We start from the raw sequence: 229496 nt of genomic DNA, 5'->3' as shown, positions 1-229496 counted from the left end.
AGCGCTTGCTCGGCGGCGATGGTGTCGCCGACCTTGACCGAAATTTCAATGACGCTGGCCTTGCCGTCCGATCCGATGTCCGGGACCTTGATCTCCTGCGATTCGCCATCCTCAGCTGATGCCGACGGAGCTTCATCGCCTGGAGGTGTGGGTGCTTCGGCTTCGTCAGCCGGGCCGCCACTGCTAGCAGCGGCAGGCTCGTCCGCGGCTTCTGCCGGCGCGTCGCTTTCCTGTCCTTCCTCGCTCTCAAGCTCCAGCAGTTCGTCGCCTTCTTTCAGGCGGTCGCCCAGCTTGACCTTCAAGGCTTTCACCACGCCCGCCTTGGGCGCAGGGATCTCCATGCTGGCCTTGTCGGATTCGAGCGTCAGGATGCTCTGGTCGGCTTCGATACGGTCGCCGACCTTGACGAACAATTCGATTACTTCACCCTCACCGCTGCCGATGTCGGGTACGCGTATGGTTTCACTCACAATAGGTTCTCCTGTGCGCACGCATCAGCAATCCAGCGGATTGCGCTTCTCGGGGTCGATACCGAACTCGGTGATGGCGTTGGCCACCACGGTGCGTTCGATGGCGCCGCGAGCGGCGAGTGCCTGCAGGGCGGCGACAGCGACCCAGCGACGGTCGACTTCGAAGAAGTCGCGCAGCTTGGCGCGCGAGTCGCTGCGGCCGAAGCCGTCGGTGCCCAACACCTGGTATTCACGCGACGGAACCCACTGGCGAATCTGATCGGCGAACAGCTTCATGTAGTCGGTGGAGGCGATCACCGGACCTTCGCGACCTTCCAGACACTGCTCAACATAGCTCTTGCGCGGTTCGTCGGTTGGGTGCAAGCGGTTCCAGTGGTCCACGGCCAGGCCATCGCGGCGCAGCTCGTTGAAGCTGGTCACGCTCCAGACGTCGGCACCCACGCCCATCTTGGCGAGGATGTCCACTGCGGCGCGTACCTCGCGCAGGATGGTGCCCGAGCCCAACAGCTGCACGCGGTGCTTGAAGTCGCCCTTGGCTTCTTCAAGCAGGTACATGCCTTTGAGAATGCCTTCCTCGACACCCTGCGGCATGGCCGGCTGCTGGTAGTTCTCGTTCATCACTGTGATGTAGTAGTAGACGCTCTTCTGCAGCTCCATCATCTCGTGCATGCCGTGATGCATGATCACCGCCAGCTCGTAGCCGTAGGTGGGGTCATAGCTGCGGCAGTTGGGGATGGTGCTGGCGAGGATGTGGCTGTGGCCGTCCTCGTGCTGCAGACCTTCGCCGTTCAGCGTGGTACGGCCGGCGGTGCCGCCCAGCAGGAAGCCACGGGTCTGTGCATCGCCCGCTGCCCAGGCCAGATCGCCGATACGCTGGAAACCGAACATCGAGTAGAAGATGTAGACCGGCAGCATTGGCTGGTTGTAGTTGCTGTAGGCAGTACCGGCCGCGATGAACGAGGAGAACGCGCCGGCCTCGTTGAGGCCTTCCTGCAGGATCTGGCCGTCCTTTTCTTCGCGGTAGTACATCACCTGGTCACGGTCGACCGGCTCGTACAGCTGCCCCACCGGGGAATAGATACCCAGCTGGCGGAACATGCCTTCCATGCCGAAGGTACGCGCCTCGTCAGCGAGGATTGGCACGATGCGCTTGCCCAGATCCTTGTCTTTAACCAGTTGCGAGAGGATGCGGCCGAACGCCATCGTGGTGGAGATTTCACGCTCACCCGAGCCGTCCAGCACAGCCTTCAGCGTGTCCAACGGCGGTGTCGGGATGCTGAAGCTCTTCGGTCGGCGTTGCGGCAGGGAACCACCGAGCTTCTCGCGGCACTTGCGCAGGTAGCGCATCTCGGCGCTGTCTTCGGCCGGGCGGTAGAACGGCAATTCTTCGAGCTGCGAATCGTTGACCGGGATGTCGAAGCGATCGCGGAACATCTTCAGGCTGTCGATATCGACTTTCTTGGTGTTGTGGGCGATGTTCTTCGCCTCACCGGCACCGGTACCGTAGCCCTTGATGGTCTTGGCTAGGATGACCGTCGGCTGACCCTTGTGGTTGACCGCCTGGTGGTAGGCTGCATAGACCTTGTACGGGTCGTGGCCGCCGCGGTTGAGCTTCCAGACTTCCTCATCCGACATGCTCTCGACGCGCTTGAGCAGTTCAGGGTCAGCACCAAAGAAGTGTTTGCGCACATAGGCGCCGTCTTTGGCCTTGTAGTTCTGGTATTCGCCGTCGATGGCTTCGTCCATGCGGCGCTGCATGCGGCCGTCTTCATCGGCAGCGAACAGCGGATCCCACAGACGGCCCCAGACGACCTTGTTGACGTTCCAGTTGGCGCCTTTGAACACGCCTTCCAACTCTTGGATGATCTTGCTGTTACCGCGGACCGGGCCGTCCAGACGCTGCAGGTTGCAGTTGATGACGAATACCAGGTTGTCGAGGTTTTCGCGGCCAGCCAGGGAGATGGCACCGAGGGTTTCCGGCTCGTCGCACTCGCCGTCGCCGATGAAGCACCAGACGCGCTGCTTGCCCTTCGGGATGAAGCCACGGTTTTCTAGGTACTTCATGAAGCGCGCCTGGTAGATCGCCATGATCGGGCCCAGGCCCATGGACACGGTGGGGAACTGCCAGAAGTCCGGCATCAGGTGCGGGTGCGGGTAGCTCGACAGACCTTGGCCATCCACTTCCTGTCGGAAGTTGAGCATCTGATCTTCGCTCAGGCGGCCTTCGAGGAAGGCACGCGAATAGATGCCAGGAGAGGCGTGGCCCTGATAGTAGATCAGGTCGCCGCCATGCTCTTCAGTAGGCGCCTGGAAGAAGTAGTTGAAGCCGATGTCGTAGAGCGTCGCACTGGAGGCGAAGGTGGAAATATGTCCACCCAGGTCCGGGTCCTTCATGTTTGCGCGCATCACCATTGCCAGCGCGTTCCAGCGGACCAAAGAGCGGATGCGGCGTTCCATGAACAGGTCGCCGGGCATCTTGGCTTCGCGGGTAACGGGGATGGTGTTGCGGTACGGCGTGGTGATGCCGTAGGGCAGCGGTGTGCCGCTACGGGTGGCCAGCTCCCCCATCCGGGTCATTAAATAATGGGCGCGGTCTTCGCCTTCGCGGTCGAGAACTGACTCGAGGGCGTCCAGCCATTCCTGGGTTTCGACGGGATCGAGATCTTGCATGGCTTGCTCCAGGGCGGAAAGGCTTCCAGAATCGGTTGCCTGCTTCGCGGCCGGCTTTGTGGGCCGGCGCGTATATGTTCTTGGATGTTTGCCGGGGGTAGAGCCGGGCTCTGTAGTTTTACTACAAAACCGCGGCTGATTCAGCCCCCTGTCACATTCTTTCGTAGTAAAACTACATCGCCGCTAGCCGGCCTAGCTGGCTGGCTCCGGCGTCAGGGGCTCTAATCCGGACGTTTTCGCTACCCCTCTAGCCATTCTTGCGCTAAGGAAACATTCATGAGTTTGCCATCGCTGGTTGCACTGCCGCCGTCGCTTGAATCTTTGGTCACCCGTGCCGAGGAGACGTTCCTCGGCACCCTGCGCGACTCTTCGGAGCAGCCTGAACAGCGGTTCTTGGCATGGCCGACGATGCGTCGTGAGGCTTTCGGTCGGGTTTGCGCCGCCAGCGACTTCGTCAGCGAACAGGTTAGCCGAGATCCTGAATTGCTGCTCCAGTTGGCCGAGAGCGGCTTGCTGGAGCGATCGTTGAAGGCGGGCGAAATGCGTGCAGTGCTCGCAGAGCTGCTCAGCGACTGCCTGGACGAAGAGAGTCTGGCCAATCGGCTACGCCGGTTCCGCAACCGCCAACAGGTACGAATCATCTGGCGTGACCTTACTCGTCAGGCTGATCTCGCCGAGACCTGCGGCGATTTGTCCGACATGGCTGACGCCTGTATCGATCTTGCCTATCAATGGTTGTATGAGCGCCATTGCGAGCAGTTCGGTGTGCCGACCGGTCGGCGCAGCGGCGAAGCGCAGCAGATGGTCATCCTTGGCATGGGCAAGCTGGGCGCGCGCGAGCTCAATCTGTCATCCGATATCGATCTGATCTTCGGTTATCCGGAAGGCGGCGAAACTGTCGGCACCAAGCGTTCGCTGGATAACCAGGAATTCTTCATTCGCCTCGGTCAGCGGCTGATCAAGGCGCTGGATGCGCCGACCCTGGACGGCTTTGTCTTTCGCGTCGACATGCGCTTGCGGCCTTATGGCTCGTCCGGCTCGCTGGTGCTGAGCTTCAATGCACTGGAACAGTACTACCAGGACCAGGGGCGCGACTGGGAACGCTACGCCATGATCAAGGCTCGGGTGGTCGGCGGCAGCGAAGCGGCCGGCAAGGAGTTGCTGGAGATGCTCAGGCCCTTCGTCTATCGGCGCTACCTCGATTTTTCCGCGATCGATGCGCTGCGCACGATGAAACAGCTGATCCAGCAGGAAGTACGGCGCAAGGGTATGGCCGCCAACATCAAGCTGGGCTCGGGTGGCATTCGCGAGGTGGAATTCATCGCTCAGGCTTTCCAGCTCATCCACGGGGGGCGCGACCTGAGCTTGCAGCAGCGGCCCTTGCTTAAGGTGCTGACAACCCTGGCCGGGCAGGGCTATCTGCCGCCTGCTGCGGTCGAGGAATTGCGCGAAGCCTATGAGTTCCTGCGTTATACCGAGCATGCGCTACAGGCCATCGATGATCGCCAGACGCAGATGCTGCCTGACAATCAAGCCGATTGTGATCGCGTCGCCTTGATCATGGGTTTCGGCGACTGGGAAGCCTTCCACCAGCAGCTTCTGCATTGGCGTGGCCGAGTCGACTGGCATTTCCGTCAGGTGATCGCCGATCCCGACGAAGACGAGAACGCCGAAGGCGAGTCGTTGGTGGGTGGCGAGTGGCTGCCGTTGTGGGAGCAGGATTGGGACGAGGAATTTGCCTGCCGTCAGTTGAGCGATGCGGGTTTTCGCGACGGTCAGACCGCCTGCCAGCGACTCGCGGCTTTGCGTAGCGGCAGTCAGGTGCGGACCATGCAGCGCCTCGGCCGCGAGCGTCTCGATGCCTTCATTCCTAGGTTGTTGGCTCAGGCGGTTGAACAGGATGATCCGGATTTGGTGCTGGAGCGTGTGCTGCCGCTAGTCGAGGCGGTTGCCCGGCGCTCGGCCTATCTGGTGCTACTGACCGAAAACCCCGGCGCCCTGCAGCGTCTGCTCGAGCTTTGTGCCGGCAGTCCGTGGATTGCCGAGCAGATCGCGCGCTTTCCGTTGCTGCTCGACGAGCTGCTCAACGCGGGGCGGCTGTTCAGCCCGCCGCTGGCGCCGGAACTCGCCGCCGAATTGCGCGAGCGGCTGGCCCGCATTCCCGAGGACGATCTCGAGCAGCAAATGGAGGCATTGCGCCACTTCAAGCTGGCGCACCGTTTACGTGTCGCGGCGTCGGAAATTGCCGGCACGCTGCCGCTGATGAAGGTCAGCGATTACTTGACCTGGCTCGCCGAGGCCATTCTCGAAGAGGTGCTGGCCCTGGCTTGGCGCCACACCGTCGCGCGGCACGGCCAGCCGAGGCGTGCCGACGGTTCGCTGTGCGATCCGGCCTTTATCATCCTGGGCTATGGCAAGGTTGGTGGAATCGAGCTTGGCCATGGCTCTGATCTGGATCTGGTGTTCATCCATGACGGCGACCCGAACGCCGAAACCGACGGTGCCAAGCCCATCGATGGCGCACAGTTCTTCACCCGCCTGGGGCAGCGCATCATTCATCTGCTGACCACTCAGACCACCTCCGGCCAGCTCTACGAGGTCGACATGCGCCTTCGTCCGTCGGGCGTATCCGGCTTGCTTGTCAGCTCGCTGAATGCCTTTAGTCGCTACCAGAGCGAGGAGGCCTGGACCTGGGAGCATCAGGCGTTGGTGCGGGCCCGAGTGTTGGTCGGCTGTCCACAGCTGGCAAAGGATTTCGAGAGCGTCCGAGCTTCGGTGCTCGGGCGCTCGCGCGATCTCGAACAGCTGCGCGGCGAAGTCAGCGAGATGCGCACCAAGATGCGCGACAACCTCGGGACCCGCTCCACTCAGGCCGGCACGGCTGACAAAGCCTTTTTGGCGGAGGGTGAGTTCAATCTCAAGCAGGACGCCGGTGGTATCGTGGATATCGAATTTATGGTGCAATACGCGGCTTTGGCGTGGTCGCACCAGCATCCGCAACTGCTGCGCTATACCGACAATATCCGCATTCTCGATGGGTTGGAGCAGGCCGGGTTGATGACCGGCGATGAGGTTCGGTTGCTGCAGGATGCCTACAAGGCATACCGCGCTGCGGCCCACCGGCAATCACTGCAGAAACTGCCTGGCGTTGTGAGCGGAGACCAATTTCATGACGAGCGTCGCGCGGTGATGCGCATCTGGCGCGAGCTGGGACTTAGCTGACTCGTCAAACAGCATTTACCGAATTCGAGGTGGCAACAATGTCGATGTCCGATCGTGATGGCGTGATCTGGTATGACGGTGAGATGGTGCAGTGGCGCGATGCGACCACCCATGTGCTGACTCACACTCTGCATTACGGTATGGGCGTTTTCGAAGGCGTGCGTGCCTACAACACGCCGGCCGGCACCGCTATCTTCCGCCTGCAGGCGCACACTGATCGCCTGTTCGATTCGGCGCACATCATGAATATGAAGATGCCGTTTTCGAAAGAGGAAATTAACGAGGCCACCCGCGCCGCCGTACGCGAGAACAATCTGGAAAGCGCCTATATTCGCCCGATGGTTTTCTACGGATCCGAAGGCATGGGTCTGCGCGCCAGCGGCCTGAAGGTTCACGTGATCGTTGCCGCCTGGCACTGGGGCGCCTACATGGGTGACGAAGCGCTGGAGGTGGGCATCAAGGTGCGCACCAGCTCCTTTACCCGCCATCACGTCAACATCAGCATGACCCGCGCCAAATCCAACGGCGCCTACATCAACTCGATGCTGGCTCTGCAGGAAGCGATATCTGGCGGCGCTGACGAAGCGCTGATGCTGGACCCGGAAGGCTATGTAGCGGAAGGCTCGGGCGAGAACATCTTCATTATCAAAGACGGCGTTATCTACACGCCTGAAGTGACCGCCTGCCTTAATGGCATCACGCGCGGCACCGTGTTGACCCTGGCTGACGAGTTGGGCATCAAGGTTGTGGAAAAGCGCATCACCCGTGACGAGGTTTACATCGCCGACGAAGCCTTCTTCACCGGCACCGCCGCCGAAGTCACGCCGATCCGCGAAGTGGACGGTCGCAACATTGGTATCGGTCGTCGTGGGCCGGTCACCGAGCGAGTGCAGAAAGCCTACTTCGATTTGGTGTCCGGCAAGACCGAGGCGCACCCCGAGTGGCGTACGCTGGTCAAATAAGCGCAGGGGTTGCTGCCGCGAACACGGGCCGCTCGGGCGGCTCGCGCTTGCGGCATGAAGCCCTAAGCCTGAAGCTGCCTTTATGAATATTCTGATTGTGGGTCCCAGCTGGGTCGGCGACATGGTGATGGCGCAGACGCTGTTTGTCTGTCTGAAACAGCGTCATCCCGATTGCCAGATCGACGTGCTCGCGCCGGAGTGGAGTCGCCCTATTCTCGAGCGTATGCCCGAGGTGCGTCAGGCACTAAGCTTTCCGGTCGGGCATGGTGTGCTCGACATGGCGACCCGACGCAACATCGCCCAGGGACTGCGGGGAAAGTATGAGCAGGCGATCCTGCTGCCCAACTCGCTGAAGTCCGCCTTGGTCCCGTTCTTCGCCGGCATTCCCAAACGTACCGGCTGGCGGGGCGAGATGCGTTTCGGTCTGATCAACGACATGCGCAAGCTGGACAAGCAGCGCTATCCGCTGATGATCGAGCGCTTCATGGCATTGGCCTACGAGCCGGGTGCCGAGTTGCCTGCCCCGTATCCTAAGCCGGCGCTGCGCATCGTTGAGCACAGCCGCGATGCGGCGCTTACGCGTTTCGAGCTTTCACTGGATCGCCCGGTATTGGCGCTTTGCCCCGGAGCGGAGTTCGGCGAGTCCAAGCGTTGGCCGGCCGAGCATTTCGCCAAGGTTGCCGAGGTGAAAATTCGCGAGGGCTGGCAGGTCTGGCTGTTCGGCTCGAAAAACGACCACGCTGTCGGCGAGCAGATCCTGCAACAGTTGATCCCCGGGCTGCGAGAAGAGGCGCTGAACCTGGCTGGCGAAACCAGTCTGGCCGAGGCCATCGATCTGCTTTCCTGCGCCGAAGCGGTGGTCTCCAACGATTCGGGACTGATGCACGTCGCCGCTGCGCTCGGGCGGCCGCTGGTGTCGGTCTATGGTTCGACGTCACCGGCCTTCACCCCGCCGTTGTCCGATCAGGTCGAGGTCGTGCGTCTCGGGCTCGATTGCAGTCCCTGTTTCGAACGCACCTGCCGTTTCGGTCATAACAACTGCATGCGTGAGCTGACTCCGCGCCCTGTCATCGAGGCGCTAGGGCGCCTGGTTCCACAGCCAGTCGAGGTGCGTTGAGTGAGGGTGTTGCTGGTCAAGACTTCTTCGCTGGGTGACGTGATCCATACGCTCCCGGCGTTGACCGACGCGCAGCGCGCCATCCCCGGTATTCAGTTTGATTGGGTGGTGGAGGAGGGTTTCGCTGAGATCCCTGCCTGGCATCCGGCGGTTGCGCAGGTAATTCCCGTGGCCATCCGCCGCTGGCGCAAGCATCCGCTGCAAACCCTTCGTACCGGCGAGTGGCGGCGCTTCAAGGCGCGGCTGCGCGAGACCCGTTACGACCTGGTGATCGATGCGCAAGGACTGCTCAAGAGCGCTTGGTTGACACGTTACGTTAAGGCGACGGTTGCAGGGTTTGATCGTGATTCAATACGCGAACCGCTGGCGTCGCGTTTCTATGATCGATGCTATGCCGTGCCCCGGGACCAGCATGCGCTCGAGCGGGTGCGTCAATTATTTGCCCAGGCGCTCGGCTACTCGATTCCTGAGATGATTGCCGACTACGGTCTGGACCGCGGTCAGCTGGCCACAGCAGGCGAACAGCCCTATTTACTCTTCCTTCATGGCACCACCTGGCCGAGCAAGCATTGGCCGGAGGCTTACTGGCGCCAACTGGCCGAGCGTATGAGCGAGTTCGGCTGGGCGATCCGTCTGCCTTGGGGCAATGCAGAAGAAAAGGCCCGAGCTGAACGAATCGCCCAAGGCCTGCCGAGCGCTTCGGTATTGCCCAGGCTCAATCTGGGCGGTGTTGCCAAAGTGGTTGCTGGGGCACGTGCCTGTGTGGCGGTGGACACCGGGCTCGGTCATCTTGCCGCAGCGTTGGACGTTCCGAGTATTTCGCTTTATGGCCCCACGCTGCCTGGCCGAGTCGGCGCCTATGGCCGTTCCCAAGTACACTTGTGCGCGCCTGGGCCGAACGCCGGTAAAGGCGATCGCCACAAACCCTGCTTCGACGGGCTATCAGCCGAGCACGTCGCAAGCGAACTCAAGGCCCTGTTGCGGTCATCGGAGACACCCTGATGCAACTGGCCTTCATCCTCTATAAGTACTTTCCTTTTGGCGGGTTGCAGCGTGATTTCATGCGCATCGCGCTCGAGTGTCAGCGCCGCGGCCACCAGATCCGCGTGTACGCGATGATCTGGGAGGGCGAAGTGCCCGAGGGTTTCGAGGTGCTGATTGCGCCGGTCAAGGCACTGTTCAACCACACCCGCAACGAGCGCTTCACCGCCTGGGTCCAGGCCGACCTGGCGAAGCGGCCGGTTGACCGGGTGATCGGCTTCAACAAGATGCCAGGGCTGGATGTGTATTACGCCGCCGACCCTTGTTTCGAAGATAAGGCCCAGACCCTACGCAACCCGATCTATCGCCGTTGGGGCCGTTACAAGCATTTCGCCGAGTACGAACGCGCGGTGTTCGCCCCGCAGGCGAAGACGCAGATCCTGATGATTTCCGAGGTGCAGCAGCCGCTGTTCATCAAGCACTACGCGACGCCGGCTGATCGTTTTCACCTGCTGCCGCCGGGCATTGCCCAGGATCGAAAGGCGCCGTCCAATGCCCTCGACATCCGGGCCGAGTTCCGACGGGAGTTCGGGCTTCAGGGCGATGCTCTTCTGCTCGTGCAGATCGGTTCCGGTTTCAAGACCAAGGGACTCGACCGCAGCCTCAAAGCCGTCGCTGCGCTGCCTCGAGAGCTGAAACGACGGACTCGCTTGTTCGTCATTGGGCAGGACGACCCCAAGTCCTTTCAACTTCAGGCTCGGAATCTAGGCATTTCCGAGCAAGTTGTCTTCCTTGAAGGCCGCAGTGACGTTCCGCGGTTCCTGCTGGGTGCTGACCTGCTGATCCATCCTGCCTACAACGAGAATACCGGTACTGTGTTGCTCGAAGCGCTGGTCGCCGGGCTGCCAGTGCTCGTCACGGATGTCTGCGGCTATGCACATTACATCGCCGATGCCGATTGCGGTCGCGTGGTGCCGAGTCCTTTCGAGCAGGGCCATCTCGATCGGCTTCTGGCCGAGATGCTTGCGGGCAATGAGCAGCGCGCACTGTGGTCGCAGAACGCTCTCGCTTTTGCCGAACGCGCCGATCTGTACAGCATGCCCGAGCGGGCAGCCGATGTGATCCTCGCGGAGCGCCCATGAAACTGATCGTCACAGAGCCCTTCAAAACCCTCTGGGCCGGTCGCGATCCGTTCGAGGCGGTCGAGCAGCTGCAGGGGAAGGTTTACCGCGAGCTCGAAGGTCGGCGCACCCTGCGCACCGAAATCCACGGGCGCGGTTATTTCGTCAAGATTCATCGCGGCATTGGTTGGGGCGAGATTGTCAAGAACCTCAGCACCGCCAAGCTGCCAGTCCTCGGCGCCGGGCAGGAGTGGCGGGCCATTCAACGGTTACACGAGGTCGGCGTACCGACCATGACTGCCGTCGCCTATGGCGAGCGCGGCAACAATCCCGCCACCCAGCATTCGTTCATCATCACCGAAGAGCTGGCGCCGACGGTCAGCCTCGAGGACTTCGCCGCAAACTGGCGTGAACAACCGCCGGAGCCTGCGATCAAGCGCGCGCTGATTGAGGAAGTCGCTCGCATGGCTGGGAACATGCACCGTGCGGGAGTCAATCACCGCGACTTCTACATCTGCCATTTTCTGCTGCATACCGACAAGCCGGTGACAGCGCATGATTTTCGTCTGTCGCTCATCGACCTTCACCGCGCCCAGACCCGCGCTCAGACGCCACGCCGCTGGCGCAACAAGGATCTGGCCGGGTTGTATTTCTCGGCGTTGGGCATCGGCCTGACGCACCGTGACAAGCTGCGTTTTCTCCAGGTCTATTTCCAACGGCCATTACGGGATGTCTTGCGTGACGAGGCTTCGTTGTTGACTTGGCTGCAGCGCAAGTCCGAAAGGCTGCAGAGCCGCTTCCTGCGCAAGTATGCGTCAGGTGCCCACCAGTGATGCGTTGGCGGACCGTTGACGGAATCAACTCCGATGCGGAGCGTGCGTTCGCCAGTCTCGAGGCTGTGTTCGCGCTGAATGGCGAGCCAATCACGCGTGACCCGCTATCCGAGGTGGTTCGTGTCAGCATCGGTGAACAACGTTACTACGTGAAACGCTACTGGGCGGCGGGTAAAGGCGTGCGGCGTTTCATCGGGCGTCCACGCGTCGAAGCTGAGTGGCAGAATTTGCAGCACTTTCAGGAATGGGGAGTCGCCGTCGCTCCACTGGTTGCCTGGGGGCAGCAGCGCCGTGCGGGATTCTTTCAGCGGGGTGCCTTGGTCACCCTGGAAGTACCCGGCACTCAAGATATGGCTGCCATGGCTAAGGATGGAGATGCACGCCTGGCGGACCCGCTGTGGGTTCGCCAGCTCAGTGAGCAATTGGCAAGCGCGACGCGCACTCTTCATGCTCACCGGTTCGCTCATAACGACTTGAAATGGCGCAACCTGCTGGTCGACGAAGCGGGCAAGCTGTACCTGATTGACTGCCCCTCAGGTGACTTCTGGTGGGGGCCGGTTCTGAGGCATCGCATCATTAAGGACCTAGCTTGCCTGGATAAGGTAGCCAGGTGCACCTTGTCCCGCACTCAGCGGCTGCGTTTCTTTCTGCTCTATCGGCAGCGGGCGAGGCTCGGCGCGGACGACAAAGCGCTTATCAGGAAGATACTGACCTATTTCGAGGGACGCGAATGAGGGATTTCCTTTCGCCAGCGCATGCCGGTTCATTGCGTAGCGCAAGCCTGGATAGCTTCGATACGTTATGGAGGTTGGAGCTTGACGCCGTCGATGTGCCTAACGCCGTCGACGGCGGTTGGAGCAGCGTATACCGGCTCGATATCGGTGGTGTCGGTTATTACCTTAAACGGCAAAGTAACTACCTGTCGCGTAGCTGGCGTCACCCGTTCGGTGAGCCGACCTTTGCTGCTGAGTTTCGTAATATTCGCCGCTATCAGCACAAGCATATTCCCACACTGGAAGCTGCATTCTTTGCGCAGCGCCGTACCCGAGGTGCGGTCAACGCCGTTCTGCTGACTCGGGCGCTGGATGGTTGGCAGGACCTGAGCAGTCTGCTTTGCCGGTGGTCAGATCTAGGAATGGCAAGCCGCCAGGCGGTACTCGCTTCCTGCGGACGGCTGGCCCGTCAGCTACATTGTGCTGGCGAAGTCCATGGATGTTTTTATCCCAAACATATTTTCTTGCGCGAGCACCTCAGCGGCTACGAGGCATGTTTGATCGACCTGGAAAAGACACGCATATTGCTGGGGCGCAAAGACCGTATACGCGATTTGGAGGCATTGATCCGCCGCGTTGGGTTTTGGAGCGAAGATGAGTTGCGTTGCCTGTTTGCGGCCTACCTAGAAAAGGACTCCAGCAGCCGCATGATTGAAACCTGGCTGCGTCGTATCGAGGCGCGGCATCAATACAAAGCGGCCCAGGCATGAAGTTGGCGCAGCTGCGCTCGGCCGGGCGCACTCCCTCTCTTCCGATGATCGTCGCGCTGGGTGCCGATGAGCTGCATGTCATGCAGTGGTTGCGTGTGTTGCCGGGACAGCGCTACGTGGCCCGTGCGCAGTGGCGAGGAGTCCAGGTGCTTGCCAAGCTCATGGTCGGTGATCGCGCCCGCCGTCATTTCGATCGTGAACTTGCAGGAGCACAGCAGCTCGCTGCGCAGCAGCTGAACACGCCGGCCCTTCTGGATCAGGGTTTCGGCGAGGCAGGAGGATGGCTGCTATTCGAATATCTTGAAGGCGCGCAGAGCCTGCAAGATGCTTGGCTCGGTGTGGCGTGTGAGGTGCCCTTAAGCGCAAACCAGCAGGAGGTTCTTGGCTGTGCGCTGGCCGAAATCGCAAACCTGCATGCCAAAGGGCTCTGGCAAAGCGACCTGCATCTCGACAACCTGATGCGCCACAAGCAGCGGCTCTACCTTATCGATGGCGGTGGCATTCGTGCCGAGACCCCCGGCCAGCCGTTATCGCGGGAGCGCGTGCTGGAAAACCTGGCTGTTTTCTTTGCCCAGCTGCCCACGGTCCTTGAGCCCTTCGTGGAAGAACTGCTGGTTAGCTACCTGTTGGTCAACAGTGCGCATGCCCTTCCGCTCGAGGCGCTCCTGGACAAGACTCGTGTGGCCCGCCATCAGCGACTCGCCAGGTACCTCAAAAAGATCGGGCGCGACTGCACGACGTTCAGTGTGCGCCACGATCAGGTCGGGCTGGTCGCCGTGCGTCGCGAGCGAGAGGCCGGCTTGCGCGACGTACTCAGAGATCCCGACGGGTACATCGCAGCCGGTGCGGCGCTCAAGCGGGGAGGCAGTGCAACGGTTGCCAGGGTAGATGTTCAAGCAGGACCCTTGGTAATCAAACGCTACAACATCAAGGGCGTATTGCACTGGCTCAAGCGCTTCTGGAGGCCATCTCGCGCCTGGCACAGCTGGGTTGAAGCGCATCGCCTGGAGGTGCTGGGCATCGCTACGCCGCAGCCGCTGGCCATGATCGAAGTTCGCCGTCTCGGCCTTCGAGGACGCAGCTATCTGATTACCGACTACGTTGAAGGCCAGGATATAATCGCCCGTTTCGCCCCGTACGTGGATGGTGCCCCCCCAGAACATGAGCTGCTGGCGCTGGAGCAGCTATTTGCGGCGCTTATTCGTGAGCGAATTAGTCATGGCGATCTGAAGGGCACCAATGTGCTATGGCGGGACGGCAGCTGGGCGCTTATCGACCTGGACTCACTGCAGCAGCACCGTAGCCCTGCTCGATTCCATCAGGCCTTTGCCAAGGACCGTGAGCGGTTGCTGTGCAACTGGCCTGCAGGCAGTACTTTGTACCGTTTGCTAGATATACGTTTACCGAAAGGCAGCTAGAAGCAGGACGCTTGAAGCTGGGAGAGAAGCCCTCGGGCGAGTACTACATACGCGCTATTGCTTCTAGCTTCCGGCTTTAAGCTCCAGACCGTTTTTTTAAGAGGCTTTTTTACAGTGGCACTGACAATTCTCGGCCTTTCCGGCGCCCTCAGTCATGACCCATCCGCCGCTCTATATATCGACGGTAAGCTGATCGCCGCAGCTGAAGAAGAGCGGTTCGTGCGCGATAAACATGCGAAGAATCGTATGCCTTACGAATCAGCCAAGTTTTGTCTGGAATATGCTGGCATCAAACCCGCCGATGTCGATGTGGTTGCCATTCCTTTTGCGCCAATCAGCATCCTCGAGAAGGCTCGCTGGCATTATGCCAAGCGGTACTGGTACGCGCCGGATCGCGCATTGGATGCCATTCTGTTTGGTAATCGCCGCTACGAGCGCTACCACAGGCGCATCCAGTGGTGCCTGCAGCAACTGGGTTTCGATCTGAAGAAGATAAAAATCGAGCCGGTTGAGCATCACCTGGCCCATGCATCGAGCGCCTATCACTGCTCGGGCTTCGCGGAAAAGACAGCCATCCTGGGTATCGATGGCAAGGGCGAGTACGCCACGACATTTTTCGGCTATGGCGAGAACGGCCGCATCCACAAGATAAAAGAGTTTTACGATCCGGATTCACTGGGCGGGCTCTACGGCGCGATTACCGAGTTCCTCGGCTTCGAGATGCTCGATGGCGAGTTCAAGGTGATGGGCATGGCGCCGTATGGCGATGCTGCCAAATATGATTTTTCTCGCCTGGCCAAATTCGAGGATGGCGAGCTGGTCATCAATACTGATTACGCCAACGTGATCGGCTTCCGCCGCTACAAGGAAAAGGGCAAGGGCTATTACTTCTCGCCCAAGTTGATCGAGTGGCTGGGGCCCAAGCGTGAAGGCGATATCGCCGACGATCCCTACATCCACTATGCCGCTGCCATGCAAGCCCTGTTCGAGAAGCTGGCGCTGCAGATGATGGATCACTACCTGGGCGACATCATTCGCGAAACCGGCAAGGTCGCCTTCGCGGGTGGTTGTGCGTTGAACGTCAAGCTCAACCAGAAAATCATCGCCCGCGATGAGGTTAAAGAGCTCTTCGTCCAGCCCGCTTCAGGCGATGCAGGTACAGCGGTAGGCGCGGCGGCCTATGTTTCGCATCAGCGCGGCGTGCCTGTCGAGAAAATGGAGCATGTCTATCTCGGACCGTCTTACTCGAACGAAGACATCATCGCAGCCTGTGCGCGCCATCCGAGCAAGCCGTCCTGGCAGCAGATCGACAACATGCCGCAGCGGATCGCGCAGATCATGGTCGACGGCAATCCGGTAGCGTGGTTCCAGGGCCGCATGGAGTTTGGCCCGCGCGCGCTTGGCGGCCGCTCGATCATTGGTTGTCCGAGCGTTCCAGGTGTGGCCAATCGGATCAACGAGCAGATAAAGTTCCGCGAGCGCTGGAGGCCTTTCTGCCCATCGATGCTCGATAGCGTTGCGTCTCAGATGCTCAAAGTCGACCATCCGAGCCCGTTCATGACCTTCACCTTCGAGGTCAACGAGGGCTGGAAGGAACGCGTCGGTGAAGTGGTGCACGAGGACGGCACCTCTCGCGCCCAGGTCCTGGAGCGCAAGCACAACCCGCGCTGGTACGACCTGATGCTGGAGTTGGAGAAACTCACCGGCAACGGCGTCTCTCTTAACACCTCGCTTAATCGCCGCGGCGAGCCGATGATCTGTTCGCCAACCGATGCATTGAATATGTTTTATGGCTCGGACTTGCAGTACTTGATCATGGAAGATGTTCTGGTCGTTAAGCAGTGACCTGACAACAATAAGAGTGGGTGGAGCAAGCATGGTCTTGACGTTGATTTCGGGCGATGCGCCATCGGCAGATGAGTCCGGGCGCAACAGTTGCCGCATTGCGGTAGTGCCATCGATGGGGTTAGGCGACAGCCTGATCTACCTAGTGATAGCCAACAACTTGGCGCGTGCTGGCTATAGGGTAACGATGCTTAGCAACCACTTGGCGCACTTCGCTCCTTGGTTGCCAGCCCTAGAGATGTTGCCGTTTCCCGAAGTTGAAGACACGCTCGGCATAGCCGATGCATACGATCTGGTCATATCGGACTGCGGCAGCATCGTCACCAGCGCTGCCTCCGATAAGGCGAGGCTTGCCGAGCGTTTTGTATTTGTGGGTACGCTTCGAGTCGACACGGCGTATGTTCATGATCACCTACCTCGGCTAAAACAACGAGTTGGCGCTGACACGGCGAGTGTGATGTCGCGGATTGCGACCTGCGCTGGGCCGATGCGCGTGTTAAACGATGACAGCGTATCGATGGTGGATCAGGCAGTAGCTTTCTGTCAGTTGAAACTGGGGCTGGGCAATGCCTCCGCTGATCCGGGCTTTGTCATGCCCCATACACTGATACCCAGACGTCACCCCTTTAGGGTGATGTTGCACCCTACGTCGTACAACGAAAAGAAGAATTGGCCCCACCAGAAATATCTGAACTTGGCGCGACGATTGCGGCAAAACGGCTATGACCCCCAGTTCGTTATCTCACCGAAGGAGTTCGCGCTCTGGGCGCCCCGACTGGGTGAGGAGTTTCCTATTCCCCGCTTCGCAAATGCGTGTGAGCTCGCGGCGTATTTGTATGAGTCAGGCTATGTAGTTGGTAACGACTCGGGCGTAGGCCATTTGGCCTCCGCGATCGGGGTGCCAGTACTAACGCTGTTTCGCAAACGGCGCGATGGCTTTTGCTGGCGGCCGGGGTGGGGCCGAAACGTCGTAGTTCGGCCTGTCATTTCGGTAGGTGCGTTCAGGAACAGCTGGAAGCGCTTTCTCAGCGTCGGGCGAGTCGAAAAGGCGTTCAGGCTGCTAGCCCGACAGCATCAGAGCGTCTCGTGATGGCTGGCCCGCAGACTCAGCAGGACGATTGTGGGCAACCGCTCATTTCGGTTGTCATTCCGGCCTACAACTATGCGCATACCTTGCCGCGTGCCGTGAGGTCAGTGCTACCTCAACTCCAGGCGTCTGCCGCTGAGTTGCTGGTGATTGATGACGGTTCTACCGATGACACACGTGCCGTTTTGGAAAGTCTGCTGGCCGAAGCCGGTACGGCCATGCGGGTAATTTATAAAGAGAACGGCGGTCCTGCCTCGGTACGGAATTTGGGGATAGCCCAGACGCGGGGGCGCTACCTTTTATTCTTGGATGCCGATGACGAGCTGGTGCCTGATGCATTACAACAGCTGGTCGCTCACATTGGCCGCTATCCAGACGCCAGGATGATCATAGGCGAACATTGTTCGGTTTCAGCAGATGGTCGCCAGCGCAGGCATCCGGTGCATCCGTTGCCGGAAACTGCTTATGACCGTGTTCGAGCTTATTTACTTGATAAGACTATTGCGCTGTCTAATGGCGCGTGCGCCATGCATCGCGATGTATTTGCGGCGGGTAATTATCCGGAAGCGTTGCGCAGTAGCGAAGACATCCCCGTCTTTGCTCAGGCGCTTGCTCGCTACCCCTGCTCTGTACTGAATCATCCGTTGGCGCTGATTCACAAACATGACACCAGCTTGCGACATAGCCTTATACATGCCCGAACAGCGCAGCTAAGGCTGGTCGATGAGGTGTTTGCAGAGAGGCGTATGCCGGCATCAATGCAGGTGTTTAAAAGACCCTTTGCGGCGCAACGCTGCTTATCCCTGTTTCGAACTTTCCAGAGTGCCGGGGCACTGAACGAGGCTCGACATTTCTACCGCGAAGCGCTGCGGTATGACTGGAAGGTGATATTTAACTGGTCTTATACCCGCAAATTGTTGCGTTCGATCTGGAGAGTTTGAAATGCGGGTGCTTGTGCTTAGCAGTGCCGACCGCGCATTGGATAACCGCACGTTGTGGTCATCGTTACAGGATGGCGCCCAAGTTGATGTGCGCTTTCTCGAAAAGGGCCAGCAGCGTTGCTTGCGGCGCTACTTTGTCGACATAGCGATTGATAAATATGAGCGTGTCATCCTTGACCTGATGTTCAAGCATGTTCGCACTCAGAGCCGATTTCTGCGCACCCTGCCGGCGCTGACCTTGTACGAGGAAGACGCCTATCTTGACTTCATGCCTGGATCCCGATGGAGCGGCGCGTTTGTACGCTTCTACCGACAGTTGCCAGGAGTGCGGGTAATCAGCACGGGGTTTGCCGTTACTAATCATCTACGTGCTGCGGGAGTCGACGCCCATTTCGTCCCAAAGGGGTTCGACCCTGCTCGTATGGTTCTGCAGAATCAAAAACGCGATATTGAATTAGGGTTCATCGGGCGGCTTGGCAGCGCCGCGTACTCGGCCCGGCGAACGCTGCTCGAAACGCTCGCGAAAGTGGAGCCGCTAGAAATTATGCGTACCCACACTGCAAACGAATACGTAGAAACACTCAACCGCATCAATATCTTCATCAGTGCCGATGTCGGACTAAGCGAATACATGGCGAAAAATTTTGAGGCCATGGCCTGCGGATGCCTGCTTTTGGCCAAGCGTCAGGGCCGGGGAGAGGAGGAGGCGTTAGGCCTGGAGGATGGCGTAAATCTACTGCTATATGATGATCTTGCGTCGTTGCTGGAACGCCTGGAATGGGCTCGCGAGCATCCTGGCCTCGCTCAATCGATTGCAGTCAGGGGACGTGAGCAGGTATTGGCGCGGAATGCCTACGACAAACTTGCACGTGAGATCAACGATGTCGTCTCCGTACCTTTTACTAACGTATCTTCGCAACCCTGGTGGAAATTTTGGTAAGCAACGATCCTTTTCCTAAAGTCAGCGTAATCATCGCTTCCTATAACCATGAGCCTTATATAGAGGCTTCTATTCGCAGCGTGATTGCCCAGACTTATCCTAACGTTGAGCTACTCGTGGTGGATGATGGATCAGCCGATGACAGCGTTGCGGTTATAGAGCGTTTGCAAAAAGAGTTCAGCTTCGATTTCAAGGTTCAGACAAATCAAGGCCTATCTCGAACGCTCAATGCTGCAATCGCGCGGAGTACCGGTGAGTACGTTGCGCCGTTCGGCTCTGATGACGTCATGTTGCCAGGCCGGCTAGCAACACAGGTCGAATACATGCGCGATAAACCAGAGGTTGGTATTTGCGCCGGTTCCGTTACGAGCATCGGTCCGGATGGTACGCCGCTTGGCAACGACAAGCCTCCCTCATGGCGCCGATTGGATTTCGAGGATATTTTTCTCAATCGCAAACCCGGCTCGCCAGCTGCAACTCTCCTGTTTCGCCGTGAGGCGCTAGAGGCGGTGGGCGGGTTTGATCCTGAGGTGCGCCTTGAAGATCTTATTATTGAGCTAAAAATCACACGTGCCGGTTGGTTCATCGATGTGCTTGAGGAGGTAATGGCGCTCTACCGGGTTCATGCTACCAACACTTACAAGAATTACCCGTTCATGGTCGACAATGTACTGCGGACGTTTTCCCGTTTCAGCGATCACCCCGCATACGAGCAAGTCTGCAACAACTACCGCAATTCGATGTTTCTGAAGTGTGCGCGGCGAGACAAGGCTCTTGCCCGTCGGTTATTGAGCCAACTGCCGCTAAGCGCATGGGATGGAAAAACATTACGTGGGCTTTACCGTTTGCTACTGCCATCATCGGGACGTGATCGTGCATAACGCAGGAAACCTGCCAAATCATTGCTGCATAGCAGCGGTACTGTTCGGCGTATCTCCTCCTCAGGCCATTCCCACCAAGCAGTGTTTAGCAGTTCGTTCCGAATATGCTCATCGAAGCGCCAGCGTATTCTTGCGGCTGGGTTGCCAGCAACAATAGCGTAGGGTTCGACATCACGACTGACGACCGCGCCGTTCGCAATGACTGCGCCATGCCCGATGTTCACGCCGGAAAGAATGGTGCTATTGGCGCAGATCCAGACATCGCTGCCGATCACCACATCGCCTCGGGTGCCACCGTATTCGCGTATATCGCTAGCTTCCGGTAGATACGCGGGGAAGGGATAGGTGCTTACCCAGTCGGCACGATGATGGCCACCGAGAAATATCTGCACGTTGTCAGCAATCGAGCAATAACTGCCGATGCGTAACGTACTGCCTTCGTCCCAGTCGTGCACGCACGGCATGCCATAACTTCCCAGACCTATCTCATAGTTTGGATAACGTTCACGAAAGCGTACCTGGGGTCGTAAAAATCTCGGTATCTCTGGGCGTCCCCGCAAGTTTTTTATTATTTTGCGCAGGCGCCGCTCAAACCCTTTGAGAACTTTCAAGGCCGTTACCCTTTCCACTGCTCGCGCCGATCCATGCGCTGATGGTCAATGCAAGCGGAATCCAAATCAGAAACCAGTGCTCTTTCGGGCGAGACAGGAAGTCGCGTCCCTCAGTGAGCCCGGCTACCAAGCCAAAGATCAACAGCGCCGAAGCAATCACTACCGCGGGATTGCTCCGGTTGCGCCAGCTGTAAACGAGCGCGATGGTGTACAACACTGTCCACAGCACCAGCCCCACTAGTCCACCCGCTAGCAGCACCGCCAACTCAATGTTGTGGGGGTCGTTAAAAATAAGATCCGAGCCTTTGAGTTCCAGCAATAATTGGTGCTCGTAGCCATAGCCGAACAAGGGCTGCTCGTTTGCAAGCTTCAGAGCTTCGATCCAAATGTCGGGACGATAAGATAGCCCTCTCGACATGATTGCCGATGGGTAGAGATATAAAAGAACAGCCCCTAACATCAGCCCTATCAAAATCACCATTAGACTCCGGCGGTTCACGTTCAGCATGCAGAGCCACAATGCAGTAGTCGAAAGCGCGAGAAGCGGAGTGCGTGAGCCGGTAGCTATAATCACAACGCTGAGAAAGGCCAGGCAGATCAGCGGCGCTGCCGAACTCTCTCGAGCAGCAAACCACGAGGCGAGCCAGAACGCTGCGAAGAAACCGTAGACATGCGCGCTAAGTAGCGGATTGTACAGGGCGCCGTATCCACTGAACCGCTCGTTACCAAGTATGCCGTGGCCGCTATATAGGAAATAACCATATGAAAGTGCTCCGCTAATTGCGGCTGCTACCCCTGCCACTCTTAACGTTCTTGATAGCAAGTGCGCTTGATCCGAAGCCATCAGCGCCGCTGAGAGCAAGAGTACCAGCACATAGACCGGCCGTTTGATCAGAGACTGGGCTGACGTATCGCTATCTGTCCATAAAAGTGTAAGACACATGTAACTGGCGAATGCGATGTAGGCAATCAGAATTGGATGGCGTAGCAGCCGGGCGCTAAGTGTTGGCTGCATTATCAGTGAAATCAAAGCAGGAGTTGCGATCAGCGCGTAATAGAGCTTGTGAAAGAGTGATCGGTCGCCGATCCAAAATAGTCCGGTTAGCAATGCTAGCCAGCCCACTGGTAGGACCAGACGGATGATCCATCGGGATGCTCGCACGGCTCGAGTTTCGGGGCTAATGATGATGCGCGAAGTCAAAGGGTTAAACATTACAGAGGGTCTGGAAGTAGTTGAGTTAGCTCGAACATCGCGACAGCTGGTTTGGCATGAAGGACATAGCTGTCGAAGAAAACGCGGTCGCCGTTATCGATTAGCCAGTGTCTGTCTTCTGGATAGCGGAGGATATGTCGGAAGTTACGTAGTCGCTTACGCTTGCTGAGCGTTCTTCTGTCTGCGCTAAGGTCGGCTATATCAATTAGGCCCAGTACACCGTTTTCACCCAAAACGACATTGCCCAAATGCAGTGAGCGGAAATAGATTCCTTTATTGTGCAACTCGGCGACGAACGCGCCGAAGCGGGCACGTAACGCCAGGCGTTCGGTCGGGTCATCTATCTGACGCAGCGTCTTTCCCTGCAGCGGCGCATAGTGCACAAGGTCCCGCTGAAGCATTGCGATGCGATACACGCCAATCACGCTCGGGCAGGCGATGCCTCGGCTTTTGAGCGCTTCGATGTTATCGGCAAAGCGTTTGGCGTAGGGGTAGAGCAGAGCAGACGAAACGAGTCGCTTGCGCCGGAACAGTTTGAGGAACGTGCCGTCTGCCAAGCGCAACACCTTCTCTCCGTGCCCGTCAGCTTCGATGACTTGGGCATCAGCACGCAGTGTGCGGTATTGATCATGGGAAAGCGGGGTCATCTCTGGGGCGGCACCGAGCTGTATTTGGCGGAGCGCAGTTTACCCTAAGCGACAGGCGTGTTTCGGTACCGCTAGTGATTGAGCTCTTTTCTGTCGGGCGAAATAGCTTGAAATGCTCATGCTAGAATCGCCGCCTTTACCTCTGGATATCCAGTCGCTGATGAGCAAAATCGATCAAACCGAAGCTCAGTCGTCTTCCAGCTTGAAGATCTATCTCCGGCTGCTTGGGTACGTAAGGCCGTACGTTGGCTACTTCGCGCTCAGCATCGTCGGCTATGTCATTTTCGCTTCATCGCAGCCAATGCTTGCCGGAATCCTGAAGTATTTTGTTGATGGGCTCGCCGACCCGCAGGCAGTTGCGTTTCCTACGGTTCCCTTTTTGCGCGACCTTCAGTTGCTGCAAATCGTCCCGTTGCTTGTAGTTCTGATCGCACTTTGGCAGGGCGTCGGCTCTTATTTGGGTAACTTTTACTTGGCGAAGGTATCGCTTGGCCTGGTCCATGACTTGCGGATGGCGCTATTCGACAGCTTGCTTAGGCTGCCGAACCCTTATTTTGACAACCATAACTCGGGCCATTTGATTTCTCGCATTACGTTCAACGTGACCATGGTGACTGGCGCCGCTACCGATGCGATCAAGGTTGTGATCCGTGAGGGCCTAACAGTTGTATTTCTGTTCGGGTATCTGTTGTGGATGAACTGGAAGTTGACGCTTGTGATGCTGGCAATCCTTCCAGTCATTGCGGTCATGGTTAGCAGTGCCAGCAAGAAATTCCGTAAACAGAGCAGCAAAATTCAGGTGGCAATGGGCGACGTGACTCACGTGGCTTCGGAGACTATTCAGGGCTATCGAGTCGTTCGCAGTTTTGGTGGCGAGACGTATGAATCAACGCGTTTCGCAGCGGCTAGTAGCGACAATACGGAAAAGCAGCTGCGCATGACCAAGACGGGCGCGGTTTATACGCCGATGTTGCAGCTTGTGATTTACACCGCGATGGCTGTGCTGCTGTTTCTGGTGCTTCTGCTGCGCGGTGAGGCAACAGCCGGTGATTTGGTGGCGTATATAACCGCTGCAGGATTGCTTCCGAAGCCAATTCGTCAGCTCTCCGAGGTCAGTTCCACCGTTCAAAAAGGGGTGGCTGGCGCAGAAAGCGTGTTTGAGCAGCTCGACGAGCCGCCGGAGCTCGACGAGGGTACTGTAGAACTGGATCGCGTTAGCGGGCGGTTGCAAGTAAGCGGCCTTAGCTTTACATACCCTGGTACACAGAAGCAGGTACTCCAGGATATTTCCTTCAGTGCCAGTCCCGGTCAGATGATCGCACTCGTTGGTCGCTCTGGCAGCGGCAAGTCGACTTTGGCTAATCTGATACCGCGTTTTTATCATCACAGCGATGGGCAGATACTGCTCGACGACGTCGATGTGGAGCGCTTCACTCTGCGGAACCTTCGTAGGCATATTGCTTTGGTGACGCAGCAGGTCAACCTGTTCAACGACAGCGTAGCCAACAACATTGCGTACGGTGATCTCGCGGGTGCGCCACGTGAGGATATCGAGCGGGCTGTCGAAGCCGCTTACGCAAAAGAATTCATCGACCAGCTCCCTCAGGGGTTGGACACTCAGGTTGGTGAGAACGGTGTATTGCTTTCCGGTGGGCAACGTCAACGGCTTGCGATCGCACGGGCACTGCTCAAGGATTCACCGGTGCTGGTACTAGACGAGGCGACTTCCGCTCTCGATACCGAGTCTGAGCGGCATATTCAGGCCGCTCTTGATCAGGTCATGAAGGGCCGCACCACGTTGGTTATTGCACATCGGCTTTCCACCATCGAAAAAGCAGACTTGATCCTCGTAATGGATCAGGGGCGAATTGTTGAGCGCGGCTCTCACGGTGAGTTACTCGCAATGAATGGCTATTACGCCAGGCTCCATGCGTTGGGTCTGGATGGCCCCGCTGAGACAATTGATTAATCAGGTATTTACTGCGGAGCCCCTTATGAAACTATCCATGCCCCGATTCGACCAAGCCGCCGTTTTGGTGGTCGGTGACGTCATGCTCGATCGTTACTGGCATGGCGGTACTTCGCGGATATCGCCTGAGGCGCCGGTGCCGGTGGTCAAGGTCGAGCATGTCGAGGATCGGCCGGGTGGGGCGGCGAACGTTGCGCTGAATATTGCAGCGCTTGGTGCGCCGGCGGCGCTGGTCGGGGTTACCGGGGTCGACGAGGCGCAGCAGAGCCTGACCGATAGCCTTACTGCTGCGGGGATTGGGGCCTACTTCCAATCCATCGAGCATCAGCCCACGATCATCAAGCTGCGGGTGATGAGTCGCCATCAGCAGCTGCTGCGAATGGATTTCGAAGAACCCTTCGATACGGATCCCGCCGCGTTGCTGAGTCAGGTCGAGGCGCTGCTGGACGGCGTCAAAGTGTTGATTCTGTCCGATTACGGCAAGGGCGCGCTGCGCAACCACCAGGCATTGATTCAGGCGGCTCGCCAGCGCGGTATCCCTGTGCTGGCCGATCCCAAGGGAAAGAATTTTGAGATTTACCGGGGAGCATCGGTGATTACGCCGAATCTCGGCGAGTTCGAGGCCATCGTTGGACATTGCACGGACGAAGCCGAGCTGGTGGCCAAGGGGGCCGAGCTGATGCACAGCCTTGAGCTCGGTGCTCTGCTGGTGACTCGCGGCGAGCATGGCATGACGTTGCTGCGTCCGGAGCATTCGCCGTTGCACCTGCCTGCTCGGGCTCGCGAAGTGTTCGACGTCACCGGTGCTGGCGACACTGTCATTTCTACCCTGGCCGCCGCTATAGCTGCAGGCGAGGAATTACCGCAGGCCGTGGCCCTCGCCAATCTCGCCGCCGGCATTGTCGTCGGCAAGCTTGGAACCGCTTGTATCAGTGCCCCGGAACTGCGCCGCGCGGTGCAGCGCGAGCAGGGTTCCGAGCGAGGTGTGATGACACTGGAGCAGCTGCTGACGGTGATCGAAGATGCTCGCGCCGAAGGCGAAAAGATCGTCTTCACCAATGGCTGTTTCGACATTCTGCATGCCGGCCATGTGTCCTATCTGGAGCAGGCGCGTGCCCAGGGAGATCGCTTGATCGTCGCCGTGAACGATGATGGTTCGGTGAGTCGCCTGAAGGGTCCGGGCCGGCCAATCAACTCGGTTGATCGACGCATGGCGGTGCTGGCTGGCCTCGGCGCAGTCGATTGGGTCGTGTGCTTCGCAGAAGACACACCGGAGAATCTACTCGCTGAGGTCAAACCGGATGTGTTAGTCAAGGGCGGTGACTACGGTGTCGATCAGGTTGTGGGCGCGGACCTGGTCACCGCCTATGGCGGTGAGGTCAAGGTACTGGGGCTCGTAGAGAACAGCTCTACCACGGCCATTGTCGAGAAAATCCGCAAGCGATAACTAGCGCCTACCGCCCAGCCAACCTCGCTGGGCAGGCTATCTCTTCACTTCAACCGGATGCCGCCAAGGTGTTGGTCTTGATCCAGTCACGCCAGCTGATTCGCTCTTCTCGCACGACCCATTCGTCCTGGCTGGCAAAACTTTCCGACAGCCACAACCCGCGCGTGCTGGCCGGAACGGGCTGACCCTTGCGTAAGGTGAACAGCGCGGCGGTCGGGCGGCCCTGTAGCAGCGGAACCAGATAGAGATCGGGTCTGCTGCGAGATAACTCTGCGACGAGCTTGCCGTCGTCCAGGCGTTCGTCAACGTGGAACAGGCTGAGCTCGCGGGTTTCCTTCGGCAACTCAAGGCGCATGTCGTAGACCAACTGCAGCGAAGCAGTAGGCAGATGGACATAGGCGCGCGGCCGCTCCATCAAGGTCATCTGGCCACATTGAATCGGTCTGGCCGAGCCGGAAAGCGAGGCGAGGTTGAAGTGCACCGCCTCGCGATAGCGCAAGCTGCCCTGATAAGGCGCTGGCAGCCAAGTATCACCGAAGCGCCCCGCGAGCCAACCTTCAGGCGTCTCCATCAAGCACTCTTCGGCGACTTCCTGGATCGCGGTTAGCAGCGGCAGGCTGAGCTCATGAGCGGGGACGTAGCCAGAGATCAACTTGAGCACCACGTCGCCCCGGTCCTGGCGTTGCTGGCGCACCAGTACCCAGTATTCCTGACCCTGCCAGCAGAGGGTCAGGCGTACCGAGACGCCTAGGTTTGCCAGTTCGACCTTGAAGCGGCTTGGATCATCGACAGTCACTGGCCGGCGGCGCTCCAACATCTCGCTGAAATTGAGTGGCCGTCCGAGGCTTTGGTAGCGCAAGCCTTCCGGGCTCGCTTCGACGAGCAGCGGCAGCGTCTTGAAGGCTGTGGGATTCTTGCGGATCAGCACACGCGGCATCGGCTCCTCCTGGCAGTAGGCGGCCGTTTGGCCGTGTTTATTGTTGTTGGGATAAAACGGCTGCGGCGGTACGCACGTTATCTGACAAGTGTTGCGGGTTGATGGTGCCAATGATGGCCGCTCCGACGCCGGGGTGGCTGAACAGCAACTCGAAGCTGAGCCGTACGGGATCCTCGTCTGGCGTCAGGCAAACATGGCCGCTGGCGAGCGCCTTCTTGACCAGGATGCCCTTGGCGTGTGCCTGAGCGTAGTCGAGCACCGGCCGTTCGGCCTGCTCGTTGAGGTTGTAGGTGACCATCGCACAGTCGCCATGCTCAAGGGCGAACAATCCGCCTTCCACCGTCTTGCCCGACAGGCCGTAGCCGAGGATCTTGCCCTCGCGCTTGAGCTCCGCGAGCGTTTCGTAAGCGCCACTGTCCTGCAGAATTTCCAGGTCGCGCCCGTCCGAGTGCACCAGTACCAGGTCGATGCGGTCGGTTTTCAGCCGCTTTAGGCTGCGCTCGACGGAAAAGCGGGTATGGGCTGGTGAGAAATCGAAATGCGAACGACCGTCGGCGAATTCCTCGCCGACCTTGCTGACCACCACCCAATGGTCGCGCTGGCCTTGCAGCAGCGGGCCCAGACGCTGCTCACTGACCCCGTAGGCGGGCGCGGTGTCGATCAGGTTGATCCCCAGATCGCGTGCTAGAGCAAGCAGTTGTCGCGCCTGCGCGTCGTCGGGAATTCGAAAGCCGTTGGGGTACTTCACGCCCTGGTCACGGCCCAGCTTGACGGTGCCCAGGCCCAGTGGCGATACATTCAGGCCGGTGCTGCCGAGCGGGCGATGCAGGTGATGGAGGGTCGTTTCCATCAGACCAAACCTTCCCAGAATGGCCCGGTGATCGCAGGGCGGGGCAGTTCAGGCAGTGGCGCCAGCGGTTGCGGTTGGATGCCGTCTCGGACCAAAGCGCCTTCGACGCGATCAGCGAAATCCGGCGACAACGCCAGTTTGGTCGGCCAGCCAACCAGCAGACGGCCCTGTTCCGCGAGAAAGGCGTTGTCCGGTCTCGCCAATGCCGATTGCGCCGGCTCAGCTCGATCGATGCGCAGCGTTGCCCATTTCGCCGCGGACAGATCGATCCAAGGCACCAGCTCGGCCAGTTCTTTCTTCGCAGCCGCAATCTGCGCCGCCTCATCGCGCGCCACCCCGCCCGCTTCGGCCAGATCGCCGCCCAGGTACCACACCCATTCACCATCTTCAGCCGGGTGGCTGGTGACAGTGATGCGAGGTTTGGAGCCGCCGCCAAGGCAATGTGCGTAAAGCGGCTTCAATGTAGGCGCCTTGACGATGACCATGTGCAACGGACGCTTCTGCATCGCCGGTTGGGCGAGCCCCAAGGCATTCAGCAGTTCGGCATTGCCCGCGCCTGCCGTCAGCACAATGCGTTGAGCGCGTATCGAGCGACCGTCGACGACTAGCCCCGTCAGTTCGCCGTTTTCCCGTAGTGGCTCGATTCGTTCGGCTTTAAGCAGGCCCGGGCCAGATAATTCAGCGAGTCGCTGGATCAGGCTAGGGACATCCAGCACCAGCTCGCTAAGGCGGTAAACCTTGCCTTTGAAGCGAGGATCCTGCAGCGCTGGTGGGAGTTCGCTCCCCTTGACCTGACCAACGCGTGAGCGGACGGCTTTGCTGGCAAAGAAGCTGGTGAGGTTGCCGGTCAGCGTGCCTGGAGACCACAGATAATGCGCGTCGGAGAGCAGGCGTACGCCGGAAAGGTCCAGTTCTCCGTTGCCGGCAAGCGCCTCGCGCCAGCGTCGCGGCATATCGGCGATGGCTTCGGATGCGCCGGTCAGCGCGCCGCTCAATGCGTACTTGGTTCCGCCGTGGATGATGCCTTGTGACTTGACGCTCTGCCCGCCGCCGAGCACGCCTTTGTCCACCAGCAGAGTCGAATAGCCCAGCCGGCGCAGGCGTGCGTTCAGCCACAGGCCGGCGACTCCGCCGCCAACGATCAAAACATCGGTGCTGAGTGAATCGGACATGGGCGGGCCTCATAGAGAAATCAGGCGCGCAGTATAACCGCTCACCTGTCAGCTTCAGCCGATCTGGCTAATGTCCCGTGCTGCCGGAAAACAGCTGAATCACCACGACGCCAGCCACGATCAGCGCCATGCCGAGCACTGCCGGAAGGTCGAGCTTCTGTTGGTAGATGACAGCCGCTGCGATGCTTACCAGGACGATGCCCAGGCCGGCCCAGATGGCGTAGGCGATTCCCACAGGGATGGTCTTGACCACCAGGGCAAGCATCCAGAACGACAGGCTGTAGCCCGCGATCACCAGAAACAGCGGTAGCGGGCGACTGAAGCCCGCCAGCGACTTCATGGACGTGGTGGCAATCACTTCGGCGGTGATAGCGATGGCGAGATAGAAATAGCCAGTCATACGGTCTCCGGTTGCGGGCAGTGCCGGTCTGCGCTGCGTTCATTCGGCTCCCGCGGAACGGGCAAGTTCTGCGCAACGGTAGCGGATTTCGCTTCGCGCTTCGCTGTGGCCGTTGCATTCGCCCCTTTGCTAAGCTCCGCGCCCATGAATCGTGCCCTCTATACCCTGCTGTTTCATCTAGCTTTGCCACTGATCGTGGTTCGTTTGTTTTGGCGCGCCCGTCGAGCGCCGGCTTATCGAACGCGCATCGGCGAGCGCTTCGCTGTCGGGTTGCCGGAGTTTCAGCCGGGTGGCATCTGGGTGCATGCGGTGTCGGTCGGCGAAAGCATTGCTGCGGCGCCGATGATTCGGGCGCTCAAGGAGCGCTGTCCACAGCTGCCGATCACCGTGACCTGCATGACGCCGACTGGCTCAGAGCGCATCAAGGCGTTGTTTGGCGACACCGTGCAGCACTGCTATCTGCCTTACGATCTGCCCTGGGCGGCATCGCGCTTTCTAGAGCGTCTGCGGCCGAAGCTGGCGGTCGTGATGGAAACCGAATTATGGCCTAACCACATTCACCAGTGCGCGCGTCGCGGCATCCCGGTGACGCTGGCCAATGCTCGGCTCTCCGAGCGCTCGGCACGCGGCTATGCACGCTTCGCCCGGCTGACCGCGCCGATGCTGGCCGAGCTGAGCCTGATCGCGGCGCAGACCGAAGCCGAGGCCGTTCGCTTTCGCCAGCTTGGTGCCCGTGAGCCCAGCGTGCGGGTCACTGGCTCGATCAAGTTCGACCTGAACATCGACCCGGCGCTGCCTGAGCGCGCCGCTCAACTCCGTACGCAATGGTGCGCCGCATCCCGGCCGATCTGGATTGGCGCTAGCACGCACGCGGGGGAGGACGAAGTTCTGCTGGCTGCCCATCGCCAGCTGTTAGCAGAGCACCCTGACGCGTTGCTGATTCTGGTGCCGCGCCATCCGGAGCGCTTCGGCTCGGTGTATGAGCTGTGCCGAAAACAGGGCTTCGCTACGGTTCGGCGGTCGCTAGCGGAGCCGCCGCAGGCCGATACCCAAGTGGTACTTGGCGACACCATGGGTGAACTGCTGTTTCTGTTTGCACTCGCCGATGTTGCTTTTGTTGGCGGCAGCCTGGTGCCGACCGGCGGGCACAACCTGTTGGAGCCTGCCGCATTGGGCAAACCCGTGCTGACGGGACCGCACCTGTTCAACTTTCTCGATATCGCCGCGCAGCTACGCGATGCCGGTGCGCTTGCCGAAGTCGGCACTGCACCTGAGCTGGCATCTACAGTAGAGGCATTCTGGGTCGATCCCTCGCGCGCCGAGCAAGCGCGCAGCGCAGGCTTGACAGTGCTGAAGAACAATCAGGGCGCGTTGGGCCGTTTGCTGAAGGGGATTGGGGCTTTACTCGGTTAGCCGGGTATCAGCCTGTTTGCGAACGCTCCCGGTGACCGAAAATCTGCCTCAGAAATAGTGGTGTTCCGCCAGGCCCGTTGCAGGCCTGACGATCCTTGGAATTTCTTCCAGCTGAACGTAGCGGTAGCCCGTCCGGCGATGCCAACTACTCGATGCGCACCGGGCGGGCGAAGTTCTCGGACAGATCTGGCGGCAGGAAGTCAGTGTCCGGGTCGTAGTCGGTTTTCAGATAACGCTGCAGATCTTCCAGGTCGCCCGGGTTGAGCGTTCCGGCCGCCTGTTTCAGGCGCAGACTGTCGATGATGTAGTCGTAGCGGGCATTGTTGTAGTCGCGGACCGAAGCGAACAGGCGGCGCTGCGTGTCGAGCACGTCGACGATGTTGCGGGTGCCGACCTGGTAGCCGATATCGGTCGCCTCCAGGGCGCTCTGGTTGGAAACGATCGACTGCCGCCGTGCCTGCACCTGTTCCACATCGGTATTGACCGCTCGATAAAGGTTGCGCGTGGTTTCGACCACCTGACGCCGCAAGCTTTCACGCTGTTGCTCGGTCTGGGTCAGCTGGTGGAAGGCTTCGCGGCGCTGGGAGCTGATCAGCCCGCCGCTGTATAGCGGGATGTTCAGCTGCAGGCCGATGCTGCGCTGCTCAACGTCGCCGGTGTAGCGGGGGATGCCAGTCACCGCTTCGCTACCCGTGTTGGTGAAGCCGAGGCTGTCGTTGTCGCCCTTACTGTAGCGCGCCACCGCGTCGAGGGTTGGCGCATGCCCAGAACGACGCTGGCGCAGCGTTTCCTCGGCAGCGTTGACGGCCTGATTACTGGCCAACAGGTCGAGGTTCTGCTGCGTGGCGGTGTTTACCCAAGCGCTGGCGTCATTGGGGATGGGCGGCAGCACCGGCAAACTGTGCTCGATGCCTTCCAGTGCCAGATACTCACGGTTGGTCAGGGTGAACAGCGCCTGGAACGCATCGTCCACTTGCCGTTGTGTAAGCAGTCGGTTGGCGCGCGCTGTATCGAAACCCGCCTGAGCTTCGAGCACATCGGTACGGTCGGACAAACCAACTTCGAAGCGCTCGTCAGCCTGGTCGAGCTGACGTTGAAAGGCCGACTCTTCGGCCTTGGCTGCGGCCAGATTGTCTTGGGCACGTAACACGGCGAAGTAAGCTTGCGCGGTGAGGCGAATCAAGTCCTGTTCGGCGATCGAGTACTCCAGCGCGGCCTGTTCGCTGATGGCTTCGGCCGCCTGCAACTGGAACCAGCGTTCAGGTCGAAAAATCGGCTGGCTGAGGGTCGCCTGATAGACAGTGCCGCTGCGGGACAGTGAGCGCGACCCCATGGACGTATCGACATCAGTGCGGGTATTGCTGAGCTCCGCACCGCCGCTGAGGTTCGGTAGCAGGCCCGCACGCGCTTGCGGCACGACTTCCTGGATCGCCTTGAATTGCGCGCGTGCCGCAGCGAGGTCGGCGTTGTTTTCGACAGCCTGTCGGTAGACGCTAACTAGGTCGGTCCGGGCGGAAAGTGGAGGTGCTGTCTCGGCCCAAGTCAGCCCGGACGAGGCGGCGGTCACGGCGAGTGCCAACGTGAGTCTGCGCAGCATGTGCGTCTTTCCCTGAAGCGAAGTGATGGGCAAGGCTATGCGCGGGCATGCAGACGGTCAAGGCGCTTGAGCAGGGTGGTCGGGCCCTTGTTGGAGGCGATCAAGCATCAGAGGGCGGGGATGGATATGACCCGGCGGTCGTGGCGGCTGCCATCGGCATGGTATTCCCAGCCACTCTTGATTAGACTCGGCCCGTTCTTGTCGGGGTGCCTTGAAGCGAAGGCTGAGATCGGAAAGTTCCGGATCCCGTTGAACCTGATCAGGTTAAGGCCTGCGTAGGGAACAAGATGTGCTCGCCAGTCTTTCGGCCAGCTCTCTCGGCGCCAGTCCCGGCGCGCCCCGATGCCCTTTTCCCGCCGTGTTTTTCAGGTTCGCTCCGACAACTTTCGAGGAGCTAGCCTGATGCGTGCAGAACAACAAAACCTGAGTGAATCCGCCCAAGTCGATCAGGGATCGATCCAGCCTTTCCCGCGTTCGCAGAAAATCTACGTCCAAGGCTCCCGCCCGGACATCCGCGTGCCGATGCGTGAGATCAGTCTCGACGTGACGCCGACCGACTTCGGCGGCGAGATCAACGCGCCGGTTCTGGTCTATGACACCTCCGGCCCCTACACCGATCCGAGCGTGACCATCGACGTGCGCAAAGGCCTGGCCGATGTGCGCTCGGCCTGGATTGACGACCGTGCCGACACTGAGCTGCTCGATGGCCTGACCTCGCACTTCGGCCAGCAGCGCCTGGCCGATGCCGAGCTGACCAAGATGCGCTTCGCTCACGTACGTAACCCGCGCCGCGCCAAGCCGGGCAAGAACGTCAGCCAGATGCACTACGCGCGTCAGGGCATCATCACGCCCGAAATGGAATACGTGGCCATTCGCGAAAACCTGAAGCTGCAGGAAGCGCGCGCGGCCGGCCTGCTCACCGAGCAGCACGGCGGGCAGAGTTTTGGTGCGTCGATCCCGAAGGAAATCACTGCCGAATTCGTGCGTGACGAAGTGGCACGCGGCCGCGCCATCATTCCGGCGAACATTAACCATACCGAGCTCGAGCCGATGATCATCGGCCGCAACTTCCTGGTGAAGATCAACGGCAACATTGGCAACTCGGCGCTGGGGTCTTCGATCGAAGAAGAAGTCGCCAAGCTGACCTGGGGCATTCGCTGGGGCTCGGACACGGTAATGGACCTGTCCACCGGCAAGCACATCCATGAAACCCGCGAGTGGATCATCCGCAACTCGCCGGTGCCGATCGGTACCGTGCCGATCTACCAGGCGCTGGAAAAGGTCAACGGCGTTGCCGAAGACCTGACCTGGGAGCTGTTCCGCGACACGCTGATCGAGCAGGCTGAGCAGGGCGTGGACTACTTCACCATCCACGCTGGCGTGCTGCTGCGCTATGTGCCGCTGACGGCCAAACGCGTCACCGGCATCGTCAGCCGTGGCGGCTCGATCATGGCCAAGTGGTGCCTGGCGCATCACCAGGAGAATTTCCTCTACACCCACTTCGAGGAAATCTGCGAAATCATGAAGGCCTACGACGTCAGCTTCTCGCTGGGCGATGGCCTGCGCCCGGGCTCCATCGCCGATGCCAACGATGCAGCCCAGTTCGGCGAGCTGGAAACCCTCGGCGAGCTGACCAAGATCGCCTGGAAGCATGACGTGCAATGCATGATCGAAGGCCCCGGCCACGTGCCGATGCAGTTGATCAAGGAGAACATGGACAAGCAGCTTGAGTGCTGCGACGAGGCGCCGTTCTATACCCTCGGCCCGCTGACCACCGACATCGCGCCTGGTTACGACCACATCACCAGCGGTATCGGTGCGGCCATGATCGGCTGGTTTGGTTGCGCCATGCTCTGCTACGTCACGCCGAAGGAGCACCTGGGCCTGCCGAACAAGGATGACGTCAAGACCGGGATCATCACCTACAAGATCGCGGCGCATGCTGCGGACCTCGCCAAGGGGCATCCGGGCGCACAGATCCGCGACAACGCTCTGTCCAAGGCACGCTTCGAATTCCGCTGGGAAGACCAGTTCAACCTCGGCCTGGACCCGGACACCGCCCGCAGTTACCACGACGAGACTTTGCCGAAGGATTCGGCCAAGGTCGCGCATTTCTGCTCCATGTGCGGGCCGAAGTTCTGCTCGATGAAGATCACTCAGGAAGTCCGGGAGTACGCCGCGCAGAACGGGCTGACCGATGAACAAAAGGCGATCGAGGCGGGCTTTAAGGAGCAATCCTCGCGCTTCAAGGATGAAGGGTCGGTGATCTACAAGCAGGTGTAGCGGCCGGGTCGGCCACTACGTCGTAGATACCGTCTTCCCCATTACCGAGCAAGGGCCAGTTGAGGGTCGAAACGCTGGCCCGATTTAAGTACCCCATAGGCGATGTGCAGCAGCTTGCGCATCGCTGCACAGACGATTTGTTTTCCGGATTTTCCTTTTGCACTCAGACGCTCGCGTAGAGCACTAATGGCCGGGTTGTGTGTGAGCGAGCAGACCGCCGGCATGTAGAGCCCAGCCCTCAAGCGAGACGATCCTGTGCGGGATATGCGCGTCTGGCCTTTGTAGGAGCCAGACTCCTGAAGGCGGGGGTTCAGCCCGGCATAAGCGGTTATCGCGCGTGAGCTGGCGAAGCGTAACGGATCGCCCAGCTCAGCCAGCAACAGGGCTGCGGAACGCTCGCCGATGCCATCAATGCTGGTCAGCAGGTCGCGTTTGTTGCGCAGGTCCGGGTCATCATCGATGTGGTCTCGGATCGCACGGAGCGTCTCTCCGATCTGCCGCTCGACATGGTGCAGCACTGAGTAGATTGAAGCCTGCACACTAGCGTCGGCCAGATCCAGGCGGTTGCGTTCCATTTGTTGGATCTCCTGCAGATCCTCCAAGCGCCGCACTAATGCTTTCAAGCGCCGGACGGCGGGAGGCTCAGGCTGCCAGGCCCGCAGATCGCTCTGGTGCCGCTCGCCATACTCAGCGATGAGTTTGGCGTCGACTTTGTCGGTCTTTACGCGCTGGAGCTGGCTTCGGGCGTAATAGGCGACCTGTGCAGGATTGAGCACGCAGACCTGATAGCCTTTATCGTGAAACCAGGTCGCGAGCGCTTCATGGTAAGCGCCGGTCGCTTCCATCACGATCCAGGCTTGGGCATTGGCGTGCTTGAGCAGCCACTGCTGGAGCGCTTCGAAACCGGCCACCTCGTTTGGCAATTTGGCCTTGGTGCGGTACTTGCCATTGGGTTGCTGGGTGGCGATGTCGAACGTGCGTTTGGCGATATCGATGCCGATGACGCTGGGCATAAGAACTCCTCCTGCTGGTTCAGAAAGATCAACACTTCACTCAGCTCTACCTTGCTGATGCGAGCTCTCGCCGGAGGCGGGCTCTGGATACCGTTCGAGCTGTAAGAGTGAGTATGGAAGGCCGCAGCGCTATCTACGTCGCAGGCTCAAAGCCTAAGGGTGGATACGGCTTTCTGACCTTCCCCCGATGATCAGTCGGGAACTATCACCCCAACATAGCGTGGTAGTCGAGATACAAGGGTGGATGTCGCTTTTTACATCCACCGTTCCGCCGTTTGGTGGATCGATCCAGCGTGATCCATCTACACCACAGCAGGTCTGCGCCGAGCCGCTTAACGCAGCGAGTCACGCTAGGCCGGCTGCTTGACCCGATGTACAGGGTGAAAAACGGCGCCTTCTTACGCGTCGAGTCCAACAGGCTTGCGAAACGATTCGGCGGCCAATCGGAGCAGTGCGAACGGGTGGATAAGGCTCTGGCTTTATCTGCCCTACTGTTTCGCTGATCTTTCTTTCGTGAGGCAACCCCTTGCGCTTACGGCTATGCGCCGGGCAACCGGCTTCTTCGAGAAAAAACAACGTGAACAATGCAGGTCGCTATTCTCCGCATCAGATGATCGCCGCTGAGCACCGTGTATTCGGTGGGCGTGATCTGTTTTCTCTGTGGTTCTCCCTCGGCGTCGGCCTGATGGTATTGCAGCTTGGCGCCTTGCTGGCGCCGGGCCTGGGCATGAGCGGTGCCTTGTTGGCCATCGTCAGCGGCACCGCAGTAGGCGTGATACTGCTCGGTGCGGTCGCGGTGATAGGCAGCGACACCGGCTTGTCGTCAATGGCGAATCTGAAGCGCACGCTGGGCGACCGCGGCGCGGTGTTGCCGGCGCTGTTGAATCTGGTCCAGTTAGTCGGCTGGGGCGCCTTCGAGATCATTATCATGCGCGACGCGGCAAGCTTGCTGGCGACGCGTGCGTTTGGCGAGCAGAGCGGATGGGTCAGCCCCGCGCTCTGGACGTTGTTCTTCGGTGCGCTGGCGACGTTGCTGGCGATCACCGGCCCGCTGACTTTCGTCCGTCGGATCTTGCGCCGGTGGGGCATCTGGCTGCTGCTCGGCGCCTGCATCTGGCTGACCTGGAACCTGTTCGACAAGGCCGATCTCCGGGCCCTATGGGCACGTCAGGGCGACGGCTCGCTGCCATTTGCGCTGGGCTTCGATATCGCCATCGCCATGCCGTTGTCCTGGTTACCGCTGATCGCAGACTACTCGCGCTTCGGCAAGGCGGCGCGGCGTGTTTTCGGCGGCACGGTGCTGGGCTTCTTCATCGGCAACGTCTGGCTGATGAGCCTTGGTGTCGCCTATACCCTGGCCTTTGCCGATAGCGGCGAAGTGAACGCGCTGTTGTTGGCGCTGGCGGGTGCTGGACTTGGCATCCCGTTGCTGCTGATCCTGCTGGACGAGTCCGAGAATGCTTTTGCCGATATCCATTCGGCTGCAGTCTCGGTTGGCATTCTGCTGCCGTTCAAGGTCGAGCGGCTGGCTTTGGTCATCGGTGCGCTGTGCACCGTGATCGCCTGGTTCGCACCACTGGCGGAATACCAGAACTTCCTGCTGCTGATCGGCTCGGTATTCGCCCCACTGTTTGGTGTTGTGCTGGTGGATCACTACCTGCTCAGGAGGCGTGGCCGGCTGCAAATGGCCGGCACGATGTTGCGCTGGGAAACGTTGTTGGCGTGGGGCTGCGGTGCGGCTGTCTACCATTTGTTGGCAAATGCCTGGCCCGAGGTTGGCGCCAGCCTGCCGGCGCTGTTCCTCTCCGGCGGGCTGCTGCTGATATTGAGCCGCTTTGCACGCGCTAAGGTAGATACGCTGTCATCAGCATCCCGTTAACCCGATGATTCTGCGCTCTGTTCGCGGTCTTGCGCGCCTTGTACGGCGAGCCTAATCATCCGAGTCGCACCAACAGCCGCCAGGGTCGGCAGAAACTTATCGTAGGCGCGTTGCAGGATAAGGCACGGTTCTGATCTGGGCCTTCAGCATCGATCGATCCCAGGACTGCTTTACAGACTCCAGGGCATCGTCTCGTCGCTGTAGCGATGGCGATTCATCGCCAGTTACGCCTGATGCGGTCGTATGGTGGTGCGATGCAAACCATGCGCATAGATTCAGCAACACAGGCCGTGCGGGAGGTTACGTTGAGCTTGCCGGTCGACGCTATTAAATGCGGACGAAAGCCAACTCGTTAGGAGGCTACTCGGTATATGCCGACCAGGATGGGTGGCAAGATTCGCTTGATACGTGGCGAAGGCCCATTCCAAAGGGTAATCGCGTCGAGTGTTGGAACCCCCATACCTGCGTAAGGGTGTTGACGCCCACATCGAGTTTTCCTGGCCAAGCCGGGCTGCCGAGCACAAAGCAGCTACTTGCTGTCTGTCGAAGCCAGGCCCCAGTTGTCGCCCGTCGGATATATACCTCACCCACGATAAAGCGCAGCAATTTGCAGAAACTTTTGTAGAATACGCGCCCTCTAATAGCCGCCCTTAGCCTAAGGGCTTTCGGGTGGTGCGCTTCTACTCCTTTAGCGGGCAGCCTGTATGGGTTGGAGATGGCATCAGACAGCTTTCGATAGTCCGAGAGCCTCGGGGTAGGCCAAGCCTGCAAGGCACGTGTCGATGCTGGCTTGAGTCGATTCGATCGGTGCGATGCATTGCCTATGACTAACAACACGGATGTTTGCGAGGTAGCTTTCCTTTAATGAGTTCCACCAATGTCAGTCCGCCGAGCTCCCTGGCCGCAGGTGAGGCCGGCCTGCATGTGGCGATCCTGCTCACCACTTATAACGGTGCGCGCTTCCTCGACGAGCAGCTGAGCTCGATCGCCCAACAGACTCATCGCCAGTGGACGCTTTATATTTCGGACGATGGATCGTCGGATTCCACGCTGGTCATAATCAAGCGGTTTCAGCAACGCCTGGGGTCGGATCGGGTGCGCTTGCTTCACGGGCCTCGTATCGGTTTTGCACAGAACTTCCTCTCACTGGTGCGCAACCCCGAGATCGAAGCGGATTTCTTCTCCTTCTGCGACCAAGACGATGTCTGGTTCCCGGACAAGCTTCAAAGGGCGATCACTCGGATTGCCTGCACGAGTGCAAAAAGTCCAGCAGTTTATTGCTCCAGAACGCGGCTGATCGACGAAGGGGGTAGCTTTATTGGCCATTCGCCGCTGTTCGCACGGGCACCTAGCTTCAAGAACGCGCTTGTTCAAAGCCTGGCCGGCGCTAACACCATGGTGCTGAACAAGGCGGCCCGTACTCTGTTGGCCAGGGTCCCGCCGACAGCTCCGGTCGTATCCCATGACTGGCTTTGCTACTTGCTGGTTAGCGGCTGCGGTGGTCACGTGTTCTACGATGCTGAGCCGACGCTGAACTATCGCCAGCATGGTGGAAACCTGATTGGCTCGAACAACTCCATGCGCGATCGGCTTACCCGGGTACGCATGATGTTCGGCGGAACGTTTCGCGAATGGACTGAGAAAAATCTTACGGCGTTGCGCACTTGCGCAGGGCTGCTTGACGAACGCAGCGGGGTTGCGCTCGCCCGTTTCGAGGCGGCGCGAGACGCAAACCTGTTGCGGCGCCTCTATTTGCTCAAGAAAGCTGGAGTTTATCGCCAGACGGGCTTTGGTACCGTTGGCCTGATCATCGCTGCCAGCATCCGGAGAATCTGATTCATGACCATTCTTGTGACCGGCAGCGCCGGTTTCATCGGGGCGAATTTTGTCCTGGACTGGCTGGCTGTTGGCGATGAGCCTGTCATCAGCCTCGACAAGCTGACCTATGCCGGTAACCTGGCAAACCTGAAGGGCCTCGAAAGCGACAGTCGCCATCAGTTCGTCCAGGGTGATATCACGGACAAGCAGCAGCTTGCTGATCTCCTGCAGGAGCACAGGCCCCGCGCGATCATCAACTTCGCTGCCGAATCCCATGTAGACCGGTCGATCGACGGCCCGGAGGAATTCGTGCAGACCAACGTCGTCGGCACTTTCCGCCTGTTGGAAGCCGCGCTTGGGTACTACCGATCCCTGTCGGAAGACCAGGCAAGCGCCTTTCGCTTCCTGCACGTCTCGACCGATGAGGTCTATGGCTCGCTCGAGCCCACCGACCCAGCATTCTGCGAAGAAAAAAAGTACGAGCCGAACAGCCCCTATTCGGCCTCGAAGGCCGCGTCGGACCATTTCGTCCGTGCCTATCACCACACCTACGGGCTGCCAGTGCTGACCACCAACTGCTCGAATAATTACGGCCCTTATCATTTCCCCGAAAAGCTTATTCCACTCGTCATCCATAACGCGCTCTCCGGCAAACCGCTGCCAATTTATGGAGACGGCCAGCAAGTGCGGGACTGGCTCTATGTCAAGGATCACTGCGCGGCCATTCGCCGCGTGCTCGAAGCAGGCACACCGGGCGAAACTTACAACGTGGGTGGCTGCAACGAGAAAACGAACCTGCAAGTGGTGACCACCCTGTGTGACATCCTCGACCAGGAAAGTCCGCGAGCTGACGGACAGAGTTATCGTGATGCCATCGTGTTCATCAAGGACCGGCCCGGGCATGACCGCCGCTACGCAGTGGACGCGAGCAAGATCTGCAGGGAACTGGGTTGGTCGCCGGCTGAAACCTTCGAGAGCGGCATCCGCAAAACCGTGCGTTGGTACCTGGACAACCAGGACTGGGTCACTCACATCACTAGTGGCGCCTACCGAGAGTGGGTCAGCAGGCAGTACCAATGAAGATCCTTTTGCTTGGCGCAAACGGCCAGGTGGGCTGGGAGCTACGACGTGCGCTGGCGCCGCTGGGTGAAGTCATTGCCTGCGATCGCCAGCGAGCCGATCTGTCACGACCGGAAACCCTGGCACCGCTGCTGCGCCAGTGCCGACCTGATGTCATCGTCAATGCCGCAGCCTACACGGCCGTGGACAAGGCGGAAACCGACGAGGCGGGTGCAGCGTTGGTCAACGCCACGTCCGCTGGCGAGCTGGCCGCACTCGCCAAGGAACTGGATGCACTGCTGGTCCATTACTCGACTGACTATGTATTCGATGGCACCGCGATTGGGTTTCAGCGTGAGGACGGGCCAACCGCGCCTTTGAATGTATACGGCAGAACCAAGCTGCAGGGCGAGCGGCTGATCAAGGCCTCGGGATGCCGCCATCTGATATTGCGGACCAGTTGGGTATACGCCTGCCGTGGACGCAACTTCGCCAAGACCATGCTGCGCCTTGCCTGCGAGCGCGACGAGCTGAACGTCGTGGTCGATCAGGTCGGTGCGCCCACCAGCGCCGAGCTGATTGCTGACGTCAGCGCACTGATGATCCAGCGCCTGCGGCATGATCCCGACTTCGCAGTACAGGCCTATGGCACCTATCACCTGGTGGCGGGCGGGCAGACCAGCTGGCATGAGTTCACCCGTTTCATCATTCGCACGGCGCGAGGCCTGGGTATGAAGTTCAGGGTCGAGGATGCGCGCATTCTGCCGATCCGTGCCGCCGAGTTCCCGGCGGCTGCGGCGCGTCCGGCCAGTTCGTTACTGGACACACGCAAGCTGCGATCCACCTTTGATCTTCAACTGCCCCATTGGCAGGAGCATGCCGAGCGCATGCTGCATGAAGTCGTACCGGTGGAGGTGGCCGCCAGAGTGGCGAACGAGCATCTCGACCAGGCGCTACAGCGTTCCGAATCCCCTTCCCATATTGCACTGGCCACCCGACGGCCTTGAGGACTTATGAAGCGCAAAGGCATCATTCTGGCCGGTGGCTCCGGCACCCGTCTGCACCCTGCGACCCTCGCGGTTTCCAAGCAGCTACTGCCCGTGTTCGACAAGCCGATGGTTTATTACCCGTTGAGCACGTTGATGCTTGCCGGTATCAGGGAAATCCTGATCATCTCCACCCCACAGGACACGCCACGCTTCCAGCAGCTACTGGGTGATGGCACGCAGTGGGGGCTGGAGCTCTCATATGCCGTGCAGGACTCGCCGGACGGCCTCGCGCAAGCCTTCCTTATCGGAGAGACGTTCCTCGATGGGCATCACTGCGCGCTGGTGCTGGGTGACAATATCTTCCACGGGCATGATTTCGCCGACCTGCTGCACAACGCCACGCTGCGGGAACAGGGTGCGAGCGTTTTCGCCTATCACGTGCATGACCCTGAGCGTTACGGCGTGGTCGAGTTCGATGATCAGGCCCGTGCGGTCAGCCTCGAAGAAAAACCGGTGCAGCCCAAGTCCAGCTACGCCGTTACCGGGCTGTATTTCTATGACAACCAGGTGGTCGAAATTGCCAAGCGCATCAAGCCTTCCGCGCGCGGCGAACTGGAAATCACCGATGTGAACCGGGCCTATCTGGAACAGGGCACGCTCAGCGTGGAGATCATGGGGCGTGGCTACGCCTGGCTCGACACCGGCACGCACGAATCCCTACTTGAGGCTGGACAGTTCATCGAAACGCTGGAACGACGTCAGGGGCTCAAGGTCGCTTGTCCGGAAGAGATTGCCTACCGCAATCAGTGGATCGATGCTCAGCAGCTCGAGCGGCTTGCCGAGCCGCTGTCGAAGAACGGCTATGGCAAGTACCTCAAGCGTTTGCTGACGGAGCGGGTGTATTGATGAAGGCGATCCCCCAGGCGATCCCCGAGGTACTTCTGCTGGAACCGCGTGTGTTCGGGGACGAGCGCGGCTTTTTCTTCGAGAGCTTCAATCAGCGCCAGTTCGAGGAGGCGGTGGGTCGGGCCGTCTCCTTTGTTCAGGACAACCACTCCCGCTCAGTGAAAAACGTGCTGCGCGGGCTGCATTACCAGGTACAACAGCCGCAGGGCAAGCTGGTGCGTGTCGTCCAGGGCGAAGTATTCGATGTGGCCGTGGATATCCGCCGCAGCTCGTCGACCTTTGGTCAGTGGGTAGGCGTCATTCTCAGTGCCGAGAACAAGCACCAACTTTGGGTGCCGGAAGGCTTTGCCCATGGCTTCGTTGTGCTTTCGGAAACCGCCGAGTTTCTCTACAAGACTACGAATTACTACGCACCTGAGTATGAACGCTCCATCATCTGGAGCGACGGGGATCTGGCAATCGACTGGCCTGTTGACCTCACACCGTCCCTTTCAGCAAAAGACAGCGCCGGGGATGCCTTTCGCGACGCCGAGGTGTTCGACTGATGCAGCACTTCTCACTGTCTCCACGTGAGGCGGCTGCCAGTTTCTACCGCAACCGCTCGCTCATATTGGCGCTTTCCAAGCGGGAGGTCATAGGGCGTTACCACGGATCCATCATGGGATTGTTGTGGTCGTTCTTTAACCCCCTTTTTATGCTGGCTGTCTATACGTTCGTGTTCAGCGTCGTATTCCAGGCACGCTGGAGCGTAGCAAACGAGTCAAAAACAGAATTTGCCTTGATGCTGTTCGCAGGGCTGATCGTATTCAATCTGTTCGCCGACTGTGTAACGCGTGCGCCTAACCTCATCATTGCCAATACTAATTATGTAAAAAAGGTCGTGTTTCCGTTGGAGATATTGCCATTTGTGGTGATGGGATCTGCGCTTTTTCATTTTCTGGTAAGTCTTAGTGTCTGGTTGCTTGTTTACGCCGTACTTTTCAGTGACATCCATGCAACCGCGCTTCTGCTGCCTGTCGTCTTGTTGCCTCTGATGTTATTCATACTTGGGCTTGTCTGGTTTCTCGCTTCGATAGGTGTTTTTCTTCGTGATGTTGGGCAGTTCATCGGGTTGCTTACATCGGTGCTGATGTTTCTCTCTCCGATCTTCTATCCGATAACAGCTTTGCCAGAAGAATACCGGCACCTGCTCTCTATCAATCCTCTGACGCCTGCTATTGAAGCGGTTCGAGGGCTTCTTTTTCTCGGAGAGACGCCCAATTGGTTGGGAATGGCAAAACACTACGCCGCTGCCTTGTTATTCTTTTATATGGGTTTCGCGTGGTTTCAAAAGACACGTAAGGGCTTCGCCGATGTCCTCTGAACTTGCTATTTCCGTGCATGACCTGAGCAAGTGTTTCCATATCTATGACAAGCCTCGCGATCGCCTTTTTCAGATGCTGGCGCGAGATCGAAAGCAGTATTTCAGAGAGTTCTGGGCGCTGAACGCCGTTTCCTTTGATATACGCAAAGGCGAGACGGTCGGGATCGTTGGGCGCAACGGGAGCGGTAAATCAACACTGCTTCAGTTGGTCTGCGGCACGCTTAACCCTACCCATGGGACCATTACCACTAATGGACGGATCGCCGCACTACTCGAGCTTGGGTCTGGGTTCAACCCAGAGTTCAGCGGGCGTGAAAACGTCTATATGAACGCAGCCGTTCTCGGCTTGAGTCGCGAGGAAACCGATGCGCGTTTCAGTGAGATCGAGGCGTTTGCAGAAATCGGCGAATTCATCGATCAGGCAGTAAAAACCTATTCCAGTGGAATGATGGTCCGCCTTGCATTCGCTGTGGCAATCAATGTCGAGCCGCAGATACTCATTGTCGACGAGGCCCTTTCGGTCGGCGATGAATTGTTCCAAAGGAAATGTTTCGCTCGGATCGAAGCAATCAAGGAAAGCGGCGCCACCATCCTGTTTGTATCGCATTCGGGAAGTGCGGTGGTGGAGTTATGCGATAGGGCCATGCTGCTTGACAGTGGCGAGAAGCTTATTGAAGGCGCTCCTAAAAGCATTATCGGCAAGTATCAGAAGTTGCTCTATGCCCCGCGAGAAAAGGTTGCGAGTATCAGGCAAGAGATCATTTCTGGCGGAGAAGTCAAAGATGCAGGCGGGTCCGAAGTTGCAATTTCGAATGTGTCCAGAGCGACACAGGACCTCGATTCAGAGGACATGGATGCTTTTTATGATCCCCACCTCATCTCTCAAAGCGTGCTGTCTTACGAGTCGCATGGGGCATGGATCGAGCGACCGCAGCTCGTCGACCGCACAGGCGAGCCCGTAAATTGTCTCAAGCGCGGCGACACGTACCGTTATACCTACCAGGTGCGGTTCGAGAAGGGCGCCACCGCGGTTCGATTCGGGATGATGATCAAAACGCCTGGTGGCGTCGAACTGGGTGGTTCGGTAAGCGCGGCGAATCTTCAGGGTGCTGTCGGTCTTGTCAGGAAAGGATCTGTTGCCCAGGTCGAGTTCAGTTTCCAATGCCGGCTGAACCCCGGCACCTACTTTTTAAACGCAGGCGTTACCGGCACGGTAGGAGAAAGTGAAACATATCTTCACCGGCTGCTGGACGCATGCCTTTTCCGTGTCTTGCCTATCGGCGACAACATGGCGACTGGGACAGTAGATTTCAACTGCGTGTCGGACCTTACACTCAAGAACATCGAAGAAGATTGAATATGGAGCAGAAACGTATAGTCGTCGTGCTGGGGATGCACCGCAGTGGGACAAGCGCCATAACCAGAGGTTTGCAGGTGCTGGGCGTCGATCTTGGCAACCGCCTCTTGCAAGCTGAGACGGGCAATAACGAGAAAGGCTTCTGGGAAGATATCGATATCACTGCTTTCGATGTCGATCTTCTGGCGGAAATGGGGCACGACTGGCATACGCTGGCCCCCCTGACGCCGCAGGAATTCGAGCGTCCGGAAGTTGAAGCACTCAAGTTACGAGCTGTTCAGCTGCTACGTGACAAACTGGCCGACACCACAATCTTCGGCTTGAAAGACCCTCGCATGTGTCGCCTCATGCCGTTCTGGGTTGACGTGTTTGCTCATCTCAAGCTAGACGTCAGTTTCGTAATCGCCTGTCGCAACCCGATGAGCGTCGCCCACTCGTTGGCCAGAAGAAACGGTTTCGCGCTGGAGAAGAGCTATCTCCTGTGGCTCGAACACATGCTGCTTTCCATCAAGCACACCGCGAATGGCCGGCGCGTATTCGTCGACTACGATCAGCTACTCGGTGAACCCTTGGTTCAGCTTGAGCGTATCTCCACTTCGCTTGGTTTGCCGTTTTCTACGCAAAGCCAGGACTGCATCGAATACCAGCACGAATTCCTTGAGCGTTCTCTGCGCCATACCGCCTTCGGCCCGGAAGATTTGCGCCTGGATGCCGCTGTGACCGCAGATGCACAACAGCTTCATGAGCTGCTGTGTGAGCTAACCGATGGCAGGCGCGAGGATGGCGACGAAGTCGTTGCGCGGATCGAGGCGCTCTATACGGCAATGATGGGGCGTTACCCTGCCTATCGGCTGCTCTATTCGCTTGAAGATAAAGGCCGCAACCTGGCCTTGAGGCTGGACGAAGCCGAAACCATCTCGGCCAATCTGGCTGCGCAGGCCAATGAGGCGAGGGCCGCTCTCTCGGCGGCGCAGCAGGAGGCCACCGCGCTTGCGGGGCAGTTGACTGAGTTGTCTCGCAAGAGCGAGGCCGAGATCATGCGACTGGCCGAGGAGAAAGATGAGCAGCAGTCGCAGGTATATCGCCTGAAACAATCGCTATCCGAACAAGCGGACGAACTTCAGCGGGTTCAGCATTCTAGCTACGCGGAAATACAAAGACTGGATTCCTCGTTGAGTGACAAGCTTGAGAACATCCAGCGTTTAGAACATGCCTTGAACGTATCCCGTTCCGGACGCGTGGCGCTCAAACATCTCATACGTGCATTGGCCAACCGGGCTGGCCTGGCTGAGCTTCGCAACAAGCATCTTCGCCGTCAGCTCATGCAGAGTGGCCTGTTTGACGCTAGCTACTATCGGCAGGCCTACCCGGATGTGGTCGAAGCGGGAATGGACCCGTTTGACCATTTCGTCGAGTTTGGATGGAAAGAGGGGCGAAACCCTGCCGCGTCATTCTCTGTAAACGGTTATCTGGAGCGATATCCGGACGTGCGGCTGTTAGATATCAATCCGCTGGTGCATTACCTGCGCCACGGTTACCGGGAAGGCCGCATGGTGCCTACCGTAGCCGGGGGAAGTGCTCGGCCAGTGCCTCGCCGTACTGCCGCCGAAAAAGGGGTCCGCCTGGCTCGGCTACTGATGGACGAACCAAGGCTTGCTGGCAAGTTCGTCGTCGAGGCTCGTCGGGGAGGGGTTCGCCATGCTATCGGGCTGGTTCGCTCGAAGACACATCAGCCGGTTGCGCCGGCTTCCGAATACACAGTCAGCAGCGGCTTAGTGCCGTCGAGCTCAGAGGAGTACAGCCTTTACAAGGTCGTTCCGTACTACCTGAACCCCTACCAGCAAGATGATATTTTGCTCCCGACATTGAGTGTCGGCATTCACCTGCACCTGTTCTATGAAGACATGGCGGACGAGTGCCTGGAGTATCTGGGAAATATCCCTTTATCTTTCGACCTGTATATCTCCATACCTGAACATCAGGCGAGCCATGACTGGGAATCAACCTTCAAGTCGAAACTCCCTCAGGTTCGCCAGGTTGTCGTGGAGCGTGTGCCCAATCGTGGGCGTGACCTTGCCCCGCTCGTGATTCAGTTTGGAAAAACGCTTGCCGATTACGATGTAATCGCACATTTCCATACGAAAAAAAGCCCTCATAGAGAAAGTTTGGAAGGCTGGTTCGGCGAAATCATGAGTTCGCTATGTGGAAGCCGTTCGGGCGTTTCGCAGATATTGAATCTGTTCGGTGGCGACGCGAAGGTCGTTTATCCAGCAGGCGATCACGTCGCTCATTGGGACAGCAGTGGTTGGAGTGACAATCAGGACATTGCAAAAGCACTTTTGCGTCGGCACACCAAGTTGGACATGGCCGACTTCGACAAGACGGAATTTCCCCAAGGCAGCATGTTCTGGGGTAAAGGCGCCGCTCTGCGCGAATTTCTGTCGTTGCCGCTTGACTACAACGACTTTGCGGAAGAGCCGATCGCGGCGGATGCGACGCTGGCGCATGCCCTGGAGCGGCTGATATTGGTATTTAGCACCTTGCACGAAGGGCGCAACTACCGTATCGAATCCCAGGCGCTCTCTCGTGAGCCACAACAGTATTACGAAGATCAGCACGACTTTTCGGCTGAGTTGGTGCATGACAGCATCAAGGTGCTGGCCTACTACCTGCCGCAGTTCCACCCGACGCCAGAGAATGACGCGTGGCACGGGAAAGGCTTCACCGAGTGGCACAAAGTCGCGGCAGCGAACCCTCTATTCGAAGGGCACTATCAGCAGCATATTCCTCACCCGGATCTAGGCTATTACCATCTGGATTCGCCCCAGCAGCTCGCTTTACAGGCTGACATGATGCGCCAGGCGGGGGTCAATGGACTGATCTTCTACCATTACTGGTTCTCCGGAAAACTGATCCTGGAAAAGCCGGCACAGATGCTGCTGGATAACCCGGACATCGATATGCCCTTCAGCTTCTGCTGGGCCAACGAGAACTGGACACGTCGCTGGGACGGTAACGAGAAGGAAATCCTGCTCGGTCAGGTTTACTCCCCTGAAGACGCACTCGCCTTCATCCGCTATATGGTCCCGTTCTTCAAGGACCGGCGATACATCAAGGTCGAGGGTCGGCCAGTACTGTTTGTCTATCGTCCATCGGCCATGGAGCATGTGGAAGATTATTTACGAATCTGGCGGGAAGAGTGCGAGCGAAACGACGTGCCTGCGCCGTACGTGGTCGCGACGCTGACCCGCGGTGCCGTATCGCCGGCCCATTACGGCATGGATGCAGCCGTAGAGCGTGTCCTTCATGATTGGACAGGTGGTGCGGTAGCCGATATCCGTCATGAGTTGAATCCTTACGGCCCGATCAACGGCAGTGTGCTGGATTACTCGGAGGTCGCCGACCACTATATGCACAAGCAGCTGGACAACGATTACGTCCTGTTCCGTTCGCTGGTTCCGACCTGGGACAACACCGCTCGTTATGGCACCGAGGCGATACTGTTGCATCGCTTCACCACCGGTAAGTTCCAGGAATGGCTTGAGCACTTGATACAGTACTCCGTGAAGGAGTTGCCTGCGGATCGTCGTTTCGTGGTGGTGAACGCTTGGAACGAGTGGGCCGAGGGCGCGCATCTCGAGCCGGATACCCGCTTCGGCTACGGTTATCTGAACTCGATCGGTCGGGCACTGAGTAATTATGGCTTCAACGACACCCACTATCTCGAGCCTCAACTTCGCTCGGATATGCTGGTTCGCATCGACCTGGCGGATGAGGTAGGTCGACAGCTCGCTGAAGATGGCGAGGCGCGGCGCAAATTCATTCACTGTCTGGCCTCGTCAGCGCTGTTCCAGAGATGTGGTGTCGCTACAAGCGACGCATCGCTTGCCGCTGCCCTAGGTGAAAAAGGCATACGCTGTATCGACGAGGCTCAAGCGCCAGCCGCCTACACGCTGCGTTTCAATCAGCTGTACCTGTTCCCCGCGACGTGCATCGAGTCGCTGCTGCTGATGGCGCTACGTCATCCCGGCTTTGCCGTATCTCCCAGCGTGCTCAACGATCCTGCTTTTCTTCACGATCCGACGTCGACCAATTTTGATGTTGGCTTCTGGAAGCGTGCCGGGATGGAGGTTGCAAAGGACTTCAACAACCTCAAGGGTTACAAGGTTGCATGCAAAGCCGCCTGCTTCCGCCTCTTGCCAGGCGAAGCAGCGTCAGGTGAAGTCCTGCCTACGGTTTCGACGGTGATCCGTTTCCATCGGAATGCCAGCCTGGATCTGCTTGCCAATGCAATGCTGTCGCTTGTGACTCAGGTCGACTGCAAGGTCAAATTGCACCTTGCGGTGCAGGATCTGGATGAGGACGATCTGAGCCGGCTTGGTGAGGAACTGTCGCGGGTACCATGGGCTGCAGGCTGCGAGCCGATCATTCGCCCTTACTACTCGAGTGAAAGTAACCCAGACCTGCGCTCGTTGATGCTTAACGAGTCGCTCAAGTCGGTGGGAAAAGGGTATGCAGCATTTCTGGATTATGACGACCTGTTGTTTCCCGAGGCGTATCGAAGCTTGCTTGGCAGACTGCAAACCAGTGGCAAGAACGCGACCTTTGGGCGGGTGTATGCCACCAGCGTGGACGCACTGACCGGCATGATCCTCAAACGGGATCGAACCTATGAATACGGGTTTTCGTACGAAGAGTTCATTCGGCTTAACCATGCGCCGCTCCATAGCTTCATGCTGAATCTGGACAAGATAGATCTTGGCCGGCTTCACTATCACGAAGACATGAAGTTCATGGAGGACTACTACCTGACATTGCAGTTGTTCAACCGCCACGATACCGACTGGGCTTCGTTACGTAACTGCGAGTTCATTGGCGACTATATTCATCGGGTCGGCGGCAGTGATGCCCATACGCTGGCAATACATGACGAACAACAGCGGCAGACGCTGCTTCAAAGCGATCACTATGTAGTCTGTGAGGAGCGTATTACCAGGCTACGAAGCACCTTGCCCAGTTGAAGAGGCGCACCCCGGCGCACCCCGGCGCGCCGAAGCCGCCGAAGCAGAGTCAGAGTCTTGCCGCTCGGGCCACCAGCCCCAGCGGCGGGCTTGCCGCAGTACATGGCTGCTCCCACTAGTCCAGCAGGTTATGCGTTCGACGCTGGCGCCTGACACGAGTGAAGCACTCGGGTGGGCAGCGGTGCGTGCGTGGCCGTCAACCGCTAATCCTGCGCCGGCCTTATTGGCTTTGAGCTTAGGTACGGCACGCTGCGCTTGAGAATCTGACGAAGCTTGGTAGCGGTTTGCTGAAATCAGCGCGGCGCAGGCTGCGGAGTCTCCTTTTATTGTTCTCGAAGGGCCTGGTTAATTGGATGGCGATTGTGACTCACTCCGGCTTGCCCGCTGGAATGACCCTGCCATTCGCTTGCGCGCCTGTTCAAGCGGGCGTTCGGCCAGGTAGTAGCCCAATGCTCCGGCCGCAACGGAAAGAATGATGGACGCGGCAAACGCTGCTGGTTGCTCTGGCCAGCGTGTGGTTATGGGCAGCATGACAAGCAAGTGGAATAGGTAGGCTGAATAGCTGATGGCGCCGAGAAACGCCATCGGACGGCTACACAGCCATCGCCCCACGATTCCGTCGCCGTCTACCAGCAGCAGGACGAAAACAGCCCAGAGCAGGCTGAGGTACAGATGCTTGTCCAGAAGGTCACCGCTTAGGGGCGTCCCGAACAGCCATAGCCGAGCGCCGGGAAGTGCCAAGCACAATACGCCCAGGGTAAACAGCGCAGAGGGCGTAGCCAGCCTATGTCGGGGCAGACTGCGCATTGCCGGCAGCAGTAGAGCTGCCAGGATGCCAAAAAGAAAGGACGGAATGTACCAGCGCGTATTGGCTGAACTCTCAGGCGTCGCCCAATAGGGCCAGAGTGCTTGTTGCGCAACTAGCAAAGCGACCGCCCCGATCAGCGAGCCTGCGCTGCCGAGGCGCCGTTGCAGCGCCAGTCCGGCCCACGCAAGCGGTGGCAATAACAGATAAAACTTGAACTCCACCGGAATGGTCCAGAGGTGGATAAAGCCTTGCTGGAAAGTCAGGGCTGACCACAGTTGCTCGGTGGTCTGAATGCCGTGGCCAACTGCGAAATAGAACAGGCACGCCAGTGCATAGAGGGGCAGGATGCGCAGGCTGCGGCCCAGGGCGTAATCGACAAGATTGCCGACGCCGAACCCTTTTTGTTGCAAGCGCAGGGTAAGCAGAAAGGCGCTGAGCACGAAGAACAGCCAGACGCCATACTTACCACCGCCCCTAAGCTCAGGAAATATTTGCGGCCAGCAAAAGCTCAGGCCATGCATGACCAGCACTATAAGACAGGCAGCGCCGCGTATTCCGTCGGCAGCGGGAAGCTTACGAGCAGTCGGTGATGAAGGAGTCGTCATCTGCGTTTCGATCTGGTACGGGCGCCGTAGTATCAGGCTTGGTCGGAAACTATTAAACCATGGTGCGCATCAGCAGCGGTGTACGGGACGTTACGATATGAGTCGTTGGTGCGATAGCTGTCGGTTACAGACAAAGAAAAGGGCAGCCCGTGGGCTGCCCTTTCATCCAGCTAAACCGCTTTCAAATAAAGCTTAGAAAGTGGCGAAGCTGTTGCCGTCTTTGGCAACGGTGTAGCTCTGAACGCTCAGGCCGTAATCGTTGGCATTGGTGGTGGTGCCGGTAGCCGGGAACTCACCATCAACCAGTAGGCGCAGCTTGCCCTCACCGGCCAATACCAGCCCTTTGGCGGCGGCAGCGTCGAAGATCTGCTTGACGCTGATCTGAGTGGTGGAGGAACGGGCAGCCAGGGACGCGGACTGACCAGCGATGTCGCTCAGGTTGATGGTCTGCTGGGCACCATTGTCAGCGATGACGGTGATGTAAACATTACCGGCAACGTTGGTCTTGTTGGAGATACGAACGAAGTTCTCGTAAGCGCCGCCCGGCTTCAGAGCGAGGTCAACGTACTGGGAAGCGCCGTTCTTGGCCAGCTCACCAATCTTGCCGATGTTCACGCCAGCAGTAGTAGTGTTAGCAGCCGGAACGACCTTGTAGTTAGCGGTGTAGCTGGACGGTGCGATGGTGTTGGCTGCGCCGCCGGCAACGTGGTAAACAACGTCAACATAAGCTGGAGTGGCCGGGTTGCCTAGCACTGTTGCGTCGATTACGAATGTGGCCTTGGTCGAAGTCAGCGAGCTGGCCGGAGTGCCAGTAGCGTCAGTTGCATCACCGGCAAGCTTCACAGCAGCTGGGACCAGCGCGCCAGCAGTTTTCAGGCCTGCAGAGAAGTCGCCTTCGACTTCCAGCGCGGTGCCTGCACCTACGAGGCTGGCAAGAGTAACGGGCGCCATGCTGTAGTTGACCAAGCTTGGAACTGCGTCGATCGCGACCGCGCCGATCTTGGCGCTGTTGGCATCCAGGGCGCCAGTGAAAGCGGTGGACGTGGGGTTAGCCGCAACATCGATTACGCGCTGAACGCTGAAAGGCTGGAAGGTAGCAACCAGGCCAGTGCCGAATTTGATGTAAGGCTTGGCAGCTACGTTAACCAGTGCGTTGGTGCCATTGACGGCATCAACAGCGGTCTCGAAAAGCTGGTAGCTAACGCCGACTTCGTTTTTGCCAGTCAGGGTTAGGTTATTCAGGGTTAGGACGACATCATCAGTCGGTGCCAAGTTTGCGGCTGGAGTGACTTCCATGATAACGAAGCTCTGGCCTGCGCCGCCTTGGGAGAGCGCGCCAGCAGCAGCGCCAGCTGTGACGCCTGGGGCGTTCGTGAACTTAGCACCATTTGTCAGGGAAACTTTGATGTAACGCTGGGTCGCGGTGGTAACCGAGAAGCCCAGATCCCAAGTCAAGGTGTCCGCAGTGGTGACAAGGTTGCTTGCCGGCAGGGACAGCTCGGTTGCGATGGTATTTACGGCTGGCGAGGCAGCGGTGAAGTCAACGTTAGCTGCGAATGCGTTGATGCTCAGGGCAGAAACTGCCAGGGCGAGTAGTGTCTTTTTCATGATGCGGAGTCACTCCAAATGTTGTGTTGGTTCGAAGTCCTTCGAACCGTCCTTTCACCTGCCGTTTACGGGTGCTCGCTCTCTTCCGGAAGGGAACGAGCGGCATTCGGCGGGTGGGTCTCCCCCCCAGGGGTTGGCCGAGGTGGATGATATCGATCCGGTATCAAAGTGCAAGTATAAAGGATTAGCTCTGATGGCTTATACGACCAAATATTGCCGTCAATATCACGGCTGTTAAGCGGTAAGGCCTAGAGTTGGTGCGGGTTTAGCGGGGAATTGAGCCGTTTGTCGGCTTTGTGCGGATATGCCGACAGATAGATGGCGCCGTATGGCTGGCGATGAGGGTGGTGGTTTAATTCCTGTGTCATCACCTGGTTTGGGGGTGTTGCTAGTGGTGCCGAGGCGCACACTCTGCTTTTGGAAATGTGGGCTGGGTTAGTGGGGGCTGATGGTGGCGCGGTAGGGGCGGTGTTCTGGAAGCAGTGCAGGTTCACGGCCATGGGCCGCTCCTACGGGGAGGGGTGGGTGTGCGGTTGTGGTGCGGGTGTCGTATGCGCCTGTGGGGTTGTGTAAGGCATGGCTTTGGTTTGGTGGGGGCGGTTCGCGGCCATGGGCTGCTCCTGCAGGCGGGGCGATTGCAGGGGGTGGAATGGCGTTGAAGCGAGGTTAGGGCGCTGAGGTGTGGCGGGCTGGTGGCGAGGGCAGTGTGGCGGGGCCGTGCAAGGTGTGCGGGATGGCCCCGGTTGTGGTGTGGCACCGGTTCGCGGGCGTGGCCCGCTCCTACAGGGTGGGTGGTGTGGGATTGGCTTCGGGGAGCCTGTTGAAGCCGCGACGGTCCAGGTCTGGTGCGCTGTTCAGAGGCAGACGTTCCTGATAGCTGCTCGTGAGGCTCTGTGCCTCGTCGAAGTCGCGAATGATGTAGGGGATGATCATCACGATCAGCTCGGTGCGGTTCTCGCTGGCGCTCTGGGATTTGAACAGGTTGCCCACCCAGGGAATATCGCCCAGTAGCGGCACACCGGTATCACCGCGGCCCTTGCTGCTGGAGATCAGGCCAGCCAGCATCACGGAGCCGCCGTCACGCAGCGTCAGGGTGGTTTCTACCTTGCGGTTGTTGATGATGGGTGTGAGGCTTGCGCCGGTCCCGGTATCGGTGCTCTCCGATAGTTCCTGGCTGACTTGCAGGTCGACCACGCCGCTGGCCTGCACCGTGGGCTTTATACTGAGCAATACTCCGGTCTTCCGGTATTGCACTGTCTGGGTGATTGGGGCATTGGTTGTGTCAGTAGACTGCGTGGTACCGGTTACAACTGGGATCTCATTACCCACTTCGATATGGGCTTCCTCGCCGCTGCGAACCATCAGCTTGGGGCTGGAGCGGATCACGGCCTGCTTGTTTTCATAGAAGGCGTTGAGCGCCGCTTTGGTCTGGCCGGCGCTGTTCAGTGCGCTGATATTCAGACCGCTGGCACCGATGCCATTCGCGGTGCCGAGGATCAGGTCTGTAGCGCCGATGCTGGCGGTGATGTTACGCCAGTCGATACCCAGGCCCTCGCGGTCGTTGATGTTTACCTCCGCCAAGAGCACATCGATCATCACCGAGGGCACGGGGCGGTCCAGTTCTTCGAGTAGTGGACGCAGCTGTAGCCACTGCTGGCCGCTGCCCTTGTAAATAATGGCGTTGCGGTTGGCGTCTACCACGACATTGCCTTGCTCGGGGTTGCCTTGGATTGTCGTAGGCCCGCTGCTGACACTGTTATTTGCACCGCGGCTGCCTGAGGTGCTGCCAAAGCCTGAGCTTCCGGTCAGGCTGCTTGCGCTATTGCCCGTTGCGCTGCTGGTATTGCTGTTGTTCAGCCCTGTATCTGGGATGCTGGCGCTGTAGCCGAGCGCGCCAAGCATCGTCGCAATGCCGGCAGCCTGAGTGTTGCGCACCTGATAGACAAACAGGCCGCTTTCGACCTGCTCCTGGCTCTGGCGATCGAGCAGTTCCACCCAGTGCCTGGCTGTATTGAGAACTTCAGGGTCTGCGGCAAATATGATCAAGCGCTGCAGGTCCTTGAGTCTCAAGACGGTAACACCACCAAGCGGCGGGCTTTCAGACACGTCGTATCCTTCTGCTCGCAAGACGCTAATCAAGGCATTCCCGAGGGCATCTGCGTCCGAATAAACCGGGCTGATGGCCATGCTGTGGCTACCCTTGAGTGCCGGCTTATCGAACACTTCTATGGCTTGGCTGGCTTGGCGTATGAGGTCGATAGGGCCGCGCAACAGTACGGAATTCGTGATGGCATCGCTGCTGACCTGCAAGCTGCTTCCGGCGAACATTTCGTTAAGCCAGCTGACCATCGAGTCAGCGCGTACTACGCGCATGGGGATCTGCTGAAACACCGGGCGGTGCGACATGGGCACATCGGGAAGGGCGCTGCCGCTGACCAACAGCGGCAGGCTGTCATTGGCGGTGTTGTCGGCGACCTGGAAATACAGCACGCCCTCGCGCTCGGCGATGGCAACGCCATAATCATTCAATACGAAGCGAGCCGTGGCGAAGATGTCGGCCGGGGGTTGGGGCTCGTTCAGGCGCAGCGATACCAGGTCGCTCTTGCTCTGAAGCGCGGGGGCGATGCTGAAAGACAGGCCAAGGCGGTTGCCGAACACTTCGTTGATGAAAGCCGGCAGCGGGAAGTTGTTCAGGTTCAGGCTAATTGCCGGGCCGGTGAGGTCCTGGCCCAGGGCATCGGCGCTGGCCTCGACATAGGTCGGGCCGCTGCGCACCCGGCCGGGCGTGGTCTGAAAGCGCTGCGCCTTGAGCGTCTGTTCGTCACGCACCGAGCCCTGCTGCAGGTTGGCATCGTAGGCTTCCTGCTGCTGCGGCGGGCGAATCGGCTCGGGCAGTGGCGTAGGGCTGGGATCGATGGCGCAGCCGCTCAGCATAACGGCCAGCGTGAGCAAACTGAGAGGGAAGCGCGAGAGGCGGCAGCGGAGCTGGCCGGGCTGAGCGTTGGAGGTCATGTAGATTCTCGTAATGTCGGCGGCCCCGGTATGTTCCGGGGTTTTTCTATTCTGCGGCTGGCTCGGGATAGAGCGGCAACTCGCCAGTGCCGCCTTCGTCATCCCGCCAGAGCAGGGACGTCGGCTTCAATTCGCTTACGCGGCGTTGCTCATCCAGCCGGTCACCGGGTCTGAGCGTAAGGATGTTCTGCTGCGGATCCTGCACCAGGGCGCTGAGGCTGCTGCCCTGGCGAATCACGCCGATCAGCTTCCAGTCATGCTGTGTCGCCCCACGCTGGCTATCGGCTGACGCCGGGTCCGCTTCAGTGCTGTTGGTCGGCTTTTTGCCCGGCCAATAGTTGGCAAGGTTTTCCGGCAGCTCGGCGCGTGGCGTCTCGCTGGCGGCCTCAGGCCAAGCCCAGCCTTCTTCGGTATCCTGCAGGGCGCTGGGCGTCGGCTGTGGCCAGAGGTAGCCGATCAGCGGCAGGCCGAGCACCAGTGTCAGTGCAGCCAGGATCAGTCGCGCATTCATTCGGCGCTGCTCCAAGGGCGGTACCAAGCGGTGCCGATTAACGAGAAGACCAAGTGGCTGTCGCGCTGTGCCTGCACGTTCAGGTTGTCGATGCGATAGGTGGGTTTGGCAGTCTCCATGGCAGTGATCAGTGCATAGAGCTGTTCGCCCTGTGCATTGCCCGCCAGGCGCAGTTGCAGCGGAATCAGTCCGGTTGCGGGGTCGGCCTTGCCCGCGGTCGAAACCTCGATGCGGATCTGTTCGAGGTTCTGTTCGGCAAGTAGCGCCTGGGCGCTGGCCTGTATGTCGGCGCGGGCAAAGGCTTCACTGTCGGCACTGCCGAAATGGCGCTTGGCCTGATCGTCGAGTCGGGCACGCGCCTGGTCAAGGCGCTCGACCCATTCGTCCTGCCCGGCCAGCTGGCCGGCATCAAGAAGTTGTTCCTGGATATCGCGAATGGCCTGCTGTTGCTCGCTGCGCGCATCGCCCAGCAGCAGGTTCAGATACAGCAGGGCGATCAGTGGGATCGCCAACACGCCCAGGCGCAGCCGTGGGTTGGCGTCGAGTTGCTCGCGGGCCTGCGCCCATTCACGCCGCAGCCAGGCGCTCATCGATTGGCTCCGGCGGCAAAGGGGACGGCCTGCAGCGTCACCATGTTGTTACGCGGCTCGGGTTGTACCTGGACGCTATCGACCAGCCCGGTTTCATCCAGGCGGCGGACGTAGTCGCGCGGGTCCGGGCTCGGGTCGAGGAGGAAAATCTGCAGGCGGCCGGGCTGGTAGTCGTAGCGCTGCCAGAGGCTGGCGCTGGATGGTAATGCTTCGCCAATACGCGCAATCAATTCGCCCTGGCGGTGGCTGAACAGTGCCTGACGGGTGAGCCAGCGGTCCCGGCTTTGCAGGACGCGCCGTCGCGCTTGCGCCTGGAGTTGGCTGCCTTCCTCGAGTTCCGACAGTTGGATAGCGAGCTGCTCCTGCTGCCGGCTCAAGTCCAGCCAGGCGCCTGACTGGATCAGCAGGGCCGCGAACAGAATGGCGGCGACGCCCGCCAGGGCCATGCGTTGCACGAGCTGGCGATCGGCTGCCTGCAGCGGGCTGCGTTGGGTCAGGTCGAGGTCGAGTTGCGGCAGCTCGGATGTGGCGTTGGTGGTCCAGCGGCTGTCGATCAGCTGGCCGTCTCGCCAGCGCTGCCATTCAAGCCCATTGATGCCTGACACCATGCGTTCGCCGTCGGTGAGCGAGTTGGTCAGGCTCAGCGCGGAATCCGGCAGGATGCTGTAGCGCGCGGCTTGCGGCACGCGCTGCAGCAGCGCAGCCTGGTCCCAGATCCACAGCTGAGCACGCCCGTCCTGCCAGTTCGCGTAATGGCCAGGCTCGCTGAAGGGAGAGAGCAGCAGCAATTGTTGCTGGAGCGCCTGGGGGCGTTTGCTTGCTGGAATCTTGCTGAAATCAAGGTTGAAAAAAAGGCTTAACTCTCTCGACAGCAGAACGCGAGGCCGCAAGCCAGCGTACGCTTGTTGCCGGATTTCGTGTCGGTCAACCGTCCATTGCTGGCTCGAGCAGCGGCGGGAAAGCCACTGGCTGAGGCGTGCGGCAAGGCTGCTCGTGGTCAAGCGAGAAGAGATAATCTATTTCCCAAGGGGTGGTTCTGGAAGTGGGCGTGGATGATAGCCCAAGCCATGTCGGCTGTCTGCAATCGGCCATGACCGCCCATAGCTTAATTCTCAGGTACGGCGAGGCCTGGCTGGGGGTTGCGAGAGGGTCGAGCGGAATGATCCGGCCAAGGCGCTCGTTGGCATCCGCCAGGTCTGCGAAGGGCTTGATTTGCCGTGCCTGGACAAGGGCTTCGGCCAGGTTTTCATCGATCCCGGGGATAGTCTGCAACACCGCGGCGGGCGCGGTGTTGAGGTTGTGCAGTTGGCCGCTACGTGTGGTCGCGAAGGGGAGCATCGCCAGCAGCGGGCCATGCAGGGCGGTACTGTCGAGCAGGTTGAACACTTGGCCGGGGCTGATCATCAGGCGCTGCGGAGGCGGCGCCAGTCCCTGATTGAGGTAGTCGCTCGAGGTGGCGCCATTGAGGCGACGCAGATCGTCCTGGTCGGTGTAATCCTGGAGCTGGTCGAGAAAGCGTTCGGCCTGCTGCGGCGTCAGACCGTTCTGCCTGAACAGCGCTGTCCAGCGTTCGCGATCCGGGTCGAGCAGGCTTAACAGCGAGCCTTCGTCCTGAAGGGCGAAGCTGCTGTTGCCGATGCCCTGATAGCGTCGGCCATCGACGAACAGATGCGGGTAGGCGCTGATATCAACGTCGGCTGCCGTATTGGAAAAAGGGTCATAGCTGCTTTCTGCAGGTGGTGGGCTGCGCAGCAGATAGGCGTTCTGGACCAGGGGGCGTGTAGCGACCACATGCAGCAACGTGGCGAGCGTGGCATCCTGGTCCAAGCGGCCCTGCAGCTGCTGTCGCAGCTGGAAGGTCTGCTCCAGGCGTTGTTCCGCATAACTGGAGATGAACGCGGCGACCAGCGACAGCACCATCAACAGACCCAGCACGGCGATCAGTGCAAAGCCCTGGCTGCGCTTCCCCGCTGCATGGACGGGCCATGCCCGCGAACTCGAGGTGGCAGCCCCGCCGCGCAGCATCGGCTCACTCTGAGGGAGCGATTCGCAGGCATAGCCTGCTTCTGTTGAAGGGGGGGGGAGAATCATCAGAAGTCGCGATAGTCGAGGCGAGGATAGGTGCGCCCGGGCAGGTTGGCATACCAGCGCAGGGTCGGGCCGTCGGCAGGTGTTACTTCCAATGCGATGGCGTCCGGAATGCTGCCGTCGTCTGCAGTTTGCATGGCATTGTCCGATGGCAACGGCCACCGCTCCGCGGCCGAGCCATTTGGGGCGCGATAGATGAAGCGGCCTCGGCTGCCTGCCGGCCAACGTACGATCTCCCAGTCGATGCCATTTGGCTGGCTGTAGGACAGCTTCAATTCGCCGGTTTCTGCCTCGCTCAGTTGCCAGCTGAAAAAGCTCACCCGGCCATTATTCCCTTGCAACGGCTGGTGCGTGACGCCGCCGAGTCGTTGCGCATCGCCACTGAAATGGCGCGGAGCGTCAAGTTCGGCCTGAGTGCCGGCTAGCGTTTCGGAGAACCAGCGATAGCCCAGTTCGAGCGGCATGCCCTCGCTCTGGCGACGCTGCACGCGCTCATAGGTACTCAGCGCGGTGCCAAAGCCCTGCATCAGCAGGCTGGTCACCAGCGCAAGTATCGTCATAACGACCAGCAGCTCAAGCAGGGTCATGCCTCGCTGGTTGCGATGCCGTCGTTCAAAAGCCATCGGTAGGCTCGGGCAGGCCTGGCTTGAGCCGGTAGTTGACGATGCGGGTATGCAGCGGGGGTAGGGAGCGGTTGGCTGTGTGCGGGGTCAGTGTGACCGCGTACAGCGACAGCAGGAAATTGCTGCCGCCATAGGATGCGGTTCGGGATACGTCAAGCTCAATGGCGTTCGCCTGCCAGTCGACAGTGATGTTGCCGGAATTGAATGCACCCTCGGGGCGCTGGGCCAGGTCCACGGTTTTCAGGTACTGGCTGGCACTGGCGATTGCCGGGCCGGCTTCTACGTAAAGTTCGGCGCGCTGCAGTTGCACCAGACTGCCGTTGATCCAGGCGAACAGCGCCATGCAGCTGCCAGCAAGTATCACCAGGGCGACGATGGCTTCGAGCAGCGAGAAGCCCTGTTGTCGGATGTAGATGGGTTTCATACGGTCACGAGCGCCACTGGCAGAGCGGTGCCTGAAGGCTGATGCTGTCCCGTTTGCTGTCGCCTTGCCATATCTCGATCTCGCCGCCCAGGCAGCTGCCGTTGCTCTGGTAAATCACCGGCGTTTTGGCGAGGACGCGCCAGCCGTCTGGCAGATCCAGTGGGGCGCCTTTTGCACCGATGCGCAACTGGGTGCCGTTGCGCAGGGCCAAAAGCGGAAGGCCATTGACCCTCTGTCGGACCTCCTGCAGCTGGTTCTTCACAGTCAGCTTGTCGCCCAGGTTGATGAAGCGAGGCGCAACGACGCCAGCAATCAGGCCGATGATGGTGATCACCACCAGCAACTCAATCAGGGTAAAGCCGCGTACCGGCATTCGCATGGCTACTTTTCCAGATAGCCTACTTCGGCATCCAGGCCGTCCCCGCCTGGCTTGCCGTCGGCTCCCTGGGAATACAACGCGAAGCCCTGAAGATTATCGACCGGGCTCTTGTAGACGTAGGGGTTGTTCCACGGGTCCTTGGGCAGCTCGTCTTCGAGGTAAGGGCCTTGCCAATTGGCAACATCCGCAGGTTTGTGCATCAGCGCGGCGAGGCCTTGTTCGGTGTTGGGGTAGCTGCCCACATCCAGACGGTAGGTCTGAAGCGAGCCGCGCAACATCTTGACCTGGGTGTCGGCCGTCTTGACCTTGGATTTGTCGACGTTGGAAAACAGCCGGGGGCCGACCAGGCCGGCGAGCATGCCGAGAATGACCAGGACGACCAACAGTTCGATCAGGGTAAATCCGCGGCTGCGGCGGGTGGCGAAAGATGACAGCTTCATAGGGGTTCCGAGGTTAGATGGCCATGTCGTTGACGCTGGTAATGGCCAGGATGATGCCAAGGATGATAACGCCGATCACCGAGCCGATCAGCAGGATGGCCACGGGCTCGATGAGCGCCATGAGCTTTTTCATCCGGTTCTTGCTGTTTTCTTCGTAGAGGTTGGCAAGCGATGCGAGCATCTCCGCCGCCCGGCCTGTCCGCTCGCCGACCTTTATCAAATTGATGCCGGTGCGGTTGAGGGTGTGCGTTTCCTCCAGGGCAGAGGAGACGCTCTTGCCTGCGCGCACCTGGCGGATCACCTCCTGCATGGCGGCACGCCGGCGGGGGATGCGCATCGAGGCGGTAGACAGGCTCAGCGCCGCGAGCAACTCGACCTTGCAGGCGAGCATGGCGGACAGGGTATAGGACCAGCTCGCCATGTCGGTTTCAGTGAGCCAGCTGCCGATCACGGGCAGCCGTGTCAGCCAGTTGGTAAGGCTGGCGCGCATGGCTGGCTGGCGAAGCGCCGCAAGGCCCGCAAATACGGCGAGGGCGATCCCGCCGAGGAGCACCTCCCAGTTGGCGTTAAACCAGGTGCCGCTGCTCAGCACGGCGGTCGCCAGCCATGGCATGTCCGTGGCGCTGTTTTTGTCCAGCATGCCGCTGAATTTCGGGACCACCACAATGAACATCAGGAGCACCGCCGCGATGCCGGCGATCACCAGAATGATGGGGTAGGTCAAGGCGTTGCGGAGCTCGTTCGCCGTGCGATCGTCATATTCCATTTTTTCCTGGGCGCGCTTGAGCGCTCCGGCGAGATCGCCGGTGAGCTCTCCGGCACGCACCAAGTGGAGAAGGTAGTCAGGCAGTGGCAGGCCACTGCCTGCAAGCGCTTCGGAAAAGGATTCGCCATGTTGCAGAGCGCGCGCTATGCCTGCGAACGCGTGGTCGATCCGTTCGTGATGACCGGCGTCGGTCATGGCCTCGATCGATTCAGCAATCGACACATCGGATTCGATCAGGCGCGTCAGTTCATGCAGCGCCTGGGTGATGTGCTGTCGCGTCAATCGAGGCGTGAACAGGCCGGGGGCCTTTTTGCCTTCATCTGCCTTGAGGTCGATGGGCGTGATCGCCTTGCGTTGCAGCTCGCGCAAGGCGTCGACCTTGTTGGCGGCTTCCAGCAGGCCGGTCTGGCGCTCACCCTGAGCATCGAAACCGTCATAGGCGAATTTCATCGTGTAAAACCTGTTTCAGTTAGTGCAGGCAAGCGGCGCATTGTAGGGATTAATGCGGATGTTGTCGGCTCGGCCGTTTCATTCTTCAGTGCCGGCTGTCCGTATTTGTTTTCACCCGGTCATGAGCTTTTGTGTGAAAGCACTGGCATGGTCGCTAGAATGCGCCCTCTGAGAACGTTTGATCGTTCGGCGCGCTGCGCCGGCGATCCGAGGAGTTGCGATGAGGTTGGGGGAGCGTCTGGTCCTGGCGGGCATGGTCAGTGAAGATGACGTGCAGCGAGCGCTGAACTTGCAGCGGCAGACTGGCGGCCGGCTGGGCTCGATTCTCATCCGTATGGGTGCCTTGTCCGAAGATGCGCTGCTGGCCGTACTCGCCGAGCAGTCCGGGCTGCCATTGATGGCCGCCGCCGCCATGCCTGCGCCCAGTGATGCTTATGCCTTCATGGCTCAGCTTCCGGTTCGGCTGGATTGGCTGTTGGATAACAATCTGGTGCTATGGGAGGCCGAGGGCGATCTGCACATGATCGCCCGGGACCTGGCTGATTCGCGCGTCATCGATCTGGTGACCTATACCTTTCCCGATCGATCCCACAAGCAACACCTGGCAAGAGCTCAGGACATCGATAACCTGGTCGGGCAGATCCGTCGCGAGAGTGCGGTGTCCGATCTGTTTCGTGACGATAGCCAGACACTCAAGAGCCTTATCGAAGAGGCCCCGGTCGTCGAGTTGGTGAACAACCTGCTGGCGCAGGCGGTGGATTCGGGCGCGTCGGATATTCATGTGGAGCCGGAGGAAATCCGTTTCACGGTGCGCATGCGGGTGGATGGCGTGCTGCATACGCGGATGGTCCAGCCGTTCGAGCGTTACCCCGCGGTTGGCTCGCGTATCAAGTTAATCGCTGGGTTGGACATTGCAGAAAAGCGCCTCCCTCAGGACGGGCGTATCACGCTGCGCTTGAGCGGCAAGGACATGGACATTCGTGTCTCAACCGCTCCGGGCATTTTTGGCGAGTCGATCGTGATGCGTTTGTTGCCCAAGAATCGGGAAGAGCTGTCGCTGGGGGGGCTTGGGTTCGAAACCGATCATCTGGAGATGCTCAAGCAGTGGCTGGGCTTTCCGAACGGCATTGTGCTGGTGACCGGCCCTACTGGTTCGGGTAAGTCCACGACTCTGTATGCCGCACTCGGCGAGATGCGCGACGGTAGCAACAAGATCATCACGGTCGAGGACCCGGTCGAGTATCAGGTGCCAGGCGTGACGCAGATCCAGGCCCACGCCGAGATCGGCTATACCTTTTCACGGGCGTTGCGCGCCATTCTCCGCCAGGATCCGGACACCATTATGATTGGTGAGATTCGTGACCTGGACACGGCGCAAATCGCGATCCAGTCAGCGTTGACTGGTCACTTGGTTCTGTCGACCTTGCACACCAACGACGCAGCATCGGCCTTCACTCGTCTGGTCGACATGGGGCTCGAGCCGTTTCTGGTGGCCGCTTCGGTTCGCGGTGTTCAGGCTCAGCGGCTGGTGCGCAAGCTGTGCCGGCACTGTGCAGAGCCGGACGAGGCGCCAGTGCTGCCGGCCGAGTGGCATGCGCTGGGCGGCGGTGGGCAGGGTGACTGGAGGCGTGCGGTCGGTTGCTCTCATTGCCATAACACAGGTTATCGCGGCCGGATGGGGATCTACGAGTTGATTCCGTTGACTGGTGCGTTGCAGCAATTGGTCAACCGACAGGCTCCGCTGCAGGAAATGAAGGCTTTGATCCGCAAGCAAGGCCATCGCGGCCTGCTTGAGGATGGACTGATCAAGGCTAGCCGAGGCCTGACCAGCATCGAAGAGGTCATGCGTGTCGCTTACGTTGAGCAGGATATGGAATGAGCATGAAAAACGGGAATTCGGACGTCGTGCAGCAGCGGGTAGACGTCGACGCCAATACACGAGCGCGGTTGAAAAGCCAGACGCCCGCCGCCATCTGGCTCACCGGGCTCAGTGCGGCAGGTAAATCCAGCATTGCCAACGCGTTGGAGGTCGCGCTTGTCGAGCGCGGGCGTCATACCTATCTGCTCGATGGGGATAACGTGCGGATGGGCTTGTGTCGCGACCTGGGCTTCAGCGATGCGGATCGGGAGGAGAATATCCGCCGGATCGCTGAGCTGGGACGGCTGTTTGTGGATGCCGGGCTGATCGTGATCACCGCGTTCATATCGCCGTTTCGAGCTGATCGAGACTTGGCGCGTACCATCATTGGTAGTGACGCCTTTATCGAAGTATTCGTCGATACACCACTGGCCGAATGCGAGCGTCGAGACCCGAAGGGCCTGTATGGCAAGGCGCGCGCGGGGCTGATCAAGAATTTCACGGGGATCGACTCCGCCTACGAGGCGCCGCTGAGCCCGGAGATCCGGTTGGAGACCCTGGACCGGAACCTTCCGGAGGTGGTCAACGAGATTCTGGAGTATCTGGACAATCGCTTCGTCGGCCATTGAAGTGGCGTGTGTCTCTGCGCGTGCAGCGGTGGGTGTGAATGCTTGATCCTTTGATACTCGCAGGACTGGGGGTCGGCATTCTCGTCGGGCTGACCGGGGTGGGCGGTGGGGCGATGATGACACCGCTGCTGGTCCTGCTGTTCGGCTACGCCCCAGGTGTTGCCGTGGCGACCGACCTGTTGTTTGCCGCTGTGACCAAGACGTGCGGCGTCGCGGTTCATTACCGCGCCGGAACGATCGACCGCGTGGTGCTGCGCCGTTTGTTGATCGGAAGCTTGCCGGCGGCGCTGCTCGTCGGAGTGAGCCTGGGCTATTGGAGGGAGGAGGGGCCAGGTGCGCTGGACCAGTTGATACGTGACGCGATGGCCTGGCTGCTGTTGTTGTCGGCGTTAGGGGTACTCTGCCGTAAACAGCTGCACCGGCTGGGGACTTCATTGCGCTTGGCGCGCGCCAAGCAGTTCAAGTGCTGGCAGGGAGGGCTTACGGTTGCCGCGGGCTCCTTCATTGGAGTCGCCGTGAGTCTGACGTCCGTCGGCGCCGGTGCCCTGGGAGCCGTGGTCTTGCTGTATCTATATCCCTTTCGTTTGCAGGGTGCTCGGTTGGTGGCGACAGACATGGCGCATGCCATACCGCTGGCGCTTGTGGCCGGGGCAATGCACTGGATGACGGGGGCGGTTGATTGGGCGCTTCTGGCCGCTTTGCTTACCGGGTCGATACCGGGCGTGCTGATCGGTGTCTGGCTGAGTCGGCGACTGGCGGTTCAGTGGCTCAACATGGCGATCGGCTGTCTGCTTGGAGCAAGTGGGTTGAGGTTGCTGGTCGGTTGATTCCTTTTTGCTGTGCACGCTGCGGCGCTCTACATGTGATATCGCGTTTGCGATAACTGCGGTTTTAAGCGAAAGACTGCGTAGAATCCGTATTTCGCGGCGAGGATCGCTGCAAAAGCCAGAGGCTGAGTTTGAAAAGAAAGATCATCGTGACAGGTGGTACAGGGTTCGTCGGTGGCGCTTTGTTGACACGTCTTGTCGCGCGGGGAGATAGAGACGTTTTGGCCTGGATTCGTCGCGTGGACTCTAATCTTCCTGTGGGCGTCGTTCCTGTCGTTCCTGTCGTCCCGTCGTTCAATCGTATTTTCGCTGCGGGTTCACCGGTCGAGAACTTAGACGTTGTAGTTCATTGCGCGGCCCGTGTGCACGTGATGAGCGATACAGCCATTGACCCCTTGGGCGAATTTCGCAAAGTCAATGTTGACCTCACACTCGAGCTGGCGCGAGGTGCGGTTGCAGCCGGAGCCAAACGCTTCATTTTTCTTAGCACGGTCAAGGTCAACGGAGAATCTTCCGGTCCGGGGCTCGCTTTCAAAGACGGTGATACGCCACAGCCGATGGACCCCTATGCAGTCTCCAAGCTCGAAGCGGAAAGGGAGCTGCGCAGCCTGGCAGAGGACACAGGGCTGGAAGTCGTCATTATTCGCGTGCCGCTAGTTTACGGGCCGGGTGTGAAGGGCAACTTCCGTAGCATGATGCGCTGGCTTTCGACCGGCCTACCTTTGCCGCTGGGTGGTCTAAACAACAAGCGCAGCCTAGTGGCGCTGGGCAATCTGGTCGATTTGATCGATACCTGCATTGCTCATCCGGCAGCGGCCAATCAAACATTGATGGTATGTGACGGGGAAGATCTGTCGATCAGCGAGCTATTGCGCCGCCTGGCTGCTGCCCTTGGACGTCCGGCAAGGCTGCTGGCGATACCCGGTGGCTGGCTGGCTATGGCGGCGCGGTTGCTGGGGCGCGAGGATGTCCATGCGCGGCTCTGTGGATCGTTGCAAGTGGACATGAGCAAGACCCAGGAACTGCTCGGCTGGGCGCCGCCTGTACGGGTGGACGATGCCTTGGGAGAAACGGCTCGGGATTATCTATATCAGAGCAGGTCGTGATGCCCTGGTGGATATTGCCGCTGGCATTCGTCGCGTCCTTTGTGCTCACCGCTGGGTTGCGGAGTTATGCGCTGCGCCGAAGTCTGATCGACGTGCCCAACGCACGCAGTTCCCATTCGGTGCCCACCCCACGGGGCGGCGGCGTGGCGATCGTTGCGGTAGTTGCCGTTGGATTGTCCGCGCTGCCGTTTGCAGGGCTAGCCAGCGAATCGCTGATCTGGGCCGTTGTTGGGGCGGGGCTGGGCGTCGCAGCGCTTGGCTTCGCCGATGACCACGGGCATATCGCTGCTCGTTGGCGGTTGCTGGGGCATTTTCTGGCTTCGGGCTGGGCGTTGTTCTGGCTGGGCGGGTTGCCTTCGCTAACCGTCTTCGGTGCAACGCTGGATCTCGGTTGGATGGGGCACCTGCTGGCGCTGCTGTTTCTAGTGTGGATGCTAAATCTCTATAACTTCATGGATGGCATTGACGGTATCGCCAGTATCGAAGCGATATGCGCCTGTCTTGGCGCTTTGCTTTGTTATGCCGTGGCTATGCCCGATAGAGCCCCGAGTGCATTGGGCCAGGTTGAATGGTTGTTGATCGCGGCGGTAGCCGGTTTCGGCTGCTGGAATTTTCCTCGCGCTCGGATTTTCATGGGCGATGCGGGAAGTGGCTTCTTGGGCATCATTGTTGCGATTCTCGCGCTGAACGCCGCCTGGGTAGCGCCACAATTGCTGTGGAGCTGGCTGATTTTACTGGGGGTGTTCATTGTCGATGCAACTTTCACGCTGTTACACCGTCTGCTGCGTGGCGAGCCGGTCTATCAGGCGCATCGCAGTCATGCGTATCAGTCTGCCGCTCGGCGGGTGAGCGGACACGTTTTGGTAACCTTCGCGGTGGCGGTTATCACACTGGGTTGGCTTCTGCCCTGGGCCATTGGCGTAGCTGCCGGCTTAGTCGATGGGACCGTGGCGTTAGTCATTGCCTATTCGCCATTGGTTGGACTTTGCGTTTGGCTTCGTGCGGGTTCTGCGGAGTGATATTGGTGGGGCATCGCCTGCTCCTACGAATTGCAATTAGGCAGGTTCTTTGATGCTGCGTGACTATCTACTAAGGCTGCCGAGACGCTACAAGCGCCTATTACAGGTCTTCGCTGACGTTATCCTCGTTTGGGTGTCATTGTGGCTGGCTTTCGTAGTGCGCCTGGGGTCTTTCGAGGAAGTGGATCCGTTCGGTGGCCACGCCTGGTTGTTTGCTCTCGCGCCGGTGCTGGCGATCCCGCTGTTTATCCGCATAGGGATGTACCGCGCTGTCATGCGTTATCTGGGCAACGATGCGCTGATGACTATCGCTAGGGCAGTCACGCTCTCTTCGTTGCTGTTGGCTCTGGCAATCTACTGGTACCGCGATGCGCCGGCACTGGTGCCACGGTCGCTGGTGTTCAACTACTGGTGGATCAGCCTGATGTTGCTCGGCGGTCTGCGCCTGCTGTTGCGTCAATATGTATTGGGCGATTGGTATCGAGGGATGCTGGTTGCTCCATTCAGTCGCGATGATGGCTTGCCCCGCGTGGCCATCTATGGTGCGGGTGCGGCGGGTAATCAACTGGCTGCAGCGCTGCGGATGGGGCGTGCGATGCGACCTGTCGCCTTTATCGACGACGATGCTGATATTACCAATCGGGTAATTGCCGGCCTCAAGGTTTACAAGCCCAAGCATATTGCTCAAATGATTTCCGATACTGGCGCCAGTGAAATACTGCTGGCTATTCCCTCCGCGACTCGGGCGCGGCGGCGCGAGGTTCTGGCCGACCTGGAACCCCATCCGCTGCATGTTAGGTCGGTGCCCGGCTTTATGGATCTAGCCAGTGGCCGAGTCAAGGTCGAGGATCTGCAGGAAGTGGATATCGCTGATCTGTTGGGGCGTGACAGTGTGGCTCCCGATGAAGATCTTTTGGCGCGATGCATTCAGGGGAAGGTGGTACTGGTGACTGGCGCCGGCGGCTCGATTGGCTCTGAACTAAGCCGGCAGATCGTGCAGCTAGCACCAGCGACACTGATTCTGCTAGATCACAGCGAATACAGCCTTTACGCCATCCACCGTGAATTGGCACAGCAGGTGAGTGAGCAAGCGCTTCGGCTTGATCTGATACCCATCCTGGGCTCGGTTGGGAATCCGCATCGGTTGCTAGACGTCATGCGGACCTGGAATGTGGATACCGTTTACCATGCTGCGGCCTACAAGCATGTACCGATGGTGGAACACAACATTGCCGAAGGCGTTTTGAACAACGTGATGGGGACGCTGCATTGCGCGCAGGCGGCTATCCAGGCTGGCGTGTCACATTTCGTGCTGATCTCGACCGATAAAGCGGTGCGCCCGACTAACATCATGGGCAGCACCAAGCGTCTTGCCGAAATGGCCTTACAGGCGCTCAGTCAGGAAGCAGCTCCGGTGTTGTATGGGCAGCCGACCGGCGTCAATCAGGTCAACCGGACCCGTTTTACGATGGTCAGGTTTGGAAATGTGCTGGGTTCTTCCGGTTCGGTAATACCGCTTTTTCGGGAGCAGATCCGCCGTGGCGGGCCCGTAACGGTCACGCATCCGCAGATCACTCGCTACTTCATGACAATCCCAGAAGCCGCGCAGCTCGTTTTGCAAGCAGGGTCTATGGGGCTGGGCGGGGATGTGTTTGTCCTGGACATGGGGGCTCCCATAAAAATTGCTGAGCTTGCTGAGAAAATGATCCATCTCTCTGGGCTTTCCGTTCGCACTGAGAGGAATCCAGCAGGCGACATCGCCATACAGTTCACTGGTCTGCGGCCGGGCGAGAAGCTCTATGAAGAATTGCTGATTGGCAATAATGTCACCCCGACACAGCATCCGATGATTCTGACTGCCAACGAAGCTTGCCTGCCTTGGGGCCAGTTCTGCGATGTGCTCGATAGGCTTATTCACGGCTTACAACGCGATGACTTCGAGCAGGTCCGGTTGGTGATGCGCGCTACCGTGGACGGCTATTTGCCACGTGACGAGATTGTCGACTGGGTTTATCGGCAACGGGAAGGCAAGCCGCTCATTTAGGCGCCGTTCCCGATAGTTCGCGGATCTGATAGACCTGCAGGCGCAACCATCGCTAACGTTGTGCTGCAAGTCGGGTCGGAAGTGCGCCGGACCTTAAAGGTATTCTGGTTGTATTATGCCGGTGAGTACCTCGTGTGGAATCTCCAGTTCAGGATGGCCGCTCGAATACGGTGCGATGCTGTAAACGTCGTATTTGAGCAAGACCTTGTCGCGCAGGAACGCGATGTTTGATGTCTGCTGAAACGGCCATTGACGGCTGAAAGCGGCATCGTGCTCGTTGGCCAGTAGCCATTGCTGATGCGCCTTCGCGGCAACGCGCCAGAAGGCGCCTTCCTTGCCCGGCAGCAGTACATCGGCGAGCTCCAGCTCACGGTCCTGCGATCGGTCGAAGTTGATGAAGCCGCGTCCGGGCATTCCGTGAGCGCCGCCAGTGTGGATATAGCTCGACAGCTCTACCACCAATAGCGGCGCATGTTGTTCGCGCAGCTTGGCTTGAAGATAGCTGCTCCAGCCTGGTTCCGCGTCTCGCAGGAAGGCCTGTTGATAACCCTCGAGCGACGCCGGGACTTCTGCATCCGGGCTGTTTACCGTCATCTCGCGCAACCGCTGGTCGATCAGCGCGTTCAGTGCGGGCTCGTTTTCAAACTGCTGAGTATCTATGTTCACCAATGGGCAGCTATCGTCTTGTGCAGGACAGCCGGCTGGACGTTGCTCGCTGAGAGTCTGTCGAGCCTCCACAGGCGGTTCTCCACCGAAGTGTTGGCAACCTCCAATGAGCAGGCTGAATGCTATTAACGCGATGGCATTGCGGATTGGCATCAATGGGTTGGCTCCTGCGGCGGTTTCAGTGCGGGTTCGAGTGCGTAAGCAGAGCGAAGTTCGAGAATTGCCAGCTGGGCATCTTCCGGCGTGCGAATGGTCTGCTAAGGGCTGCGTCTGAGCAAATGGCGCGCTACGATGGCAGCAGAGAGACCGCTCACGCTGTGACGGTTGCAGCCTTTTTCTGGTACCGGTAGGTGCTTGAATAAACCGATATGTGAGTTGTTCATGAACGATATTTTCAAAGCCGGCGCCGACGATGTCGAGATCATCCAGCGCGAGCGCTGCTTCAGTGGGTTCTACAATCTTGACCGGTTTCGTCTTCGCCATCGTCTGTTTCGAGGCGGCATGGGCGCTGAGATCGAGCGCGAGCTGTTCGTGAGGCACGATGCAGTCTGCGTGCTGCCTTACGATCCGCAACGCGACGAGGTGGTACTGGTCGAGCAATTTCGTGTCGGCGCCATGGCCCATGGAGACAACCCCTGGCTGGTGGAGACGGTTGCCGGCCTGATTGATAAAGACGAGCAGCCTGAAGAGGTGGCGCGCCGAGAGTCGATCGAGGAAGCAGGCCTGGAGCTCGGCGAGCTTTGGCCGGTGTCTGTTTACTATCCGTCCCCAGGGGGCAGCACCGAGCGCATCCATCTCTACGTTGGCCGCTGCAGCAGTGTCGGTGCGGGCGGTGTATTCGGGCTGGAAGAAGAGGGGGAAGATATCCGTGCCGCTGTGTGGTCTCTTGATAGTGCATTGGAGGCGCTGCGCGACGGCCGGATTGATAACGCGGCTACGATCATTGCCCTGCAGTGGCTGGCCTTGAACCGCGGCGAGATCAGGGAGGCGTGGATATGAGGCGAACCCGCGAGCGATACCGCGTCGATCTGTTGGAGTTGCAGGCTGCCTGCGAGGCGAACTACATGCGTCTGATGCGCTTGCTGCCTGCGATGCGCAGCCACCCGGATACACGTCGGATCGCCATGAGTCAGGGCGACCGGCTGCTTGGCGTGCTGGTGTTGACAGTGACCGAGAGCTGCCCCTACACCACTACCGTCCACATCAGTCAGCAAGACTGTCTACCTTGGTTACCAGTGCCGCAGATGGACGTGCGGGTCTATCACGATGCGCGTATGGCCGAGGTGATCGGCGCCGAGAATGCTCGGCGCTTCCGCGGCATTTACAGCTATCCCAACGCGCAGATGCATCAGCCTGACGAGAAGAATCAGCTCAATCTGTTCCTTGGAGAATGGCTCGGCCACTGCCTGGCCTGTGGCCATGAGCTGGAGTCTGTGCTTTAAGCGAAGCAGTGCGCGTCTGAATGGATGCTGGCGTTGTGCTATGCATCGATGATGCTCCCAAGCGGTTCTGTGATGCATGCCCGCATCGCGCGGTTTACCCCTGCAACTCCCAGCCACCATAATTCTTATGCGATTTCGCCAAAGGAGACGGGTCTTGGCTGCTGCGCCGCTCACTGTTGAAAACGACTCGGTATTGCTCGTACAACTGACCGATAGCCACCTGTTCGCCGAATCAGGCGGCAAGCTGTTGGGCATGGATACGGCTGAGAGTCTGCAGCGTGTCGTCGATCTGGTTCTCGATGAGCAGCCTCGTATCGACCTGATGTTGGCGACAGGTGATCTTTCTCAGGACGGCTCACTTGCCTCCTATAAGCGGTTTCGCCAGTTGTCCGAGCGTATCGATGCGCCGGTGCGCTGGTGCCCGGGCAACCATGATGAATTGACCTCGATGCAAGAGGCCGTCCGTGGCAGCGAAATGATGATGCCTGTGCTTGATATCGGTGCATGGCGGGTCGTCATGCTCGATACGCTGGTGCCGGGCGCGGTCTTCGGCATGCTGCGTGAGGATCAATTGGACTTGCTGGAGCGAACCCTGCAGCAGTCACCGGAACGGCCTCACCTAGTCTGCCTGCATCATCACCCCGTTTCGATTGGCAGTCGCTGGATGGACAGCATTGGATTGCACAACCGTGAGGCGCTGTTCGAAGTGCTGGACCGTTTCAGCTGCGTCAAAGCGTTGCTCTGGGGGCATATTCACCAGGCATTCGATAGCGAGCGTCGTGGTGTTCGCTTGCTAGCCACGCCGTCGACAGGGGTGCAGTTCACGCCCGGCAGCGAGGACTTCCAAGTCGATACACTCGCACCAGGCTACCGTTGGCTGCGGCTGTATGCCGACGGCAAGCTCGAGACAGGTGTGTCGCGAGTGGTCGGCACCGACTTCGTAGTCGACTACAGCGTCAAAGGGTATTGATAGTTCAAAGCCCTAAGTCATTTGGCGCTGACTTAACACCAGACTCATTTGTTTGCCGGGCGGCCTCCCGCTTCCCTGGCAGCTTGCAGCTTGCGCGCCTCGCCTAGTAGCCTTCCCATCCTTTGTCAGCCCAGCGAATCAGCATGACCCGCGACCAGCCCACCATTCTCTATATGCATGGCCTCAACAGTTCACCGCTGTCGCAAAAGGCCAGCCAGTTGACGGCGGCGCTGAGTCGCCTGGGCCTGACCGCCTCGCTGCAGGTGCCGGCGCTGCATCATCACCCCCGTCAGGCGATTGCGCAGCTCGAGAAGGCTATCGCCGAGTTGGGGCGGCCCCTGCTGGTCGGCAGCTCCCTCGGCGGATACTATGCAACCCATCTCGCCGAACGCTACGGGCTGAAGGCCCTGCTGATCAATCCGGCCGTGACGCCTCATTGCCGTTTCGATGGCTACCTCGGGCCTCAGACCAACCTCTATAGCGGTGAGGTCTGGGAGCTGACTGAAGACCATGTCACGGCGCTAGCTGAGCTGGAAGTGCCGTCGCCGCAAGATGCCGAACGCTATCAGGTCTGGTTGCAGACAGGCGACGAGACGCTGGATTACCGCCATGCGGCCGATTTCTATAGGGGCTGTGCCGTGCGCATCCAAGCCGGCGGTGATCACGGTTTCCAGGGATTCTCCGAGCGGCTTCCTGCCTTGCTGGCGTTTGCCGGCTTCGATCCGGTGCTGTTTGCAGACGTCGATTTTTCCGATCTATAAGGACATCACGAGACGCACATGTCTTATACCGCCGAAGCCATTGAAGTCCTCTCCGGCCTGGATCCGGTGCGCAAGCGACCAGGCATGTACACCGACACCTCGAGGCCCAACCACCTCGCCCAGGAAGTCATCGACAACAGTGTCGATGAAGCCTTGGCGGGCCACGCCAGCTCGGTCCAGGTGATTCTGCACCAGGATAATTCGCTACAGGTGATCGACGATGGTCGTGGCATGCCGGTGGACATCCATCCGGAAGAGGGGGTTTCGGGTGTCGAACTGATCCTCACCAAGCTGCACGCCGGCGGCAAGTTCTCGAACAAGAACTATCAGTTTTCCGGCGGTTTGCACGGCGTCGGTATTTCCGTGGTTAACGCGTTGTCGACCCGTGTCGAGGTGACCGTCAAGCGTGAGGGCAGCGAGTACCGCATGGCGTTCGCCGATGGCTTCAAGGCTAGTGAGCTGGACATCATCGGAACCGTTGGCAAGCGCAACACCGGCACCAGCGTGCATTTCTGGGCCGATCCCAAGTATTTCGACTCGCCGAAGTTTTCCATCAGCCGGCTCAAGCATGTGCTCAAGGCCAAGGCCGTGCTTTGTCCGGGACTGAATGTCAGCTTCGAGGATAAGAGCACCGGTGAGAAGACCGAATGGCACTACGAAGACGGCCTGCGCTCGTATCTCGTCGACGCCGTCAGCGAGTTCGCTCGGTTACCTGACGAGCCCTTCTGCGGCAGTCTGGCTGGCAGCAAGGAGGCAGTCGACTGGGCCTTGCTGTGGCTACCGGAAGGCGGTGACAGTGTCCAGGAAAGCTACGTCAACCTGATCCCCACCGCGCAAGGCGGCACCCACGTCAACGGCCTGCGCCAGGGGCTGCTGGATGCCATGCGCGAATTCTGCGAGTTTCGAAATCTTCTGCCGCGCGGCGTCAAGCTCGCGCCAGAGGACGTCTGGGAGCGGATCGCATTCGTGCTCTCGACGAAGATGCAGGAGCCGCAGTTTTCTGGTCAGACCAAAGAACGTCTGTCGTCGCGCGAGGCCGCTGCGTTTGTTTCTGGCGTGGTCAAGGATGCCTTCAGTCTCTGGCTCAACGCCCATCCCGAGCTGGGCTTGCAGCTGGCCGAGCTGGCTATCAGTAACGCCGGACGACGGCTCAAGGCAAGCAAGAAGGTCGAGCGCAAGCGTGTCACCCAGGGACCGGCACTGCCCGGCAAACTGGCCGACTGTGCCGGGCAGGATCCGGCGCGCTCCGAGTTGTTCCTAGTCGAGGGTGATTCCGCCGGCGGTTCCGCCAAGCAGGCGCGCGACAAGGAGTTTCAGGCAATCATGCCGTTGCGCGGCAAGATCCTGAATACCTGGGAGGTCGACGGCGGTGAGGTGCTGGCCAGTCAGGAGGTGCACGACATCGCCGTGGCCATCGGGGTCGATCCGGGCGCGGCCGACATCTCCCAGCTGCGCTACGGCAAGATTTGCATCCTCGCTGATGCTGACTCGGACGGTCTGCATATCGCTACGCTGCTCTGCGCGCTATTCGTTCGTCATTTCCGCCCGCTAGTGGATGCTGGTCATGTCTATGTGGCCATGCCGCCGCTGTACCGCATCGATCTCGGCAAGGATATTTTTTATGCGCTCGACGAAGCCGAGCGTGACGGCATCCTGGATCGCCTGCTGGCGGAAAAGCGCCGCGGCAAGCCGCAGGTAACGCGCTTCAAGGGTTTGGGTGAGATGAACCCGCCTCAGCTGCGAGAAACCACCATGGACCCTAACACCCGCCGGCTGGTGCAGTTGACGCTGGATGATTTCGACGGCACGCGCGAAATCATGGACATGCTGTTGGCCAAGAAGCGCGCAGGTGACCGCAAAAGCTGGCTGGAGTCCAAGGGCAATCTTGCGGAGGTGCTGCTTTGAGTGCTCGCTGGATGGCGCTGCTGGTCGCGCTGGCAGTGCCGTTTTCGGCAGCCGCCGCGCCCGAACTGACAATGGTCAGCGAGCATCCCGTCGAAGGGATCGCTGCGGGTAATCTCTCCGGGCTGGCCTGGTGCGGTGATGCGCTCTGGGCGGTATCCGACCGAGAGGACAATGTGCTGTACCGCCTCGACGCCAGCGATACCGTCTGGCAGGCCGAGGCCGAGCGTTTCGAGTTGCCTCCGGTGCCGAATACTGGGCTGTCGTGGGGTGTACGTGTGCGCTCCGCCTTCACTGGCATGTTGCGCGGTGGAGAGATGGATTTCGAAGGCCTGAGCTGCGACAGCCTGGGCAATCGCTACCTGGTCAGCGAAGCGCATGCGGCGGTGCTACGGGTCAGTCCGGCAGGCACTGCCGAGTGGCTCAGCTTGCCTGTTGCGGTGGTGCGTCAAGCGCGGGCCAGCGGAATGCTGCTCAAGTTCAACGCCATGTTCGAAGGCGTGGCGGTCGATCCTGGCGCCGATCGGCTGTGGCTGGCGGCAGAGCACAGTCGCCGAGGTCTGATGGTGACCCATCGCAATCAGAACAGCTGGCGCTGTACCGGTGGCTGCGTATTGATGGTCGGCGGCGGACGCGATCCAACACCGTCCGCGATGGATGAAGCCACCCAGCCGCGGCGTTTTTCCGGGCTCACGTTTCATAGCGATAAATTGTTCACGCTCGAGCCGGTGGCGCATCAGATCTGTCGCCGCAAGTTGGAAAACGGGGAGCGTGAGGCATGTTGGTCCTACGCGGACACGGCGATGGCTGACCCGCGCCGCTACGACACCCCGTATGGCAATGCCGAAGCACTCTGGGTCGATGCGGAAGGTGCATGGGTCGGGATCGACAACAATGAGCTTACCCGTGCAGATGGCGAAAAGCGTCCCGTCGTCTGGCGCTTTGCCGCGCCCAAGGGTGGGTGGAGTGCCAAGCAGTGAGCCAGCCTGCCGGGCGTCGCGCCGGGCGCATCATGCTGGTCTTGGCGTGGGGGGCGGGGCTGTTTCTGGCCACGCAGTTTTTCTCTGATTGGGAGCTGAGCCGTTTCAACCCCAATCGCGAGCCGGTGTCGGTCATCCAAGGCGAACAGATCGAGGTACACCTGGATAGCAACCCGCAGGGGCATTTTGTGGCCGATGGCCGAATCAATGGCGAGACAGTGACCTTTCTATTGGATACCGGCGCCACCGATGTTGCAGTTCCCGCCAAAGTGGGCGACCGCCTCGGCCTGCCTCGCGGTGCTCCGGTGATGCTGCAGACCGCCAATGGGCAGACCACCGGTTACCGCACCGTGCTGGACAGCCTGGCCCTTGGCGACATCCGGCTGCACGACGTACGTGCCATCGTGGCGCCCGGCTTTGGCGGTGAGCAGATATTGCTCGGCATGAGCGCCCTGAAACAACTCGAATTCACCCAGCGCGCCGGCACCCTGGTGCTGCGCCAACACGCCACGGATCGACCATGAGTGAAACTATCGACCTGAGCCTGGACGGCGTGGAGCGTCGCTCCCTTGCCGACTTCACCGAGCAGGCCTACCTGAATTATTCGATGTACGTGATCATGGATCGCGCACTGCCTCATATCGGTGACGGACTCAAGCCGGTGCAGCGGCGCATCATCTATGCGATGAGCGAGCTGGGGCTGAACGCCGATTCGAAGCACAAGAAGTCGGCGCGTACTGTGGGTGACGTGCTCGGCAAGTTCCACCCTCACGGTGACTCTGCATGCTATGAGGCGATGGTGCTGATGGCCCAGCCGTTCAGCTATCGCTACACGCTGGTCGACGGTCAGGGTAACTGGGGCGCGCCGGACGATCCCAAGTCGTTTGCCGCCATGCGTTACACCGAAGCACGGCTGTCCCGCTACTCCGAAGTGTTGCTGACCGAGCTCGGGCAGGGGACCGTGGAGTGGGTGCCTAATTTCGACGGCACCCTAAACGAGCCGGCAACCTTGCCTGCGCGTCTGCCCAACCTGCTGCTCAATGGCACCACAGGAATTGCCGTCGGCATGGCGACGGACGTACCGCCGCACAACCTGCGCGAAGTGGCCACCGCCTGCGTGCGTTTGCTGGATGATCCGAAGACCACTGTCGAAGAGCTCTGCGAACATGTGCAGGGGCCGGACTACCCGACCGAGGCGGAGATCATCACGCCGCGTGCTGACCTGTTGAAAATTTACGAAACCGGCCGCGGTTCGGTGCGCATGCGAGCGGTTTATCGCGTCGAGGACGGCGATATCGTGGTCACCTCGCTGCCGCATCAGGTGTCCGGCTCCAAGGTTCTGGAGCAGATTGCCGCACAGATGCAGGCGAAGAAACTGCCGATGGTGGCCGACCTGCGCGATGAATCGGATCACGAGAACCCGTGCCGGATCGTCATCATCCCACGCTCCAATCGGGTCGATGCCGACGAGCTGATGCAGCATTTGTTCGCCACCACCGAGCTGGAATCCAGCTACCGGGTCAACACCAACGTCATCGGCCTCGATGGCCGACCGCAGGTGAAAAATCTCAAGGTGCTGCTCAGCGAGTGGCTGACCTATCGCATCGGTACCGTGCGCCGTCGCCTGCAGTTCCGCCTGGACAAGGTCGAACGGCGCTTGCATCTGTTGGAAGGTTTGCTGGTCGCCTTTCTCAACCTCGACGAGGTGATCCACATCATCCGGACCGAGGATCAGCCCAAGCCTGTCTTGATGGCACGCTTCGAACTGTCCGAGCTACAGGCCGACTACATCCTCGACACCCGCCTGCGCCAGTTGGCTAGGCTGGAGGAAATGAAGATCCGCGGCGAGCAGGACGAGTTGGCCAAGGAGCGCGAGAAGCTGCTGGCACTGCTCGGCAGCGAAGCCAAGCTGAAAAAGCTGGTGCGCAAGGAGCTGATCGCCGACGCCGAGACCTACGGCGATGACCGTCGCTCGCCCATTGTTGCGCGAGCCGAAGCCCGCGCGCTGTCGGAAAATGAACTGCTGCCCGCCGAGCCCGTCACCGTGGTGATCTCGGAGAAGGGTTGGGCACGCTGCGCCAAGGGGCACGATATCGACGCCACCGGGCTGTCGTACAAGGCGGGTGATGGCTTCAAGGCCGCCGCAGCAGGCCGTTCCAATCAGTACGCTGTGTTCATCGACTCGACCGGGCGCAGCTATTCGCTCCCGGCCCATTCGCTGCCCTCGGCGCGCGGCCAGGGCGAGCCGTTGACAGGCCGCCTGACGCCGCCACCCGGAGCCGGTTTCGAATGCGTCCTGTTGCCGGATGACGAGTCGCTGTACGTGATCGCGTCGGATGCTGGCTATGGTTTCGTGGTTAAAGGTGAGGATCTGCAAGCTAAGAACAAGGCAGGCAAGGCACTGGTGTCGCTACCGGCCGGTGCGCGAGTCGTCGCGCCGCGGCCGTTGAAAAGCCGCGACCAGGATTGGCTGGCCGCCGTCACGACCGAAGGGCGTTTGCTGGTATTTCCGGTTCGAGACCTGCCACAGCTGGGCAAGGGCAAAGGCAACAAGATCATCGGTATTCCGGGTGATCGGGTCGCCAGCCGCGAGGAGTATCTGACAGATCTCGCTGTGCTGCCGGAAGGGGGCACGCTGGTCTTGCAGGCTGGCAAACGTACCCTTTCACTGAAGAGTGATGACCTGGAACACTATAAGGGCGAGCGCGGGCGGCGGGGCAACAAGCTGCCGCGCGGCTTCCAGCGAGTGGACGCGCTGCTGGTCGAGTAAGTTGCTTGGCCGGAGAAGTCGTAGAGGCTGGCTTCTGCTGGGCGTTTCGCGGAAGATAGCGGCCTTCCGATTTCTCCGATTTTGCAAGGCGGCGCCGGCAATTTCCGACCACGTCGCCAGCTAAAGACAATCAGCACGGTGGCTGACAGTAAACGATGGCAGTGGCGCAGACAGGCGCCAGCCGCCTTTCGCGTCGCCCAAGCCCAGTGCAAAGGTAGAGATGAACGTGCAACGCTTCACAACTGTTTTGCTACTTGCCTGTGCCAGCCTGGCCGGCTGTGTCACCCAGCCTGTGCCAATGTATCGACTTGACAACGGCAACGTGGAAATGCCAGCGCAAGCAGCAGATGGCGCGGCAGTTCTGCTAGGGCCGATCAAGTTGGCCGATTATCTGCAGCACGATGTCTTGCTGCAGCGGCTGCCGGACGGCAGCCTGGCCGCAGACGGCCAGCAGGCGCGCTGGGCTGGAAGTTTACAAGGCGACATCAGTCAACTGCTGTTGCGCCAGTTGGCCTCGCGTTTGAAGACTCAGAGCCTGGAGCTGAGCCCTGGCAGCAAGGGCTTCACCCCTGAGGTACAGATCGAACTCGAGATCACCCGCCTGGACTCCGGCCCTCAGCATCCTGCTGTGCTGGAGGCTCAGTGGCGCCTGTTGGACGGGCAGGGTAAGCGCAAGAGCAGCCGGCTGGTTCGCTTGCAAGAGGTGCATCAAGGCAGCGCAACCGATCAGGTGCGGGCGCAGAGCCTGCTCCTGCGACGACTTAGCGAGATGATGGCAGGCGCGGTTGAGCCGATGACGGTGGCCAAGGCGCGCACCAAACACAGCGTCAACAAAGCGCCGAGCAAGCCCGCCGCACCGGCAATCCCGGCGGTGGAGCCGATCAGGACCGATCTGGAAGTGTTTCGCTTCTAGACGATTTGCTAAAGCGTCTGTTTGCACACCCTTGCGCTGACCGGGGCGTTTCCTAGTGGCAGCGCGCGGTGCCCACAATTCGAAGATCTTTCGCGGGTAGGGCCGCTAATGCGTATTGCCGGACCGGCATGGCTGAAGCTTGCATGTCCGTTGACCGCGGCTGCCTCGAGCCACTGGGCAGCTGGCCGGCAATGGGCCCGCCGACACAACGCGGGTGCCGACCACTGCTGTCAGATACGGACTCACGGCCGCGAAGCGGGCCCGAATTGTGATCGCTGGTGTCAGCTGATGCGGTTGCGCAGCTCGTGCATGCGAGCGAGCTGGCGCTCCAATAGTGACGGGTAAGGCTCGAGCAATCGCTCGACGCAACAGGCGCCTTCTGGGCTCGCAATGGGACGGATACGCGCACGCTGGCGAATCAGGCTGTCTTCGCCAATCCCTCGTTCGACCAACAACAGGTTGCGGCTGTGTTGAGACATGGCGAGCGCTGCTTGCGCGGGCTCGCTCAGAAGAAGGTCGCCCTGGCTAAGGTCGTACAGTCCTTCACCCTGGGTCAATCCAAGCTGCAGCTGTAGCGTGATACCGCTATCGGCCACTTCGATCTGCAACGCGTGCCCAAGCGCGCGCATCAGTTCGCCACAGCAGAGCGCGTGGGTCAGGTAGTTCTGCTCATCGTCCTGGCTGTGAAACAACATCAGGCTGCTGCCATCGTTGAGCGTATGCAGTTCGGCCTGATACAAGGTCGCTGCCTGCTGCAGGCAGTCACTATAGCGCTGCAGGAGCTCGGTAAGCCGCGCGCGTGGCAGACGGCGCAATTGCTCTTGGGCGCCGAGCTGAATCGCCAGCACGCCACTTTTGCCTGAGATGGCTGGGGCTGCGGGAATGATCGTTGCCGGAGCTTGGGCAGGCGCAGGCTGCGGTTTGGGCTCATCGAATGGAGGGTCGTCGTCGAAGTCGTCGTCGAACGACTCATCGGTAGCATGATCGTCGGTCGCCAGACTCTCAGCCGATTCGTCGAGATGGTCCTGAAGATCCACGTCGGAACGGTCGTACTCTTTGACCGCAGCCGGGGCAGGCACCTCGAAATGTGCCGAATAGAGATCCTGCATGCTGTCGTCCAGCTCGATTTCCGGCTCTGGCTTTTCTGGCACCAGGCGTGCCTGCAGCTGCCGCGCCAATTCACCAATTTCATCTTGCCGGCCTGCGCCAGGCGCTGGGTCATCGGGGTCGCGCAACCACAGGCGCAACTGCATCAGGGGTAGGGACAGCTGCCGGCCCAGGCGCATGCTGAGCGTCAGGGTTAGCGCTAGCAGGATTAGACTGAGCAACCCCATGCTTTGCAGGCTGATCGTCATTGGCTGCTGGAACTGCTGCATGTCGAGGCTGATGCGCAGATGTCCGGCGATCACCTCCTGAAAACTGATGGGAGTGGAATAGAGGCCTTCCTCGTCGCCCAACAGACTTCGCTGCGGGCGGGTACCCGACTCCGCCAGCACGCGGTTGTCGACACTGTAGATCGCCGCGTGCGCCACCAGCGGGTTCTTCACCAGGTTGCTTAGCAGGACATTGAGGCTAAGGATATCGTTGGCCACCAGCAGATCCGTCGCCGAGGCGGCCGTCTGGGTTATCAGGCTTTGGCCAAGGGCATCGGCCTGCTGTTCCATCGCATGCTTGAATTGCATGCCCATGACCCAGGCGTAGATGATCAAGGCCAGCGCGACGAGCAGCAGTGTGTGGCTGGCTACCCGCAGAACCAGCGGAACACGACGCTGGCGCAATGCACGATAGATGAGCAGGAAGAAATTGTCGGGCTTGACGGATGCGGGCCGGTTCACAGAGCGCGGCTCTACTCTTTAGGAAAGTGGCGCGCAGTATACGGAAAGCGCTGTGGGGGCTAAAGGTCGCTCGGTCAAAGCAGACGAATTGCAGACGCGCCAAAAGCAAATGTGGATTGGAGACTGGTGCGTCGCTGCAGCGTTCAGCGGCCGTCATGCTGATATAGAATGCCCGTCTTCTTTGCATAGGAGCTACGCCTTGCGCGAAATCGTCCTGATTAACATCACTGGGGAAGACCGCCCTGGGCTGACCGCGGCAATCACCGGCGTACTCGCTCAAGGTGGTGTGAATATCCTGGATATCGGTCAGGCCGTGATCCACGACACCCTGTCGTTTGGCATTTTGGTGGAAATACCTGATACCGAACGTGCTTCTTCTGTACTCAAGGATGTGCTGTTCATGGGTTACAAACATGATCAGCAGGTGCGCTTCACACCCGTCGCGGAGGCGGATTACCAGCAGTGGGTGGCCGGGCAGGGTAAGCCCCGGCACATTGTTACCCTTTTGACCCGTAAGGTGACTGCCGAGCAGTTGCAGCGAGTCAGCTCGATCACCGCCAAGTACGGCCTGAACATCGACCACATAGACCGTCTTTCGGGCCGCCAGCCACTGGACATGCCGGAAGAGCTGGGCAAGGGTTGCATCGAATTTTCGGTTCGCGGCGAGCCTGCCGATACCGCAGCGCTGCGCGCTGAGTTTCTCAGCGTGGCGCAGGAGCTCAACGTCGACATCGCTTTTCAGCGTGACTCGGTTTTCCGTCGCAATCGCCGGCTGGCGGTGTTCGACATGGACTCGACGCTGATCGAGGCGGAAGTCATCGACGAGTTGGCCAAGGTGGCAGGCGTTGGCGATCAGGTTTCGGAGATCACCGAACGCGCGATGCGCGGCGAGCTGGACTTTCGCGCGAGCTTCCGGGAGCGCCTGGCATTGCTCGAAGGCCTAGAGGAGCGCGCATTGGCAGAGGTGGGCGCCCGGCTCAGGCTCACTGAAGGCGCTGAGCTGCTTTTCGCCGAGCTAAAACGCCTCGGCTACAAGACAGCCATCCTGTCAGGTGGCTTCACCTATTTTGCAAAACAGCTGCAAGCCAGACTGGGCATCGATTACGTCTACGCCAATGAGCTGGAGATTGTCGATGGCAAGCTCACCGGTGTCGCTCAGGAGCCCATTGTCGACGCACAGCGCAAGGCCGATCTGCTCCGCGAGCTGGCTGAGCGGGAAGGTTTGAGGCTGGAGCAGACCATCGCCGTTGGCGACGGCGCCAATGACCTGCCGATGCTTGGATTGGCGGGGTTGGGTGTCGCCTTTCGCGCCAAACCACTGGTCAAACAGTCGGCCAAGCAGGCGATCTCGACACTGGGGCTGGACGGGATTCTCTACCTGCTTGGCTACCGGGACCGTGAAGGAACGGAATAAACAGCCTGGAAGCTGAGCGGTTGAGGCTTTAGCTTCCAGCTAAGGCTTGCCTTATGGCTTTATCGCCACTTTGAGCACCCCGTCGCGCTGATTGGCGAACAGCTCATAGGCGCTGGTGATGTCGTCGAGGGCATAGTGATGGGTCACCAAAGGGGCAAGGTCTACCCGTCCCGAGGCCACCACGTTCAGCAACCGCCGCATCCGTTCCTTCCCTCCTGGACACAGCGAGGTGACGATCTTGTGGTCGCCGAGACCGGCATGGAAGGCACCAAGCGGAATGGTGAGGTCGGCCGAATACACGCCCAGGCTAGACAACGTGCCGCCAGGCTTGAGCACGCGTAAGGCGCTCTCGAAGGTGGACTGTTGCCCTAGTGCTTCGATGGAGGCGTCTACGCCCCTGCCACCGGTGAGCCGGAGAATTTCCTCGACTACATCCGTTTGTTTGAAATTCAACGTCACGTCAGCACCCATTTGCCGTGCAATGTCCAGGCGCGCATCGACACCGTCGACGGCGATGATCATCCCGGCACCCCGCAGGCGTGCCCCGGCGGTGGCACAGAGACCGATCGGTCCCTGGGCGAAGATGGCCACTATGTCGCCGATTTTGATCCTGGCGGCTTCGGCGCCGGCGAATCCGGTGGACATGATGTCGGGGCACATCAGTACCTGCTCGTCGGTTAGCCCGTCGGGGACCGGCGCCAGGTTGCCCTGAGCATCCGGGACCAGTACGTACTCGGCCTGGGTGCCGTCGATGGTATTGCCGAATCGCCAGCCGCCCATCGGCTTGTAGCCGTGGCAAGCACAGCCGCCGTCCTGAGAGGAAAGGCCGTCCTGGCTGGCATAGGAGGAGAAGTTTGGACAAATCGCACCGGCGATGACGCGCTGGCCTTCCCGGTAGCCCTGTACGTTGCTGCCTAGCTTCTCTATCACGCCCACGGGTTCGTGGCCGATGGTCAGGCCGGCGGCAACGGGATACTCGCCCTTGAGAATATGCACATCGGTGCCGCAGATGGTCGTGGTGGTGATACGCACCAGTGCGTCGTTGGGGCCGACGTCGGGGATAGGTTTGTCAACAAGCTCGATTCGGCCGGGTTCGACGAACGCGGCGGCTCTCATCATGGTCATGACGCATCCCTCGCAGGCTAGGTCAGAACACTCTAGTCCAACCCTGGCGGTCGGAGCTGACAGAGATCAAGGCCTGCGGCGCCGCGCGGGTGTCGACGTGGTCTTTTCGCCGTGGCGATTCGGCCGACCGATGGAGCCACGGCTGCTGGGGATCAATCTTCGTCGGAGGAAAAGTTGTAATCCATCGACTGGCTCGGGCCCTGCAGGTACTGGCCCTGGATATAGCCGACACCCGCCTGCCAGAGCGTGGCCAGGACGGTGGCGCTGTCTACGAAGGGCACAATGGTCTGCTTGGCCTGTTCATGGAGCTGTGCCAGGAGCTGTTTGAGCGCTTCCTGATTCTCCTGGCGGCTCAGGTCCTGGGTATAGGAGCCATCGATCTTCACGAAATCGGCGTTGAGGTGCTTGAGCGTATTGAGCGGATTCAGCACACAGCCGAACTGGTTCAAGGCGACGCGGCAGCCGAGCCCGGCAAGCCCCTGGGTGAGCGCCTTGGCCTGCCTCAGGTAAGCGACGGCGTCGTTTTCGTCAAGTTGGAAAACCAGCGAATCGGGCGGTAGCTTGGAAGCCTTGAGTGCGACGCCAAGCCAGCCAAGAAGTGATGGGTCCTGCAGGCTGGGTCCTGACAGGTGAACCATCAGCCTCGTGCTGTGGCCCTTGTTACGGTGTTCGGCGAGCAGTTTGATCGAGTTAAGCAGTACCCAGCGATCAATCTTGGTGGCCAATCCTGCCTCTTTAGCGGCATCGAGAAACTCTCCCGGCGGAACCTCGGTGCCCTCTGGGTCGAGCAGACGCAATAACACTTCGTAGTGTTCGTGGCTATCGCCGCGGAGGCTGATGATCGGTTGGAACAGCAGGCGGAAGCTGTTCTTTTCCAGCGCCTGTTGCAGCATGGCGAGCACGTTGCCGCGGCTAGCGGCGGCTGCAAGTTCGCGGGCCGGATCGTAGGTTCTCAGGGCGTTGCCATCGGTCAGCTCTTCGGCGCAGCGGTGGGCGCGGTCAATCACGTCCCGAGCTTTCGCAGTCTGTTCGTCGAGGGCGGCGACCCCGATACTCAGGCTGGTCTGAATGGTGCGGCCGCCGACATCGAAAAGATGCCCTTCGACCTTGCGTAGCAACTCGGTCAGGGGCTGTTCGAGTTGCTTTGGCGTGGCCTCTGCCATGAGTACCGCGAACGCATCGTCACTGAAGCGTGCCAGTTCCGCCTGCTCCGTAAACTGCGCGCGAAGCAGCTGCGCCAATTCGGCCAGCAAGCGATCCGAATCGCCCAGGCCAATCTCGGCTTGCAGGCTGGCGAAACGATCGATGCGGATGTAGGCGAGGCTCGAACTCTTTCCGGCGTTTACGGCGCGCTCGACCGCGCCGTCTAGCGACTCAAGGAAATGGTTGCGGTTGTAGAGTCCCGTCACTAGATCCTGACTGCTTATTTCTCGTAGCTTTTCCAGTTCCGCATTGTCGCTTTCTGCACGGATGACTGCTTGAATGCAGGGTTCACCATCGTAGCTGGCTGGTGAGAAATGCATGCTTGCCTTGAAGCTGCTGCCGTCGGCGCGAACACCGCCGCAAGCGAGCTCGGCACTGCCGTGGAGACTTTGATAGTTCTTCAGAAAATTCTTGAATGCGCCCTGATCGACAGAGGCAACCAGGTCGATCATCGGCACGCATTCCAGTTCTTCTACATCTTCATAGCCGAAGAGTTCGAGATAAGCCCGGTTCGCATAAATATGCATGCCGTCGTGGACGTAGGCGATAGCGTCTACGGAGCTATCCAACAGAAGCTGGCAGCGCTTCTCGGCTTCGCGCAACGCCACCTCGGAGGAGCGACGCGCGCGACGCTCCTCAAGGTTCCCCAATTCGCGATTGGCAACAAGTATCAGCCATTCATCTTCGCCCTGCGGTAGCGCTCCATGAGCGCCCAGCGCGAGTGCTTCAGTGATTGCATCGGCGTCGTTGCCTTCTATCAGCTGAATGATCGGAATATCCTTGGCTTGCTTGCGGATGGCTGTGATGGTTTCGCTAGGATCGAGGTTGACGCTGGACGGCGCATTGATCAGAAGATCCCAGGTCTGCTGCAGTGCATCGGCTAAGTCTTCGCTGGAGGTCAAGCGATGAACGCGCGTCGCCTGGCCCGCGTTACGAAACAGGCTGACCAGTCGCTCAGCTTCATTCTGCGAATCCTCGAGGATCAGCAGGCGGATGGTTTTCTTTTGCGGGGCCATGGCTGCAGCTTTAGAACGCGCCGTAGAGGGGCGTGAAGGCTAAAAAACGGTGATCGGCAATCTACAGCGTGTTCCAGAGCGAGTCAAAATCTTCACCCCGTGAAGTCGCCTGGGTGCCCCGCGCTGTGATCGGCGTCTCCTGGGGGGAGGCGGTGAGGCCCACCAGCTGATACTCGAACTGGTTATAGCTGCTGGTGCCCGCCTGCCGGCGACAGAGCATCGCGCGGTGCTCGTCACCGTTCTGGTTGATCTGCACTTTCTGGCCTTCTTGGAAGGGCAAACGGGGGACGATCAGCGTAGCCGGACGCGAGACCACGCTGATTTCCGGCAGGAGCAGGGCGCGCAGATATTCGCTGCCCTGATCGGTTTTGCGCAGCAGGCGAAGCCCGCAAGGCTGTGCTTGGGGCGCGATGAGTTCAACGCCCATCTGCGGCCCGCTGCCGCGGACCTGACGGACCCAGCGCACCACTGCGACGCTCCAGGTCTGGCTGGTGGCGTCCTGCAGGCCGAGCAGCTCGCCAGCCTGGAGTTGGGCCGGGACCTCGCCCGGCCAGGACAGGCAGTAACCGCCTGGGCTCTGGTCGACCCTTTGCACTTCGAATGTTGAAAATGGGCTATCGGCTTTAGGTTGTGCGGCCTCGTCTTCCTCGATCGCCTTGGACGGTGCGGTAACCGGGCGGACGAACTCAATGTGGTCCTCTTCTGGAAGTCGCTCCTCTTCAACGACCACCTGGGCGTCGAACGCCACGGACCAGACGTCAGGTGCGGCATTGTTCAGCTTGAACACAGCTGATCGAGTCGCGTCAGGGCGTTTCAGCAGCTCGCCGAACGGGCGCTGGCCTGCCAGGTAGTAATGCAATGCGCTCATGCCGATGCACAGGGTCATCGACCCTTTTGTCGGGGCGCGTTGAAAGCTGCGCTCGGAGATGTCACCCCAGGCGGCAATCAAATGCTGCAATAGGTCCGGATTCAACCCTTCGGGGATGGCGAGCGTTTTATTCTCGGTGGCTGGCAACTGCAGGTGCGACTGGATGGCTTTGACCAGAGCATGCGGGTCAATGCCGAGCAGATCGGAGCGTTCGTTGGCGGGAAACATCGATCGATAGCGCGGTGGACCATCGATGCGTGGGGACACGCCGAACAGGCTGGTCGGCCCCAACCCAGCCTGCAGCTGGACCAAGGCGCTCCAGGGTTCGAGCAGTTGTGCGAGTTGGCCGATACCTTGCTGCCGCATCTGGTTGCAGCGGGCGCTGCCCAGCATCAGCGCAACGATGTAGCTCTGTTCCGTACTGAGGCCGGGAACCTGATAGCACAATTCGTCCTGCACGAGGGTGCGGTGTATGCCTTGGGCGACGGCTATTGCGTACAGCTGATGCAGCTCCAGCCACAGGCCATCAGGCGTCGGGCTGTAGAGCTGGGTGGAGCGCACGAGCATTGCGCAAAGGCTGCGGATGGCCCGCTGCAGGGCAATGGTGAGCAACTGCAGGCGGTCACGTCCAGTCTGTGGGGCCAGCTCGGCGGAGATCAATTTGTAGCCAATCGCGAGATGGTTGTGCAGTGCTTGGCACAGGCTAGCCACCTTGCGCGGGCGTTCGCCGAGCACGATAGGCTGGTTGATGAAGTAGCGTTCCAGTTCCCGGCAGACGAAATGGATCTCTGGTCGCAGCAACTCGAGCAGCTGCAATCGGTTGGCCGCGGTCGTGCGAAGCTGATTGAGCTCGCGCATGGCCTGGTATAGCTGTCGCGCGGTCTCGCCGAGGTTCGCCTTAGGCAGGCCGGAAAGCCAGCGTTTGACGCCGCGCACGTTGGGTTCGCAGAAGGATAACTCCTGGCAATTCGGCGTCGACACACGCAACAGTAATGGCTGGCTCTGGTTATCCAAGCGATAAACTCCGTGGCATGCCTGCAGCCGTACCACCAACGGCGGTGGTGAACTGGGGAGGCCCGCCACGCCGTGATATCAATATGCAATCGTTGCAAGCAATCATAGCGAACCCGGAGCAATTGGCCAGCGTCCGCCGACCATTGGCGGTGTCAGACCTGAGGTGAGACCGGTGGCGGCGCCACGATGTCACCCTCCGACTTCGCCTGGCCCAGCCCTTCCCCCATGCGGACCGGCGTCAAGGCCCCCAAGTGTTCAGCCCAGCTGACCCGGTCCGGTCCAAACAGCAGGATCACAGTGGAGCCGAGCTTGAAGCGGCCCATTTCCGCCCCTTTCTCCAGCCGTATGGGTGCCCGCGCTGCTTCGTCATAGTGAAAGGTCTTGAGCGAGCGCTTGGGCGGCGTAACCAATCCGGCCCACACGGTCTCGATGCTGGCGACGATCATGGCGCCGACTAATACCATGGCCATTGGCCCGTGTTCGGTATCGAACAGGCAGACCACCCGCTCATTGCGAGCGAACAACTCCGGGACGCCTTCAGCGGTGACGGTGTTCACCGAGAAGATGCGGCCCGGTATGTAAACCATCTCCCGCAGGGTGCCGGTCAGCGGCATATGCACCCGATGATAGTCCTTGGGCGATAGGTATACGGTGGCGAAGTCTCCACCCATGAAGGGCGCGGCACGTTGGTGATCGCCGCCGAGCAGTTCCATCACGCTGTAGGTGTGACCCTTGGCTTGAAAGATCCGCCCTTGCTCGATCTTGCCGAGCTGGCTGATGGCGCCATCGCAGGGGTTGAGGACCGCAGCGGGTGTCGGATCAAGTGGGCGAGCGCCGTCTTTCAAAGCGCGGGTGAAGAAGGCATTGAAATGTTCGAAAGCAGTCGGCTCTTCGATCTGAGCTTCGTGCATCGGCACGCCAAAATGACGAATGAACGCCTTGATGAACGTGTTTTTCACCCAGGGCAGGCGGCACTCGGCGAGACAGCCGGCGAGGCGCGAAATCAGATGATGTGGCAGCAGATACTGGCTTAATACAAACAAGCGATCTTTCATGGATAACCTTTTCATTGCTGGATCGGGGTGTCGGGTAGATTGCCCCATTCGCCCCAGGAGCCAGGGTATCCCTTGACGCGCGGATAGCCCAATGCCTTGGCCAGCAGGTAGGTGAAGCCGGAGCGATGATGCGTCTGGCAGTGGGTGACAATTTCTTTGTCGGCGGTGATGCCGAGCGCTTCCAGCCGTTCAGCGATGTCTTCGCGGATGCGCATGGCGCGTGCCGGGTCCATGGCTGCGGTCCACTCGAAGTTGATTGCGCCGGGGATATGCCCCGCGCGCGCTGCGAGCACTTTCTCGCCGCGATACTCTTCCGGCGAGCGCGCATCCCAGATCACCAGGTCGGCGGCACCGAGCCGGCTTTCGAGATACTCGCGGGTCGCGCTAGGGGTTTCGTCCAACTGTAGGGGGACCGGGCCGCCTGCAGCGACAGGGCTGTCTTGCGACAGGGGGCGCTGTTCTGCCAGCCAGGCGTGCAACCCGCCGTTCAGGTAGTGGTAATTGGAATGGCCGATGACATCAAGCAGCCAGATGAATCGGCCGGCCCAGCCGCCCCCTTCGTCGTCGTACACCACATAGACAGCGTCGGCACGATGCCCCAACGCGCCAAATAGTGCTTCCAGCTGAGGTTTGCCGGGCAGTTGCCCCGGCGCCGGTGGTTGGCCGAGCTGAGTCTGCTTGGGATCGACGAAGCGAGCGCCAGGCACGTGGCCCTCGGCGTAGCGGGCCGCACTGGTCAAGTCGACCAGAATCAGCTCGGGAGCATTCAAGCGCTCGGCCAGATCGGCCGGTTCGATTACCAGCGGCAGGGTGGAAAAGGCGGACACGGCAAGCCTCGAGCGGACAGAAAGGAGCAGTCTAGCGAAAAAATCAGCGGGCGCGTTTGCTGAACGTCGCCAGGGCGCGCTCGATGCACTGGACCGTCTTGGTGAAGGCCTGCACGCCCGTCTCACTGAAAGCGGTATTGTTCTGATCGACCACCAGCAGCATCACCACCCGGTCTTCCAGGCCGACGGAGCGCAACAGGACATGTTCGCTGGGGAACAGGGCTTTCAATGCGCCGGGCAACAGCGCTGTGAATTGGGCGAGGTTATCCGGCTTGAGCCTTAATAACGCTGGTTTTTCCAGCAATCTGCGCAACACCTGGCTTTGCTCGGGATCGAGCGTCAGCCGGGCTGCTTCGTTTGGCAGTCCGCCGGCCTGCTGGCCGACCAGGCGCTGTTGCTTGCGATCTACCAGCAGCAACAGAACGCGTTCCATGCCGGCGCACGTCAGTGCTTTGCAGGCCGTCGCAGTGAGTTGCAGCACATTGTCGAATGGGCAGGGGACGCTGAGCAGCTCGCGGCAATGCTCGCGCCATTGGGCCAGGGTTTCGGTGTCTGGCAGTTTCGCGGCTTCTTCCACCTGGAATAGGCTTTCCCATGGCCAGAGCAGGCCCTGGGCCGGATGCCACAGTTCGGTTGGGCCGATCACGCGGGCGCTGGCCACCGCCTGCTGATGCGCCATTTGCTGCAATTCGGCGAGCGGGACCTGAAGGTAGAGCCCGGCGAGCCGCTGCCAGCGCAGGCTGTGAATGCCGCTCCAGCTGTGGTGCGCCGACAGCGCCAGGCCGTTGGCGAGCATAATGGTGTTGCTCGGCAAGGTGAGCCAGCGGCGCAGTGCGGGGTCGGCGTCGAGCATTTGTTGCTGGTGCAAGGGGTGTTCATTATCGCGAGCGATATGCAGTGCCTTGATCAGCATCCGCCGGTGTTCGTTGAGGAGCCGGTAGCCTTGGGCAATCCAGCCGGGCAGCCCCCAATGCTCGGCGGTGGCAATGCAGAGCTCGAGCAAGGAGACGCCGAGCAATGACTGCTCGACCTGGCGAGCGGGCTCGCGCTTGACCAGAACGCGCTGCTCCCAGTCTTCCAGCAACTGCGGGTGCGCGGCGACAAGTGCCCATGCCGGCGAGAGGAACAGCAGGCTGCTCCAGTGGATCTCCTGCCAGAGCCGCGCGAGGCGTGAGGCGAACAACCCGTTTGCCTGCTGGCTGGCGTGACTGCTGATCAACATCAACTGCCGCAATGGCGCTGGAATATCGGTTGGCTGCGCGGCGGGCACTTTCGCGAACAGGGCTTCGGCGCGCTTCAAGCCGATGCGGCTCAGTGCAACCTCAAGGCTCTCGGCCGGTTTGCTGGTTGATGCCGCGCTGCGGTTGGCTTCGCGGATCACGGTAAGTGCGAGGACCGGGCTTTCCTGAATGAGGTCTGAAATTTCGCGCATGGAAAGGCTGCTGTCGCCCAAGGCCCTTTGCACGCGGGCATAGGGACCGGCAGCCGCCGGCAGGACAACGGCGTCCAACGTCTTGAGCCAGGCTTCAAGCGTGCGGGGGAGTGGTGTCGTAGTCATGGCGCCGCCGAACTAGCATTTCATCGGGATGGCCTTTAGTCTGGCGCAAAAGTTCCGATAACCAGAACAATTCTTTTCATCTGCCCTTCCGCCTGACCCCAATCGAGATCGTGCGACATCGCGCGGCTTGTTTCAGGTGCCCTGAGATCAGGTTTTAGACGTACCTACCTATGGCAAAAATAATCGGCATCATCGTGGTAATCGCCAGCGTCCTTGGCGGTTTCATTCTGTCCGGCGGCAAAGTCGCCGCACTCATTCACCCGTTCGAGGTAATGATCATCGGTGGTGCCGCACTTGGCGGCTTTCTGCAGGCCAACCCTGGCAGCACGACCAAAATCGTGTTCAAGAAATCGCTGCAGATGTTTGGCAATCGCTTTACGCACAAGTACTACCTGGAAGTGCTGGGGATGCTCTACGAGATCCTCAACAAGAGCCGCCGCGAGGGCATGATGGCGATCGAAGCCGACATCGAAGATCCAGCCGCCAGCCCGATTTTCAGCAAGTACCCCGCGATCCTGAAGGACGAACGGATGACAGCCTTCGTCTGTGACTACTTGCGCATCATGTCTTCCGGCAACATGGCCCCGCATGAGCTGGAAGGCCTGTTCGACATGGAGCTCAACGGCCTCAAGGAAGAGCTTGAACATCCGTCTCACGCCGTGGCGAAGATTGCAGACGGCTTGCCAGCGATGGGGATCGTAGCTGCGGTACTGGGTATCGTGATCACCATGTCGGTGCTCGCTTCGGCAACCAACGCGGAGATCGGTGAGAAAGTTGGTACGGCCCTGGTAGGTACCTTCCTCGGCATTCTGGCGTCCTACGGCTTCTTCGGCCCGCTGGCGGCGGCGCTCGAGCACGACGCCAAGGAAGAACTGAATCTGTACGAGGGCATCAAGGCGACCCTGGTGGCCTCGGCGTCCGGGATGCCGCCGACGCTGGCGGTGGAGTTTGGTCGCAAGGTGCTGCTGCCGGCGCACCGTCCAAGTTTTGCTGAGCTTGAACAAGCGATGCGTGGTAGCTAAGCGCAATCATGGACAATACCCAACCAATCATCGTCAAGCGGGTCAAGAAGGTCGCCGCGGGCCACCACGGTGGCGCTTGGAAGATTGCCTTCGCCGACTTTGCGACCGCCATGATGGCGTTCTTTATGGTGATGTGGCTGATGTCCTCGGCCACGCCCGAACAGAAACGTGCGATTTCGGGCTATTTCCAGGACCCGATTGGCTTCACTGAAAGCGCCAGTCCGCATGTGATCGATCTGGGCGGTACCCCAACGCCTGCGCCGGATCGCACCTTGAACGATACGGTCGACCCGGCTGTTCAGCAGAGCGAGTCAAAGATGGACGCCGATCAGGCGGAAACCTTCGCCGAGCAGTTGGAGCGCGAACGTCTCGATCTGTTGCTTCAGGAACTTCAGAACAAGGTTGACGAAAATCCGGAGCTGACCCGCTTCAAGGACCAGATCCTGTTCGAGATCACTCAGGACGGCTTGCGCATTCAGATCATGGATGCGGCCAATCGTCCTATGTTTGCCCTAGGCAGTGCCCAATTGCAGCCGTACTTCGAGGATATTCTGCTGGCGATGGCCGATACCATCCGTGCGGTGCCGAACAAGATCAGCGTTAGCGGGCACACCGATGCCAAGCCCTATTCTGGGCGCGGCGAATTCGGTAACTGGGAGTTGTCGGCAGGGCGGGCCAATGCAGCTCGGCGCGCCTTGGTTGCGGGTAGCTATCCAGAGGAACAGATTGCCCGGGTGGTGGGCTATGCCTCTTCGGCCTTGTTTGATCGGGAGGACCCGTTGAATCCCGTCAATCGCCGCATCGATATCCTGGTGTTGACCAAGAAAGCGCAGCGCGATATCGAGGGTGAGCAGTCGGACGCGACGGGGAAAGACGCAGCGTCAGAGCCCACCTCCGCAGGCGATACATCGGCGCCCTCGGCAGCGCCTACCGCGCCGCTGCAAGCACCGCAGTTGCGCGAGCGGCTGAACATCTTCGAGGACGGCGTGCTGCAATTCGACCAGCCTGGCGGTAACTGAGCCGGGCGGCTCAACGGCGGCTGGTCAAGCAAATGTCAGTAGTCGGCTTCCGGTAGGCTACTGATGATATGTCGGTAACTGGCCATGCGTTGTGGCTGGATTTGCCCCTGCTCCAGTGCCTTGAGCAACGCGCAGCCCGGCTCACGGTCATGCTTGCAGTCGCGAAAGCGGCAGTGACCCAGCAGGTCCTGGAACTCGATGAAGCCGGCCTCGACATCAGAGCGGCTTACGTGGCCCAGGCCGAATTCGCGGATGCCCGGCGAGTCGATTAGCTCACCACCGCCGGGGAAATGAAACAGCCGCGCGGTCGTGGTGGTATGCGTTCCCTTACCGGTCATCTCTGACAGCGCACCCACCCGGGTGTCGACGCCAGGCAAAAGGCTGTTCACCAGCGACGATTTGCCCACCCCGGACTGGCCGACGAACACGCTGACGTGCCCGTCGAGGCGCGCTTGCAGCGCCTCCATGCCTGCGCCGTCATGCGCGGACACCTCCATCAGGGGATAGCCCAGGGTGCGGTAGACGGCCAGCAGGGCGTTGAGCGCACCTTCGTTCTGGGCATCAATCAGGTCTGCCTTGTTCAGCAGCAACAGCGGCGTGATACCGGCATGCTCGGCTGCGATCAGGTAGCGGTCGATGAGATTGGCGTGCGGCTCCGGCAACGGGGCGAAAACGATGACGATCAGGTCGACGTTGGCGGCCACTGGCTTGAGCTGACCGCGAGTGTCTGGCCGGCAGAGCTCGGACTGACGCGGCAGTTGCGCAACGATTACACCGATGCCCTGGTTGCCTGGACGCCAGACCACTCGATCGCCGGTCACCAGCGCTGGCAGGTTTGCACGCAGGTGGCAGCGGAACACCTGACCGCAGTGCTCGCCTTCCTGAGCCTCAACTTCAACCTGCACGCCGAAGTGAGCGATGACCAGGCCGGTCTGTTCCGGGCCGAGATCGCCGCCCTCGAGCTCTTCCACTGTGCGCGATTCCCGCCGCGCCGCGCGTGTGGCGCGTTCTTCCTGGATCTTCTCGATGCGCCAGCTTTGCCGGCGGTTGAGTTGGCGTTTGGCCATTGCGTGGGTGCCCAGGTATGAAAAGAGGGCGAGTCTAACATGCCCGTGAGTGCAGGCTGCGGGCCTGTTTTTGCTGGGCTTTTGGCCGGTAGACTAGGCAGTCTCTACGGTTGGCGGCGAGCGCCCATGCCTGTCTCCTCACTTACTCGTTATCCCGCCTTGCTGGCGCTGCTCAGTCAAGTGCTGTCGCTGCTGCTGTGCTGGCTGTTGCTGCTTGCGTTGGCGCGACTGCTGGGCTGGCACCTCAGCCTTTTAGGGGCTGCCTGTCTGCAAGGTGCGGTTGCTGCATTGACCGGTCAGCGCCTCGGATTGTCGCGCTGGTGGCTGCCAATCAATCTTGGCTTCGTGCCGGGGCTGGTGCTTCTTCAAGACCATGCGCTGCCACCCTGGTTGTTGCTGGTCGGCTTTCTAATCTTGCTGATGTTGAACTGGAACGCCCTGACCGAGCGGGTTCCCCTGTATCTCACTGGTTCGGTAGCCGAGCAGCAGCTGGCGCAACGGCTGCAGGCGCTGCCCGATGGATTCAGTTTCGTTGATCTGGGCAGTGGGCTCGGCGGCACTCTCCTGCGGTTGGCGCGGCTTTATCCATCCGCACGTTTCGTCGGTGTCGAGACGGCGCCGCTCACCTTTGCATTGTGCTGGTTGCGCTGTTTGTTCCAGCGCAACTGCCGGGTGCGTTTTCGCAGCTTCTGGCGCGAACCGCTGGCCGGCTACGATGTGGTCTATTGCTTTCTCTCGCCTGCTCCCATGCCCGCGTTGTGGCAGAAGGCTCGGGCCGAGATGAGTCCGGATGCGCTGTTGATCAGTAACAGCTTCGAGGTGCCTGGCGTTGAGGCGCAGGAAACTCTGGCCATCGATGACTGGCGGCGTTCACGCCTGCTGATCTGGCGGCCCGGGGCGGCCCCGCAACCTGACGGCCGCTCCGCGAGCGGCTAAACTGCGCGCCACAGCCAAGGAGTTCACCATGCAGAACCCGCAAAATCTCATCTGGATCGATCTGGAAATGACCGGTCTGGATCCTGACAACGACGTCATCATCGAAATGGCAACCATCGTTACCGACAGTCAGCTCAACGTGCTGGCCGAAGGGCCGGTGATTGCCATCCATCAGAGCGATGAAATCCTTGCCGGTATGGACGAGTGGAATACGCGCCAGCATGGCGGTTCCGGCCTGACTCAGCGGGTGCGCGACAGCCAGATCACTACCGAGGACGCCGAGGCGCAGACGCTGGCGTTTCTTGAGCAGTGGGTGCCTAAGGGCAAGTCGCCGATCTGCGGCAACAGCATCTGCCAGGATCGGCGTTTCCTTTACCGCCGCATGCCGCGCCTGGAAGCCTACTTTCACTACCGCAACCTGGACGTTTCGACGCTCAAAGAATTGGCCGCGCGCTGGGCGCCTGAGGTACTGGCTGGTTTCAAGAAAGGTGGTACGCACCTGGCGCTGGACGACATCCGCGAGTCGATTGCCGAGCTGCGCCATTACCGCGAGCACTTCATCAAGCACTGACCACGCCGCAGCATGCCAAGACCATAAAAACGCCTGGTTTACACAAGCTGCGCGCGGCATTAACGCAGCTTGAAACGGTTACCGGCCCAGTCTTCGCAATTCGTCTGACTCAACCACCCGCGTACCTTCGCCTTCCTCCAGCGCCAGGCGCCAGAGCGCCCGCGCCAGAGAGCAGGCAGAGATACCCCTGTATTTGCCGGGCAACAGATAGGAGAGCGGGGCGGTCAGCCGTTCGACTGGGCGGACCTGCATGCGTGGCCCGAGCAGCTGCGAAGGTCGCACGATGGTCAGTTGCGGCCAGTTCTGGGCGCGTAGCGCCTGCTCCACCTCGCCTTTGACACGGCAGTAAAAAATAGAACTGGCGGGGTCGGCTCCCAGCGAGCTGATTACCAGTAGGTGTCGCGCGCCCATCTCCCGAGCGCGTTTGGCGAAGGCGACAACCAGGTCATGGTCGATGGCGCGAAAGGCGTCCTGGCTGCCTGCTTCCTTCAGCGTGCTACCCAGGCAGCAAAACGCGGTGTCGATGTCACCCGACAGCTCCGGCAGCAGCGTCTGCAGCGGGCCAATCGCGTTCTCAAGCCGCGGGTGTGTGGCTAATTGCTTGCGGCTGGGGGCGAGCACGCACTCTACTGTGGGTTCGTTGAGCAGGCGGTCGAGCAGGTGCTCGCCGGTTAGCCCGGTGGCGCCGGCAAGCAAAATACGCTGTGGCGTCAGATACATGGTTTGGCTTCCTGTAACGATCAGTCAGATGGCGCTGGTTGCTGTCTGCTCAGCACTCGCCAGCGTTCGACAACCTGCTCGGGCGCCCATATCTGCGGCTCCGAAGCTTGATAGTGGTCGGCTTGTTCCCGTTCGGCAACCCTCGCCTGTGCCAGCGTGAATGCCTGCACAATATCCGGAGTTTCCTGCAAGGCCTCGGCAAATAGAGCGCGGCCGAAGTAGGTGAAGTCGCTCTCCTCGGAGCAGCCAAACGACACGCGGTCGGCACGAGCTGCGGTAATGATGAGCGTGTTGGGGCTTTTCAGCGGCTCGATGAACCCGCCGGAATAGCAAGCAGAGATGACAATGATCTTGTTGCGTTCGGCAAGTGGCTGCATCAGCGCCGACAGGTCCGCGGCTGGCAAGTTCTCCAGCGCCAGCCGGGGTTGCGCGAGGACCAACTGATGGTCTGCCGAGCCGTGACTGGTTAAGTAGATGAAGATCAGGTCTTCCGGGCCGCTGCGCTCGGCCAGCCGGGCAATCGCGCGGGAAAGGTTTTCGCGAGTAGCCAGTGGCCGGTCGGCGAAGTGGTCGCGGTGGTTGACCAAACTGATCTGACCGCGTGCGGCAAAACGTTCAGCCAGCAGGTCGTCCACGTAGTCGACCTCGCGCAGAAACACACTTTGCTGCCCATCGCCTGCCAAGGTCAGGCTGTAGAGCTCTGCCGCCGGGGTCGATGGCGGCACCGCGTCAAGTGCGTCCGCCAACAGCTGGCCCTGATGCAGCAGGCCTATCTCCAGTGGGTCGGCGAGGCGCTTGCCTTGAGCATCTTGGCTTAGGCGGCCGGCCCGCCACGTACCGCTCCGCTTGGTGCCGTCGGCGAGGATGAGGGTTCCCGGCCCATCGAACTGGCCTGCCTGGAAACGACCGAGGTACTGAGCGCCGTCCGGCTGGCGCAGATCCCCTTCGCCGCTGTACTGCCAGCGTGTGAACTGTCCCCTGTAGTGCGTACCATCGATGCCGACATATTCGCCGTTGCCGCTTAGTTCGCCGTGTTTGAAGGTGCCTCTCCAGACATTTCCGGCAGCATCTTCGTAGCGCCCCTGGCCATGGAAAAGGTCGTCTCGAAACTGGCCCAGGTAATGCTCGCCGTCTTTGCTACGGTAGAGGCCATCACCGCTGAGCCGGCCGTCGGTGAAGGTGCCGCTGAATACTCCACTGGTGTCGCTGCGGGAGCCCTCGCCGTCGGGCTGGCCGTCGCCGAATTCGCCCTCGTAGCTGATGCCCTCTGCTTCCTGCAATTTGCCGGTGCCGTGATAGAGGCCATCCTTGAACCCACCTTCGTAGCTCAGGCCGGGTTCGCTGTAGCGGCCCGTGCCGTTGAGGCTTCCCTGCTCGAAATGCCCTTCATAGACACCACCGGTGGCGTAGCTGAAGCGGCCCTGGCCATTGAACAGACCTTGTTTGAAGGAGCCTTCGTAGCGGTCGCCATTAGCGCCTTGCCAGACGCCTTGACCGTGCCACTGTCCATCCTTGAACGATCCGAGGTAATGGCTGCCGTTGGGGTAGTCGATACGCCCTTCGCCCTGCAGCAGGCCATCGATGACCTCGCCCCGGTAACGACCACCATCAGGCAGCACGGCGTCGGCAGGCAACAACGGTTCGCCATCACCGCAGGCGGTCAAAAAACAGGCGAACAGAAGTGGAGCGAGTTGGCGCATGCGGCTATCCAGAGGGTCGACACCGCAGTATGCCGCAAACTCAGCGGGGTGCGGCAACTGCGCCCGTCTGGTCAGACAAAGCAGAGCGCCAGGGTCTCAGCAATGTAGGCGGGCTTTTCCACGCCCTCGATTTCCATTACGGCGCGCGACTTGAGCAGCCACTGTCCCGGGTTCTTCTCGTAGGCGTCGAGTAACGTCGCTGCTACGCGAACCCGCGAGCCGACCCTGACTGGCTGGATGAAGCGCAGGCTATCGAGCCCGTAGTTGACGCCCATCTTGGTTCCTTCAGGGCGAATCATCAGTTCGTCCATCAACATCGGCAATAGCGAAAGCGACAGGAAGCCGTGGGCGATGGTGCCACCGAACGGGGTTTGCGCAGCTTTTTCAGGGTCGATGTGGATGAACTGGTGATCACCGGTGCAATCGGCGAACTGGTCGACTCGCTGCTGATCGACGGTGAACCATTCGGAGTGGCCTAGCTCTTTGCCAATGTAGTCCTTGAGTTCTGCTACGGGTACTTGCGGCATATATCCTCCGGTGTTTGTTGTTTTGTGCGGATGTGACGCAACGCTAGATCAGCACGCAGCCGAGGGCGAATCAACCAAGCATGGTTCGTGCGAATGGCGCGCCATAGGCTGATAGGGAGCTGTTGCGGGTGTCGTTGTGGCGAGATGCTTATAATTGCGCTCCTTTGCTCTGGAGGCTTCCATGCTGCTACGCGGACTAACCTGGCTGCTGCTGTTCCAACTGCTTGGCACTGCGCTCAACGTAATGGTTCTGCCAATGCTGCCGGGGCCAATCATCGGCTTGCTGTTGCTGTTCGTAGCGCTGCTGGCTCGCGGGCAAGCGAGTGAATCGCTGCAGGTCGCCGCGAGTAGCCTGTTGCGTTATCTGCCCCTGTTGCTGGTGCCGCCCGCTGTGGGTGTGATGGCCTACACCGGGGCGATTCTCGAGGATTTCTGGGCCATCGTCGGCGTACTGGTGCTCTCGCTGGTGGTGTCGTTGGTGTTTACCGGCTGGCTGATGCAAACGCTGATTCGCCGTCAGCAGCGCAAGGCAGGTCGCGCATGATCGCGATGCAGTGGCAGGCGGCTTGGGATGCGGTCATTCATCACCCCCTGTTTGGCGTGGCGATCACTTTGGCGGCTTTTCAGCTGGCCTATGCGGCCTACGAAAAAACCCGCTGGGTATTTCTGCAGCCAGTGCTGGTGTCGATGGTGGTGGTGGTCGCTACGCTTGTGCTTTGCGGTCTGAGCTATGAGGAGTACCGCGACAGCGCCCAGATGCTGACCGTGCTCCTCGGACCAACTACCGTGGCACTCGCCGTGCCGCTGTACCTCAATCTGCGGAGGATCCGCGAACTGTTCGGGCCTATCATGCTCACTCTGCTACTGGCCGGCACCGGCGCTACGGCGCTGGGCATGACGCTGGCCTGGGTCTTTGGTGCCGACCAGATGATCCTGATGACCCTGGCGCCCAAGTCGGTTACCTCGCCTATCGCCATGCTGGTGGCCGAGCAGATCGGCGGCGTGGTGGCGCTGGCAGCTGTCTTCGTGATGATCACGGGTATCATCGGCGCGATCATCGGCCCGGAACTGTTGCGCAGGTTTGGCGTTCAGCATCCTGCCGCCCGAGGCATGGCGCTGGGTCTGACTGCGCATGCGGTGGGGACTGCCCAGGCGTTGCAGGAAGGCGACGAGTGCGGCGCCTTTGCGGCACTGGCCATGAGCCTGATGGGCGTGATGACTGCAGTGCTGCTGCCTTTGGCCGTGCTGATGCTGTCGTAAGGAGTTTGAATGAAGCTACCGTTGTTTCCGCTCGATACCGTTTTGTTTCCCGGGTGCACCCTTGATCTGCAGCTCTTCGAGGCGCGCTATCTGGATATGGTCAGCAGCTGCATGAAGGCCGGACATGGCTTCGGTGTGGTGCGTCTCATCGAGGGCAGCGAGGTGGGGTTGGCGCCGAGCGAATATGCCCTGACCGGCTGTGAGGCGTTGATTCGCGATTGGCAACAGCGACCCAATGGCTTGTTGGGCATACGAGTCGAGGGCGGCCGTCGCTTCGATGTGTTGTCGGCCGAGGTGCAGCGTGATCAGCTGACCGTTGCCGAGATCAACTGGCGCGAGGAGGGGGACGACCTGCCGCTGAAGGATGAGCATCTTGATCTGGCTATTCTGCTGGAGGCGCTCGGTCAACATCCGCTGGTTGAAGCCCTGGGGATGGGCAGTGCCGCGCAGGGCCAGCGCTCACTGGCACATCAGCTGGCTTACCTGCTGCCCTTTCAGCCGGAGCAGAAAATCGAACTGTTGCAGCTTGACGACCCAGCGCTGCAATTGCAGCGGATTCAATGCTGGCTGGAGCAACTGCAGGGCGAGGCGGTCGAACAGTAGGGCGCCTGAATGGCGTAGGCGGCACTACTGGTAGCGATAGAGCAGCATGGCGCCTGGCAATGCCCAGATCGCAAAGGCGCCAATCAGTCCCAGGGTGGCCGGCAGGATCAGCCACCATATTTTCGGCGACAGTGCCGTCATCGGTGCGCGCCATTGCACCAGGGCCAGGCTCGCCGCGCAAATGCTGGCTGCCAACACCGCGCCAGCGATTACATCGGTTGGCCAGTGAACGCCGAGATAGACACGCGACAGTGCAATTGCGGTGGCCGGCAAGACGCCCAATAGCACCCAGGCCAGGCGCAGGCGCGGTGGCTGGCCCCTGCCGGCGAGAACCCCAAGGGTGAGAAAAAAGGCGAATGCCGCCGAGCTGTGACCGCTGGGGAAGCTGAAGCTGTGTAGGGGCTCCAACAGAATTTCCGGGCGGATGCGGCCGAAGGTCGCTTTAAGTGCGCCGTTGGCCAGCGCGGTGCCCAGCAGCGTGAGAATGGTGAACGCTGCAGCGCGCCACTGTTTTGTGGCGATTAACAACAGACTCAGCAACACGGCGGCCCACAGCTGGGTTTGGAAGTCGCCGGCTCGTGTAACCACGACCATGAAACGGTCGAAGATCGGGCTGCGCTCGCCTTGAATGACCGTCATCAGCCCTTCGTCGAGTTCCACCAGGTAGGGCCAACCAATGAACAGTCCAATTAGAACGGCTGCGCTGAGGCCGGCGGCAAGCGGGGTCACCCAGCGCATCTGATGCAGGCTGCCATGCACCACGCCGCCGACGAGCAGAAGCAGAGCGGCGGTTACAACGCCCGCCTCGCTCCAGAAACCCTCTGGCAAGGGCAGTCGCACGGCTGCACCCGCCGCCCAGCCCGGCAGCAGATAGGCCATCGACCAGCCAGCCGCGGCGACCAGGCTGACCAGGAGAAAGCGTCCAAACGGCATGTCGAGCATGCCCGCGGTCACCGGCAACATGGGTCGCAGCGGACCGATGAAGCGTCCTACAAGCAGACTGGCGATGCCGTAGCGCTCGAAGTACAACTCGGCGCGTGTCAGCCATTCCGGGTGGTCGCGCAGGCCGCGAAGACTGCGAATATTTTGATGATAGCGGCGCCCCAGCCCGTATGAGAGCAGGTCGCCAAGTAGACCGCCGGCATAGCCGAGGAGCAGTGTCTCGCCGAGGCTCAGCACGCCACTGCCGGCGACGACCGCGATGGCAAACACCAGCACGGTGCCGGGCATCAGCAAGCCAACAATGGCGAGGCATTCGAGACAGGCGACTACAAACAGGCTAAGGCCAAGCCATTGTGGGTGCTCAGTGAGCCAATTGGAGAGTACGGTAAGCCATTCCGGCATGGGTTGTTTTCCTTGGTCCGAAACGCTTCGACCCGGCACCTGGCGCCCGGGTTTCAAGCGTCTGGTCATGATAGCGCTGGGAATTGCCTGGAGCGGTCACGGATCAAACGGCGGATTTCGACGCGCTTGAGTGGTCAGGTGGCACATTCGGTGGGGTGACCTGCAGTCGGATGCTTTTCTGCCATTCGCCCGGCGCCGCTGTGCGTGAGGCGCGTGGGTGGCTATAATCAGCCGCTTTCCCTTCAGTCAGGCCAGCCAGACCATGACCGAGTCCGTACTCGACTACATGACCCGCCTCGGTCGCGCCGCGCGCGAGGCGTCGCGCGTGCTAGCGCGCGCCACCACAGCGCAGAAGAACCGGGCCTTGCAAGCAGCCGCCGCCGCGCTTGACGCCGCGCGTGAGGAGCTGGTCCGTGCCAATCGTGAGGACCTCGAGGCCGGGCGTGCCAATGGTCTGGACGAGGCCATGCTCGATCGTCTGGCGCTTACGCCGGCGCGCATCGACGACATGATCGAGGGGCTGCGCCAGGTCGCGAACCTGCCTGACCCCATCGGTGAGATCCGCGACATGCGCTATCTGCCTTCTGGCATTCAGGTTGGCAAGATGCGCGTGCCGCTGGGCGTGGTTGGGATCATCTACGAGTCACGGCCCAACGTGACCATCGATGCCGCCAGCCTGTGTCTCAAGTCGGGCAACGCCACTATTTTGCGTGGCGGCTCGGAAGCGATCCACTCGAACCAGGCCATTGCTCGCTGCATTCAACTGGGCCTGGCCGAGGCCCAACTGCCAGCTGCTGCGGTGCAAGTTGTCGAGACCACCGACCGCGCCGCCGTTGGGGCATTGATTACCATGCCGGAATACGTGGATGTGATCGTGCCGCGCGGTGGTAAGGGGCTGATCGAGCGCATCAGTCGCGACGCCAAGGTGCCGGTGATCAAGCATCTGGACGGAATCTGCCACGTGTTCATCGATCAGGCGGCCGACCTCGACAAGGCTGTTCGCATCGCCGACAACGCCAAGACCCAGCGCTATGCGCCGTGCAACACCATGGAAACGCTGTTGGTTCATGCATCCATCGCAGCTCGTGTGTTGCCGCCGCTGGCAGCGATCTACCGGGGGAAGGGCGTCGAACTGCGTGGCTGCCCACGGACCTGTGAATTGCTCGGTAGCGATGTGTTAGCTGCCAGCGAAGAAGATTGGTCCACCGAATACAATGCGCCGATCCTGTCGATCCGCATTGTCGATTCCCTGGATGAAGCGATCCAGCACATCAACCGCTACGGTTCGCAGCACACTGACGCGATCGTCACTGAAAACTTCACCGATGCGCGGCGCTTCATTACTGAGGTCGATTCGGCGTCGGTAATGATCAACGCCTCCACTCGTTTTGCCGATGGCTTCGAGTACGGGCTGGGCGCTGAGATCGGCATTTCCACCGATAAACTGCACGCCCGTGGTCCGGTCGGCCTGGAAGGACTGACCAGCGAGAAGTACGTGGTATTCGGCGACGGCCACGTGCGTACTTGATGAGGGCAACTGGCACCCCTCGGCGCATCGGCCTTCTCGGTGGCACCTTTGACCCGGTGCATATCGGGCATTTACGCGGCGCTCTGGAAGTAGCAGAAATGGTCGGGCTCGACGAGGTTCGCCTGGTCCCTAACTACCGACCACCGCACCGTGAAACGCCATACAGCACTGCGCAGGATCGCTTGAGCATGGTTCGGCTGGCGGTGCAGGACTTGGCTCCGCTTTCGGTCGATGCACGCGAGTTGGAGCGTGACAAGCCGTCTTACACCATCGACACGCTGGAGTCTTTGCGTGCCGAGCTGGATGATGACGATCAGGTCTTTCTGATCATGGGTTGGGATGCCTTCTGCGGGCTTCCCGGTTGGCATCGCTGGGATGAGCTGCTCGATCATTGCCATATTCTGGTCATGCAACGGCCGGATGCCGACAGCGAGTCGCCGGAAGCACTGCGGGACCTGCTGGCGGCACGCAGCGTGAACGATCCGCTGACGCTTACCGGCAGCGGTGGGCAAATTGCTTTCGTCTGGCAGGCCCCGCTAGGGGTGTCGGCAACACGTATTCGTCAATTTCTGGCCAGCGGCCGGTCTGTACGCTTTCTCGTACCGGACGCCGTGCTGGCTTATATCAACGCGCACGGACTGTACCGGGCGTCGAACTGAGGTTGTTTCACATTATGCAAAATGATTCGTTGGCCCAGCTGGCCGTTAGCGCCCTGGAAGATCTGAAAGGCACCGATATCACGACTATCGATGTCCGTGGCAAGACCAGTGTCACCGACTTCATGGTTATCGCTAGCGGCACGTCCAGCCGTCACGTGAAATCGCTCGCCGAGAACGTGCTCGAGAAAGTCAAGGAGCAGGGCGTACGCCCTCTTGGTAGCGAAGGCCTGGACGGCGGCGAATGGGCTCTGCTCGACCTGGGTGATGTGGTGGTGCATGTGATGCAGGTGCCAACTCGCCAGTTCTACGATCTCGAGCGCCTCTGGCAAGGCGCCGAGCAGAGCCGTGCGCAGCACGCGGGCGAACAGGAATAGTCGATCCGTGCGGATCAAGCTGATTGCGGTGGGTTCGAAGATGCCGCGCTGGGTGGAGGACGGTTGGCAAGAATATGCCAAGCGCCTGCCATCTGAGCTGCCTTTGGAGCTTCATGAAATATCGCTTAACACCCGTGGCAAGAATGCCGACGTGGCGCGGTTGATTCGTCAGGAAGGCGAGGCCATGCTGGCGAAGGTGCAACCCGGCGAGCGCATCGTCACGCTTGAGGTGACGGGGCGGCCGTGGAGCACCGAGCAGCTGGCGTCCGAGTTGGAGCGCTGGCGGCTCGATGCACGCAACGTCAACCTGATGGTTGGCGGACCGGAGGGCCTGGCGCCCGAAGTTTGCGCGCGGAGTGAGCAACGCTGGTCGCTGTCGCCGTTGACCTTGCCACATCCGCTGGTGCGCATTCTTATCGGCGAGCAGATCTATCGCGCCTGGACGTTGCTGTCGGGTCACCCTTACCACAAGTAGTACAGCCAAACCCAAGATGTCCAAGTCGATCCCTCTCCAGGACCACGAAAAGGACGCCCGCCTGGTGCGTCAGCGGGTGATTGTGGGCGGGGTTTTGGTGCTGCTCCTGATCGGCGCCTTGATTGCGCGGCTTTACTACCTGCAGGTCGTGCAGTACGAGCATCACTCGACGCTATCCGAAAGCAACCGTGTTCACGTCCAGCCGATTCCACCGAATCGCGGGCTGATTTTCGACCGGACTGGCAAACTCATCGCCGACAACCGGCCGAGCTTCAGTCTTACGGTGACTCGCGAGCGAGCTGAAGATTGGCGCAAGACACTCGACACGGTGGTCGAGGTGCTGGAGCTCTCCAGCGAAGAGCGTGCGCTCTTCGAAAAGCGCGTGCTTCAGGGGCGGAGGCCATTCGAGCCGGTGCCGATCATGTACGAGTTGTCGGAAGAGCAGATCGCCCGCATCGCGGTGGATCAGTTCCGTCTGCCCGGCGTGGAGGTGGCGGCGCAACTGGTTCGACACTACCCACAGGGCAAGCATTTCGCGCACTCGGTCGGCTACGTCGGTCGGATCAACGAGGCGGAGGTCAAGCAGCTTGATCCGGTCAACTACAGCGGCACCCACCATATCGGCAAGACCGGCATCGAGCGCTTCTATGAAGATGTCCTGCACGGTCAGGTGGGTTACGAGGAAGTCGAAACCAACGCTCGGGGTCGGGTGCTGCGGGTACTCAAGCGCACCGATCCTATTCCGGGCAAGGACATCACCCTGACGCTCGATCTTGAGCTGCAGGAGGCGGCCGAAGCCGCGTTGGCGGGACGTCGCGGCGCCATCGTCGCCTTGCAGCCCTCGACCGGCGAGGTGCTGGCAATGGTCAGCCAGCCCAGCTTCGATCCCAACCTGTTCGTGACCGGCATCAGCTTCAAGGCTTACGGCGAGTTGCGTGACTCGATCGATCAGCCGCTGTTCAACCGGGTCTTGCGCGGGCTGTACCCACCAGGTTCAACCATCAAGCCGATGATGGCGGTGGCTGGGCTGGATACCGGTGTGGTAACCGAGAACAGCCGCGTGTTCGACCCCGGCTTCTTTCAGCTGCCCAATGTGAAGCATAAGTATCGGAACTGGAATCGCGGCGGCGACGGCTGGGTGGATCTGGAAACGGCCATCATGCGGTCGAACGACACCTATTTTTACGACCTTGCCCACAAGATGGGCATCGACCGTATGCATGACTACATGAGTCGCTTTGGCCTCGGCCAGCGCGTTGCGTTGGATATGTTCGAGGAAACCGCTGGCCTGATGCCGTCGCGAGACTGGAAGCGTGGCCGTTACAGGCAGGCCTGGTACCCGGGCGAGACCGTTATCCTCGGCATCGGTCAGGGCTACATGCAGACCACTCCGTTGCAGCTGGCCCAGGCGACCGCGCTGATGGCGACCCACGGCAAATGGATCAGACCGCACCTGGCGAAAAGCATTGAAGGTGAAATGCCTGTCGATCCGGAACCGATGCCTGATATTCAGCTCCGCGATCCAAGTTACTGGGATGCCTCCATCAACGGCATGGTGAAGGTGCTGCACGGCGCCCGCGGCACGGCAAAGAAAGTAGGCGATACCGCCGCGTATCTCATCGCCGGCAAAAGCGGTACGGCGCAGGTCGTCGCCATCAAGCAGGGCGAGAAGTATGACAGCGGAAAACTTGCCGAACGCCATCGTGATCATGCCTTGTTCGTCGCCTTCGCCCCGGTGCATGACCCGCAGATAGCAGTGGCTGTGATGGTCGAGAACGGTGAGTCTGGGTCCGGCGTCGCGGCTCCGGTGGCCAAGCAGATCATGGACGCCTGGCTGTTGAACGAGGCGGGCGAGCTGAAGGCCGAGTATGCACCGGCCCTGACGGCACGGGGGGCCAAGCCATGAGCGGAACATTTGACCGCACGCTATCGACCACCGATGTGATGCGCCGTCGGGCGACGCTGTTACAGCGCATGCATATCGATGGGGTGCTGCTGTTGCTTCTGCTGACGCTAGCGGCCGGCAGCTTGTTCGTTCTTTATTCGGCCGGCGGCAAGAACGTGGATCTGCTGATCAAGCAGGCGACTTCCTATGGCTTCGGCCTGGGCGCCATGCTGGTCATCGCTCAACTGGAACCAAGATTCATGGCGCGCTGGGTCCCGGCTGGCTACTTGGCGGTTGTAGCGCTGCTGGTCGCGGTGGAATTCGTCGGATACACCGCGATGGGTGCGACCCGCTGGATCAATATCCCTGGCGTGATTCGCTTCCAGCCGTCTGAGTTCATGAAAATCATCATGCCGATGACCATCGCCTGGTATTTATCTGCGCGCGCATTGCCGCCAGGCATCAAGCACACCATGGTCAGCCTTGGCCTGATCCTCACGCCCTTCGTGCTGATCCTCAAACAGCCGGATCTGGGCACTTCCTTGCTGGTTCTGGTCTCCGGTGCTTTCGTGCTGTTCATCGCCGGGCTGCGCTGGCGCTGGATTCTGAGCGCAATTGCGGCGCTGGTGCCGATCGCCGTGGCTATGTGGTATTTCGTTCTGCACAACTACCAGAAACAGCGCGTGCATACATTCCTCGACCCAGAAAGCGACCCGCTGGGAACCGGCTGGAACATCATCCAGTCGAAGGCGGCGATTGGTTCAGGCGGGGTGTTTGGCAAGGGTTGGTTGCTGGGCACCCAGTCCCATCTGGATTTTTTGCCGGAAAGCCATACGGACTTTATTATTGCGGTTCTGGCTGAGGAGTTCGGCCTGGTGGGCGTCTGCTTGCTACTGCTGCTTTATTTGCTGTTGATCATGCGCGGCCTGGTCATTACCGTTCAGGCGCAGACCCTGTTTGGCAAGTTGCTGGCCGGTGCGCTGACGATGACCTTTTTCGTCTACGTATTCATCAACATCGGCATGGTCAGCGGTCTGTTGCCGGTGGTAGGGGTGCCGTTGCCCTTCATCAGTTTTGGTGGCACTTCATTGGTAACCCTGCTATCAGGGTTCGGGGTTTTGATGTCGATCCACACCCATCGCAAATGGATCGCACAGGTTTGACTAGAGTGAATTTCTTGGATCGATTACGACGTGGCTGGTTGACACGAGCGCTCTGCGGAGCGGGTCTTTTCGCAGCGTTCGGACATGCTCCGGCGGTTTTTGCGGCAGATTATCAAGGCGAAAAAATCGAAGATTTTGTGCGCGAAATGACCCAGGACTATGGGTTCGCCAGTGAGCAGGTGATCGAAGTGCTGGCGCAGGCAGAGCGCAAACAGGTGATTCTCGATGCTATCTCCCGGCCGGCAGAACGCGTCAAGGCGTGGAAAGAATATCGGCCGATCTTCATGACCGATTCACGGGTCGCGCAGGGCGTGGATTTCTGGCGCGAGAACGAGGCAGCGCTGGCGCGAGCCGAACAGGAATCTGGTGTGCCGGCACAGGTCATCGTCGCCATCATCGGCGTCGAAACCTTTTATGGCCGCAACACCGGTAACTATCGCGTCATAGATGCCTTGTCGACCCTGGGCTTCGACTATCCACCGCGCCAGCCATTCTTCCGTCAGCAGCTAAAGGAATTCCTTTTGCTGGCCCGTGAAGAGCAAGTCGACCCACTGACACTGACCGGTTCTTACGCTGGTGCCATGGGGCTGCCGCAATTCATGCCGAGTAGCTTCCGCGCCTATGCCGTGGATTTCGATGCGGACGGACGTATCGACATTTGGAAGAACCCTGTCGACGCCATCGGCAGCGCCGCCAATTATTTCAAACAACACGGTTGGACCGCTGGTGCACCGGTGGTGGCGCGGGCCACAGTAAGTGGCGAGCGGTATAGCGAAGGTCTGACCGAGGGGCTTGAACCGGTCCTGAAGGCCGCTGAATTGCGCGAGCTAGGTTGGCAATGGCCGGCCGAAACGGAGATGGCCAACGACGTTGCGGTAACCGCCTTTCGTCTGGACGGGGCTGACGGCGACGAGTACTGGGTCGGCTTGCCGAACTTCTATGTCATTACCCGTTATAACCGCAGCGTGATGTACGCGATGGCAGTCCATCAGCTTTCCGAGCAGTTGCTCCAGGCGCGGGGTGCGCAATGACCTCTCGTTTGCTGGCGGTAGCGACTGTCGCTGTGCTGGTTGTCGGATGCTCGTCGGCGCCGACACCGTCGCCGGCCCCCACCAAAAGTGCAGGTATCAGTGGTCCAGGTGACTACTCGCGGCCGCACAAGGACGGCGCGCCTTGGTGGGATGTCGACGTGTCCCGTATCCCTGACGCAACACCCACGCCGCACAACGGCCCGTTCAAGGCCAATCCCTATACCGTGCTGGGCAAAACCTATTACCCCATCGGTGACGGGCGCAACTATCGGGCGACCGGAACGGCATCCTGGTACGGCACCAAGTTTCATGGTCAGCCGACCGCCAACGGCGAAAAATACGATCTGTACGGCATGAGCGCGGCGCACAAAACGCTGCCGCTGCCCAGCTATGTTCGGGTAACCAACCTCGACAACGGCAAGACAGTGGTGCTGCGGGTCAATGACCGCGGTCCGTTCTACTCGAATCGGATCATCGACCTGTCGTTCGCGGCGGCGAAGAAACTGGGTTATGCAGAAAACGGGACCGCACGGGTCAAGGTCGAAGGTATCGACCCCGAGCGATGGTGGGCCGAGCGAGGCAGGCCGGCGCCTATGGTCCTGGCCCAGCCGCAAAAGGTCGCCAAACCCTCGGCTGCTGCGCTGGCGCAACCTGTCGAACAATACACGCCGCCACCCACACAGCATGCTGGCGCCACCGTGCCGATGGAGGTTGAAACCGGCGACAAGCGCGCTGCAAGCGGGACCGGTGTCTATCTCCAGGTCGGTGCGTTTGCCAACCCTGATGCCGCTCAGTTGCTGCGCGACAAGCTCAGTAGTTTGACCGAAGCGCCGGTATTCGTGAGTTCGGTTGTGCACCAAGAGCAGATTCTGCACCGGGTGCGCCTAGGGCCAATCGAATCCCCCGATGAAGCCACACAGCTCGAACAGAGCGTCCGTCTCGCCAATTTGGGAAACCCGCGCCGAGTACGCGGCGATTGAAGGCTCTTCATCGCTGATGGATACGCGACGCTGACCTGTAACCGTTTTTGCCACACCACCTTTTTGAGAGCGCAATGACTATCACCACCTTCGTGCACCGGCTGTTCCTTCTCACCGTGCTGGCCGTAGCGCCCACCGCCTGGGCCGAGCCGATCATTCCTTCACCGCCACAGCTGGCGGCCAAGTCCTACGTTTTGATGGATGCCGCCAGCGGCAAGGTGCTGGTCGAGAATGCCGGTGATGAACGCCTGCCGCCCGCCAGTCTGACAAAACTGATGACGGCTTATATCGCCACACTGGAAATCAAGAAGGGGCAGATTTCCGAAAGCGACATGGTGACTATTAGCGAAAAAGCCTGGCGCACCGGTGGCTCGCGGATGTTCATCCAGGTCAATACGCAGGTTTCGGTAGACGATCTGCTGCACGGCATCATTATTCAGTCTGGCAATGACGCCAGCGTGGCCATGGCAGAACATATTGCCGGCAGCGAAGAGGCCTTTGCCGACCTCATGAACAGCACTGCTCAGCGACTGGGCATGACCAATACGCATTTCATGAATGCCACAGGGCTGCCTCATCCAGAACACTATTCTTCCGCCGCCGACATGGCCAAGCTGGCCCGCGCGATCATTCATGAGGATCCCGCACACTACGGCATTTATGCGCAGAAGGAATTCTTCTGGAACAACATCAAACAGCCCAACCGCAACCTTCTACTGTGGCGCGACAAGACTGTCGACGGTTTGAAGACTGGTCATACCGAAGAGGCTGGCTACTGCCTGGTCGCCTCTGCAGTTCGGGATGACATGCGGCTGATCACCGCTGTCTTCGGCACTAACAGCGAGCAGGCACGTGCCGCCGAGACGCAGAAACTGCTGACCTATGGATTCCGCTTCTTCGAGACCCGGACCTTCTATCAGAAGGGTGTTGAGCTGGCGACGTCCCGTGTCTGGAAAGGCCAGCAGGACCAGGTCAGTGCTGGGCTGGCGAACGATCTGACCATGACGCTGCCACGTGGGCAGATGGATAAACTCCAGGCCGGCCTTACCTTTAATCCCGAACTCACCGCGCCAATCCAGCAGGGTGATGTGATCGGCAAGGTGGAGGTAAGTCTCGATGGCGAAGTCTTGCAAAGCACTGACCTGATTGCCTTGCAGGCGGTAGAGGAAGGTGGGTTGTTCAGCCGTTTGTGGGATAGCATTCAGCTGTTCTTCTTCAACCTCTTCAACTGAACCTCTGGAGCGTGCCCCTGCTATCCGCCGGGCGCGCTTGCGGATCATGAGTCTGTTGCCATGACCGAAAGTAAAAGCGAAACACAAGCACCCAAAATCGAGTTCCCCTGCGAGCGCTATCCGATCAAGGTGATCGGCGATGCGGGCGAAGGCTTCAGCGAGACGGTCGTAGAAGTGATCCGTCGGCATGCGCCGAATTTTGATGAAACTACGTTGGTAAGCCGCGACAGTCGTAACGGACGTTTTCTATCCGTGCAGGTACTGATTACGGCGACGAGCGTCGAGCAGTTGCAAGCGATCCATGTCGATCTGCGCGCCACCGGGTGCGTGCACATGGTGCTGTAATGGGCCGGCATCCCACCAATGCACGTATGGTTGTAAGTCCTCCAGGCGCAGGTGCTTAGTCATGAGTATCTCGCTGCTGGAGGTGCGTGAGCTCGGTCTGGTGGACTATCCCGTCGCCTGGCAAGCCATGCAGCGCTTTACCAACGAACGGCAGCCGGACACTGTTGACGAGATCTGGCTGCTGCAGCATCCGCGGGTGTTCACCCAAGGGCAGGCCGGCAAGGCCGAGCACCTGCTGTTGCCCGGCGATATCCCCGTGATACAGGCTGATCGGGGTGGGCAGGTGACCTATCATGGCCCCGGGCAACTGGTGTGCTACCTGATGCTGGACGTCCGTCGGTTAGGTTTTGGTGTGCGCGAACTGGTCAGCCGCATCGAACAGAGCCTGATCGATTTGCTTGCCAGCTACGATGTGCAAGCCTTGGCCAAACCGGACGCGCCTGGCGTGTACGTCGAGGGTGCGAAGATCGCGTCCCTTGGCCTGCGCATTCGTAACGGACGCTCGTTCCATGGCCTGGCGCTCAATGTGGACATGGACCTGGAACCCTTCGGGCGGATCAATCCTTGCGGCTACGCCGGCATGGCCATGACCCAATTAGCCGATCTGGTTGAGGGGCCGATAGCCTTTGCCGAGGTTGGTGCCCGCCTGCGTGAACAGCTGGTCAAGCACCTCGGCTACGCGCAGCAGCAGACCCTCACAGGCGCAGCAATAAGCTAGCTAAGGCAGGCTTATCCAATAGGTCAGCGGGGCATGACGGATATAAAACGCCTACCCAGTCGAGATAGAGGGGTAGGCGGTGTTCGGCACGATCAGTTCAGATTCAGGGTCGGTATTAGGCTGCTGTCGAACGGCTGCCCCGGTACCGGCACCGGAGCGGCCAGGCCCAGGTTGTTCTTCTCGAAGACCCGGTCGGCTCGGTAGCTGGAGCGCACCAGCGGGCCGGCGGCGACTTCCATAAAGCCCTTTTCCAGCCCGATATCGCGGAAACGGTTGAATTCTTCGGGACTGACCCAACGCTTGACCGACAGGTGGTTGCGGGTCGGCTGCAGATACTGGCCGAGGGTGAGGATGTCGACGCCGATGGCGCGCAGGTCATCCATAGTCTGCAGCACTTCCTCGTCGCTTTCGCCCAAGCCCAGCATCAGGCTGGTTTTGGTCAGCATCTCCGGGCGATGGCGCTTGGCATGCTCCAGCACGCGCAGGGTTTTCTCGTAGCCGGCGCGAGGGTCGCGCACTTCATGGGTCAGGCGCTTGACCGTCTCGACGTTCTGCGCGAAGACTTCCAGGCCAGAGTCCGCCACGCGTTCGATGGCTTGCAGGTCGCCGTCGAAGTCCGGAGTCAGGGCCTCCACGACCACCTGCGGGGTGCGCTCCTTGATGGCGCGCACACAGGCGGCGTAGTGCGCGGCACCGCCGTCGTCAAGATCGTCACGGTCCACCGAGGTCAGTACGATATAGCGCAGCGCCATGAGCTCCACCGACTTGGCGGTGTTCTGTGGCTCCTCCTGATCCAGCCAGCCGTTGGGGTTGCCGGTATCCACCGCGCAGAAGCGGCACGCGCGGGTGCAGACCGAGCCCATCAGCATGATGGTGGCGGTGCCGTTGGACCAGCATTCGCCCATGTTCGGGCAGTGCGACTCCTGGCATACGGTACTCAGGCGGTGCTCGCCTACGTTGCGCTTGACCGCTTCGAAGCGGCTGCCGCTGGGCGCCTTGACCCGCAGCCACTTGGGTTTGGGTTCGAACACCTGGGGTTCGCTTGAGGCGCGGCGTTTCTGCCCGTCCTTGATCGCGGTGATGCCCTGAGTGGTGCGGAATTTATCGCCGCTGGCAACGGTTTTGGGCTGGGAGATATCGGACATCGGCAATCTGGGCTCCGCTAGAGGCTCCGTGGGACGAGGCGGCTTGTGGCCGCCGCGCAGTTTATCACAGGCGCTGACCGGTCAGTCTGCGTGACGAGGCATGCACGGATCGACATCGCCGCAGCGGGGAGCCGAACAGGCGATCTGGTCGTGCACGAGTGTTTTATCCGCGTTTACCTGCGCTACCGCGCTTTGCTTGCCAATAAATGCGAGTCACCCGGCTGCGGAGCAGAGCGGCTTGGGGCAGTGCATGGCCGATGAGTTCGGCCATGCTGGCTAAGGCTCCGCGCGCAGCCGTCCCAGCAATTCCTGCGTCGGATGCCCGTCGGCGGGCCAGCCGAGCTGTTGCTGGAAGCCACGGATAGCGCTGCGGGTGTTGGCACCGATGATGCCGTCTGCAGTGCCTGGATCGAAGCCTCGGTTTGAAAGGCGTTCCTGCAGTTCGAGCCGCTCTGAGCGGCTCAATGGCTGCTCCCCTTGTGGCCAGCTTGCACGGACCCTGCCGGCGCCATCGAAGCGCTCCGACAGCAGGCCGATCGCCAGCGCATAGGACGATGAATTGTTGTATCGCAGTATCGCGCGGAAATTATCCAGGACCAGAAATGCTGGGCCGCGGTACCCGGCGGGAAGCAACAGCGTCGCGCTTGCGTCATCCATGGCGGTACCCGACGGCAGTCCGGTCAGTCCCAGTTGACGCCATTCGGATACTGGCTTGCGGATAGCATTGTCGGCCTGGGCGTAGTCGAATCCTTCCGGCAAGGTGACTTCGAAGCCCCACGGTTGCCCGGCTTTCCAGCCAGAGGCTTGCAGATAATGTGCGGCTGATGCCAGGGCGTCGGCGGTACTGCTCCAGATATCCCGGCGGCCATCGCCGTCGAAATCCACCGCGTGGGTGTTATAGGTAGTCGGGATGAACTGGGTCTGTCCCATGGCGCCGGCCCAGGATCCCCTCAGCTGATCTGCGCTTACATCGCCGTGCTGGAGGATTTCCAAGGCTGCCAACAGCTGGCTTTTGGCAAATCCAGGGCGTCGACCCTCATGTGCCAGTGTGGCGAGCGAACGGATCACGCCCTTGTCGCCCATGATCTGCCCGTAGCTGCTTTCAAGACCCCAGATCGCGACCAGCGTATTACGATCAACAGCGTAACGCGCTTCTATATCGTTCAGCGTCGCTTGGTGCTGCTCGAGCAGACGTCTGCCGCGATCGACACGCTGTTTTGACAGGGCGCCATCCAGGTACTGCCAGACCGGGCGGGTGAATTCCGGCTGGCTGCGATCAGCGATGATGATGCTTGGATCAGGCGTGACGCCTGCAAAGGCACGGTCGAATACCTGCGCCGAAATACCCGCGTTAAGGGCTTGGCTACGAAACCTGTTGCGCCATTCTGCGAAGCTCAGCTGTTCAGGCTCGGCTTCGGATGACAAGGCAGTGAGTTCGACGGTGCTAGGGGGTGTTGGGCTAGCGTAGGTCAGCGCGCTCGGTGCGACCGGTTCGGCGGCGCAGGCGACCATGATGCTCAGGGCTGATCCGGCAATCAGGGTACGCAGCAGCAGGACGGGAACGAAGGTGTAAAGCATGCACCACTCTCGGCAGGTCATCGGCACGTGACATTATCACGCTTTGAGTGACTTGGCTTTTCAAGCCGCCAGAAGGACCGAAGCCTCCCAGTTGGTGGACTGGGAGGCTTCACGGCGGTAGCTGCCTTTGCCTTTTTTAGGCTGTTCCTGGCGGCTGCGGAACAGGGGTTGGGCCACCAGGCTCTTGGCCTTGTTTGGCCGCTTTCGTTGCTTGCTCATCGATTACCCTCTCGGTTGCTATGGATCAGCCGGGGGAATCATAGGGACTGTATAAAAAATGTCCAGACCTGAACGGTAGGCAACATCTGGCGCTTAGCGCAAATCAGAGAGCCTGACCGCACCTGAGGGACGACACCCACACTGTTTCGCTTCGTGCTACAGCCTGATCTGCCGTCCGCTCAGCTGAAGGCAGAGATCGGTCAAGCCGACCCATGGGTCACCTTCAGCCTGCCCTTTGATTTGCTCATCGATGCGCTGCGCATCCATCAGGAGCCGCTGCCAACCCGCTGCATCGTGGCGCTGCAAGGCTTTGCTGACCAGCGGCTTGCGCTTGTCCCATACCGGCGGGCGGGCCTGGCTGAATGCCCGGTCAAGCGGTACGCCTTGACTGTACTGCTGGGCGATGTTGGCCAGCTGGCGGACTTCTCGCGCGACGGCCCAGAGAATGACCGGCGCTTCGACCCCCTCGCCACGCAGTCCTGCAAGCATCTGCAGGATGTGTTCGGGCTGCCCCAGCAGCGCGGCATCAATCAGCCCGAAGACGTCGTAGCGTGCGCTATCGGCAACCGCAGCCTGGACGGTTTCGGTGGTTACCTGGCCCGCTTCAGCGAGCAATTTGAGTTTTTCGATTTCCTGCGCGGCGGCCAGCAGGTTGCCTTCGACACGAGCCGCGATCAGCTCCACGGCTTCCTGGTCTGCAGCAAGACCGGCTTGCGCCAGGCGCTGGCGAATCCACTGCGGCAGCTGTTGCGCGTCCACCGGCCAGATCTGCAGGAACTGCGCCTGTTTGCCGTCGATCAGCGCCTTGGCCCATTTGGTCTTCTGAGTATTGCCGTCTAGCTTGGGCAGGCTGATCAGCAGTACGGTGTCTTCTGCGGGACGCGCAAGGTAGTCGATCAGCGCCGCGGCGCCTTTGTCGCCGGGCTTGCCGTTGGGAATGCGCAGCTCCAGGAGGCGTTTTTCCGCAAACAGGGAGAGGCTGGCACCGGCTTCGATGAGTAGGCCCCAGTCGAAACCGGTCTCGACGTTTAGAACCTGACGTTCGCTGAAGTCCTGTTGACGGCAAGCCGCACGTATCGCGTCGCAGGCTTCCTGGCAGAGCAAGTGTTCGTCGCCACTGACCACATAAACCGGCGCAAGAGAGCCTTGTAAGTGCTTGGCGAGCTGGGCGGGAGGTAGCTTCATCGGAAGGGCCGGGAGCCTGCGCTGGCGGGCTCCCCGGTCGTCATTGGAGGGGCAGTTCGATGGGCGACTGCAATGGTCGCGCAGACTGTTCGCGCATCTGGGCCTCGATCGCCTCGGCTTCAGCACGCTTCTTCGCTTCCGCTGTCTGCTGAAGTTGGTCGAGCTGCGCAGGCGTGATGTTGCGTAGGCGCATGCTCAGTTGCTGCAGAAGCTCGCGGCGCATTTCCCGGCGCAGCTGGCTGGCTTCCTGATCCGAACTGATCAGGTTGCTGCTGTCATGAACATAGACCTTGGATACTTCGACTTGGTCTTCCAGCAGCACCGAGTTCTGCGGGCCGCGGATCTCATAGTCGAGGGTCTGGGTCAGTTCGTATTCGGCAGTGCGCGCAGCAGTAGTGTAACTGGCGGTGCGCTGGCGGGTCTGCTCGCGCACCAGGTCCAGGGTATAGCGAGCGCCCGGATAAACCCTGACGCCGCTGTCCTTGAGCAGTTCTTCAAGTTGCTGCACGGTTTCGCCATAGCTGTTGCGCGCTTGCAGATTAATTTCATCGAGCGCGAAACTGGTATCGCCTGTCCCGCGAAGCTGAAAGCCGCAGGCGCTCAACAGCAGGGCCAGGCCGACCACCACCAGATTGCGTTTGATCATGTTGTATCCCCTTGCCAGCCTTGGCGCACGCGCCAAGGCGAATCAGTTAGCGACGATGTTGACCAGCTTGCCCGGTACCACAATGACCTTGCGAATCGTCAGGCCCTCGGTGAAACGCACTACGTTCTCGTTCGCGCGGGCAGTGGCTTCGACTTCTTCACGTGTGGCGCTGGCGGGCACTTCGATTTGTCCGCGTAGCTTGCCGTTGACTTGCACCACCAGCGTCAGGCTGTCCTGAACCAGAGCAGACTCGTCGACGGCCGGCCACTGTGCATCAATGATCGAGCCGTTGTTGCCCAGCTGTTGCCAGAGTTCGTGGCTGATGTGGGGTGTGATAGGGGCCAGCAGCAGTGCGACGGTTTCCAGGCCTTCCTGCAGCAGCGCACGGTCCTGCTCGGTTGCAGCCGCCGCTTTCTCCAGCACGTTCATCAACGTCATCACCTGGGCGATCGCGGTGTTGAATTTGTGATGCTGCCCAACATCCTGGCTGGCCTGCTTGATCGCAAGGTGGATCGCGCGGCGTACAGCCTTCTGCTCATCGCTGAGGGCGGAAATATCCAGTTTCGCAACGGCACCTGCGCTGACATGGGCATGTGCCAGTCGCCAGACGCGGCGAAGGAAACGGCTCGCACCCTCGACGCCGGAATCGGACCATTCCAGGCTCATGTCTGGCGGTGAGGCAAACATCATGAACAGGCGGCAGGTATCGGCGCCATAGGTGTCGATCATGGCTTGCGGGTCGACACCGTTGTTTTTCGATTTGGACATCTTCTCGGTGCCGCCGATCTCCACCGGCAGGCCATCGCTGGCGAGCTTCGCACCAATGACCTTAGCCTTGGCATCACGCTCGACAATGACGTCGGCCGGGTTGAACCAGTCCTTGCCACCGTTTTCCAGGGTGCGGTAGTAGGTGTCGGCAATCACCATGCCCTGGGTCAGCAGATTCTTGAACGGCTCGTTGGAACTGACCAGGCCTTCGTCGCGCATCAGCTTGTGGAAGAAGCGTGCGTAGAGCAGGTGCAGAATCGCGTGCTCGATGCCGCCGATGTACTGATCCACCGGCAGCCAGTGGTTAGCTGCGGCTGGGTCGACCATGCCCTGATCATAGTGAGGTGAGGCGTAGCGGGCGAAGTACCAGGACGACTCGACAAAGGTGTCCATGGTGTCGGTTTCACGCTTGGCTGCGGCGCCGCATTTGGGGCAGCTGCAGTCATAGAATTCCGGCATACGGGCCAGCGGCGAGCCGGCGCCGTCAGGGACGACGTCTTCGGGCAGTACGACCGGCAACTGGTCTTCCGGCACCGGGACATCACCGCAGGTTTCGCAATGGATGATCGGGATCGGGCAGCCCCAGTAACGTTGGCGGCTGATCCCCCAATCGCGCAGACGGAACTGAGTGCGGGCTTCGCCAAGGCCTTTGCGCTGCAGCGCGGCTTCCATGGCATCAAAAGCGCCGTCGAAGTCCAGCCCGTCGAAATCGCCGGAGTTGATCAGCTCCCCGTGTTCGCCATAGGCATCGTTCCAGGGCGCGGGCGTTTCGTCGCCGGCACTGGTGCGCACCACCGGCTTGATCGGAAGGTCGTACTTGGTGGCGAAGGCGAAGTCGCGCTCGTCGTGGGCCGGCACGGCCATCACGGCACCTTCGCCGTAATTCATCAATACATAGTTGGCGACCCAGACCGGCAGCAGTTCGCCTGTCAGTGGGTGCTGCACACGCAGGGATGTGGCGAGGCCTTTCTTTTCCTGAGTGGCGATATCGGCTTCGGCCACGCCGCCACGCTTGCACTCGTCAATGAATGCCTGCAGTTGGGCGTTGTTCTGGGCGGCGAGTGTGGCCAGCGGATGTTCGGCCGCCACGGCGACATAGGTCGCGCCCATCAGCGTATCGGGGCGGGTGGTGAAGACCTTCATCACGCCTTCGCTGCCAATGCTGGCGACGTCGTAAGGGAAGCTGATCTCCATGCCGCGCGACTTGCCGATCCAGTTGCGCTGCATGGTCTTGACCTGTTCCGGCCAGCCGTCCAGCTCGTCCAGGCTTTCCAGCAGCTCATCCGCATAGGCGGTGATTTTGAAGTAGTACATGGGGATTTCGCGCTTCTCGATCAGCGCGCCGGAACGCCAGCCGCGGCCATCGATGACCTGCTCGTTGGCCAGCACGGTCTGGTCGACCGGGTCCCAGTTGACAGTGCCGTTCTTGCGGTAGATCACGCCTTTTTCATACAGGCGGGTAAACAGCCATTGTTCCCAACGGTAGTAATCGGGTTTGCAGGTGGTGACTTCGCGCGTCCAGTCGACTGCCAGGCCCAGGCTCTTCAGCTGGGTGCGCATGTAGTCGATGTTTTCGTAGGTCCACTTGGCCGGCGCGACCTTGTTTTTCATGGCCGCGTTTTCTGCTGGCATACCGAACGCGTCCCAGCCCATGGGCTGCAGCACGTTCTTGCCCTGCATACGCTGGAAGCGTGCAATCACGTCGCCGATGGTGTAATTGCGCACGTGCCCCATGTGCAGCTTGCCGCTGGGGTAGGGGAACATCGACAGGCAATAGAAGGTGTCCTTGCCTGGCTGTTCGCTCACTTCAAAGGATTTCTGCGCGTCCCAGTGGGACTGCGCGGCGGCTTCGATCTCGCGGGGCTGATACTGTTCGTGCATGGCTACTGGCGTTGGAAAAGAGGCTGGCTGCTCGCATCGCAACTCGGGCTGCCGCACCGCCGGCTCTAAGCCTGACGCAAACGGCGGCGCAACGGGGTTGATACGAACGCATGGAAGCGCCGTAGCATACATGACCCTTTGCAACCGAGGGAAACCCGATTTGCCAGCATTGTTCGGCCCCGTTTGTCGAGTGCGAGATGGATGTTCGAGTCTGAACTACGCTTGTACAGGGGGCGGGATGAGCATGAGGTGAATCATGGGTAGAGAGCGCCAGGCGAATGAGGGAAACCTGTACGGACGCGTGCTGCAACGGCTGACACTGGCTCTGGAAGAAGCCGAACGAACGACGGGTGATGACACTGGGACTACTACCGAATTAGAGGTTGGTGGGTTGACCCCTGCCGAGTTCGACCTGATCCGAGCCTATCTGCAACAGGATGCGCAATGGCTGTCCGGTTGGCACGCGGCTGCCGAGGAGCAGGCGCAGCTGGACCGCCAGGCGACCCGGCCCGCGTTGCGCAATGTGCTGCGGCATCACTCCGGCAAACGCTGCAAGCAGAGTCCACCCGCGCTTCAGCAGGCCATGACCTGCGCGCTCTGCGGCGCCAGCGTGCATTGGCCAGAGGGGGCCGGTCCGGTGGCCTGTTCGGCGTGTGGTTCGCAGTTGCTGCGTGCCAGGCAACGGTTGCATACCTACCCAAAGCATTGAAGGCGTCCGTGCTGCCGACAAACGGGCGCCCCGGGAGGTAAAGTTGCGGCGACCGATCAACCGGAGCTGCACATGCCGATACGCTATTTCTTCAAACAATTGCTGCTACCGCCCGGCGGGCTGTTGTTGCTGTTGCTCGCGGCCTGGTGGCTGCGGCGGCGCTCGCCACGGCTGGCAGCGTTCTGTTTCGTGCTGGGATTCGGCGGGCTGTGGCTGATGAGCCTGCCGGTGACGGTCGAGTGGGCAGCGCGGGCAATTGAAAGCGAAGTGGCGCTGGATCGCTCGGAGTGGAGCAGCCTCGGCCGGCGTGCCCAGGCGATTGTCGTGTTGGGCGCAGGTCGTGAACAGGCCGATCCTGGCTGGGGTTCCGATCAGCCCAGCCATATTGCGCTCGAGCGGCTGCGTTACGCCTCGCGATTGGCAAAGGCATCGGGTCTGCCGATCCTGGCGAGTGGTGGGCTGCACTATGGCGAGCCGCCGAGTGAAGCGCTACTGGCTGCCGAGGCGCTGGAGCGCGATTTCAATACACCGACGCAATGGCTCGAAGAGCGCAGTCGGACCACCTGGGAGAACGCGCGCTACAGTGCGGAAATACTCAAGGCGGCGGGCATCGAACGTATCGTGCTGGTAACTTCGGCATCGCACATGCCACGGTCCCGCTGGTGTTTCGAGGAGGTGGGACTGGAGGTGATCGCCGCCCCGGTAGGATTCGTGGGTGTCCCCAACGGGCGACCCTTTGGTGGCTGGCTGCCCGAGGCGAAGGCCGTCTGGCAGACCGGCATGCTGCTCAACGAAGCGGTTGGCATGCTGGTCTATCCGCTGCTTTATGACGGCGACTCTGAATAGTGCTGCGGTGGCTGTCGGTGCCCGCGCTTTAAATCAACCCTGCCGACGGCGCACCAGGCCCCAGCCGAGCAACAACACACAGACGACAATCAGCGGCCAGGAGCGCCATTGCAGATAGGGCGTCAATCCCTGCATGGGCGTGACTTCACCGTATAGCACCGCTTCCTTGAACGCCGGGATTTGCTCGACGATGCGACCGTGCGGGTCGATTAGCGCCGTGACGCCATTGTTGGTGGCGCGAATCATCCAGCGACCGGCTTCAAGGGCTCGCATCTGCGCCATCTGCAGATGTTGCAGCGGGCCTATCGAGTGGCCGAACCAGGCGTCGTTGCTAACGGTGAGCAAGATGTCGCTCTGCGCTGCGAGGCTGGCGGCAAACTCCGGATAGACGACTTCGTAGCAAATGAACGGCGCAATCTGAAACCCCTTCGCCTGCAACAGCAGCTGCTCAGGCGTGCCACGCGCGAAGTCCGACATCGGCAGGTCGAAAAAGGCGATCAGCCCGCGCAAGACGTCTTGCAGCGGCACGTATTCACCGAACGGCACCAGCTTCTGCTTCAGGTAGGTACCTTGCGCGTCGCCCGCCGTGGTCAGGCCGTTGTAGTAGCGCAGCTCGCCGTCGGCATTGGGCTGGCGTACCGGAACGCCGGTGATCAAGGCTGACTGCCGGTCCTGGGCAAAGCGGCTCATCATCGTCAGGTAGCCTTCAGCGTGCTCCTTGAGTATCGGCACCGCGGTCTCGGGCCAGACGATGAGATCGGCAGGTTGGCTGCGGAAGGTCATGTCGCGATAGAGCAGGAGCTGCATCTCGAGCTTTTTCGGGTCCCATTTGATGCTTTGCGCGACGTTGCCCTGCACCGCGGCGACGGTGATTGGTTCGGCTTTTGCGGTTGTCCAGGTGTGGTTGCCTAAGCCCAGTGCGCCGCCCCAGAGGGCCACTACGAGCAGCGATGCTCCGGCCAGCGATGCCTTGTGACGCAGAAGCTGGGGTAGCTCGACCAGCAGTGATGCGGTCAATGCGAGCGCAAAGGTCAGCAACCAGACGCCACCGAGCGGCGCAAGCCCCGCTAACGGCCCTTCCAGTTGGCTATAACCGGCATACAGCCAGGGGAAACCGGTCAGGACCCAGCCGCGTAGTGCGTCCAAGGCGAGCCAGAGCGCGGCGAACAGCAGAGCGTTGAGCAGGGGCGCCGTCGGTTGTCGCAGCCAACGGGCCCAGGCCCAGCCAAGCAACAGGAAGAACAGCGCCAGCCCGGCGACGAAGCCCAGGGTCAGCGCACCGGCCAGGACAGGCGGGGCCGAGCCAAAGTCGTGAATGCTGACGTAAACCCAGCTGACGCCCGAGGCGAACAGGCCGAAGCCGTAGCACCAGCCGCGACCGGCCGCCTGTTTCGGCGTCAGCTCGCGCAGGCCCAGATAAATCAGACCCATCGACACCAAGGCCAGCGGCCAGATATCGAAAGGGGCAAGCGACAGCGTTGTCAGGGCGCCGGCGGCGAGCGCCAACAGGTTGCCCAGCCAGCCGGGGCGGGTAATCCAGCGCATGGATGTTCCTTGGGTAACCGCCGCGAGCATGGAGGGTGCGCGGCGGGTGAATGCTAAAAGGATCTATCTAAGCCAGTGCAACAGCGCCCCGCAGAACGCTAGCGGCTTTCAGCTTCGGTACGGGTCAGGCGCAGCATATGCACGCGGCGACTGTCGGCGTTCAGCACGCGGAAGCGGAAGCCATTTATCTCAGTCACCTCGTTACGCTTGGGCAGATGGCCGAAGGTGCTCATCACCAGGCCAGCAACAGTATCGAATTCTTCATCCGGAAATTCGCTCTGGAAGAACTCGTTGAAGCTGTCGATCGGTGTCAGCGCCTTGACCAGGAAGTCGCCGCTGGGCAGTGGCCGGATGTAGCTGTCTTCTTCGATGTCGTGCTCGTCCTCGATATCACCAACAATCTGTTCGAGTACGTCTTCGATGGTCACCAGTCCGGCGACACCGCCGTATTCGTCGATGACGATCGCCATATGACTGTGATTGGCGCGGAACTCGCGCAGCAGCACGTTGAGGCGTTTGGATTCGGGCACGAAGGTGGCGGGGCGCAGCAGGTCCTTGATGTCGAAATTCTGCTGATCGTTTTGCAGGATCAGCGGTAGCAAGTCCTTGGCCAGCAGCACGCCGATAACTTCGTCGAGGCTGTCGCCCACTACCGGATAGCGCGAGTGCGCTGCAGAAATGATCGCGGGGAGAAACTCCTTCGGCGACTGGTCGGCCCTGATGCTCATTACCTGCGAGCGCGGCACCATGATGTCGCGCACCTGCAGGTCGGCGACCTGGATGGCGCCTTCGACAATCGCCAGGGCTTCGTTGTCGAGTAGTTTGTTCTGGTGAGCGCCGCGCAATACTTCCAGCAGCTCCTCACGATTTTTCGGCTCATGGGCAAAAGCCTGGCTGATTTTCCCAAACCAGGACTTCTGCCCGTTGCTCGATCGGTCTTCGCTCATGTCTTTGACTCAATGGTCCTTGCAGTTGCCCGTAGCGGGCTATTCGTCGGCGTAAGGATCGGTGTGACCCAGCTCCGCCAACAGTTGACGCTCGATGCTCTCCATTTCCTCGGCTTCGTCGTCATCGATATGATCGTAGCCGAGCAGGTGCAGACAGCCATGGATGACCAGATGCGCCCAGTGCGCCTGCAGTGTCTTGCCTTGTTCTACCGCCTCCTGCTCAAGCACCGGTACGCAGATCACCAGATCGCCCAGCAGCGGAATGTCCAGCAATCCGTCTGGCACTTCGGCCGGAAAGGACAGCACGTTGGTGGCGTAATCCTTCTGTCGCCATGTCCGGTTCAGCTCGCGGCCTTCGGGTTCGTCCACCAGGCGGATGGTCAGCTCGGAGTCGGCCGTGCGCTGGCGCAGCCCCAGCTCGCACCAGCGGCGCAGGTCCGCTTCGGACGGGATGGCTCCCTGGCTTTCGCATTGCAGGTCGAGCTCAATCACGTCCATGTTCCTGAAGCGTGCGATTGCCGTTCTGCGTCTGATCGCCCTCGAATGCCTCGTAGGCTTCGACAATTCGCTGTACTAGCGGATGGCGTACCACGTCCTTGGGTTTGAAATGCGTGAAGCTGATGCCGTTGACGTCCTTCAGGACTTCGATCACGTGGGCCAGACCGCTCTTGGTGCCACGTGGCAGGTCGACCTGCGTGATATCGCCGGTGATCACCGCTGTCGAGCCGAAGCCGATGCGGGTCAGAAACATCTTCATCTGCTCGAGGGTGGTGTTCTGGCTCTCATCGAGGATGATGAAGCTGTTGTTCAGCGTGCGCCCACGCATGTAGGCCAGCGGTGCGATCTCGATGACCTGCTTCTCGATCAGTTTAGCGACCTGCTCGAAACCGAGCATTTCGTAGAGCGCGTCATACAAGGGGCGCAAGTAAGGGTCGATCTTCTGGGCCAGATCGCCGGGCAGGAAACCGAGCTTTTCACCGGCCTCGACTGCCGGACGAACCAGCAGGATGCGGCGAATCTGCTCGCGCTCCAGTGCATCGACGGCGCAGGCGACTGCCAGATAAGTCTTGCCCGTGCCGGCCGGGCCGATACCGAAGTTGATGTCGTTGTCGAGGATCGACTGCACGTAGCGCTGCTGATTGACGCCGCGTGGACGGATGTTGCCTTTGCGGGTGCGCAACGAAATGTTCGGCGTCGTGGACGAGTTGTTCAACTCTTCCATTGCCGACTCCTGCAGAAACAAATGAACCGTGTCTGGCGAGAGCTCAATGCTCTTGGTCTCGCGATACAGGCGTCGCAGGAGATGCTCTGCCGCTTGGGCCACATCACTCGGGCCGACCAACTCGAATTGGTTGCCACGGTTGCGGATTTCCAGATCCAGGCGCTGTTCGATGAGGCGCAGATGCTCGTCGAACTGACCGCAGAGATTGGCAAAGCGATTGGCTTCAAAGGGTTCGAGGGTAAAACGATGAGGTTCTGTGGGGGCGTTCAAGGGCTTTTAGTTGACCTGCTTTGCAAAAAGATGGGAGGAGAATAGCGCCGCGTGAAGAAAAAAGCAGCGGCATGCCGGTCGTGGCGAGCCGTTGTGTTACTGCGGCTGCAGCTCATTCGGCTATCGGCCGCAGTAACGCGGTGCTCAGCTAACGACCGGCTCCAGCAGCGTGCCGCGCAACGAGTGCGGCAGCGCTTCGTCAATGTGCACGTCGACAAACTGTCCGATTAACCGCGGATTGTCGCAACGGAAATTGACGATCCGGTTGTGCTCGGTACGACCCTGTAGCATGCCTGGGTCTTTCTTAGAGTAGTCCGTGACGAGAATGCGCTGCTGCGTGCCCGCCATCCGTCGGCTGTTCTCGAAGCCCTGTTGGTTGATCCGCTGTTGCAGGATCGACAGGCGCTGCTTCTTCACGTCGTCTGGGGTTTCGTCGACCAGATCCGCTGCTGGCGTGCCCGGCCGCGAGCTGTAGACAAAGGAGTAGGAGAAGTCGAAACCAACGTCCTCGATCAACTTCATGGTCTGCTCGAAGTCCTTCTCGGTTTCGCCTGGGAAGCCAACGATGAAGTCAGAACTGATCAGGATGTCCGGTACGGCGGCCTTGAGCTTGCGGATGCGTGACTTGTATTCGAGCGCGGTGTGGTTGCGCTTCATCCCGGCCAGCACTCGATCCGAACCCGACTGAACCGGCAGATGCAGATACTTCACCAGCTCCGGCACTTCGGCGTGAGCCTGGATCAGCGCATCGGAGAATTCCAATGGGTGGCTGGTGGTGTAGCGGATGCGGTCGATGCCATCGACTGCCGCGACCACGCGGATCAGTTCGGCCAGATCGGCGGTGCGGCCGTCATGGGTGGCACCGCGGTAGCCGTTGACGTTCTGTCCGAGCAATGTGACTTCTCGAACGCCGTTTTCGGCCAGGTGAATGACTTCGGCAAGCACATCGTCGAACGGACGGCTGACTTCTTCGCCACGGGTGTAAGGCACCACGCAGAACGTGCAGTATTTGCTGCAGCCTTCCATGACCGAGACGAACGCGGTCGGGCCGTCGACGCGCGGCTCGGGCAAGCGGTCAAATTTCTCGATCTCGGGAAACGAAATGTCGACCTGCGGTTTCTTCGTCGTGCGCGCTGCATCGATCATTTCGGGTAGCCGGTGCAGCGTCTGCGGGCCGAAGACCACATCGACATAGGGCGCCCGGTCACGGATCGCCGCGCCTTCCTGGCTAGCAACGCAGCCGCCGACACCGATCACCAACTGCGGGTTTTCAAGCTTGAGCTCCCGCCAGCGGCCGAGTTGCGAGAACACCTTCTCCTGAGCCTTTTCACGAATCGAGCAGGTGTTGAGCAGGATCACATCGGCTTCCGCCGGATTTGAAGTGATCTCGAGAGGTTGCTGCTCACCCAGCAGGTCAACCATGCGCGAGCTGTCGTACTCGTTCATCTGGCAACCGTGGGTTTCGATATAGAGCTTGCGGGTCATGTTACGGGCCGGCGTTGTGCAAAAAATGACCGGCGATTATACGACCAGGGCGTGGGCGATAAAAGCGCAAGCGCAAAGGTCCGCCTCAAGCCATGAGTCGCAAGGGAAAACAGGCGGGTTTGGTGACATTGAGGCCAGTCGGAACTCGCATTCGCTGGCAGCTTACTATTCGCCTGCCGTCTGCAGGTCCATCAGATAGTCGCGAAAGATCTGCCCGAGAACCTGAGTCGCGATTTCGTGCTCCTCACGTCCCATCTGCGCCGAGACACGATCGGCGGTATCCAGCGCCTCTTCTTCGCCATTGACCGCCGACATCTTCAACACAACGTAAGCCTGGACGTTGTTGGCGGGCACCCCTTCACCGCGAAAGAACATCACGCCGAGTCGATGCTGGGCCAATGCGTGTCCCTTCAGTGAGGCCTGCTCGAACCAGTGCAGCGCTTTAGCCAGGTCACGTGGAACGCGCCGGCCGTTGTAGTAATAGTCACCGAGCTCATAGGCCGCCTGCAGGTCACCCCCATTGGCGGCGTGTTCGCAGGCGCGCAGCGCTTCGTTCATCGCTTCCGGGACGGTGTTGAGCGCGCAGCGGGAAGTGGCAGGGATCAGCAGCGAGTTGCCGCCCGCCATGCCCAGCAGGGGAGTGAGTAGCAGCAGGCAGCCAAGAGTGAGGCTGCGACCGGTGCAAGTCATGAATCAAGGCGCCTCGAAGATCAGGGCGGTGACTGAAAGGTTCGGCGTGAAACGAGCCGACTGTCACATTATGGATAAGCGGTGGCCTGCTTACAAAGGCTTTAACGGCAGGCTTGCGGCTTTTTATGTGGGCGCAGGGCTTTCTTCTCGCATATTCCCGGGTAGATGGAGCAATAGCCAGGCGATGATCGGAATGGCCAGTGCCAGCCACAGCTGCTGATAGGCCTGCAGCGGGTTGGAGCTGAGCAGCAGCCCACCCCAGGGGAGCAGAGCCATGAGCAAAACGCTGCCAGCCAACCCCGCCGCGGCCTGCAGGCGTGCAGGCCATTGCAGCAAGCCTGCATAAGCCACCAGAAGAGCGCTCAGCAAACCCAGCGAAAGCGCATATGGCGCGCTCCAGCCCAGCTGCCTGGCCAGTTCAAAAAACGCACATAACCCAATCACTACACGGCCCCAGGTGGGACGGCTCCATATCCATTTGCGCGACAGAGTCAGCGCGACCACGCCGACGAGCGGCAAGCCAAGCAGCAAGGTTGCCTGCAGCAGCCAGCGTTCCGCTTCGAGCGTATCAGCACCTAACGCTAGGCGTGCCGTCGCGCATGCACCTGTCCCGGCCGCCAGACTGAACGCAAGCAGTGCCGAGAACAGAGCTGGTTGATCCGGCTCGCCGTAGCCGCGCCGGGCGCTGCCGATCCAGATGGCGCTCGCCAACCCCGTCAGGGTCAGCAGCACGGCTTGTAGTAGGTCGGGGATCAGGTTCATTTCAGCTGAGCGAAGGCGTGCTCGGCGGCATCCAGGGTGATCTGCAGCTCCTTGTCGCCATGAGCGATGGAGGTGAAGCCGGCTTCGAACGCGCTGGGCGCCAGGTACACGCCGCCCTCAAGCATCAGATGGAAGAAACGTTTGAAGCGCTCGGCGTCGCTGGTCATTACGTCGTCGAACGTGACGATGTTGTCCGCTTCGCTGAAATACAGACCGAACATGCCGCCCACCTGGGTGGTGACGAACGGGATGCCGGCGGCTTCAGCCCGCTCTTTCAGGCCCTGCAGCATGCGCGTGGTGTAAGCGGTGAGCTCCTCATGAAAACCGGGGCGTTTGATCAGCTTCAGCGTCGTCAAGCCGGCCGCCATCGCCAACGGGTTACCTGACAGGGTGCCGGCCTGATAAACCGGGCCCAGCGGTGCGATGCGCTCCATGATGGCGCGCTTGCCGCCGAAACAGCCGACCGGCATGCCGCCGCCAATGATCTTGCCGAAGGTGGTCAGGTCCGGGGTGACGCCGTAATGGGCCTGAGCGCCGCCGAGGGCGACGCGGAAGCCGGTCATCACTTCATCGAAGATAAGCACTACGCCGTGCTTGTCGCACTGCTCGCGCAGCCCCTGTAGATAACCGGGCGCAGGCGGTACGCAGTTCATGTTTCCTGCGACCGGCTCGACGATGATGCAGGCCACTTCGCTGCCCACTTCGGCGAGCATCTGTTCGACAGCGGCCAGGTCGTTGAACGGCAGCGTCAGGGTGTGCTTGGCGAATGCTGCCGGTACCCCCGCAGAACTGGGAACGCCTTGGGTCAGGGCACCTGAGCCTGCCTTCACCAGCAGGCTGTCGGAGTGGCCGTGGTAGCAGCCTTCGAACTTGATGATGCTGTCGCGTCCGGTGTAGCCACGGGCTAGACGGATTGCACTCATGGTCGCCTCGGTGCCGGAGCTGACCATGCGCATCATTTCCATGGATGGCACCAGACTGCAGACCAGCTCGGCCATTTCGGTTTCCATGGCGGTCGGCGCGCCGTAGGACAATCCGTGTTGCAGCTGATTGCGGACCGCGTCGAGTACGTCAGGATGGCTGTGCCCCAGAATCATCGGGCCCCAGGAACCGACGTAATCTACGTAGCGCTTGTCGTCTTCATCGGTGACATAGGCGCCTTCGGCGTGCTTGAAGAATAACGGCGTGCCGCCAACGCTGCGGAAGGCGCGTACCGGTGAGTTCACGCCGCCTGGAATTCGGTTCTGAGCACTTGCGAAGAGGGTTTCGGAACGGGACATAGTGCCTCTCTCGATACAGGAATAGGTTTGAGGAGCACGGCGGCTGGAGCCGTACCGTGTTCAATTAATAGCGAAGAGTTCGCTGAAGGCCTGCGCGCGGCGTTCGACCTCGTCCGCTGACTCGGCAGCGAACAAGGCGTGGACGACGGCGATCAGACTGGCGCCCTTGGCGATCAGGCCTGGCGCATTGTCCAGCGTCACGCCGCCAATCGCGGTGATCGGCACGCTGAACCGCTGTCGCGCCTCTGCCAGCAGCTCAGGCGTTGCCGAGGGCGCGCCGGGCTTGGTGTTGGAGTCGAAGAACCGGCCGAACGCGATATAGCTGGCGCCCTCACGGATGGCCTGCTCGGCCAGATCCAGGCGCGCATGACAGGTCGCTCCAATGATGGCCTTGCGGCCGAGCAGGGCGCGGGCCACTGAGAGCGAACCGTCTTCCTGGCCGAGATGCAGGCCGACGCCCAGGCGGGCGGCAAGCTCGGCATCATCGTTGATGATCAACTGGGCGCCGTGACGATCGCAAAGTTCGCGCAAGGCCTCGGCCTCGCGCAGGCGCCGTCTGTCATCCTCGGACTTGTCGCGGTATTGCAGCAGCCGAGCACCGCCTTTGAGCGCCGCATCGGCATAGGGCAGCAGCCGCCCGTCGGCCAGGAGTTTGCTGTCTGTGATCGCGTAGAGCCCGCGCAGTTTGGTGTCTTTCATGGCAGCGCTCCGGTCAGGCCAGATCCAGCGGCAGGCGTCGTGGAATATATTGGCCACGGCCTGGTGCTTCGGCGTCACGCAGCGTGCGCCAGGTGTAATCGAGGGCGGATTTCACCGCGCTGGCCAGGTCCTCGCCCAGCGCCAGCCTTCCGGATAACGCACTGGCCAGGGTGCAGCCGGACCCGTGATAGCTGCCGGGCAGGCGCTGGCAGCTGAAATCGTAGCGGCTGCCATCACGCGAGTAGAGTCGGTTGTGGACTTCGGTCTCGTCGCCATGGCCTCCGGTGATCAGCAGGTGACGGATGAAGGGCAACAGCTTTTCCGCGCATTCATCGGCGCTGCCTTCCGGAAGCTCGGCAAGAATCCGTGCTTCAGGCAGGTTCGGGGTGGCAATGGTGGACACAGGAAACAGTCGTTCGCGCATGGCGTAGCCGACTTCGTCCTTGCCCAGCGCGCCGCCGCCGCCGGCGCGCAGCACCGGATCACAGACCAGAGGGATGCCAGGCAGCTTCTGCATGATTTCCAATACGGTATCGACCATCTCAATCGAGCCGAGCATGCCCAGTTTGACTGCGGCTACTGGCAAGTCGGCTATGACGGCGTCAGCCTGAGCCAGCACCCATTCGCGATCGAGCACGCGAAAGTCGGTGACGTTGACGGTGTCCTGAACGGTCAGTGCAGTGACCGCCGGGGCGGCATGACAGCCCTGGGCGATCAGCGCTTCGATGTCGGCTTGTAGCCCAGCACCGCCACTCGGGTCGTGGCCGGAAAGGCAAAGAACGACAGGGCGGGAGCAATGGCCGGACATCGATGGGTTCCCCGAGTCATGGTGTGGTGGGTCCGGCCGAGGCTAGGCGCAGCCGGATTTTCATGGCGTGCGAGCTTATCACCAATCCTCCCGGGCAGCTCGCGCCGGCACGCTCGCGGTTGCCACCGCGTACGTCCGTCCGGTGGCACGCATGGCGTCGATTCTGTGGCGCCAGAACCATGTTAAAGTGCCAGCACTTAGCTTCGGCTGTGTGTATTCGGGAGAACGGGGGGTTCTTCTGGCGCAGCTCGACGGATTGCCTCCCCATGCACCATATTCTTCTTTTACTGCTCGCCCTGCTGCCAGCGATGTCGGGTGCCGTCGAGCTCAACAGCAATACCCAGCGTCTTCCACTCGGCCAGGTCATGTCGGTGCTGGAGGACCCTAGCCGCGAAGCCACCATCGCAGACGTGGTCGCGCTCGATGCCGCGGGGCGCTTCGTCGAGAGCGATGAGGATGTGCTCAATGCCGGTTACTCACGCTCGGCGTTCTGGCTGCGTATCGACCTGAACTACCGTGCCGAGCCGCCAGCCGAACACAGCCGCTGGTGGCTGGAGCTGGCGTATCCGCCGCTCGACCATCTCGACCTTTATCTGCCGGATGGGCTCGGTGGTTATCGCCTTGCGCAGCAGAGCGGCGACGCGTTGCCGTTCCATGAGCGCCAGATCAGGCAACGCAATCATCTGTTCGACCTGCAGCTAGCGCCTAACCAGCCACAGCGAATCTACCTGCGGTTGGAAAGTCAGGGCTCGATTCAGATCCCGCTCACCCTTTGGTCGCCGGTGGCCTACCTGGAAGAGCAATCCGGGCACATCTATGTGCTGGCGATCATCTACGGCGTGTTGCTGGTGATGCTGTTCTACAACCTGTTCATCTACCTCAGCGTCCGTGATCGCAGCTACCTCTATTACATCCTCTACATCGCTTCGTTCGGCCTATATCAGGTATCGGTGAACGGCCTTGGCGTTCAGTATCTCTGGCCGAACTGGGCGTGGTGGGCCAATGCATCGACGCCATTTCTCATCGGAGCGGCGGGTCTGTTCGGCTGTCAGTTCGCGCGCAGCTTTCTGCATACCAGCGAGCACAGCCCCTGGATCGACCGTGCCCTGATGCTGCTGATGGGGCTGGGGGCGGTGACGATGATCGTATCGCTGACCTCCAGTTACGCGCTGGCGCTGCGGATGGCGACCTTCCTTGCACTCTGGTTCATTCTGGTTATTTTCGTCGCCGCCATTGTGGCCTGGCATCGAGGGATGCGGGTTGCGCGCTATTTCTTGATCGCCTGGTCGGCCTTTCTCATTGGCGGGCAGATCAACACGCTGATGGTCCTGGGTTACCTGCCGCATAACTTCATCACCATGTATGCCGGCCAGATCGGCTCGGCGCTCGAGGTGGCGCTGTTGTCCTTGGCCCTGGCCGACCGGATCAACATGATGAAGGAAGAGCGTGCCCAGGTGCTCATGGATACCGGGCGTAAACTCGAAGCCATGAACCGCGAACTGGCCGAGAGCAACCGTCTCAAGGATCAGTTCCTCGCCAACGTCACCCACGAATTACGAACTCCGATGCACGGCGTGATCGGCAGTCTCGACCTGATGCGCACTCTGGAGCTGAGTGGCGAGCTTGAGCAGTACCAGCGCATCGCAAGCGGGTCGGCACGCGACATGATGCAGCTGGTCAACGACATCCTTGCCTTGACTGAACTGCAGGCGGGCAAGTTGCGGGTGCGCAATGCGCCGTTCAGCTTGCGGCTGTTGGCCGATGAGCTTTATGCGGAATACGGCGCGCGGGCTGCAACGCGCGGGTTGAGCTTCGATCTCGAACTCGATGGTCAGCTACCGGAAATACTGGCTGGCGACGGCGGCAAGCTGAAACAGAGCCTGGGCTACCTGCTCGACAACGCCATCAAGTTCACCTTGCGCGGGGGCGTCACGCTTTCGGTCAACGGATACGAGACCGCGCCCGGTTACATGCTGGATGTAACGGTGATCGATACCGGAGTGGGGTTCGACGCGCCGGTCGATGACTCGCTGTTCGAGTATTTCCGTCAACTCGATGGCAGCATGACTCGCCAGTACGGTGGGCTGGGAATCGGCCTGTCTCTATGCAAACAGCTGGTTGAGTTGCAGGGCGGAACGGTCTCCTGCCAATCCGAACCGGGTCGCGGCAGCCGCTTCCAGGTATTGCTACCGGTAGAGCTGACCTGAAGGTGCAACGCTGAGCGCTTGCGCCTAAGGCTGCGACCTGTTTCGCCCTTGCAACGCGCAGACTTTTGGCCGAAACCTCACTTTTGCCCGGCATACCTGCGTGCTTCACTTCTTTGGTGGGTGCCACCAGCCGGTGCCCCGCATCGGCCCGGCGATTCATTCGCGGTGACAGCGGTGAGTATCGCTAATCCCTAGTTGCATGCCGTCGGGCCCCTTGCCGCATCTGCCGAGGAGACCCGATATGAGCCTGCTGCAATACGCCGAAACCCACGAGGTGCTGAATCAGGTCCCGCCATTGGAGGGTGCCAACCTGTACCGTCTCGACCTGCCGCTTCAGGATTGGGTGAGGCGATACCGCGGCGGCTGGGCCGAATCGCGGCTGGATGCTTACGGCGCGTTGGCCGGTGGGCCGCTGATGGCTGCCGGGTTTCTGGCCAACGAGAACAAGCCGGTGTTCAAGAGCCATGACCGCTACGGCCACCGCATTGATCTGGTGGAGTTTCATCCGGCTTATCACCAGCTGATGAGTGCCGCAATTGCCCATGGCATCCCGTCACTGCCCTGGACCGATCCGCAATCCGGCGCCCAGGTGGCGCGTGCCGGTTTGATGTATTTGCACAATCAGGCCGAGGCCGGCAGCAGCTGCCCGTTGACCATGACCTACGCCAGCGTTCCCGCCCTGCGACAGCAGCCTGGGATTGCCGACGTCTGGCTGCCAAAGATCCTCAGCCGGGAATACGAACCACGCAACCTGCCGATGGAGCAGAAAAGCGGCGTCACCATTGGCATGGCCATGACCGAAAAACAGGGCGGCACCGACGTGCGCGCCAACACCACTCGTGCACATGCCGTCGGGTCGCGCGGTCCAGGCCAGGAGTACGAACTGATCGGGCACAAGTGGTTCTGTTCGGCGCCTATGTGTGATGCCTTCCTGACCCTGGCGCAGACCGAACAAGGCTTGTCATGCTTCCTTCTGCCGCGGCATAGACCCGATGGCAGCCGTAACCAGTTCTATATCCAGCGGCTGAAAAACAAACTGGGCAACTGGTCGAATGCATCCAGCGAAGTCGAATACCGCGGCGCGCTGGCCTGGATGATCGGTGAGGAGGGGCGAGGTGTGCCGACCATCATCGAGATGGTCTCCTCGACCCGTTTTGATTGCATGATCGGCTCCAGCTCATTGATGCGCCAAGCGCTGACCCAGGCCATGCACCATTGCACGCATCGGCAGGTGGGCGGTCGTGCCTTGATTGAACAACCGCTGATGCAGAACGTGTTGGCCGACCTGGCGTTGGAGAGCGAGGCTGCGCTGGCGCTGACCATGCGAATGGGTCGCGCGCTGGACAATCCGTTCGACGAGCAGGAGGAGAAGTTCGCCCGGCTGGTCACGGCGATCGGCAAATACTGGATCTGCAAACGCGCCCCGGAAATGGTCGCCGAAGCCAGCGAATGCCTAGGCGGCGCCGGCTACGTTGAGGAGACGATCATGCCGCGCCTCTATCGCGAAGCGCCGGTGAACTCCATCTGGGAAGGCTCAGGCAATGTGCAGTGCCTGGATGTCCTGCGTGCGCTGTCCAAGGAGCCTGGTGTGCTGGAAGTACTGTTCGCCGAGCTGGGCGACGGTCATGGAGATGTGCGTCTGCAGCACCACATCAAAGGGCTGCAAACGGCTTTTGCCGATAAAGGCGACATCCAGTACCGCGCGCGTCAGCTCACCGAAGATGTAGCCGTCGCGCTGCAGGCCAGGCTGCTGCTTGAAGCGGGTAACGATAAAGTCTCGGACGCGTTCATCGCCAGCCGCCTGGCGGGCAACGGCCGGGCCTTCGGCACGCTGCCGCGCGGCCTCGACATCAGTGCGCTGCTGGCGCGCAGTGCGCCGTTCATCGAGTGAGGTTCAGGCGGTCTGGCCAACCGCTTGGCGCGGCTCAGCCAGAATCCCTGCCAACACCTCGCGGTCGATGTTGGCACCACTGAGCACCACTCCAATGCGCTCGCCACGGTTGCGCTCGCGCTCCTGCATCGCGGCGGCCAGCGCGGCAGCGCCGGCGCCTTCGGCAAGGTTATGGGTGTCCTCGTGGAAGGCGACGATGGCCTGGCGGATTTCGGCGTCATCCACCCGCACGATGCGCACCGCGCCGTTGCGAATGATCTCCAGAGCGTCCGGCGACGGGATGCGGCATGCCATCCCATCGGCAAAGGTGTTGGCTGTTTCCGTACAGACGATGCGGCCTTGCTCGAAGCTCTGCGCGTAGGCATCGGCAGCGCTGGACACCACGCCTATGATCTCCGTATTCAGACCCAGCAGGTCGCGGGTTCGGATCATCCCGCAGATGCCTGAGCCGAGCCCGATGGGCACATAAACCCGTCGCAGGTCCGGCACCGCTTCGAGGAATTCCAGCGCATAGGTGGCGACACCTTGGATCAGGTCCGGATGCAGTGAAGGGACAAAATGCCAGCCGTTGGCCTCAGCCAGCTCCGCGGCGTGCTGGCGGGCGGTATCGAAGTCGCGACCGTACTCGACGACCTCAGCGCCACAGGCACGCATGGCGGCGTTCTTTTCCGCCGAGTTGCTTTCAGGGACCAAAACCTGCATGCGTAAACCGGCGTTGCGTGCGGCCATCGCCAGGCTGATGCCGTGATTGCCACGGGTTGCGGTGACGAGGCCCGGCAAGCGCGGTTCACGCTTGATCAGCTCATGGATATAGAGCACACCGCCGCGCACCTTGAAAGCACCGGCTGGCGTGTGGTTCTCGTGCTTGACCCAGACTTGGCAGCCAAGCCGTTCGGCCAGCAGCGGCCACGCGTATTGCGGGGTTGGCGGTACGCTCTGGTGAATCAGTTCGGCTGCCTGACGCAGTTGGTGTAGATCGAACATCGACGGCTCCTCGGCGGGTTTGACGTCGATCCTAGGTGGCGGGCATTGTATGGGTAAATATCTATATTGCATGGCAAACAATGTGGTTACCCAAACTCGAATCTGATGACCAACCGCGCTACCTGGCGCTGGTCGATGCCATTGCATCGGCCATTGCACGTGGCGAGCTGCGGCCGGGGGATCGACTGCCGCCGCAGCGGCGGCTGGCCTGGGCGCTCGGCCTCAATCCCAGCACGGCAATGCAGGCCTACCGCGAAGCGGCGCGTCGGCATCTCGTCGGTGGCGAGGTAGGGCGTGGTACTTATGTGCTCGCCAGCAGCCGCGAGGCCAGCCTGTTCCGGCTGAAGACGCCGGAGGCCCATCCGGAACTGGTCGACCTCTCGACCAACCTGCCGGTCCTCGACCCCGACGATGACGACATGCAGCGCAGCATGGCGGCACTGTGCGCGATGGGTGACCTGGCGAGCCTGCAGGGTTATCCCTCGGCGCGCAGTCTGCAGCGTGGCCAGCTGGCGGTGAGCGGCTGGTTGCGTGGGCGGGCGCTTGAGATTCCGCCGCAGCAGGTGATGCTTTGTGCCGGGGCGCAGCAGGGCGTGTTCGCTGCGCTGATCGGATTGTGCGAGCCAGGCGAGCCGGTACTGGTCGAAGCCCTGACGTCCCCCGGTATCAAGGCCGCCGGGCGTCAGTTACGACTGCCGCTGCACGGGGTCGCAATGGACGAGTTCGGCATTCTGCCGGACGATCTCGACCGTCTGGCCCGCGCTACCTCGGCCCGCGTGGCGGTCCTGACGCCGTGCATGCAGAACCCGACCGCCGTGAGCATGGATACGCAGCGCCGCGAGGCTATCGCCGCCGTGGCGCGACGGCGAGGCTTGCTGATCATCGAAGACGATATCTACGGCGCACTTGGCGGCGAGCCACCACTGGCCGCCACGTTGCCTGAACGCACCCTGCTGATCAGCAGTCTGTCGAAGACGGTCGCGCCTGGGTTGCGCCTCGGCTTTATCGCCGGACCGGACAAGTGGTTGTCGCGTATCGATCCGGAACGGCAGGCGACCAGTTGGGCCTTGTCGACGCTATGCCTGCAGATCGGCTGCGAATGGCTTGAAGACGGCACCGCGGCGCGTCGGCTGGCCTGGCAACGTGAGCAGATGACCCGGCGTTGGCGGCTGGCGCAGAAACTGCTTGGGTCTGCCTCGTCAAATGCGTCGCCGCATCTGTGGCTGGAATTGGCCGAAGACCAAGATCTGCCGGTGCTGTGCCGTGATGCGGGGATCGAAGCGGCTGCAGCCGCCGTGTTCGCGGTCGGCCATGGCGCGCCCAATGCGCTGCGCCTGAGCCTGACCGCGGCGCCCAGCCTGGCGATATTGAAGGCGCGGCTGGAGTCGCTGGCGCTGCGAATAGCCGCGTCTGATCGATGATCGCAGCACTGCGGTGCTACCGCTGTCATCGAACAGCAGGCAAGATGTTTTCAACGAATCAACAAGGAAACCCACCATGAATCCAGCAGGCGAGACTTTTCGCATTGCCACCAGCGCTGAAGCGGCCGTGGACCACCTTGCCGAGCTGCACCAGCATGCCACCCGTGCACTGAATCAGGCGCTCAAGCGCTACGTCACGACGCGCGAAGAGCCAGATGCCGCCGAGCGCGCGCTTTTCCATTATCCCGAGCTGCGCCTGACCTACGAGTGCCATGGCGAGGTGCCGGCTTCCACCCGTGCTTACGCCAAGGTGCAGGCACCGGGTGTTTACAGCGTGACCGTGACCCATCCGGCGTCGTTTCGCAGCTACCTGCTCGACCAGCTGCGACCGCTGATCAAGGACTTCGGCGTCAAAGTCGAGGTGGGCATCAGTGAACGCAACATTCCCTATCCCTATGTGATCGAGCAGGGCGACGAACTGGCCGGGACCGGTGTGACTGCCGCCGAACTGGCGCGGGTGTTCCCCAGCACCGATCTATCCGCGGCCACCGATGACATCGCCGACGGCCTGTATGACTGGGAGCATGCCGATCCCTTCCCGCTGGCGCTCTTCGATGGTGCACGGGTGGATTTCTCGCTGCGCCGACTAGTGCATTACACCGGTAGCGACTGGCGCCACGTGCAGCCCTGGATTCTGCTGACCAACTACCACCGCTACGTCGATCAGTTCATCCGTCACGGTCTCGACATGCTGCGCGACGACACCCGTTTCGTGCGCATGGTGCTGCCGGGCAACATCATCATCGAGCGCGGCATGGACGAGGGCGAAGCCCAGGCGATCATTGGCGGTGTGCTCTGGCATCGCTACCAGATGCCGGCCTATCACCTGCAGGCCAAAGATGGCGATGGCGTCACCCTGGTGAATATCGGCGTCGGCCCATCGAATGCCAAGAACATCACCGATCACCTGGCCGTCCTGCGCCCCCATTGCTGGTTGATGATCGGCCACTGCGGCGGGCTGCGGCAGTCGCAGTCCATCGGCGACTACGTGCTGGCCCACGCCTACATGCGCCGTGACGGGATTCTCGACCGGGTTCTGCCGCCGCATATCCCGCTGCCGGCGCTGGCGGAAGTGCAGCAGGCGCTACAGGAAGCCGCGGCGCAGGTGACCGGGGAGCAGGGCGAAGCGCTCAAGCGGCGCCTGCGCACCGGTACGGTGCTGACCTACGATGATCGCAACTGGGAATTGCGCTGGGCTCAGGAGCGGCCGCTGATCAACCTCTCCCGTGCGGTCGCGGTGGACATGGAAAGCGGCACCATCGCCGCTCAGGGCTATCGCCTGCGGGTGCCTTACGGGACGCTGCTCTGCGTCTCGGACAAGCCGCTGCACAGCGAGATCAAGCTGCCAGGCTCGGCCAACGCTTTCTATGAGCGCGCCGTGACCCAGCACCTGAAGATCGGTATCGCCGCGCTCGACCTCTTGCGCACTCAGCTCAACTCGCTGCACTCGCGCAAGCTGCGCAGCTTCGACGAGCCGCCGTTCCGCTAACGGATGGCGGCTCGCCGAGACGCTCAGTCCTTCAGGAACTCCGGCAATTTCGGGTCGCCTTTGGCCGGAAGGCTGTAGGCGACCACATAGTCGCCCGGCGGCGTCTCCATAAAGTGATGGCCGCCGGCGATGATCACCAGGTACTGGCGCCCGTTTGCCTCGTAGGTCATCGGCGTCGCCTGCCCGCCGGCGGGCAGCACGTCCTCCCACAGCACCTCACCGGTATCGATATCGATCGCGCGGATTAGGTTGTCTGTTGCCGCCGCGATGAAGATCAAGCCACCTGCGGTAATCACCGGTCCACCGTTATTCGGTGTACCCACTTTCACCGGCAGGTGCGACGAGATCCCGAACGGCCCGTTACGCCGGGCGGTGCCTAGCGGTTCGTTCCACAGCACCTCACGGGTGTTGAGGTCGATGGCCATGATGCCGCCAAACGGCGGGCGGGAGCAGGGCACGCCTGTCAGGCTGTTGCGCCAAGCCTGGATGGACACGGCGTAGGGCGAACCTGACTGCGGTACCGAGCCGCCGGACGAAGTGCTGCCGCCCGGTACGCCAAGCGGGACCATGCCGCGCTCGTCGGCCTTGTCACGCGGGATGAGCTGGTCATGCATGGCGATGTGGTTGTAGTTCAGCACCAGGATGTTGCGGTCGGTGTTGACCGCTGCGCTGCCCCAGTCGTTACCGCCGTTGTAACTCGGCCATTGCAGGAATGGCCTGTCCACGCTCGGCGGTGTGTACATGCCTTCATAGTTGGCGCGCTTGAACTGGATCCGGCACCACAGCTGGTCCAGCGGCGTCACGCCCCAGGCATCGCTCTCGGTCAGCGGCTCGCGCGGCATCGACGGCATGCCGGTGGAAAATGGCTGGGTCTCTGAAAGCGTTTCGTCAGGCAGCGGGCTGGCCGGCACCGGGCGTTCCTCGACAGGCGTCAGCGGCTCGCCAGTGCGGCGGTCGAGGACGTAGATGTCGCCCATCTTGGTGGGCAGCACGACCGCAGGGACAGTGCGGCCGTCGCCGACCGGGAAGTCGATCAGGCTGCCCTGGGAGCCGAGGTCATAGTCCCAGACATCGTTATGCACGGTCTGAAAGACCCAGCGCACTGATCCGTTGGTAACGTCCAGGGCCACCAATGCGGTCGAGTAGGGTTTCTCGAATTCTCTGCGGTTGCCGCTCCAGTAGTCGACCGACGAATTGCCCATCGGCACGTAGACAAGGCCGAGGTCCTCGTCGCCGGAGAAGATCGTCCAGGCGTTGGGGGTACCTCGGGTGTAGACATCACCCCCTTCGGGCAGCCCGGTCTCGCCAGGGCGGCCCATGTCCCAGGCCCAGGCCAGCTCGCCGGTGGCTGCGTCGTACCCGCGAATCACGCCGGACGACGCGTCTTCCTTCTGGCCGTCGAGCACCTGGTGCCCGACCACGGCGATGCCGCGGACGATGGTTGGCGGCGAAGTCACCGCGACGTAGCCGGGTACGGAGTCGCCCATGCCTTCCATCAGATCGACGTGCCCGGCGTGGCTGAAATCGGCGCAGGGCACGCCGGTATCGGCATCCACCGCCACCAGCTCGGCATCGAGTGTGCCCTCGATGACACGGCGCTTGCAGGCGGCATCATCGGGTGCATCCGGCACCTCGTAGTAACTCACGCCGCGGCAGGTCGCTGAATAGGGAATATGGTCGGTGGAAACCTTCGGGTCGTAGCGCCAACGTTCCCGACCGGTGCTGGCGTCCAGCGAGATCAGCACGTTCAGTGCATCGCACAGGTAGAGGTTGTCACCGACCTTGAGCGGCGTGGTTTCCGGCGCCCACTTCTTGTCGACCACGGACTGATCGGGCAGGTTGCCGGTGCGGTAGCCCCAGACCGGCTTGAGATCGGCGACGTTGTCACGGTTGATCATCTCCAGCGGCGAGTAGCGCGTGGCCGCATTGTTGCGTCCGTAGGCAGTCCAGTCGGCCGGCTCGGGCTCGGCACCCGTCGGTCCCGGCGACACCGTGGTGGCGGGTTCGAGCGAAGGGTCCGCCGCAGTCGTTTGGGCGTAGCTGAACGGTAGCCAGGTCAGGCTTAACAGGCCAACGAGTCGAAGCAGATGAATCATGGGTGCGCCTCCCTGCGAGTGTGGCGCCGCAGCACCGGAATGAACGCGAGCGTGAGAAGGGCAATTACGGCCAGCGCCACCACGCGTGGCACCAGCGCCCAAGGGTCGAGGCCGACCTCCCAGATCGCCCAGATCAAGGTGCCGATAAACACCAGCCAGTAGAGCAAGACGCCGCTGATGCGCTGCATGAACAGCAGTACGCCAGAAGCCAGCATGCCGGCTCCGGCGATGAGGTAGTACCAGGATCCGCCAAGGGTGATCAGCCAGAGGCCGCCAGCGGCAAGTGCGAGCCCGAACAGGGCGACGATGATGGAGAAGACTTTCAGTGCCCAATAGGCGAAGCCGCGGGCGTGAAGGGATCCGGACACGTGGCGCTTGCTCCCTGAAGACCGGTGAATGAGGCACCACCGAATGCAATCGGCGGCGTGACTCAACTTTTGGGTCTCAGGGGGCGCTCAGGTTCCGTGAATGTTTCGGTTTGTGTCGGATTCAGGCCGCAAGCAACCAAGCACCAACCAGCGCGGAGGCAGCGCCTGCGATGCGCACCAGGGGCATGGCGAGTTGCGGCAGGTTGCGGGCGACGGCATAGCCGATGCCATGCAGCGCGGCGGTGGCGGCGACGAAGCCAGCGGCGTAACCCCATGGGCTGGACAGTGCCGGCAGCTCCAGGCCATGGGCAACGCCATGACTGAGTGCGAACAGCGCGGTCAGCCCGGCGGCAACGGCCAGCGGCGGGCGCACCGCCAACGCGACCAGCAACCCAAGCGCCAGTACCGAGCCGGCGATACCGGTTTCCATTAATGGCAGGTGCATACCGGTAAAGCCGAACAGACCGCCGAATAGCATGGTGGCGACGAAGGTCAGCGGCAACGCCCAGCGCGCGCTGCCCTGCTGCTGCGCCGCCCAGAGGCCGACGGCCAGCATCGCCAGCAAATGATCGAAGCCAAAGATTGGATGGGCGATACCCGACATCACGCCGGCGTGGTCGTGGCCAGGATGGGCGAAAGCCAAGGCAGGGCTCAGCAACAGGGCGGACGCAACGACGAGTTTTCTATTCAGATTCATAGGGTGTTCCCTCTGGTGTGCATGGCGGTCGCGAATCGTCGCAGGCGATCGACAGGAGCCGGATGGCTGTCATTTTTTGTAGGAGCGGGCTTGCTAACGAAGCGCTTAGCATCGCGCGCAAGGACTGGGCGCCCCCCTCGCTCCTACAGTTGATTCGGTTCAGGCAGCGCTGAGCATTCCCTGCTGTTCGATAAAGGCGATGATCTCGTCGAGACCCTGGCCAACCTTCTGATTGCTGAACACGAAGGGTTTGTCGCCGCGCATCTTGCGGGTGTCGCGATCCATGACCTCCAGCGAGGCGCCGACCATGGGAGCCAGGTCGACCTTGTTGATCACCAGCAGATCGGATTTGCAGATGCCCGGCCCGCCCTTGCGTGGCAGCTTGTCGCCGGCCGATACGTCGATCACATAGATGGTCAGGTCCGACAGCTCCGGACTGAAGGTGGCCGACAGATTGTCGCCACCGGACTCGACGATGATCAGGTCCAGCCCTGGGAAGCGCCGGTTTAGCTGTTCGACGGCTTCCAGATTGATCGAAGCATCCTCGCGGATCGCGGTGTGCGGGCAACCGCCAGTCTCGACGCCGATGATGCGCTCGGGCGCCAGGGCCTCGTTGCGTACGAGAAATTGCGCGTCTTCCTGGGTGTAGATGTCGTTGGTGACCACGGCCAGGTTGTAGCGCTCGCGCAGGGCCAGGCAGAGGGCGAGGGTCAGGGCAGTCTTGCCGGAGCCGACCGGCCCGCCGATGCCGATGCGCAGGGGTTGGGTGTTCATCGTCTGTTTCCTCTTGTGAAAGCGGTGCTCATGAGCGGAACAGCCGGCTGTATTGGCGCTCATGCGCCATGCTCGTCAGGGACAGGCCAAAGGCGGCGCTGCCCCAGTGCTCCGGCTCGATAAGGGTGGCGTCGTGATGGGCTTGCTGCAGGACCGGCAGCAACTGCGAGGTCAGCCGCTGCGCCGCCTGCTGCCCGAGCGGCAGGGTTTTCATCAGCACCGCCAGCTGATTTTCCAGCCAGCCCCAAAGCCAGGCGGTCAGTGCATCCTCGGGGCCGATGCCCCAGGCACGCGCGGCCAAGGCCCAGCCCAAGGCGAGGCCTGGCTCGTCGATGCGCTGAAACAGGGCGCTCGCAGGGGCGTCGAGTTCGGGCAGATTGTCCAGCAGTTGCTTCAGTGAAAAGCCCATCTGCCGGCTTTCCAGCCGTAGCTCACGGGTTTCGCGACTGGCGCGATGGCAATCGGCAAGTCGCTCGAGTTCTGTCCAGTCTTCAGCAGCTGCCGCCTGGCAGTGCGCGAGCAGCAGCGGCGCTTCAAAGCGCGCCAGATTCAATAACAGCTGGTCGCCCAGCCAACGGCGGGCGCTGGCTTCGTCGCGTACTCGCTCGCATTCGACCGCCATTTCCAGGCCTTGCGAATAGCTGTATCCACCGATCGGCAACTGCGGGCTGGCAAGCCGCAGCAGCGCGAACGCAGCCGGATTCACGTGCGCACACCAAACTGATGCAGACGTGGCGCGTAGCTGAACTCGGCTTCGCCTGCGTGGGAGTGATGATGGCCGCCCCCGTACGCGCCGTGCTCGGGCTGGAAGGGCGCCTCGATGGCTTCGACACTGGCGCCCAGCTGCACCAGCATGTCTTTCAGTACGTAGTCGTCGAGCAGCCTCAGCCAGCCGTCGCCGAGCTGCAGTGCCACATGGCGGTTGCCCAAGTGATAGGCGGCGCGCGTCAGTTCGAACGCGCTGCTGCAGGTCACATGAAGGAGCTGTTCGGCGCGGGCCCGCACACGGACGATACGGCCATCCTCGGCGCGCAGGCATTCGCCGTCATGCAGCGGTTGCTGGCCGCGCTCGAGGAACAGGCCGACATCTTCTCCTGTGGTGGAGAAGCAACGCAGACGCGATTTGCTACGGGCTTCGAAGGTCAACTCCAGCTCGGCGTCGGCATTGGCCTGCGGGGAGGTGCGGTGATGGATGACCAGCATGGCGAGCAGTTCCGGTTGTGCGATTGGCACAAGCAGAGCAAGGCCCTTGCCAACCCGCCACAACAGAAGCGCCCCGCAGCCTGCAGGTTACCCGTGCTTGAAAATGGGGCTTTAGGCTGTCCTGTTATGGTGCGTCTGCATCTAGGTCGCACCATCTGCGTGCGTTCAGTGCAGCGCCCGCACCATATAGACGGCGGGTATCTGATAGCTGGCAAGGTTGCTGGCTTGGGGCGGCTCGAGTTCCGTGTGTGCTGCATAGCCGAGGCGAGACCAGAAGGCTTCGGACTCCTGCACCGACACCAGCGCCGAGTAGCGCAGCTTCTGAGTGCGCGCCTGCTCGAGGTTCTTCTGCACCAGCGCCGGCCCGATGCCCCGGCCACTGGCCCGCCGGGATACGGCAAGGTCGTGCAGATACAGGCAGTCGGCTTTGGCGTGGGATTCGAAGTCGCCATCCAGTGGCGTCACCTTGCCGACCCGTGAGTGGTAGGCGAAGAGATAGGCGCAAACGCCCTGATCGTCCTCGGCCACCCAGGCCAGCTGCGGGCAGGCGGCGAGGCGGTTGAGGATCACCGCTTCGTCCTCGTGGACTTCGGCAGCATAGGATTCTTCCTGAATCGACATCACCGCAGGTATATCGCGCACCTGCATCGCTCGTATCTTGAACATCAAAACAACACTCGGACTGAAGCGGCCGGTAACGAGGCTCGCACGGGGGCGGCGATCATACGCGATTGTCGGGCGAGCGGAGCGGGCGCCGACAGACGTAGCGCATTACAGCCTGACGGGATGACAGTTGCGTGATCAGGTCCTGAATCGACGTTCAGCAGACGCATCGACGAGTCAGAAGATGAACCTGCGTGGCAGGCTGGGGCGCACCTCTTCTGGTCGGATCGGCTCACGTCACCACTGACGAAATGGCGATTTATGGGCATAATTCATAGCTTGCTACCTATTGTCGCGGTTTCCCTCATTGAATAACTCTCACCGGCCCCTGCTTGGCGTGTCGCTGATTCTGGTTTCTTGCCTGACGCTCGCCACTCACGACGGGCTGTCCAAGTATCTGACGCAGCTCTACCCCGTGTTTCTGGTTATCTGGGCGCGTTATATGGCGCAGACGGTGCTGATGCTCACCTTGTTCACGCCACGCATGGGGCGTCGTGTGTTTCATACCCTTCGGCCGAAGCTGCAGATCTGCCGTGGCCTGAGTCTGGTCAGCGTCAGCATGCTGTTCATCAGTGGCCTGAGTTACATCCCCCTGGCCGAAGCGACTGCAGTCATCTTCCTGACCCCATTGCTGGTTACCATCGCGTCCGCCTTGCTCGGCGAACAGGTCAGTCGTGCCCAATGGCTGGCGGTCGGCTGTGGGCTGATTGGCGTGATGATCATCGTGCGGCCGGGCGGTGCCTTGTTTACGCCGGCGATCTTGTTGCCGTTCGGCGCGGCGCTGAGCTTCACGGTTTATCAGTTGATCACCCGTCGACTCAGCGCCACGGATCATCCGGTCACCAGCAACTTCATCACCAGCGTGGTTGGCAGTCTGGTGATGAGCGTGCTGGTCTTCTTCAACTGGCAGACGCCAACGCTGCATGACGCGCTGATGATGGCCGGGCTTGGTGCCATGGCCATGAGCGGTCATCTGTTGCTGACCAATGCGTTTCGCTTTGCCAGCGCCGCTGCGCTGGCACCGTTCACCTATTCGCAGATCATCTTTGCTGGGGTGGTAGGCCTGGTTGCCTTTGGACATACGCCGGATTTCGGCGCCATTGTCGGCATGGCCATCATCATCGCCAGCGGGCTGGTCATGGCGTATGTGCAAGGGCGACAACCGCGCCCGGCACTGTGAAACACCGAGACGTGCAATAGGCCGTCCGTACCACTACCAACACTGAACAGACAAGGGCGACTCGACCCTTGCGTGCGATTCATCAGGAACCCCCATGCAACGTATTTCTCATCACACCCTGCGCAGCGAGTTCCGTCGGCTGCTGGCCTCCGATCGCTGCTACCACACTGCATCGGTATTCGACCCGATGTCGGCGCGTATCGCCGCCGATCTGGAATTCGAAGTCGGCATTCTCGGTGGCTCGGTCGCCTCGTTACAGGTCCTGGCCGCGCCCGACTTTGCGCTGATCACCCTGAGTGAATTTGTCGAGCAGGCGACACGCATCGGCCGCGTGTCTCGGCTGCCGATCATCGCGGACGCCGACCATGGCTATGGCAACGCGCTCAACGTGATGCGCACGGTGGTCGAGCTGGAACGCGCCGGCATCGCGGCGCTGACAATCGAAGACACGCTGCTGCCAGCCAAATTCGGGCGCAAGTCCACCGACCTGATCGGCATGTTCGAGGCGGTCGGCAAGATCCGTGCGGCACTGGAGGCACGCATCGATCCCGAACTCGCGATCATCGCGCGGACCAATGCGGGTGTGATCGGCCTGGAAGAGGTGATCGCGCGCGTGCAGGCCTACGAGGCAGCTGGCGCCGATGGGATCTGCCTGGTCGGCATCGAGGATTTCGAGCAGCTGGAGCAGGTCGCGGAAAAACTCAGCGTACCGCTGATGCTGGTGACCTATGGCAATCCTAAGTTGCGCGACAACACCCGTCTGGCTGCGCTTGGCGTGCGCATCGTGGTCAATGGTCACGCGGCCTACTTTGCCGCGATCAAGGCGACCTACGACTGCCTGCGCGAGCAGCGTCAGATCGATGCGTCCGATCTCAACGCCTCGCAGCTGTCGGTCAAATACTCAACCGCCGAGGAATACATGGTCTGGGCCGAGGAATACATGCAGGTCAAGGAGTGACCCCTCCCGCCTGGCGGCGCGCGCCGCCAGGCCTCTTTTCGATGCGTTAGCGGAGATCCGATGAGCCCACGCCTGCTGACCTTCATGGTGGCATTCGCCGCCTTTCTCGGCCCGTTCACGCAGACGGTCTACGCACCGATTTTGCCGGAGCTGGGCGAGGCGCTGCAGACGACGCCGCTGCTGATCAACCTCAGCATTTCGATCTTCACCTTCGTTTTGGCGTTCATGCAGATCGTCTACGGCCCGCTGGTGGATCGAAGTGGCCGCAGGCGCACCCTGTTACTGGGGCTGGCGTGCTACATCGGCGCTTCCATCGGCTGTTTTCTCTCAACCAATATCGAGACGCTGCTGGTGTTTCGTGCGCTGCAGGCAGTGGGTATCGCTGCCGGTGCGGTGGTGGCAGTGACGGTGATCGGGGATCGGTTCGAAGGCGCCGAGCGTATTCGGGCGATGGGCTCGTTCCAGATGATGGTGGCGCTGGGGCCGGTGGTCGGCCCGGTGGTGGGTGGCTTCATCGGCGAGCACCTCGATTTCCATTACGTGTTTCTGCTGCTCGCCGTGGTCGGTGCTGTTGCGTTGCTGAGCAATGCGATCTGGCTAGAGGAAACCCGTCCGGCTGGGAGCGCGCCGCGCGCCTTCCATCCCAGGGAGTACCTGGAGGTGGTGCGCAATCGTCAGGGGCTGGCGATCATGCTGCTGAGCTTTGTGCAGTACTACGCCTTCTACAATTACCTGGTGTTCATGCCGCGCGTGCTCGGCGCCACTTACGGCCTGAGTGCCAGTGAAAAGGGCCTGGTGTTTCTGCCGCTGTCGATTGCCGTGGTGGTCGGCAGTTTTGCGGGTGGACGGCTATTGGCGCGCTGGCGGCCCCGCCCGGTGCTGGTGACGACGGCGGCGCTCAATGCCCTCAGCCTGCTGCTGTTTCTCGCGGTTGCGCAGTGGTCGCTGGCGGCGCTGGTGGTGGCGGTCAGCGCGTTCGGGCTGTTTCTCGGCCTTTCGCTACCGGTACAGACCAGCCTGCTGATGGACCTGTACCCGCACAACCGAGCCACCGCGGTGGGCAGTTACAACTTCTTTCGCTTCATGGGCATGGCCACCGGGCCGGTGCTGGGCTCCTGGCTGTATCAGGACGGCAACCTCGGCCTGCTCTATGGCTTTGCGGCCGCGGCCTTTCTTATCGCCGTATGGCACGCGAGGATGCGCTTCGAGCAAGGTTAATGACCGTCGACTAGAACAGCGAGCGCTCGGCCTTGAACATGAAGTAGCTCTCGCAATAGGTGTTCTGGCCCGAGTAGACGCCGCACTCGCGGCCGCGAAGGCTCGAGTCGGTGTATGAGAGATCCAGGCGTACGCCGAGCCAGGGGCGAGACAGGTTCAGCGACCAGTCATTGAAGACTTCAACACTGCCGCCTGGGTGATACATCGGGCTGTCCATCGAGTGGCTGGCGTATTTCAGGCGCAGGTCCAGCTCCAACGGACTTAGCCCACCAAGCTCCAGGAGCAGGGTACTGTCGGTGCGCCCCGGGCGGCTGCTGAGTGCGCCACCAAGGCGACTGCCGGCCAGGTTGAAGCCTGCGTAGTATTCGTGGCGATCGGCACCTTCCAGTTCCGGGAAGCTGTAGCGGATCACGCCCAGTTCGTAGCCTGGCGCCTGGTCGAAGCGGTGCTGGACGTAACCGATATAGCTGTCCAGTTCCAGCTGGTTGCCCTCGAGGATGCCCATGCTGGGCGCCCATTGGCCAACGTACCAACCGCTCTCGTGGGTGAGGTCCAGCCCGCCGCGAAAGGTGCTGGCGGCCGTCGGGTTCACCAGCCCTTGGGCCATGCTACGAGTGGGGGCCGTGCCGAGTCGCAGGTCGAATTGGCCGACTTCGCGTTCAAGCACTTCCGGCTGGCTGGCGCATCCGCTCAGGCCAATTAACAGCGCCGGCAGGATCTTCGTGTGCATCACCGCTTCCCTGGGGGTGTGTTTACAGAAGGCCGGCGGGCGACCTCGATGAGACAAGTCCCGAGATAGAGCATCTGTAGTGGGGCTTGCCGTTCAATCGGCTGGAAGGATAGACAATGCAATGTGGCGCTGAGGTCCGTTCGTCGATTTGACGCCAACGGATCGACGGGTGGTTTTTGGGTTAGGGACACGGAATGCGCGTCACGTCAGTCGCATTACTGAACGGTGCCCGGGGCAGATGTTCCAAGCTAATACACTGTTAGACCTGGCTTGCTGGGAGGTCGCGATGGCTACGGGTTGGGCGAATGAGGGTGCGGTTCAGGAACAGATCGACAGCACCATCGAAGATGCTGTGCAGCGAGCGCGCAGTCGGTTGGGGCAGGGCGAGAGCCTGACGCACTGCGAGGAATGCGACGCTAAGATTCCCGAGGCGCGGCGGCAGGCCGTGCCCGGTGTCAGGCTGTGCGTCAAATGCCAAACCGAACGGGACAAGCAGGAAGCCAAATTCAGCGGTTACAACCGCCGCGGCAGCAAGGACAGCCAGCTGCGCTGAGTGCGTGACAAAAAAACGCGCCGGTAAGGGCGCACTCGGCGCTCCTGTGCCTGTCACACATCGCGTCCCCACAGGTTCACGGAAGAGGAATATACCCATGATGATTTTCGAAGCGTTGCGCCAAAGCCACGATATCCAGCGTGATCTGTCTGAAAAGTTGGTACAGACCCGCGGTGACAGCGCCGAGCGGCAAGCGATTTTCGCTGAGCTCAAGCACGAACTCTGGGTGCATTCAGTGGCCGAAGAGCGCCATTTCTATATCCCGCTGATGCGTGATGACAGCGGGGTCGACCTGTCCCGTCATGCGATCGCCGAACACCATGAAATGGATGAGATGGTCGAGGCGCTGGAAGAAACCGATCCCAGCAGTCCGAGCTGGCTTGTGCAGGCACGCAAACTGTCGGACAAGGTTCACCACCATCTTCAGGAAGAAGAGCACAAATTCTTCCAGATGGCCGGCAAGATCCTCAGCGATCAGCAAAAGAGTCAGCTAGCTGGTGCTTACCTAGGCGCTTACGACGTCATGAAGGCTGAGCACGCCTAGAGCGCTCGCGCTTCGGTGGGCATGCTGAAAACGAAGGTCGTGCCCGCTTCGGCTGTTGACTCTGCGCGCATGCTGCCGCCATGCGAGCGCGCAATTTCATTGGCGATGTAGAGCCCCAGACCGAGGCCGGACTGGCTGCTCGAGGGCTCGCGCCAGTAAGGCTGAAATAGATGATCCAGCCGTTCTGGTGGAATCGGCTCGCCCTGGTTGTTCACCGACAGCAACAGCCATCCTTTTTCGATAACCGCGCGGACCTGTACCCGGCCATCCGTTGACCCATGCACCAGCGCATTGGCGAGCAGATTGGACAGCAACTGCGCGACGCGATCCGCATCGCAGCGGACCCCGTCGAGCGGAGCGATGTCGGCTTCGATTGCGCGTTGCGGATTGGCGCTCTGCATCTCCGAAACGATATGCGTCAGGGTGACGTGAAGGTCCTTGCATTCGCGGTTCTGCAGCGGAATGCCATTGCCCAGCCGGCCGCGGGCGAAGTCCAGCACATCGTCAACCAGGCGTGATGCGCGACGAGTCGCAGTAAGCATGTGCTCGGCAATGCCGGTGATCGAGGCGTCCTTCGTGCGCCTCATCAACAGCTGCGCGCCGGACAGAATCGAGGAGAGCGGATTGCGAAGGTCATGCCCGAGCAGGGCGATGAATTGCTCCCGCAGTTCTGCCGTCTGCTGCGCATCGAGCAGGGCTGCCTCGGTGGCTTCGAACTGCTCTTCCGCCTCCAGCTGAATGGCCAGCAGCTTGGCGAACGATTCCATCATCGGCAGGATCGGCATTTCCGACAGATTCGCAGGCAGCGGATCGAGTGCGCAGACGGTGCCGAAAAAACTGCCATCGGTGCGAAACACAGGGGTCGAGATGTAGCTCTCGAAGCCATACATCTTGGGCGTGTGATGGTTGCAGTAACGCCCGTCCTCACTCACCTTGCTGATGATGATGGTTTCGTGAGATGCGCGGATTTCGTGGCACAGCGTAGTGGTCACGTCCAGCTCGCCGCCGACCTGCAGACCGAAGTTGGTCCGGTCGAGCACGGCGCACGCTGTCCAGGAATCTTCGGTAACTCGCGCAACGGCGGCGAACCGTAACCCGGTGGTCTCGGAGATCACCTGGAGGATCGCCGGCACGGCGTTGATACGGCTGATCGCCGAAATGTCGTCGGTTATCGATCGGTTCATGCAATGTCATGGCGGCGCGTGATGATGGCCGTGCACTTTATCACGCACCGTTTCGAAGAGCGGAATCGAGCCGACTATCTGCCGACCCGCCCCGCCCCGACCCGACCCGTTCAGGGCATTACGCTTGGGTCGTCAGGGGAGGGTTAGCAACGGCCGGAACGATTTGTTTGCGCATCAGCAGGTAATGCACCACGGCGCCAAACAAGGCGCCCAACAACCAGGCGAAGCCCGACAGGCTTTCCAGCCCCGGCGTCCAGACCGACGCAACGGAAAAGATCGAGCTCACGCCAAACGCGATGACCGCTTTACGGTTCCAGCCGGCGTTGAAGTAGTAGGTCGATCCGGGTTCCGCGCAGAACAGTTGTTGTACGTCCAGCCGCTGCCGACGAACCAGGTAATAGTCGGCGACGATGATGCCGTATAGCGGTGCCAGCACGGCGCCCAGCGTATCGACGAAGGCGGCGATGCCCACCGCACTGATGAACGATACCCACAACGCACCGATGAAAAACGCGATAGCGGCGGTGATGAAACCGCCGGTGCGGGCGCTGATGTGTGCTGGCGCCAGATTGGCGATGTCGTAGGCTGGCGGGATGAAGTTGGCGACCAGGTTGATGCCCACTGTGGCGGCGAAGAAGGTAATCGCAGCGATCAGCGTGAGGCCGACGTTGTCGATGCGCGCAACGATGTCGGTCGGGTTGGTCAGCGTCTCGCCGAACACCACAACGGTACCGGCGGTGATCACCAGCGCAATCAGCGAAAAGATCGCCAGGCTCACCGGCAGGCCGAGAAAATTGCCGATGCGCATCTGGCGCTCGCTCTTCACGAAGCGGGCAAAGTCGCCGTAATTGATCACCACGGCTGCGAAGTAGGCCACCATGGTGCCGACCACCGCGGCGAAGGCGGCAATGGGGCCGCCGGCGTAGCTGCCAGTGCCGCTGAAGATCGTACCCAGCGCGCCAGCAAGGCTGGGGCCCGCCTTGTAGCAGATGGCGATCATCATCGCGATCATCACCAGATAGACCAGCGGCCCAGCCCAGTTCAGAAAGCGCGTCACCCAGTCCACGCCTCTGATGAACAGCGCAACCTGGAAGACGCAGACGATCACATAGGCGATCCAGTCGATGGCGGTCAGTCCCAGCAGCGTGGCTTCCGAGCCTGGCCCCGCCAGAGTGCGGATCAGCAGCGCCACCGCGGTCGAGGCGAAATAGGTCTGCACCCCGTACCAGAAGATCGCCACGATGCCGCGCACCACAGCCGGAAAGTTAGCGCCGCGTACGCCCATGCTGGCGCGCGCCATGACCGGGAAGGGGATGCCGTATTTGACGCTGGGTTTGCCGGTCAGCTGCACCAGCCCCATGACGATGAAACCCGCCAGCACGATCCCGGCAAGCACGGCCCAACCGTTCAGGCCGTAACTGATGAACAGCGTCGCGGCGAGGGTGTAGCCGAACAGACTCTGGATATCGTTCGACCAGACGTTGAAGATCTCGAACCACCCCCACTTGCGTTTGGCGGGGGCGAGCGGCGCGAGGTCCTCGTTGTACAGAGTGGGGTCTATTTGCTTGATGTGGAAATCGTCGTGATTCATAGGTGGGCGCTCTGTGCAGATTATTGTTCGCTTTTTGTATGCAGTTCTTGTTCCGCGTATGGCACAGCCCGCGACATCGAGGCACATCCCTGGAGCATGAGCGGCCTACAGCTACCTAGACTAGACGCTGCTCTGAAGGGCGTTAGATTTGTTTGTATACAAATCACGGTGTAGGGAAATCCATTTCATGCCAACTCTAGGCATCTTATTTTGTGCACCAGGGAGAAGCGCTATCGTGGCCAACGCCCCAGGCAGGGGCTTCGATTCGGGACGAATGTCCGGCCGTGCAACAGGCTTGATGCCTACGGCGCGAGCCGCGGGAGCCCCGTCCCGCCGGCCCGTTACCATCAGCGGAATGTAGGGTGGGCTTTAGCCCACCGTTGCGCGATCAGGGTATGAGTGTGGCTAAGCCGAACAACGCCCTTGGTGGGCTAATGTGGCTGAGCCGAGCGAGGCCCTTAGCGGGCTGAAGCGTAACGCCGCCCGGGCTCCCTACGGAAAGGCGTAAGCCTCGGGCGCGCCGTCCCGCCAGCCCGTAGCCATCAGAGAATGTAGGGTGGGCTTTAGCCCACCGTTGCGCGATCAGGGTATGAATGTGGCAGGGCCGTGCGGGACCTTGGTGGGCTGAAGCCCACCCTACCGATGAATGGAGCTACGAAAGTGCCGCCCCGCCAACTCGTAGCCATCGGAAGAAATAGAGAAAGTAGGATGGGCTTTAGCCCACCGTTGCGCGATGCAGATATTCAAAGCGATCAGAACAGGAAGTACCGCTGCGCCATTGGCAGTACGTCCGCCGGCTCGCACCAGAGCAATTGCCCGTCCGCGCGCACCTGGTAGTTCTGCGGGTCGACCTGGATGTCCGGCGTGTAGTCGTTGTGGATCAGGTCCTTCTTTTGCACCTGGCGGCAGCCTTTCACCACGCCGATCTTCTTCTTCAGGCCCAACTGCTCCGGCACACCGGCTTCGAATGCCGCCTGGCTGATGAAGGTAAAGCTCGACGCATGCAGCGAGCCGCCGTAGCTGGCGAACATCGGCCGGTAGTGCACCGGTTGCGGTGTCGGGATGGAGGCGTTGGCGTCACCCATCAAGCTCGCGGCGATGGCGCCGCCCTTGAGAATCAGCGTCGGCTTCACGCCAAAGAACGCCGGGCGCCAGAGCACCAGATCGGCCCACTTGCCCACCTCGATCGAGCCCACCTCGTGGCTGACGCCATGGGTGATCGCCGGGTTGATGGTGTACTTGGCGATGTAGCGCTTGGCGCGGAAATTGTCGTTGCCCGCGCCGTCACCCGGCAGGGCGCCGCGCTGCTTTTTCATCTTGTCGGCGGTTTGCCAGGTGCGGGTGATCACCTCGCCGACGCGGCCCATGGCCTGGCTGTCGGAGCTGATCATCGAGAAGGCACCGAGGTCGTGGAGGATGTCTTCGGCGGCGATGGTTTCGCGACGGATGCGGCTCTCGGCAAAGGCCACGTCCTCGGCGATGCTTGGGTCGAGGTGGTGGCAGACCATGAGCATGTCCAGATGCTCGTCGATGGTGTTTCGGGTGAACGGCCGGGTCGGGTTGGTCGAGCTGGGCAGCACGTTGGGCAAACCGCAGGCCTTGATGATGTCCGGCGCATGGCCGCCGCCGGCACCCTCGGTGTGGTAGGTGTGGATGGTGCGGCCCTTGAATGCGCCCAGAGTGGTCTCGACGAAGCCGGACTCGTTCAGGGTGTCGGTGTGGATCGCCACCTGCACGTCGTACTGGTCCGCTACGTTCAGGCAGTTGTCGATGGCCGCCGGGGTGGTGCCCCAGTCTTCGTGGAGCTTGAGGCCGATGGCGCCGGCCTTGACCTGCTCGATCAAGGGTTCGGGCAGCGAGGCGTTGCCCTTGCCGGTGAAGCCGATGTTCATCGGGAAGGCATCGGCGGCCTTGAGCATCATCGCCATGTGCCAGGGGCCGGGTGTCACGGTGGTGGCGTTGGTACCGGTGGCCGGCCCGGTGCCCCCGCCAATCATGGTGGTGACGCCGCTCATCAAGGCTTCTTCGATCTGCTGCGGGCAGATGAAGTGGATGTGCGAGTCGATGCCGCCGGCGGTGAGGATCATCCCTTCACCGGCGATGACTTCGGTCGCGGCGCCGATGGCGATGGTCACGTCCGGCTGGATGTCCGGGTTGCCGGCCTTGCCGATGGCGGCGATGCGGCCGTCTTTAAGCCCAACGTCCGCCTTGACGATGCCCCAGTGATCGAGGATCAGCGCGTTGGTAATCAGGGTGTCGACCACGTCGGCGGCGCACAGCTGACCCTGGCCCATTCCGTCACGGATCACCTTGCCGCCGCCGAATTTCACTTCCTCGCCATAGGTGGTGAAGTCTTTCTCGACCTCGATCCACAACTCGGTGTCGGCTAGGCGCACCTTGTCGCCGACGGTGGGGCCGAACATGTCGGCGTAGGCTTGGCGGGAAATCTTCATTGAATCTCATCCTGTCCGTAGGGTGGGCAACGCGAAGCGTGTCCACCAGCAATCTGGGTGGTGGAAAAGCCTTCGGCGTTTTCCACGGGGGTGGCCATCCACCCAACGAAATAACGCTACGTCAGAGGGCGCCCATCACCCGTCCGGCAAAGCCGAACACCCGGCGGTCCCCGGCCAAATCGACCAGCTCCACGTCGCGGCTCTGACCTGGCTCGAAACGCACGGCGGTGCCGGCCGGAATGTTCAGCCGCATGCCACGAGCTGCGGCGCGGTCGAAGGCGAGCGCATCGTTGGTTTCGAAGAAGTGGTAGTGCGAGCCGACCTGGATCGGACGGTCGCCGCTGTTGGCCACACAGAGGGTCAGGGTGCGGCGGCCGGCGTTGAGCTCGATGTCGCCGTCCTGGATCTGGTATTCGCCGGGAATCATGAAGACCTCATGGAGAGACGTTTGTAGTAGAGAACGGTGGGGTGATAGGTGCCGTCAGGCCGTGCGGCGTAGTCGGGGATTTCTCCGGCACGTTGATACCCGAGCCGTTGGTAAAAGGCTTCAGCGGGACTGCCCACCTCTGTATCGAGGTACAGCAAACCGCGTTGCGTGCGTACCGCTTGATGCTCAAGCGCGTGCATCAAACGCGCGCCGATGCCGCGCCGGCGAGCAGCCTGATGGACCAGTAGTTTGTTGACCTCGGCGCGATTGAGTCCGTTGGGTTTGAGACAAAGTGCAAGCTGGACGCTTCCGATGATGCTTTGGCCCTCGGTTGCCACCCACAGGAGAGACTGACGGGTGCGGAGCGCCTGCTCGACCCCATCAAAGTAGGCGTGCGCCTGTCCTGCCTCCAGATCATCAAGGAAACCGACAGAAGCGCCCTGTCTGACCGCATCAAGCAGCAACTCGACCAGGCCGTCGCGGTACGAGGCGAACGCACAGGCATCCACCGAGACGATGTTGATCACATCGTTTCGTTGACCGACGACCTGGTCGAGCGGAGCAGTCATGGCAGCTTCCTCTCCGGTGTCAGTACCAGCTGCATCAAAGTCAGATCCAGCCAGCGATCGAATTTGCAGCCGACCTGGCGCATCTGGGCTGCATGAGTGAATCCGAGTTGTTGGTGCATATGGACCGATGCGCGGTTCTCGCTTTCGATTGCCGCGACCATTACGTGCTTACCAAGCTGCCGGGCGCGCTCGATAAGGGTCTGCATTAGGCTGCGGCCGATGCCGCTGCCGCGGTGGTCAGGGCTGACATACACTGAATTTTCGACGGTATGACGAAAGCCGTCGTGGGGGCGCCACGGGCCGAACGAGGCGTAGCCCGCGACCTGTCCGTCCTCGTCGATCGCGACCAGCACGGGATAGCCTTGTTCGTGGCGCTCGGCCAGCCACGCGCGGCGGTTGTCGAGATCGACCGGCTGGTCGTTCCAGATTGCCGTGCTGTTCTGTACCGCGTCGTTGTAGATCTCTAGGATGCCTCCGAGGTCGGCGTCCAGGGCGTCACGTATCTGCACGTTCAATTCCTTCCAAGCGTTTCGGGATCATCATCGTTGCGGGCTTCGCCGCAGTAGACATTGACCCGTGTTTCAAGCGATTGGTTGATGCACGGTGACCAGCTTGGTGCCGTCCGGGAAGGTGGCTTCGACCTGGATCTCCGGGATCATTTCCGGCACGCCTTCCATGACCTGATCACGAGCCAGCAGTGTGGTGCCGTAGTGCATCAGCTCGGCGACCGTCTGGCCGTCGCGGGCACCCTCGAGCAGCGCGGCGGATATGTAGGCCATGGCTTCCGGGTAGTTGAGCTTTACACCGCGGGCGAGGCGACGCTCAGCCACCAGCCCTGCGGTGAAAATCAACATCTTGTCTTTTTCTCTCGGCGACAAATCCATAACGGCTCCAATCGTGGCGGTGGATATCGCTTTTCGCATCCACCGGCTGGTGGTGGCAACCACACAGCGAATTTCGGGCGGCCATGCATCTGGTGCTGGCCGGCGTAGGGTGGGTAACGGCGGAGCCTTACCCACCGCAGTTCATGTACTCCAGATCCTCGGTGGCACCGCCTCGCGATCGAGCAGTTCAGGTCGCAACAACCGCCACACGTCGATCAGCCAGGCCCGTGCATGCAGCGCCTCGCCAGCCAGGCAGCGCCCAACGAGCATGCCAGGCAACTGTGTCAGATCGCCCCGCACCCGGTTCGGAAGCGCACGGCAGCGCTCCAGCAGCTCGGCACTGATCTCGCCACTGACAATCATGGTGGCGAATACGGGGTGGCCGTCGAGACCGATCGGCGAGTCCAGTAGCCCGTCGTTGCCTGTTACACGCTGGCGCTCGTGCCAAAGCAGTTCGCCGTCGCGGCTGATGTTCAGCTGTGCCTGGAAATGACCCGCGTCGAAGCGCTCGCCGCTGGCCGGTCGACCCAGCGCGATGATGTCCCAGTAGAACAGCCGCGCATTGCCTTCTAATTCGATCGATGTGCTCAGCTCGGCCTGCGCCGCCGAGTAGATGATGGTCTCCTGCGGCAACCACTCCAGTGTGGCGCCGGCCTCAATGCGCAACTGCACATTCTGGAAAGCCGGGCCGCCCGCCCGGTACCACTTCGCCGCGCCAGGGCTGGTCAGCTGTGCCCAGGCGCCGCTGCCGACCGCGGCACTGATGTCCAACCGATCACCGCCGGCAATCCCGCCCGGCGGGTGCACGATGATGTGCTGACAAACCTCCGGACCCTCGGGATAAAGATGCTTTTGGACCCTCAACGGGCCGCTGTGACGGCGTAATACCGGGCGTGTCCCACCGTCGAAGCGGGCATAGCCCAGTTCGAGTTCGGCGTTCCAGTGGGGCGTGAATAGCGGAGTCAGAGCAGTCATGAACCGTGAGATCAGCAAGTGGTTGAACCAGCCGAGCAATTGTCGTGCCTCTCGCGCCAACGCGGTGCGCTGCGGCGCTTACTAGCCCGGTGGGCGAGTAAATGAGCCGAACAATGGTGAGGTTGCCGGCTTTTGATGCCCTCCAATGGTGCGTGCGAAAGGTTTTGCGTGGGGCTTGATCCACTTTGGTGCGCTTCAGTGAGGCCTTGTTGCGACGTGCTCGGCTTGATCGAGCGGCGATTCGTTGAAGCTTGGTCTGAGCGATCGGGCAGTCACTGAAATAGCTTGTTGCCAGCATCACGCTGCTTTATGGGCCTTTATCTCTTCCGAGCTGCTCGTTTGACGAGGGTGCGAGCGAGTGCCAATGTCAGTCAGGCGAAGAGTCCGATTTGCCCGGCGGCGGTGGCATGTTCGACCGGCTTGACCGGGAGGAATCGGCAGTCGCTCGGTGGCACACATAACAACAAGATCCACGGAGACGCCGCATTGAATCTATTGTTCCAGCAAGTGCTCAACGGCTTGACCCTGGGCAGCATCTACGGTCTGGTCGCCCTTGGCCTGACGCTCGTTTACGGCATCCTGCACATTCCCAACTTCGCCCACGGCGCGCTGTACATGGTCGGCGCCTTCGCGTCCTACTACTTCATGACCGACATCGGGCTGCACTACTGGATCGCCATGCTGGCGTCCGGTGTGGTGGTGGCCGTGCTGGCGGTGCTGTCCGAGCGGTTGGTATTTCACCCGCTGCGCAACGCGCCACCGATCCACGACAAGATTGCGGCGATTGGCATCCTGCTGTTTCTCGAGGCGGTGGTGCAGATGCTCTGGGGCTCGGACTTCCGCCGCATGGCCTCGCCCTATGGCGGCATCCTCAACTTCGATGGGCTGATCATTCCTGAACAGCGTCTGTTGATCATCGTCGGCGCGTTCACGCTGATGCTGGCGCTGCACCTGTTCCTGCGCAAGACGATGCTCGGCTCGACCATCATCGCCATGGCCCAGAGTCGCGAGGGCGCGTTCCTTGTCGGCATCGACTCCAACCGCGTGGCGATGCTGACCTTCGCCATCTCCGGCATGCTCGCCGCTTTCGCCGCGACGCTCTACGCACCGATCAACTTGGTGTACCCGGCGATGGGGCACCTGGTGATCATGAAGGCCTTCGTGATCATCGTGCTTGGCGGCATGGGCAGCATTCCGGGGGCGATCATCGGCGCCATGATCCTTGGCTTCGCCGAGAGCTTCGGCGGCTTCTACCTGTCCTCGGATTACAAGGACATCATCGCCTTCTCGCTGCTAGTGGTGATCCTGTCCTTCCGCCCGACCGGGCTGTTCGTCAAGGGGGCTCACTGATGCATCGTTTCGCGTCCTTACTGACCGGCCGCGGCGCCAAGCTGGTGCTGCTGGCATTGGCCCTGGCCTTCCCGCTGTTCGCCAAGAGCGAGTATCAGGTCTACGTGATGGCCAGCGCCTTTATCTGGGCGATTGCGGTCTACGGTCTGAATATCATCACCGGCTACTGCGGTCAGCTGAACCTGGCACACGGCGGCTTCTTCGCCATCGGCGCCTACACCCTGGCGATTCTCACGGCTGACCATGGCTGGAATTTCTGGCCCGCCTTCGTGGCGGCCGCGCTGGTTTCGGCCGCCGTCGGTGCGCTGGTCGGCATCGTCTCGCTGCGCTTGAAGGAGCACTTCTTCGCCATCTTCACGCTTTGCGTCGGCTTCATCATTTATCTGCTGATCGACAAGTGGGAGGAGCTGACCCACGGCGCCATCGGCATTCGCGGCATCGCCGCGCCGGACGGCTTCGGGCTGGTGGATTTCAGCCAGACGGTGCCGTTCTACTACCTCGCGCTGCTGTTTCTGATCCTGGCGATCTGGTTCGCCGGTCGCCTGGCGTCCTCGCTGCTGGGGCGTACCTTCATGGCCATTCGCAACGGCGACGCGCTGGCCCAGTCGCTGGGCATCGACCTGATGCGCAACAAGCTGCTGGCCTTTGTCCTTTCGACTACCTACGCCGGTATCGCCGGTGGGCTCTATGCCTCGATGATCCGCTTCATCGGGCCGGAGGAAGCCAACCCCAACCATACCTTCGACATGATCACCTACCTGCTGGTGGGCGGTTTCGGCACCCTGTTCGGGCCGCTGGCCGGTACCCTCGGTGTGGTTTGGATCACCCAGTCGCTGCAGTTCCTCGAGGACTACCGGATGATCATCTTCGGCCCGCTGATCGTGGTGCTGGTGATCTTTATGCCGCGCGGCGTCATCGGCACCTTTCTCGGCTGGAAGCTGCGCAAGGACACCGCAGCAGCGCGGGCCAAGGACCCGCGCGCGGCTACCAAGGTCACCCCAGGCAACGAGGTGAACAGCAATGCTTAAGGTCGAGAATCTGACCAAGATGTTCGGCGGGCTGGCGGCGGTACACGACGTCAGCGTCGAGTTCGAAGCGCGCAAGATCAACGCCATCATCGGCCCGAACGGCGCCGGCAAGAGCACCTTTTTCAACCTGATTTCCGGCGTTCACAAGCCCAGCTCCGGGCGGATCCTGATCGACGGCCACGACGTTTCGCGGATGCGCTGCGACCGCGTGGCCCGGCTCGGCGTCGGGCGGACGTTCCAGACTACGCACCTGTTCGAGCAGGCCACGGTGTTGGACAACTTGATCGTTGGCCACCGGCTGCGAACTCGATCGGGCCTTTGGGATGTGCTGATCAACTCCAGGCGCCTGCAACAGGAGGAGCGTGAATGCCGCGAGAAGGCGCGCGCCGCGCTGGATTTCGTCGGCTTGGCGCATCTGGAAAATCGAGTGGTGCTGGATATTTCACAGGAGGAGCGTAAGCGCGTCGCCTTTGCCCTGGCCTTGGCCACCGAGCCGAAGCTGGTGCTGCTCGACGAGCCGGCGGCAGGCGTCAATCCCGAGGAAACCGAAGGCCTTGCCGAGCTGATCCGCAAGATGCCCGAGCACGGTCTCACCGTGTGCCTGATCGAGCACAAGATGGACATGATCATGGGCCTGGCGGACAAGATCATGGTGCTCAACTACGGCGAGAAGATCGCCGAGGGCACGCCCGCCGAGATCAAGGCAAACCCGGCTGTCATCGAAGCCTACCTGGGGAGTGACTACGATGCTGCAGCTTGATCGGGTCGATGTCTGCTACGGCAGTTTCAAAGCGCTGAACCAGGTCTCGATGACGGTTGGCGCCGGCGAACTGGTGGTGCTGCTGGGGGCCAACGGGGCCGGCAAGACCACCTTGTTCAACACCATCAGCGGGCTGCTCAAGCCCACTGCCGGCACCATCACGCTGGAGGGTAAGCGCATCGACGGGCTCAAGCCGTCCGGCCTGGTTGCCGCCGGCGTGGTGCACTGCCCGGAGGGCCGCAAGCTGTTCCCGCAGATGTCGGTTGCGCAGAACCTCGCGCTCGGCGCCTATCTGCATCGCCGCGACGGTGACGGCAACAAGCGCAACCTGCAGGAAGTGCTCGATCTGTTCCCCATCCTGCACGACAAGCGCAACCAGCCGGCCGGCTCACTGAGTGGTGGCCAGCAGCAGATGGTGGCGATCGGCCGAGCGCTGATGAGCCGCCCGCGGCTGCTGATGCTTGATGAACCCTCGCTCGGGCTGGCGCCGCTGGTGGTTAACCAAATGTTCGACGTGATCTCACGCATCAACAAATCCGGCACCAGCGTGCTTCTGGCCGAACAGAACGCCTTTGCGGCATTGAAAATCGCGCACCGCGCCTATGTCATCGAGGGCGGCAGCCTGGTGATGGAAGGTGACCAGCAGGCCATGCTGGGTAACGAAGCCGTGCGCAAAGCCTATATCGGCGCCTGAACAGTCATGACCCAGGAGATAACAATGAAAACGCTCAAAGCGCTTGGACTGGCAATCGCCGCCGCTCTTACTGCTTCACAGGTGTCCGCCGAGCAAACGCTCAATATCGGTTTCACCGGCCCGCTCAGCGGCGGCGCCGCGCTCTATGGCGAGAACACTCTGTCCGGCCTGCGCATGGCGGTCGATGACGCCAACAAGGCCGGCGGCCTGAAAATCGGCGACGAGACCTACAAGGTCAATCTCATCAGCCTGGACGACAAGTACTCACCGAGCCAGGCCGCCACCAACGCCAAGCGCCTGGTGAAAGAGTCCAACGCCGCCGCCGTGTTCGTCCCGCACACAGGCGGCGTGTTCGCGCTGCAGGACTTCAACGTCGGCGACGACTTCTTGATCATGGCGTACACCAGCGTGCCCTCGGTGACTGAGCAGGGCAATCCGCTCACCGTACGCATTCCGCCGGAGTTCACCGGCTACGTCGATGCCTTTTCCGACTATGCGCTCAAGCATCATGGCAAAAAGCTCGGCATCGCCGGCGCGACCCACGAGTACGCCAAGATCTGGACTGACATGATGACCAAGGCCTGGGAAGAGAAGGGCGGCGAGATCGCCGAAAGCAATCCCATGGACTACAACAAGTCGACCGACTTCTATACCGGCGTCAGTCGCGTGATCGCCTCGAACCCGGACGTGATGTTCGTCGGCGGCGCCTCGGAACCCACCGGGCTGGTCATGCAGCAGGCGCGGCAGCTTGGCTTCCAGGGCGGTTTCATCGTCATGGATCAGGCCAAGCTGGATGAAATCGCCGCGGTCACGGGCGGTCTGGATCTGCTGGAAGGCGCTATCGGCGTAGTGCCGCTGTCCGAATACGAGGGCGAGGCGGCCAAGGCGTTTGTCGAGCGTTACAAGCAGGCCCACGGCAAGGTGCCGGGCTCCGAAGCGGCCTACAACTACTTGGCCTTTCATACGTTGGCCAAGGCTATGGAGCTAGCCGGCAGTACCGATCCGCAACAGGTGCGGGCGAAGATGGCCGAGGCGATCAGCGCGCTCGACCCCAAGTACAACCTCTATTCGATACAGGGCATCACCGACAAGGGCGGCTTCATCACCCCGACCACCATGGCGGTGGTGGAAGACGGCAAGATCGTGCGCAAGGAAATCGAGTAATCCCTCCATGGCCGGACGGTCCTCCTGGGCCGTTTCGGTGACCGGCTTCTGCAGTCGCTCTCGATCCTCTTCATGCCCTGCAGGGAGACCGTCTTGCTCCGGTCCCCCCTGACATCTCTCTCGCTTTCAAGCGAAGCTGGCTCAGCTGCAAGCACCGCCCGGCACAGCTTTTCTATCGTCGAGGTGCCCCATACCGTCGTCGGTAACGGAAGCATCACCGAAGGGTAGGACGCATACGTTCGCCGTTATGAGGCACGTAGCCTAGAGGCGAAACTCAGGCATCCCTCTGCGCCGTCTTTACTTGTCCCGATCAATATTGAACGGCGACCAGGCCTGTCGGGTGGGCATGACTTCGAGTCGGTTGATGTTGATGTGGTCGGGCAAGGTGGCCACGTAGAAGATCTGCTCGGCAATGTCTTCGGCGGTCAACGGCGTGGTGCCGCGGTAGAGCTTGTCGGACGCTTCCTGGTTACCTTTGGTGCGGACCAGCGTGAACTCGGTCTCGGCCATGCCGGGAGCGATGTCGGTGACCCGTACGCCGGTGCCCAGCAGGTCGCAGCGCAGGTTGTAGCTGAACTGCTCAACGAACGCCTTGGTAGCTCCGTAAACGTGGCCGCCTGGGTAGGGCCAGTGGCCGGCGACCGAGCCGATGCTGATGATGCTCGCGCCCTTGCCCGTCTCGATCAGACGCGGCAGTAGCGCATGAGTAACGTTGACCAGGCCGGTCACGTTGGTGTCGATCATGGTGTGCCAATCGTTCAGATCAACTTTCTGCGCGGGCTCCGGGGCGAGCGCCAGGCCCGCATTGTTGACCAGCGATTTGACCTGGCGAAAGCCTTCGGGCAGCTCGGTAATCACCTGCTTCACTGCCTCGGCGTCGCGTACGTCGAGCGTGGCGATGTGCACCGGGACCTTGGCCGACAGCTCTTCCTTCAGCGCTTCGAGCCGCTCATGGCGGCGTCCGGTCAGGGCCAGCGACCAGCCGGCCTCGGCAAAGCGGCGGGCAGTGGCTCGGCCAAAGCCGGATGTCGCACCCGTGATGAAAACCACGTTGTTCATGCAGGGACCTCTTGTCTGTTCGGGTAGGCAGGCCGCACGCGGCCGACCCAGGGAGCTTACTGCGTCAGACCGCCAAGAGCAGCAGCCAGTTGCCCACCACGGGCGAGTCAGGCGGTTAACGGAGTGGCTAGGCTAAAGGGGCAACGAGTCCGACCTGGCGGCATCCGGACGTAGTGCTAGCCGCTTGATTGGCAGGGCGAATTGTTTGCAAGGAGTGCGACGCCAGACCGAACGCGGCGCCCATCAGCCATGGACGGGTCAAAAGGCTCGCCACCAGGGCGAGCTTTCAGATTGCGACCAGGCCGCGTACACCCTCGGCTTCCATCGTCTCGCCACGGCCCTGCTGGATGATTTCGCCGCGGCTCATCACCAGATACTGGTCGGCCAGCTCGGCGGCGAAGTCGTAGAACTGTTCCACCAGCAGAATCGCCATGTCACCGCGGGCGGCGAGTTTCTTGATCACCACACCGATCTCCTTGATCACCGAGGGCTGGATGCCTTCGGTGGGCTCGTCGAGGATCAGCAGGCGTGGCTTGCTTGCCAGTGCGCGGCCGATGGCCAGTTGTTGCTGCTGACCACCAGAGAGATCACCGCCGCGGCGGTGCTTCATCTCTTTCAGGACAGGGAACAGCTCGTAGATGAACTCGGGGACTTCCTTGGCCTCCTTCGCGCTGAAACGGGAAAGCCCCATCAGCAGATTTTCCTCTACCGTCAGGCGCCCGAAAATTTCCCGGCCCTGCGGCACGTAAGCAATCCCGGCATGCACGCGCTGGTGCGGCTTGAAGCTGGTGATCGGCTTGCCCTCCCAGTTCACCGCGCCTTCCTTGGCCGGGATCAGGCCCATCAGGCATTTGAGCAGCGTGGTCTTGCCGACGCCGTTGCGGCCGAGAAGGCAGGTGACTTCGCCAATTTTTGCATCGAACGACAGGCCGCGGAGGATATGGCTGCCGCCGTAGTACTGATGCAGTTGTTGGACTTGCAGCATGTGCGACTCCTTCACTTTTGTGGATAAGCCTCTGGCGTTATCCACCCTACGATTAGGTTTGCGTTGATGCGGGCGTGAACGTTCGGTGGGCGTAGGGTGGATGACGCTTTATCCATCCACCGCAAGCTGCCATGGGTGGAGGCAGACCGCGTAATCCATCCTCCGAATCAATCACCGCCCCAGATAAACCTCGATCACTCGCTCATCGTTTTGCACGGCTTGCAACGAGCCCTCGGCCAGGACCTGGCCCTGGTGCAGCACGGTGACGTGGTCGGCGATGGTGTCGACGAAGCCCATGTCGTGCTCGACCACCATCAACGAGTGCTTGCGCGCTAGGCTCTTGAACAGTTCGGCAGTGAACTCGGTTTCGGCGTCGGTCATGCCGGCGACCGGCTCGTCGAGCAGCAGCAGTTGCGGGTCCTGCATCAGCAGCATGCCGATCTCGAGGAACTGTTTCTGGCCGTGGGACAGCAGGCCGGCGGGCCGATTGCGAGAGGTGTCGAGGCGAATAGTGCTCAGCACTTCGTCAATGCGGTCGCGCTGCTCGCCGTTGAGCTTGGCTCTCAGGCTGGCCCACACCGACTTGTCGGTCTTCTGCGCCAGCTCCAGGTTTTCGAATACGGAAAGCGCTTCAAACACCGTCGGCTTCTGGAACTTGCGGCCGATGCCGGATTGCGCAATCTCGAATTCGCTCATACGTGTCAGGTCGAGGGTGTCGCCAAAGAACGCAGTGCCGCTGTCGGGGCGGGTCTTGCCGGTGATGACGTCCATCATGGTGGTTTTGCCGGCGCCGTTGGGGCCGATGATGCAGCGCAGTTCTCCCACGCCGATGTACAGGCTGAGGTTTGTCAGCGCCTTGAAACCGTCGAAGCTGACGTTGATGTCCTCGAGGCTGAGGATGGTGCCGTGGCGGGCGTCGAGCCCGGCGCTCTTCGCTCGGCCGAGACCAATGGCGTCGCGGCCGCTGCCGCTGGCGTCCACCGGGTCGATCAGTTCGGGTACGGGTGCGGTTTTCATTGTTCGCCCCTCCGGCGCAGCAATCCGATGACGCCTTTCGGCAGGTACAGGGTGACGACGATGAACAGCGCGCCAAGGGCGAACAGCCAGTACTCCGGGAAGGCCACGGTGAACCAGCTCTTCATGCCGTTGACGATGCCGGCGCCGAGCAGCGGGCCGATCAGCGTGCCGCGCCCGCCGAGAGCGACCCAGACGGCGGCTTCGATGGATTGCGTTGGGGCCATTTCGCTGGGGTTGATGATGCCGACCTGCGGCACGTAGAGCGCGCCGGCCAGGCCGCAGAGCACGGCGGACAGCGTCCAGATGAACAGCTTGTAGCCGCGGGGATCGTAGCCGCAGAACATCAGGCGGTTTTCCGCATCGCGCAGCGCGGTGAGTACTCGACCGAACTTGCTGCGCGCTAGTTTCCAACCCAGCAGCAGGCTGCCGGCCAGCAACGCCACAGTGGCCAGGAAGAGCGCGGCGCGGGTGCCCGGTGCGGTGATGTCGAAGCCGAGGATACGGGTGAAGCCGGTGAACCCGTTGTTGCCGCCGAAGCCGGTTTCGTTGCGGAAGAACAGCAGCATGCCGGCGAACGTTAGCGCCTGGGTCATGATCGAGAAATACACACCCTTGATCCGCGAACGGAAGGCGAAGAAGCCGAATACGAAGGCCAGCAGGCCGGGCGCCAGCACCACCAGGCACATCGCCCAGAGGAAGCTGGAGGTGCCGTACCAGTACCAGGGCAGCTCGGTCCAGGCGAGAAAGCTCATGAACGCAGGCAGCCCGTCGCCGGCGCTTTCGCGCATCAGGTACATGCCCATGGCGTAACCGCCGAGGGCAAAGAACAGGCCGTGGCCGAGGGACAGCAGCCCCGCGTAGCCCCAGACCAGGTCCAGCGCCAGTGCAACGACGGCGTAGCAAAGGATCTTGCCGACCAACGTCAGGGTGTAGGCCGAGACATGGAAGGCATTGTCTGGCGGTAGAAGGTGTAGTAGCGGCATGGCCAGAAGGGTGACGAGCACGAGGCCGAGTGCGACGGCAGTGAGTTTCGGTCCGGCTTTTTGTGTAGCTGTGAGGGTGAGTGGCTGGTTCATACGTGGCCGTCCTGCCGAGGATGGATGGCGGAAATGCCGATTCGTAGGCTGACCTGTAGGAGCCAGCTTGCTGGCGATCCTGCGGGTTTGCTAGTTAGCACATTGATCGCGAGCAAGGACTGGGCTTCCCTCATCGTTCCGGCGAGGGAGGGGAAATAGGTCTTCAATCGATCACCCTCCCTTTCAGCGCAAACAACCCCTGCGGACGTTTCTGGATGAACAGAATGATCAGCGCGAGGATGAGGATCTTGCCCAGCACGGCGCCGATCTGTGGTTCGAGGATCTTGTTGGCGATACCGAGGCCGAAGGCGGCAAAGATGCTGCCAGCCAGCTGTCCGACGCCGCCGAGCACCACGACGAGGAACGAGTCGATGATGTAGCCCTGTCCGAGGTCCGGGCCGACGTTACCGATCTGGCTCAGCGCCACACCACCGAGCCCGGCGATGCCGGAACCAAGACCGAAGGCCATCATGTCGATACGGCCGGTGGGCACGCCACAGCAGGCGGCCATGTTGCGGTTCTGCGTCACGGCACGCACGTTCAGGCCCAGGCGGGTCTTGTTCAGCAGCAACCAGGTCAGCAGCACCACGAACAGCGCGAAGCCGATGATCACCATGCGGTTGTAGGGCAGTACAAGGTTCGGCAGCACCTGCAGCCCGCCGGACAGCCAGCCGGGGTTGGCGACCTCGACGTTCTGCGCGCCGAACAGCACCCGCACCAGCTGGATCAGGATCAGGCTGATGCCCCAGGTGGCCAGCAGAGTTTCCAGTGGACGGCCGTAAAGATGGCGGATCACCGTGCGTTCAAGCGCCATGCCAATGGTGGCGGTGACGAAGAAGGCCACCGGCAGCGCCACTAGCGGGTAGAAGGCGAGGGCGTCTGGCGCGAGCCGCGCCATCAGCACCTGCACCATGTAGGTGGTGTAGGCGCCGAGCATCAGCATCTCGCCATGGGCCATGTTGATCACCCCGAGCAGGCCGAAGGTGATCGCCAGGCCCAGCGCAGCGAGCAACAGGATCGAGCCCAGCGACAAGCCGCTGAAGGCCTGGCCCAGCAGTTCGCCGATCAGCAGCTTGCGCTTGACCTGAGCGAGGCTGGTCTCCGCCGCCTTGCGAACGGCGGCGTCGGTTTCCGCCTCATCCGCCAGCAGGTTTTCCAGCCGCACGCGCGCCAGCGGTGCGCCGGTTTCGCCGAGCAGGCGCACTGCAGCCAGGCGCACGGCTGGATCCTTAGCGCTCAATTGCAGGTTCGCCAGGGTCAGGGTCAGGGCTTCGCGCACGGCCGGGTCATCTTCGGCTTCGAGGCGCTGCTGCAGGAGTGGCAGCTGCTCCGGTTGTCCGCTGCGTTGCAGGCGTTTGGCCGCCGCGAGGCGTTCGGCCGGGTCGTCGGAGAACAGCTGGTGGCTGGCTAATGCTCTATTTAGCAACCCGCGCAGGCGGTTGTTCAGGCGCAGTTTCTTAGGCGTGCCGACGGGTTCGGCGTCGCCTTCGAGGGCGCGGTAATCACCGTTTTCCTCAGTGAAAGGGGTCTTGTTCTTGTCGATCACCACGCGGCTGGCGCGTAGCGCTTCGATCAGTGGCAGCCGCTCCGGAGCGGGGGCAATGGCCCAGCTCTCCAGCAGCTTGGCCTGTTTTGCCGGGCTCGCTTTGGCGTAATCGGCTGCGTCTCCGGCCTGGGCTGCGTAGGGCAGCGCCAGCAGAAGCAGCAGGAGAAATCGGTACAGGGCAGTGTTCATTCGTGTGTTCCCCAGGGACCCGTAGCTCTCTTCGTGGAGCTTGTGATGGTCGACAGGTGGATGAAAAGCGTCGACTCCGCGTCCCGATCCAACCTATGAGTTGAGCGGTTGTAGGGTGGATGGCGCTTCATCCATCCACCGTTACCGTCTCGTAGGGGCGGGCGGCGTTCCGCTTCAGCCCACCTGCGCATTCACTGGTGGGCTGAAGCCCACCCTACGCAGGCGATGCGATGCGATTGACGCTTCGCTTAGTTCGACTTCACCGCGTAGTCCGGCTTCTTGTCGTTACCGGGGATGTACGGGCTCCACGGCTGTGCGCGGACCGGGCTTTCGGTTTCCCAGACTACCGAGAACTGTCCGTCATCCTGAACTTCGCCGATCATCACCGGCTTGTGCAGGTGGTGGTTCTTCTCGTCCATGGTCAGGGTGTAGCCGCTCGGTGCTTTGAAGGTCTGGCCTGCGAGTGCCTGGACCACCGGTTTGACGTCGGTAGTTCCCGCTTTTTCGACCGCCTGCGCCCACATGTGGATGCCGACGTAGGTGGCTTCCATCGGGTCGTTGGTCACGGCCTTGTCAGCGCCGGGCAGGCCTTTTTCCTTGGCGTAGGCCTTCCATTGGCTGACGAACTTGTCGTTCACAGGGTTTTCCACCGACTGGAAGTAGTTCCAGGCGGCCAGGTGACCGACCAGCGGTTTTGTGTCGATACCGCGCAGCTCTTCTTCACCGACCGAGAACGCGACGACCGGAACGTCAGTGGCTTCCAGGCCCTGGTTGGCCAGCTCCTTGTAGAACGGCACGTTGGAGTCGCCGTTGATGGTCGACACCACCGCCGTCTTGCCGCCGGCAGAGAACTTCTTGATGTTGGCGACGATGGTTTGGTAATCGCTGTGACCGAAGGGGGTGTAGACCTCTTCGATGCTGGATTCCGGCACGCCCTTGCTGATCAGGAAGGCGCGCAGGATCTTGTTGGTGGTGCGCGGGTAGACGTAGTCGGTGCCCAGCAGGAAGAAGCGCTCGGCGCTGCCGCCGTCTTCGCTCATCAGGTATTCAACGGCCGGGATGGCCTGCTGGTTTGGCGCGGCGCCGGTGTAGAAGACGTTCGGCGACAGCTCTTCACCTTCGTACTGGACCGGATAGAACAGCAGGCCGTCGAGCTCTTCGAAGACGGGCAGCACAGATTTACGCGACACAGAAGTCCAGCAGCCGAAGGTCACGGCGACCTTGTCCTGGGTGAGCAGTTGACGGGCTTTTTCAGCGAACAGCGGCCAGTTGGACGCAGGGTCGACTACCACCGGCTCGAGCTGCTTGCCGAGCACGCCGCCCTTGGCGTTGATCTCGTCGATGGTCATCAGCGCCATGTCTTTCAGAGATGTTTCCGAAATGGCCATGGTGCCGGACAGCGAATGCAGGATGCCGACCTTGATGGTCTCGGCCGCCTGCAGGGTGAACGGGAACAGACCGCTGAGCATGAGGGCACTGGCGGCGAGGGTGGACTTCAGTAGGGGACGGCGTTTCATTGTGGGCGGCTCCTTGGCTGTCCATGCGCAACTGTGGGGTTGGTCCTTGGGGACGTAGAGCCCTATCGCAGCATCCGTGCCAATTCGCCTGTAAGCCTTCTGTTCCGGCGTTTTGCGGTCAATCATGAAATGCGCCATGGCGGGGCATGGACGCGGCATTGTCCGATAACGGTGCGCTTGGTGAGGTTATGGCGCACGCCATGCGCCTTTGTGGTGCTGATCGACCGCAGCGGTGTTTCAGCCGGTTCGGTGCCTGTAATAACGCTGGCTTTCACTGCCCCTTGCTGGTCAGCAACGCCCGCCCTAGCATGGCCGGCCTGCCATCAAAGGCTCCGCCATGCCTCGCACCTCTCGTCCCCGTCCACCGCGCCCTGCAGCGGCGCGATCACAACCTCGTCGTGTGGCCAAGGCGCCGCCGGCCGAGCCACGTCTGCTGCTGCTGAACAAACCCTTCGACGTGCTCACTCAGTTCAACGATGCCGATGGCCGCGCCACACTCAAGGACTTTGTGCCGGTGCCGGGTGTGTATCCTGCTGGCCGCCTGGATCGCGACAGCGAAGGCCTTTTGCTGCTGACCAACGACGGGCAATTGCAGGCGCGTATTGCTGATCCCAAGCACAAGCTGCCGAAGACGTATTGGATTCAGGTGGAAGGCGAGGTGACTCCCGAGCAGCTGCAGCGGCTGCGCGACGGCGTTGAACTCAACGATGGCATGACCTTGCCGGCCGAAGCCCGGCAGCTCGACGAGCCCGAACTCTGGCCGCGCAATCCACCGGTGCGTTTTCGCAAGAGTGTGCCGACCTGCTGGCTGGAACTGGTGATTCGGGAGGGTCGCAATCGTCAGGTACGGCGGATGACGGCTGCGGTCGGCTTACCGACGCTGCGGCTGGTACGGGTCAGGATCGGGCCCTGGTCGCTGGACGATTTGCAGCCGGGCGAATGGCGGCAGGTGCCGGCGCATTTGTGAAGCACCGGCCGCTGTGCCCTGTTCAAACGACTTCAGCAGATCAGTGCGGAATGCCCTGCGTCACTTCGATCACGTAGCCAATGATCGGCTTGGCGAGAAATGCGAACAGGCACAACCCCAGGCCCAGAAACAGAACGGCCGTGCCGAGGCGACCGGCTTTCGACTTCTTGGCCAAGTCCCAGATGATGAAGGCCATGAACGCCATCAGGCCGCCGACCAGGACGATCATCATCCACTTCTCAAATACTTCAGGCTCCACACGTTACTCCTGACTGACATCGAAGAATGCGCCCGGGCTGGCCGGGCGAGAAAACGGCGCAGTATACGCCCGTGGAGCGTGCTCAGCTCCCTTAGGCGTTGGACGATTATGAGCTTCAGGGGTTCGAGCGAGAGGCTCTGTTTCGAGCTTTGGTACGGCTGTTAGTAGTGGGATTTGATCACGTCGATGCCCTTGTTGAGCACCACTTGCCAGGCTTCAAGATCCAGCTGTTCCAGCTGCCGATCATGCTGCCTGATGGTCTTGAGCAGGGCGGCTATCCAGAGGTCATAGAGCTCGGGGCGGATGTCGAGATGGGCACGTGAATGGCTCTTGCCCAACGCCTGGAGCTTGGTATCCGGCATGCCGCGGGCGAACATGACCAGGTTGAGAATGCCGGCGCGCAGCAGTTGTTTCTGCGCCACCATGTCGGTTTTGACGAACTTGTCCCGCACCGCTGGGGAGCTGGCAAGGAAGGTGGCATAGAACTCGTCGAAGAAGGCGGCACTCGCGCAGCAGCGACCGTAGCTCTGCATGACGCGGTTGGTGTCTTTCATGGGCATTTCCCTTGCACAAAGGCTGATCGCTGCGCTGCCCTGAATTACCTGGCCGGCGGAGCAGAAGGGCGCGGATTATAGGCAATAGCCCTTCTAGCTGTGTGGTTTGCAAGTGTGAGCGGCGTCTCAGCCTCGCAAATGCTCCAGCGGCAGCTCGGTACTCGATGACACCTGCCGCAAGACGAAGCTGGAGCGCACGCTCGACACCCCTTCGATACGGGTCAGGGTGCCCAGCAGGAAGGCCTGATAGTGCTCCATATCCGGCACCACAACCTTGAGCTGGTAGTCGGCATCCATCCCGGTCACCAGGCTGCACTCGAGCACTTCCGGGCATTTGCCGATCACCCCTTCGAAGTGCTCGAAGCGCTCCGGTGTGTGTCGGTCCATGCCGATCAGTACATAGGCGGTCAGGGTCAGGCCGAGCTTCTTGCGGTCCAGCAGTGCGACCTGGCGGGCGATGTAGCCGTCGTCCTCGAGCTGCTTGACGCGTCGTGAGCAGGGCGAGGGCGACAGCCCGATACGCTCGGCCAGATCCTGATTGGAAATGCGCGCATCGTGCTGCAGTTCCTGCAGAATGCGCAGGTCGTAACGGTCTAGTTTGCTCATGTTTGGTTGCCTGCGGGATTGGGTTGCGCATAACTATGCATCTGTGCGCAATGATTGCGCAACTGGCATGAATATGAGCAATTTTCGCAATCATCTGTCGGTGGGCGGGGCGTAAGCTTTATCCAACTTCAGCCCCCGGCAAAACTGACGCGGTACTTACCCCGCCGCGCCAACCGCATACCTTACCGAGGCTATCGGTCCGGGCCCGCACCGCTCACAAGGCGCTGCCGAAGACGTCGTCACAAGCGACTAGCGAATTCAGAGCAGTATTGAAAAAAGACCACGTCTCGCCACGTGGTCTTTTTTTATGGGCGTTCGGTTGGTTCCGGCGGGCGAGGCTTCACCACCTCGAGCGGGTCGGCATGCACCAGGACTTCAGCCCGAGGATACTGGCCGTGGATCGCCGTTTCGACCGCGTCGCACAGCGCATGCGCCTCGATCAGTGGCAGCTCGCCCGGTAACTCAAGGTGCATTTGCACGAACCAGCGGGTGCCCGAAACACGGGTACGCAGGTCGTGGCAGCCCACCACGCCGGGCACGTCGCATGCCAGCTGATGCATGTGTTCGCTGATCTCCGGTGCAAGCTCCGTATCCATGAGCACGGCGCCTGCCTCTCGCACGATGCTCAGCGCACTCCAGAAGATATACACCGCAATGGCGATGCCGAAGACGGCGTCCAGACGCTCCCAGCCGTAGCCGGCCAATACGAGGGCAACGAGGATGCTTGCGTTGAGCAGCAGGTCGGAGCGGTAGTGCAACGAGTCCGCGCGAATCGCCGTGGAGCCGGTTTCACGCACCACATGCCGTTGGTACATCAACAGCGCCACGGTCAGCGCCAACGACAGCAGCATCACGACGATGCCCAATGTCGGCGCACCCAGCGGCTGCGGGTGCAGCATGCGGTCCACACCCTGAACGCAGACCAGAATCGCACTCACGGAAATGAAGGCACCCTGGCCGAGCCCGGCCAGGGCTTCGGCCTTGCCATGACCGTAGCGATGGTCGTCGTCGGCGGGGCGCAGCGAGTAGTGCACGGCCAACAAGTTGAGCAGCGAGGCGGCTCCGTCCAATAGCGAGTCGGTAAGCCCGGCCAGCAGGCTGACCGAGCCGCTCAGCCACCAGGCCAGCGCCTTGCTGGCAGCAAGCGTCAGTGCCACGGCCAGCGCCAGGTGTGTGGCCCGGCGCATCAGCCTTGCGTGCTCGGCGCTGACTCCTTTGCGCTCGCGGGTGTGCTGCATCAGGCGGCCGGACGCAGTCCGAAGGCGGCCAGCTGCTCGACGCTGCCGTTGTGTTGGATGAGACGCGGGTCATCCAGCGGCAAGCTACGGCCGGTTTCAGTTTCGATGATGGCCTTGAGCTTGGCCTGATCGATGACGCCGTCCGCGCCAATGGCTTCCTGCAGTTTTTCCGGGGCCATGGAGTAGTTGCTGTCAGGCAGATAGATCGCGCCGGTGGCGAAGTCGATACCAAAGGCGATCAAGCCAGGAATGAGATAGAAGAGCAGGCCGACGGCATTGGCTACTGCGATTGCCGGGTCGATCTTGCCATCGATCTGGCCACGGCGGTCGGGGTAGAACAGCGTGCCGCAGGCGGTCAGCTGGGTGAACAGGGAGACGGCCAGCACGCCGCCGATGACACGGGAACGAGTACGCATAAGGACCTCCGGGAAAAGTGGCGCAACTATACAAGGGCTGCGTGATGTTTTCTCGATATCAGACACTCCCGCTGCCCGCTCTGTTCGGCATCGTGACTTCACCTGGGGCATAACGCTGTTTGCCGCTGCGCCGAGGCCCGTGCTCGCTATAATCGCGGCCCAGAAAACGGAGTCTCCATGATTGCCCTGCCCATCGATGAAGCCTTGCCGGCGCTGCGCCAGGCCCTGCTAACCCGTGATGAAGCGGTGCTCGAAGCACCGCCCGGTGCCGGCAAGACCACCCGTGTGCCGCTGGCGTTGCTGGATGAGCCGTGGCTCGCCGGGCAATCGATCCTGATGCTCGAACCACGCCGCCTCGCTGCCCGCGCGGCGGCCGAGCGACTGGCCAGCGAGCTGGGCGAGAAGGTCGGCGATACCGTGGGCTATCGGATCCGGCTCGAAAGCAAGGTTGGGCCGAACACCCGTATCGAAGTGGTGACCGAAGGCATCCTTGCGCGCCGCTTGCAGGATGATCCGACGCTTGAAGGTGTCGGGCTGGTGATCTTCGACGAGTTCCACGAGCGCAGCCTGGATGCCGATCTGGCCCTGGCGCTGACCCTGAACGCTCGCGTGCTGCTGCGCGATGAGCCGCTCAAGCTGCTGCTTATGTCCGCCACCCTTGAAGGGGCCCGTCTGTCGAGCCTGTTGGATGACGCGCCGGTGGTGCGTAGCGAAGGGCGCATGTACCCGGTTGCGCAGCGTTGGGGCCGGCCATTTCAGGCGGGCGAGCGCATCGAGCCGCGGGTGGTTCAGACGGTGTTGCAGGCGCTCGGGGAGGAAACCGGCAGCGTGCTGGTGTTTCTGCCTGGGCAGGCCGAGATTCGCCGAGTGAACGAGATGCTGGCCGAGCAGCTGGCGGATCGGGGCGAAGTGATGCTCTGCCCGCTGCACGGCGAACTGGAGCTGGCTGCCCAGCGCGCAGCCATCGAACCGGCGCCGGCCGGCAAGCGCAAGGTGGTGCTGGCGACCAACATCGCCGAGACCAGCCTGACCATCGAAGGCGTGCGCGTGGTGGTCGATGCCGGGTTGGCGCGGGTGCCGCGGTTCGACCCGGGCAGCGGTATGACCCGGCTGGAAACCCGGCGCATCTCCCGTGCCTCGGCCACCCAGCGGGCTGGCCGTGCGGGGCGATTGGAGCCCGGCGCGTGCTATCGGCTGTGGTCGGAAGATCAGCACGCGCAGCTGGCGGCCTATGGCGACGCGGAAATCCTCCAGGCCGATCTCGCCGGTGTGGCCTTGCAGCTGGCGCGCTGGGGCGTCGAGCCGGACGAACTGGCTTGGCTGGACAAGCCTCCTGCTGCGGCATACGCCCAGGCACAGGACCTGCTGCAGCGCCTCGGCGCGCTCAGCCGCAACGCCCGTGGCGGTTGGCAATTGACCGCTCACGGCCAGGCCATGGCCGAGTTGCCCGCGCACCCGCGTATCGCCCATCTCTTGTTGCGCGGCCAGGCGCTGGGGCTCGCGCCCCTGGCCGCAGATCTTGCCGCGCTTCTGGTCGAGCGGGACATTCAATCCGGCGGCCAGCGCGGCGGCGGAGCGGATATCTCCACGCGTCTCGGGTTGCTCGACGGCAGCGCCGGCCGGCATGCCGGTGCGCAGCGAGTGCGGCAGCTGTCTCGCCAGTTTCGTGGTTTGCTGCGCGGCTCTTCGAGCGCGGCGCCGACGGACCCCACCGACCACCGCTGGGTGGGCGCGCTGCTGGCGTTCGCCTATCCGGACCGGATCGCTCGTCAGCGACGTGACGGCGGTGGCGAATACCGCTTGGCCAACGGTCGCGCCGCAGTATTCGGCGAACCGGATGCCTTGATGAAAGAACCCTGGCTGGTGATTGCCGAACTGGGCAGCCGCCAGGGCCAGCGCGAGGAACGCATCTACCGCGCCGCTGCGTTGGACCCAAGCTTGTTCGATGAGGAACTGGCTGAGCAGGTCAGCCAACGCGACGAGCTGGAATGGGATGAACGTGAAGGCGTGCTGCGAGCCGAGCGGCAGCGGCGGGTCGGTGAGCTGATACTCAGCCGCGAGCCCTTGCCGGGGTTGGATGACGACGCGCGAGGTTGTGCGCTGCTTGGGCTGGTGCGCCGCAAGGGACTGGAGCTGCTGCCCTGGACCCCGGAGCTGCGCCAGTGGCAGGCGCGTATCAGCCTGCTCAGAGCGCTCGATCAGGCCACTGGCGATACCAGCGAGTGGCCTGATGTCAGCGATGATGCGTTGTTGGCTCGGCTGGAGGACTGGCTATTGCCCTATCTGGGCAAGGTGTCGCGGTTGGCTCACTTCGCCCAGCTTGATCTGCAAAGCATGCTAGCGACCCTGTTGCCCTGGCCATTACCCCAGCGCCTCGACGAACTGGCACCGGTCACCATCGCCGTGCCTTCGGGGTCGCGGGTGCGGCTCGACTACAACGAATCACCGCCGGTACTGGCGGTGCGCCTGCAGGAGCTGTTCGGGCTGGCCGATACGCCACGCATCGCCGGTGGCCGGCAGGTGGTGAAGCTGCATCTGCTGTCACCCGCGCGCCGACCGGTGCAAGTGACCCAGGACTTGGCCAGTTTCTGGGCCAACACCTACCTGGAAGTGAAGAAAGACCTGAAAGGCCGATATCCGAAACATTATTGGCCCGATGACCCGCTGGTAGCAGAGCCCACCGCGCGCGCCAAGCCGCGCGGCACCTGAGGGCACGGCTGCAAGCCGCCCCTTTCACAAGGAGGGCGCACCTAGGCTGATCATCTCTGAGGCCTGTCAGCACCCATATGCGCGTGCGGCTACTCAGGCAAACTCAGGTCTTCTCCGGCCGCGGCCATCTCGGCATAGGCTCGGTCCAACGAATCGACGACCGCCTGGCTGTCTTCAGTGTGGCGGGACACGATGAAGCGAATGGCGACCTTATGCAGCTCCACATGCGGAAGCGCCTCCATGCCGAGGCGATTCAGGGCCTGGCTCACCGGAACCTCGTAGTCGAGCAGGTAGTCCGCACGGCGGTGTTTCAACATCTCCAATGCTGAGGTATGGGTGGCCGTCCGGTGTAGGCGAATCTGCAGCTGCGGGTCGTGCAGCATCTGGTTCACCTGTGGCCAGTAGTTGTAGCCGCCAATGATGATGACGCCGCGTTTGCGCAGGCTGCTGGGCATGGTCGGGCGTGGGGTGTCGGGCCGGTGATAGAGGTTGAGGCTGATTTGGGCGAGGGTTTCCCGGCCCTCCAGCGTGTCGGCTTGCAGCTCAGGTTTGCCCGGCGCGCCGGGCCAGATATCGACAGTGCCGTTCTGCAGGGCCGCGTACAACCGCGCACTCGGCAGACCGCGGAATTGCGCCTGAAAACCTGCGTGGGCGAGTACGCGCCGAGTGAGATCGACCAGGGGGCCGTTGGGGCGCCCTTGGGCATCGCTGTAGATGGCTGGGGGAAAATCGTAGTAACCGACGGTCAGGGTTCTCGGCGCCTCGGACGAGGCAACGCAGGGCCCCGCCAGAGCCGCTGCAATCGGTATCCAGAATAATCGCTTCAAGGTAATTCACTGCCCCTTGTGGTTCGCGCGTAGGCAAAGCATGGGCGCCACGCGCCCGGCTGTCCAGAATGGACACTTGATCGCCGACACGCCGGCGCCGCGACCATGCCGCCAGCAGATAGAAAAGGCTGGCTATGCTGAGGCTAGAGCGTACCGTGCCTATCGGGAGCGGTTACCCGGATGACTCGATGGAGAGGTCTATGTATCGCAAGGTATTCACCAGCAAGGTGTTCGATCGCAAAGTGGTGTTGATCACCGGTGGCTGTGCCGGGATCGGCCGTGCGCTGGCCGAGCGGATGGCCCAGGCCGGCGCCAGGGTCGTGATCTTCGACCTCGATCAGAACGCCATTGACGGGCTGGTCCAGCACCTTACAGACCATCACAACGCCGATGCGCTAGGGCTGCGCTGCGATGTGTCGGATGCGGCGGCGGTGCAGCAGGCCATTGCGCTGGTGGTGGAGCGCTTCGGTGGTATCGACGTGCTGATCAACAATGCGGGTATTACTCATCGCAGCCGGGTCGCCGACACCAGCCTGGCGGTGTTCGAACGGATCATGGCGGTCAACTTTTACGGCGCTCTGCATTGCACCCAGGCGGCCATGCCGAGCCTGGTCGCCCGTGAAGGACAGATCATCGTGCTCAGTTCACTCTCGCAATACGCGCCGGTGCCAGACCGCGGCGCCTACAACGCCAGCAAACATGCGCTGCATGGTTTGTTCGAAACCCTACGCAGCGAGCTGACCGATACCGGTGTCAACGTGATGCTGGTGTGTCCGGGGTACACCGCGACGGACCTGCGCAAGAACGTGTTGATTGGCGATGGCTCTACCGCGCCACAGCCGGTTTTGGCGGTGGGCCGCGTGGCGTCGCCGCAGGACGTGGCGGAATCCATCTATCAAGGCGCGTTGAAGCGGCGACGGTTGCTGGTGCTGTCGAACCTCGACTGGCGGGCTCGGCTGGTGGCGCGCTGCTTCCCGCGCGCCTTCGAGCACCTGCTGTTGCCGCGGCTGGCCGGTGCTCGGACTTCATCCGGCGCGGGCTAGGCGGTCGGTGCGTCGCCGTAGAGTTCTTGAGCCAGCTTCATGTCCCAATAGGCGGCCTCGATCTTGTGACCGTCCAGGTCGCGCACGAAGCAGCCGTAGTAGGGCTCGCCATATTCTTCACGCGGGCCGGGTGCGCCTTCATCCGTGGCGCCGGCAGCCAGCGCGGCGCGATGAAACGCATCGACCGAGGCCTTGTCCGCTGCGAAGAAACCGATATGGGTGCCGTTCCCGATGCTGGCTGGTTGGCCGTCGATCGGCGTTTGCAGCCAGAACTCAGGGTATTCACGCCCCCAGGCGATCGCACCCGGATGGGCCATGATGCGCTTACACCCGAGCGTGCTGAGGGTCTGATCGTAGAAGGCAGCGGCTTCATCGAAGCGATTGCTGCCGAGGGATACGTGGGACAGGATGCTGGGGTTCTGGTCGGTCATCGGTGCGGCCTCCTTGACGTGTGGAGACCAAGCCTAGCTCGTCAAATCGCGGTCTGCCGCCTTGCCGATCAACGTTATTGCTTCTGATCGCCGCCCGGTTCGCTGCAAAGCATGAAGCAGCGGAACAGCACCACCGTCGCCAATAGCTGCACCAGCCCGACCACACTGTCGACCACCACGGCGAGCGCTCCAGGCGCTGTCTCACCCGCCCAGAACTGTGCGGCCACCCAGGCTTCCAGAAGCCACAGCGGCACCAGCACGACGAGGATGCAGCCGAGAATCAGCAGAAAATGACCACGGGTCTGCAGGAAGCTTTCCTTCAATGCCGCCAGCGGACTCAAGCCGCGCATCACCAACAGGTATTCCGCAAAGGCGATCTTGACCATGATCCACAGGCCCGGCAGCACGAACAGCGAGGCGCCGAGCATGATCAGCAAGGTGCCTAGCCCGGCCAGTACCGCCATCGACGGCCACAGCGGCAATGCACGCCTCATCACCTCGCGCAGCGGCGGTGCATGACCGCGGCTGCGCGCATCGAGGAACAGGATCAAAGCGGCGATATACAGCGGGTAGAAGACGAGTCCGATCAGCAGCTCCTGTGCCGGCATGGCACCTTTGCCGAACAGATGGTCGATGGCCAGGCGGGCGAGGCTCTCCAGCAGAATCAGCGGCAGGCAGAGGCGTGCAATGGACAGCAAATTGCGCGAGTAGAAGAACCAGGCGTCACGGAGGATGGACAGGACATTCATCGCAGGGCGGCAACTCGTGGGAAAAACCAGGCGCGCACTTTAGCAGGCCGTTGGAAAAAGTAGGCGAGGCGGGCAAGACGAGGTGCAACGACCATCGCGGGTCAAAGCAGCCGAAGACGCAGAGGTAGTGTTCTAAATCATTTGACCGGCTGGCGATCCAGGCTGTTTTTTACGAAGCATTGCCAACGTAGTTTCAATGGCCTGATGAGCCCAAACGACTGGCCGGCGACAGCCGCGCTATCGCAGTCCATACTGGCTGGCCATTCCTCCGCTCGGGTTACCGCGTGAAGAAGATCGCCCTGTTTGCTGATGTGCAGAACCTTTACTACACGGTGCGCCAGGCCCACGGCTGCCATTTCAACTACGCGGCGTTGTGGGCCGACGTCAGTGAGCGCGGCGAGATCGTGGAGGCCTATGCCTATGCCATCGATCGGGGCGATGCCAAGCAGCAGCAGTTCCAGCAGATCCTGCGCAACCTCGGCTTCACGGTGAAGCTAAAACCGTATATCCAACGCAGCGACGGCTCGGCCAAGGGCGACTGGGATGTTGGAATCACCATCGACGTGCTGGACGTGGTGGGGCAGGTCGACGAAGTGGTACTGGCGTCGGGAGATGGCGACTTCGATCTGCTGCTTGACCGGGTGCGCGCTGGCGGCGCCGAGGCGACGGCCTATGGTGCGCCGGGCCTGACAGCCAACTCGCTGATTCGCGCGGCGTCGCGTTACGTGCCCATCGAAGGCAAGCTCCTGCTGCGATAGCGCTGTCGCCCCGTCACTCCTGGGTCTGCCGGTGCGGCATGCTGCCATTCGGCGGCCACCGGTGGATGTAGAAAGCGACATCCACCCTTGTATCTCGACTACCACGCTATGTTGGGGTGATAGTTCCCGACTGATCATCGGGGGAAGGTCAGAAAGCCGTATCCACCCTTAGGCTTTGAGCCTGCGACGTAGATAGCGCTGCGGCCTTCCATACTCACTCTTACAGCTCGAACGGTATCCAGAGCCCGCCTCCGGCGAGAGCTCGCATCAGCAAGGTAGAGCTGAGTGAAGTGTTGATCTTTCTGAACCAGCAGGAGGAGTTCTTATGCCCAGCGTCATCGGCATCGATATCGCCAAACGCACGTTCGACATCGCCACCCAGCAACCCAATGGCAAGTACCGCACCAAGGCCAAATTGCCAAACGAGGTGGCCGGTTTCGAAGCGCTCCAGCAGTGGCTGCTCAAGCACGCCAATGCCCAAGCCTGGATCGTGATGGAAGCGACCGGCGCTTACCATGAAGCGCTCGCGACCTGGTTTCACGATAAAGGCTATCAGGTCTGCGTGCTCAATCCTGCACAGGTCGCCTATTACGCCCGAAGCCAGCTCCAGCGCGTAAAGACCGACAAAGTCGACGCCAAACTCATCGCTGAGTATGGCGAGCGGCACCAGAGCGATCTGCGGGCCTGGCAGCCTGAGCCTCCCGCCGTCCGGCGCTTGAAAGCATTAGTGCGGCGCTTGGAGGATCTGCAGGAGATCCAACAAATGGAACGCAACCGCCTGGATCTGGCCGACGCTAGTGTGCAGGCTTCAATCTACTCAGTGCTGCACCATGTCGAGCGGCAGATCGGAGAGACGCTCCGTGCGATCCGAGACCACATCGATGATGACCCGGACCTGCGCAACAAACGCGACCTGCTGACCAGCATTGATGGCATCGGCGAGCGTTCCGCAGCCCTGTTGCTGGCTGAGCTGGGCGATCCGTTACGCTTCGCCAGCTCACGCGCGATAACCGCTTATGCCGGGCTGAACCCCCGCCTTCAGGAGTCTGGCTCCTACAAAGGCCAGACGCGCATATCCCGCACAGGATCGTCTCGCTTGAGGGCTGGGCTCTACATGCCGGCGGTCTGCTCGCTCACACACAACCCGGCCATTAGTGCTCTACGCGAGCGTCTGAGTGCAAAAGGAAAATCCGGAAAACAAATCGTCTGTGCAGCGATGCGCAAGCTGCTGCACATCGCCTATGGGGTACTTAAATCGGGCCAGCGTTTCGACCCTCAACTGGCCCTTGCTCGGTAATGGGGAAGACGGTATCTACGCTCAGCTTCCAGCTTCCTTTCGAGTAAACTGCGCAGCCTGTTTTCGTCCTTCCGGTTACCGTCATGACCTTCGCCTCTTTGGGCCTGATCGATCAGCTGCTACGCACCCTCGAATCGCTTGAATACACCCAGCCGACGCCGGTCCAGGCCAAGGCGATTCCGGCTGTGCTCAAGGGCCGCGACCTGATGGCCGCCGCGCAGACCGGCACCGGCAAGACTGCGGGTTTCGCCTTGCCGCTGTTGCAGCGCCTGCTGCACGAAGGGCCGCAAGTGGCGAGCAATTCCATTCGCGCGCTGGTGCTGGTACCGACCCGTGAGCTGGCCGAGCAGGTGCACGAGAGCTTCAGAACCTACGGCCAGGACCTGCCGCTGCGCACCTATGCGGTCTACGGCGGCGTCAGCATCAATCCGCAGATGATGGCGCTGCGCAAAGGCATCGACGTGCTGGTCGCCACACCCGGGCGGTTGCTGGATCTGTATCGACAGAACGCGGTGAAGTTCAGCCAGGTGCAGGCGCTGGTGCTGGACGAGGCCGACCGCATGCTCGACCTCGGCTTTTCCGAAGAACTCGATGCTCTGTTCAGCGCACTGCCGAAAAAGCGCCAGACCTTGCTGTTTTCTGCGACCTTCTCCGACCCGATTCGGCAGATGGCGCAGGAGCTGCTGCGCGATCCTCTGTCCATCGAGGTTAGCCCGCGCAATGCTGCGGCGAAAACCGTGAAGCAGTGGCTGGTGCCGGTGGACAAGAAGCGCAAGTCCGAGTTGTTTCTGCATCTGCTGGCGGAAAAGCGCTGGGGGCAGGTGCTGGTATTCGTCAAGACGCGCAAGGGCGTCGACCAGCTGGTGGATGAGTTGCAGGCGCAGGGCGTCAGCAGCGACGCGATCCACGGCGACAAGCCGCAGGCGTCGCGGTTGCGCGCGCTGGAACGTTTCAAAGCGGGCGAGGTGCAGGTGCTGGTGGCCACGGATGTGGCCGCGCGAGGCCTGGATATCCATGACCTGCCACAGGTGGTCAATTTCGATCTGCCTACTGTTGCCGAGGACTATGTGCACCGTATCGGCCGAACCGGGCGGGCGGGCGCAACGGGCGAGGCCGTGTCGCTGGTCGCCGCCGATGAGGTCGATCAACTTGCTGCCATCGAGACGCTGATTCAGCAAGTTCTGCCGCGCCACGACGAGCCGGGTTTCGTCCCGGATCATCGGGTGCCGACCACCCAGCCGGGCGGGCAGATCATCAAGAAACCGAAAAAGCCGAAGAAGCCTAAAGAGTCGGCTGGCAAAGGCCGTGTTCATCTGGGCAACTGGTTCGATGAGAGCGAGAAACCCAACGCCAAGCCGATCCGCAAGGTGCCGAGCCTGGGCGGAACGAAGCCGACCAAAAAGCGCTGACCGAGGCCGGTGGCGCGCCGTGCGGGCGTGTCAGCAGGTTGCGTGTTTGTCGCATTGAGATGGCAACAATGGATGAACGCCGGTTTGCCTGATTGCTCGTGACGCCGGGCGTCAGATTGAGAAGGCCTGAGGCTTTGGTTTTTCATACATGCAAGACAGCACAGGAGAGATCGCTTTTGGCACACGCGCAAGCGGAGCTTCACTCGCTTAGCCGAGCTGATGTATGGGCCGGGTTCAGGCAATTGACGCCGATCTCGCTATTCGTTGTGGTGTTTGGGCTGGCCTTTGGCTTGGCCGCGACGCAGGCGGGGCTGAACGACTATTCGATCCTGATGATGAGCGCGCTGGTCTTCGCTGGCGCCTCGCAATTCGCCTCGTTGGAACTCTGGGGCACGCATGTTCCGGTCGTTCCGCTGGTGGTCACGGTGTTTGCTGTCAATGCGCGGCACCTGCTGATGGGCGCGACGCTATACCCCTATCTGCAGCACCTGCCGCCGGCGAAGCGCTACGCGGTGATGCTCGTTGTTTCGGATGCCAACTGGGCCATGTCCATGCAGGCGTTCAGTCTCGGCAGGCCGGGGTTAGGCATCTTGTTCGGCGGTGGTCTGGCGCTCTGGACGTTCTGGGTGTTGGGCACTTGGCTGGGGCTTTATTTCGGCAGCGCCATCCACGATCCGGTCAGCTGGGGGTTGGACATGGTCATGGGCTGTTTCCTCCTGGCGATGGTCGTCGGCGGCAAGAAAGATCTGCGGATGAGTGTGATCTGGATCGTCGCGGGTGGCGCCTCGATGTTGGCGTACTGGTATCTGCCCGCCAATAGCCATGTGGTGGTCGGGGCGCTTGCCGGTGGTCTGTTGGGCGCGCTGTGGATGGAGAAACCGACATGACGCTGGAAACGGTGGGATCCGGCACGCTGATCGTCATTCTGATCATGGCGGTGGTCACCCTGGTGACCCGTTGGGGTGGTGTGTTTGCGATGTCGTTCGTGCCCATCAGCCGCCGAACCGAGCAGTTCATCAGCGCCATGTCCGGTTCGGTGTTGGTTGCCCTGCTGACGCCCATGGCGGTTACGGGCGACAACGGTGCCCGGCTGGCTTTCCTCGCGACTGCGGTGACCATGCTGCTGCTGAAAAAGCCATTGCCGGCAATCGCAGCTGGAATCATCACGGTCGCGCTGTTCAGGCATCTGGCTTAAGCGAGCGCCGTCTCGTCAGGCACTGGGCGGGCTAGCAATCCCCAACCAGCGCAGCATGCCCACCGCTGCCGCTCGACCACTGGCGAAACAGCCGGTCAGCAGGTAGCCCCCGGTGGGGGCTTCCCAATCCAGCATTTCTCCTGCGCAGAACACGCCTGGCACCTGTCGCAGCATCAGTCCGTCGTCCAGCACCTCGAACGGCACGCCGCCGGCACTGCTGATGGCTTCGTCCAGCGGGCGGGGGCGCAGTAACTCGATGGGCAGGGCCTTGATCGCGTTCGCTAAACGCTGCGGGTCATCGAAGGCGTCAGCGGGCGCGAGTTCCCGCAACAACGCTGCCTTGACGCCATCAAGACCGAGTTGACGCTTGAGGTGCTTGGCCATGGACTGCGAGCCGCGCGGTTTGGCCAAGGCGCGAATGATCCTCTCCAGCGAATGATCGGGTAGCAGGTCCAGCGTGACTGTGGCGCTACCGTTCTGCTCGATCGCCTGGCGGATCTCGGCGGACAACGCATACACCAGGCTGCCCTCGATGCCGGTGGCGGTGACCACGAACTCACCCTTGCGTGGCGCGCACTCGGCGAGACCGAGGCTGACGGTTTTCAGCGGCGCGCCAGCGAATTTTTCCTGCAGGTGCGAACTCCAGCCTGCCACTTCGAAGCCGCAGTTGGCGGGCCGCAGCGCGTTGACTGCAATGCCGCGGCGTTCCAGCACAGGGACCCAGGCACCGTCGGAGCCCAGGCGTGCCCAGCTGCCACCACCCAACGCGAATAGCACCGCGTCGGCGTCGACACTGATCTCACCCGACGGCGCAAGCAGACGCAAGCTGCCGTCGGTGTTCCAACCCAGCCAGCGATGGCGCGTATGGATTTGCACGCCCGCGTCACGCAGGCGGCGCAGCCAGGCGCGCAGCAGCGGTGCAGCCTTCATGTCCGAGGGAAACACTCGTCCGGAACTGCCAACGAAGGTGTCGATGCCCAGCCCGTGAATCCATTCGCGCAGGGCCTCGGGGTTGAAGACGTCCAGCAGCGGGCGCAGTTCGGCGGCACGCTCGCGATAGCGCGTCACAAATGGCTCGAAGGCCTCGGAATGGGTGATGTTCATCCCGCCGACGCCGGCCAGCAGGAATTTGCGACCGACCGAGGGCATGGCGTCATAGAGATCGACGGCAACGCCCGCCTGGCTCAGCACTTCGGCAGCCATCAGCCCGGCGGGGCCGCCGCCAATGATCGCGACGCGAGATTTTGGGGTACGCATTGGAACGTCGCCGTGGTTCAGGGGCGGCCATTCTAGCGGCTCGCGATGGGAAGTTTGCAGCGACGTTGGAGAGAGCGGGGCGCGGTGCGGAGTAAGAGAATCCCCGGCGCAGGGTGCGCCGGGGTGCAGGCTGTTAAACCGCGTCGGACTGTTTGGGCTGACGGCGATAGCCGAACATGCCGGCGAACCCGGCAACGGCGCCAGTGATCAACATCGTGATCAGCAAAGCCCAGCTGGCTTGCGATACACGCTTGGCCGCCTGGCCGGCGACTTCACGGGCCTTCTGCTCGGCCTGGGCCTGCAGCTCTTTAAACTTCACATAGGCTTCCTGATACTGCTGCTCGATCTGGCTGACCATCTGCTCGGCTTCCTGCTGGCTCATGTTGCCGCGCTCCTGTATCAGGTTGACCATCGCTTCACGGTCGGCGGCATTCAGAGCTTCCTCACCTTTCTGCTGAATGCGGTCGATTAGTTGCGATATCTGCTCGTCGGCCTGCTGAGGATTCTGCTGGGCTTGCTCGGCGCGATTCTGAGCCTGCTGCTGAACCTGTTGTACGTCTTGCTCAAGGTTCTGCGGGGCCAGTTGCGGCTTGCCGGTCTGGCGCAGTGCCTTCTTGATTTCAGCCTCGATATTGCTCAGATCGAGATTGATGTCAGCCTGCTTGACCTGCTGCTTGATCTCACCGCCGATGGCTGGCGCCATGGATGCAACACTGGAGCCAACCGCTTGCAAAGTCGAGCCCGCCACGCTGGCTGTGCCCGAGACAGCCGAACCGACCAGGCTGGCAATCAGATACACCGTGGCCAGCGTCGTGACTGCCCACACCAACAAGCCGTGCAACATGCCGTGACGGGGCGCCATACGACCCGCGATGTAGCCGCCGATGGCCAGTGATATGACACCGGCAAGCACCATCCAGATAATCGCGCCCATGCCGAGGCCCGCAACGGGATTGTGTTCAGTTGCAGGGTCGATTGTGGAAGCGCCGATGGCCGTGCCAAGCAAGTGCAGCAGTAGTGAAACCACAAGTGCCAAAGCGATACCTGCAAACACAGCGCTCCAGGAGGTGTGCTTCAAGAAATGGCTCCGGCCGTTGGGGTAGGCGGTGGTGGTGTGATCGGTTTCGAGCATCGGTGAATACTCGTTGTTATGGTCATTTAGTGCTCGCAAACAGCGGCTTAGGCGTGCTGCATGGGTCAGCCACACATAGAAGTGAGGGTTTCGTTGCCGGTTGAAGTTCCGCGCTGCGGCCGTCGTTGTGACCAGTGGTGTCAGCCCAGGCCGTGTCGCTGCCAGGCCTTCGCGGCGCTGATGTGCAGCTGCGCATGGCGCCGTGCGAGCAGGGCGCGGTCCTTGTCGTAGCCGCCGCCGATCACGCCAACCACCGGAATGTCTCGCCCCAGACAGTGTTCGATCACGGCGCTGTCGCGCATGGCCAGGCCTTCGTCGCTGAGCTCAAGCAGACCCAGCGCGTCATCACGGTGCACATCGACGCCGGCGTCATAGATGACCAGATCCGGCTGATACAGCGGCAGCAGGTAGCTGAGCGTATCGTCGACGACCTTCAGGTAATCCGCATCGCCAAGGCCTGGCGCCAAACCGATGTCCCAATCGCTGCGGGCCTTGCGCGTCGGGAAATTCTTTTCGCAATGCAGTGACACAGTGACGGCATCCGGTACCTGCTCGAGAATTCGGGCAGTGCCGTCGCCCTGATGCACATCGCAATCGAAGATCAGCACACGACCGACACGGCCACTCTCAAGCAGCGAAAGGGCGATGATGGCCAGGTCGTTGAATATGCAGAAGCCGGAGGCATGATCGTGATGGGCATGGTGGGTGCCACCCGCCAGGTGACAGGCCAGGCCGTGCTGCAATGCAAGGTCTGCGGCCAGCAGCGAGCCGCCAACTGCGCGTACGGTGCGTTTCGCCAGTTGTGGGCTCCAGGGCAGGCCCAGGCGGCGCAGTTCGTCGCGGCTCATGTCGCCGGTGCAGTAGCGCTCGACGTAGTTACGGTCATGTGCGAGCGCCAGCATATCGGGTGGGCAGAGTTCGGGACGCAACAGCGCCGCATCCGTGGTCAAACCGCAATCAACGAGATGGTCGCGCAGCAGGCGGAACTTCTCCATGGGGAAGCGGTGTCCCGGCGGCAGAGCGGGGCTGTAATCGTCGTGAAATACCAACGGCAGGGACATCGAATCGGGCCCGTTGAGGTCAACCGCGAGTATGCAGAGCCGTTACCGAAGTCTTCAAGGAAACAGAATGGACGAACCGATGGAACGTATTGAACTGGAAACACCGCGCTTGCGTCTGCGTGCCTGGCGTGATGACGATCTCGATGCACTGGCCGAGCTGTGCAGCGACCCGCTGGTGATGCGCTACTTCCCCGAGTTGCTGTCGCGCGACGAATGCGCGGCGGCGATGGCGCGCTGCCGGATCCATTTCGCGCGGTTCGGCTTCGGGTTCTGGGCGCTAGAGCTCAAAAGCGATGGGCAATTCATCGGTATGGCAGGGCTGGCCTGGAGCCGTTTGCAGCTGCCGTTCTGCCCAGCGGTGGAAATCGGCTGGCGGCTCGCCCATGAGCATTGGGGACAAGGCTTCGCGCGCGAAGCGGCAGAGGCATCGCTGGCGTGCGGCTTCGAGCGGTTGCAGCTTCCGGAGGTGGTGGCCTACACCGCGGCGATCAACGAGCCTTCGCTGGGGTTGATGCAGGCGTTGGGCATGCGGCATGAACCAGCGGGTGACTTTGACCATCCGATGATTTCCGAAGGGCATCCGCTGCGGCCTCATTCGCTGTACCGAATCACGCGGGATGATTGGGTAGCGCTTCGCCGACAATCGCAACCAGTGGAGCCGCTTCTGCGGAATCCGTAACATTGCGCGCCTGCCTCGTGCCTCGAATACATAAAGGAACTACACCATGAGCGACACCCTAGACACGCTGGTCAACCTGCTGTCGCTGGAGCGAATTGAAGAAAACCTCTTCCGGGGTGCCAGCCAGGACCTGGGCTTTCCCCAGCTGTTCGGTGGCCAGGTGGTCGGTCAGGCGCTGTCCGCGGCCAGCCAGACGGTGGCGCCGGAGCGTCACGTCCATTCGATGCACGGCTACTTCCTGCGGCCTGGTGATTCCCACCAGCCGGTGGTCTATGACGTTGACCGCGTGCGCGACGGTGGCAGTTTCACCACGCGCCGGGTCAGCGCGATCCAGAAAGGGCAGACCATCTTTACCTGCAGCGCGTCGTTCCAGGCCGACGAGACCGGGTTCGAGCATCAGTTGCCGATGCCCGACGTGGTCGGTCCCGAGGACCTGCTCAGCGAATGGGAGCTGTTGCACAAACTGACGCCGCTGATTCCGGCGCGTGTGGCAGAAAAGCTGCGCCGTCCGAAACCCATCGAGATCCGCCCGGTCACGCTGCAGGATCCGATCAACCCGCAGCCGATCGAGCCGGTCCGGCATATCTGGTTCCGTGCCGATGGCTCGCTGCCGGACAACCCGGCGCTGCATAAGTATCTGGTCGCCTACGCTTCGGACTTCAGCTTTATCGGTACCGCCCTGCAGCCACACGGCGTCAGCTCTTGGAGCAAGTTCATTCAGCTGGCAAGCCTGGACCATGCCATCTGGTTCCATCGCGAAGTGCGCGCCGACGAGTGGTTGCTGTATTCCATGGACAGCCCTTGGGCCGGCAACGCGCGTGGTTTCGCGCGCGGCAGCATCTTCAACCGCGCCGGACAGCTGGTTGCCTCGGTAGCGCAGGAAGGCCTGATTCGCGTGCGTGAGGATTGGAAGTGAGCCTGGCCGATGCGCGGCACTGGGTATTCGACATGGACGGCACCCTAACGCTTGCCGTGCACGACTTCCCGGCGATCAAGCGAGCCCTGGATATTCCCGAAGACGACGACATCCTCCATCACCTCGCCGCGCTGCCGGCTGAAGAGGCCGCGGGCAAGCGCGCCTGGTTGCTCGAGCACGAACGCGAACTGGCCTATGCCGCGACACCGGCGCCAGGCGCCCGTGAACTCCTGCATACGTTGCGCGATCGCGGTTGCCAGCTCGGCGTGTTGACGCGCAACGCACATGAGTTGGCGCTGGTAACCCTGCAGGCAGTGGGCATGGGTGACTGCTTCGCCAGCGATGACATCCTCGGCCGTGACGAAGCGCCGCCGAAACCCGATCCGGGCGGGTTAATGCATCTGGCGGACAAATGGCGCATCGAACCCAGCGAACTGGTGATGGTGGGCGATTACCGCTTCGATCTGGAATGCGCTAAGGCGGCGGGTGCGCGCGGCGTGCTGGTCAACCTGCCGGAAAACCCCTGGCCGGAGCTGACCGAGCTGCACGCCCGTGATTGCATGGCACTGCGCCAGTTACTCGAGGGCTAGGCGGGAGAACAACCAACCTCGGATCGGCATGCACAGTTAGCGGTGGCTCACGTTGTACCGATCCACGGTGGTGTCAGGCGGGACCCGCCGCTTGGATGTCAGTGCAGGCCGGGGCTCGCCCCATTCGCAGGCATCAATAAAGCGCCTGGTACAGCTTGCGGCGGTAGGTGGTGACTAGCGGGTGGTCACTGCCGAGCAGGTCGAATACTTGCAGCAATGTCTTGTGTGGCAGGCCGTCGGCGTAGCCGCGATTGCGTACGAACAGCTTCAACAGTCCGTCCAGTGCCGCTTCGTGCTGCTGACGCGCCAGTTGCTGAATGGCCAACTGATAAGCCGCCTCGTCATCTTCGGCGTTCTGCGCCAAACGGCTCTTGAGGTCGGCAACCTCGGGCAGGTCATTGGCCTGGCGCAGGAACGTCAGCTGCGCGCGGGCGCCAGCCAGGGCCTGCTTGTGTTCGTCGCCCTTGACGGCATCGAGCACCAGCTCAGCTTCGCCGAGCTCGCCACGTTCAGCCAGGCAGCGTGCGTAGAGGATCAACGCGACAGCGTTCTCGTTGTCTTCAGCCAGCACTTGCTTGAGGAGCTCCTCTGCCTCACCGATGCGTCCCTCGACGAACAGCGCTTGTGCGGTTTCCAGCGAGTCCGCTTCCGGCGCAGCAGGCGCCTGCACGTGGGGCTCGAGCATGGCGCGGATCGCAGATTCCGGCTGGGCGCCGGCAAAGCCATCGACCGGCTGGCCATCCTTGAACAGCACTACGGTTGGCAGGCTGCGCACACCGAAACGCGCAACCACGTCCTGCTCGATATCGCAGTTGACCTTGGCCAGCACGAGCTCGCCCTGATACTCCTCGGTGATCTTCGCCAACAGCGGCATCAGCGCTTTGCAGGGCGCGCACCACTCAGCCCAGAAATCCACCAGCACCGGCTTGTGAAAGGAGTTTTCCAGCACCAGCTGCTCGAAATTGGCGCTGGTGACGTCAAAGATGTAGGGAGTCTGGCTCATTGGAATTCTCGGAATGGGCGCATGCGAAATGAGGCGTGCATGTTAAGTGGGGGCGAGCCGATTCGGAAGCAAGGGCGGCGCTGTTACCCGATCAGCGACCGGGGGCCGCCAAAGGCCAGCTCGCCAGTTCGCTGTAATGAACACCCGATGAGGTGTTTTCTGAGCAATAGAGACCGAAGTGGTGCACCGGCCAATGGAATGCTGGTGGGGTGATATCCGGCAAGGCGTGAACCTGGCGTGAAAGCGTGACGTGTGGCAGAAATGGCCGGGCGTCGAGCATGACGCCGTGTGTGGACAGCCCCGCGTGCAGCTGCTCGACCAGTTGGTTCAGCGGCGACGGGCTCTGGCTGGGCATCAGGCAGGCGAAATCCTTGCCGATCGTCCGCAACTGATCGAGCCGCAGCGCAAAGGCATCGACGCGCACCTTTGCCGCAAGCTGCTTCAAGCCCTCGACGGAGGCCGCGGGCTGGTTACCGAGAAAAGCCAGAGTCAGGTGCAGGTTGGCCTGGGCGACGGGCCGATCCCCTAGCTCTTGGCTGTCACGCCAGTTGCAGACGGCCTCAGCGAGGTCGAAAGGGCAGGCCAGGGCGAAGAACAGGCGTAATGGTCTTTCGGTCGGCATGTTTCCTCCTGACGGCAGGCGCTGCTTGTCAGCACATCGCGACGGGCATGGCTTCGCGACGGGCGTGGTAAAGGCTGACCCGGCGAAATTCCGCAGGTTCGGCCAGGTCGGGCCAGGTACAGGCGTCAAGGATGTCCAGGCGCTGATACAGCGGGTGCTGGAAATCCCGCACGCGGGAATCGGCCACCAGCGCGACTTGGCCGCGACTGAGGAACTGATCCAGCAAGGGCAGGTTGGCCCGATCGTAGAGCACGTCGGCAACGATGATCAGATCGTAGCGGTCAGCCTCGCTGAAAAAGTCGTCCGAATAGTTGATCTGCACGCCGTTGAGTTCGGCGTTGGCGCGGCACGCGGCAAGGGCCAACGGATCCAGGTCGCAGGCGACAACCTCGGCCGCGCCGGCCTTCGCTGCGGCAATGGCGGCGACACCCGAGCCCGAGCCGAAATCCAACACACGCTTGCCGCGCACCCATTCCGGCCGTTCGGCCAGCCAGCGCGCCAAGACCAGGCCGCTGGCCCAGCAGAAGCTCCAATAGGGCGGCTCGTCGAGGATCCGCCGGGTTTCCTCCGGGCTGAACGCCCGGTCCATATTGGCCGCATCGATCAGCCATAAACGGATATCGGTGCCGGGCAGCGACTCGATACTCAGCGAAGCGTCGCCGAGCAGCTCAGCCAAGGCTTGTTGCAGCGCAGCGGGCGGGGTCAAGGCGCTGGCACCAGATGCAGCGGGCCCAAGGACTGATTGGCCGGGCTGCTCACCTGCACGGCTGGTAGGCGCATGATCAACTGCCCCGAACGGGTCACTCGTCCACGCAGTTCCACGTCTCGACCCTGGGGGAATTTCTCGGCATTGAACTTGAGGATGAAGGGCAGCTCGGTTCCCCGACCCTGCAGCTTCACATTGCTCAGCAGTCGGTCTGGCTGGTCACGCCGGTTGACCTCCAGCAGTGCCAGCTCGACTTCGCTGTCGGCGGGAACGCCGATCAGGCTGCCGTGCAGTTCGTGCATCAGGGTGGTGGCCTGCGGCGGTTCCTCAAAGGTAACCGCCGCAGTAGGACGCTGGGATTGCTCACTCGAACACCCAACCAGAACCAGCAGCAAAGCAGGCAGAACAAAGGGGCGTAACTGCACGGACGGCTCCATAACATGATGTTGATGCGCGCCTGTATAGCAACAATCCGCTCGATTTGTCTTGCCGGCGGGATGCGCTACCATGGCTCTCCCGACGTCTGACAGCTCTAGCCCATGCATTGTCCCTTCTGTGGTGCACATGACACCAAAGTCATCGACTCGCGCCTCGTGGCCGAGGGTGATCAGGTGCGCCGTCGCCGTGAGTGCCTCGCCTGCGGCGAGCGTTTCACCACGTTTGAAACCGCCGAGCTGGTCATGCCGCGGCTGATCAAGCAGGACGGCAGCCGCCAGCCATTCGATGAAGAGAAATTGCGGGCCGGCATGCAACGCGCGCTGGAAAAGCGCCCGGTCAGCGTCGAGCGCCTCGAAGAAGCCATCGCCCACATCAAGCATCGCCTGCGCGCCACCGGCGAGCGCGAGATCAAATCACGCGTGCTCGGCGAGCTGGTGATGGTGGAGTTGCAGAAGCTCGATGAGGTCGCCTATATCCGCTTCGCCTCGGTTTATCGCCGTTTTCAGGATCTCAACGAGTTCCGCGAGGAAATCGAGCGCCTGTCACGCGAGCCTGCAAAAACCGAATGAGCACCAAGGATCACGCCTGGATGGCCCTGGCGCTGCAGCTGGCGCGCAAAGGGCTGTATTCCACGCATCCCAACCCACGGGTCGGCTGCGTCATCGTCAAGGATGGCGAACTCATCGGCGAGGGCTGGCATGAGCGTGCTGGCGAACCGCATGCCGAAGTTCATGCCCTTCGACAGGCCGGCGACCGCGCCCGCGGTGCCACTGCCTACGTCACCCTTGAGCCCTGCAGCCACCATGGCCGGACGCCGCCTTGTGCCGAAGCCTTGGTCAACGCCGGCGTTGGTCGTGTCGTCGCGGCCATGCAGGATCCGAATCCGCAGGTCGCTGGGCGTGGTCTCGAGCGCTTGCGCAGCGCCGGCATCGAAGTGGCTAGCGGGGTGCTGGAGGCGGATGCCCGCGCGCTGAATGTCGGTTTCATCAAGCGCATGGAAACCGGCCTGCCTTATCTGCGAGCGAAACTCGCCATGAGTCTGGATGGCCGTACCGCCATGGCCAGCGGCGAAAGCCAGTGGATCACCGGGCCCGCTGCCCGAGCCGAGGTCCAGCGGCTGCGTGCGCAATCGAGCGTGGTGTTGACTGGCGCCGATACGGTACTCATGGATAACGCCAGGCTGACCGTGCGTGAGTCAGAGCTAGGGCTCGATGCTGAAATGACCTCGCTGGCCATGCAGCGTCCACCGTTACGGGTGCTGGTGGATGGGCAGCTGCGCGTACCGCTGGGCGCACCGTTCTTCCAGGCAGGCCCTGCGCTAGTGGCAAATACCCGTGCTGATCAGGCCGCGGTTTATCAGGCCGCGGGCCACGGCTTTCTGACGTTGATAGGCGATGCGGGGCGTGTGGACCTGCAGGGTCTGCTACGCGAGCTCGCAGACCGTGGCGCCAACGAGGTGCTGCTCGAGGCGGGTCCGCGGCTGGCTGGCGCCTTTGCCGCATTGGGTTTGATCGACGAGTACCAGCTGTTCGTCGCGGCCAAGTTCCTGGGGTCGTCGGCCCGACCGCTGATTGACCTGCCTCTAGAGCGTATGAGCGAAGCACGCGAGCTACAGATAAAGGATATCCGGGCCGTTGGCGAAGACTGGAAAGTCATCGCCGTACCGGCGAACTAACGCACGATCCGGCCGTTATTCGATGCCAACTTGCTGGTCATATAACGTGAATCCGCGAGCCTGGTAGTTCTGCAGCGCGCTTGGATGATCGAGGGTACAAGTGTGGACCCAGACGCGCCGCGTCCCGGGCCATTCCCATGCACTTGTGATCGCATGGCTCAGCAAGCCGCCTCCAAATCCTCGGCCGAAGAAGCCGCTTTCCAGCCCGAAATAGAGTATCTCGACGTCGTCAGCGCTACGGCGCAATTCGTAATAGCCAGCGATGGCGCCGCGGTGGTAGGCCACCCAGGTGCGGAGATCGGGACTTTCAATTTCCCGCTGCCAGGCTTCGTCGGACTGATCGAGTCGCTCGGTCCATTGCCAAGGGCCGCCGATCAGGCGGTAGAGAAACTGATTGAACCGGAACTGCTTGATCTCGCATTCGCTGACCAGCAAGTCCTGCGGGACGGGTTTGGCCCGTAGCTGCGAAGGCGCGGTCATCTCGAGGAAATACGTCACCGTTTGATCAGTCAATGTGAAATCTCGTTGGCAAACACCGGGCCGTACAGCATACGCGATGGGCTCGCGATTGCTGTGCCGCAGGTGAACCTAGTCGCTGAGATCACGCTTGTCGGGCGGTTAGTTCACCGGCTTCAGCCCGTTGTGATCGAGCTTGGCTTTTCGCTTGTTGGTGCCCAGCAGGTGCCGTGAGACCAGGCTTTCATGATGCGGATTGCCGAAGTGAAACAGCGCCGTGGCGCGCAGCAACGCGGGATCGCATTCATCATTCGCGTGCAGGCTTCGGTAACCCGAGAACAGGTAGAGGTTGCCCGGCTCCAGCTTCAGGCGAATCGGCTTGAGCCAGCCGCGTCGCACCGCAAAAGCGACCAGCTTCTGGCTGGCGGTATTATGCAGCACGGCCTTTTCGATGACGTTGCGCAGGGCGTTGAAGCGGATGCGCCGCACACTGGGAAAGATGATCAGGTCGCCGCAGTGCTCGCCTTCCGTCGGGATATACAACGGCAGTAGTGCCGTGACCGCCGTGGCGTCGAAGTGATAGAAGTGCGATTGCTTGAGCCCGCTGCGCCCCTGGAGACAGCGAATGACGGGAAAGATCTGCTCCGTTACGGCCGGCTCCCGGCCCGTCTGGAGTCGATAGAGTTCTGTCAGTGTCTCCTTGAACGGCTGCGACAGCGCCAGCCCTGCGATCAGGCTGCCGCCCAACGCCTCGATGCCATGAATGGCGAAATATTCGTGGTCATGGCTGGCCGCTTGCTGGTTGATGAAGGCGCGGCCCAGTTCAAGTTGCTCGGGCGAAATGTAGTGCTCAATGACCGTGTAGCCCTTGCGGTCGATCTCGGCAGCGTATGCCGCTGCCGACGGTTCCATAGCCGTAACCTCTGACATACCCAATCCCTCGTGGCACATGTGAAGGTTCGGAGCGTTCGTCCTGATCGTGTCCTGATCTGCGCGGAGGATCGGCATAGTGCGAGCGGATCCTGGCTCGGCGTGTCGGTACGAAGAATGCTGGAGTGACGTTCCTTCCTGATCGTCTTGCGTTGCATCGGGTGCGGCTGGCGGCGTCTATGCGCGATCGCCCGCTGCGATGCGTATGGACAAACAAGCGCAGCGGTAGTTGCGCTTGTTTGTCTGGAATTTTTACTGGCTGGGCTTGAGGTCAAACGGTCGTTTGTCGGCTGCAGAACCGGCGCAACTGTGGTAAAAACTGCGCCGGGCCTTAGCGGCCCACGTTCTCAGGGCGGGGTGAGATTCCCCACCGGCGGTAATAACGATGCGGTTGGCCGTGCTGACGATCGTTTAGCCCGCGAGCGCTTGTCTCCGACAAGGTCAGCAGACCCGGTGTGATTCCGGGGCCGACGGTATAGTCCGGATGAGAGAGAGCGGGATGCCTCGACGGGCGCCTTTCGTGCGCGCGTCCACTCCCTATCGATCTGCAGCGCCCTGTTTTATCCAAAACAGGAGTTCGTCATATGCATCGTTTCAACAGCCTTCCACGGGAGGCCGTATGTTCACAGGAATAATCGAATCCATCGGGACCATTGGTGCCATGACGCCGAAGGGTGGCGACGTTCGCGTGCTGGTCGAGACCGGCAAGCTGGATCTGGCGGACGTCAAGCTGGGCGACAGCATCGCGGTTAACGGCGTTTGCCTGACCGCGGTCGAGCTGCCGGGCAACGGCTTCTGGGCCGATGTCAGCCGCGAGACGCTGGCACGCACCGCGTTCGTCGATCTCAAGCCTGGTAGCCGCGTGAATCTGGAGAAGGCGCTGATGCCGACCAGCCGTCTCGGCGGGCATCTGGTCAGCGGGCACGTCGATGGCGTGGGCGAGGTGGTGGCGCGTGAGGAAAACGCCCGCGCCGTGCAGTTCCGCATCCGCGCGCCCCGCGAGTTGGCCAAGTACATCGCGCTCAAGGGTTCGATCACGGTGGATGGCACCAGCCTGACGGTCAATGCGGTCAACGGTACGGAGTTCGAGCTGACTATCGTCCCGCACACCCTGGCCGAGACCATCATGGTCGACTACCGCCCCGGGCGGAAGGTGAATCTGGAAGTGGACCTCTTGGCTCGCTATCTGGAGCGCCTGCTGATGGGCGACAAGGCCGCTGAACCGAATGCCTCGGGCCTGACCGAAAGCTTCCTGGCCGAACACGGCTATCTGAACAAGTAAGGATTGGCCACATGGCTCTGAACACTGCTGAAGAACTGATCGAAGACATCCGCGCCGGCAAGATGGTCATCCTCATGGATGACGAGGACCGTGAGAATGAGGGCGACATCATCGTCGCCTCCGAATGCGTGACCGCCGAGCACATCAACTTCATGGCCCGTTTCGCCCGTGGCCTGATTTGCATGCCAATGACCCGCGAGCGCTGCGAAACCCTGCAGCTGCCGCTGATGGCGCCGCGTAATGGCTCCGGCTTTGGCACCAAGTTCACCGTCTCCATCGAAGCTGCCGAAGGTGTGACCACCGGCATTTCCGCCGCCGACCGTGCGCGGACGGTGCAGGCTGCCGTAGCCCGCGGTGCGAAAGCCGAAGACATCGTCAGCCCTGGGCACATCTTCCCGCTGATGGCGCAGCCAGGCGGCGTTCTGGCGCGTGCTGGTCACACCGAGGCGGCTTGCGATCTGGCGCGCATGGCTGGATTTGAGGCCAGCGGCGTCATCTGCGAAATCATGAACGACGACGGCACCATGGCACGTCGTCCAGAGCTCGAAGTCTTCGCCGAACAGCACGGTTTGAAGATCGGAACCATCGCCGATCTGATCCACTACCGGATGATCCATGAGCGCACCGTCGAGCGCGTCTCCGAGCAGCCGCTGGATACCGAGCTGGGGCAGTTCAAGCTGGTCACCTACCGTGACGACGTGGAAGACACGGTGCACATGGCGCTGACCCGCGGTGAGATTTCCCCGGAAGAGGCCACGCTGGTTCGCGTGCACAACATGGAGCCACTGCGCGATCTGCTGCTGGTCACCGTGCCGGGGCGTTGGAGCCTGCGCGCGGCAATGAGCGAAGTGGCCAAAGCCGGTAGTGGAGTAGTGCTGCTACTGGGCAATCCGCTGACCGGCACGCAGTTGCTGGCGCAGCTCAACCGCCAGCAGTCGCCAAGCCCGGCCACCTACAGCACCGTCGGTGCTGGTTCGCAGATTCTTCGCGACCTTGGCGTGCGCAAGATGCGCCTGATGAGTTCGCCAATGAAGTTCAACGCGATATCCGGCTTCGACCTGGAAGTTGTAGAATACCTGCCTGCCGAATAAATGATGTCAGGGCGCCGCGATGCAACGCGGCGCCTTCGTTCTTTAAAGAGATGAGAAACCACCTATGACACTGAAGACCATCGAAGGTACCTTCATCGCCCCGCAGGGCAAGTTCGCCCTGGTTGTTGGCCGCTTCAACAGCTTCGTCGTCGAAAGCCTGGTGAGCGGCGCCGTCGATGCGCTGGTGCGCCACGGCATCGCCGAAGATGCCATTACCATCATCCGTGCGCCGGGTGCCTTCGAGATTCCGCTGGTCGCACAGAAAGTTGCCCAGCAGGGCGAGTACGACGCGATCATCGCCCTCGGCGCGGTCATCCGTGGTGGTACCCCGCATTTCGAATACGTGGCTGGCGAATGCACCAAGGGCCTGTCGCAGGTTTCCATGGAGTTCGGTGTGCCGGTTGCGTTCGGCGTTCTGACTGTTGATTCCATCGAGCAGGCCATCGAGCGCTCCGGCACCAAGGCCGGCAACAAGGGCGCCGAAGCTGCACTGTCCGCGCTTGAAATGGTGAGTCTGCTGGCGCAGCTGGAGGCCAAGTGAGCCTTAATCACGACGACAGTCAGGACACCCCGCAGCCCAAGGCCAAGGGCAAGATCGCGACGCGCCGTGTCGCGCGCAGCCTGGGAATGCAGGCCCTGTATCAGTGGCACATGGCAGGTCAGAGCCTGAATGAAATCGAGGCGCAGTTTCGCGTCGACAATGATTTCTCAGGCGTCGATGGCAACTACTTCCATGAGCTGCTGACCGGCGTGGCGCGTGCCAAGACTGAAGTCGACGGTGCCATCGTGCCGCATCTGGATCGTCCGCTTGAAGAGCTGGATCCCGTTGAACTGGCTGTTCTGCGCCTGTCCACCTACGAGCTGATGCATCGTATCGACGTACCCTACCGGGTGGTGATCAACGAAGGCATCGAGCTGGCCAAGGTGTTCGGCGCCACTGACGGGCACAAGTTCGTCAATGGTGTGCTGGACAAGCTGGCGCCGATCCTTCGCAGTGCCGAGGTCGGCGCTTACAAGCGCTGAACCTGATCTGCCTGATGGGTGAGTTCGAGCTGATCCGCCACTACTTCGCCGCCGCCGCTTGTGCCAGGGTTGGCGGCGATGTCGTTTTAGGGATTGGCGATGACTGTGCGTTGCTCGCTGTTCCGCCCGGCGAACAGTTGGCAGTCTCTACCGACTCGCTGACGGCTGGGGTGCACTTCCCCGATCCGTGCGATCCATACTCACTCGGTCAGCGCGCGTTGGCCGTTTCCACCAGCGATCTCGCCGGCATGGGCGCCACGCCCATCGGGTTTACGCTGGCGCTGACGCTTCCCTCTGTCGATTCCAATTGGCTGGCCGAATTTGCCCGTGGCCTTGACGCGATGGCGGCTGGCTGCGACATGCGTTTGATCGGCGGCGACACCACGCGCGGCCCGCTGAGCATGACGCTGACGGTATTTGGGCGCGTGCCGGCAGGCGAGGCGTTGTTGCGCAGCGGTGCGCAACCCGGTGATCTGCTCTGTGTTGGCGGAGCCCTCGGCGATGCAGCCGGGGCTTTACCAATCGTGCTTGGCGAGCGGGAGGCGGATACCGTCGAGGCGGCAGCGCTGCTAAGGCACTACTGGTCGCCGCAACCCCAGCTCGCGCTCGGCCAGGCGTTGCGTGGCAAGGCAACCGCGGCGTTGGATATCTCCGATGGCTTGTTGGCCGACTGCAACCATATAGCCACCGCATCCTCTGTTTCGCTGGTAATCGAGCAAGCCTGGGTGCCGCTGTCGGATTCGCTGGTGCGTTTCGCCGGGACTGAGCAGGCCCTGCAATGCGCCTTGGGGGGAGGAGACGACTATCTCCTAGCGTTTACCTTGCCGGCCGATGCGTTACCGACCATGCAGTCCGAAGGGTGGCCAGTTCACGTCATTGGCCATGTGGAGGTGGGAGAGGGCGTTCGGTTGGTTGATGCTGATGGGAGGTCTGTGGGCATCGGCCATCTAGGCTACAACCACTTCACCAGCTGAGCCGCCGACGCTCGAACTAACAATGAGGACAACCGTTTGACCGATTCTCTGCAGCCTGCCGCCGAACCGATCCCGCATTCGGTGTGGAGCAATCCATGGCACAACCTGGCCTTTGGTTTCGGCTCCGGCACCTTGCCGAAAGCGCCGGGCACCTGGGGCTCTCTGGTAGCGCTGGCCTTCGTGCCGCTGTGGCAGATGCTGCCGGGCTGGGGATACGGCGCGCTCATCGTGGCGAGCATGCTGTTCGGTATCTGGCTGTGCGGCAAGGTCGCCCAGGATCTGGGCGTGCACGACCATGAAGGCATCGTCTGGGACGAGTTTGCCGGCATCTGGATTACCTTCTGGCTGGTGCCTGCGGGCTGGTACTGGCTGCTGCTCGGGTTCGTCGTGTTCCGTCTGCTGGATATCCTCAAACCGTGGCCGATCAGCTGGGTAGATCGGCAGGTCCATGGTGGGCTGGGGATCATGCTTGATGACATCCTCGCCGGATTTGCCGCTTGCGGTTTGATGCACATAGCGGTGAGCTTGTTAGGCTGATCGTCTCGGAGGCTTGGGCTGTGCGTCGGATCGCTGCAATGCCGGAAGGGCTCGTGAAACAATGCGACCTGTCCTGTTTCAAAAGGCCGCCACTGATGCGCCTCGTTTCTTTACTGCTTGTCTCCACGCTGTCGCTCCTCTCGCTGGCTGTCACAGCTGCACCTCGTGTGCAGGTGGTCGGCCTGTTTCCTGGCGCTGCTGTGTTGAACGTCGACGGCCAGCGCAAGCTCGTACGGGTCGGTCAGGTAGGGCCGGCCGGTGTAGAGGTAATAAGCGCTGATTCGAAAAGCGCGGTTCTGCGGGTGGAGGGCGTCGAGCGCAGCTATGGTCTCTCTCGCGAACTGAGCTCAGGGTTTGCCGAGCCTGATCGCCGGCAGCTGAGCATCGCTCAGGGGCAAGGCGGTCACTACTGGATCGCCGGCTCGATCAATGGTCAACCCGTGCAGTTTCTCGTCGACACCGGCGCCACGTCGGTAGCGATCAATGAGATTCAGGCGCGGCGCCTGGGAATCGATTACCGGGTTGATGGCCGGCAGATCGTCGTCGGCACAGCAAGCGGTACGGCCAAGGCCTGGCGGGTCAACCTCAACAGTGTGAAGGTCGGCGCGATCGACGTGCTCGGGGTCGAGGCCGTCGTGGTGGAAGGCGGCTCACCTACGGACGCCCTGCTTGGCATGAGCTTTCTCAGTCGAGTCAGCTGGCGTGAGGATCAGGGCGTACTAAAGCTCGAATCCAAAATCTAGACCTGGCCCTTCGCTACGCAGTCTTGGCGGTATCGCTTCGTTGGCTGCCGATCTTCCGATACAGCTTGCTGCAGCACTGCTGTTACAATATCCGCTTTTCCGCTTTCTGGAGTCTCTCCGGTGTCAGTCGTGTTCGTCGCCGCTTCCAAACTGCCGACGCCGTTCGGTGTGTTCACCATGCATGGTTTTCTCGATCAGGACACTGGCAAGGAACATGTCGTACTGACTCTGGGCGATGTCGCGGACGGCAAGCCTGTTCTGGGCCGCCTGCATTCCGAGTGCCTCACCGGTGATGCCCTGTTCAGCCTACGCTGCGATTGTGGCTTTCAGCTCGAAGCTGCGCTGCGCGCGATCTCCGAAGAGGGCCGTGGGGCGCTGCTGTATCTACGCCAGGAAGGTCGTGGCATTGGTCTGTTGAACAAGATCCGCGCCTACGAGCTTCAGGATGCTGGCGCTGACACGGTGGAAGCCAACGAGCGCCTCGGCTTTGCGCCGGACATGCGTGACTACGCGATCTGCCTCCCCATGCTCGAACACCTGGGCATCGCCGAAATCAAGCTGATGACCAACAACCCGCGCAAGGTGAAGGCCCTGCAAGGCTTCGGCATACGCGTCGCCCAGCGCATGCCTTTGGAAATCGCACACAACCCGCACAACGAAAAATACCTCGCCACCAAGGCCGGAAAACTTGGCCACATGCTAGGCGAGATCCATCAGGGCGAAGCCGAGCAGTCGTGAATCGCGCTCCCGCCCGGCGCCAGCTGTCGCTCGATGGCTGGTTCTATCTGCTACTCATCGTTGTGCCTGTGCTCGTTGTCCGCCAGTTTCCACAGGTGGCAGGCCGCTTCGGCGAGCATTTGGCGTTGCCACTGTTCATTGGCGGTCTTGTCCTGTTGTTTCTCAATTTGCCCCGATTCAGTGCCTATAAGCACGCCTTGATCGCCACTGAAAAGGATCTCGGCACGGATGCTGAGGCATTGGCCTGGTCGAGGCTGCGTAGCGTCCGGCTGCGGGCTTTGCGAACCGCCGCGTTGCCGGCGTGGCTGGGGGCGATAGGCGTGCCACTCGGACTTGAACCGGTTGCCCAGTTGCTGCTGGTCTGTGGCAGCCTGGCGCTGCTGGTGCTCTACCGCCTGCCGCGTCAACTGCAATGACCAGAGTGCTGGCTCTGTTGCTGGCACTGTCAGCATCGCCCTGGCTGGGTGCTGCCGAGCGAGTCGTCAGCCTAGCCCCTTCGCTCAGCGAAATCATGCTGGAACTGGATGCCAAGGCGCTACTCGTGGGCGTGCTTGACGGCGGTGAGCGACCTGCATCGCTGGAGGCGATACCTTCAGTGGGCCGAATGGGTCAGCTGGAAATGGAAAGCCTGCTGGCCCTTCAGCCAACGCTGGTATTGCTCTGGCCGGACAGCATCAGCCGTGCGCAGCGCGACCAGCTCACGCAGTTCGGCATCCCGGTCCTCGTCGTACAGCCTGTATCCTTGGAACAACTGGCCGAGCAGTTTGCACGGGTTGGTCAGCGCATAGGCCGAGGCGAGCATGGGCGCGAACTTCAACGTCAGTTTTCCTTAGGCCTAGAGCAGCTTCGGCGTCGATACCACCGAGAGCAGCCGTTATCGGTGTTTTATCAGGTTTGGAATCGCCCCCTGTATACGCTCGGTGGACGCCAGATCGTCAGTGAGGCCATTGAGGTATGCGGTGGTCGTAACGTATTCGCCGATCTGCAACTGCCGGCGCCCCAGGTCAGCGTCGAGTCCGTGCTATCACGTAACCCGGACGTTATCCTGGCTGGCAGCGGTGCTCAGCTATCCGAATGGAATGCTTGGCCGCAGTTGGAAGCGGTGCGTAAGGGACAGCTGTGGGAAGTGCCCGACAAGGGGCTCGAGCGACCGAGCTTCCAGATGCTCGGGGCGATCCGGAAGCTCTGCGAGGTGATGGTGCAGGCGGCGCCCGCGCAGCCTTAGAGCGTCGGCGTCCAGGTCACGGCGAACAGCAGCGTGCGGCCGGTTTCACGATAGCCAAGATTCTCCCAGCTTGTTTCGGTGGGACGATCATAAGTGGCCAGTGCGTATTCTCGATCAAACAGGTTGTTGACCTTAGCCTCCCAACGCAGCTCCGGATGGCTTTGCCAGCCAGCGCGCAGATCAAGAACGCCATAGCCGGACAGCTCGCGGGTATTCGCGAGATTGTCGTAGCGGGCGCTGGAAACGTGCCAGCCGGCGCCAGCCGAAAGCGTATCGAAGGTGCGATCGAGGTCGATGCTCAGCGTACGCTTTGCCCGGCGCGCCAGGATATGACCGCTGTCCCGGTCGCGCGGGTCGATGATGCTGATACCGACACTCGCCTGCCAACCCAACAGTTCACGGGCCGCACTGGCTTCGAAACCGTTGATCCGCGCCTGGCTGACGTTTTCCGTCCGGGTACCACCCCAGGCAATCATGTCTTCGACATCGGTGCGATAAAGGGCGGCTTCCAGCTGGGTCTCGTCCATATCCGTGCGCCATTGCAATTCATAGGTCTTCGAGGTCTCCGGTTTGAGGTCCGGATTTGGGCCCCATAACGGCGGTCCGTAAAGATCGGAGAATGTCGGAGCGCGGAATCCTTCGCCGTAGCTCAGAGTCCAGCGCCGCGACTCGCCCGCTGGCAGGCTGAACGCCACGTTCCAGCTATTGTGGCTACCGAACTGCTGATTGTCGTCGTGACGCAGGCCAAGCTCCGTACCGAAGCGTTCGCCCTGGAAACTGTGCTGGGCGAAGAAAGCCAGGTTGTCGCGGCTGTCCTCTTGAAAGGCAGTCGCAGAATCAAGTTGGTCTTCATACCAGTCGGCGCCGACGCTCAGTTGCTGGCGTTCGCTCAGTTGCAGTCGATTGATCCAGGCCGCCGAATAACGCGTGGTTTCCAACAGGGTGTTGTTCCAAGCGCTGCCGGCACCGACTGCGTGATTGCGATCGAAGCTGCGACCCAGATCCAAGCGACTGTTCCAGATGTCCGTCAGCTGACCGTCCAGATAGCCGCTGTAGCTGCTGACGCGAAACTCGTCCTGTGGTGAGCCCGGCGCGAGCTCGTACGCATCGTCGTACTCGTTCTTGCCGCGCTGATCGTTGAAGCTCAGGCCGGCGTTCCAGTCTGCATCGAACTGGTGATCCAGCTTCAGGTGCAGCGCCTTGTTGCGCTGACCATCGTTGTCCCGATCGGCTCCGCGATTGTCCCGGGTGATATCGAAGCCTTCGCGCTCGTCCAGACTGGCACCGAGGTTGACGCGGGTCTGCAGAGTACCGCCAGACAGATTCAGGCTGCGCTGATAGGTGTTATTGCTGCCCGCGGCCAAGCGAACTTCGGGGTTCAGACCCGGCTCACCGCTACGGGTGAAGATCTGGATGACCCCCCAATGGCATCTGCACCGTAAAGCGACGAGCGTGGCCCCCGGATCACTTCGACACGGTCGATGTTCTCGATGGCCAGGTAGTCGAGGCGGGCGAAGCCGCTGGTGGCAGAAGCGATGCGCTGGCCGTCGACCAGTACAAGCGTTTGTGCGGTACCGGTGCCGCGCAGTGACAGCGACGGCAAGCCACCCGCGCTGCTTACCTGCACGCCGGGTACGCGGCGCAGCAGCTCGGGCACGCTGCGTGCCTGCAGTCGCTCGATATCGGCGCGGGTGAAGACAGTATTGGCGGCTGTGGCCTGGGCGCGGGGTTCGGCCTGGCGGGCAGAGGTAATGAGCATGCTTGGCAGCTCCTGCACGGCAGCAAACACCGGCACGCCAGGCAGCAGCGCCACGGCGAGCGCAAGTTGGGACAGTTTCATCTTGGAATTCCTCAAAAGATCGATCGCAGACTTTTGAGAAGGGCAGGAACAAGCATGCAGTAGGCGGGACGCACGCTTGACGGTGCTGCCCTCCGCAACACCAGTCGAATCCGCCAGGCCGGTCTCCGGGCTTTCGACGCGCACCGCGCTCGCCTTCCCGTGCTGGGCACAGTGGCGGTTGAGCGGGCGGTGATCCTTGGATCACGGTCGATTACCGTTGCGGGGGCAGCGCCGGCCTTGCTCTTCGAGCGCACCGGCTTCCCGTTTAATGCGGACCTGGCGGTCGTGCACACCTGGGCGGATAGGAAATCGCGCGAACCTTACGGCCTGGGCTGGGGAAAGACAAGCGAATGAGCGACGCGACTCGGTGCATGGCTGCGGTAAACAGAGCTGATCGGTTGGGGGCTTAGGAAGCTCTCGGTCCGGGAGGGATTGATCCGCCCGGCCCAGCTACGGCAGCGTCGCGTGGATGATGTTCCATCGATCCCCCGAACACAGCGAAGATCGAGGTAAGGGATTCGACTCCGTATACCCAGGCCGCCTGGCTGTTGCCCGTGACGGCGCTGGATCCTACGGCTGAGTGTGCAGCCTTCCCAGTCGCGCTTTGACTGCCGCCTCAATACCGGCGGCGTCCAGTCCGCACTCCCTGATCATCTCGCTGGGTTTGGCATGTTCGACGTAGTAGTCAGGCAGGCCCAGCTGGAGGAGCGGTGTGCTCAGGTTTTGCGCGGCGAGGAACTCTCCGACCGCACTGCCGGCACCGCCCATGATGCTGTTCTCCTCGATGGTCACCAACAGCTCGTGGCTGTCGGCTATCTGGCGCACCAATGCCTCATCCAGGGGTTTGACGAAACGCATGTCGACGACTGTTGCGTTCAGGGTTTCGGCAACCTGCATGGCGTCCGGCAGTTGCACGCCAAACACCAGCAGCGCGACCTGCTTACCCTCGCGACGTACCACGCCCTTGCCGATTTCCAGCGGTTCGAGGCCCGGTTCGATCATTGCGTTCGGGCCGGTGCCGCGTGGATAACGCACCGCGGCGGGACCTTCGAAGTGGTAGCCAGTGGTGAGCATCCGGCGCATCTCGTTCTCGTCGCTCGGTGTCATTACCAGCATGCCGGGGATGCAGCGCAAATAGGCCAGGTCGAAGCTGCCCGCATGGGTCGGGCCGTCTTCGCCGACCAAACCGGCGCGGTCGATGGCGAACAGCACGTCGAGGTTCTGCACCGCGACGTCATGGATCAGCTGATCGTAGGCGCGTTGGAGGAAGGTCGAATAGATTGCCACGACCGGCTTGGCACCCTCGCAGGCCATGCCCGCAGCCAGCGTAACCGCATGCTGCTCGGCAATCGCGACGTCGAAATAGCGGTCCGGATAACGCTCGCTGAAATCGACCAGATCCGAGCCTTCCTTCATGGCCGGGGTGATGCCCATCAGGCGTGGGTCTGCCGCAGCCATATCGCACAGCCATTGGCCGAACACGTTGGAATACTTCGGGCCGCTGGGTTTCTTCGGCTTGACCGGGCCGCCGATGGGGTCGAGCTTGCTGATCGCGTGCCAGGTGATCGGGTCGACTTCCGCCGGGGCGAAGCCTTTGCCCTTTTTGGTGACTACATGCAGAAACTGCGGGCCGGAGAGGTCGCGCATGTTGCGCAGGGTGCCGATCAGCGTCGGCAGATCATGGCCGTCGATCGGGCCGATGTAGTTCCAGCCGAGTTCTTCGAACAGCGTGCCCGGGACCAGCATGCCCTTGGCGTACTCCTCGGTGCGGCGGGCGATTTCCCAGGCGCCGGGCAGGCGCGAGAGGACCTTTTTGCTGCCTTCGCGCATGCTCGAATAGGTGCGGCTGGAGAGAATCTTGGCCAGGTAGTTGGACAGTCCGCCAACGTTGCGCGAGATCGACATGTCGTTGTCGTTGAGCACCACGAGCATGTCCGCACCGACTTCCGGCGCATGGTTCAGCGCCTCGAAGGCCATCCCTGCCGTGAGCGCGCCGTCGCCGATGACCGCGATGGACTTGCGCTTCTTGCCCTGCGTGCGGGCGGCGATGGCCATGCCCAGTGCGGCGCTGATCGAGGTACTGGAGTGGCCGACGCCGAAGGTGTCGTACTCGCTCTCGCTACGGCGTGGGAAGGCGGCGAGGCCGTCCTTCTGGCGCAGGCTTTCCATGCGCTCGCGGCGCCCGGTGAGAATTTTGTGCGGATAGGCCTGATGACCGACATCCCAGACCAGGCGGTCTTTCGGGGTGTCATAGACGTAATGCAGGGCGATGGTCAGCTCGATCACGCCAAGGCCAGCACCGAAGTGCCCGCCGGTCCGGCCTACGCTGTAGAGGAGGTCCTGACGCAGCTCGTTGGCGAGTTCTTCGAGTTCCGCTTCGCCTAGCCGGCGCAGCTGCTCGGGCGTGGCCGCGCGATCTAGAACGGGCGTCGCAGGGCGGACCCGAGGAATCTCATGAAACGTCTTGGGCATCGGGCGAATCATTTTGGCTGAAAAAAGAGCCGCAGTTTACCCGATGGTTACAACGATAAGAACGTCTCAAGCATCAACGGTCGCCGTTATGCCGAACAGACGCAGCGCCGAGCAGTGGCGGTTCGCCGGTCAACTGCGGCGTTCCACGATGAAGCAGGCCAGCTGGCGCAGCGGCTCGGCGCTGGGCCCGAACGGGGCGACGGCCTCGAGCGCCAGGTCACGCAGCTCCAGCGCATAGGCCTTGGCGCTGTCCATGCCGAGCAGCGACGGGTAGGTGGGCTTGTCACGCGCGATATCGGCACCCTGGTGTTTGCCCAGCGTAGCGGTGTCGCTTTCCACATCGAGGATGTCGTCTTGTACCTGGAACGCCAGGCCCACCGCTTGAGCGTACTGCTGCAATGCTGCCAGTTTCTGCTCATCGGAACGGCCACTGGCGAGGGCGCCGAGACGTACGCTGACTTCGATCAGCGCGCCGGTCTTGTGACGGTGCATCAACTCCAGAGCGTTGCGGTCGAGCTTCAGTCCCACCGATCCCAGGTCGATCGCCTGGCCGCCGACCATGCCGGCCGGGCCTGCGGCACGTGCCAGGCTGGCCAGCATGTCCAGGCGCAGGGGTGGGTCGGATGGGTTGAGCGGGTCGCACGCAAGGGCTTCAAACGCGAGGCTCTGCAGGCCATCGCCGGCGAGAATCGCGCAGGCTTCGTCGAATGCCTTGTGGGTGGTGGGTTGGCCACGGCGCAGGTCATCGTCGTCCATGGCTGGCAGATCATCGTGCACCAGCGAATAGGCATGAATCAGTTCGACGGCACAGGCTGCGCCATCGGCCAGGGCAACGTCACCTTCGAGCGCTTCGCAGGCGGCGTAGACCAGCAGGGGACGGACGCGCTTGCCTCCGTTCATCACGCTGTAGCGCATGGCCTGGTAAAGACGGTCGAGTTGCGGACGAGGTGGGGAGAAGAGCGTGTCGAGGCAGTTGTCGACGCGTTGCTGGCAGCGTTTCTGGTAGTCGCCGATCATGCTTCGGAATCCGCCTCGAATGGCGCTTCCTGCAACTTGCCGTCACGCTCCAGAAGGATCTGCACTTTCTGTTCGGCCTGGCTCAGTGCTGCCTGGCAGTCACGGGTCAGACCGATGCCCTGCTCAAAGCAGGTCAGCGAGTCTTCCAGCGACAGCTCGCCGCTTTCCAGACGCTCGACCAGCTGCTGCAACTCGGCGAGGGATTGTTCGAAATCGAGGGCGACTTTCTTGCGGGCCATGGCGGAACCTGTTCTCTGCGGCTGCTCTGAAACGGGCGCGACACTAGCAGAGCTGGCCGGCATACGCCATAAGCCGAGCGGGCTAGAGGCCTGCCGGTGACGGCCAGTACATGGCCTGGAAGTAGTAAAGGGTCATGCTGCTGCCCACCAGGATCACGAACAGACGCAACCAGGTCGCGGGCAGTTTCTTGCTCAGCGCGCCGCCAGCGTAGCCGCCAAATGTGGTGCCCACCAGCAGGATCGCCAGCTCGTAGCCGCTCACCCGTCCGGCGATGACGAAGGTCGCTGTGGCGACGCTGTAGATCACCGCCGAGATCAGGTTTTTCAGCGCATTGGCGCGGACCAGCTGATGGCCTTCGATGGAAAACGCCGCCAGCTGCAGGATGCCCATGCCGGCCCCGAAATAGCCGCCGTAGATCGAGACCAGCGCGTGAGCGGCCAGCGATGTCGGGGCATGAGGCGGCACCGCGTTATTGTCCTTGCGGCGCGCCGCGAGCCAGCGACTCAACCAGGGACTGGCGGCGAACAGCGCGGTGGCGAGCAACAGCAGCCAGGGAATGAGCAGGCTGAAGACGTCATCGCCGCTGGCCAGCAGCAAAAGGCCGCCGAGCAAACCACCAATCAAGCCTGCCAGTAGCAGGGGGATCAGGTAGCGGCCAAGGGGGCGTAACGCCGAACGTGCGGCCCAGGCGCCGGCGAGGCTGGCGGGCCAGAGCGCAACCGCGTTGGTCGCGTTGGCGGTCACTGGCGGCAAGCCCGTGGCAAGCAACGCTGGAAACGAAAAGAAGGTACCGCCGCCTGCGAGTGCGTTCATGCCTCCCGCGGCAAATCCGGCAGCGATCAATAGCAGCATATCGAACAAGGGCATCGGAAAGGCTCGAGGCAAAAAGAGAGGAAGATTATCGCTGCCGCTGCGTTGCGCCAAGCACCTGCAATATCAGTCACCAGCGGTTAACGTCAGCCACATGCCAAGCCACGCGTTAGCGGAGCCGGGCGCGACGCCAAGTGTTGACCGGCGATTGTCAGGTCGACTGCTACGGCTGCGTGGTGCCGGCCTTGATAGCCGCTGGCGTACTGGTCAGCTCGTTGAGGATGCCGCAGCCATGCATGGCGCGATTGCCGGTGCAGCAGCTGCGTAGTTCCTGTAACTGACGCTCCAGGGCATGGAGGTTTTCCAGTCGCGTACGGACGCGTTCGAGCTGCTCGTCGATCAGGTGGTTGATGTCGCCGCAGCTGGCGTCCGGGTGATTGGAGAATTCAAGCAGCCGGCGAATATCAGCCAGCCCAATATCCAGTGCGCGGCAGTGGCGGATGAACGTCAGTTGCGCCAGCTGCCTGGAGGAATAGGATCGGTAGCCGTTGGAACCGCGCTCCGGGGCGGGCATCAAGCCGATCTTTTCGTAATAGCGAATGGTTTCGACATCGACGTTTGCCGCTGTGCTTAGCTCGCCTATGCGCATCATGGCCCCCTGGTGATGGACTGATGACAAAATGGATCTTGACCCTGGAGTTGCTCCAGGGTGTGCAATGGCTCCGAATATAGTTCAGGAGGCATTCCATGTCGTCGAGATGCTGTGATTCCGGTTGTTCAACCCCAGCGGTCAACCCGAGTTTTCGCAAGGCCCTTTGGGTCGCGCTGGCGATCAACCTGATCATGTTTGTCGTGGAGATCATCAGCGGGCTGCGTTCCGGCTCGGTTTCGCTGCTGGCCGATGCCATCGATTTCGCCGGCGACGCTGCCAACTACGGCATCACCCTGGTGGTGCTGTCGATGGGGCTGGTCTGGCGCTCACGGGCTGCCATGGTCAAAGGCCTGACGATGCTGGCGTTCGGGGTGTTCGTGCTGGGCCGTGCGGGGTGGTCGGTATACGCCGATGTCGTTCCGGAACCGCTGACCATGGGCGTGATCGGCACGCTGGCGCTGATTGCCAACGTCGTCGTCGCGCTGATGCTTTACGCCTTCCGCGAAGGGGATTCGAACATGCGCTCGGTCTGGCTGTGCAGCCGCAACGACGCGATTGGCAACGTCGCTGTGATGATCGCCGCGGCAGGGGTCTTCGGAACTGGCTCTGCCTGGCCGGACCTTATCGTTGCATTGGTCATGGCGGGGCTTGCCTTGTCAGCAGGCTTCTCGGTCGTCCGTCAGGCCCGGCAGGAGCTGTCCTCGCATCGTTAACGGCCGTTTGGGCGGTGCACTGTGATCTGATTGGCGACGGTCGAGGCGGCGAAAGGCGCACGTCTCGTTCGGGCTCGCCATACAGACAAGACGGCCGCTAACTGGCAACGGCGGCCACCACCGCGACCACGATCACTGCGGTGACCGCCAGGCCTCCTGCAGCCAGCTTTCCGACGGTTTCCGAGCTCAGCCCGAGGGCTTTGTCTTTCATCTGTTTGCCGAACCGACCTTCGATGCGATGCAGGCCTTCGACCGGCTGGAACAGGTTGTCGGGTTGTTCATCACTGGCCGGCTCGTCGGTCATCTGGCCGCTCCAGGCCTGTTTGGCCATCATCCGGTCGAGCAGGCCGGGCATGAACATGTTGCCGATGATCGCCTGGAGTGAAGCACGCCCCAGCCAGAGCTCGCGCGGGGCATCGGTGGCTGCGCGCAGGATGGCGCGCGCGGCCACCTCAGGCGTGTGAATGGGGGGAACCGGCTGGGGGCGCTTGTTCATCTTGTTGCGCGACCAGTCGAACTGCGGCGTGTTGTGCGCCGGAAGCTGGACCATGGTCAGGCGGATTCGGCTGTTGGTATGAATCAGTTCGCAGCGTAGCGAATCGGTGAAGCCCCTGATCGCGAACTTGGCTGCGCAGTATGCCGATTGAAGCGGAATCGCGCGGTACGACAGCGCCGATCCGACCTGCACGATGGTGCCGCGGTTGCGCGTCTCCATGTGGCGCAGCGCAGCCAGCGTGCCATGCACGAACCCCAGGTAGGTGACGTCGGTGACGCGTTTGAACTCCGCAGCACTGAGTTTGTTGACCGGCCCGAACACTGTCGCCATGGCGGCGTTGACCCAGATTTCGATTGGCCCCAGCTCCGCCTCGATCCGCTCGGCGGCGCGATCGACGGCTTCGGCATCGGCGACATCGGCGGAGATCGCCAGCACCTTCGCCCCGTTCGCTTCCAGTTCTTTGCGCGTGTCGGACAGGCCCTGTTCACCGCGTGCGATCACCGCCACGCGAAAGCCCGCCCGCGCGAACGCATGGGCGGTTGCGCGGCCTACGCCAGCGGTGCCTCCACAGATCACGGCAGTCTGTTCGCGGTCGCTCATCTAAAAGCTCCTGTCTTGATGGGTTAGCGCAGAAGCGCGTTCCAGCCCGCATAGCGGTGGCGGATCGGTCCGCGTGGCAGGCTCAGGCCGATCACCAGCACGCCGGCGATCAGGCTGCCGATGGTTGCCGCGAACCCGGCCCCCTCGAGGAACGAAGGGGCGGCGATCAGCCAGGCGCCGATCGGCAGGTTGAGAAAGCGCAGCGGGCGTGCCACTTCGGCGAAGGCCAGCACCGAGACGGTGATCAACAGCGAGCCCATCAGATGGTCGCTGTTGGCCATGGCACCCTCGGTACCGAAGATCAGGCGTGTGCACATCAGCCAGACGCCGAGGATACAAAGCAACGCGAGGCCCCACGGCAGGTTCACGCCGCGCAGCCCCTTCAGGGTCATGGACGACAGGCTACCGTCGAACTCGGGTGTGTTGTCCTCCCGCGCACCCTCCATCGCATCGCCCTGCCAGAAGGTTTTCCAGAAGGGTTTGCCGCGCTGGCGTGCGTCCTTAAGGAACTGCCCCATAGCCACCAGCTCGTCCAGGGCGTAGGGCATCATCACCAGCATGGCCAGTGCCTGGATCAGGCAGAGGGTGCACCAGGTGTCGATGAAGATCGGCTGCGCAATGATGAAGAAGATACTCACCGCGCCTAGCGGCACTACCACCACGCCGAATGCGGCGACCATCCAGGGCATGGTTCGCCAGCGTCGTGCATCGCCCATCACCGCCATCAGCAGCTCGATCATGTAGGCCATGACGCCGACACCGGCGTCCGATACCGGCCAGGCGCGGGACATGTCAGAGGTGATGATGGTTTCGGTGCCGTTGGGCTGCGTACCGAAGAAGGGGTCCCAGGCATTGGCCGTATGCCCCAGCTGGTAACCGGCCAGATAGCGAGCCAGCAAAATGCCGATCACCGCAAGCAAGGCGATGGGCAACCGCTGCATCCAAGTGGAGGGGTTGTAGTCCCAGCCTGGCGGCACGGCGGCTTTCTGCATCATGCCGCTCATGCTCATGCCGGGCATCATCGGCACCAGCGTCGAAAAGGCGATCACCAACCCGCCCACCAGAAGGGCGTTGCCATAACTGGCGGGCGAGGGCGACCAGAACAGTAGCGGCGCGAACATCAGCCAGAGGCCCATGGCGGTATTCGCCCACTGCGCCCAGGCAATACGTTTCAGCGAGAGGACCGAGAACAATACGATCAAGGCGCCACTGACCACGTCGCTCCAGGTCATCAGCAGCGCGCGAGTGGCCACGTCCGGCAACTCGCGCTCGGTCGCCAATCGCGGCAAGTCGAGATCGGTTGGCGCTATGTTCAGGTAGCCAAAGATAAAGGGAGCGCTGAGTACCCAGAAGCCCAGCAGCACATTGACGAAGTGACACCAGAGCGTGGCCAGGTGGCGGCGTTCCATCATTTGCATGTGTGCGTCCATGCCCATGTCAGATGGCATGGCGCCCTGTCTCAGGTATTCACCTTGATGCTCCACGAATCCCCCCGAGGCCGGATTGATCGATGTGCGCCCTGACGCGAACAAGGCGCTGGCGCTGCGGTTGCAGCGGCGACGCTGTTCAGTGGACCGGAGGGGGATTAGGGAGTTGCAACAAAATGAAACGGAGTGCGGACCGATGGCGATCCGCAGTGCTCGTGATTCTGCCGCTTAGGCGCCGGAACAGTTTGGTTCGGTCGTGAAGGTCTTGGATGAATCCACCAGGCCTACCTTTTCCAGGGTACGGCGACCGATCAGAACCGGGTAATTCATCTTGTCCCGGTCGTTCAGCGAGAACTGCTCTTCGTACATCTGGTTGCCCAGACAGACCTTCATCAGTACCACCGGACGTTCTTCAGCACCGCCGGCGCCACGCACCTTGATGTCGCGCACCATCTTGCGCTCCAGGCGGGTTCTGACGTCTTTGTCTGTATCCACATCCTCCAGCTCGACTGTGAAGCGCACCCATTCGTCGCCATCTTTTTCAAAACGGTCGATATTTTCGGCGTGCATGGAAGAGGTCAACGCGCCGGTGTCGAGCTTGAATTTCACCGCGACCTGCTCAGGAAGGATCAAGCCTTTCTCGACCCACCCGAGTACTTGCGGCGAGCTTGCAAGGGCTGTCCCGCTGACTACGGCAGTCAGCAGAGCGGCCAGGATTGACGGGGTATGGCTGGATAAACGGGAGCGTACCGGACGGCGCATCTGTCACCTCAGAAGTCAGCGAATGCTGTGGATTCCATAGAGTGCCATCGCCGACATCGGTTCAAGTTGACTGTTGCTCGAAGCGAAGCGGCGCGCGTAGACCTCGGTCGGTTGATGCTGACTCATTGGCAATAGCCATCGGCGTGATTGATAAAAACAATCGGACAGTTAGGTTTTTTTGGACTCCACCAGTAGGGCCGCTTGCATTCAATGCCGTCAGCGGCCCCATTTCACTAAAGGAGGTTGTTTCCAAGGGAAGTCATAAGAATCGAGAGGTGAACCATGTTCGTCCATAACAAACGACTTCAATACACCGTGCGTGTCGCTGCGCCCAATCCGGGCCTTGCAAACCTGATGCTCGAACAATTCGGCGGGCCCCAAGGCGAGTTGGCCGCTGCCATGCGTTACTTCGTCCAGGGTGTGTCCGAGGATGATCCGGGCCGCAAGGATATGCTCATGGACATCGCCACCGAGGAGCTCAGCCACCTCGAAGTCATCGGCTCCATCGTCGGTATGCTCAACAAGGGCGCCAAGGGCGAGCTGTCCGAAGGTGTCGAGAAGGAAGCGGATCTGTATCGCTCGCTGACCGGTGGTGGCAACGATTCGCATATCACTTCGTTGCTCTATGGCGGAGGCCCAGCCTTGACCAACTCTGCAGGTGTGCCCTGGACCGCAGCCTATGTCGACTCCATTGGCGAGCCGGCGGCGGACCTGCGTTCCAACATCGCAGCCGAGGCGCGCGCCAAGATTGTCTATGAGCGGCTCATCAACGTGACTGACGATCCAGGCATTAAAGACGCACTGAAATTCCTGATGACCCGGGAAATCGCGCATCAGAAATCGTTCGAGAAAGCGCTGCACGCCATCCAGCCCAATTTTCCTCAGGGCAAACTGCCGGGCGATCCGCAATTTGCCAACGTCTACTACAACCTGTCGCAAGGCGAAGGCGATCTGCGTGGACCCTGGAATCAGGGGCCGGAGTGGGAGTTCGTCGAAGATCCGCAACCGGCGGTGGACGGCGGCGATGGCAAGCCTTCGGTCGATCTGAGCAAGGCCCAGCAGAAAGTGGTCCAGCAGATGGCGGTGCGGACCCAGTCCGATGTCTCCGTTGACCCGCTGACCGGGGCTGACCTCGGTTCGGGCGCTGCGGTTAGCAAAGGCAAGTCTTGATCGACTAAGTACGCGGCCGATGGCGTCTGGGCACAGGCGCATACGCTGCGTATCGATGAACTGAAAAGCCGGCCATGGGCCGGCTTTTTCGTTGTCAGGGTAGTCGCCGGAGCGAACCGGTACTCAGCGACGGCTGAGCAACGGCACCACGGTGCGCGAGCTAGGGCGACCTAGTGTTTCGCTGATGGCCACGCTAAGCGTGTGCTGTGTGAACGGCTTTGCCAGTGTGTGCACAGGGCGGCCTTCTTCGGCCAGTTCTGCGTAGCCGCTGACCAGTAGGATCGGCAGCTCCGGTCTCTCGCCCCTAACGATCTTGGCCAGCTGGGTGCCCGTCATGCCTGGCATCATCTGATCGGTGATCAGGATGTCAAAAGCTCGCTGCTGGCGCAGAACGCTAAGCGCGGCCTCGCCACCATCGACACTGGTGACCTGATGGCCCATGTCCTCGAGCAGCGCGGCGGTGTTGGCTAGCACCAGGGGGTCGTCGTCCACAATGAGGATTGTCAGCGCCGGTACGGGGGGCAAGGCGGGCTCGACTTTGTCATCCGAGGCTGCCACGCCCCGCTGATCGGAGACGCCTAAGGGTAACCACAGCTCGATAGTCGTTCCCGTTTCTGGGCTGCTTTCGATTGTCAGACTCCCGCCCGACTGTTCGACTAGGCCGTGTGCCATCGATAGACCAAGGCCCGTACCCTTGCCCGGTCCCTTGGTGGTGAAGAAGGGTTCCGTGGCGCGTGCGAGCGTTTCCTGGCTCATGCCGATACCGGTGTCACGCACGATCAAGGCGACGTATTCCTGCATGCCTTCCGATGCCGCGCGCAGCTGCCCCTCGATGCAGATGGTGCCGCCCGTTGCCATGGCATCCCGAGCATTGACTACCAGGTTGATCAGCACCATTTCGAGCTGGTTCGCATCCACGTAAGCCGGCGGCAAGCTGAGGGGGAACCGAGTTTCGATGTTGATATTGGTGTTGACAGAGCGGCGTAGCAGCTCGCGCATGTTCAGCACCAGGTCTTGCAGCACGACCGAACTGGGATTCAGCTCTTGTTTGCGCGCGAATGCCAGCATTCGCTGCACCAGGCTCGCACCGCGCTGTGTCGCCAGCAACGCGTTGTCGATCAGGGGGGCTGTACGCGTCGTGTCGTGCGGCAGCCGCTTGCGAAGCAGTTCAAGATTTCCGCCTACTACTGCAAGCAGGTTGTTGAAGTCATGAGCGATGCCGCCGGTGAGCTTACCGATGGCTTCCATCTTTTGCGCCTGACGCAGCGCCGCCTCGGCGTGGCGGCGTTCAGTAATGTTCACCAGGCCACCTATGATGAGAGGGCCTTGGGTTGTCTGTTCGAGCCGGGTTGAGGCCAGGACGTCGATGAACGCACCCGCTCGGGCCACCAGTCGGTACTCGGCGTTAAGGCATTCGCCTGTTTTCAATAACGCGGGCCAGTCCTGGCTAAGCATCTGCCGTGCGGAACGCTCGGTCATGAAGTTGATCAGCGGCCGGCCGATGACGTCCTCACGTCGATGGCCCATCAACACCAACCAGGCATCGCTCACCGATTCCAGCCGACCCTGTTCGTCCAGCGAATGCAGCGGCAACGGCGTCTTGCTGTACAGCTCGCGAAATCGCTCTTCACTCTGGCGCAGCGCTGCGGCTTCGCGCTCGCTGAGGCTCGCCATGCGCCTGTCGTACATCGATGCAGTAAGCCCCAGAAAAAGCACGACGAAGGTCGACCCGGCAACCGCCAGCGCTAGCGTCAGCAGGTCCAGGCCACCACCCGGAAGCGCTGGCGTCGCATCGTCCAGCGGCGTGAAATGTGCACCAGCCATCGCGGAGTAATGCATACCCGCCACGGCGAAGCCCATGGCAACAGCCGAGATGGCCTGCAGCGACAAGCGCCGGCTTCGAGTGGAGAGCCAGAGTGCAACGGTAGCTGCGCCGATGCCGATGCAGAACGAGATGGTCACCCACAGCGGGTCATAGGAAAGCTGCGCATGCATCGTCATCGCAGCCATACCCATGTAATGCATTGCGCCGATCCCGAGCCCCATGAACAGGCCGCCAATTCCCAGCGTGGTACGAGTCAGCCCGCGGCTGGCCACAGCCAAAAAGCTTACGGCTGTCACGACGATGGGGACGACCAGCGACCAGAGCGTCAGGGGTATGTCGTATCGAATCTGCATGCCGGGCATGCCGAACGCGAGCATTCCGACAAAGTGCATCGACCAAATGCTGCCGCCCATGCACACAGCCGCTGCGCATAACCAGGCGTGGCGAATCCAGTCTGCCGAGGCACGAGCTCGGCTGGCCAGGTCCAGCGCGGTGAAAGAGCCTGCGATCGCGATCAGGATGGACAGGCTTACCAATGCGACGTTGTAGGTGGTGGTCATCGCAAATCCAATATGACTTAGAGCTGTTTCTTAGGTATTGCACGGGATGACAAGTAAAACCATGCCGCTAGTCTAACGGTCATTGCCCACGGTTCTACGAGATCACCTCTGATAGACAGTCCGCAGCGGGTTTTGTGTGATCTGGTGTCGATACTTCGTCGGGCAGGTTGCTGTCGCCGGCTGATCGTTGACCTGCGGCGTGCTCAAGCTTCGTTTGAGGCGTGCGGCAGACGCGTGTCCAGCTGTAACGTCTCGCGCAGGTGATGTCTACCTTCGCTACAAGCGGTAAGGACTGGTAAGTGCCGGTCAATTTGAGGGCGCAGGAGCAACAATGCGCTACAGCGCCAACGAGAGCCGCGTAGCCGGCGATGTCGCCACCAATGCACGTAGTGGCTGGCCTCTGCTGGATAGCGATCAGCGCTGGGAGGCTCATTTGGGCGTCGTTAACCTGTTCGGCCGCGACTACTACGACAATCTGCGAATCAACGGCGGCTTCGGTCGTATTACGAACCCGCGCCGGGGCGGACGGTTTAACGCCGGGAGCAAGCTCACGTTCAAATGAGGTAGTACGAAAATCGAGGCATAAAAAAGCCGGCTTGTGGCCGGCTTTTCTTCAGTGCTTCGGCTTACTTCTGATAAGCCTCGGCAGCTTTGATGATGGCGGCGCGGGCGGCGTCGGCGCCTTCCCAGCCTTCGACCTTGACCCACTTGCCCTTCTCGAGATCCTTGTAGTTCTCGAAGAAGTGCTTGATCTGCTCGATCAGCAGCGGCGGCAGGTCGGTGTATTCCTTCACGTCCACGTACAGCTGGCTCAGCTTGTCATGCGGGACGGCAATCAACTTGGCGTCGCCGCCGGCTTCGTCGGTCATGTTCAGCACGCCCACTGGACGGCAGCGGATGACGGAGCCTGGGGCAACTGGGTAGGGCGTCACGACCAGTACGTCTAGCGGGTCGCCATCGTCGGCCAGGGTGTGAGGGATGAAGCCGTAGTTGGCCGGGTAGAACATCGGCGTGGCCATGAAGCGGTCGACGAACAGGCAGTCGGTGTCGTGATCGATTTCGTATTTGATCGGCGCGTGGTTGGCCGGGATTTCGATGGCGACGTAGATGTCGTTTGGCAGGTCTTTGCCGGCCGGGACTTTGCTGTAGCTCATGAACATTGCTCCGTGGTCGGCCGAGGCGGCCTGGGGCGAAAAAAGTGGGCGCGATTATAGGCGCAGTGTCGGGCGTTTTGCCATGCCGGGCGTAGCGGACTTGGCTGGCACGTCATGCGCGCATTCGACGGCCCCAGGTCAGTGAGGTTCCGCGTAGTCGGGATGGCTCGTTTGCAGGTCTCGAAGACGCGTCAGTGGGTCCTGGCGGTAGAAGGCCTGGAGCTGGGCGTACACCTCGGGATAGCTCTGGTGCAGCAGATCCGGCGCGCTGAAGAAGTATTCGCTGGTGACGGCGAAGAACTCGGCCGGATTTTCGGCGGCATAGGGATCAATGTCGGTATGGGCGTCTGGGTTGGCGTCCAGCGTTCGGTTGAGCCTGTCATAGGCGCTTTGCATCGCCGTCGCCCAGCTCTCGATATGCATGTTGGCGTGCAGTGGCGGAAGGCCGTTGGCATCGCCGTTGAGCATGTCGAGCTTATGCGCGAGCTCGTGGATCACCAGGTTGTAGCCTTCCCAGCTGCCGCTTTCCTTAACCCCGGGCCAGGCCAGAATGACAGGGCCCTGCAGCCAGGCCTCACCGCTGTGCTGGCCGTCCCACTCATGCACCACGCCGGCCGAGTCGCGGTGCTTCTGCGGGCTGTGAAAGTCGCCCGGGTATATCACGATTTCATGGAAGCCTTGGTACCAGTCCAGATCGGCCAGATGCAGCAGCGGCAGCTGCGCTTGCGCGGCCAGGCGCAGGCGATCTGCCGGCTGCAGTTCGACGCCGGGCAGGGCGGTCAGGCGCTTGGCATGCAGAAACAGGAGGCTGCGCTCACGCAGGCGCTCGGTTTCCTCCTGGGTCAAGCCGTCGAGGATCGGCAGGCTGTCCAGTATGCGCTGCCAGAGGGCAGGTTCGATGGCGAGGCGGGCGAGGATGCGTTTGCGGCGCCAATCGCGAAATGACCACATGAAAAAGCCTCCAGCCAGGGGGCGACAACCTTAAGCGGGGTGCGGACCATCGGCAAGCTGTCGGGTCGTCATCGAGTCGCCGCTTCGCTATGGTGGGTCGAGGAGGCGGCGCTTCCGCTCCCAACCTGACATTGGAGGCAGCATGAATGATTCGAAGACATCATCCAGACCCGCGATGATCAATCCGCCTGGTCTGTACGACCCGGCGCCGAACGGTTACTCCCATATCGCGATGGTGCCTGCTGGCGCGCGGTTGGCGTTCATTGCCGGGCAGGGCGGGGAGACCGAGGACGGTCGGCTATCGGATGACTTTCGTGAGCAGGTGCGGCAGGCCATGGCCAACCTGCTGATCGGCATCGAGGCGGCCGGTGGGGAGCCTGCGCAGGTCGCAAAACTGACGGTGTTGATCGTCGATCACAGCGAGCAGCGGTTGGGCGTGCTGGGAGAGGAATTGGAGCGGGCGTTCGGCACGGAGATGAAGCCAGCCTGCACCCTGATTCCAGTGCCACGGCTGGCGCTGGATGGAATGCTGTTCGAAATCGACGCGGTTCTGGTGTTGCCGGGAGCCTGAGCGGCCGCTCGGTGACTCGGCTTGCAACGTATCGAATTTGCTGCGGTTCAACCCAGCAGGAAGTTGCCGGTCTTCGGCTTGTCGTCGTCGAGGCTGAGCACTTCCGCTTCGTCCTTCAGCGTCACCCCTGAGAGTTGGCGGCGGCAGGCTTCGCGCATCAGGTGGATCAGGCGGTGCGCGGCTAGGTTGTAGTTCAGGCCCTCCAGGCGGATGTTGGAGATGCAGTTGCGATCGGCATCGGTACGGCCGACCTTCGGGTCGTAGGTGAAGTACAGGCCGAGGCTGTCCGGCGAGCTCAAGCCTGGGCGTTCGCCCACGAGCATCACCACCATCTTCGCCTTGAGCCGCTCGCCCACTTCATCGCCCAGCGCGACACGGCCCTGTTGCACCAGGCTGATGGGGGCGAGGCTCCAGCCATCCTTTTCGATCTGTTCTTCGATGCGCTGAAGCAAGGGTAGGGCGTGGCGCTGGACGGCGAGCGCTGACAGGCCATCGGCAATGACGATCGCCAGGTCGTAGCCCTCGGCGTGTTCAGTGGTGTGGTCTGTCAGCTGTTCGGCGGAAGGCTCGTCCAGCCGTCGTCCCAGGTCCGGGCGCTGGAGGTAAATGTAGCGGTCAGCGGCTGCGGAGCGCAGTTGCAGGGTCCTGAACCCTTTGTCCTGAAGCTGATGAGCCAGTTCTTCGGTGTCGAGGGATAGATGCACGGCGTCGCGTGCCTGCGCATGAGCGAACTGGAAATCCAGCTGGGCATCGGTGGGCAGGCTGGTGCCCGCACGACCCAAAGCGATACGCGCCGGGGTGAGGTGGCGCAGGTGGCTCCAGGGGTTGGTAATGGCGGTGGGCGGGCGCGTGCTCATTGCTGTTGCTCCGTGATGCTCCGGGCGTGCTGATTGGATAGCGCTAGGTGGTTGTGATCGCCAGCAAGCTGGCTCCTACGAGAAGCAGGGCTGTGCAGGACCTGTAGGAGCAAGGGGGACGCCCAGTCCTCGCTGGCGATCCGATGCATGCACCTGGCCGATTCAGCCACCAATGGGCCGCTATGACTAAACGGCCTCATGCCATCCGCTCCAGCGCCTGGCGAAAGGCGGGCGGGAGCTGTTCACCCATCCGCAGCCGTCCGCCGTCCTGGCGCAGGATGTCCATCTTCGCCAGCCATTCCTCGAACTCTGGCGCTGGCCTGAGCCCCAGGCTCTGGCGCAGATAGAGCGCGTCGTGGAACGAAGTGGTCTGGTAGTGGAGCATCACATCGTCCGAGCCCGGGATGCCCATGATGAAGTTGATACCGGCGGTACCAAGCAGGGTCAGCAGCACATCCATGTCGTCCTGATCGGCTTCGGCATGGTTGGTGTAGCAGATGTCGCAGCCCATGGGCACGCCGAGCAGCTTGGCGCAGAAGTGATCTTCCAAACCGGCGCGGATGATCTGCTTGCCGTTGTAGAGGTACTCCGGGCCGATGAAGCCGACCACGGTATTGACCAGTAGCGGCTTGAATTTGCGCGCCACGGCGTAGGCGCGGGCCTCGCAGGTCTGCTGGTCGACGCCATGGTGCGCGTTGGCCGACAAGGCGCTGCCCTGGCCGGTCTCGAAGTACATCAGGTTATCCCCGACCGTGCCGCGATTCTGCGACAAACCGGCCTCGTAGCCCTCCTGCAGAACCGCCAGGTTGATCCCGAAACTGCTGTTCGCCGCTTCGGTGCCGGCGATGGACTGGAACACGAGATCCAGCGGCGCGCCACGGTTGATCGCTTCGATGGAGGTGGTGACGTGGGTGAGAATGCAGCCCTGGGTCGGTATGTCGTAACGCTGGATGATGGCGTCGAGCATCTTCAACAGGTCGCAGATGCCGCTGGTGCTGTCGGTGGCCGGGTTGATGCCGATCACCGCGTCGCCGTTACCGTAGAGCAGCCCGTCGACGATGCTGGCGGCGATCCCGGCGGCTTCGTCGGTGGGGTGATTGGGTTGCAGGCGGGTGGACATGCGCCCGCGCAGGCCGATGGTGTTGCGAAAGCGGGTGACGACGCGCACTTTCTGCGCGACGAGGATCAGGTCCTGTACGCGCATGATCTTCGACACTGCAGCGACCATCTCGGGTGTCAGGCCAGGCGCGAGCGCCTTGAGCGCAGCCTCGTCGGCGTCATCACCCAGCAGCCAGTTGCGAAAATCGCCCACGGTCAGATGGCTGACCGGGGCGAAGGCGTCGGTGTCGTGGCCGTCGATGATCAGCCGGGTGACTTCGTCGGTCTCGTACGGGATCAACGCCTCTTCGAGAAAGCGCTTGAGCGGGATCTGCGCCAGGCACATCTGTGCGGCCACGCGCTCGGCGTCGCTGCCCGCTGCGACTTCCGCGAGGAAATCACCGGAGCGCGCCGGGCTGGCCTTGGCCATTACCTCGCGCAGGCTGTCGAAGCGCCAGTTAGTGCCGCCTACGCTGTGCGTGTATCCCGCCATACAGCCCCCTTATTTGTGCAACGCCGCCTCGGCACTCTCGATCGCCGCGAATTCCTCTTCCGGCGTGCCAGCCACCAGATGATGACGGCTGTAGATCGCGAAGTAGGCGATGAAGACGCCATAGATCACCGCGGCGGCAATGACCACCCGTGGGTCGACGAGGAAGCCCGCCACCACTGCGATGCAGGCCAGCACCAGCGCGACGCCGGAAGTCAGTACGCCACCGGGCGTCTTGTATGGGCGATGCAGGTCCGGACGGCGCATCCGCAGCACGATATGCGAGGCCATCATCAGCACGTAGGAGATGGTTGCGCCGAACACAGCGACCAGAATCAGCAGATCGCCCTGGCCGGTGAGCGAGAGCAGGAAGCCGATCACGCCGGGGATAATCAAGGCCATAACCGGCGCCTTGTTCTTGTTAGTCAGCGACAGTTTGCGCGGCAGGTAGCCAGCCCGTGACAACGCGAAAATCTGCCGGGAGTAGGCGTAGATGATCGAGAAGAAGCTGGCGATGAGGCCGGCCAGCCCGACCAGATTGACGAAACCGCTCATCCAGGTGGACGACCCGTAGGCGGTGGTCAGCGCCTCGACTAGCGGATTGCCGGATTCCACGAGGGTGCTGGAGCCAGCCCCGCCAGGCCCGACCAACAGGATCAGGCCGGCAAAGGCCACCAGAATCAGCATGGCACCGATCAGCCCACGCGGCATGTCGCGCTGCGGGTTCTTGGTTTCCTCGGCGGCCAGCGGTACGCCCTCGACCGCAAGGAAGAACCAGATCGCGTAAGGGATAGCTGCCCAGATGCCCACATAGCCATAGGGCAGAAAGCTGCTGGCGCCGGCGGCGGTGGTCGGCGCGATGTCGAGCAGTTTATCGACCGAGAAGTGCGGCACCATCGCGACGATGAAGACGCCCAAGGCCAGCGCAGCAATCGCGGTGATGATGAACATCAGCTTCAACGCCTCGCCGACGCCGAAGATATGGATGCCAATAAAGATGATGTAGAACGCCAGGTAGATCGCCCAGCCGCCAATGCCGAACAGCGATTCGCAGTAAGCGCCAATGAACACGGCGATGGCTGCGGGGGCGATTGCGTACTCGATCAGGATCGCCGTGCCGGTGAGAAAGCCTCCCAGCGGGCCGAAGGCGCTTCGGGCGAAACCATAGCCGCCGCCTGCTGTGGGAATCATCGAAGAGAGTTCGGCGAGTGAAAAGCACATGCACAGGTACATGGTCGCCATCAGCAGCGTGGCGATGAACAGCCCGCCCCAGCCGCCCTGAGCGAGGCCGAAGTTCCAGCCGGCATAGTCGCCGGAAATCACGTAGGCGACGCCCAGGCCCACCAGCAGCACCCAACCGGCGGCGCCTTTCTTCAGTTCGCGTTCCTGGAAATAGGTGCTGCCAACTGCTTCGAAATCGATGGCGTGGGAAGGGGGTGTTGCACTGCTGTGTTCGAGAGCCATGGGAATCATCCTTTGATGGGTTCGGGTACGGCAGGATCGTTAAAGCAAGCGCTGTGCCTTTGCGGTTTCTACTGCGTTTGGGGACCTCTTGAGTGAAAAGGCAGCCACGCGTGCACCAGCCCGACGCCTTGCGGCGTGGGCGGGCACTGTTTATGGGCTAGAAGAACCCGAGAGGATTGATGTCGTAGCTGATCAGCAGGTTCTTGGTCTGCTGGTAGCTGTCGAGGATCATCTTGTGGGTTTCGCGACCGACGCCGGACTTCTTGTAGCCACCGAACGCCGCATGCGCCGGGTAGAGGTGGTAGCAGTTGGTCCACACGCGTCCGGCCTTGATCGCCCGGCCCATGCGATAGGCGCGGTTGATGTCGCGGGTCCAGACGCCTGCACCCAGGCCGTACTCGGTGTCATTGGCGATGGCCAGGGCTTCGGCTTCGTCCTTGAAGGTCGTGACGCCGATGACCGGGCCGAAGATTTCCTCCTGGAACACACGCATCTTGTTGGTGCCCTTGAGCAGGGTCGGCTGGATGTAATAGCCGGTGGCGAGCGAGCCTTCGAGTTTCTCCACGCCGCCGCCAGTGAGCACTTCGGCGCCTTCCTGCTTGGCGATTTCCAGGTAGGACATGATCTTGTCGAACTGCTGCTGGCTGGCCTGAGCGCCGACCATGGTGTCCGTGTCCAGCGGGTCGCCGCGCTTGATCTGCGCGACCTTCTTCATCACCGCTTCCATGAACGGCCCGTAGATCGACTCCTGCACCAGCGCCCGCGACGGGCAGGTGCAGACTTCGCCCTGGTTGAAGAAGCCCAGTACCAGGCCTTCGGCGGCTTTCTCGATGAACGTCGGCTCGGCCTGCATGATGTCTTCGAAGTAGATGTTCGGGCTCTTGCCTCCCAGCTCAACGGTGCTCGGGATGATGGCCTCAGCGGCGCGCTTCATGATGTGCGAGCCCACCGGGGTGGAGCCGGTGAAGGCGATCTTGGCGATGCGCTTGCTGCTCGCCAGGGCTTCGCCGGCTTCGCGCCCGTAGCCCTGCACCACGTTGAGCACACCCGGCGGCAGTAGGTCGCCGATGACTTCCATGAGCACGGCGATCCCGAGCGGCGTTTGCTCGGCCGGCTTCAAGACCACGCAGTTGCCCGCGGCCAGCGCAGGGGCGAGCTTCCAGGCGGCCATGAGAATCGGGAAATTCCAAGGGATGATCTGCCCAACCACGCCCAGCGGTTCGTGGAAATGATAAGCCGCGGTGTGCTCGTCGATCTCGGCGGCGGTGCCTTCCTGCGCGCGGATGCACCCAGCGAAGTAGCGGAAGTGGTCTGCAGCCAATGGGATGTCGGCGTTCAGGGTTTCACGCACGGCCTTGCCGTTATCCCAGGTTTCGGTGATGGCAAGCATTTCGAGGTTCTGCTCGATACGGTCGGCAATCTTCAACAGGACCAGCGAGCGCGCCTGCACGCTGGTTTTGCCCCAGGCATCGGCGGCGGCATGCGCGGCATCCAGGGCTTTTTCGATGTCGGCGGCGTCGGAGCGGGGGAATTCGGCGATAGGCTGGCCGTTTACCGGGGACAGGTTGGTGAAGTATTGCCCGTTGGCCGGCTCGACGAACTCGCCGTTGATGTAGTTGCCGTAACGGGACTTGAAGGAAACGACAGCGCCTTCGCTGCCGGGATGGGCGTAACGCATGATGAGTCTCCGGGACTTGTAATTGTGTTGGACTGCTGTGATCCAGCGTAGAACAAAGTCCGTTCGTCGGCTGGCGAGGCGACGTGCGGTGTACCGCTGGTCGGGCATTGGCAGCGCCAGTGCTGTGCTAATCTGCGCCGCAGTTTTCGGCGCCGACAGGCGTGGCTGTGCCGCCTGATCCGATTGCCCGGCGCGGCGCTTTTCAGAGGTCATTCATGCATATCCATATTCTCGGCATCTGCGGCACCTTCATGGGATCGCTCGCAGTGCTGGCCAAGGAACTGGGCCACCGCGTCACCGGCTCGGACGCCAACGTCTACCCACCCATGAGCACGCAGCTCGAAGCCCAGGGCATCGAACTGACGCAAGGCTACGAGCCCAGCCAGCTCGAGCCGGCGCCGGATCTGGTAGTGATCGGCAATGCGCTGTCGCGCGGCAACCCGGCGGTGGAATACGTACTCAACAAGGGCCTGCCCTATGTGTCCGGCCCGCAATGGCTGGCCGATCACGTGCTGCAGGGGCGCTGGGTGCTGGCGGCTGCTGGCACGCACGGCAAGACCACCACCAGCAGCATGCTCGCCTGGGTGCTGGAACACGCCGGCATGAGCCCGGGTTTTCTCATCGGCGGTGTGCCGCAGAACTTCGGCATCTCGGCGCGCCTGGGCGGTACGCCGTTCTTCGTGGTCGAGGCCGACGAATACGACAGCGCCTTCTTCGACAAGCGCAGCAAGTTCGTCCATTACCGTCCGCGTACGGCGATCCTGAACAACCTGGAATTCGACCACGCCGACATCTTCCCGGACCTCGCGGCCATCGAACGGCAGTTCCACCATCTGGTGCGCACCGTCCCCAGTGAAGGCCTGATCATTCATCCCGAGTCTGAAACGGCGCTCAAACGTGTCATCGGCATGGGCTGCTGGACGCCGGTGCAGACCACCGGCGAAGGCGGGCAATGGAAGGCCAACCTGCTCAGCGCCGACGGTTCGCGCTTCGAGGTGATCTTCGAGGGCGCCGTACAGGGTGTGGTCGACTGGGAGTTGACTGGCCTGCACAACGTCAACAATGCACTGGCCACCCTGGCGGCGGCGCGCCATGTCGGCGTGCTGCCCAAGCAGGGCGCCGAGGCGCTGAGTGAGTTCTTGAGCGTCAAGCGGCGCATGGAAAAGGTCGCAGAAGTCAACGGCGTGACCATCTACGACGACTTCGCCCATCACCCAACCGCCATTGCCACCACGCTCGACGGCTTGCGCAAGCGCGTCGGCGATACGCCCATCATTGCCGTGGTCGAACCGCGCTCGAATTCGATGAAGCTCGGCGCTCACCGCGAGGGCCTGGCCGAATCGGTGGCGCTGGCCGATCAGGCGATCTGGTACGCACCGCCGAATCTCGGTTGGGACCTGGCGGCCACCGTGGCCGGCTCGCCTGTGGAAACGACTGTGTGCGACTCACTTGAGTCGATCATCGCCAAGGTCAAAGCCGATGCCACGCCGGGTACTCAGGTGGTGGTTATGAGCAACGGTGGTTTTGGTGGGTTGCACAAGAAATTGGCCGAGGCGTTGGCGTAAATCCGCTTTGGTGGGCTGAAGCGGAGCGCCGCCCGGCCCACCCTACTTCGGTGACCATCGACGCCCGTAGGGTGGGCTTCAGCCCACCAAAAACGACAAAGCAATAACAAGGAAACAGATAATGAGCGGCCCCGAACGCATCACCCTGGCCATGACCGGAGCATCCGGCGCGCAATATG

214 protein-coding genes, 2 pseudogenes and 3 riboswitches (2 of these 219 cut by a window edge) are annotated in these 229496 nt (G+C 61.3%); of the genes and pseudogenes, 107 read left to right on the top strand and 109 right to left on the bottom strand.

The window, feature by feature from the left end; all coding sequences use genetic code 11:
• On the bottom strand, positions 1-470 hold the 5' end (the start) of the coding sequence (locus C1896_19590; GenBank protein AZZ46929.1) for a pyruvate dehydrogenase complex dihydrolipoyllysine-residue acetyltransferase. The gene continues 1540 nt to the left of window position 1, outside the view; the window shows 470 of its 2010 coding nt (coding positions 1-470); it begins with the start codon at positions 468-470; the stop codon falls past the left edge of the window.
• A gap of 24 nt (positions 471-494) precedes the next feature.
• Positions 495-3140 carry a pyruvate dehydrogenase (acetyl-transferring), homodimeric type gene (gene aceE / locus C1896_19585; protein ID AZZ46928.1) on the bottom strand — a complete coding sequence of 882 codons (2646 nt, stop codon included), beginning with the start codon at positions 3138-3140 and terminating at the stop codon, positions 495-497.
• A 276-nt stretch (positions 3141-3416) separates the two neighbouring features.
• On the opposite strand from aceE, the gene C1896_19580 reads away from it, so the two are divergent.
• The 14 genes from C1896_19580 to C1896_19515 all read left to right on the top strand — a co-directional run bounded on the left by C1896_19580 (position 3417) and on the right by C1896_19515 (position 19971).
• Positions 3417-6362, top strand: a complete 2946-nt coding sequence (locus C1896_19580) for a bifunctional [glutamate--ammonia ligase]-adenylyl-L-tyrosine phosphorylase/[glutamate--ammonia-ligase] adenylyltransferase (protein ID AZZ46927.1) — start codon at positions 3417-3419, stop codon at positions 6360-6362.
• 38 nt (positions 6363-6400) lie between these two features.
• On the top strand, positions 6401-7324 hold the full coding sequence (locus C1896_19575; GenBank protein AZZ46926.1) for a branched-chain-amino-acid transaminase: 924 nt from the start codon (positions 6401-6403) through the stop codon (positions 7322-7324).
• 82 nt (positions 7325-7406) lie between these two features.
• A complete protein-coding gene (gene waaF / locus C1896_19570; GenBank protein ID AZZ46925.1) occupies positions 7407-8441 on the top strand; it encodes a lipopolysaccharide heptosyltransferase II in 1035 nt (344 codons plus the stop codon).
• On the top strand, positions 8442-9443 hold the full coding sequence (waaC, locus tag C1896_19565; protein ID AZZ46924.1) for a lipopolysaccharide heptosyltransferase I: 1002 nt from the start codon (positions 8442-8444) through the stop codon (positions 9441-9443). It begins immediately after the preceding gene.
• Positions 9443-10564, top strand: coding sequence for a glucosyltransferase I RfaG (locus tag C1896_19560; protein AZZ46923.1), 1122 nt, complete (start codon positions 9443-9445; stop codon positions 10562-10564). The genes waaC and C1896_19560 overlap by 1 nt, the downstream gene beginning before the upstream one ends.
• Positions 10561-11376, top strand: coding sequence for a lipopolysaccharide core heptose(I) kinase RfaP (locus C1896_19555; GenBank protein ID AZZ46922.1), 816 nt, complete (start codon positions 10561-10563; stop codon positions 11374-11376). The genes C1896_19560 and C1896_19555 overlap by 4 nt, the downstream gene beginning before the upstream one ends.
• Positions 11376-12110, top strand: coding sequence for a heptose kinase (locus C1896_19550; protein ID AZZ46921.1), 735 nt, complete (start codon positions 11376-11378; stop codon positions 12108-12110). The genes C1896_19555 and C1896_19550 overlap by 1 nt, the downstream gene beginning before the upstream one ends.
• Positions 12107-12859 carry a lipopolysaccharide kinase gene (locus C1896_19545; GenBank protein ID AZZ46920.1) on the top strand — a complete coding sequence of 251 codons (753 nt, stop codon included), beginning with the start codon at positions 12107-12109 and terminating at the stop codon, positions 12857-12859. The genes C1896_19550 and C1896_19545 overlap by 4 nt, the downstream gene beginning before the upstream one ends.
• The gene (locus C1896_19540; GenBank protein ID AZZ46919.1) at positions 12856-14277 is read left to right on the top strand and encodes a serine/threonine protein kinase; all 1422 of its coding nucleotides are present in this window, start codon (positions 12856-12858) and stop codon (positions 14275-14277) included. The genes C1896_19545 and C1896_19540 overlap by 4 nt, the downstream gene beginning before the upstream one ends.
• Positions 14278-14391: 114 nt before the next feature.
• Entirely contained in the window at positions 14392-16122 is a 1731-nt protein-coding gene (locus C1896_19535; protein ID AZZ46918.1) for a carbamoyltransferase, read from the top strand.
• On the top strand, positions 16100-17212 hold the full coding sequence (locus C1896_19530) for a hypothetical protein (protein AZZ46917.1): 1113 nt from the start codon (positions 16100-16102) through the stop codon (positions 17210-17212). The genes C1896_19535 and C1896_19530 overlap by 23 nt, the downstream gene beginning before the upstream one ends.
• On the top strand, positions 17212-18150 hold the full coding sequence (locus C1896_19525; GenBank protein AZZ46916.1) for a glycosyltransferase family 2 protein: 939 nt from the start codon (positions 17212-17214) through the stop codon (positions 18148-18150). The genes C1896_19530 and C1896_19525 overlap by 1 nt, the downstream gene beginning before the upstream one ends.
• Before the next feature lies 1 nt (position 18151).
• Positions 18152-19090, top strand: a complete 939-nt coding sequence (locus C1896_19520; GenBank protein ID AZZ46915.1) for a glycosyltransferase family 1 protein — start codon at positions 18152-18154, stop codon at positions 19088-19090.
• Positions 19084-19971, top strand: a complete 888-nt coding sequence (locus tag C1896_19515; protein AZZ46914.1) for a glycosyltransferase family 2 protein — start codon at positions 19084-19086, stop codon at positions 19969-19971. Before C1896_19520 ends, C1896_19515 begins: the two co-directional genes overlap by 7 nt.
• Here the strand turns inward: C1896_19515 and C1896_19510 are convergent.
• The 3 genes and pseudogenes from C1896_19510 to C1896_19500 form a co-directional block, all read right to left on the bottom strand.
• Positions 19929-20435, bottom strand: a complete 507-nt coding sequence (locus C1896_19510) for an antibiotic acetyltransferase (protein AZZ46913.1) — start codon at positions 20433-20435, stop codon at positions 19929-19931. The genes C1896_19515 and C1896_19510 overlap by 43 nt on opposite strands.
• Before the next feature lie 124 nt (positions 20436-20559).
• A complete protein-coding gene (locus C1896_19505) occupies positions 20560-21795 on the bottom strand; it encodes an O-antigen ligase domain-containing protein (GenBank protein ID AZZ46912.1) in 1236 nt (411 codons plus the stop codon).
• A gap of 65 nt (positions 21796-21860) precedes the next feature.
• Positions 21861-22442, bottom strand: a pseudogene (locus C1896_19500) (toluene tolerance protein).
• Between the two features lie 160 nt (positions 22443-22602).
• Here C1896_19500 and msbA point away from each other — a divergent pair.
• Both msbA and C1896_19490 read left to right on the top strand, forming a co-directional pair.
• Complete coding sequence (gene msbA / locus C1896_19495; protein ID AZZ47745.1) at positions 22603-24411, top strand: lipid A export permease/ATP-binding protein MsbA; 1809 nt, start codon at positions 22603-22605, stop codon at positions 24409-24411.
• Between the two features lie 25 nt (positions 24412-24436).
• Positions 24437-25858 (top strand): bifunctional heptose 7-phosphate kinase/heptose 1-phosphate adenyltransferase, encoded by a 1422-nt coding sequence (locus C1896_19490; GenBank protein ID AZZ46911.1) that lies wholly within the window; start codon positions 24437-24439, stop codon positions 25856-25858.
• 49 nt (positions 25859-25907) lie between these two features.
• Here C1896_19490 and C1896_19485 read toward each other — a convergent pair whose 3' ends face one another.
• The 4 genes from C1896_19485 to C1896_19470 all read right to left on the bottom strand — a co-directional run bounded on the left by C1896_19485 (position 25908) and on the right by C1896_19470 (position 29217).
• Positions 25908-26795: a metal ABC transporter ATPase gene (locus tag C1896_19485; protein AZZ46910.1), complete on the bottom strand. Its 888-nt coding sequence runs from the start codon at positions 26793-26795 to the stop codon at positions 25908-25910.
• A gap of 37 nt (positions 26796-26832) precedes the next feature.
• Positions 26833-27645, bottom strand: coding sequence for an aldo/keto reductase (locus tag C1896_19480; protein ID AZZ46909.1), 813 nt, complete (start codon positions 27643-27645; stop codon positions 26833-26835).
• On the bottom strand, positions 27645-28817 hold the full coding sequence (locus C1896_19475; protein ID AZZ46908.1) for an FAD-dependent oxidoreductase: 1173 nt from the start codon (positions 28815-28817) through the stop codon (positions 27645-27647). Before C1896_19475 ends, C1896_19480 begins: the two co-directional genes overlap by 1 nt.
• Positions 28818-28884: 67 nt before the next feature.
• Positions 28885-29217: a multidrug DMT transporter gene (locus C1896_19470; GenBank protein ID AZZ46907.1), complete on the bottom strand. Its 333-nt coding sequence runs from the start codon at positions 29215-29217 to the stop codon at positions 28885-28887.
• Positions 29218-29361: 144 nt separating this feature from the next.
• Between C1896_19470 and C1896_19465 the strand changes: the two genes are divergently transcribed.
• A complete protein-coding gene (locus C1896_19465; protein ID AZZ46906.1) occupies positions 29362-30630 on the top strand; it encodes a 3-deoxy-D-manno-octulosonic acid transferase in 1269 nt (422 codons plus the stop codon).
• A 145-nt stretch (positions 30631-30775) separates the two neighbouring features.
• Here the strand turns inward: C1896_19465 and C1896_19460 are convergent, their stop codons facing one another.
• On the bottom strand, positions 30776-32227 hold the full coding sequence (locus C1896_19460) for a channel protein TolC (protein AZZ46905.1): 1452 nt from the start codon (positions 32225-32227) through the stop codon (positions 30776-30778).
• 192 nt (positions 32228-32419) lie between these two features.
• Positions 32420-32526: riboswitch (TPP riboswitch) on the top strand.
• A gap of 103 nt (positions 32527-32629) precedes the next feature.
• Between C1896_19460 and C1896_19455 the strand changes: the two genes are divergently transcribed.
• Complete coding sequence (locus C1896_19455; protein ID AZZ46904.1) at positions 32630-34510, top strand: phosphomethylpyrimidine synthase ThiC; 1881 nt, start codon at positions 32630-32632, stop codon at positions 34508-34510.
• 41 nt (positions 34511-34551) lie between these two features.
• Here the strand turns inward: C1896_19455 and C1896_19450 are convergent, their stop codons facing one another.
• On the bottom strand, positions 34552-35523 hold the full coding sequence (locus tag C1896_19450; GenBank protein ID AZZ46903.1) for an IS110 family transposase: 972 nt from the start codon (positions 35521-35523) through the stop codon (positions 34552-34554).
• Between the two features lie 610 nt (positions 35524-36133).
• Between C1896_19450 and cytX the strand changes: the two genes are divergently transcribed.
• From cytX to C1896_19405, 9 genes are all read left to right on the top strand, one after another.
• Positions 36134-37402, top strand: coding sequence for a putative hydroxymethylpyrimidine transporter CytX (gene cytX / locus C1896_19445; GenBank protein AZZ47744.1), 1269 nt, complete (start codon positions 36134-36136; stop codon positions 37400-37402).
• Between the two features lie 864 nt (positions 37403-38266).
• Complete coding sequence (locus C1896_19440) at positions 38267-39238, top strand: glycosyl transferase family 2 (protein ID AZZ46902.1); 972 nt, start codon at positions 38267-38269, stop codon at positions 39236-39238.
• 3 nt (positions 39239-39241) lie between these two features.
• Positions 39242-40300, top strand: coding sequence for a dTDP-glucose 4,6-dehydratase (gene rfbB / locus C1896_19435; protein ID AZZ46901.1), 1059 nt, complete (start codon positions 39242-39244; stop codon positions 40298-40300).
• Entirely contained in the window at positions 40297-41286 is a 990-nt protein-coding gene (rfbD, locus tag C1896_19430) for a dTDP-4-dehydrorhamnose reductase (protein AZZ46900.1), read from the top strand. The genes rfbB and rfbD overlap by 4 nt, the downstream gene beginning before the upstream one ends.
• 6 nt (positions 41287-41292) lie before the next feature.
• The gene (gene rfbA, locus C1896_19425; GenBank protein ID AZZ46899.1) at positions 41293-42174 is read left to right on the top strand and encodes a glucose-1-phosphate thymidylyltransferase; all 882 of its coding nucleotides are present in this window, start codon (positions 41293-41295) and stop codon (positions 42172-42174) included.
• Positions 42174-42719 carry a dTDP-4-dehydrorhamnose 3,5-epimerase gene (gene rfbC / locus C1896_19420; protein AZZ46898.1) on the top strand — a complete coding sequence of 182 codons (546 nt, stop codon included), beginning with the start codon at positions 42174-42176 and terminating at the stop codon, positions 42717-42719. Before rfbA ends, rfbC begins: the two co-directional genes overlap by 1 nt.
• Positions 42719-43537, top strand: coding sequence for a sugar ABC transporter permease (locus tag C1896_19415; protein AZZ46897.1), 819 nt, complete (start codon positions 42719-42721; stop codon positions 43535-43537). Before rfbC ends, C1896_19415 begins: the two co-directional genes overlap by 1 nt.
• The gene (locus tag C1896_19410) at positions 43527-44894 is read left to right on the top strand and encodes an ABC transporter ATP-binding protein (GenBank protein ID AZZ46896.1); all 1368 of its coding nucleotides are present in this window, start codon (positions 43527-43529) and stop codon (positions 44892-44894) included. The genes C1896_19415 and C1896_19410 overlap by 11 nt, the downstream gene beginning before the upstream one ends.
• Positions 44792-49915, top strand: coding sequence for a hypothetical protein (locus C1896_19405; protein ID AZZ46895.1), 5124 nt, complete (start codon positions 44792-44794; stop codon positions 49913-49915). The genes C1896_19410 and C1896_19405 overlap by 103 nt, the downstream gene beginning before the upstream one ends.
• Before the next feature lie 345 nt (positions 49916-50260).
• On the opposite strand, the gene C1896_19400 is transcribed toward C1896_19405, so the two are convergent.
• The 12 genes from C1896_19400 to C1896_19345 all read right to left on the bottom strand — a co-directional run bounded on the left by C1896_19400 (position 50261) and on the right by C1896_19345 (position 62219).
• Positions 50261-51328 (bottom strand): acyltransferase, encoded by a 1068-nt coding sequence (locus C1896_19400; GenBank protein AZZ46894.1) that lies wholly within the window; start codon positions 51326-51328, stop codon positions 50261-50263.
• Between the two features lie 192 nt (positions 51329-51520).
• Positions 51521-52936, bottom strand: a complete 1416-nt coding sequence (locus tag C1896_19395; protein AZZ46893.1) for a hypothetical protein — start codon at positions 52934-52936, stop codon at positions 51521-51523.
• A gap of 780 nt (positions 52937-53716) precedes the next feature.
• The gene (locus C1896_19390; GenBank protein AZZ46892.1) at positions 53717-55948 is read right to left on the bottom strand and encodes a general secretion pathway protein GspD; all 2232 of its coding nucleotides are present in this window, start codon (positions 55946-55948) and stop codon (positions 53717-53719) included.
• A gap of 46 nt (positions 55949-55994) precedes the next feature.
• Positions 55995-56459, bottom strand: coding sequence for a hypothetical protein (locus tag C1896_19385; GenBank protein ID AZZ46891.1), 465 nt, complete (start codon positions 56457-56459; stop codon positions 55995-55997).
• Complete coding sequence (locus C1896_19380) at positions 56456-57049, bottom strand: hypothetical protein (protein AZZ46890.1); 594 nt, start codon at positions 57047-57049, stop codon at positions 56456-56458. Before C1896_19380 ends, C1896_19385 begins: the two co-directional genes overlap by 4 nt.
• Positions 57046-57837 (bottom strand): hypothetical protein, encoded by a 792-nt coding sequence (locus C1896_19375; GenBank protein AZZ47743.1) that lies wholly within the window; start codon positions 57835-57837, stop codon positions 57046-57048. The genes C1896_19380 and C1896_19375 overlap by 4 nt, the downstream gene beginning before the upstream one ends.
• A gap of 136 nt (positions 57838-57973) precedes the next feature.
• Positions 57974-59074 (bottom strand): hypothetical protein, encoded by a 1101-nt coding sequence (locus C1896_19370; protein AZZ46889.1) that lies wholly within the window; start codon positions 59072-59074, stop codon positions 57974-57976.
• 65 nt (positions 59075-59139) lie between these two features.
• Complete coding sequence (locus tag C1896_19365; GenBank protein AZZ46888.1) at positions 59140-59760, bottom strand: prepilin-type cleavage/methylation domain-containing protein; 621 nt, start codon at positions 59758-59760, stop codon at positions 59140-59142.
• Entirely contained in the window at positions 59750-60184 is a 435-nt protein-coding gene (locus tag C1896_19360) for a prepilin-type cleavage/methylation domain-containing protein (GenBank protein ID AZZ46887.1), read from the bottom strand. Before C1896_19360 ends, C1896_19365 begins: the two co-directional genes overlap by 11 nt.
• Before the next feature lie 4 nt (positions 60185-60188).
• On the bottom strand, positions 60189-60563 hold the full coding sequence (locus C1896_19355; GenBank protein AZZ46886.1) for a prepilin-type cleavage/methylation domain-containing protein: 375 nt from the start codon (positions 60561-60563) through the stop codon (positions 60189-60191).
• A gap of 2 nt (positions 60564-60565) precedes the next feature.
• A complete protein-coding gene (gene gspG, locus C1896_19350; GenBank protein ID AZZ46885.1) occupies positions 60566-61003 on the bottom strand; it encodes a type II secretion system protein GspG in 438 nt (145 codons plus the stop codon).
• Between the two features lie 13 nt (positions 61004-61016).
• On the bottom strand, positions 61017-62219 hold the full coding sequence (locus C1896_19345; protein ID AZZ46884.1) for a type II secretion system F family protein: 1203 nt from the start codon (positions 62217-62219) through the stop codon (positions 61017-61019).
• Positions 62220-62439: 220 nt separating this feature from the next.
• Between C1896_19345 and C1896_19340 the strand changes: the two genes are divergently transcribed.
• The 6 genes from C1896_19340 (at position 62440) to C1896_19315 (ending at position 69702) form a co-directional block, all read left to right on the top strand.
• Positions 62440-64098: a type II secretion system protein gene (locus tag C1896_19340; protein ID AZZ46883.1), complete on the top strand. Its 1659-nt coding sequence runs from the start codon at positions 62440-62442 to the stop codon at positions 64096-64098.
• 2 nt (positions 64099-64100) lie between these two features.
• Entirely contained in the window at positions 64101-64706 is a 606-nt protein-coding gene (cysC, locus tag C1896_19335; protein AZZ46882.1) for an adenylyl-sulfate kinase, read from the top strand.
• A 38-nt stretch (positions 64707-64744) separates the two neighbouring features.
• A complete protein-coding gene (locus C1896_19330; protein AZZ46881.1) occupies positions 64745-65533 on the top strand; it encodes a hypothetical protein in 789 nt (262 codons plus the stop codon).
• Positions 65534-65664: 131 nt separating this feature from the next.
• Entirely contained in the window at positions 65665-66639 is a 975-nt protein-coding gene (locus tag C1896_19325; GenBank protein AZZ46880.1) for an NAD-dependent dehydratase, read from the top strand.
• Entirely contained in the window at positions 66639-67658 is a 1020-nt protein-coding gene (locus C1896_19320) for a glycosyl transferase (protein ID AZZ46879.1), read from the top strand. Before C1896_19325 ends, C1896_19320 begins: the two co-directional genes overlap by 1 nt.
• Before the next feature lie 52 nt (positions 67659-67710).
• Positions 67711-69702, top strand: a complete 1992-nt coding sequence (locus C1896_19315) for a hypothetical protein (protein ID AZZ46878.1) — start codon at positions 67711-67713, stop codon at positions 69700-69702.
• A gap of 93 nt (positions 69703-69795) precedes the next feature.
• Here the strand turns inward: C1896_19315 and C1896_19310 are convergent, their stop codons facing one another.
• On the bottom strand, positions 69796-70521 hold the full coding sequence (locus C1896_19310) for a DUF3298 domain-containing protein (protein AZZ46877.1): 726 nt from the start codon (positions 70519-70521) through the stop codon (positions 69796-69798).
• A gap of 2 nt (positions 70522-70523) precedes the next feature.
• Between C1896_19310 and C1896_19305 the strand changes: the two genes are divergently transcribed.
• The 10 genes from C1896_19305 (at position 70524) to C1896_19260 (ending at position 80106) form a co-directional block, all read left to right on the top strand.
• On the top strand, positions 70524-70718 hold the full coding sequence (locus tag C1896_19305) for a hypothetical protein (GenBank protein ID AZZ46876.1): 195 nt from the start codon (positions 70524-70526) through the stop codon (positions 70716-70718).
• A gap of 31 nt (positions 70719-70749) precedes the next feature.
• Positions 70750-71367: an ADP-ribose diphosphatase gene (locus C1896_19300; GenBank protein AZZ46875.1), complete on the top strand. Its 618-nt coding sequence runs from the start codon at positions 70750-70752 to the stop codon at positions 71365-71367.
• Entirely contained in the window at positions 71364-71810 is a 447-nt protein-coding gene (locus C1896_19295; protein ID AZZ46874.1) for a DUF1249 domain-containing protein, read from the top strand. The genes C1896_19300 and C1896_19295 overlap by 4 nt, the downstream gene beginning before the upstream one ends.
• Before the next feature lie 154 nt (positions 71811-71964).
• Entirely contained in the window at positions 71965-72780 is an 816-nt protein-coding gene (locus C1896_19290; protein ID AZZ46873.1) for a 3',5'-cyclic-AMP phosphodiesterase, read from the top strand.
• A gap of 143 nt (positions 72781-72923) precedes the next feature.
• Positions 72924-73541: an esterase gene (locus tag C1896_19285; GenBank protein AZZ46872.1), complete on the top strand. Its 618-nt coding sequence runs from the start codon at positions 72924-72926 to the stop codon at positions 73539-73541.
• A gap of 18 nt (positions 73542-73559) precedes the next feature.
• Entirely contained in the window at positions 73560-75446 is a 1887-nt protein-coding gene (gene parE / locus C1896_19280) for a DNA topoisomerase IV subunit B (GenBank protein ID AZZ46871.1), read from the top strand.
• Positions 75443-76423 carry a DNA topoisomerase IV gene (locus C1896_19275; protein AZZ46870.1) on the top strand — a complete coding sequence of 327 codons (981 nt, stop codon included), beginning with the start codon at positions 75443-75445 and terminating at the stop codon, positions 76421-76423. Before parE ends, C1896_19275 begins: the two co-directional genes overlap by 4 nt.
• On the top strand, positions 76420-76947 hold the full coding sequence (locus C1896_19270) for a TIGR02281 family clan AA aspartic protease (protein ID AZZ46869.1): 528 nt from the start codon (positions 76420-76422) through the stop codon (positions 76945-76947). The genes C1896_19275 and C1896_19270 overlap by 4 nt, the downstream gene beginning before the upstream one ends.
• The gene (gene parC / locus C1896_19265) at positions 76944-79193 is read left to right on the top strand and encodes a DNA topoisomerase IV subunit A (protein ID AZZ46868.1); all 2250 of its coding nucleotides are present in this window, start codon (positions 76944-76946) and stop codon (positions 79191-79193) included. Before C1896_19270 ends, parC begins: the two co-directional genes overlap by 4 nt.
• A gap of 220 nt (positions 79194-79413) precedes the next feature.
• Positions 79414-80106: a hypothetical protein gene (locus tag C1896_19260; protein ID AZZ46867.1), complete on the top strand. Its 693-nt coding sequence runs from the start codon at positions 79414-79416 to the stop codon at positions 80104-80106.
• Positions 80107-80387: 281 nt separating this feature from the next.
• On the opposite strand, the gene C1896_19255 is transcribed toward C1896_19260, so the two are convergent.
• Positions 80388-81941 carry a histidine kinase gene (locus tag C1896_19255; protein AZZ46866.1) on the bottom strand — a complete coding sequence of 518 codons (1554 nt, stop codon included), beginning with the start codon at positions 81939-81941 and terminating at the stop codon, positions 80388-80390.
• Between the two features lie 199 nt (positions 81942-82140).
• Here C1896_19255 and serB point away from each other — a divergent pair, with 199 nt between their 5' ends.
• Complete coding sequence (serB, locus tag C1896_19250) at positions 82141-83355, top strand: phosphoserine phosphatase SerB (protein ID AZZ46865.1); 1215 nt, start codon at positions 82141-82143, stop codon at positions 83353-83355.
• Positions 83356-83406: 51 nt separating this feature from the next.
• Here serB and C1896_19245 read toward each other — a convergent pair whose 3' ends face one another.
• The 6 genes from C1896_19245 to C1896_19220 form a co-directional block, all read right to left on the bottom strand.
• Entirely contained in the window at positions 83407-84480 is a 1074-nt protein-coding gene (locus C1896_19245; GenBank protein ID AZZ46864.1) for an alcohol dehydrogenase, read from the bottom strand.
• Between the two features lie 152 nt (positions 84481-84632).
• Entirely contained in the window at positions 84633-86699 is a 2067-nt protein-coding gene (locus tag C1896_19240; protein ID AZZ46863.1) for a ferrous iron transporter C, read from the bottom strand.
• Positions 86700-86760: 61 nt separating this feature from the next.
• Positions 86761-88581, bottom strand: a complete 1821-nt coding sequence (locus C1896_19235; GenBank protein AZZ46862.1) for a molecular chaperone — start codon at positions 88579-88581, stop codon at positions 86761-86763.
• A 152-nt stretch (positions 88582-88733) separates the two neighbouring features.
• Positions 88734-89636: a phosphatidylserine decarboxylase gene (psd, locus tag C1896_19230; protein ID AZZ46861.1), complete on the bottom strand. Its 903-nt coding sequence runs from the start codon at positions 89634-89636 to the stop codon at positions 88734-88736.
• An 11-nt stretch (positions 89637-89647) separates the two neighbouring features.
• Complete coding sequence (locus C1896_19225; protein AZZ46860.1) at positions 89648-90463, bottom strand: sulfurtransferase; 816 nt, start codon at positions 90461-90463, stop codon at positions 89648-89650.
• Between the two features lie 43 nt (positions 90464-90506).
• Positions 90507-92021 (bottom strand): histidine kinase, encoded by a 1515-nt coding sequence (locus C1896_19220; protein AZZ46859.1) that lies wholly within the window; start codon positions 92019-92021, stop codon positions 90507-90509.
• A 170-nt stretch (positions 92022-92191) separates the two neighbouring features.
• On the opposite strand from C1896_19220, the gene motA reads away from it, so the two are divergent.
• Both motA and C1896_19210 read left to right on the top strand, forming a co-directional pair.
• The gene (motA, locus tag C1896_19215) at positions 92192-93043 is read left to right on the top strand and encodes a flagellar motor stator protein MotA (protein AZZ46858.1); all 852 of its coding nucleotides are present in this window, start codon (positions 92192-92194) and stop codon (positions 93041-93043) included.
• A gap of 8 nt (positions 93044-93051) precedes the next feature.
• The gene (locus C1896_19210; protein ID AZZ46857.1) at positions 93052-94062 is read left to right on the top strand and encodes a motility protein MotB; all 1011 of its coding nucleotides are present in this window, start codon (positions 93052-93054) and stop codon (positions 94060-94062) included.
• A 35-nt stretch (positions 94063-94097) separates the two neighbouring features.
• On the opposite strand, the gene C1896_19205 is transcribed toward C1896_19210, so the two are convergent.
• Positions 94098-95129 carry a small ribosomal subunit biogenesis GTPase RsgA gene (locus C1896_19205; GenBank protein ID AZZ46856.1) on the bottom strand — a complete coding sequence of 344 codons (1032 nt, stop codon included), beginning with the start codon at positions 95127-95129 and terminating at the stop codon, positions 94098-94100.
• 126 nt (positions 95130-95255) lie between these two features.
• On the opposite strand from C1896_19205, the gene C1896_19200 reads away from it, so the two are divergent.
• Both C1896_19200 and C1896_19195 read left to right on the top strand, forming a co-directional pair.
• The gene (locus C1896_19200) at positions 95256-96065 is read left to right on the top strand and encodes a trans-aconitate methyltransferase (protein AZZ46855.1); all 810 of its coding nucleotides are present in this window, start codon (positions 95256-95258) and stop codon (positions 96063-96065) included.
• 28 nt (positions 96066-96093) lie between these two features.
• On the top strand, positions 96094-96636 hold the full coding sequence (locus C1896_19195) for an oligoribonuclease (protein AZZ46854.1): 543 nt from the start codon (positions 96094-96096) through the stop codon (positions 96634-96636).
• Between the two features lie 78 nt (positions 96637-96714).
• Here the strand turns inward: C1896_19195 and C1896_19190 are convergent, their stop codons facing one another.
• The 3 genes from C1896_19190 to C1896_19180 all read right to left on the bottom strand — a co-directional run bounded on the left by C1896_19190 (position 96715) and on the right by C1896_19180 (position 99583).
• Positions 96715-97356, bottom strand: coding sequence for a nucleoside-diphosphate sugar epimerase (locus C1896_19190; GenBank protein AZZ46853.1), 642 nt, complete (start codon positions 97354-97356; stop codon positions 96715-96717).
• Positions 97357-97376: 20 nt separating this feature from the next.
• The gene (locus tag C1896_19185) at positions 97377-99056 is read right to left on the bottom strand and encodes a peptidase C13 (GenBank protein ID AZZ46852.1); all 1680 of its coding nucleotides are present in this window, start codon (positions 99054-99056) and stop codon (positions 97377-97379) included.
• 71 nt (positions 99057-99127) lie between these two features.
• Positions 99128-99583 carry a MaoC family dehydratase gene (locus tag C1896_19180; GenBank protein ID AZZ46851.1) on the bottom strand — a complete coding sequence of 152 codons (456 nt, stop codon included), beginning with the start codon at positions 99581-99583 and terminating at the stop codon, positions 99128-99130.
• A gap of 181 nt (positions 99584-99764) precedes the next feature.
• On the opposite strand from C1896_19180, the gene C1896_19175 reads away from it, so the two are divergent.
• Genes C1896_19175 through C1896_19165 form a run of 3 tightly spaced genes read left to right on the top strand, consistent with a single transcriptional unit; the run spans position 99765 to position 101446 of the window.
• The gene (locus C1896_19175) at positions 99765-100127 is read left to right on the top strand and encodes a CidA/LrgA family protein (GenBank protein ID AZZ46850.1); all 363 of its coding nucleotides are present in this window, start codon (positions 99765-99767) and stop codon (positions 100125-100127) included.
• A complete protein-coding gene (locus C1896_19170; GenBank protein ID AZZ46849.1) occupies positions 100124-100843 on the top strand; it encodes an LrgB family protein in 720 nt (239 codons plus the stop codon). Before C1896_19175 ends, C1896_19170 begins: the two co-directional genes overlap by 4 nt.
• 9 nt (positions 100844-100852) lie before the next feature.
• Entirely contained in the window at positions 100853-101446 is a 594-nt protein-coding gene (locus tag C1896_19165; GenBank protein AZZ46848.1) for an ATP-dependent protease, read from the top strand.
• Between the two features lie 24 nt (positions 101447-101470).
• On the opposite strand, the gene C1896_19160 is transcribed toward C1896_19165, so the two are convergent.
• Positions 101471-102790, bottom strand: a complete 1320-nt coding sequence (locus tag C1896_19160) for a phosphoesterase (GenBank protein ID AZZ46847.1) — start codon at positions 102788-102790, stop codon at positions 101471-101473.
• Positions 102791-103052: 262 nt separating this feature from the next.
• Here C1896_19160 and C1896_19155 point away from each other — a divergent pair, with 262 nt between their 5' ends.
• The 11 genes from C1896_19155 to C1896_19105 all read left to right on the top strand — a co-directional run bounded on the left by C1896_19155 (position 103053) and on the right by C1896_19105 (position 113180).
• Complete coding sequence (locus C1896_19155; GenBank protein ID AZZ47742.1) at positions 103053-104318, top strand: glutamate-5-semialdehyde dehydrogenase; 1266 nt, start codon at positions 103053-103055, stop codon at positions 104316-104318.
• Positions 104318-104977, top strand: a complete 660-nt coding sequence (locus tag C1896_19150) for a nicotinate-nucleotide adenylyltransferase (protein AZZ46846.1) — start codon at positions 104318-104320, stop codon at positions 104975-104977. Before C1896_19155 ends, C1896_19150 begins: the two co-directional genes overlap by 1 nt.
• 14 nt (positions 104978-104991) lie before the next feature.
• The gene (gene rsfS, locus C1896_19145) at positions 104992-105351 is read left to right on the top strand and encodes a ribosome silencing factor (protein AZZ46845.1); all 360 of its coding nucleotides are present in this window, start codon (positions 104992-104994) and stop codon (positions 105349-105351) included.
• 7 nt (positions 105352-105358) lie between these two features.
• On the top strand, positions 105359-105826 hold the full coding sequence (locus C1896_19140; GenBank protein AZZ46844.1) for a 23S rRNA (pseudouridine(1915)-N(3))-methyltransferase RlmH: 468 nt from the start codon (positions 105359-105361) through the stop codon (positions 105824-105826).
• A 16-nt stretch (positions 105827-105842) separates the two neighbouring features.
• Positions 105843-107732, top strand: coding sequence for a penicillin-binding protein 2 (mrdA, locus tag C1896_19135; protein ID AZZ46843.1), 1890 nt, complete (start codon positions 105843-105845; stop codon positions 107730-107732).
• The gene (locus C1896_19130; protein AZZ46842.1) at positions 107729-108874 is read left to right on the top strand and encodes a rod shape-determining protein RodA; all 1146 of its coding nucleotides are present in this window, start codon (positions 107729-107731) and stop codon (positions 108872-108874) included. Before mrdA ends, C1896_19130 begins: the two co-directional genes overlap by 4 nt.
• Before the next feature lie 38 nt (positions 108875-108912).
• Positions 108913-109905, top strand: a complete 993-nt coding sequence (mltB, locus tag C1896_19125) for a lytic murein transglycosylase B (GenBank protein AZZ47741.1) — start codon at positions 108913-108915, stop codon at positions 109903-109905.
• Positions 109902-110885, top strand: a complete 984-nt coding sequence (locus C1896_19120; protein ID AZZ46841.1) for a septal ring lytic transglycosylase RlpA family lipoprotein — start codon at positions 109902-109904, stop codon at positions 110883-110885. Before mltB ends, C1896_19120 begins: the two co-directional genes overlap by 4 nt.
• A 74-nt stretch (positions 110886-110959) precedes the next feature.
• A complete protein-coding gene (locus C1896_19115) occupies positions 110960-112117 on the top strand; it encodes a D-alanyl-D-alanine carboxypeptidase (protein AZZ46840.1) in 1158 nt (385 codons plus the stop codon).
• A 60-nt stretch (positions 112118-112177) separates the two neighbouring features.
• Positions 112178-112462, top strand: coding sequence for a hypothetical protein (locus tag C1896_19110; GenBank protein ID AZZ46839.1), 285 nt, complete (start codon positions 112178-112180; stop codon positions 112460-112462).
• A gap of 61 nt (positions 112463-112523) precedes the next feature.
• Positions 112524-113180, top strand: coding sequence for an octanoyltransferase (locus tag C1896_19105; protein ID AZZ46838.1), 657 nt, complete (start codon positions 112524-112526; stop codon positions 113178-113180).
• A gap of 92 nt (positions 113181-113272) precedes the next feature.
• On the opposite strand, the gene lipA is transcribed toward C1896_19105, so the two are convergent.
• The 6 genes from lipA to C1896_19075 form a co-directional block, all read right to left on the bottom strand.
• Positions 113273-114325 carry a lipoyl synthase gene (lipA, locus tag C1896_19100; GenBank protein ID AZZ46837.1) on the bottom strand — a complete coding sequence of 351 codons (1053 nt, stop codon included), beginning with the start codon at positions 114323-114325 and terminating at the stop codon, positions 113273-113275.
• 276 nt (positions 114326-114601) lie between these two features.
• The gene (locus tag C1896_19095; GenBank protein AZZ46836.1) at positions 114602-115903 is read right to left on the bottom strand and encodes a lytic murein transglycosylase; all 1302 of its coding nucleotides are present in this window, start codon (positions 115901-115903) and stop codon (positions 114602-114604) included.
• 60 nt (positions 115904-115963) lie between these two features.
• Entirely contained in the window at positions 115964-116122 is a 159-nt protein-coding gene (locus C1896_19090; GenBank protein AZZ46835.1) for a ribosome alternative rescue factor ArfA, read from the bottom strand.
• Between the two features lie 156 nt (positions 116123-116278).
• A complete protein-coding gene (locus C1896_19085; GenBank protein AZZ46834.1) occupies positions 116279-117307 on the bottom strand; it encodes a DNA polymerase III subunit delta in 1029 nt (342 codons plus the stop codon).
• 40 nt (positions 117308-117347) lie between these two features.
• Entirely contained in the window at positions 117348-117953 is a 606-nt protein-coding gene (locus C1896_19080; GenBank protein ID AZZ46833.1) for a hypothetical protein, read from the bottom strand.
• A gap of 42 nt (positions 117954-117995) precedes the next feature.
• Positions 117996-120602, bottom strand: coding sequence for a leucine--tRNA ligase (locus tag C1896_19075; protein AZZ46832.1), 2607 nt, complete (start codon positions 120600-120602; stop codon positions 117996-117998).
• Positions 120603-120903: 301 nt separating this feature from the next.
• Here C1896_19075 and C1896_19070 point away from each other — a divergent pair, with 301 nt between their 5' ends.
• Together C1896_19070 and C1896_19065 are read left to right on the top strand one after the other, a co-directional pair.
• Entirely contained in the window at positions 120904-121311 is a 408-nt protein-coding gene (locus C1896_19070; GenBank protein AZZ47740.1) for a hypothetical protein, read from the top strand.
• A gap of 72 nt (positions 121312-121383) precedes the next feature.
• A complete protein-coding gene (locus tag C1896_19065; GenBank protein AZZ46831.1) occupies positions 121384-122157 on the top strand; it encodes a hypothetical protein in 774 nt (257 codons plus the stop codon).
• A gap of 33 nt (positions 122158-122190) precedes the next feature.
• On the opposite strand, the gene C1896_19060 is transcribed toward C1896_19065, so the two are convergent.
• From C1896_19060 to C1896_19015, 10 genes are all read right to left on the bottom strand, one after another.
• Positions 122191-123702 (bottom strand): apolipoprotein N-acyltransferase, encoded by a 1512-nt coding sequence (locus C1896_19060; protein ID AZZ46830.1) that lies wholly within the window; start codon positions 123700-123702, stop codon positions 122191-122193.
• Between the two features lie 98 nt (positions 123703-123800).
• Positions 123801-124649 (bottom strand): HlyC/CorC family transporter, encoded by an 849-nt coding sequence (locus C1896_19055; GenBank protein ID AZZ46829.1) that lies wholly within the window; start codon positions 124647-124649, stop codon positions 123801-123803.
• A gap of 39 nt (positions 124650-124688) precedes the next feature.
• On the bottom strand, positions 124689-125141 hold the full coding sequence (locus tag C1896_19050) for an rRNA maturation RNase YbeY (GenBank protein ID AZZ47739.1): 453 nt from the start codon (positions 125139-125141) through the stop codon (positions 124689-124691).
• Positions 125134-126141: a PhoH family protein gene (locus tag C1896_19045; GenBank protein ID AZZ46828.1), complete on the bottom strand. Its 1008-nt coding sequence runs from the start codon at positions 126139-126141 to the stop codon at positions 125134-125136. The genes C1896_19050 and C1896_19045 overlap by 8 nt, the downstream gene beginning before the upstream one ends.
• 144 nt (positions 126142-126285) lie before the next feature.
• Positions 126286-127626 (bottom strand): tRNA (N6-isopentenyl adenosine(37)-C2)-methylthiotransferase MiaB, encoded by a 1341-nt coding sequence (locus tag C1896_19040; GenBank protein ID AZZ46827.1) that lies wholly within the window; start codon positions 127624-127626, stop codon positions 126286-126288.
• Between the two features lie 165 nt (positions 127627-127791).
• A complete protein-coding gene (locus C1896_19035) occupies positions 127792-128316 on the bottom strand; it encodes a sel1 repeat family protein (protein ID AZZ46826.1) in 525 nt (174 codons plus the stop codon).
• A gap of 123 nt (positions 128317-128439) precedes the next feature.
• Entirely contained in the window at positions 128440-129078 is a 639-nt protein-coding gene (locus tag C1896_19030) for a hypothetical protein (protein AZZ46825.1), read from the bottom strand.
• The gene (gene hemL, locus C1896_19025; GenBank protein AZZ46824.1) at positions 129075-130358 is read right to left on the bottom strand and encodes a glutamate-1-semialdehyde-2,1-aminomutase; all 1284 of its coding nucleotides are present in this window, start codon (positions 130356-130358) and stop codon (positions 129075-129077) included. Before hemL ends, C1896_19030 begins: the two co-directional genes overlap by 4 nt.
• 60 nt (positions 130359-130418) lie before the next feature.
• Positions 130419-131057, bottom strand: a complete 639-nt coding sequence (locus C1896_19020) for a thiamine phosphate synthase (GenBank protein AZZ46823.1) — start codon at positions 131055-131057, stop codon at positions 130419-130421.
• A gap of 13 nt (positions 131058-131070) precedes the next feature.
• Complete coding sequence (locus C1896_19015; protein ID AZZ46822.1) at positions 131071-131865, bottom strand: bifunctional hydroxymethylpyrimidine kinase/phosphomethylpyrimidine kinase; 795 nt, start codon at positions 131863-131865, stop codon at positions 131071-131073.
• Positions 131866-132131: 266 nt separating this feature from the next.
• On the opposite strand from C1896_19015, the gene C1896_19010 reads away from it, so the two are divergent.
• Positions 132132-134072 carry a hybrid sensor histidine kinase/response regulator gene (locus C1896_19010; protein AZZ46821.1) on the top strand — a complete coding sequence of 647 codons (1941 nt, stop codon included), beginning with the start codon at positions 132132-132134 and terminating at the stop codon, positions 134070-134072.
• Positions 134073-134313: 241 nt separating this feature from the next.
• On the top strand, positions 134314-135963 hold the full coding sequence (locus C1896_19005; GenBank protein AZZ46820.1) for a DNA alkylation response protein: 1650 nt from the start codon (positions 134314-134316) through the stop codon (positions 135961-135963).
• A 3-nt stretch (positions 135964-135966) separates the two neighbouring features.
• Here C1896_19005 and C1896_19000 read toward each other — a convergent pair whose 3' ends face one another.
• Positions 135967-136947, bottom strand: a complete 981-nt coding sequence (locus C1896_19000; protein AZZ46819.1) for a hypothetical protein — start codon at positions 136945-136947, stop codon at positions 135967-135969.
• Positions 136948-137027: 80 nt separating this feature from the next.
• Between C1896_19000 and C1896_18995 the strand changes: the two genes are divergently transcribed.
• Both C1896_18995 and amn read left to right on the top strand, forming a co-directional pair.
• A complete protein-coding gene (locus C1896_18995) occupies positions 137028-138368 on the top strand; it encodes a PLP-dependent aminotransferase family protein (GenBank protein ID AZZ46818.1) in 1341 nt (446 codons plus the stop codon).
• Between the two features lie 76 nt (positions 138369-138444).
• A complete protein-coding gene (gene amn / locus C1896_18990) occupies positions 138445-139917 on the top strand; it encodes an AMP nucleosidase (GenBank protein AZZ46817.1) in 1473 nt (490 codons plus the stop codon).
• Positions 139918-139940: 23 nt separating this feature from the next.
• Here amn and C1896_18985 read toward each other — a convergent pair whose 3' ends face one another.
• The 7 genes from C1896_18985 to C1896_18955 all read right to left on the bottom strand — a co-directional run bounded on the left by C1896_18985 (position 139941) and on the right by C1896_18955 (position 145703).
• Complete coding sequence (locus C1896_18985) at positions 139941-142013, bottom strand: membrane-bound PQQ-dependent dehydrogenase, glucose/quinate/shikimate family (protein ID AZZ46816.1); 2073 nt, start codon at positions 142011-142013, stop codon at positions 139941-139943.
• Positions 142010-142381, bottom strand: coding sequence for a glucose dehydrogenase (locus C1896_18980; protein ID AZZ46815.1), 372 nt, complete (start codon positions 142379-142381; stop codon positions 142010-142012). Before C1896_18980 ends, C1896_18985 begins: the two co-directional genes overlap by 4 nt.
• Positions 142382-142502: 121 nt before the next feature.
• Positions 142503-143078, bottom strand: a complete 576-nt coding sequence (locus tag C1896_18975; GenBank protein ID AZZ46814.1) for a protein hupE — start codon at positions 143076-143078, stop codon at positions 142503-142505.
• Positions 143079-143237: 159 nt separating this feature from the next.
• Positions 143238-143852, bottom strand: a complete 615-nt coding sequence (ureG, locus tag C1896_18970; protein AZZ46813.1) for an urease accessory protein UreG — start codon at positions 143850-143852, stop codon at positions 143238-143240.
• Positions 143853-143880: 28 nt separating this feature from the next.
• Complete coding sequence (locus C1896_18965; GenBank protein AZZ46812.1) at positions 143881-144558, bottom strand: urease accessory protein UreF; 678 nt, start codon at positions 144556-144558, stop codon at positions 143881-143883.
• The gene (locus tag C1896_18960) at positions 144555-145055 is read right to left on the bottom strand and encodes an urease accessory protein UreE (protein AZZ46811.1); all 501 of its coding nucleotides are present in this window, start codon (positions 145053-145055) and stop codon (positions 144555-144557) included. Before C1896_18960 ends, C1896_18965 begins: the two co-directional genes overlap by 4 nt.
• 165 nt (positions 145056-145220) lie before the next feature.
• Positions 145221-145703, bottom strand: coding sequence for an N-acetyltransferase (locus tag C1896_18955; protein AZZ46810.1), 483 nt, complete (start codon positions 145701-145703; stop codon positions 145221-145223).
• Positions 145704-146025: 322 nt separating this feature from the next.
• On the opposite strand from C1896_18955, the gene C1896_18950 reads away from it, so the two are divergent.
• The 3 genes from C1896_18950 (at position 146026) to C1896_18940 (ending at position 149074) form a co-directional block, all read left to right on the top strand.
• The gene (locus C1896_18950; protein ID AZZ46809.1) at positions 146026-146898 is read left to right on the top strand and encodes an EamA/RhaT family transporter; all 873 of its coding nucleotides are present in this window, start codon (positions 146026-146028) and stop codon (positions 146896-146898) included.
• A gap of 94 nt (positions 146899-146992) precedes the next feature.
• Positions 146993-147856 (top strand): oxaloacetate decarboxylase, encoded by an 864-nt coding sequence (locus C1896_18945; protein AZZ46808.1) that lies wholly within the window; start codon positions 146993-146995, stop codon positions 147854-147856.
• A 60-nt stretch (positions 147857-147916) separates the two neighbouring features.
• Positions 147917-149074 carry an MFS transporter gene (locus C1896_18940; GenBank protein AZZ46807.1) on the top strand — a complete coding sequence of 386 codons (1158 nt, stop codon included), beginning with the start codon at positions 147917-147919 and terminating at the stop codon, positions 149072-149074.
• 10 nt (positions 149075-149084) lie between these two features.
• On the opposite strand, the gene C1896_18935 is transcribed toward C1896_18940, so the two are convergent.
• Complete coding sequence (locus C1896_18935) at positions 149085-149804, bottom strand: hypothetical protein (GenBank protein AZZ46806.1); 720 nt, start codon at positions 149802-149804, stop codon at positions 149085-149087.
• Positions 149805-150090: 286 nt separating this feature from the next.
• On the opposite strand from C1896_18935, the gene C1896_18930 reads away from it, so the two are divergent.
• Both C1896_18930 and C1896_18925 read left to right on the top strand, forming a co-directional pair.
• Positions 150091-150357 carry a DksA/TraR family C4-type zinc finger protein gene (locus tag C1896_18930; protein ID AZZ46805.1) on the top strand — a complete coding sequence of 89 codons (267 nt, stop codon included), beginning with the start codon at positions 150091-150093 and terminating at the stop codon, positions 150355-150357.
• 97 nt (positions 150358-150454) lie between these two features.
• Positions 150455-150901 carry a hemerythrin gene (locus C1896_18925; GenBank protein ID AZZ46804.1) on the top strand — a complete coding sequence of 149 codons (447 nt, stop codon included), beginning with the start codon at positions 150455-150457 and terminating at the stop codon, positions 150899-150901.
• Here C1896_18925 and C1896_18920 read toward each other — a convergent pair.
• The 8 genes from C1896_18920 to C1896_18885 form a co-directional block, all read right to left on the bottom strand.
• Positions 150898-152085 carry a histidine kinase gene (locus tag C1896_18920; GenBank protein ID AZZ46803.1) on the bottom strand — a complete coding sequence of 396 codons (1188 nt, stop codon included), beginning with the start codon at positions 152083-152085 and terminating at the stop codon, positions 150898-150900. The two genes, C1896_18925 and C1896_18920, sit on opposite strands and share 4 nt — an antisense overlap.
• 118 nt (positions 152086-152203) lie before the next feature.
• Positions 152204-153676, bottom strand: coding sequence for an allantoin permease (locus C1896_18915; protein AZZ46802.1), 1473 nt, complete (start codon positions 153674-153676; stop codon positions 152204-152206).
• Between the two features lie 752 nt (positions 153677-154428).
• Complete coding sequence (gene ureC / locus C1896_18910) at positions 154429-156129, bottom strand: urease subunit alpha (protein ID AZZ46801.1); 1701 nt, start codon at positions 156127-156129, stop codon at positions 154429-154431.
• Between the two features lie 121 nt (positions 156130-156250).
• The gene (locus C1896_18905; GenBank protein AZZ46800.1) at positions 156251-156556 is read right to left on the bottom strand and encodes an urease subunit beta; all 306 of its coding nucleotides are present in this window, start codon (positions 156554-156556) and stop codon (positions 156251-156253) included.
• On the bottom strand, positions 156553-157125 hold the full coding sequence (locus C1896_18900) for a GNAT family N-acetyltransferase (protein ID AZZ46799.1): 573 nt from the start codon (positions 157123-157125) through the stop codon (positions 156553-156555). Before C1896_18900 ends, C1896_18905 begins: the two co-directional genes overlap by 4 nt.
• Positions 157122-157634 carry an N-acetyltransferase gene (locus tag C1896_18895; protein ID AZZ46798.1) on the bottom strand — a complete coding sequence of 171 codons (513 nt, stop codon included), beginning with the start codon at positions 157632-157634 and terminating at the stop codon, positions 157122-157124. Before C1896_18895 ends, C1896_18900 begins: the two co-directional genes overlap by 4 nt.
• Positions 157635-157706: 72 nt before the next feature.
• Positions 157707-158009: an urease subunit gamma gene (ureA, locus tag C1896_18890; protein ID AZZ46797.1), complete on the bottom strand. Its 303-nt coding sequence runs from the start codon at positions 158007-158009 to the stop codon at positions 157707-157709.
• A 141-nt stretch (positions 158010-158150) separates the two neighbouring features.
• Positions 158151-158984 carry an urease accessory protein gene (locus C1896_18885; protein ID AZZ47738.1) on the bottom strand — a complete coding sequence of 278 codons (834 nt, stop codon included), beginning with the start codon at positions 158982-158984 and terminating at the stop codon, positions 158151-158153.
• 486 nt (positions 158985-159470) lie between these two features.
• Between C1896_18885 and C1896_18880 the strand changes: the two genes are divergently transcribed.
• The 5 genes from C1896_18880 to C1896_18860 are packed head-to-tail and all read left to right on the top strand — an operon-like array spanning position 159471 to position 163980.
• A complete protein-coding gene (locus tag C1896_18880) occupies positions 159471-160334 on the top strand; it encodes a branched-chain amino acid ABC transporter permease (GenBank protein AZZ46796.1) in 864 nt (287 codons plus the stop codon).
• Positions 160334-161362, top strand: coding sequence for a branched-chain amino acid ABC transporter permease (locus C1896_18875; protein ID AZZ46795.1), 1029 nt, complete (start codon positions 160334-160336; stop codon positions 161360-161362). The genes C1896_18880 and C1896_18875 overlap by 1 nt, the downstream gene beginning before the upstream one ends.
• Complete coding sequence (livG, locus tag C1896_18870; GenBank protein ID AZZ46794.1) at positions 161355-162122, top strand: ABC transporter ATP-binding protein; 768 nt, start codon at positions 161355-161357, stop codon at positions 162120-162122. Before C1896_18875 ends, livG begins: the two co-directional genes overlap by 8 nt.
• Positions 162109-162816 (top strand): ABC transporter ATP-binding protein, encoded by a 708-nt coding sequence (gene livF, locus C1896_18865; protein AZZ46793.1) that lies wholly within the window; start codon positions 162109-162111, stop codon positions 162814-162816. The genes livG and livF overlap by 14 nt, the downstream gene beginning before the upstream one ends.
• Positions 162817-162840: 24 nt before the next feature.
• Positions 162841-163980 (top strand): ethanolamine utilization protein EutJ, encoded by a 1140-nt coding sequence (locus C1896_18860; GenBank protein AZZ46792.1) that lies wholly within the window; start codon positions 162841-162843, stop codon positions 163978-163980.
• 297 nt (positions 163981-164277) lie between these two features.
• Here C1896_18860 and C1896_18855 read toward each other — a convergent pair whose 3' ends face one another.
• From C1896_18855 to urtA, 6 genes are all read right to left on the bottom strand, one after another.
• Positions 164278-165039, bottom strand: a complete 762-nt coding sequence (locus C1896_18855; GenBank protein ID AZZ46791.1) for an NAD(P)-dependent oxidoreductase — start codon at positions 165037-165039, stop codon at positions 164278-164280.
• Positions 165040-165325: 286 nt separating this feature from the next.
• A complete protein-coding gene (gene urtE / locus C1896_18850) occupies positions 165326-166024 on the bottom strand; it encodes an urea ABC transporter ATP-binding subunit UrtE (protein ID AZZ46790.1) in 699 nt (232 codons plus the stop codon).
• 171 nt (positions 166025-166195) lie between these two features.
• On the bottom strand, positions 166196-167041 hold the full coding sequence (urtD, locus tag C1896_18845) for an urea ABC transporter ATP-binding protein UrtD (protein AZZ46789.1): 846 nt from the start codon (positions 167039-167041) through the stop codon (positions 166196-166198).
• Positions 167038-168117, bottom strand: a complete 1080-nt coding sequence (gene urtC, locus C1896_18840; protein AZZ46788.1) for an urea ABC transporter permease subunit UrtC — start codon at positions 168115-168117, stop codon at positions 167038-167040. Before urtC ends, urtD begins: the two co-directional genes overlap by 4 nt.
• Before the next feature lie 163 nt (positions 168118-168280).
• Positions 168281-169852 carry an urea ABC transporter permease subunit UrtB gene (gene urtB, locus C1896_18835; protein ID AZZ46787.1) on the bottom strand — a complete coding sequence of 524 codons (1572 nt, stop codon included), beginning with the start codon at positions 169850-169852 and terminating at the stop codon, positions 168281-168283.
• A 248-nt stretch (positions 169853-170100) separates the two neighbouring features.
• Positions 170101-171369 (bottom strand): urea ABC transporter substrate-binding protein, encoded by a 1269-nt coding sequence (gene urtA, locus C1896_18830; GenBank protein ID AZZ46786.1) that lies wholly within the window; start codon positions 171367-171369, stop codon positions 170101-170103.
• 337 nt (positions 171370-171706) lie between these two features.
• Between urtA and C1896_18825 the strand changes: the two genes are divergently transcribed.
• Positions 171707-172336 carry a pseudouridine synthase gene (locus tag C1896_18825; protein ID AZZ46785.1) on the top strand — a complete coding sequence of 210 codons (630 nt, stop codon included), beginning with the start codon at positions 171707-171709 and terminating at the stop codon, positions 172334-172336.
• A 40-nt stretch (positions 172337-172376) separates the two neighbouring features.
• On the opposite strand, the gene C1896_18820 is transcribed toward C1896_18825, so the two are convergent.
• The 5 genes from C1896_18820 to C1896_18800 all read right to left on the bottom strand — a co-directional run bounded on the left by C1896_18820 (position 172377) and on the right by C1896_18800 (position 175409).
• On the bottom strand, positions 172377-172595 hold the full coding sequence (locus C1896_18820) for a DUF2788 domain-containing protein (GenBank protein AZZ46784.1): 219 nt from the start codon (positions 172593-172595) through the stop codon (positions 172377-172379).
• A 161-nt stretch (positions 172596-172756) separates the two neighbouring features.
• Positions 172757-173149, bottom strand: a complete 393-nt coding sequence (locus C1896_18815) for a globin (protein ID AZZ46783.1) — start codon at positions 173147-173149, stop codon at positions 172757-172759.
• A 126-nt stretch (positions 173150-173275) separates the two neighbouring features.
• The gene (locus tag C1896_18810; GenBank protein AZZ46782.1) at positions 173276-173755 is read right to left on the bottom strand and encodes an Lrp/AsnC family transcriptional regulator; all 480 of its coding nucleotides are present in this window, start codon (positions 173753-173755) and stop codon (positions 173276-173278) included.
• 305 nt (positions 173756-174060) lie between these two features.
• Positions 174061-174993 (bottom strand): divalent metal cation transporter FieF, encoded by a 933-nt coding sequence (gene fieF, locus C1896_18805; GenBank protein AZZ46781.1) that lies wholly within the window; start codon positions 174991-174993, stop codon positions 174061-174063.
• A complete protein-coding gene (locus tag C1896_18800; protein AZZ46780.1) occupies positions 174993-175409 on the bottom strand; it encodes a polyribonucleotide nucleotidyltransferase in 417 nt (138 codons plus the stop codon). The genes fieF and C1896_18800 overlap by 1 nt, the downstream gene beginning before the upstream one ends.
• A gap of 177 nt (positions 175410-175586) precedes the next feature.
• On the opposite strand from C1896_18800, the gene hrpB reads away from it, so the two are divergent.
• On the top strand, positions 175587-178118 hold the full coding sequence (gene hrpB, locus C1896_18795) for an ATP-dependent helicase HrpB (GenBank protein ID AZZ46779.1): 2532 nt from the start codon (positions 175587-175589) through the stop codon (positions 178116-178118).
• An 89-nt stretch (positions 178119-178207) separates the two neighbouring features.
• Here hrpB and C1896_18790 read toward each other — a convergent pair whose 3' ends face one another.
• On the bottom strand, positions 178208-178921 hold the full coding sequence (locus C1896_18790; GenBank protein AZZ47737.1) for a bifunctional lytic transglycosylase/amino acid ABC transporter substrate-binding protein: 714 nt from the start codon (positions 178919-178921) through the stop codon (positions 178208-178210).
• A gap of 224 nt (positions 178922-179145) precedes the next feature.
• Between C1896_18790 and C1896_18785 the strand changes: the two genes are divergently transcribed.
• Positions 179146-179988 carry a short chain dehydrogenase gene (locus tag C1896_18785; protein AZZ46778.1) on the top strand — a complete coding sequence of 281 codons (843 nt, stop codon included), beginning with the start codon at positions 179146-179148 and terminating at the stop codon, positions 179986-179988.
• On the opposite strand, the gene C1896_18780 is transcribed toward C1896_18785, so the two are convergent.
• Together C1896_18780 and C1896_18775 are read right to left on the bottom strand one after the other, a co-directional pair.
• Positions 179985-180419: a glyoxalase gene (locus tag C1896_18780; GenBank protein ID AZZ46777.1), complete on the bottom strand. Its 435-nt coding sequence runs from the start codon at positions 180417-180419 to the stop codon at positions 179985-179987. The genes C1896_18785 and C1896_18780 overlap by 4 nt on opposite strands.
• Before the next feature lie 74 nt (positions 180420-180493).
• Positions 180494-181168 (bottom strand): hypothetical protein, encoded by a 675-nt coding sequence (locus C1896_18775; protein AZZ46776.1) that lies wholly within the window; start codon positions 181166-181168, stop codon positions 180494-180496.
• A gap of 284 nt (positions 181169-181452) precedes the next feature.
• Between C1896_18775 and C1896_18770 the strand changes: the two genes are divergently transcribed.
• The 5 genes from C1896_18770 (at position 181453) to C1896_18750 (ending at position 185827) form a co-directional block, all read left to right on the top strand.
• Positions 181453-181926: an NYN domain-containing protein gene (locus tag C1896_18770; protein ID AZZ46775.1), complete on the top strand. Its 474-nt coding sequence runs from the start codon at positions 181453-181455 to the stop codon at positions 181924-181926.
• A gap of 325 nt (positions 181927-182251) precedes the next feature.
• Entirely contained in the window at positions 182252-183223 is a 972-nt protein-coding gene (locus tag C1896_18765) for an IS110 family transposase (protein ID AZZ46774.1), read from the top strand.
• An 83-nt stretch (positions 183224-183306) separates the two neighbouring features.
• Complete coding sequence (locus C1896_18760) at positions 183307-184632, top strand: DEAD/DEAH box helicase (GenBank protein ID AZZ46773.1); 1326 nt, start codon at positions 183307-183309, stop codon at positions 184630-184632.
• Between the two features lie 176 nt (positions 184633-184808).
• The gene (locus tag C1896_18755) at positions 184809-185519 is read left to right on the top strand and encodes a branched-chain amino acid ABC transporter permease (protein ID AZZ46772.1); all 711 of its coding nucleotides are present in this window, start codon (positions 184809-184811) and stop codon (positions 185517-185519) included.
• Entirely contained in the window at positions 185516-185827 is a 312-nt protein-coding gene (locus C1896_18750; protein ID AZZ46771.1) for a branched-chain amino acid transporter, read from the top strand. Before C1896_18755 ends, C1896_18750 begins: the two co-directional genes overlap by 4 nt.
• Positions 185828-185842: 15 nt before the next feature.
• Here the strand turns inward: C1896_18750 and C1896_18745 are convergent, their stop codons facing one another.
• The 3 genes from C1896_18745 to C1896_18735 form a co-directional block, all read right to left on the bottom strand.
• Positions 185843-187084, bottom strand: a complete 1242-nt coding sequence (locus C1896_18745) for an aminoacetone oxidase family FAD-binding enzyme (protein ID AZZ46770.1) — start codon at positions 187082-187084, stop codon at positions 185843-185845.
• Positions 187085-187217: 133 nt separating this feature from the next.
• Positions 187218-188216, bottom strand: a complete 999-nt coding sequence (locus C1896_18740; protein AZZ46769.1) for a hypothetical protein — start codon at positions 188214-188216, stop codon at positions 187218-187220.
• A gap of 140 nt (positions 188217-188356) precedes the next feature.
• Positions 188357-189277, bottom strand: a complete 921-nt coding sequence (locus C1896_18735) for a histone deacetylase (GenBank protein ID AZZ46768.1) — start codon at positions 189275-189277, stop codon at positions 188357-188359.
• A gap of 79 nt (positions 189278-189356) precedes the next feature.
• Here C1896_18735 and C1896_18730 point away from each other — a divergent pair, with 79 nt between their 5' ends.
• From C1896_18730 to C1896_18720, 3 genes are read left to right on the top strand one after another with little or no spacing between them, the layout of a single operon-like run.
• Positions 189357-189956 carry a GNAT family N-acetyltransferase gene (locus C1896_18730; protein ID AZZ47736.1) on the top strand — a complete coding sequence of 200 codons (600 nt, stop codon included), beginning with the start codon at positions 189357-189359 and terminating at the stop codon, positions 189954-189956.
• Between the two features lie 46 nt (positions 189957-190002).
• Positions 190003-190872 carry an acyl-CoA thioesterase II gene (tesB, locus tag C1896_18725; protein ID AZZ46767.1) on the top strand — a complete coding sequence of 290 codons (870 nt, stop codon included), beginning with the start codon at positions 190003-190005 and terminating at the stop codon, positions 190870-190872.
• Positions 190869-191462, top strand: coding sequence for an HAD family hydrolase (locus C1896_18720; protein ID AZZ46766.1), 594 nt, complete (start codon positions 190869-190871; stop codon positions 191460-191462). Before tesB ends, C1896_18720 begins: the two co-directional genes overlap by 4 nt.
• A 133-nt stretch (positions 191463-191595) precedes the next feature.
• On the opposite strand, the gene trxA is transcribed toward C1896_18720, so the two are convergent.
• From trxA to C1896_18700, 4 genes are all read right to left on the bottom strand, one after another.
• On the bottom strand, positions 191596-192465 hold the full coding sequence (gene trxA, locus C1896_18715; GenBank protein AZZ46765.1) for a thioredoxin: 870 nt from the start codon (positions 192463-192465) through the stop codon (positions 191596-191598).
• 91 nt (positions 192466-192556) lie between these two features.
• A complete protein-coding gene (locus tag C1896_18710; protein AZZ46764.1) occupies positions 192557-193087 on the bottom strand; it encodes an RNA 2',3'-cyclic phosphodiesterase in 531 nt (176 codons plus the stop codon).
• A 28-nt stretch (positions 193088-193115) separates the two neighbouring features.
• Positions 193116-193793, bottom strand: coding sequence for a protein methyltransferase (locus C1896_18705; protein ID AZZ46763.1), 678 nt, complete (start codon positions 193791-193793; stop codon positions 193116-193118).
• The gene (locus tag C1896_18700) at positions 193790-194230 is read right to left on the bottom strand and encodes a hypothetical protein (protein ID AZZ46762.1); all 441 of its coding nucleotides are present in this window, start codon (positions 194228-194230) and stop codon (positions 193790-193792) included. Before C1896_18700 ends, C1896_18705 begins: the two co-directional genes overlap by 4 nt.
• 102 nt (positions 194231-194332) lie before the next feature.
• On the opposite strand from C1896_18700, the gene C1896_18695 reads away from it, so the two are divergent.
• Both C1896_18695 and ribD read left to right on the top strand, forming a co-directional pair.
• Positions 194333-194800, top strand: a complete 468-nt coding sequence (locus tag C1896_18695; protein ID AZZ46761.1) for a transcriptional regulator NrdR — start codon at positions 194333-194335, stop codon at positions 194798-194800.
• Positions 194797-195906, top strand: a complete 1110-nt coding sequence (ribD, locus tag C1896_18690) for a bifunctional diaminohydroxyphosphoribosylaminopyrimidine deaminase/5-amino-6-(5-phosphoribosylamino)uracil reductase RibD (GenBank protein ID AZZ46760.1) — start codon at positions 194797-194799, stop codon at positions 195904-195906. The genes C1896_18695 and ribD overlap by 4 nt, the downstream gene beginning before the upstream one ends.
• Positions 195907-195921: 15 nt before the next feature.
• On the opposite strand, the gene C1896_18685 is transcribed toward ribD, so the two are convergent.
• Positions 195922-196386, bottom strand: coding sequence for a GNAT family N-acetyltransferase (locus C1896_18685; GenBank protein ID AZZ47735.1), 465 nt, complete (start codon positions 196384-196386; stop codon positions 195922-195924).
• A gap of 138 nt (positions 196387-196524) precedes the next feature.
• A complete protein-coding gene (locus tag C1896_18680) occupies positions 196525-197274 on the bottom strand; it encodes a hypothetical protein (protein AZZ46759.1) in 750 nt (249 codons plus the stop codon).
• A 357-nt stretch (positions 197275-197631) separates the two neighbouring features.
• Positions 197632-197792, top strand: a riboswitch (FMN riboswitch).
• Positions 197793-197911: 119 nt separating this feature from the next.
• Here C1896_18680 and C1896_18675 point away from each other — a divergent pair.
• The 10 genes from C1896_18675 (at position 197912) to C1896_18630 (ending at position 204905) form a co-directional block, all read left to right on the top strand.
• Positions 197912-198574, top strand: coding sequence for a riboflavin synthase (locus C1896_18675; protein AZZ46758.1), 663 nt, complete (start codon positions 197912-197914; stop codon positions 198572-198574).
• An 11-nt stretch (positions 198575-198585) separates the two neighbouring features.
• Positions 198586-199665, top strand: coding sequence for a 3,4-dihydroxy-2-butanone-4-phosphate synthase (gene ribB, locus C1896_18670; GenBank protein ID AZZ46757.1), 1080 nt, complete (start codon positions 198586-198588; stop codon positions 199663-199665).
• Between the two features lie 64 nt (positions 199666-199729).
• Entirely contained in the window at positions 199730-200206 is a 477-nt protein-coding gene (locus C1896_18665; protein ID AZZ46756.1) for a 6,7-dimethyl-8-ribityllumazine synthase, read from the top strand.
• A complete protein-coding gene (locus C1896_18660) occupies positions 200203-200688 on the top strand; it encodes a transcription antitermination factor NusB (GenBank protein AZZ46755.1) in 486 nt (161 codons plus the stop codon). The genes C1896_18665 and C1896_18660 overlap by 4 nt, the downstream gene beginning before the upstream one ends.
• An 11-nt stretch (positions 200689-200699) precedes the next feature.
• Positions 200700-201662 carry a thiamine-phosphate kinase gene (gene thiL, locus C1896_18655; protein AZZ46754.1) on the top strand — a complete coding sequence of 321 codons (963 nt, stop codon included), beginning with the start codon at positions 200700-200702 and terminating at the stop codon, positions 201660-201662.
• A gap of 36 nt (positions 201663-201698) precedes the next feature.
• Positions 201699-202199, top strand: a complete 501-nt coding sequence (locus C1896_18650; GenBank protein AZZ46753.1) for a phosphatidylglycerophosphatase A — start codon at positions 201699-201701, stop codon at positions 202197-202199.
• A gap of 95 nt (positions 202200-202294) precedes the next feature.
• Entirely contained in the window at positions 202295-202942 is a 648-nt protein-coding gene (locus tag C1896_18645) for a TIGR02281 family clan AA aspartic protease (GenBank protein ID AZZ47734.1), read from the top strand.
• 120 nt (positions 202943-203062) lie between these two features.
• Positions 203063-203680: a GTP cyclohydrolase II gene (gene ribA / locus C1896_18640; protein ID AZZ46752.1), complete on the top strand. Its 618-nt coding sequence runs from the start codon at positions 203063-203065 to the stop codon at positions 203678-203680.
• Entirely contained in the window at positions 203677-204096 is a 420-nt protein-coding gene (locus C1896_18635; protein ID AZZ46751.1) for a hypothetical protein, read from the top strand. The genes ribA and C1896_18635 overlap by 4 nt, the downstream gene beginning before the upstream one ends.
• Entirely contained in the window at positions 204093-204905 is an 813-nt protein-coding gene (locus C1896_18630; protein AZZ46750.1) for a cobalamin-binding protein, read from the top strand. Before C1896_18635 ends, C1896_18630 begins: the two co-directional genes overlap by 4 nt.
• On the opposite strand, the pseudogene C1896_18625 reads toward C1896_18630, so the two are convergent.
• From C1896_18625 to cadR, 6 genes and pseudogenes are all read right to left on the bottom strand, one after another.
• Positions 204902-206745: pseudogene (locus C1896_18625) on the bottom strand (TonB-dependent receptor). The gene C1896_18630 and the pseudogene C1896_18625 sit on opposite strands and share 4 nt — an antisense overlap.
• Positions 206746-206843: 98 nt before the next feature.
• Positions 206844-207057: riboswitch (cobalamin riboswitch) on the bottom strand.
• Between the two features lie 258 nt (positions 207058-207315).
• Positions 207316-209217 (bottom strand): 1-deoxy-D-xylulose-5-phosphate synthase, encoded by a 1902-nt coding sequence (locus C1896_18620; GenBank protein ID AZZ46749.1) that lies wholly within the window; start codon positions 209215-209217, stop codon positions 207316-207318.
• A gap of 129 nt (positions 209218-209346) precedes the next feature.
• Complete coding sequence (locus C1896_18615; GenBank protein ID AZZ46748.1) at positions 209347-210234, bottom strand: geranyl transferase; 888 nt, start codon at positions 210232-210234, stop codon at positions 209347-209349.
• Positions 210231-210473: an exodeoxyribonuclease VII small subunit gene (locus tag C1896_18610; protein AZZ46747.1), complete on the bottom strand. Its 243-nt coding sequence runs from the start codon at positions 210471-210473 to the stop codon at positions 210231-210233. The genes C1896_18615 and C1896_18610 overlap by 4 nt, the downstream gene beginning before the upstream one ends.
• Positions 210474-210555: 82 nt before the next feature.
• Positions 210556-211341, bottom strand: coding sequence for a permease (locus C1896_18605; GenBank protein ID AZZ46746.1), 786 nt, complete (start codon positions 211339-211341; stop codon positions 210556-210558).
• A 166-nt stretch (positions 211342-211507) separates the two neighbouring features.
• A complete protein-coding gene (gene cadR / locus C1896_18600) occupies positions 211508-211933 on the bottom strand; it encodes a Cd(II)/Pb(II)-responsive transcriptional regulator (GenBank protein ID AZZ47733.1) in 426 nt (141 codons plus the stop codon).
• Between the two features lie 98 nt (positions 211934-212031).
• On the opposite strand from cadR, the gene C1896_18595 reads away from it, so the two are divergent.
• Positions 212032-212649 (top strand): cation transporter, encoded by a 618-nt coding sequence (locus C1896_18595; protein ID AZZ46745.1) that lies wholly within the window; start codon positions 212032-212034, stop codon positions 212647-212649.
• Between the two features lie 97 nt (positions 212650-212746).
• On the opposite strand, the gene C1896_18590 is transcribed toward C1896_18595, so the two are convergent.
• The 3 genes from C1896_18590 to C1896_18580 all read right to left on the bottom strand — a co-directional run bounded on the left by C1896_18590 (position 212747) and on the right by C1896_18580 (position 215934).
• The gene (locus C1896_18590; GenBank protein AZZ46744.1) at positions 212747-213745 is read right to left on the bottom strand and encodes a short-chain dehydrogenase; all 999 of its coding nucleotides are present in this window, start codon (positions 213743-213745) and stop codon (positions 212747-212749) included.
• 23 nt (positions 213746-213768) lie between these two features.
• Positions 213769-215181 (bottom strand): dTDP-glucose 4,6-dehydratase, encoded by a 1413-nt coding sequence (locus tag C1896_18585; GenBank protein AZZ46743.1) that lies wholly within the window; start codon positions 215179-215181, stop codon positions 213769-213771.
• A 219-nt stretch (positions 215182-215400) separates the two neighbouring features.
• Complete coding sequence (locus C1896_18580; GenBank protein AZZ46742.1) at positions 215401-215934, bottom strand: ATP-dependent zinc protease; 534 nt, start codon at positions 215932-215934, stop codon at positions 215401-215403.
• 282 nt (positions 215935-216216) lie between these two features.
• Between C1896_18580 and C1896_18575 the strand changes: the two genes are divergently transcribed.
• Positions 216217-217104 carry an Mn-containing catalase gene (locus C1896_18575; GenBank protein ID AZZ46741.1) on the top strand — a complete coding sequence of 296 codons (888 nt, stop codon included), beginning with the start codon at positions 216217-216219 and terminating at the stop codon, positions 217102-217104.
• A gap of 123 nt (positions 217105-217227) precedes the next feature.
• On the opposite strand, the gene C1896_18570 is transcribed toward C1896_18575, so the two are convergent.
• On the bottom strand, positions 217228-219489 hold the full coding sequence (locus C1896_18570) for a sensor histidine kinase (GenBank protein AZZ46740.1): 2262 nt from the start codon (positions 219487-219489) through the stop codon (positions 217228-217230).
• Between the two features lie 331 nt (positions 219490-219820).
• On the opposite strand from C1896_18570, the gene C1896_18565 reads away from it, so the two are divergent.
• A complete protein-coding gene (locus C1896_18565; protein ID AZZ46739.1) occupies positions 219821-220051 on the top strand; it encodes a hypothetical protein in 231 nt (76 codons plus the stop codon).
• Positions 220052-220115: 64 nt separating this feature from the next.
• Here the strand turns inward: C1896_18565 and C1896_18560 are convergent, their stop codons facing one another.
• Positions 220116-220643, bottom strand: a complete 528-nt coding sequence (locus tag C1896_18560; GenBank protein AZZ46738.1) for an inorganic diphosphatase — start codon at positions 220641-220643, stop codon at positions 220116-220118.
• Between the two features lie 138 nt (positions 220644-220781).
• A complete protein-coding gene (locus C1896_18555; GenBank protein ID AZZ46737.1) occupies positions 220782-221594 on the bottom strand; it encodes a zinc-dependent peptidase in 813 nt (270 codons plus the stop codon).
• A gap of 142 nt (positions 221595-221736) precedes the next feature.
• On the opposite strand from C1896_18555, the gene C1896_18550 reads away from it, so the two are divergent.
• Entirely contained in the window at positions 221737-222165 is a 429-nt protein-coding gene (locus tag C1896_18550; protein AZZ46736.1) for a hypothetical protein, read from the top strand.
• Positions 222166-222212: 47 nt separating this feature from the next.
• On the opposite strand, the gene C1896_18545 is transcribed toward C1896_18550, so the two are convergent.
• The 5 genes from C1896_18545 to C1896_18525 form a co-directional block, all read right to left on the bottom strand.
• Positions 222213-223022: an ethanolamine ammonia-lyase gene (locus tag C1896_18545; GenBank protein AZZ46735.1), complete on the bottom strand. Its 810-nt coding sequence runs from the start codon at positions 223020-223022 to the stop codon at positions 222213-222215.
• Positions 223019-223222 carry a hypothetical protein gene (locus C1896_18540; protein ID AZZ46734.1) on the bottom strand — a complete coding sequence of 68 codons (204 nt, stop codon included), beginning with the start codon at positions 223220-223222 and terminating at the stop codon, positions 223019-223021. Before C1896_18540 ends, C1896_18545 begins: the two co-directional genes overlap by 4 nt.
• The gene (locus C1896_18535) at positions 223219-224613 is read right to left on the bottom strand and encodes an ethanolamine ammonia lyase large subunit (protein ID AZZ46733.1); all 1395 of its coding nucleotides are present in this window, start codon (positions 224611-224613) and stop codon (positions 223219-223221) included. Before C1896_18535 ends, C1896_18540 begins: the two co-directional genes overlap by 4 nt.
• Positions 224614-224622: 9 nt before the next feature.
• Complete coding sequence (gene eat / locus C1896_18530) at positions 224623-226074, bottom strand: ethanolamine permease (protein ID AZZ46732.1); 1452 nt, start codon at positions 226072-226074, stop codon at positions 224623-224625.
• A 157-nt stretch (positions 226075-226231) separates the two neighbouring features.
• Complete coding sequence (locus C1896_18525; GenBank protein ID AZZ47732.1) at positions 226232-227752, bottom strand: aldehyde dehydrogenase; 1521 nt, start codon at positions 227750-227752, stop codon at positions 226232-226234.
• Positions 227753-227967: 215 nt separating this feature from the next.
• Here C1896_18525 and mpl point away from each other — a divergent pair, with 215 nt between their 5' ends.
• Positions 227968-229317 carry a UDP-N-acetylmuramate:L-alanyl-gamma-D-glutamyl-meso-diaminopimelate ligase gene (gene mpl / locus C1896_18520; protein ID AZZ46731.1) on the top strand — a complete coding sequence of 450 codons (1350 nt, stop codon included), beginning with the start codon at positions 227968-227970 and terminating at the stop codon, positions 229315-229317.
• Positions 229318-229438: 121 nt separating this feature from the next.
• Positions 229439-229496 carry the 5' portion of a UbiX family flavin prenyltransferase gene (locus tag C1896_18515; protein AZZ46730.1) on the top strand. It continues 572 nt past the right edge of the window, so the window shows 58 of its 630 coding nt (coding positions 1-58); it begins with the start codon at positions 229439-229441; its stop codon lies beyond the right edge, outside the window.

Source organism: Pseudomonadaceae bacterium SI-3, from assembly GCA_004010935.1.
Classification (GTDB): domain Bacteria; phylum Pseudomonadota; class Gammaproteobacteria; order Pseudomonadales; family Pseudomonadaceae; genus Stutzerimonas.
The sequence above is the reverse complement of the archived record's forward strand: the minus strand, read 5'-3'. Positions and strand labels throughout refer to the sequence as shown.

What these genes read in the sequence shown, in the direction of transcription:
- aceE (AZZ46928.1), bottom strand. Translation starts at nt 3,140, where the DNA reads ATGCAAGATCTCGATCCCGTCGAAACCCAGGAATGGCTGGACGCCCTC.
- C1896_19580 (AZZ46927.1), top strand. Translation starts at nt 3,417, where the DNA reads ATGAGTTTGCCATCGCTGGTTGCACTGCCGCCGTCGCTTGAATCTTTG.
- C1896_19575 (AZZ46926.1), top strand. Translation starts at nt 6,401, where the DNA reads ATGTCGATGTCCGATCGTGATGGCGTGATCTGGTATGACGGTGAGATG.
- waaF (AZZ46925.1), top strand. Translation starts at nt 7,407, where the DNA reads ATGAATATTCTGATTGTGGGTCCCAGCTGGGTCGGCGACATGGTGATG.
- C1896_19560 (AZZ46923.1), top strand. Translation starts at nt 9,443, where the DNA reads ATGCAACTGGCCTTCATCCTCTATAAGTACTTTCCTTTTGGCGGGTTG.
- C1896_19555 (AZZ46922.1), top strand. Translation starts at nt 10,561, where the DNA reads ATGAAACTGATCGTCACAGAGCCCTTCAAAACCCTCTGGGCCGGTCGC.
- C1896_19550 (AZZ46921.1), top strand. Translation starts at nt 11,376, where the DNA reads ATGCGTTGGCGGACCGTTGACGGAATCAACTCCGATGCGGAGCGTGCG.
- C1896_19545 (AZZ46920.1), top strand. Translation starts at nt 12,107, where the DNA reads ATGAGGGATTTCCTTTCGCCAGCGCATGCCGGTTCATTGCGTAGCGCA.
- C1896_19540 (AZZ46919.1), top strand. Translation starts at nt 12,856, where the DNA reads ATGAAGTTGGCGCAGCTGCGCTCGGCCGGGCGCACTCCCTCTCTTCCG.
- C1896_19530 (AZZ46917.1), top strand. Translation starts at nt 16,100, where the DNA reads ATGTTCTGGTCGTTAAGCAGTGACCTGACAACAATAAGAGTGGGTGGA.
- C1896_19525 (AZZ46916.1), top strand. Translation starts at nt 17,212, where the DNA reads ATGGCTGGCCCGCAGACTCAGCAGGACGATTGTGGGCAACCGCTCATT.
- C1896_19520 (AZZ46915.1), top strand. Translation starts at nt 18,152, where the DNA reads ATGCGGGTGCTTGTGCTTAGCAGTGCCGACCGCGCATTGGATAACCGC.
- C1896_19510 (AZZ46913.1), bottom strand. Translation starts at nt 20,435, where the DNA reads ATGCCGTGCGTGCACGACTGGGACGAAGGCAGTACGTTACGCATCGGC.
- C1896_19505 (AZZ46912.1), bottom strand. Translation starts at nt 21,795, where the DNA reads ATGTTTAACCCTTTGACTTCGCGCATCATCATTAGCCCCGAAACTCGA.
- msbA (AZZ47745.1), top strand. Translation starts at nt 22,603, where the DNA reads ATGAGCAAAATCGATCAAACCGAAGCTCAGTCGTCTTCCAGCTTGAAG.
- C1896_19490 (AZZ46911.1), top strand. Translation starts at nt 24,437, where the DNA reads ATGAAACTATCCATGCCCCGATTCGACCAAGCCGCCGTTTTGGTGGTC.
- C1896_19485 (AZZ46910.1), bottom strand. Translation starts at nt 26,795, where the DNA reads ATGCCGCGTGTGCTGATCCGCAAGAATCCCACAGCCTTCAAGACGCTG.
- C1896_19480 (AZZ46909.1), bottom strand. Translation starts at nt 27,645, where the DNA reads ATGGAAACGACCCTCCATCACCTGCATCGCCCGCTCGGCAGCACCGGC.
- C1896_19475 (AZZ46908.1), bottom strand. Translation starts at nt 28,817, where the DNA reads ATGTCCGATTCACTCAGCACCGATGTTTTGATCGTTGGCGGCGGAGTC.
- C1896_19470 (AZZ46907.1), bottom strand. Translation starts at nt 29,217, where the DNA reads ATGACTGGCTATTTCTATCTCGCCATCGCTATCACCGCCGAAGTGATT.
- C1896_19465 (AZZ46906.1), top strand. Translation starts at nt 29,362, where the DNA reads ATGAATCGTGCCCTCTATACCCTGCTGTTTCATCTAGCTTTGCCACTG.
- C1896_19460 (AZZ46905.1), bottom strand. Translation starts at nt 32,227, where the DNA reads ATGCTGCGCAGACTCACGTTGGCACTCGCCGTGACCGCCGCCTCGTCC.
- C1896_19455 (AZZ46904.1), top strand. Translation starts at nt 32,630, where the DNA reads ATGCGTGCAGAACAACAAAACCTGAGTGAATCCGCCCAAGTCGATCAG.
- C1896_19450 (AZZ46903.1), bottom strand. Translation starts at nt 35,523, where the DNA reads ATGCCCAGCGTCATCGGCATCGATATCGCCAAACGCACGTTCGACATC.
- cytX (AZZ47744.1), top strand. Translation starts at nt 36,134, where the DNA reads ATGATCGCCGCTGAGCACCGTGTATTCGGTGGGCGTGATCTGTTTTCT.
- C1896_19440 (AZZ46902.1), top strand. Translation starts at nt 38,267, where the DNA reads ATGAGTTCCACCAATGTCAGTCCGCCGAGCTCCCTGGCCGCAGGTGAG.
- rfbB (AZZ46901.1), top strand. Translation starts at nt 39,242, where the DNA reads ATGACCATTCTTGTGACCGGCAGCGCCGGTTTCATCGGGGCGAATTTT.
- rfbD (AZZ46900.1), top strand. Translation starts at nt 40,297, where the DNA reads ATGAAGATCCTTTTGCTTGGCGCAAACGGCCAGGTGGGCTGGGAGCTA.
- rfbA (AZZ46899.1), top strand. Translation starts at nt 41,293, where the DNA reads ATGAAGCGCAAAGGCATCATTCTGGCCGGTGGCTCCGGCACCCGTCTG.
- rfbC (AZZ46898.1), top strand. Translation starts at nt 42,174, where the DNA reads ATGAAGGCGATCCCCCAGGCGATCCCCGAGGTACTTCTGCTGGAACCG.
- C1896_19415 (AZZ46897.1), top strand. Translation starts at nt 42,719, where the DNA reads ATGCAGCACTTCTCACTGTCTCCACGTGAGGCGGCTGCCAGTTTCTAC.
- C1896_19410 (AZZ46896.1), top strand. Translation starts at nt 43,527, where the DNA reads ATGTCCTCTGAACTTGCTATTTCCGTGCATGACCTGAGCAAGTGTTTC.
- C1896_19405 (AZZ46895.1), top strand. Translation starts at nt 44,792, where the DNA reads ATGCCTTTTCCGTGTCTTGCCTATCGGCGACAACATGGCGACTGGGAC.
- C1896_19400 (AZZ46894.1), bottom strand. Translation starts at nt 51,328, where the DNA reads ATGACGACTCCTTCATCACCGACTGCTCGTAAGCTTCCCGCTGCCGAC.
- C1896_19395 (AZZ46893.1), bottom strand. Translation starts at nt 52,936, where the DNA reads ATGAAAAAGACACTACTCGCCCTGGCAGTTTCTGCCCTGAGCATCAAC.
- C1896_19390 (AZZ46892.1), bottom strand. Translation starts at nt 55,948, where the DNA reads ATGACCTCCAACGCTCAGCCCGGCCAGCTCCGCTGCCGCCTCTCGCGC.
- C1896_19385 (AZZ46891.1), bottom strand. Translation starts at nt 56,459, where the DNA reads ATGAATGCGCGACTGATCCTGGCTGCACTGACACTGGTGCTCGGCCTG.
- C1896_19380 (AZZ46890.1), bottom strand. Translation starts at nt 57,049, where the DNA reads ATGAGCGCCTGGCTGCGGCGTGAATGGGCGCAGGCCCGCGAGCAACTC.
- C1896_19370 (AZZ46889.1), bottom strand. Translation starts at nt 59,074, where the DNA reads ATGCTGCGCGGCGGGGCTGCCACCTCGAGTTCGCGGGCATGGCCCGTC.
- C1896_19365 (AZZ46888.1), bottom strand. Translation starts at nt 59,760, where the DNA reads ATGGCTTTTGAACGACGGCATCGCAACCAGCGAGGCATGACCCTGCTT.
- C1896_19360 (AZZ46887.1), bottom strand. Translation starts at nt 60,184, where the DNA reads ATGAAACCCATCTACATCCGACAACAGGGCTTCTCGCTGCTCGAAGCC.
- C1896_19355 (AZZ46886.1), bottom strand. Translation starts at nt 60,563, where the DNA reads ATGCGAATGCCGGTACGCGGCTTTACCCTGATTGAGTTGCTGGTGGTG.
- gspG (AZZ46885.1), bottom strand. Translation starts at nt 61,003, where the DNA reads ATGAAGCTGTCATCTTTCGCCACCCGCCGCAGCCGCGGATTTACCCTG.
- C1896_19345 (AZZ46884.1), bottom strand. Translation starts at nt 62,219, where the DNA reads ATGAAATTCGCCTATGACGGTTTCGATGCTCAGGGTGAGCGCCAGACC.
- C1896_19340 (AZZ46883.1), top strand. Translation starts at nt 62,440, where the DNA reads ATGAGGTTGGGGGAGCGTCTGGTCCTGGCGGGCATGGTCAGTGAAGAT.
- cysC (AZZ46882.1), top strand. Translation starts at nt 64,101, where the DNA reads ATGAAAAACGGGAATTCGGACGTCGTGCAGCAGCGGGTAGACGTCGAC.
- C1896_19330 (AZZ46881.1), top strand. Translation starts at nt 64,745, where the DNA reads ATGCTTGATCCTTTGATACTCGCAGGACTGGGGGTCGGCATTCTCGTC.
- C1896_19320 (AZZ46879.1), top strand. Translation starts at nt 66,639, where the DNA reads ATGCCCTGGTGGATATTGCCGCTGGCATTCGTCGCGTCCTTTGTGCTC.
- C1896_19315 (AZZ46878.1), top strand. Translation starts at nt 67,711, where the DNA reads ATGCTGCGTGACTATCTACTAAGGCTGCCGAGACGCTACAAGCGCCTA.
- C1896_19310 (AZZ46877.1), bottom strand. Translation starts at nt 70,521, where the DNA reads ATGCCAATCCGCAATGCCATCGCGTTAATAGCATTCAGCCTGCTCATT.
- C1896_19305 (AZZ46876.1), top strand. Translation starts at nt 70,524, where the DNA reads ATGGGTTGGCTCCTGCGGCGGTTTCAGTGCGGGTTCGAGTGCGTAAGC.
- C1896_19300 (AZZ46875.1), top strand. Translation starts at nt 70,750, where the DNA reads ATGAACGATATTTTCAAAGCCGGCGCCGACGATGTCGAGATCATCCAG.
- C1896_19295 (AZZ46874.1), top strand. Translation starts at nt 71,364, where the DNA reads ATGAGGCGAACCCGCGAGCGATACCGCGTCGATCTGTTGGAGTTGCAG.
- C1896_19285 (AZZ46872.1), top strand. Translation starts at nt 72,924, where the DNA reads ATGACCCGCGACCAGCCCACCATTCTCTATATGCATGGCCTCAACAGT.
- parE (AZZ46871.1), top strand. Translation starts at nt 73,560, where the DNA reads ATGTCTTATACCGCCGAAGCCATTGAAGTCCTCTCCGGCCTGGATCCG.
- parC (AZZ46868.1), top strand. Translation starts at nt 76,944, where the DNA reads ATGAGTGAAACTATCGACCTGAGCCTGGACGGCGTGGAGCGTCGCTCC.
- C1896_19260 (AZZ46867.1), top strand. Translation starts at nt 79,414, where the DNA reads ATGAACGTGCAACGCTTCACAACTGTTTTGCTACTTGCCTGTGCCAGC.
- C1896_19245 (AZZ46864.1), bottom strand. Translation starts at nt 84,480, where the DNA reads ATGACCATGATGAGAGCCGCCGCGTTCGTCGAACCCGGCCGAATCGAG.
- C1896_19240 (AZZ46863.1), bottom strand. Translation starts at nt 86,699, where the DNA reads ATGGCCCCGCAAAAGAAAACCATCCGCCTGCTGATCCTCGAGGATTCG.
- psd (AZZ46861.1), bottom strand. Translation starts at nt 89,636, where the DNA reads ATGAAAGATCGCTTGTTTGTATTAAGCCAGTATCTGCTGCCACATCAT.
- C1896_19220 (AZZ46859.1), bottom strand. Translation starts at nt 92,021, where the DNA reads ATGACTACGACACCACTCCCCCGCACGCTTGAAGCCTGGCTCAAGACG.
- motA (AZZ46858.1), top strand. Translation starts at nt 92,192, where the DNA reads ATGGCAAAAATAATCGGCATCATCGTGGTAATCGCCAGCGTCCTTGGC.
- C1896_19210 (AZZ46857.1), top strand. Translation starts at nt 93,052, where the DNA reads ATGGACAATACCCAACCAATCATCGTCAAGCGGGTCAAGAAGGTCGCC.
- C1896_19205 (AZZ46856.1), bottom strand. Translation starts at nt 95,129, where the DNA reads ATGGCCAAACGCCAACTCAACCGCCGGCAAAGCTGGCGCATCGAGAAG.
- C1896_19200 (AZZ46855.1), top strand. Translation starts at nt 95,256, where the DNA reads ATGCCTGTCTCCTCACTTACTCGTTATCCCGCCTTGCTGGCGCTGCTC.
- C1896_19195 (AZZ46854.1), top strand. Translation starts at nt 96,094, where the DNA reads ATGCAGAACCCGCAAAATCTCATCTGGATCGATCTGGAAATGACCGGT.
- C1896_19190 (AZZ46853.1), bottom strand. Translation starts at nt 97,356, where the DNA reads ATGTATCTGACGCCACAGCGTATTTTGCTTGCCGGCGCCACCGGGCTA.
- C1896_19185 (AZZ46852.1), bottom strand. Translation starts at nt 99,056, where the DNA reads ATGCGCCAACTCGCTCCACTTCTGTTCGCCTGTTTTTTGACCGCCTGC.
- C1896_19180 (AZZ46851.1), bottom strand. Translation starts at nt 99,583, where the DNA reads ATGCCGCAAGTACCCGTAGCAGAACTCAAGGACTACATTGGCAAAGAG.
- C1896_19175 (AZZ46850.1), top strand. Translation starts at nt 99,765, where the DNA reads ATGCTGCTACGCGGACTAACCTGGCTGCTGCTGTTCCAACTGCTTGGC.
- C1896_19170 (AZZ46849.1), top strand. Translation starts at nt 100,124, where the DNA reads ATGATCGCGATGCAGTGGCAGGCGGCTTGGGATGCGGTCATTCATCAC.
- C1896_19165 (AZZ46848.1), top strand. Translation starts at nt 100,853, where the DNA reads ATGAAGCTACCGTTGTTTCCGCTCGATACCGTTTTGTTTCCCGGGTGC.
- C1896_19160 (AZZ46847.1), bottom strand. Translation starts at nt 102,790, where the DNA reads ATGCCGGAATGGCTTACCGTACTCTCCAATTGGCTCACTGAGCACCCA.
- C1896_19155 (AZZ47742.1), top strand. Translation starts at nt 103,053, where the DNA reads ATGACCGAGTCCGTACTCGACTACATGACCCGCCTCGGTCGCGCCGCG.
- C1896_19150 (AZZ46846.1), top strand. Translation starts at nt 104,318, where the DNA reads ATGAGGGCAACTGGCACCCCTCGGCGCATCGGCCTTCTCGGTGGCACC.
- rsfS (AZZ46845.1), top strand. Translation starts at nt 104,992, where the DNA reads ATGCAAAATGATTCGTTGGCCCAGCTGGCCGTTAGCGCCCTGGAAGAT.
- mrdA (AZZ46843.1), top strand. Translation starts at nt 105,843, where the DNA reads ATGTCCAAGTCGATCCCTCTCCAGGACCACGAAAAGGACGCCCGCCTG.
- C1896_19130 (AZZ46842.1), top strand. Translation starts at nt 107,729, where the DNA reads ATGAGCGGAACATTTGACCGCACGCTATCGACCACCGATGTGATGCGC.
- C1896_19120 (AZZ46841.1), top strand. Translation starts at nt 109,902, where the DNA reads ATGACCTCTCGTTTGCTGGCGGTAGCGACTGTCGCTGTGCTGGTTGTC.
- C1896_19115 (AZZ46840.1), top strand. Translation starts at nt 110,960, where the DNA reads ATGACTATCACCACCTTCGTGCACCGGCTGTTCCTTCTCACCGTGCTG.
- C1896_19110 (AZZ46839.1), top strand. Translation starts at nt 112,178, where the DNA reads ATGACCGAAAGTAAAAGCGAAACACAAGCACCCAAAATCGAGTTCCCC.
- C1896_19105 (AZZ46838.1), top strand. Translation starts at nt 112,524, where the DNA reads ATGAGTATCTCGCTGCTGGAGGTGCGTGAGCTCGGTCTGGTGGACTAT.
- lipA (AZZ46837.1), bottom strand. Translation starts at nt 114,325, where the DNA reads ATGTCCGATATCTCCCAGCCCAAAACCGTTGCCAGCGGCGATAAATTC.
- C1896_19095 (AZZ46836.1), bottom strand. Translation starts at nt 115,903, where the DNA reads ATGCTTTACACCTTCGTTCCCGTCCTGCTGCTGCGTACCCTGATTGCC.
- C1896_19090 (AZZ46835.1), bottom strand. Translation starts at nt 116,122, where the DNA reads ATGAGCAAGCAACGAAAGCGGCCAAACAAGGCCAAGAGCCTGGTGGCC.
- C1896_19085 (AZZ46834.1), bottom strand. Translation starts at nt 117,307, where the DNA reads ATGAAGCTACCTCCCGCCCAGCTCGCCAAGCACTTACAAGGCTCTCTT.
- C1896_19080 (AZZ46833.1), bottom strand. Translation starts at nt 117,953, where the DNA reads ATGATCAAACGCAATCTGGTGGTGGTCGGCCTGGCCCTGCTGTTGAGC.
- C1896_19075 (AZZ46832.1), bottom strand. Translation starts at nt 120,602, where the DNA reads ATGCACGAACAGTATCAGCCCCGCGAGATCGAAGCCGCCGCGCAGTCC.
- C1896_19065 (AZZ46831.1), top strand. Translation starts at nt 121,384, where the DNA reads ATGCCGATACGCTATTTCTTCAAACAATTGCTGCTACCGCCCGGCGGG.
- C1896_19060 (AZZ46830.1), bottom strand. Translation starts at nt 123,702, where the DNA reads ATGCGCTGGATTACCCGCCCCGGCTGGCTGGGCAACCTGTTGGCGCTC.
- C1896_19055 (AZZ46829.1), bottom strand. Translation starts at nt 124,649, where the DNA reads ATGAGCGAAGACCGATCGAGCAACGGGCAGAAGTCCTGGTTTGGGAAA.
- C1896_19040 (AZZ46827.1), bottom strand. Translation starts at nt 127,626, where the DNA reads ATGACCCGCAAGCTCTATATCGAAACCCACGGTTGCCAGATGAACGAG.
- C1896_19035 (AZZ46826.1), bottom strand. Translation starts at nt 128,316, where the DNA reads ATGACTTGCACCGGTCGCAGCCTCACTCTTGGCTGCCTGCTGCTACTC.
- C1896_19030 (AZZ46825.1), bottom strand. Translation starts at nt 129,078, where the DNA reads ATGAACCTGATCCCCGACCTACTACAAGCCGTGCTGCTGACCCTGACG.
- hemL (AZZ46824.1), bottom strand. Translation starts at nt 130,358, where the DNA reads ATGTCCCGTTCCGAAACCCTCTTCGCAAGTGCTCAGAACCGAATTCCA.
- C1896_19020 (AZZ46823.1), bottom strand. Translation starts at nt 131,057, where the DNA reads ATGAAAGACACCAAACTGCGCGGGCTCTACGCGATCACAGACAGCAAA.
- C1896_19015 (AZZ46822.1), bottom strand. Translation starts at nt 131,865, where the DNA reads ATGTCCGGCCATTGCTCCCGCCCTGTCGTTCTTTGCCTTTCCGGCCAC.
- C1896_19010 (AZZ46821.1), top strand. Translation starts at nt 132,132, where the DNA reads ATGCACCATATTCTTCTTTTACTGCTCGCCCTGCTGCCAGCGATGTCG.
- C1896_19005 (AZZ46820.1), top strand. Translation starts at nt 134,314, where the DNA reads ATGAGCCTGCTGCAATACGCCGAAACCCACGAGGTGCTGAATCAGGTC.
- C1896_19000 (AZZ46819.1), bottom strand. Translation starts at nt 136,947, where the DNA reads ATGTTCGATCTACACCAACTGCGTCAGGCAGCCGAACTGATTCACCAG.
- C1896_18995 (AZZ46818.1), top strand. Translation starts at nt 137,028, where the DNA reads ATGTGGTTACCCAAACTCGAATCTGATGACCAACCGCGCTACCTGGCG.
- amn (AZZ46817.1), top strand. Translation starts at nt 138,445, where the DNA reads ATGAATCCAGCAGGCGAGACTTTTCGCATTGCCACCAGCGCTGAAGCG.
- C1896_18985 (AZZ46816.1), bottom strand. Translation starts at nt 142,013, where the DNA reads ATGATTCATCTGCTTCGACTCGTTGGCCTGTTAAGCCTGACCTGGCTA.
- C1896_18975 (AZZ46814.1), bottom strand. Translation starts at nt 143,078, where the DNA reads ATGAATCTGAATAGAAAACTCGTCGTTGCGTCCGCCCTGTTGCTGAGC.
- ureG (AZZ46813.1), bottom strand. Translation starts at nt 143,852, where the DNA reads ATGAACACCCAACCCCTGCGCATCGGCATCGGCGGGCCGGTCGGCTCC.
- C1896_18960 (AZZ46811.1), bottom strand. Translation starts at nt 145,055, where the DNA reads ATGCTGGTCATCCATCACCGCACCTCCCCGCAGGCCAATGCCGACGCC.
- C1896_18955 (AZZ46810.1), bottom strand. Translation starts at nt 145,703, where the DNA reads ATGCAGGTGCGCGATATACCTGCGGTGATGTCGATTCAGGAAGAATCC.
- C1896_18945 (AZZ46808.1), top strand. Translation starts at nt 146,993, where the DNA reads ATGCAACGTATTTCTCATCACACCCTGCGCAGCGAGTTCCGTCGGCTG.
- C1896_18940 (AZZ46807.1), top strand. Translation starts at nt 147,917, where the DNA reads ATGAGCCCACGCCTGCTGACCTTCATGGTGGCATTCGCCGCCTTTCTC.
- C1896_18935 (AZZ46806.1), bottom strand. Translation starts at nt 149,804, where the DNA reads ATGCACACGAAGATCCTGCCGGCGCTGTTAATTGGCCTGAGCGGATGC.
- C1896_18930 (AZZ46805.1), top strand. Translation starts at nt 150,091, where the DNA reads ATGGCTACGGGTTGGGCGAATGAGGGTGCGGTTCAGGAACAGATCGAC.
- C1896_18925 (AZZ46804.1), top strand. Translation starts at nt 150,455, where the DNA reads ATGATGATTTTCGAAGCGTTGCGCCAAAGCCACGATATCCAGCGTGAT.
- C1896_18920 (AZZ46803.1), bottom strand. Translation starts at nt 152,085, where the DNA reads ATGAACCGATCGATAACCGACGACATTTCGGCGATCAGCCGTATCAAC.
- C1896_18915 (AZZ46802.1), bottom strand. Translation starts at nt 153,676, where the DNA reads ATGAATCACGACGATTTCCACATCAAGCAAATAGACCCCACTCTGTAC.
- ureC (AZZ46801.1), bottom strand. Translation starts at nt 156,129, where the DNA reads ATGAAGATTTCCCGCCAAGCCTACGCCGACATGTTCGGCCCCACCGTC.
- C1896_18905 (AZZ46800.1), bottom strand. Translation starts at nt 156,556, where the DNA reads ATGATTCCCGGCGAATACCAGATCCAGGACGGCGACATCGAGCTCAAC.
- C1896_18900 (AZZ46799.1), bottom strand. Translation starts at nt 157,125, where the DNA reads ATGACTGCTCCGCTCGACCAGGTCGTCGGTCAACGAAACGATGTGATC.
- ureA (AZZ46797.1), bottom strand. Translation starts at nt 158,009, where the DNA reads ATGGATTTGTCGCCGAGAGAAAAAGACAAGATGTTGATTTTCACCGCA.
- C1896_18885 (AZZ47738.1), bottom strand. Translation starts at nt 158,984, where the DNA reads ATGACTGCTCTGACTCCGCTATTCACGCCCCACTGGAACGCCGAACTC.
- C1896_18875 (AZZ46795.1), top strand. Translation starts at nt 160,334, where the DNA reads ATGCATCGTTTCGCGTCCTTACTGACCGGCCGCGGCGCCAAGCTGGTG.
- livG (AZZ46794.1), top strand. Translation starts at nt 161,355, where the DNA reads ATGCTTAAGGTCGAGAATCTGACCAAGATGTTCGGCGGGCTGGCGGCG.
- livF (AZZ46793.1), top strand. Translation starts at nt 162,109, where the DNA reads ATGCTGCAGCTTGATCGGGTCGATGTCTGCTACGGCAGTTTCAAAGCG.
- C1896_18860 (AZZ46792.1), top strand. Translation starts at nt 162,841, where the DNA reads ATGAAAACGCTCAAAGCGCTTGGACTGGCAATCGCCGCCGCTCTTACT.
- C1896_18855 (AZZ46791.1), bottom strand. Translation starts at nt 165,039, where the DNA reads ATGAACAACGTGGTTTTCATCACGGGTGCGACATCCGGCTTTGGCCGA.
- urtE (AZZ46790.1), bottom strand. Translation starts at nt 166,024, where the DNA reads ATGCTGCAAGTCCAACAACTGCATCAGTACTACGGCGGCAGCCATATC.
- urtD (AZZ46789.1), bottom strand. Translation starts at nt 167,041, where the DNA reads ATGAAAACCGCACCCGTACCCGAACTGATCGACCCGGTGGACGCCAGC.
- urtC (AZZ46788.1), bottom strand. Translation starts at nt 168,117, where the DNA reads ATGAACCAGCCACTCACCCTCACAGCTACACAAAAAGCCGGACCGAAA.
- urtB (AZZ46787.1), bottom strand. Translation starts at nt 169,852, where the DNA reads ATGAACACTGCCCTGTACCGATTTCTCCTGCTGCTTCTGCTGGCGCTG.
- urtA (AZZ46786.1), bottom strand. Translation starts at nt 171,369, where the DNA reads ATGAAACGCCGTCCCCTACTGAAGTCCACCCTCGCCGCCAGTGCCCTC.
- C1896_18825 (AZZ46785.1), top strand. Translation starts at nt 171,707, where the DNA reads ATGCCTCGCACCTCTCGTCCCCGTCCACCGCGCCCTGCAGCGGCGCGA.
- C1896_18815 (AZZ46783.1), bottom strand. Translation starts at nt 173,149, where the DNA reads ATGAAAGACACCAACCGCGTCATGCAGAGCTACGGTCGCTGCTGCGCG.
- C1896_18810 (AZZ46782.1), bottom strand. Translation starts at nt 173,755, where the DNA reads ATGAGCAAACTAGACCGTTACGACCTGCGCATTCTGCAGGAACTGCAG.
- fieF (AZZ46781.1), bottom strand. Translation starts at nt 174,993, where the DNA reads ATGCAGCACACCCGCGAGCGCAAAGGAGTCAGCGCCGAGCACGCAAGG.
- C1896_18800 (AZZ46780.1), bottom strand. Translation starts at nt 175,409, where the DNA reads ATGCGTACTCGTTCCCGTGTCATCGGCGGCGTGCTGGCCGTCTCCCTG.
- hrpB (AZZ46779.1), top strand. Translation starts at nt 175,587, where the DNA reads ATGATTGCCCTGCCCATCGATGAAGCCTTGCCGGCGCTGCGCCAGGCC.
- C1896_18785 (AZZ46778.1), top strand. Translation starts at nt 179,146, where the DNA reads ATGTATCGCAAGGTATTCACCAGCAAGGTGTTCGATCGCAAAGTGGTG.
- C1896_18780 (AZZ46777.1), bottom strand. Translation starts at nt 180,419, where the DNA reads ATGACCGACCAGAACCCCAGCATCCTGTCCCACGTATCCCTCGGCAGC.
- C1896_18775 (AZZ46776.1), bottom strand. Translation starts at nt 181,168, where the DNA reads ATGAATGTCCTGTCCATCCTCCGTGACGCCTGGTTCTTCTACTCGCGC.
- C1896_18765 (AZZ46774.1), top strand. Translation starts at nt 182,252, where the DNA reads ATGCCCAGCGTCATCGGCATCGATATCGCCAAACGCACGTTCGACATC.
- C1896_18760 (AZZ46773.1), top strand. Translation starts at nt 183,307, where the DNA reads ATGACCTTCGCCTCTTTGGGCCTGATCGATCAGCTGCTACGCACCCTC.
- C1896_18750 (AZZ46771.1), top strand. Translation starts at nt 185,516, where the DNA reads ATGACGCTGGAAACGGTGGGATCCGGCACGCTGATCGTCATTCTGATC.
- C1896_18745 (AZZ46770.1), bottom strand. Translation starts at nt 187,084, where the DNA reads ATGCGTACCCCAAAATCTCGCGTCGCGATCATTGGCGGCGGCCCCGCC.
- C1896_18740 (AZZ46769.1), bottom strand. Translation starts at nt 188,216, where the DNA reads ATGCTCGAAACCGATCACACCACCACCGCCTACCCCAACGGCCGGAGC.
- C1896_18735 (AZZ46768.1), bottom strand. Translation starts at nt 189,277, where the DNA reads ATGTCCCTGCCGTTGGTATTTCACGACGATTACAGCCCCGCTCTGCCG.
- C1896_18730 (AZZ47736.1), top strand. Translation starts at nt 189,357, where the DNA reads ATGGAACGTATTGAACTGGAAACACCGCGCTTGCGTCTGCGTGCCTGG.
- tesB (AZZ46767.1), top strand. Translation starts at nt 190,003, where the DNA reads ATGAGCGACACCCTAGACACGCTGGTCAACCTGCTGTCGCTGGAGCGA.
- trxA (AZZ46765.1), bottom strand. Translation starts at nt 192,465, where the DNA reads ATGAGCCAGACTCCCTACATCTTTGACGTCACCAGCGCCAATTTCGAG.
- C1896_18710 (AZZ46764.1), bottom strand. Translation starts at nt 193,087, where the DNA reads ATGCCGACCGAAAGACCATTACGCCTGTTCTTCGCCCTGGCCTGCCCT.
- C1896_18700 (AZZ46762.1), bottom strand. Translation starts at nt 194,230, where the DNA reads ATGGAGCCGTCCGTGCAGTTACGCCCCTTTGTTCTGCCTGCTTTGCTG.
- C1896_18695 (AZZ46761.1), top strand. Translation starts at nt 194,333, where the DNA reads ATGCATTGTCCCTTCTGTGGTGCACATGACACCAAAGTCATCGACTCG.
- ribD (AZZ46760.1), top strand. Translation starts at nt 194,797, where the DNA reads ATGAGCACCAAGGATCACGCCTGGATGGCCCTGGCGCTGCAGCTGGCG.
- C1896_18685 (AZZ47735.1), bottom strand. Translation starts at nt 196,386, where the DNA reads ATGACCGCGCCTTCGCAGCTACGGGCCAAACCCGTCCCGCAGGACTTG.
- C1896_18680 (AZZ46759.1), bottom strand. Translation starts at nt 197,274, where the DNA reads ATGGAACCGTCGGCAGCGGCATACGCTGCCGAGATCGACCGCAAGGGC.
- C1896_18675 (AZZ46758.1), top strand. Translation starts at nt 197,912, where the DNA reads ATGTTCACAGGAATAATCGAATCCATCGGGACCATTGGTGCCATGACG.
- ribB (AZZ46757.1), top strand. Translation starts at nt 198,586, where the DNA reads ATGGCTCTGAACACTGCTGAAGAACTGATCGAAGACATCCGCGCCGGC.
- C1896_18665 (AZZ46756.1), top strand. Translation starts at nt 199,730, where the DNA reads ATGACACTGAAGACCATCGAAGGTACCTTCATCGCCCCGCAGGGCAAG.
- C1896_18645 (AZZ47734.1), top strand. Translation starts at nt 202,295, where the DNA reads ATGCGCCTCGTTTCTTTACTGCTTGTCTCCACGCTGTCGCTCCTCTCG.
- C1896_18630 (AZZ46750.1), top strand. Translation starts at nt 204,093, where the DNA reads ATGACCAGAGTGCTGGCTCTGTTGCTGGCACTGTCAGCATCGCCCTGG.
- C1896_18620 (AZZ46749.1), bottom strand. Translation starts at nt 209,217, where the DNA reads ATGCCCAAGACGTTTCATGAGATTCCTCGGGTCCGCCCTGCGACGCCC.
- C1896_18615 (AZZ46748.1), bottom strand. Translation starts at nt 210,234, where the DNA reads ATGATCGGCGACTACCAGAAACGCTGCCAGCAACGCGTCGACAACTGC.
- C1896_18610 (AZZ46747.1), bottom strand. Translation starts at nt 210,473, where the DNA reads ATGGCCCGCAAGAAAGTCGCCCTCGATTTCGAACAATCCCTCGCCGAG.
- C1896_18605 (AZZ46746.1), bottom strand. Translation starts at nt 211,341, where the DNA reads ATGCCCTTGTTCGATATGCTGCTATTGATCGCTGCCGGATTTGCCGCG.
- cadR (AZZ47733.1), bottom strand. Translation starts at nt 211,933, where the DNA reads ATGCGCATAGGCGAGCTAAGCACAGCGGCAAACGTCGATGTCGAAACC.
- C1896_18595 (AZZ46745.1), top strand. Translation starts at nt 212,032, where the DNA reads ATGTCGTCGAGATGCTGTGATTCCGGTTGTTCAACCCCAGCGGTCAAC.
- C1896_18590 (AZZ46744.1), bottom strand. Translation starts at nt 213,745, where the DNA reads ATGAGCGACCGCGAACAGACTGCCGTGATCTGTGGAGGCACCGCTGGC.
- C1896_18585 (AZZ46743.1), bottom strand. Translation starts at nt 215,181, where the DNA reads ATGGGCATGGACGCACACATGCAAATGATGGAACGCCGCCACCTGGCC.
- C1896_18580 (AZZ46742.1), bottom strand. Translation starts at nt 215,934, where the DNA reads ATGCGCCGTCCGGTACGCTCCCGTTTATCCAGCCATACCCCGTCAATC.
- C1896_18575 (AZZ46741.1), top strand. Translation starts at nt 216,217, where the DNA reads ATGTTCGTCCATAACAAACGACTTCAATACACCGTGCGTGTCGCTGCG.
- C1896_18570 (AZZ46740.1), bottom strand. Translation starts at nt 219,489, where the DNA reads ATGACCACCACCTACAACGTCGCATTGGTAAGCCTGTCCATCCTGATC.
- C1896_18565 (AZZ46739.1), top strand. Translation starts at nt 219,821, where the DNA reads ATGCGCTACAGCGCCAACGAGAGCCGCGTAGCCGGCGATGTCGCCACC.
- C1896_18560 (AZZ46738.1), bottom strand. Translation starts at nt 220,643, where the DNA reads ATGAGCTACAGCAAAGTCCCGGCCGGCAAAGACCTGCCAAACGACATC.
- C1896_18555 (AZZ46737.1), bottom strand. Translation starts at nt 221,594, where the DNA reads ATGTGGTCATTTCGCGATTGGCGCCGCAAACGCATCCTCGCCCGCCTC.
- C1896_18550 (AZZ46736.1), top strand. Translation starts at nt 221,737, where the DNA reads ATGAATGATTCGAAGACATCATCCAGACCCGCGATGATCAATCCGCCT.
- C1896_18545 (AZZ46735.1), bottom strand. Translation starts at nt 223,022, where the DNA reads ATGAGCACGCGCCCGCCCACCGCCATTACCAACCCCTGGAGCCACCTG.
- C1896_18540 (AZZ46734.1), bottom strand. Translation starts at nt 223,222, where the DNA reads ATGAGGCCGTTTAGTCATAGCGGCCCATTGGTGGCTGAATCGGCCAGG.
- C1896_18535 (AZZ46733.1), bottom strand. Translation starts at nt 224,613, where the DNA reads ATGGCGGGATACACGCACAGCGTAGGCGGCACTAACTGGCGCTTCGAC.
- eat (AZZ46732.1), bottom strand. Translation starts at nt 226,074, where the DNA reads ATGGCTCTCGAACACAGCAGTGCAACACCCCCTTCCCACGCCATCGAT.
- C1896_18525 (AZZ47732.1), bottom strand. Translation starts at nt 227,752, where the DNA reads ATGCGTTACGCCCATCCCGGCAGCGAAGGCGCTGTCGTTTCCTTCAAG.
- mpl (AZZ46731.1), top strand. Translation starts at nt 227,968, where the DNA reads ATGCATATCCATATTCTCGGCATCTGCGGCACCTTCATGGGATCGCTC.